The organism is Aestuariivivens insulae (genome assembly GCF_022662195.1).
GTDB lineage: Bacteria > Bacteroidota > Bacteroidia > Flavobacteriales > Flavobacteriaceae > Aestuariivivens > Aestuariivivens insulae.
Genome location: NZ_JAKMCS010000007.1, coordinates 1 through 230,686, shown reverse-complemented (window position 1 = coordinate 230,686; position 230,686 = coordinate 1). Strand labels below are relative to the sequence as shown.

The 230,686-nt window shown below is 36.4% G+C and carries 148 protein-coding genes and 5 pseudogenes (1 of these 153 cut by a window edge); 26 read left to right on the top strand and 127 right to left on the bottom strand.

Annotated elements, in window-relative coordinates:
- Both MR062_RS10750 and ytxJ read right to left on the bottom strand, forming a co-directional pair.
- On the bottom strand, positions 1 to 990 hold the 5' portion of the coding sequence (locus MR062_RS10750; protein ID WP_242204206.1) for a DUF885 domain-containing protein. Its footprint begins 789 nt before the window's first position; the window shows 990 of its 1,779 coding nt (coding positions 1-990); the start codon lies at positions 988 to 990; its stop codon lies beyond the left edge, outside the window.
- Positions 991 to 1,058: 68 nt separating this feature from the next.
- Positions 1,059 to 1,460, bottom strand: coding sequence for a bacillithiol system redox-active protein YtxJ (gene ytxJ, locus MR062_RS10745; RefSeq protein WP_242204205.1), 402 nt, complete (start codon positions 1,458 to 1,460; stop codon positions 1,059 to 1,061).
- Between the two features lie 182 nt (positions 1,461 to 1,642).
- On the opposite strand from ytxJ, the gene clpB reads away from it, so the two are divergent.
- The 5 genes from clpB to MR062_RS10720 all read left to right on the top strand — a co-directional run bounded on the left by clpB (position 1,643) and on the right by MR062_RS10720 (position 7,440).
- The gene (gene clpB / locus MR062_RS10740; RefSeq protein WP_242204204.1) at positions 1,643 to 4,249 is read left to right on the top strand and encodes an ATP-dependent chaperone ClpB; all 2,607 of its coding nucleotides are present in this window, start codon (positions 1,643 to 1,645) and stop codon (positions 4,247 to 4,249) included.
- Between the two features lie 377 nt (positions 4,250 to 4,626).
- A complete protein-coding gene (gene deoC / locus MR062_RS10735; RefSeq protein ID WP_242204203.1) occupies positions 4,627 to 5,277 on the top strand; it encodes a deoxyribose-phosphate aldolase in 651 nt (216 codons plus the stop codon).
- Positions 5,278 to 5,526: 249 nt separating this feature from the next.
- Entirely contained in the window at positions 5,527 to 6,192 is a 666-nt protein-coding gene (gene deoC / locus MR062_RS10730) for a deoxyribose-phosphate aldolase (RefSeq protein ID WP_242204229.1), read from the top strand.
- A 3-nt stretch (positions 6,193 to 6,195) separates the two neighbouring features.
- On the top strand, positions 6,196 to 6,894 hold the full coding sequence (gene deoD, locus MR062_RS10725) for a purine-nucleoside phosphorylase (protein WP_242204202.1): 699 nt from the start codon (positions 6,196 to 6,198) through the stop codon (positions 6,892 to 6,894).
- 6 nt (positions 6,895 to 6,900) lie between these two features.
- Positions 6,901 to 7,440, top strand: a complete 540-nt coding sequence (locus MR062_RS10720) for a GNAT family N-acetyltransferase (protein WP_242204201.1) — start codon at positions 6,901 to 6,903, stop codon at positions 7,438 to 7,440.
- Here MR062_RS10720 and MR062_RS10715 read toward each other — a convergent pair whose 3' ends face one another.
- The 9 genes from MR062_RS10715 to MR062_RS10675 form a co-directional block, all read right to left on the bottom strand.
- Entirely contained in the window at positions 7,441 to 8,181 is a 741-nt protein-coding gene (locus tag MR062_RS10715; protein ID WP_242204200.1) for a DUF6503 family protein, read from the bottom strand.
- A 61-nt stretch (positions 8,182 to 8,242) separates the two neighbouring features.
- Entirely contained in the window at positions 8,243 to 9,094 is an 852-nt protein-coding gene (locus tag MR062_RS10710) for a 5-oxoprolinase subunit C family protein (RefSeq protein WP_242204199.1), read from the bottom strand.
- Positions 9,087 to 9,818 (bottom strand): 5-oxoprolinase subunit PxpB, encoded by a 732-nt coding sequence (gene pxpB / locus MR062_RS10705; RefSeq protein ID WP_242204198.1) that lies wholly within the window; start codon positions 9,816 to 9,818, stop codon positions 9,087 to 9,089. The genes MR062_RS10710 and pxpB overlap by 8 nt, the downstream gene beginning before the upstream one ends.
- Positions 9,818 to 10,558, bottom strand: coding sequence for a 5-oxoprolinase subunit PxpA (pxpA, locus tag MR062_RS10700; protein ID WP_242204197.1), 741 nt, complete (start codon positions 10,556 to 10,558; stop codon positions 9,818 to 9,820). Before pxpA ends, pxpB begins: the two co-directional genes overlap by 1 nt.
- Before the next feature lie 25 nt (positions 10,559 to 10,583).
- Complete coding sequence (locus MR062_RS10695) at positions 10,584 to 11,813, bottom strand: Nramp family divalent metal transporter (protein WP_242204196.1); 1,230 nt, start codon at positions 11,811 to 11,813, stop codon at positions 10,584 to 10,586.
- A 15-nt stretch (positions 11,814 to 11,828) separates the two neighbouring features.
- Positions 11,829 to 15,068 (bottom strand): S41 family peptidase, encoded by a 3,240-nt coding sequence (locus MR062_RS10690; RefSeq protein WP_242204195.1) that lies wholly within the window; start codon positions 15,066 to 15,068, stop codon positions 11,829 to 11,831.
- Between the two features lie 101 nt (positions 15,069 to 15,169).
- On the bottom strand, positions 15,170 to 16,285 hold the full coding sequence (locus tag MR062_RS10685; protein ID WP_242204194.1) for a DUF2891 domain-containing protein: 1,116 nt from the start codon (positions 16,283 to 16,285) through the stop codon (positions 15,170 to 15,172).
- Positions 16,286 to 16,382: 97 nt separating this feature from the next.
- Entirely contained in the window at positions 16,383 to 16,757 is a 375-nt protein-coding gene (locus tag MR062_RS10680) for an NPCBM/NEW2 domain-containing protein (RefSeq protein WP_242204193.1), read from the bottom strand.
- A 521-nt stretch (positions 16,758 to 17,278) separates the two neighbouring features.
- Positions 17,279 to 17,599, bottom strand: a complete 321-nt coding sequence (locus tag MR062_RS10675; protein ID WP_242204192.1) for a panthothenate synthetase — start codon at positions 17,597 to 17,599, stop codon at positions 17,279 to 17,281.
- Positions 17,600 to 17,890: 291 nt separating this feature from the next.
- Between MR062_RS10675 and MR062_RS10670 the strand changes: the two genes are divergently transcribed.
- A complete protein-coding gene (locus MR062_RS10670) occupies positions 17,891 to 19,348 on the top strand; it encodes a PQQ-dependent sugar dehydrogenase (protein WP_242204191.1) in 1,458 nt (485 codons plus the stop codon).
- 117 nt (positions 19,349 to 19,465) lie between these two features.
- Here the strand turns inward: MR062_RS10670 and MR062_RS10665 are convergent, their stop codons facing one another.
- The 3 genes from MR062_RS10665 to MR062_RS10655 all read right to left on the bottom strand — a co-directional run bounded on the left by MR062_RS10665 (position 19,466) and on the right by MR062_RS10655 (position 24,901).
- Entirely contained in the window at positions 19,466 to 21,751 is a 2,286-nt protein-coding gene (locus MR062_RS10665; protein ID WP_242204190.1) for a TonB-dependent receptor domain-containing protein, read from the bottom strand.
- Positions 21,752 to 21,962: 211 nt separating this feature from the next.
- Positions 21,963 to 23,639, bottom strand: coding sequence for a CehA/McbA family metallohydrolase (locus tag MR062_RS10660; RefSeq protein WP_242204189.1), 1,677 nt, complete (start codon positions 23,637 to 23,639; stop codon positions 21,963 to 21,965).
- A gap of 254 nt (positions 23,640 to 23,893) precedes the next feature.
- Complete coding sequence (locus MR062_RS10655; protein WP_262916838.1) at positions 23,894 to 24,901, bottom strand: C45 family autoproteolytic acyltransferase/hydolase; 1,008 nt, start codon at positions 24,899 to 24,901, stop codon at positions 23,894 to 23,896.
- Positions 24,902 to 25,286: 385 nt separating this feature from the next.
- Here MR062_RS10655 and MR062_RS10650 point away from each other — a divergent pair, with 385 nt between their 5' ends.
- Positions 25,287 to 26,435, top strand: coding sequence for a N(5)-(carboxyethyl)ornithine synthase (locus MR062_RS10650; protein ID WP_242204187.1), 1,149 nt, complete (start codon positions 25,287 to 25,289; stop codon positions 26,433 to 26,435).
- Between the two features lie 130 nt (positions 26,436 to 26,565).
- Here the strand turns inward: MR062_RS10650 and MR062_RS10645 are convergent, their stop codons facing one another.
- From MR062_RS10645 to MR062_RS10590, 12 genes and pseudogenes are all read right to left on the bottom strand, one after another.
- Positions 26,566 to 26,904, bottom strand: a complete 339-nt coding sequence (locus MR062_RS10645) for a DUF423 domain-containing protein (protein WP_242204186.1) — start codon at positions 26,902 to 26,904, stop codon at positions 26,566 to 26,568.
- Between the two features lie 196 nt (positions 26,905 to 27,100).
- Positions 27,101 to 27,784 carry a hypothetical protein gene (locus tag MR062_RS10640; RefSeq protein WP_242204185.1) on the bottom strand — a complete coding sequence of 228 codons (684 nt, stop codon included), beginning with the start codon at positions 27,782 to 27,784 and terminating at the stop codon, positions 27,101 to 27,103.
- A gap of 345 nt (positions 27,785 to 28,129) precedes the next feature.
- Positions 28,130 to 28,819: a hypothetical protein gene (locus MR062_RS10635; protein WP_242204184.1), complete on the bottom strand. Its 690-nt coding sequence runs from the start codon at positions 28,817 to 28,819 to the stop codon at positions 28,130 to 28,132.
- 262 nt (positions 28,820 to 29,081) lie between these two features.
- A complete protein-coding gene (locus tag MR062_RS10630) occupies positions 29,082 to 29,657 on the bottom strand; it encodes a hypothetical protein (RefSeq protein WP_242204183.1) in 576 nt (191 codons plus the stop codon).
- A 182-nt stretch (positions 29,658 to 29,839) separates the two neighbouring features.
- Positions 29,840 to 30,019, bottom strand: a pseudogene (locus MR062_RS10625) (magnesium chelatase subunit ChlI family protein); the annotation flags it as partial.
- Between the two features lie 79 nt (positions 30,020 to 30,098).
- Positions 30,099 to 31,124, bottom strand: coding sequence for a hypothetical protein (locus MR062_RS10620; RefSeq protein ID WP_242204182.1), 1,026 nt, complete (start codon positions 31,122 to 31,124; stop codon positions 30,099 to 30,101).
- Between the two features lie 122 nt (positions 31,125 to 31,246).
- Positions 31,247 to 32,263: a DUF3500 domain-containing protein gene (locus MR062_RS10615; protein ID WP_242204181.1), complete on the bottom strand. Its 1,017-nt coding sequence runs from the start codon at positions 32,261 to 32,263 to the stop codon at positions 31,247 to 31,249.
- 175 nt (positions 32,264 to 32,438) lie between these two features.
- A pseudogene (locus MR062_RS17745) lies at positions 32,439 to 32,513 on the bottom strand (ATP-binding protein); the annotation flags it as partial.
- A 64-nt stretch (positions 32,514 to 32,577) separates the two neighbouring features.
- A complete protein-coding gene (locus tag MR062_RS10605) occupies positions 32,578 to 33,477 on the bottom strand; it encodes an MBL fold metallo-hydrolase (protein ID WP_242204179.1) in 900 nt (299 codons plus the stop codon).
- A gap of 91 nt (positions 33,478 to 33,568) precedes the next feature.
- Positions 33,569 to 33,739 (bottom strand): annotated as a pseudogene (locus MR062_RS17740) (magnesium chelatase subunit ChlI family protein); the annotation flags it as partial.
- 105 nt (positions 33,740 to 33,844) lie between these two features.
- Positions 33,845 to 34,417: a hypothetical protein gene (locus MR062_RS10595; protein WP_242204177.1), complete on the bottom strand. Its 573-nt coding sequence runs from the start codon at positions 34,415 to 34,417 to the stop codon at positions 33,845 to 33,847.
- A gap of 176 nt (positions 34,418 to 34,593) precedes the next feature.
- Entirely contained in the window at positions 34,594 to 36,132 is a 1,539-nt protein-coding gene (locus MR062_RS10590; RefSeq protein ID WP_242204176.1) for a YifB family Mg chelatase-like AAA ATPase, read from the bottom strand.
- Between the two features lie 64 nt (positions 36,133 to 36,196).
- Between MR062_RS10590 and MR062_RS10585 the strand changes: the two genes are divergently transcribed.
- On the top strand, positions 36,197 to 36,415 hold the full coding sequence (locus tag MR062_RS10585; protein WP_242204175.1) for a hypothetical protein: 219 nt from the start codon (positions 36,197 to 36,199) through the stop codon (positions 36,413 to 36,415).
- Between the two features lie 483 nt (positions 36,416 to 36,898).
- Here the strand turns inward: MR062_RS10585 and MR062_RS10580 are convergent, their stop codons facing one another.
- The 15 genes from MR062_RS10580 to MR062_RS10510 all read right to left on the bottom strand — a co-directional run bounded on the left by MR062_RS10580 (position 36,899) and on the right by MR062_RS10510 (position 52,650).
- Positions 36,899 to 37,930, bottom strand: a complete 1,032-nt coding sequence (locus tag MR062_RS10580; protein WP_242204174.1) for a transglutaminase domain-containing protein — start codon at positions 37,928 to 37,930, stop codon at positions 36,899 to 36,901.
- 1 nt (position 37,931) lies between these two features.
- On the bottom strand, positions 37,932 to 38,105 hold the full coding sequence (locus MR062_RS10575) for a carboxypeptidase-like regulatory domain-containing protein (protein ID WP_242204173.1): 174 nt from the start codon (positions 38,103 to 38,105) through the stop codon (positions 37,932 to 37,934).
- Complete coding sequence (locus MR062_RS10570; RefSeq protein WP_242204172.1) at positions 38,105 to 38,641, bottom strand: carboxypeptidase-like regulatory domain-containing protein; 537 nt, start codon at positions 38,639 to 38,641, stop codon at positions 38,105 to 38,107. The genes MR062_RS10575 and MR062_RS10570 overlap by 1 nt, the downstream gene beginning before the upstream one ends.
- A 406-nt stretch (positions 38,642 to 39,047) precedes the next feature.
- Entirely contained in the window at positions 39,048 to 40,325 is a 1,278-nt protein-coding gene (locus tag MR062_RS10565) for an alginate export family protein (protein WP_242204171.1), read from the bottom strand.
- Between the two features lie 308 nt (positions 40,326 to 40,633).
- Positions 40,634 to 41,467, bottom strand: coding sequence for an ABC transporter ATP-binding protein (locus MR062_RS10560; RefSeq protein WP_242204170.1), 834 nt, complete (start codon positions 41,465 to 41,467; stop codon positions 40,634 to 40,636).
- A 5-nt stretch (positions 41,468 to 41,472) separates the two neighbouring features.
- Positions 41,473 to 42,330, bottom strand: a complete 858-nt coding sequence (locus MR062_RS10555; RefSeq protein WP_242204169.1) for an ABC transporter ATP-binding protein — start codon at positions 42,328 to 42,330, stop codon at positions 41,473 to 41,475.
- A 73-nt stretch (positions 42,331 to 42,403) separates the two neighbouring features.
- Positions 42,404 to 43,510, bottom strand: a complete 1,107-nt coding sequence (locus MR062_RS10550; RefSeq protein WP_242204168.1) for an ABC transporter permease — start codon at positions 43,508 to 43,510, stop codon at positions 42,404 to 42,406.
- Between the two features lie 22 nt (positions 43,511 to 43,532).
- Positions 43,533 to 44,927, bottom strand: coding sequence for a CmpA/NrtA family ABC transporter substrate-binding protein (locus MR062_RS10545; protein ID WP_242204167.1), 1,395 nt, complete (start codon positions 44,925 to 44,927; stop codon positions 43,533 to 43,535).
- 339 nt (positions 44,928 to 45,266) lie between these two features.
- On the bottom strand, positions 45,267 to 46,028 hold the full coding sequence (locus MR062_RS10540; RefSeq protein ID WP_242204166.1) for a Crp/Fnr family transcriptional regulator: 762 nt from the start codon (positions 46,026 to 46,028) through the stop codon (positions 45,267 to 45,269).
- Between the two features lie 152 nt (positions 46,029 to 46,180).
- A complete protein-coding gene (gene dsrP, locus MR062_RS10535; protein WP_242204165.1) occupies positions 46,181 to 47,398 on the bottom strand; it encodes a sulfate reduction electron transfer complex DsrMKJOP subunit DsrP in 1,218 nt (405 codons plus the stop codon).
- A gap of 263 nt (positions 47,399 to 47,661) precedes the next feature.
- On the bottom strand, positions 47,662 to 48,741 hold the full coding sequence (locus tag MR062_RS10530; RefSeq protein WP_242204164.1) for a 4Fe-4S dicluster domain-containing protein: 1,080 nt from the start codon (positions 48,739 to 48,741) through the stop codon (positions 47,662 to 47,664).
- Between the two features lie 19 nt (positions 48,742 to 48,760).
- The gene (locus MR062_RS10525) at positions 48,761 to 49,390 is read right to left on the bottom strand and encodes a cytochrome c3 family protein (protein WP_242204163.1); all 630 of its coding nucleotides are present in this window, start codon (positions 49,388 to 49,390) and stop codon (positions 48,761 to 48,763) included.
- On the bottom strand, positions 49,387 to 50,076 hold the full coding sequence (locus tag MR062_RS10520; protein ID WP_242204162.1) for a nitrate reductase cytochrome c-type subunit: 690 nt from the start codon (positions 50,074 to 50,076) through the stop codon (positions 49,387 to 49,389). The genes MR062_RS10525 and MR062_RS10520 overlap by 4 nt, the downstream gene beginning before the upstream one ends.
- Before the next feature lie 3 nt (positions 50,077 to 50,079).
- Positions 50,080 to 52,407, bottom strand: a complete 2,328-nt coding sequence (locus tag MR062_RS10515; RefSeq protein ID WP_242204161.1) for a molybdopterin-dependent oxidoreductase — start codon at positions 52,405 to 52,407, stop codon at positions 50,080 to 50,082.
- 3 nt (positions 52,408 to 52,410) lie between these two features.
- The gene (locus tag MR062_RS10510) at positions 52,411 to 52,650 is read right to left on the bottom strand and encodes a hypothetical protein (protein ID WP_242204160.1); all 240 of its coding nucleotides are present in this window, start codon (positions 52,648 to 52,650) and stop codon (positions 52,411 to 52,413) included.
- Between the two features lie 513 nt (positions 52,651 to 53,163).
- Here MR062_RS10510 and MR062_RS10505 point away from each other — a divergent pair.
- From MR062_RS10505 to MR062_RS10490, 4 genes are all read left to right on the top strand, one after another.
- On the top strand, positions 53,164 to 54,033 hold the full coding sequence (locus MR062_RS10505; protein ID WP_242204159.1) for a COG1470 family protein: 870 nt from the start codon (positions 53,164 to 53,166) through the stop codon (positions 54,031 to 54,033).
- A gap of 6 nt (positions 54,034 to 54,039) precedes the next feature.
- Positions 54,040 to 54,996, top strand: a complete 957-nt coding sequence (locus MR062_RS10500; protein ID WP_242204158.1) for an ABC transporter ATP-binding protein — start codon at positions 54,040 to 54,042, stop codon at positions 54,994 to 54,996.
- 9 nt (positions 54,997 to 55,005) lie between these two features.
- The gene (locus MR062_RS10495; protein ID WP_242204157.1) at positions 55,006 to 55,989 is read left to right on the top strand and encodes an ABC transporter permease; all 984 of its coding nucleotides are present in this window, start codon (positions 55,006 to 55,008) and stop codon (positions 55,987 to 55,989) included.
- Between the two features lie 1,881 nt (positions 55,990 to 57,870).
- Positions 57,871 to 61,623 carry a glycosyl hydrolase gene (locus tag MR062_RS10490; RefSeq protein WP_242204156.1) on the top strand — a complete coding sequence of 1,251 codons (3,753 nt, stop codon included), beginning with the start codon at positions 57,871 to 57,873 and terminating at the stop codon, positions 61,621 to 61,623.
- A gap of 984 nt (positions 61,624 to 62,607) precedes the next feature.
- Here the strand turns inward: MR062_RS10490 and MR062_RS10485 are convergent.
- The 6 genes from MR062_RS10485 to MR062_RS10460 form a co-directional block, all read right to left on the bottom strand.
- Positions 62,608 to 64,020: a purine-cytosine permease family protein gene (locus tag MR062_RS10485; protein ID WP_242204155.1), complete on the bottom strand. Its 1,413-nt coding sequence runs from the start codon at positions 64,018 to 64,020 to the stop codon at positions 62,608 to 62,610.
- A gap of 146 nt (positions 64,021 to 64,166) precedes the next feature.
- Complete coding sequence (locus tag MR062_RS10480; RefSeq protein ID WP_242204154.1) at positions 64,167 to 65,315, bottom strand: alpha-hydroxy acid oxidase; 1,149 nt, start codon at positions 65,313 to 65,315, stop codon at positions 64,167 to 64,169.
- Positions 65,316 to 65,319: 4 nt separating this feature from the next.
- Positions 65,320 to 66,609 (bottom strand): class II aldolase/adducin family protein, encoded by a 1,290-nt coding sequence (locus MR062_RS10475; protein WP_242204153.1) that lies wholly within the window; start codon positions 66,607 to 66,609, stop codon positions 65,320 to 65,322.
- 47 nt (positions 66,610 to 66,656) lie between these two features.
- Positions 66,657 to 68,042 (bottom strand): FGGY-family carbohydrate kinase, encoded by a 1,386-nt coding sequence (locus MR062_RS10470; protein ID WP_242204152.1) that lies wholly within the window; start codon positions 68,040 to 68,042, stop codon positions 66,657 to 66,659.
- A 10-nt stretch (positions 68,043 to 68,052) separates the two neighbouring features.
- A complete protein-coding gene (locus MR062_RS10465; RefSeq protein ID WP_242204151.1) occupies positions 68,053 to 69,333 on the bottom strand; it encodes a sugar isomerase in 1,281 nt (426 codons plus the stop codon).
- 198 nt (positions 69,334 to 69,531) lie between these two features.
- Positions 69,532 to 71,637, bottom strand: coding sequence for a bifunctional aldolase/short-chain dehydrogenase (locus MR062_RS10460; RefSeq protein ID WP_242204150.1), 2,106 nt, complete (start codon positions 71,635 to 71,637; stop codon positions 69,532 to 69,534).
- 302 nt (positions 71,638 to 71,939) lie between these two features.
- Here MR062_RS10460 and fbp point away from each other — a divergent pair, with 302 nt between their 5' ends.
- The gene (gene fbp / locus MR062_RS10455; protein WP_242204149.1) at positions 71,940 to 72,947 is read left to right on the top strand and encodes a class 1 fructose-bisphosphatase; all 1,008 of its coding nucleotides are present in this window, start codon (positions 71,940 to 71,942) and stop codon (positions 72,945 to 72,947) included.
- A 153-nt stretch (positions 72,948 to 73,100) separates the two neighbouring features.
- Positions 73,101 to 74,141 (top strand): GntR family transcriptional regulator, encoded by a 1,041-nt coding sequence (locus MR062_RS10450; RefSeq protein WP_242204148.1) that lies wholly within the window; start codon positions 73,101 to 73,103, stop codon positions 74,139 to 74,141.
- A gap of 18 nt (positions 74,142 to 74,159) precedes the next feature.
- On the opposite strand, the gene MR062_RS10445 is transcribed toward MR062_RS10450, so the two are convergent.
- From MR062_RS10445 to MR062_RS10375, 15 genes are all read right to left on the bottom strand, one after another.
- Entirely contained in the window at positions 74,160 to 75,242 is a 1,083-nt protein-coding gene (locus MR062_RS10445; protein ID WP_242204147.1) for a lactonase family protein, read from the bottom strand.
- A gap of 92 nt (positions 75,243 to 75,334) precedes the next feature.
- Positions 75,335 to 76,759, bottom strand: a complete 1,425-nt coding sequence (locus MR062_RS10440; protein ID WP_242204146.1) for a sulfatase — start codon at positions 76,757 to 76,759, stop codon at positions 75,335 to 75,337.
- Between the two features lie 41 nt (positions 76,760 to 76,800).
- On the bottom strand, positions 76,801 to 78,294 hold the full coding sequence (locus tag MR062_RS10435) for a sulfatase (RefSeq protein ID WP_242204145.1): 1,494 nt from the start codon (positions 78,292 to 78,294) through the stop codon (positions 76,801 to 76,803).
- Between the two features lie 10 nt (positions 78,295 to 78,304).
- A complete protein-coding gene (locus MR062_RS10430; protein WP_242204144.1) occupies positions 78,305 to 78,544 on the bottom strand; it encodes a hypothetical protein in 240 nt (79 codons plus the stop codon).
- Positions 78,545 to 78,601: 57 nt separating this feature from the next.
- Positions 78,602 to 80,128, bottom strand: coding sequence for a glycoside hydrolase family 2 protein (locus tag MR062_RS10425; RefSeq protein ID WP_242204143.1), 1,527 nt, complete (start codon positions 80,126 to 80,128; stop codon positions 78,602 to 78,604).
- A 6-nt stretch (positions 80,129 to 80,134) separates the two neighbouring features.
- Positions 80,135 to 82,057, bottom strand: a complete 1,923-nt coding sequence (locus tag MR062_RS10420) for a glycoside hydrolase family 47 protein (RefSeq protein ID WP_242204142.1) — start codon at positions 82,055 to 82,057, stop codon at positions 80,135 to 80,137.
- Between the two features lie 47 nt (positions 82,058 to 82,104).
- Positions 82,105 to 83,445, bottom strand: a complete 1,341-nt coding sequence (locus tag MR062_RS10415; RefSeq protein ID WP_242204141.1) for a sulfatase-like hydrolase/transferase — start codon at positions 83,443 to 83,445, stop codon at positions 82,105 to 82,107.
- Between the two features lie 26 nt (positions 83,446 to 83,471).
- Positions 83,472 to 84,893, bottom strand: a complete 1,422-nt coding sequence (locus tag MR062_RS10410; protein ID WP_242204140.1) for a BNR-4 repeat-containing protein — start codon at positions 84,891 to 84,893, stop codon at positions 83,472 to 83,474.
- Positions 84,886 to 88,380, bottom strand: coding sequence for a glycosyl hydrolase (locus MR062_RS10405; RefSeq protein WP_242204139.1), 3,495 nt, complete (start codon positions 88,378 to 88,380; stop codon positions 84,886 to 84,888). The genes MR062_RS10410 and MR062_RS10405 overlap by 8 nt, the downstream gene beginning before the upstream one ends.
- Positions 88,381 to 88,418: 38 nt before the next feature.
- Positions 88,419 to 89,597, bottom strand: a complete 1,179-nt coding sequence (locus MR062_RS10400) for an alginate lyase family protein (protein ID WP_242204138.1) — start codon at positions 89,595 to 89,597, stop codon at positions 88,419 to 88,421.
- An 84-nt stretch (positions 89,598 to 89,681) separates the two neighbouring features.
- A complete protein-coding gene (locus MR062_RS10395; RefSeq protein ID WP_242204123.1) occupies positions 89,682 to 92,726 on the bottom strand; it encodes a sugar-binding domain-containing protein in 3,045 nt (1,014 codons plus the stop codon).
- A 123-nt stretch (positions 92,727 to 92,849) separates the two neighbouring features.
- Positions 92,850 to 94,376, bottom strand: a complete 1,527-nt coding sequence (locus tag MR062_RS10390; protein WP_242204117.1) for a sulfatase family protein — start codon at positions 94,374 to 94,376, stop codon at positions 92,850 to 92,852.
- A gap of 13 nt (positions 94,377 to 94,389) precedes the next feature.
- Entirely contained in the window at positions 94,390 to 97,164 is a 2,775-nt protein-coding gene (locus tag MR062_RS10385; protein WP_242204115.1) for a family 78 glycoside hydrolase catalytic domain, read from the bottom strand.
- Between the two features lie 4 nt (positions 97,165 to 97,168).
- Positions 97,169 to 99,946: an alpha-L-rhamnosidase gene (locus MR062_RS10380; RefSeq protein ID WP_242204113.1), complete on the bottom strand. Its 2,778-nt coding sequence runs from the start codon at positions 99,944 to 99,946 to the stop codon at positions 97,169 to 97,171.
- A 220-nt stretch (positions 99,947 to 100,166) separates the two neighbouring features.
- Positions 100,167 to 101,189 carry a LacI family DNA-binding transcriptional regulator gene (locus MR062_RS10375; RefSeq protein ID WP_242204112.1) on the bottom strand — a complete coding sequence of 341 codons (1,023 nt, stop codon included), beginning with the start codon at positions 101,187 to 101,189 and terminating at the stop codon, positions 100,167 to 100,169.
- A 206-nt stretch (positions 101,190 to 101,395) separates the two neighbouring features.
- Here MR062_RS10375 and MR062_RS10370 point away from each other — a divergent pair, with 206 nt between their 5' ends.
- The 5 genes from MR062_RS10370 to MR062_RS10350 all read left to right on the top strand — a co-directional run bounded on the left by MR062_RS10370 (position 101,396) and on the right by MR062_RS10350 (position 106,986).
- Positions 101,396 to 102,445, top strand: coding sequence for a tartrate dehydrogenase (locus MR062_RS10370; protein ID WP_242204111.1), 1,050 nt, complete (start codon positions 101,396 to 101,398; stop codon positions 102,443 to 102,445).
- 217 nt (positions 102,446 to 102,662) lie between these two features.
- Positions 102,663 to 103,301, top strand: coding sequence for a cyclase family protein (locus tag MR062_RS10365; protein WP_242204108.1), 639 nt, complete (start codon positions 102,663 to 102,665; stop codon positions 103,299 to 103,301).
- Positions 103,298 to 104,698, top strand: coding sequence for a four-carbon acid sugar kinase family protein (locus tag MR062_RS10360; protein ID WP_242204107.1), 1,401 nt, complete (start codon positions 103,298 to 103,300; stop codon positions 104,696 to 104,698). The genes MR062_RS10365 and MR062_RS10360 overlap by 4 nt, the downstream gene beginning before the upstream one ends.
- A gap of 1 nt (position 104,699) precedes the next feature.
- The gene (locus MR062_RS10355) at positions 104,700 to 105,971 is read left to right on the top strand and encodes an MFS transporter (protein WP_242204105.1); all 1,272 of its coding nucleotides are present in this window, start codon (positions 104,700 to 104,702) and stop codon (positions 105,969 to 105,971) included.
- On the top strand, positions 105,961 to 106,986 hold the full coding sequence (locus MR062_RS10350; RefSeq protein WP_242204103.1) for a Gfo/Idh/MocA family protein: 1,026 nt from the start codon (positions 105,961 to 105,963) through the stop codon (positions 106,984 to 106,986). Before MR062_RS10355 ends, MR062_RS10350 begins: the two co-directional genes overlap by 11 nt.
- 123 nt (positions 106,987 to 107,109) lie before the next feature.
- On the opposite strand, the gene MR062_RS10345 is transcribed toward MR062_RS10350, so the two are convergent.
- The 10 genes from MR062_RS10345 to MR062_RS10300 form a co-directional block, all read right to left on the bottom strand.
- Positions 107,110 to 109,806, bottom strand: a complete 2,697-nt coding sequence (locus MR062_RS10345; RefSeq protein WP_242204101.1) for a DUF4955 domain-containing protein — start codon at positions 109,804 to 109,806, stop codon at positions 107,110 to 107,112.
- A 17-nt stretch (positions 109,807 to 109,823) separates the two neighbouring features.
- Positions 109,824 to 110,528: a fibronectin type III domain-containing protein gene (locus MR062_RS10340; RefSeq protein WP_242204098.1), complete on the bottom strand. Its 705-nt coding sequence runs from the start codon at positions 110,526 to 110,528 to the stop codon at positions 109,824 to 109,826.
- Between the two features lie 92 nt (positions 110,529 to 110,620).
- On the bottom strand, positions 110,621 to 112,813 hold the full coding sequence (locus MR062_RS10335; protein ID WP_242204092.1) for a BNR-4 repeat-containing protein: 2,193 nt from the start codon (positions 112,811 to 112,813) through the stop codon (positions 110,621 to 110,623).
- Between the two features lie 105 nt (positions 112,814 to 112,918).
- Complete coding sequence (gene rhaM, locus MR062_RS10330; RefSeq protein WP_242204086.1) at positions 112,919 to 113,233, bottom strand: L-rhamnose mutarotase; 315 nt, start codon at positions 113,231 to 113,233, stop codon at positions 112,919 to 112,921.
- Positions 113,234 to 113,253: 20 nt separating this feature from the next.
- Positions 113,254 to 113,589: a fibronectin type III-like domain-contianing protein gene (locus tag MR062_RS10325; protein ID WP_242204228.1), complete on the bottom strand. Its 336-nt coding sequence runs from the start codon at positions 113,587 to 113,589 to the stop codon at positions 113,254 to 113,256.
- Positions 113,590 to 113,822: 233 nt separating this feature from the next.
- Positions 113,823 to 115,727 carry a glycoside hydrolase family protein gene (locus MR062_RS10320; protein WP_242204081.1) on the bottom strand — a complete coding sequence of 635 codons (1,905 nt, stop codon included), beginning with the start codon at positions 115,725 to 115,727 and terminating at the stop codon, positions 113,823 to 113,825.
- Positions 115,728 to 115,805: 78 nt separating this feature from the next.
- Complete coding sequence (locus MR062_RS10315; RefSeq protein WP_242204079.1) at positions 115,806 to 117,980, bottom strand: beta-xylosidase; 2,175 nt, start codon at positions 117,978 to 117,980, stop codon at positions 115,806 to 115,808.
- A 199-nt stretch (positions 117,981 to 118,179) separates the two neighbouring features.
- The gene (locus tag MR062_RS10310; protein WP_242204078.1) at positions 118,180 to 119,769 is read right to left on the bottom strand and encodes a RagB/SusD family nutrient uptake outer membrane protein; all 1,590 of its coding nucleotides are present in this window, start codon (positions 119,767 to 119,769) and stop codon (positions 118,180 to 118,182) included.
- Positions 119,770 to 119,787: 18 nt separating this feature from the next.
- Positions 119,788 to 122,835 carry a SusC/RagA family TonB-linked outer membrane protein gene (locus MR062_RS10305; RefSeq protein ID WP_242204077.1) on the bottom strand — a complete coding sequence of 1,016 codons (3,048 nt, stop codon included), beginning with the start codon at positions 122,833 to 122,835 and terminating at the stop codon, positions 119,788 to 119,790.
- Between the two features lie 219 nt (positions 122,836 to 123,054).
- The gene (locus MR062_RS10300) at positions 123,055 to 124,779 is read right to left on the bottom strand and encodes a sulfatase family protein (protein WP_242204076.1); all 1,725 of its coding nucleotides are present in this window, start codon (positions 124,777 to 124,779) and stop codon (positions 123,055 to 123,057) included.
- A 257-nt stretch (positions 124,780 to 125,036) separates the two neighbouring features.
- On the opposite strand from MR062_RS10300, the gene MR062_RS10295 reads away from it, so the two are divergent.
- Positions 125,037 to 126,302 carry a hypothetical protein gene (locus MR062_RS10295; protein WP_242204075.1) on the top strand — a complete coding sequence of 422 codons (1,266 nt, stop codon included), beginning with the start codon at positions 125,037 to 125,039 and terminating at the stop codon, positions 126,300 to 126,302.
- 66 nt (positions 126,303 to 126,368) lie between these two features.
- On the top strand, positions 126,369 to 127,232 hold the full coding sequence (locus tag MR062_RS10290; protein ID WP_242204074.1) for a hypothetical protein: 864 nt from the start codon (positions 126,369 to 126,371) through the stop codon (positions 127,230 to 127,232).
- A gap of 401 nt (positions 127,233 to 127,633) precedes the next feature.
- On the opposite strand, the gene MR062_RS10285 is transcribed toward MR062_RS10290, so the two are convergent.
- From MR062_RS10285 to MR062_RS10270, 4 genes are all read right to left on the bottom strand, one after another.
- Positions 127,634 to 129,943 carry a glycoside hydrolase family 78 protein gene (locus MR062_RS10285; RefSeq protein WP_242204073.1) on the bottom strand — a complete coding sequence of 770 codons (2,310 nt, stop codon included), beginning with the start codon at positions 129,941 to 129,943 and terminating at the stop codon, positions 127,634 to 127,636.
- 388 nt (positions 129,944 to 130,331) lie between these two features.
- Positions 130,332 to 130,700 (bottom strand): VOC family protein, encoded by a 369-nt coding sequence (locus tag MR062_RS10280; RefSeq protein WP_242204072.1) that lies wholly within the window; start codon positions 130,698 to 130,700, stop codon positions 130,332 to 130,334.
- 36 nt (positions 130,701 to 130,736) lie between these two features.
- A complete protein-coding gene (locus MR062_RS10275; RefSeq protein ID WP_242204071.1) occupies positions 130,737 to 132,344 on the bottom strand; it encodes a sulfatase in 1,608 nt (535 codons plus the stop codon).
- On the bottom strand, positions 132,337 to 135,189 hold the full coding sequence (locus MR062_RS10270; RefSeq protein WP_242204070.1) for an alpha-L-rhamnosidase: 2,853 nt from the start codon (positions 135,187 to 135,189) through the stop codon (positions 132,337 to 132,339). The genes MR062_RS10275 and MR062_RS10270 overlap by 8 nt, the downstream gene beginning before the upstream one ends.
- Before the next feature lie 258 nt (positions 135,190 to 135,447).
- Here MR062_RS10270 and MR062_RS10265 point away from each other — a divergent pair, with 258 nt between their 5' ends.
- Positions 135,448 to 135,840, top strand: a complete 393-nt coding sequence (locus MR062_RS10265; protein WP_242204069.1) for a hypothetical protein — start codon at positions 135,448 to 135,450, stop codon at positions 135,838 to 135,840.
- A 209-nt stretch (positions 135,841 to 136,049) separates the two neighbouring features.
- Positions 136,050 to 136,211 carry a hypothetical protein gene (locus MR062_RS10260; RefSeq protein WP_242204068.1) on the top strand — a complete coding sequence of 54 codons (162 nt, stop codon included), beginning with the start codon at positions 136,050 to 136,052 and terminating at the stop codon, positions 136,209 to 136,211.
- Between the two features lie 186 nt (positions 136,212 to 136,397).
- Here the strand turns inward: MR062_RS10260 and rhaT are convergent, their stop codons facing one another.
- The 3 genes from rhaT to MR062_RS10245 all read right to left on the bottom strand — a co-directional run bounded on the left by rhaT (position 136,398) and on the right by MR062_RS10245 (position 142,268).
- Positions 136,398 to 137,450 (bottom strand): L-rhamnose/proton symporter RhaT, encoded by a 1,053-nt coding sequence (gene rhaT / locus MR062_RS10255; RefSeq protein WP_242204067.1) that lies wholly within the window; start codon positions 137,448 to 137,450, stop codon positions 136,398 to 136,400.
- 117 nt (positions 137,451 to 137,567) lie between these two features.
- Entirely contained in the window at positions 137,568 to 138,980 is a 1,413-nt protein-coding gene (locus MR062_RS10250) for an L-fucose/L-arabinose isomerase family protein (protein WP_242204066.1), read from the bottom strand.
- A gap of 12 nt (positions 138,981 to 138,992) precedes the next feature.
- Complete coding sequence (locus MR062_RS10245; RefSeq protein WP_242204065.1) at positions 138,993 to 142,268, bottom strand: family 78 glycoside hydrolase catalytic domain; 3,276 nt, start codon at positions 142,266 to 142,268, stop codon at positions 138,993 to 138,995.
- Between the two features lie 193 nt (positions 142,269 to 142,461).
- Between MR062_RS10245 and MR062_RS10240 the strand changes: the two genes are divergently transcribed.
- On the top strand, positions 142,462 to 143,337 hold the full coding sequence (locus MR062_RS10240) for an AraC family transcriptional regulator (protein WP_242204064.1): 876 nt from the start codon (positions 142,462 to 142,464) through the stop codon (positions 143,335 to 143,337).
- A 1-nt stretch (position 143,338) separates the two neighbouring features.
- Here MR062_RS10240 and MR062_RS10235 read toward each other — a convergent pair whose 3' ends face one another.
- From MR062_RS10235 to MR062_RS10050, 38 genes and pseudogenes are all read right to left on the bottom strand, one after another.
- A complete protein-coding gene (locus MR062_RS10235) occupies positions 143,339 to 145,252 on the bottom strand; it encodes a hypothetical protein (protein WP_242204063.1) in 1,914 nt (637 codons plus the stop codon).
- A gap of 94 nt (positions 145,253 to 145,346) precedes the next feature.
- Entirely contained in the window at positions 145,347 to 148,832 is a 3,486-nt protein-coding gene (locus tag MR062_RS10230) for a glycosyl hydrolase (RefSeq protein ID WP_242204062.1), read from the bottom strand.
- Positions 148,833 to 148,898: 66 nt separating this feature from the next.
- Complete coding sequence (locus tag MR062_RS10225; RefSeq protein WP_242204061.1) at positions 148,899 to 150,029, bottom strand: glycoside hydrolase family 88/105 protein; 1,131 nt, start codon at positions 150,027 to 150,029, stop codon at positions 148,899 to 148,901.
- Positions 150,030 to 150,036: 7 nt separating this feature from the next.
- Positions 150,037 to 152,298, bottom strand: coding sequence for a glycoside hydrolase family 3 N-terminal domain-containing protein (locus MR062_RS10220; protein ID WP_242204060.1), 2,262 nt, complete (start codon positions 152,296 to 152,298; stop codon positions 150,037 to 150,039).
- A 23-nt stretch (positions 152,299 to 152,321) separates the two neighbouring features.
- Positions 152,322 to 153,635: a family 43 glycosylhydrolase gene (locus tag MR062_RS10215; protein ID WP_242204059.1), complete on the bottom strand. Its 1,314-nt coding sequence runs from the start codon at positions 153,633 to 153,635 to the stop codon at positions 152,322 to 152,324.
- Between the two features lie 44 nt (positions 153,636 to 153,679).
- Positions 153,680 to 154,648 carry a Gfo/Idh/MocA family protein gene (locus tag MR062_RS10210; protein ID WP_242204058.1) on the bottom strand — a complete coding sequence of 323 codons (969 nt, stop codon included), beginning with the start codon at positions 154,646 to 154,648 and terminating at the stop codon, positions 153,680 to 153,682.
- Positions 154,649 to 155,103: 455 nt separating this feature from the next.
- Entirely contained in the window at positions 155,104 to 157,662 is a 2,559-nt protein-coding gene (locus tag MR062_RS10205; RefSeq protein ID WP_242204057.1) for a heparinase II/III domain-containing protein, read from the bottom strand.
- Positions 157,663 to 157,672: 10 nt separating this feature from the next.
- Complete coding sequence (locus MR062_RS10200) at positions 157,673 to 159,523, bottom strand: DUF5060 domain-containing protein (protein ID WP_242204056.1); 1,851 nt, start codon at positions 159,521 to 159,523, stop codon at positions 157,673 to 157,675.
- A 6-nt stretch (positions 159,524 to 159,529) separates the two neighbouring features.
- Positions 159,530 to 163,066: a family 78 glycoside hydrolase catalytic domain gene (locus tag MR062_RS10195; protein WP_242204055.1), complete on the bottom strand. Its 3,537-nt coding sequence runs from the start codon at positions 163,064 to 163,066 to the stop codon at positions 159,530 to 159,532.
- A 376-nt stretch (positions 163,067 to 163,442) separates the two neighbouring features.
- Positions 163,443 to 164,138: a hypothetical protein gene (locus tag MR062_RS10190; protein ID WP_242204054.1), complete on the bottom strand. Its 696-nt coding sequence runs from the start codon at positions 164,136 to 164,138 to the stop codon at positions 163,443 to 163,445.
- Positions 164,139 to 164,184: 46 nt separating this feature from the next.
- The gene (locus tag MR062_RS10185; RefSeq protein ID WP_242204053.1) at positions 164,185 to 165,798 is read right to left on the bottom strand and encodes a RagB/SusD family nutrient uptake outer membrane protein; all 1,614 of its coding nucleotides are present in this window, start codon (positions 165,796 to 165,798) and stop codon (positions 164,185 to 164,187) included.
- Positions 165,799 to 165,815: 17 nt separating this feature from the next.
- A complete protein-coding gene (locus MR062_RS10180; protein WP_242204052.1) occupies positions 165,816 to 168,890 on the bottom strand; it encodes a SusC/RagA family TonB-linked outer membrane protein in 3,075 nt (1,024 codons plus the stop codon).
- A 594-nt stretch (positions 168,891 to 169,484) separates the two neighbouring features.
- Positions 169,485 to 169,695 (bottom strand): annotated as a pseudogene (locus MR062_RS10175) (sugar kinase); the annotation flags it as partial.
- Between the two features lie 364 nt (positions 169,696 to 170,059).
- Positions 170,060 to 171,244, bottom strand: a complete 1,185-nt coding sequence (uxuA, locus tag MR062_RS10170; RefSeq protein ID WP_242204051.1) for a mannonate dehydratase — start codon at positions 171,242 to 171,244, stop codon at positions 170,060 to 170,062.
- Positions 171,245 to 171,274: 30 nt separating this feature from the next.
- Positions 171,275 to 172,102, bottom strand: coding sequence for an SDR family oxidoreductase (locus MR062_RS10165; protein ID WP_242204050.1), 828 nt, complete (start codon positions 172,100 to 172,102; stop codon positions 171,275 to 171,277).
- Positions 172,103 to 172,458: 356 nt separating this feature from the next.
- On the bottom strand, positions 172,459 to 173,460 hold the full coding sequence (locus MR062_RS10160) for a GntR family transcriptional regulator (protein ID WP_242204049.1): 1,002 nt from the start codon (positions 173,458 to 173,460) through the stop codon (positions 172,459 to 172,461).
- 1,159 nt (positions 173,461 to 174,619) lie between these two features.
- Complete coding sequence (locus tag MR062_RS10155) at positions 174,620 to 175,474, bottom strand: T9SS type A sorting domain-containing protein (protein ID WP_242204048.1); 855 nt, start codon at positions 175,472 to 175,474, stop codon at positions 174,620 to 174,622.
- A gap of 277 nt (positions 175,475 to 175,751) precedes the next feature.
- Positions 175,752 to 176,624 (bottom strand): glycoside hydrolase family 16 protein, encoded by an 873-nt coding sequence (locus tag MR062_RS10150; RefSeq protein WP_242204047.1) that lies wholly within the window; start codon positions 176,622 to 176,624, stop codon positions 175,752 to 175,754.
- A gap of 40 nt (positions 176,625 to 176,664) precedes the next feature.
- Positions 176,665 to 177,369, bottom strand: coding sequence for a fibronectin type III domain-containing protein (locus tag MR062_RS10145; RefSeq protein WP_242204046.1), 705 nt, complete (start codon positions 177,367 to 177,369; stop codon positions 176,665 to 176,667).
- Between the two features lie 10 nt (positions 177,370 to 177,379).
- Complete coding sequence (locus MR062_RS10140) at positions 177,380 to 180,457, bottom strand: T9SS type A sorting domain-containing protein (RefSeq protein WP_242204045.1); 3,078 nt, start codon at positions 180,455 to 180,457, stop codon at positions 177,380 to 177,382.
- A gap of 320 nt (positions 180,458 to 180,777) precedes the next feature.
- Positions 180,778 to 182,088 carry a vanadium-dependent haloperoxidase gene (locus MR062_RS10135; protein ID WP_242204044.1) on the bottom strand — a complete coding sequence of 437 codons (1,311 nt, stop codon included), beginning with the start codon at positions 182,086 to 182,088 and terminating at the stop codon, positions 180,778 to 180,780.
- Positions 182,089 to 182,093: 5 nt separating this feature from the next.
- Positions 182,094 to 185,417: a VCBS repeat-containing protein gene (locus MR062_RS10130; protein ID WP_242204043.1), complete on the bottom strand. Its 3,324-nt coding sequence runs from the start codon at positions 185,415 to 185,417 to the stop codon at positions 182,094 to 182,096.
- Between the two features lie 110 nt (positions 185,418 to 185,527).
- Entirely contained in the window at positions 185,528 to 187,174 is a 1,647-nt protein-coding gene (locus MR062_RS10125) for a RagB/SusD family nutrient uptake outer membrane protein (protein ID WP_242204042.1), read from the bottom strand.
- 25 nt (positions 187,175 to 187,199) lie between these two features.
- A complete protein-coding gene (locus MR062_RS10120; RefSeq protein ID WP_242204041.1) occupies positions 187,200 to 190,280 on the bottom strand; it encodes a SusC/RagA family TonB-linked outer membrane protein in 3,081 nt (1,026 codons plus the stop codon).
- 452 nt (positions 190,281 to 190,732) lie between these two features.
- On the bottom strand, positions 190,733 to 193,519 hold the full coding sequence (locus MR062_RS10115; protein WP_242204040.1) for a sugar-binding domain-containing protein: 2,787 nt from the start codon (positions 193,517 to 193,519) through the stop codon (positions 190,733 to 190,735).
- 30 nt (positions 193,520 to 193,549) lie between these two features.
- A complete protein-coding gene (locus MR062_RS10110) occupies positions 193,550 to 195,421 on the bottom strand; it encodes a sulfatase family protein (RefSeq protein WP_242204039.1) in 1,872 nt (623 codons plus the stop codon).
- Positions 195,422 to 195,424: 3 nt separating this feature from the next.
- On the bottom strand, positions 195,425 to 196,939 hold the full coding sequence (locus MR062_RS10105) for a sulfatase family protein (RefSeq protein WP_242204038.1): 1,515 nt from the start codon (positions 196,937 to 196,939) through the stop codon (positions 195,425 to 195,427).
- Between the two features lie 13 nt (positions 196,940 to 196,952).
- On the bottom strand, positions 196,953 to 200,255 hold the full coding sequence (locus tag MR062_RS10100; protein ID WP_242204037.1) for a DUF5107 domain-containing protein: 3,303 nt from the start codon (positions 200,253 to 200,255) through the stop codon (positions 196,953 to 196,955).
- A gap of 33 nt (positions 200,256 to 200,288) precedes the next feature.
- Positions 200,289 to 203,129 (bottom strand): sugar-binding domain-containing protein, encoded by a 2,841-nt coding sequence (locus MR062_RS10095; RefSeq protein WP_242204036.1) that lies wholly within the window; start codon positions 203,127 to 203,129, stop codon positions 200,289 to 200,291.
- Between the two features lie 8 nt (positions 203,130 to 203,137).
- A complete protein-coding gene (locus MR062_RS10090; protein WP_242204035.1) occupies positions 203,138 to 203,896 on the bottom strand; it encodes an SGNH/GDSL hydrolase family protein in 759 nt (252 codons plus the stop codon).
- 5 nt (positions 203,897 to 203,901) lie between these two features.
- A complete protein-coding gene (locus MR062_RS10085; RefSeq protein WP_242204034.1) occupies positions 203,902 to 205,305 on the bottom strand; it encodes a sugar porter family MFS transporter in 1,404 nt (467 codons plus the stop codon).
- A 40-nt stretch (positions 205,306 to 205,345) separates the two neighbouring features.
- Positions 205,346 to 206,899, bottom strand: coding sequence for a sulfatase (locus tag MR062_RS10080; protein ID WP_242204033.1), 1,554 nt, complete (start codon positions 206,897 to 206,899; stop codon positions 205,346 to 205,348).
- A gap of 93 nt (positions 206,900 to 206,992) precedes the next feature.
- Positions 206,993 to 208,507: a glycoside hydrolase gene (locus MR062_RS10075; protein ID WP_242204032.1), complete on the bottom strand. Its 1,515-nt coding sequence runs from the start codon at positions 208,505 to 208,507 to the stop codon at positions 206,993 to 206,995.
- A gap of 188 nt (positions 208,508 to 208,695) precedes the next feature.
- Positions 208,696 to 210,135 (bottom strand): hypothetical protein, encoded by a 1,440-nt coding sequence (locus tag MR062_RS10070; protein WP_242204031.1) that lies wholly within the window; start codon positions 210,133 to 210,135, stop codon positions 208,696 to 208,698.
- Between the two features lie 87 nt (positions 210,136 to 210,222).
- The gene (locus tag MR062_RS10065) at positions 210,223 to 211,845 is read right to left on the bottom strand and encodes a glycoside hydrolase (protein WP_242204030.1); all 1,623 of its coding nucleotides are present in this window, start codon (positions 211,843 to 211,845) and stop codon (positions 210,223 to 210,225) included.
- A 29-nt stretch (positions 211,846 to 211,874) separates the two neighbouring features.
- A complete protein-coding gene (locus tag MR062_RS10060; protein WP_242204029.1) occupies positions 211,875 to 213,455 on the bottom strand; it encodes a RagB/SusD family nutrient uptake outer membrane protein in 1,581 nt (526 codons plus the stop codon).
- Between the two features lie 4 nt (positions 213,456 to 213,459).
- Positions 213,460 to 216,495: a SusC/RagA family TonB-linked outer membrane protein gene (locus MR062_RS10055; RefSeq protein WP_242204028.1), complete on the bottom strand. Its 3,036-nt coding sequence runs from the start codon at positions 216,493 to 216,495 to the stop codon at positions 213,460 to 213,462.
- A gap of 61 nt (positions 216,496 to 216,556) precedes the next feature.
- A complete protein-coding gene (locus tag MR062_RS10050) occupies positions 216,557 to 217,975 on the bottom strand; it encodes a DUF4625 domain-containing protein (RefSeq protein ID WP_242204027.1) in 1,419 nt (472 codons plus the stop codon).
- 520 nt (positions 217,976 to 218,495) lie between these two features.
- On the opposite strand from MR062_RS10050, the gene MR062_RS10045 reads away from it, so the two are divergent.
- The gene (locus MR062_RS10045) at positions 218,496 to 219,383 is read left to right on the top strand and encodes an AraC family transcriptional regulator (RefSeq protein ID WP_242204026.1); all 888 of its coding nucleotides are present in this window, start codon (positions 218,496 to 218,498) and stop codon (positions 219,381 to 219,383) included.
- A gap of 28 nt (positions 219,384 to 219,411) precedes the next feature.
- Here the strand turns inward: MR062_RS10045 and MR062_RS10040 are convergent, their stop codons facing one another.
- The 9 genes from MR062_RS10040 to MR062_RS10000 form a co-directional block, all read right to left on the bottom strand.
- A complete protein-coding gene (locus tag MR062_RS10040) occupies positions 219,412 to 220,053 on the bottom strand; it encodes an NUDIX hydrolase N-terminal domain-containing protein (RefSeq protein ID WP_242204025.1) in 642 nt (213 codons plus the stop codon).
- 1,453 nt (positions 220,054 to 221,506) lie between these two features.
- Entirely contained in the window at positions 221,507 to 222,304 is a 798-nt protein-coding gene (locus tag MR062_RS10035; protein WP_242204024.1) for a DUF4138 domain-containing protein, read from the bottom strand.
- Between the two features lie 20 nt (positions 222,305 to 222,324).
- Positions 222,325 to 223,275, bottom strand: coding sequence for a conjugative transposon protein TraM (gene traM, locus MR062_RS10030; protein ID WP_242204023.1), 951 nt, complete (start codon positions 223,273 to 223,275; stop codon positions 222,325 to 222,327).
- Positions 223,256 to 223,879, bottom strand: coding sequence for a conjugal transfer protein TraK (locus MR062_RS10025; protein ID WP_242204022.1), 624 nt, complete (start codon positions 223,877 to 223,879; stop codon positions 223,256 to 223,258). The genes traM and MR062_RS10025 overlap by 20 nt, the downstream gene beginning before the upstream one ends.
- Positions 223,880 to 223,896: 17 nt before the next feature.
- A complete protein-coding gene (locus tag MR062_RS10020; RefSeq protein WP_242204227.1) occupies positions 223,897 to 224,730 on the bottom strand; it encodes a hypothetical protein in 834 nt (277 codons plus the stop codon).
- An 8-nt stretch (positions 224,731 to 224,738) separates the two neighbouring features.
- Entirely contained in the window at positions 224,739 to 225,326 is a 588-nt protein-coding gene (locus tag MR062_RS10015; protein WP_242204021.1) for a type IV secretion system protein, read from the bottom strand.
- A gap of 35 nt (positions 225,327 to 225,361) precedes the next feature.
- A complete protein-coding gene (locus MR062_RS10010) occupies positions 225,362 to 227,779 on the bottom strand; it encodes a TraG family conjugative transposon ATPase (protein WP_242204020.1) in 2,418 nt (805 codons plus the stop codon).
- Positions 227,766 to 228,050, bottom strand: coding sequence for a hypothetical protein (locus tag MR062_RS10005; protein ID WP_242204019.1), 285 nt, complete (start codon positions 228,048 to 228,050; stop codon positions 227,766 to 227,768). The genes MR062_RS10010 and MR062_RS10005 overlap by 14 nt, the downstream gene beginning before the upstream one ends.
- Before the next feature lie 3 nt (positions 228,051 to 228,053).
- Positions 228,054 to 228,341 carry a hypothetical protein gene (locus MR062_RS10000; RefSeq protein WP_242204018.1) on the bottom strand — a complete coding sequence of 96 codons (288 nt, stop codon included), beginning with the start codon at positions 228,339 to 228,341 and terminating at the stop codon, positions 228,054 to 228,056.
- A 477-nt stretch (positions 228,342 to 228,818) separates the two neighbouring features.
- Between MR062_RS10000 and MR062_RS09995 the strand changes: the two genes are divergently transcribed.
- Positions 228,819 to 230,180, top strand: coding sequence for an ATP-binding protein (locus tag MR062_RS09995; protein ID WP_242204017.1), 1,362 nt, complete (start codon positions 228,819 to 228,821; stop codon positions 230,178 to 230,180).
- Between the two features lie 37 nt (positions 230,181 to 230,217).
- On the opposite strand, the pseudogene MR062_RS09990 reads toward MR062_RS09995, so the two are convergent.
- A pseudogene (locus MR062_RS09990) lies at positions 230,218 to 230,559 on the bottom strand (ATPase); the annotation flags it as partial.
- Between the last annotated feature and the right edge of the window lie 127 nt (positions 230,560 to 230,686).

The window sequence follows — 230,686 nt, the reverse complement described above, 5'->3', positions numbered from 1 at the left end:
GGTTCTTACATGCTCAAAAAAAGCATTTAAATCGCCCTCAAACCCTACTTTCTCCTTAATGGCTTCCATCTCACTACGAATACGCTTCACCTCATTTAAACCTAATTGGTGTATTTCATCGGCTGTCATATTTGTTGTAGTGTACTTTTTTATTTGATGGTCGTAATAGGCTTTTCCAAGAGGCGTATCGGCAATACCACTTGTGGTTCTTCCTGCTGCTAAATAATCGTTCTTTAAAAAATCCGCCATTTCCTTATGGGCAGGCATAATTTTATCGGATACCATACTGGCATAAGCCTGTGCCAACATAGCCCTATCTTCATCTGTAAACGTTTCGGGCATAAGCTTAATTGGCGCGTAGTATAAATTATCTTCAATTGCACCAGTAGCCAGACCTTCAAATTGTGGAATTACCTTTACAATTAATGATTTGGGCAACACATAACCTGTAGCCATCCCTTTTTTCATGTTCTCCTTGGCCGCTTTCAACCAAACCAAATAGGCATCTACACGCTTTAACCAAGTTTGATAGTCTTCTACCGTCTTAAAGGGTTGCGCATTGGTACCGCTTGCAAACTGATTAAAATCTAAGTTTTTCGACCACATCTGGTCTATTGGCATTAAATCTTTTGAAAATGATAAAGCCTCTAAATTGATGTTGCAATCCCAATTTAACACCGCTTTGCTCATTTGCTCAGTGTCGGTTAATAGCGAATCTGGAAAGTCGTCTAAAGCGGTTTTAAATTTTTCGTAATAGGCTTTCTTTTTAGCTTTATACTCCTTAGATAAATAATTAGGAAATTGGTCATTAAAACGGTTATCCCCTGCACTAGTAGCCTTGGTGGGATCTAAAACATAGCCCTCCTCACTGTAGTTTTTTAACAAATCTGCAAACTTATCGTGAATGGGGTTTATTTCTTCTTTAACTTCTTTTTTACATGCCAATAATAGACACATTAATACTAAACAAGGGACGATTGTGCGCTTCATATTTTTGATATTTTTTTTAAATATAAGTATTTTCTTCAGAATAAAACACAAAAACCTGTCGCGGATTGCTATTCAACAAACCTACCAAAATCAAGCTCAAGAATTTGTCCATGCGATTCATGATCAACAACTGCGCCATCTACAACAACTAAAAGTTGGGGAGATTCGTGAACAACTTGAAACTTGTTGGCTACTTCGTTTGATAGCTCCCGATAACTTATAAGATCCAAATAGTATAAATCTAAAGCATCTTCCTTGACATTATAAGCATCGACAAACTGATTCATCACCATGCTACTTATACCACAGCGTGTTGAGTGCTTAAAAATAACTTGAGGCCTTATTTTAGACTTAGCAACAATGTCGCTTAATTGCTCAGCCCCAATTAATGGTATCCAAGGCAGCGGGCTGTCTTTCTTTTCGGTTATTGCACCTATAGAAGAGCCAAAATATTTATTTAAAAATCCCATAAATTAAATGTAGGTTATATGATTCATAATGAATTAAGTCGACTACTTCTCAAAACCTTACAAACTGACCAAAAGTCAGAAATAATCAATAGTTAGCAGACATTTTGTCTGTAATTTCTATCACTAACACTACTGGTAAGGTTATTGAAATATTCGCTATAAAGAAACTAAAAATTTATATTATGAACTTAAATAATTTCACCATAAAATCGCAAGAAGCCATACAGCAAGCACAACAAATTGCACAAGGCTTTGAGCATCAACAAATAGAAAACGAACACCTCTTTAAAGGTATTTTTGAAGTAGACGAAAGCGTACTCCCCTTCATATTAAAAAAACTAAATGTTAATATTAACATACTCCAACTGGCATTAGACAAACAATTGGAAAGTTTTTCTAAAGTGTCTGGAGGAGAATTGATGTTATCCCGTGAAGCAGGAAAGACATTGAATGAAGCCTCTATTATCGCAAAAAAAATGAAAGATGATTATGTATCCGTTGAGCATCTCATCTTGGCCATTTTTAAATCGAATAGCAAAATAGCCCAAATGCTAAAAGACCAAGGCGTTACCGAAAAAGGCCTAAATGCCAGTATTAGTGAGCTACGCCAAGGCGACCGTGTAACCTCCCAAAGCCAGGAAGACACCTATAATTCGTTAAATAAATATGCCAAGAATTTAAACCAATTGGCCAAAGACGGAAAATTGGACCCCGTAATTGGTCGTGATGAGGAAATTAGAAGGATTCTTCAAATCTTATCACGCCGTACCAAGAACAACCCCATTTTAGTAGGTGAACCCGGTACAGGTAAAACAGCAATAGCCGAAGGCTTAGCCCACAGAATTATAGATGGTGATATTCCAGAAAATTTAAAGGAAAAACAAATATTTGCCTTAGATATGGGCGCACTCATTGCTGGAGCCAAATACAAAGGTGAGTTTGAAGAACGTTTAAAAGCGGTAATCAAAGAGGTGACTACCAGCGAAGGGGATATTGTTCTCTTTATCGATGAAATACACACCCTAGTAGGTGCTGGTGGCGGACAAGGTGCTATGGATGCAGCCAACATCTTAAAACCCGCTTTAGCGCGAGGTGAACTTAGGGCCATAGGGGCCACGACATTAGATGAGTATCAAAAATATTTTGAAAAGGATAAAGCCTTAGAACGTCGGTTTCAAAAAGTAATGGTCGATGAACCTGATACCGAAAGCGCCATTTCTATTTTACGCGGTATTAAGGAAAAATACGAAACACACCATAAAGTACGTATTAAAGACGAGGCTATTATTGGAGCTGTAGAATTATCACAACGCTATATTACCAATAGATTTTTACCAGATAAGGCTATCGACTTAATGGATGAAGCGGCTTCAAAATTACGAATGGAAATCAATTCCAAACCAGAAGAACTAGATGTTCTGGATCGAAAAATAATGCAATTGGAAATTGAAATCGAGGCCATTAAACGTGAAAAAGATGAGGCCAAGTTAAAGTCATTGCGTTCCGATTTGGCTAATTTTAAAGAACAGCGAAACGAAATAAATGCCAAATGGAAGAGTGAAAAAGAAGTGGTAGACAATATTCAAAATACCAAGCAGGATATTGAAAACTTTAAGTTAGAAGCAGAAAAGGCCGAACGTGAAGGCAATTATGGAAAAGTAGCCGAATTGCGCTACGGAAAAATTAAAGAAGCGCAAGAGCAATTGGAAACTTTTCAAAAGCAACTGCAAGAACAATCTGAAAACTCTTTAATTAAAGAAGAAGTCACCTATGATGACATTGCCGAAGTGGTTGCCAAATGGACGGGTATTCCAGTAACAAAAATGCTACAAAGTGAACGTGATAAACTATTGAAGCTAGAAGACGAGTTACACAAACGTGTTGTAGGCCAGGAAGAAGCTATTGAAGCGGTAAGTGATGCCGTGCGCAGAAGTCGTGCCGGATTGCAAAACCCCAAAAAACCCATTGGGACGTTCCTTTTTTTAGGTACCACAGGAGTTGGTAAGACCGAATTGGCCAAAGCATTGGCAGAATACCTTTTTGATGACGAAAATGCTATGACCCGAATAGACATGAGCGAATACCAAGAACGCCATGCCGTTAGTCGATTGGTTGGAGCACCTCCTGGTTATGTAGGCTATGATGAAGGCGGACAACTTACTGAAGCCGTAAGGCGTAAGCCTTATTCTGTAGTGTTATTGGATGAAATTGAAAAAGCACATCCCGATACATTCAACATCCTGTTACAGGTATTGGATGAAGGCCATTTAACCGATAACAAAGGCCGCGTAGCAGATTTTAAAAACACCATTATTATTATGACCTCCAACATTGGCAGTCATTTAATACAAGAGCGTTTTGAAGCTACAAAGGATATTGAATCGGCTATCGAGTCGGCTAAAGTTGATGTTTTAGGTTTGTTAAAACAAAGTGTAAGGCCAGAGTTTTTAAATCGTATAGATGATATTATCATGTTTACCCCATTAACCAAAGCAAACATTATAGATATTGTTGAACTACAGCTTAAAGAACTTAGTAAAACGATTGGTCAACAAGGCATTACTTTCGATGCAACACCCGAAGCTATTGCTTATCTGGCTGATAAAGGTTACAATCCAGAATATGGTGCAAGACCTGTAAAACGGGTAATACAAAAAGAAGTTCTAAATGCACTTAGTCGAGAAATTTTAGCTGGCAAAGTAACCACCGATAGTATTATTTTACTGGATGCCTTTGATAATCAGCTTGTTTTTAGAAATCAAAGTGACTTAATAACAGAAAAACTTTAAAAAATTGTAACAAAATAGACACAAATAAGTCTATTAATTAATTGGTTGGTTAGTCCTGCCTACCGTCAGGCAGGTTAAAAAGCAACGTAAATCGTACTTTAGATGAGCGTTGCTTTTTGTTTTTATCGACGAACAAATTAATATTTTCGATGAAATACACATAACTTTGATTAAGTGCAATAATTTGAAAACAAACAAGTTAAGCGTTTTCCAAAAAAATAATCGACAAACGGCATACTACCAACTATTGTTTCTATACACTGTTTTTTTAAATTAGCCAAAACGTAAAGCCCCAAGCTCTACATCTCCCTCTAATATCGTTAAACTGTTTATTTATCATTTTCATGTGTAATAAACATAAAACCTACTTAATAGCAATGAATATATTTAAACACATCGATTATTCACTTTTAAAATCTACAACTACCGAACGGGAAATTATTGATTTTTGCCATGATGCAAAAGACAATCAATTAAACAGTGTCTGTATTAACAGCTCCTATGTCGCTTTAGCCAAACAACTATTGGGCAACACCAATGTAAAAATATGTACCGTAGTTGGATTTCCTCTTGGTGCTATGTCTACCGAAGCCAAAGTTTACGAAGCCAAAAAAGCCATTGAAGATGGCGCTGATGAAATTGATATGGTCATGAATTTAGGCTACCTTAAAAGCAAAAATTATGTTTCGGTACTAAAAGACATTACCGATGTAAAAATGGCCATAGGCAAAACCCCTTTAAAGGTTGTCCTGGAAGTCTCTGAGCTTAACAAAAATGAAATTATTAAAGCTTGTGAGATTTGTTTGGACTCTAATATAGAGTACATAAAAACCTCAAGCGGATTTACCAAAAGCGGCGCTACATTAACCTGTATTAAAATGATAAGAAAGACGGTTAAAAACCGAATTAAAATTATTGCGTCTGGAGGCATTAATAGTTTAGAAACTGCAAAAAAATACCTAGAAATAGGTGCTCATAGAGTAGACACATCAAGTCTATTAAAGGTTGATGATTTAGCGCAATTATAGCTACTAAATACATCCTCTTATTTTTTATATTACAATTCCACAAAACCGATTCAATATTACGCTATATGGATCGGTTTTTTTATGACTAAACCCCTGCAAAGGCAATGAGCTTACCATTTGCCATAAAAACCATCTGTAAAAGTAATATTTCTTCTTCGCCCTTAACTAGTAAATTTAAATAATTGTTAATACCTTTGGGTAGTTCACCTATTAAAAAACATTAGTATAATTTCAAATTTAAAGTATTTGATACAGCTCAATAGCTATATAGACCATACGCTTTTAAAGGCAACAGCAACAGCACAGGACATTGTGGAGCTATGCGAGGAAGCCAAACGTTACAAGTTCTATGCGGTTTGCGTAAACAGTTGTTATGTTAAATTGGCTAAAGCACAACTTAATAACAGTAATATAAAGATTTGTAGCGTTGTAGGATTTCCACTTGGAGCCATGTCTACCAAAGCCAAAGTTTACGAAGCCAAAAAAGCTATTGAAGATGGTGCTGATGAAATTGATATGGTCATAAATGTTGGTCTATTGAAAAGTAAGGATTTTGATGGTGTTTGGAAAGATATTGAAGCGGTTAAACGTATCATGCACAAAAGCGTTTTAAAAGTAATTCTAGAAACCTGTTACCTTGAAGAATTGGAAATTATAAAAGCCAGTGAATTGGCTATACAGTGTGGTGCCGACTTTATAAAAACATCAACAGGGTTTGGACCAGGAGGTGCTAGAATAGAAGATGTACAGATAATGAAAAATGTTGTTGGGTCTAGCAGAACTAAAATTAAAGCTTCAGGCGGTATTAGAGATGCCCAAACTGCTTTAAAATATATTAAACTAGGTGTTGAGCGCTTGGGTACATCCTCTGGAATTGCAATTATTACAGATAAACCTTCAAACAAGAATTATTAAACGATGAGTGTTCACATTGAAGCTAAAAAAGGGGATATTGCAGAGACCATTTTACTTCCGGGAGACCCCTTAAGAGCCAAATGGATTGCTGAAACTTTTTTTGAAAACCCAGTTTGTTTTAACAAAATAAGAGGCATGTTAGGCTTTACAGGCATCTACAATGGCAAACAGGTTTCTGTTATGGGCACAGGTATGGGCGTCCCTTCTATTTCTATTTATGCACACGAACTTATTACAGAGTATGGTGTTAAAAACTTAATTCGGGTTGGTAGCGCTGGATCATACCAAGAACATATTAAAATTAGGGATATTGTTTTGGCTATGGCGGCCTCATCCAATTCGGGCGTAAACGAATTACGCTTTGGTGGTGCAGACTATGCCCCTACCGCCAACTTTGAACTTTTTCAAAAAGCTGTTGATACGGCCAAAAGTAAAAATATAGACATTAAAGCAGGAAATGTCTTTACTTCGGATGAGTTTTATGCCGATGACTTCGAGTCCTATAAAAAATGGTCTAAGTTTGGTGTACTTTGTGTTGAAATGGAAACCGCAGGATTATACACCGTTGCGGCCAAGCATCGGGTAAACGCCCTATCTATACTCACCATATCCGATTCTTTGGTAACTGGGGAGCGCACCACCAGTAAAGCACGTGAAACCACTTTTAAAGGAATGATAGAAATCGCTTTAGAGTTAGCTTGATATGCTATGATCCACATTTCAGACAGTATTCAATTGAAACGCATTACAACTAATGATCATCAAAAATTGATGTCGTTAATGCAACATATTTACCCTCCTGCCTATAAGCATCTTTGGATAAACGAAAATACAGATTGGTATCTCGATCACTCTTTTAGTATGGATAACCTTCAAAAAGAATTAACAGATAAAAATGCTGAATATTATTTTGTTTTATACCATTTGAAGGAGGTTGGTATCATAAGAATTGTTCACAACAAACCATTACATGAATTTCCTGAAAAACCTGCCACTTACATTCATCGCATATACCTGGGTGAGAAAACCCAAGGCAAAGGAATAGGAATGCAATTATTAGCGTGGATCGAGAAGCAAGCCCTTAAAAACGACAGCGAATTAGTTTGGCTAAAAGCTATGGACACCCAAGCCCAAGCACTTCACTTTTATAAAAAACAAGGGTTTAAAGCTATAAGTTCCTTAACCCTAGACTTCAACCTGATACACAAGCCATTACGTGGCATGTTAATTATGCGCAAGTTTCTTTGATTAATTCACAGAGATACCCTTAAGTTCTATTTTGGAAAGTAGTTTTAATTCGCCTTGCTTAAACAAACGGTCTAAATTCTCAACTTTAACTGTATTGGTTCTGGGCTTATAATTGTTATAATCTACAAACCGAATACCTTCAACATAGCGTTCGTTATAAGCTTCACGGAAACGATAGCCTGTTCCGTCAGATTCCGCATAAGAATATGCCAAATAATCGGCTTTGTAGGTCTCTGTATTTATCCAGTACACAAAAACATCATCATAATCCTCACCTCCGCCTTCTTCATCAAAAGTGACCTTGATTTTATAATATTCTGAATTTTTAACCTTTGCTTTCCCTAAGTAGAATTTATTTACTGCGGCATCGTTTAATCCATAGGGCAACACAGAAAAATAATGCACAGCATTTACCGACGATATATATTTAGCAGCAATGGTATCGTGCAACACTACTTCTTCCTGATTTATAAACCTGGAAAACTCGCCATGGCTATTTAAGGTGTCAACAATGGTATCCTGTTCTTGTATTGTAGTACGCATTAATTCATAATAGCCTTTATTTCGAATTGCCTTGTAATGTCTATCCCGAAAATCAAAATCTATGATGGCCTGTTTAAAACGTGCCCCACCAGAAACTTCAATCGACTTATTCACCATAGCATTGGCATTGGTTAGTTCGTTATGCTTGCACGCCAAGGCTAACAGCACTAAAAGTAATGCACAACTCATTCTTTTCATAAACGCTTATTTTGAGAGCTGAAAATACAATTTCCAAGAGAATTTGGTTCTTAAACTTTTCCTAAATATTTCTGAGCTTGAAATTAATACTATTACCTGCAAACTTCTGACTTAAAACATCAATAGCCGATGCTTTTAATTGCAAAATCCTAGGATAACCTCCGGTAGTTTGGCAATCGCGCATAAGAATGATCAATTGTCCCGAAGGTGTTAATTGCACTGTTCCTGGAAGCACTAGTGATGTTATTATGGGGGCCAACGTATTTTCAAGAGGTTCTTCTAACTGATAGGCCATTCGGTTATTGTACTTAGATACCGTAAAGGTTGTAGACCATAGTGCTTTTTGTTGCTCTTCTGAAAGCAAATCGAATTCAGGTCCTTTAAAAACACCAAGGCTATTCGCTTTTAAATAGTCATTATTAACCCGCATTACTGCATGTCGCTTTTTAGCTGGTGATGGTATTGAATGTATGGTGAGCTCATCACCTTTACCTATAGAAATTTGATTTGTAATGCCTTGATACATACTAAAACTCCCCATAACAGAAGCCGTTTGAAAGCCTCCAAGTACTGCTAAATAAGCTCGAAATCCGCAGTTAAGCTTACCGAAGCTTAATACATCCCCTCTTTTCACCTCTAAAGCTTTGTTATTCTGTATTGGTGTTTTGTTTAATGCTGGCTCCATATTGGCTCCTGAAATACAAATAAGCGTTGACGTGCAAAACTCCAATATCGGGCCTGCCATTGTTATTTCCAATACCGGGCTGTCACTTGTATTCCCCAGTAAGGTATTTGCTATAGTACTGGCATAACGATCCATTACCCCCGAAAGTGGCACACCATAGTTTTGATAACCATACCGACCTAAATCTTGAATGGAAGAATAAAACCCGGGCTGTAATACTTTAACCATGTAGCACCTCACTTTCCAATTGATAAACCCCAGCATCAACCAAGGCTTTAATACCCTCATACACCTTTAAGTCTACAGGAACAAACTGAATACGATCTCCTGCCTTAGCAAAACAGGGACAATCTTTTGTAATATCAAAAAAATTAATGGGTGAATTCCCGATAATATGCCAGCCTCCCGGACTTGCATTTGGGTAAACCCCCGTTTGGTTCCCTCCTATGGCCACCGCACCTTTTTCAATTTGTAATCGTGGTGTAGCCTTTCTGGGCATGTGAAGCGTTTCTTCCAAACCGCCCAGATATAAAAACCCGGGTAAAAAGCCTATAAAATAAACCGTATAAGTAACTTTTGTGTGACGTTGGATAATCTCTTCCTCAGTAATATTTTTCACTTCTGATAGCGCCTCCAAATCAATACCAAATACCTTATTGTAGCAAACAGGAATCTTCCATAGGTTATGTGCTAGCCTACTTTCTGTTACGTTTGTTTTATAGACTTGCTTTAAAGCTGCTACCTCGTCACCAAACCTAAAATTTACACGTTCATAATCAATCAATATGGAGTTGTAGGCATGATTTATCTGTACTGCTGCCCCCTCATAATGTGTTGTTAGTTTTTTTTTGAATAACAATAAGTCGCTAAGAATATCCTCATCTATGTGCTTTGGCCATTCTACAAGTATGGCTTGTTCTCCAAAACGCTTGTATGATAGTTTAAACGGCATTACAGAACTTGAATCTGGTTATCGGCCAATCGGCTTCGCAAATTTTTCAATAAGTGGATTGCCTCTGGATTATCGCCATGTATACAAAACGTATGGGCCTGTATAGGTATTTGTTTTCCATTTATAGTTTTCACCTTTTTTTCATCTACCATACAATAAACATGATTAAATAAGGCATCTGCTTCTTCTATTAAGGCATTGGGTGCAGTTCTGGAAACCAAACTTAAATCGGCATTATAATTTCTATCTGCAAAGGCTTCATAAATTATAGGTATATGATTTTTCACAGCTATATCTGCAATAACCGATTTATAAGGCACATATAAATACACCGGAATGGCAAAACTTTTCAAAAGCTCAACAATTACCATAGCAATGTTTTTATCTTTTGCTGCTTTATTATATAAGGCCCCATGGGGTTTAATATGATGCAAACTCAATCGTGCGTTATCGAGATGATGTATTAATCGACAGGTTTGTTCTTCAAGTGATTTAAACAAAGCGGTATAGGGCATATCTATAGCTACCCGACCAAAATTCTCCTTATCTGGAAACGATGGATGTGCCCCTATCTTCACACCATGGGCTTTAGCCAATTCTATAACCGATTTCATCGTTTCATCATCCCCCGCATGACCGCCACAGGCAATATTACAGGAAGAAATAAATGGCATTAACTCGGCTTCATTACCTATACCCTCTCCTACATCGGCATTAATATCTATAATTAAGCTACTCATGATTTACAATTCTTGGCCAAAGCCATTATAACAAATTTAACTGAAACACTTTGTTAAATGACGCTAAAGACAACATTATACTTAAAACTAATATAATGAATCCTAGAAGATTTTGCCAAGTATTATTTTTATGAATACCCAAAACACCTTGTTTGTTCATCACCCACAACAAAATTCCAACAATAATAGGCAACAACATGCCATTGGTAACTTGGGCAAATTTAATAATGGTTATGGCTTTTATGTTTAACGATGAAAAACAAACGCCCATAATCAAGATAACCATCCAAACCCCTCTAAATGTCTTGGAACGCATATTAGTTCCCCATCCTAAACAACCACTTGTTACATAGGCTGCTGCCAATGGTGCTGTTATGGCACTGGTTATTCCGGCTGCAAATAACCCGATGGCCAAAACATATTTGGCCATACTACCAAATACAGGCTCCAATCCTTTTGCCAAATCGACAGCATTACTTACTTCAGAAGATTCTATAGAAGCCGCTGAAACAATAACGCACATGGATACCATGCCACCAAGAACCACCGCAATGACCGTATCTTTTCTGGCATACTTTAAATCATCTGCCTTTTGCCATTTTTCCTTAACTAAAGCGGCGTGCAAAAACAAATTATAGGGTACTACCGTCGTGCCAATTAAGCCTATTACCGTTAATAAACTGTCATTTGGGGATTTAGGCAAAAACGCGCCTTCTAGCACATTTAACATATTAGGTTTGGTTATAATAGCAGAAAGCAGAAATGCCATACTCATTAATATAACCAAAGAAATTAATGCCTTTTCCAATACCTTATAGTTACCCATATACAATAAAACAAAGGCAATGCCCCCAACCAATAGGCTTAATAGATTAAATGAAAACACCCCTATACTAAAACTGTGATTGCCCAAAATAGTTTCCAAGCCCAGAACTCCTCCTGTTATGTTTCCTGCTTCGTAAGCTGCATTTCCAATCACTATTGCCGATAGGGTGAGCAGTATAGCCAACCCTTTGAGTATGGGGTTTTTAATTTCCAAACGTATAATCTCAGATAGGCCTTTTTGTGACACAATACCCAGTCGGGCTGACATTTCCTGCAAAAGAATAGTCACTAAAGTAGATACGACCATTGCCCAAAGCAAGGCATACCCAAAACCTACTCCGGCAAGTGTACAAACGGTTACCGTTCCCGGGCCTATGAATGCAGCGGCAACCAATGGTCCAGGACCAATATTTTTAAATAGAGTCTTCAATAAACTATAAAGCTTTTATTGTAATTGACTAAGTAATTCATCCACGGCTCTTTTTAGCTGGGTGTCTTTATGCTTAGCTTTATCATCTGGGTTATTATAGACTATAATATCTGGTACTGCTGGACCTAATTCCATATTGGATTGTGTCTTTTTAACATACCATCCCCTAAAAGGCATTCTTACATAAGAGCCATCCATTAAACCAGTACCTCCCGTTGAAATAACCGCTCCAAATGTTGGTACGCCCACCAATGTTCCTATACCTAGGGCTTTATATGCATGTGAAAAAATTTCGGCGTTGGAATAACTATTCTGATTACAAAGTGCTATAGAAGGCTTGGTCCATGAAGCCAAAGGCAAACGTTCACTAAATGGGTAATGGTTCATAAACTTTTTATGTTCCGCTTTTAAATTTTTAGCCGCTCCTCGTGGAACTGTATAAGCATGTTGCTTAACATTAAGGACTGCCATTAAATAATCTGTAGTCCAACCGCCGCCATTAAACCGCACATCAATTACAATGCCTTCCTTTCCTAACCCTGCTGCGGTTAGCTCACGTTCAAAATGCTCAAAGCTTGTCCAGTTCATCCCTTGAATATGAATATAGCCCAACCTACCATTAGAATATTTGTCCGTTAACGCTTTTCGTTCCTTTACCCAAGCTTTATAATTTTCAACACGATTGCTACTTGCTGGCCTTATAACAACTTCTGTTGAAGTTTTCCCTCTTTCTATTTCCAAATATATTTTCTCGTTTGATGTTCCTTCCAATAAACTAAATACATTCAACGATTTTGAAAGTTTGGTGCCATTTACAGAAGTTATAATGTCCCCAACAAGTAATTTACTTGCTGTTCTATCTCCAGGCATACCATTTACTACAGATACCACTTTAAGCGATCCTGTATTGGTAGGTTTCAGCTCTACACCCATCAATCCCGTGGTTTCTTTTTGCAATTGCTCCCGCTTTTCTATACGATATAGCCCCATATGGCTTGCGTTAATTTGACCAAGCATCCAGTTGAACATATTTTGAAAATCTGTTCGCGTTGATGCTCCCAAAGCCAAGGGTTCGTATTTCTTTCTTAATTCACTCCAGTTTTTACCGTGAAAATCTGGATCGTAAAAACCATCATTAATGGCTTGCCAAGCTTCATTAAATATTTGTTTTGATTCTTCATCGTAATTAATATCTAGCTTAGCTGTTATTGGTAAAGACTCTAATTTATCTGAAGATAAATCTATACTGGAAAGGCTACCTTGTTTCGTTATAAATAGTTTTGAAAATTTACTATCGACCGTAACATTGGACGGTTTGGAATTACCTGAAGTTATAGCCTTTTTGTCTTTTCCATCCCATTTTATTTTGTATAAATCTGAATCAACCTCGGCATTGCCCCTAGCTCTATTCCCAGTAGTATAGTAAATGGTTTTACTGTCTTTTGAAAACACCTGTCCAAACTCACCTCCTACCATTGATGTGACCTGCACCTGACGTTCATGAATATCCTGAAAATCGATTATAACGGGATCTACCTCATCTTCTTTATCCTTACCATCCTCTTTATCTCCATTTTCCTTTTTGTCCTTTTTCGATTTTGCTTTTGGTTCATCTCTTTCTTCCTCTTCCCAATCCTGAGGTGTTTTCTCCCAATCTGCTTTGGTCAACCAAGTAAACCATACGTCATAATCGTTATTGTTCCTATTAGATGAGAACATTAATTTTTTTCCATCTGGACTCCAAACGGGGTTTCTATCTTGCTTTGGGTGCATTGAAACATTAACTGGCTTCAATGCATTATTTGCTTTATGAATATAGATTTCACTGTTAAAATCTAAATCACTTAAACTATAAGCTAACCATTTGGAATCTGGAGACCAAGACACATTTCCAGGTTTGGCCCATCCATCCAGTAAGGTTTTTTCATTTGATAGTTTTCCTTTGCCATCTATGTTTGCGACAATTAGCTTGCCATTTCCCCGCACAAACGCTATAGACTTTGCATCGGGGGAAACAACCAAATTACTTTCTTTTTCTTTGGTTTTGGTTAATCTTACCACCTTATGTTTTAAGGTTTTATACAGATTAGACTCATTTTTATCATCAGATGCTACTAAATATAAATCGTTTTGTCCATCCCTATCCGAAATAAAAACTACAGTACTGTCATTCAACCAACTGGCATTCCTATCCCTATAAGGTGAATTGGAAAGATTAACCGTTCGTTTATTATCCTTATCCGTAGTTCTAACAAACAGTTCTCCTCGTATGGTTAAGGTGCTGTATTTTCCATTGGGCGAAATTGCTATTTCATCAATATCGCTACTGTAAGTTTTATGGCTTATTGGATCGAATCTATAGTCTGAAGCGATACTAATATTAACTTTTACCTGTTTTTTAGTGAAAGCATTTATATGAAATACTTGGTTTCCTTTGGTCATAATTAAATCCTTTCCATTGCTACTAATTTGAAATGAAAAGATGCCCATATCCTTAAAGTCGCTTATTGGGGTAATCTCCTGTACTTTTTTCTCATTATCAAGTGTTATTTTATGAACATTATACCTACCACTTCTAGACGACTGAAAATAGATGGTATGGTCATCGCCCCACTGTGGGTAGAAATCATTACCCTCGTATTTGGTAAGTTGGGTATACGTATCAGCTTCTATATTATATAACCACAAATCCCTATTGGCCGGCCCTTGATAGGCTTCCCTTTCCAACCTACAACTTCCTTTAACAAAAACGACATACTTGCCATTTGGGGACAATTTAGCATCAAAGCCCAAAGCATCCATAAAGCGATGTGGTGTTCCTCCTTTATCAGCAACTATATATATTTCTGGTTCCCTTTCTACTTGAGCAAAATCCCTACGGGTAGAAAAAAGGATATCGCCATTGTTTGTATAATCGGTTAAACCATCTGAAGCAGAATGGTATGTTAAACGCTTGGGAAAACCACCATTAGCTGAAACCAAATAAATATTGTTATTCCCATAACGATTACTTTGAAAGGCTATGGATGCCCCATCTTTACTCCATATAGGCTTAGTGTCATACGCTTCATGTATCGTTATCCTTCTTGGGTTTTGTCCATCTATATCTGCCGTCCAGATATCGCCTTGAAAATTAAAGGCTATGGATTGCCCATTTGGACTAACGGCTGGATAATTGATTAAAGGGGATTGCGCTATAGTTTCAGTAGCAACCAAAGTACAAAAGGCTACTAGTAACTTATATGATAATTTCATTTTTTAGGTATCTAATTTGTTATAAATTTTCAAAACTATAACTAATTACACATAAACTTAATGAATTAATAATTCTTTAACAGAAATTAACAATTTAAACCTTAATCCTTTGAAACAGCATTGAGGGCATAAATAGCAAAGCTACCCAACCAATGTCCGCCTTCATAACCATCTCCAAAAATACTGGGCAATGAATAATTAATGTGGTGATTGGCAATGTTCTTTAAGTGGTCATATTCCGGTAAGCCTTCTGCTATTTTGTACAAACTCCAAGCACGGGAGAAGTTAACCCCGTCTAAATGTACCAAATGACCATCGGTTCTGTCGGAAACCAAACCAACTTCCAGTGTGTAGTTTTTATTGTTTAACTGTGGTAAAAAATGGTTTAACCACAGATTAAATTCTTCTTTTGGCAAAAGCCTTTTCATTAATGCGGCTTCTTCGAGACATGGTGATAAAAAATCGGTTCCACTAGGCTCCCAACCCATTGGGCAATTGCTATCGTTTAAAAAGAAATATTTTGCGCGTTCCGTTATGGCCGTTTTAAGTGCTTCATGATTTACTGTTTCGGCATAATCGTAAGCAAATGACAGGCCAAATGCTGTATTGGTATGGGTTCCTACACGGAGTGGATAATTTAACTTGGGTAAAAACTCAATATACTTTCCAACAATCAAGTTGGTTAAAGGCTGTAAATTAGACTCCAAAACTCGGGCTGTATCATCATCCCATGTATGCAATGTTTCAGCTAGTTTTAACAACCATGCCCAACCGTATGTACGCTCATACGACTTGTTGTGCTTGCCATGGAAATAGGCCACTTCGGCTTCTATGTTTTCTTTGGATATGTTATTTAGCAAGCGTTGTTTTATAGCGTCTGCATTATCAATATTAGGAAATTGTTTTAACAGACTTACCAAACTCCAATGCCCGTGTACCGCGGAATGCCAATCGAAACAACCGTGGAATGCCGGGTGCAAGGTACGTGGTGGCAATAAATCGGTATCGCTTCCAATGGTTTGCGATAATTTATTTGGATATTCGGTATTGATACAATGTAGGGGCAACTCGGCTAAACGATTAGCCTGTTCTAAATTAAGTTCAGGTCGCTCTGCGATTTCAATTTTTGGAATTTCTTCTTTTACTTCTTTTTCTTTTTTAGAGGTATTACAGCTTAGTGTTAATGCTAATAATGGGATAAATAAAAACTTGTTCATTGGTTTAAAATTGAATTCAAAATATAAGCCAAGATAAGTTTTAATTTTTCAAAATTGAAAAAAATAGACACTAAGCATTCAAAGCTAGCTTATATCCCTAGGGCTTTCCTTTTCCATCTTCCCGATAATACAACTTGTTCCCATCACCAAGGGCATTAAACTTTAATTCTCCTCTTAGCTCTTGCTTATCCTGAATGCCTACCAAGGCCGTAAAACGATCGGATTTACCATCCAAGAAAACAAATATTTTACTTCTGGATATGGTGCCTATACCGGAACGGTAATTTTCTCCAGCAATCCTAATTGTTTCCCCATTAATGGCTTTGTTCCTTTGAGCTGTCCACCAGGGTTGCTCAACTTTTCTCAAGTCCAGATCAGATATATTCAATTGATACCATGAACTTTGCTGCGCATTTAAAATTGCAAAGAAACATAATAGTATGGTAACAAATAGTTTATTTAATGTGTTCATTTGATAGCTTTTGTCTTATAATAAATAAATAATTGAAAGATAAAATTTAAATTTTAACCTCTATAGTTTTTTGCTTTTTGTCCTTCTTTATCCTCCTTCTTTAGTACATCTTCATTAAGATTATAACCATATAGCATTACATTACTACTCCCTTTTAAACAGGTGATTTTTACAACATTATATTTTATCTTAAATAAATGAGCCAAAATAGATTACCATAGGGTTCAATTCAAACATTATCATGATAAACACCAATACTTTTTTAACCATGAAAAAACAATATCTTCGATACTATATACTGATTACCTATCACTTAGTTATTTAATAAGCAATTTTAACCAATAATTTATCCAAGGCAGTAGACATCCATCAAAACACCTTTGTATAATTCTAGATTATACCATTAAATACATAAGAATTTTTATCACTGTTTATAATAAAAACAATTCTCATTAAATCAACGGCATAAAAAAACCACCATAATTTTTAATTAGGTGGTTTTTAAAGATTAATAAACGCTTTTAGTTCATCTGGACCGTTTGCCACTTTTCTGCAAGTTGCGTGAGGTTCGATTTCATTAAATCTTCTGTTGTCATGGCGATTCTGAATTCGCAAACAGCTTCAAAATTCAAAAACCAAGGTTCTGCAATTGCGGGGATGCCCGAAGGATCGGCAACATCTACCACCATAACAGCACCACGATGACCATCTAATTCGGTAAAATAAATACTTTCCGGCTTAATATCATCAACCACACGGCCAATGATTTCTCCTGCTGTACCATTTCTAACCAAAGTATTGAAGGGTTCAATAGGGCAAGTTACAGTTACTAACATTCTCATGACTATTGAAATTTATTATTAATCTCCCTAAAGTACGAAATAAAGGAGGCACAACCAATTAATAAGCCTTTAACTTATTAACTTTAAGAAACTTAACCCGTTAAAGTTTCAGGTTGAAAATGTATCAGAGCTTGATACAATTTTTGGGAATTAAAGCCTAATGGAATCCTAAAGGATACGTAATCGATAATATTTGTAACATATCTTATCAACTCAAACTAAAATTGTTTATATTTTCGTTTAATAAATTATCCTATCTTTTATTTACCATTAAAAAGCAAAGCTTAAATTATGAATAAAACGCACTACAGTTTAATTTCCCTTCTTTTTATTTTATTCTCGTTGTCAAGTTGCCATACTCAAAAAAAAGACAGACAACAAACCCAGGATGAACAGACACAAAAGAAATATAGCTTCGCTAAAGCTACCTTTAGCAATATATGTTCGGGATGTCATGGGGAAAAGGTAGAGACTTTTGTCGATAGAAAATGGAAATACGGAAATACCAAGGACAGTTTAATGGCATCCATAAGTAACGGATACGCAGATTTGGGCATGCCAGGCTTTAAAGCTACATTTTCGGAAGAGAACATCAGGGAACTTGCAGATTTTATTCTTCAGGGCATTGAAAACAATAATAAGTTTGACCTAAAAGATGTCGAGATAAAATCGAACATTTTCGATTCAGGGTCACAAAAGGTTCGATTGGACACCATAGCCAAGGACATTAAAATCCCATGGGGCATGGCCTTTCTTCCCAATGGTGAAATGCTAATTACTGAACGATCGGGAAAACTCTATAAATTAACTTCAAACCAAAAGCTCCAATCTATTGATGGAGTTCCGGAAGTAGTCGCCGAAGGTCAAGGGGGACTGCTGGACATTGCATTGCACTCCAACTTTAAAGACAATCACATTATTTACCTTTCTTATGCAATGCCCAAGAAAACAGACAATAACACTTTGGCCACCACAGCAGTTATGAAAGCCGAACTTGTTGGCAACGGCCTGACCAATCAAGACAACATATTTGTAGCATTGCCCTTCTCTAAAAGAAGGCATCATTATGGTTCAAGGCTACAGTTCGGGAATGACGGGAAATTGTACATTTCTGTTGGAGATCGCGGTAACGAAAAAGAAAACCCACAAAGTTTAAATAACTTTTTAGGGAAAATCCATCGGATAAATGATGATGGTAGCATTCCCCAAGATAATCCATTTGTTAATCAACAAGGTGCCATTCCATCTATTTATTCTTACGGACACCGAAACCCCCAAGGTATGACATTGAACCCTTCAACAGGGGAAATATGGGTAAATGAGCATGGCCCTAGAGGAGGGGATGAAATAAACATTATTAGAAAAGGCAAAAACTATGGTTGGCCAGTTATAACATATGGTATCAATTACAATGGCAAGCCTATTAGCAATATTACAAAGAAAGAGGGAATGGAACAGCCCGAAATCTATTGGACTCCCTCCATAGCTCCAAGTGGTATTGCCTTTGTTTCAGGCGATAATTATAAGAAATGGGAAGGGGATGTTCTTACCGGATCCTTGCGTTTTAGGTATCTAAACCGTACCAAGATATTGAACAATAAAATAACGGGGGAAGAAGAAATTCTTTTAAAAAATATAGGGCGGTTAAGAAATGTAAAAATTGGTAATGATGGCTTTATATACATTGCTGTTGAAGCCTCCAAAAATTGGACCGGTGGAATCTTTAAATTGGTCCCTATTGACAATTAATCGATATGCATTATTAAAAAAGTCTATTAAACCAATTTTTTAGGTTTGATAGACTTTTTATTTTTTTATTGTACTGAAGCTCTGTACTTCTAATCTATTCAAATATTTTTATTGTAATTAAAAGATACTATAAGTAAAGTTAATTCCGCCGTAGACATTAAACGGAAGTCCGGGATAAAAATATCTTGGCATACTACCTCCAAAACCAGTGGCATTAACTTGAAGTTGAGAAGCATATTTGGTGTTTAGGATATTGTTCATTCCCAAAAACAAATCATAAGAAAAATTCTTTCCTATATTATTTTTAAACCCAATTTTACCAAATAATATTTCATAACTATTACCAAATACAGTATTCGCGTCATTTGCGGGTATTTTACCTACACCCTGAAAATTAATGTTGCCGTAAACCCCTGTATCAGAAACTAAATCCATCCCAAAATTGATAACATGTGAAGGTGCACCTGTTAAACGGTTTCCTGAGTAATCATCTTCAAAATCTACAAATTCTTTAAATTTAAATGTGTTTAACGTTGCATTCAGGGTAGTTATAAACTTTATTTGGTCAGTTCCAAGAATGGTATAATTGATCTCGGTCTCAATACCATTATGGTTTGTCTTACCTGCATTTATTGCAAAAAAGTTGTCTTCGGTCGTCCTTCTGGAAACCAGCAAATCTTTAACCTTAAGGGTATAAACAGACAGGGATGCCTTGAACTTATTGTCCAATAAGTTGAGTCGCGTACCTATTTCATAATTCCAACCTATTTCTGGTTTAATATTAGGATTGAACGTTCCTTCGGGCAATAATGTTTCGGATGTTGTAGGCGTGGAAAACCCATGGGAAATGTTACCAAACATAACCACGTTTGGGTTTAAAAGATAATTAAACCCAATCTTAGGAGAGATTATAAACTTAAAATTATAGCGCCCAGAGCTATCTTCACCATCACTTAAGAACCGATCCTTTATTTTAAACAAAGTTCTGTTTAAGTTCACCCCCATATTGAACTTCAATTTTTCATTAGCCCTAAAATTGGCCTCAACAAAAAAGTTGTAATAATTCCGGTCTTCATCTAAATTAGAAAGCTGGTCTCCTTTCACACTTCCTGTCCCTTCCGGATAGTCTTGATAAAGGTTCTCAAAAGTTTTTGCATTATAGTTGTCAAAGAATAATTCACTCCCAAAAGTCCAGTTCAACTCCTTTTCCAATACCTTAAAAACACCTAATACCCTACTTCTAATTCCAAAGCTATTTGAGCTCTCTTTTAAAATATTAAAAGGCCTTGGCTCATAATTTCCCCTTAATGAAGAAAACACACTTGTTTGTTGAGATAAATTGTTATTGTAATAATGTTTCCAAGTCACCCCCATAATTCCATAATCCACATCTTCATAACCTTTAGACCTGCCCCATGTAAAAGCAGCCTGCCTCGGATTATTGTCAAAACGGTCTTGGTTTAATGAACTTGGAATTCCGGATTTTAAATTAACATAACTACCAAGTATTGAAAATTTATCTTTTTCCCCTCCATAAATGTTAGAGGTCACGGTTATATTATATCTATTATATTCGTTATTCATTCTATAGCCATTGGAATGGCTATTACCATAAATAATATTTGTAGCAGACTTTTTCCCACCAACTGATGCTTTAGCTACAAACCTTCTTAGACCATAGCTACCAATGACAGAGGACACTGTAACCTTTTTTGACGTGTAATCGGCATATTCGGGCAATAATAAAATAGTCCCTCCCAAACCTACTCCATAGGTACTAGATGATGGCCCTTTGTGAATTTCGATGCGGGAGACACTACCAAGCTCTAAATCTTCTATTGCGGATTCTCCATTCCCGTCCGTTAGGGGAATGTCACCAAAGTAAGCCCTGATATTTGAAGTCCCAAATAAACTCCTGGCACCAATACCCCTTATAGTTATTTTATTTGTATTCAAGGCCCCTGTTTGCATATGCACCCCCGAGACCCTATTCAAAATTGGGCGCAATTCCATTCCGTTTCCCCTATCTAAATCTTCTTTACTTATTAGTGATATATTATCGATTGCATATTTTTGCTTTACCGGTATGGTTAATCCATTAATGAATACTTCTTCCAACTCATTAATGGAAGGACTCAGAGCGATTACAAGTTTCCCGTCTTTGCTTACTATTATGGTTTTGGTTATATAACCTTCTACTGATATTTCTAATTGGCCTTGGGTCTTTATAGAAAACTGCCCCAGACTATTACTAAAGGTTTCATTTTTAGAAAAAACATCCAATATTTTAGCATTTACAATTTCAACATTTGTTGTAGCGTCTATTACTGAACCCATTACATCATGCTGTGAAAAAGCAGAACAACTTAACAAAACACCCCACAAAAACAATATTCTTTTCATATTATATTTAACAGCTAGCAATTTTAATAAAATAGTTCTTACAAAAGCCGATCTGGGAAAGAAACAATCAAATTCATTAGTGCTGTTCTGTAACTGGAGAACGGATAATTTGCAGTCCAAATGCATTAATGCGCTTTTTGTTGGAAGACGTAACAAAATGGTTGGCAGCTGTTTACCCTGCTTCTTAATTATCGATCTATAACGCACATAATTAATCTTTTATTAAGTTGCTGAAGAATTCTTTTGCTTCGAAGATTTCCTTTAACAATTCGTCTCTATTATTTATTAATATTTCCTTGGGCACATTATCCCAATTGGGTTCTTGAATATGTTGGGCCAAAATATTAAGATTCTTTTCTGCTAACATAATTTCCATATTATTTAATCGATCTAACCATGATTGGGCAACGTGTTTTGTTTTTGGATTAGATTCATTTTGGATGACCATGTAGATAGGAGCCGTATGAAACGGACTCTTGGGACTGATTGAAGCAATTGTATATTCTCCCCTTTCTTGGAATAAGGTTTCAAGTTTTCTGTCTCCAATTCCTCGAACTGCAATCCAGGACGTTGTTTGTAAAGTATGGGTAAATTCAAAATTTACCAATCCTTTGCCAGAAACATCGTTTATTCTAAAAATAACATCTCCGTTTTGAACAATTTCAATAAAGTTTAAATCATCTTGCTCTGGGTCTAAATGTACCTTTCCTTTTATTTTAATTAAATCTCCAGCTTTTCGTTCGAGTTCACTTCCTATAGGTTGATTATCAATCTCGAACTCAACCATAGGTCCAACTGTAACAAATGTTCGCCCTTTTCGAATACCTTCTAGCCAATTATTATAATTAAATGACCCTTCAACTTTAGTGTAAAAACGTTCATGTCCAGGTAAGTTGTCCCCACAAGGAAAATCAGTACCAGCGGTTGGCGCTACTTTGAACCCAAGGTTGAGTATGTCGTACCACAAACTATATTCATGACGATTAAACGCCATGACTTCAATAAAATGCATTAGGTCATCTGGAAGCAGCAAGCTCACTCCTTTGTGTGCGGAAAGAATATACGATTCTCGCTCATTTCCATGAGCAAACCCATTTAGTCCTCCTTGTCGCTTTACTTCTTCCCATATATAGCGATAGATGAGATATTTTTCAGGATTATGAATCGGTTTGTTGATTCCAAGTGAAATTGCATGTCCCAAGAAATGGGTTCGTGGGTTCTCCTGACCAGACGCTATAATAAAATTTCCTTTTTGGTAATCTCCTTTTAAACCGAATGCATATTGTGGCGAATGCTCAAATATCTCGGCTTTACCAATCTGCAAAAGATTCCCCACATGAATATCTTCCGCCTGAATTAATTGGAGGATGTAAGGGTCTATCTCTGGCACAGGCCTAGGAATATGTAAATGATCATCGGCTCCATACCAGTTTTCTTGGGGCATGTTAATCCATCGCTTCAAATATGCTTCATAGGTTAAATCTGCATTGGCGTTCAAAGTGATTGTGTCTCGAAAAACCTTGTATTCAAGCCCCTTCTGAATGCTTATATAATATGTTCCCTGTCCCAACTTGATGACGGATTCTCCTGTTGAATAAAATTGGGTTGTTCGCGTATAAGGGTTTTCAATTACTTTTTTAAATGAGCCTAGTGTCGTTTTTAGATTTGTAAGCTTGGTAGGTTCCTCGCTATTGCTACAGTCACCACCAAAAAGTAAGGTGTTCTCGGCAATAAAGTAATTGTCCATGGCATCCTTGATTTCGACCCTAGCTGGAACTAAGGAAGATTCATCGTATATATTTAATGTTAGTTTGGTATCTTGACCAATAACCGTTTGAAAAGCCAAACAGGTTACCAACAAAAACATATTTTTCAAGTCTTGTCCCATTTTTGAAATTAGGAAATTATGTCTCGTCCTAAAGGATGACCACAAGTTAAAATTGATTTACCCTGTTAATTTATATACCATGCTAGGTGTTTTGTAGTCTAAAGATAAATGTAATCTTATTTCATTGTATAAATTAATTACTTTTTTTGAGTGCGACACGTCTACAAAGCTTTGGTAGAGATAAAATTCATCTTAGGTAAAACCTATTGCATTTTCAACGACTTTGCTATTGTAGCACGCATCACAGACAAGTGCTAGCTGGGGGCGTTTTTTTTCATCCACCAATCAAGTCTAGTTTCTAATTTATAATTCCTTACTGTCGGTTTTGTTTCCGCTCGTTCAATCTTCAAATCGTTCAAATTTGCGACTACTGACCAAATTGTACCAAATTTTTCTTTCTTTAAATTCAAACACACACACTTGTCCGAAAGAATCTCTTTGGCTTTTTCTAAATCCATTTGCTCAACGGACTTTAAATTGTTTTTCAGTCCGTTATACCTTTCCGTACTTTTACTCCATTCAACTCCACCACGGTCGTACCGTTGCATTTCCTCTAATTTAAATTCGTTTGTTATATAAATGAACTGCTCATTTTCCTTAGGTCGTCTTACCTTGCTTTTTTGTGGTGCGGATTCCACAACTACGATTTCTCCAGTTTTGTCTGCAATCAAAAAATTGTTCGCAGTTGAAACTTTGGCTTTTTCAATTAATTCTATCGCTTGTTTTGTGTTTTCACAATCTTCTAAAATTTTCCTTACAATAAAATGGAAGCTAATTCCCGTCTGGATTTCAGTTCCATTGACGAACGACATTGCAACAGATAATCCTTTTTCGTTAATTCCGTCTGAACGACCTATAAAAACGTCTGATTGGCTTATGTACGAGTATTTATTTTTTGGTGCTATCAAACTACTTTCCGTAAATTTTTTAAAATTGAAAAGCATATCGTAATTCCGCCCGATTATCGTGTCATTGCTATTTTTGAAAGCAAATACGCTACATTGTCCAGTTGGATTGAAAACACCTAGGCTCAATAAAAATGCACCTAACTTTTCAGGTTTGTCATTAATCCCTTTTGCAAAACCTTCAATCTCTTCAATAACTTCTGGGAAAAATGATTTTAAATTTTGATAGGAATCCAGTCCAAAATCCATTTTTTGTTTGCTGATTGTTGGAATGACGAAATTTGCTTTTTCATACAGTAGTTTACCATACTTTAAGCCCATGTCGTAATATTCTCCATATAGTCTCGGGTGATACATTTTATTCGTTATTTATCATATGCCAGATAACGGTTAAAATTAAGCTTGTAGCTGTTTAACTTGTACCTCATTTCCATTTTGCAATTTAGTAAATTTTAAGATTTTCATAGATTTAAATAAGCACTTAAACCCGCTATTTGGTTTTACTTTTTGTTACAGACTAGGTTTTTATTTACTATTTCAGTATCAAAATTTTAATTCGATTATCCTATAGAAAAAAAGAGTATCTTTACATTTGGTCATGCCATTTTTGATTTCAATCAGTCATTACTCGATTTAGCTGCTAAATAATTTATCTTTCACTCCTGCAGAAGATTTCTCATTGAATTACCTATAGTTAGGCCTACATTAATTTGTTATATACAAAATTAACAGCAAACAACTTATGGAAAAATTAACATTAGGGGTTGTTGGAACTTCTAGAAAAGAAGATGAAAAACGTGTACCAATTCATCCAGATCACCTTTCGCGTCTTCCAGCAGATATTAGGAAACAATTAATTTTTGAAAAGGGATATGGTGCACCCTTTGGTTTAAATGACGATTTTTTTGTTTCTCAAACCGGAGGGGTTGCTTCACGTCATGAATTATTAGCTGAAATTGGCTCAGTAATTATTTCTAAACCTGTGGTAGCTGATTTGCAAGAGGTACGTGAAGGAGGATTTATTTGGGGATATCCGCATTGCGCACAGCAAGTTGACATTACCCAAACTGCAATTGATCGAAAACTAACACTAATTGCCTTTGAAGATATGTTTGTTTGGTCTCCAAATGGTCAGGCAGGCAGACATACATTTTATAAGAACAATGAAATGGCAGGTTATTGTGCTGTTCTACATGCAATGCAATTAAGGGGTATTGATGGTCATTATGGTAAACAGCGTAAAGTAATTATTTTTAGCTTTGGAGCTGTTAGTCGAGGAGCTATTTATGCTCTTAAAGCACATGGTTTCAGGGATATTACGATTTGCATTCAAAGGCCTGACCATGAAGTTCGTGAAGAAATTTTAGATGTTCATTATGCTCGCATTCGTGAAGGAGAAGAAAATGAAGCGAGGTTAGTTGTTGTGGAACATGATGGCAGGGTGCAACCTTTATCTGATTTAATTCGTGAATCTGAGATAATAATTAATGGCGTTTATCAAAACACAGATAATCCTATCAATTTTGTGACTGAAGAAGAGAAAGGGATTTTAAAACCAGGATGTCTTATCATAGATGTTAGTTGCGATGAAGGTATGGGATTCTATTTTGCAAAGCCTACAACTTTTAAAAATCCAATGATCAATATCGACAATATAGATTATTATGCAGTAGATCACACACCCAGTTATTTATGGGAAAGTGCTTCAAGGTCAATTTCAGCAGCATTAATTGTACACTTACCAACAATTATAGAAGGCCCTAAAGCTTGGGTGAAAAGTAGCACAATACAAAAGGCGATTAATATTGATGATGGTGTGATTAAAAAAGAATCTGTCTTAACTTTTCAGAATCGCATGCCAAACTATCCGCATAATTTTATAAAAAGTTAAAACTTATTAATTTGAGCCATTTTGATACTAAAATTGTCAATTGTCTGATGCAGTGCTAAAGGGAAACTTGCCTATAACTAACAAATAAACAAAATTGCGTTTATTTCCATTTTAGCAAACGTATTTCCTTTTAAATCTCTAATATTTTAGAAAACATTGCTTTATATTCTTGAATGTTTCTTTCATATTTTTGATAAATAGTTAGCCATAATATAATTCCAATCGCTAAAATTGTTGTTCCAGTTAAAAACATGAAAGGGCCACTATAGTCTACTCCAGAAATTACAGCAATTAGAATGCTCAATCCCGAAATCATTGATGAAAATATTACTGATTTCCACAACAAGTGTTGCCTAAAATAAATTTCTATATTGGTCTCATTTTCAATATCTGTTTTGGATAATGTTCCATTTACCACAATGCTGTTATGAAAGAACAAATAAAATGGGTAGGTAATTCGCTTACGCATTTTAAATGTTATTGAGTTATTTTTATCCTAGTTCATGTTAAACACAAATCCATTAACAGATCCAAGGGCTGTCTTCATGGTCTTACTAACCTCTTTAAGATCACTATTTAATTTAAAACTCCATTTATTCATAATATTATTTTCAATGTTTATTAACCATTTGGCTAAGGGTTGTTGTGTTTGTTTCTATTTTAATTTATTCGCTTTCTTCGGGTAAAGGTGAAATCATGATGTGTGCTCTATGTGTTCCAGGATTCATAATCCAAGGATGGTTAGCACTTATTGGTTTTTCCGGAAGCCCTGTAGATTCAGAAGTGGCGAATGGTAAATAGACGACATAGCGGTATTGGGCGCCTTTCACTTTAGACGTTTGGGGGTCATACAATGCATCTGGCCCATAGTAAATATGTAGTGTTGATCCTGGTTTTCCCATAGCCAACTTGCCCGATTTTACTTCTGCTTCTCTTATATCGAAGATTTCAACCGCGTTCTTTCCCATGGCCCTAAGTTCCCGTCCTCTAGCCATAAAAGGTTCCATATCCTTGTGGTAACATGCGGCATGAAATCCAGGTCTGTTTGGATCATCTGCCAGAACAATAAATTCGTTATCTCCTTCTTTGAGTGTCACAAATTCACCTGCCATATTATAGCCTATAACTTTACATCCTGCCCTGCTTTCTTCGGGAGCAGCCATTAAAGCTGTTGCTATTGAAGCTTCGTCGGTATCAATAGCCACTAATTCCTTTGCGGGCTTATTTGATGTACTATCGGTTACAATCTCTTTAGCAGAGGACTCCTCTGTTGTTTTTTTGGTCTTGTTGGATGTATTACAAGAAATCAAGATTCCTGTAAAAACAAATGCCGTGATAATTTGATTCATTTTTAGCAACATGTCTTAAAATTTTATCATAGGTTAGTGTTTGGCATAATGAAGCACAGTGGTCTCGTGTACGGTTTCATAGTATTTGACTAAAGTTAACAAAAAAAGATCAACGTGTAGGAAATTCGTTAAAGAAGTTGGATGGTATAGCCAAAATCAACTAGATTTCTAGAAAAAGATTGTCCATTGTTTTTTTGACAATCTTTTTTATTTTTTCTTGATTATACCGAAGGGGTTTCAAAACTACTATATGGTTAAGCACTCGTTACAGACGTGTGCTAGCTAAGGAAAAATTAATTTAGCAACAAATTGCGCAATAAATAACAGTCACTGTTGCTAAACGTTTTATTTACCATAAATCATTAGTGCAGGACTACCCAAAGAGACATCAAACACCGGTTTGTACCAATCTACATTTGTATTGGTCTCTATCTTGTTGTTTGTTTTATGATAGTCGATAAAGTACTGGTTTTCTTCTGTTTGTGGTTTACCATAATAGAACCAAATTAATTTAATTCTATCTGCATTTTTAATTTTTAGAAAGGCAGAAGATTCTCTAATGTGAATTGGATTATAAATTTCAAGCCTTTCTCCTTGGTCTAATTCGAGGGTTAGAATTTTAGTCTCACTATCATAAAATCCTTTTTCAATTAAATGCACATTGTCGTAAGGTTTTCCGAACCAATCATTATAAAGTCTTAATGCCCCACCCTTAAACAAATTGCGCTTTTCAGAGATTAGTTCAACAAATTCTTCTGGCATTCTTACTTTAGTTGAACTATCTGTGCTCAATTTTAAGTTATCTAGATCTGGTGTAGCATGCTTTGCTGCCATAAATTCAAATGGCCCAATAATTTGAATTTTTTTGAAAATGGAATAACCTAAGTACAGGGATAGAATGCCTAAAAATCCAATTATTCCTATACCAATTGAATTTGGTAACACGTCATAAATGAAAAGCCCAAAAAGGGAAGCTCCTAAAATTGGTGTGATCCCATATGCAATTCCTCCTACTATGTTTATGAATTGTCTCAAATATTCTTTTTAATATTGGTTAGTGTTTCTTTATAACTGTTAGTTACAGATTAAAGATAGCTTTTTAGGTTTAAAACTGGCGATAGCAATTGTGGGTGGGTTCTAACATTTACCACAGCATTGTCGAGGGCTAGTCGAATCCATCTTAAATGCTATTGTCAATTCATTTTTTGGCAATCTTTTTTAATTTCCTGGTTAAGCACTCGTCACAGACGAGCGTTGGCATGGGGAGAACAAGCAATTACTTATAGCATTGTTGTGTTTAGTGTTTTTCTTTCAAATTAGTCAATTCTCGACCTCGTTCTGAATCAACTCTAAATAATTCATATCTGTTGTTCATCACTATTTTACCATTTTCATACATATCCATCCATACTTTATAACCTGTATCAGTTTTAAGTATATGATAACCGTGCATATGAAATTCATCATGGTTAAATGTATTACCTACTTCTCCTGTACATAATAGATTTATATCTCCTTCTCCAGAATTAACAGCTATAAGCTTAGGTTGATTTTGTAATTGACAGAAATGACTAGCTTTTAATGTTTTATGTTCAACGTTATAAACCGTTAACATTTCTGTTGGTATATCAGTTCTTAACCTTTCAATAATTACATTATCTCTTGCACTTAGAATGTATTCAAAGCCATAGAGGTCATTGTTGTCTTCAAGTGTAGCTATCCATTCTCCTTCTAATTCTCTAAGGTAGCCCATAGCATCTGCTGTATTCGTAATAGAATCTTGGAATTCAGTTTTCTTGTTCGAACATCCGCCAATACTTATTAAGATTAAAAGCAAAATCAAGTGTTTTATTAAACGTGTTTTACTATTCATATTTTCAGCTTGGTTAATTAATAATTCAAATTATGTTATTTGTCCACATTAAACACAACTAAAAAATAAACCCAATTGCGTTTATTTGCATTATATTCATTTCTTAAATTTATAATAAATATCCTGCATCCAATACTGAATTTAAACAAAGTATATCAAACTTCTTAACAAAAGATAGTACATCACCCCAACCAGCCTTCCCTATCCAGGTTACGGTATTGGATGGCTTCGCTAATATGGGTTCCATATACGGTTGCAGTGCCTTCTAAATCGGCAATGGTATGGGCCTCCTTTAAAATGCTTTCGTAGGCCCTGGCCGATAAATTCAACCGTTCCATAGCGGTTTTTAACAGTTGCATGGAATCCACAGGGTATCCAGTCGAAGCAAATTAGGATGATTAAAGGATAAGCACTAACTTTTAAGAACTGGGCTAGTGCTTTTTATAGGACACGTTGTTGTAAGGCGTTATTAATTCGATTTTTAAATTCGGTTTTGTCGTCAATGTATAATGCTAAATTCCTGTATTTTCTTTTTATTCCATAAAGTCCAATCAATTCGTTTTCTTTTTTCAAGTGGATTATAATATTATGCCCTTCCAATTCGCCCAAAAATGATAATTTTCGAGTCTCTTTATTTAGGTCTATATCTTTCGATGAAATTTCTATTGTGTCAATATCTTCTAATTCAATAGTTGTTTCCGTCATAATTCCATATCGTAGATAAAGTCGGTCGTTCTCTATTGATATTGGTCTTTTTAAAATTGATTTTAAAAAACCTAAAATTTGAATTCCAGAATAAATGCTTAAAAATGTCAAAATCCAAGCAGCAATACTGCTCCATTTTGTAAGTAACACATGAAATACTAATGTCTCAATTGCTATTATGAATATGATTGCAATTAGTAAAGATATTGTTCCGCTGTCTTTGTGATAGGAAAATTCATTTTCTTTTAATTTTCTTTTCCTCCAAAATAGGAAACCATAATAAAAAACTGCAATTTCTGTAACAACAGGGATTACAAAACTTTTAGGAAGGATTTCGTAGCAAGTATTCTTTAAAGTCGTGAAAAAATCAAACGATTCCGTTTTGTTTAACTTGTAACATTTCATTCCTTTTCTAACATTGTAGATTACAAATGAGAGAATAGATAATTCCACGATTGGAAAAACCCAAGTTTTAAAAAGGTTTAGATAATATTGATTTTCTGTAGGAAGTATAAGTGAGCAAATGATTAAACCTAAAATAAAAAAAGGAACAACAGTTGTTTTTGGAATTTTAGTTTTCCTGATTAATAAGAAGTAAACAAAAGGAACTGTTAATAGTAAGTCAAACGTTATTCCTGTTGATAATTCATTCGGATTTTTTATAAACATTGATGATTTAGCGATTAATACCATTAGTCCGATAATTAACATTGGTATCCCAAATATTATTATACTTTTCTGAATGTTTATTGCCTTGTTCATATTGTTTTTTTATGTTCGTTAAGGGACATAGTTTACACAAGTTGTAGCCTATCCCATTTTGTAGCCTTCCTTATAAAAACTGGGCTAGCACCCTTCATAGTACACTTTATTACGCATTGTTATCATTCATGTTTGTGATGATTAGAATTCTTATAATGTTCTTTAATTAAATCCCTACCAAAATCTCCATTAAAATCTCTCCACACGGTATGGATGTGATTGGCTTCGTTCTGGACATTATCAAACTCAATCAAAAAAGATTTCCCTTGCATCCTGTAATAGTGACCTTGCCCTAGGACAGTGGCTCCGGCCCATCCAAATCTTACCTCATTTATTTCTTCATCCTTAATGCTATTCATTCGCTTTTCGGCCAGTTTAGGGGGTATGGTTGATAGATATTCATCAAGAAGTTTTAAAAAAATAAACTGTTGATTCTTTGTTAACTGGCCATACATAATGCCTACAGGGCTTAAAGGTTCAACTTTTGTGGAATTCCCTGTAACAATTTCAGAAAATGGTTTCTTCTGAAATATTGCCAGTTCCCTTTGTTCTTTAGATAATGAGTTTAGCAATTCAAAACCCAGATCTTCTTCCTTTTGAAGCGTGCGCTCACCTTCTCTTGGGCCAGAAAGAATTCTTGCTGGATTCGCTCCAAAAAATCGAGGAGCAATTTCAACTTTTCCTTTATGGGTTGTAAAATTCAGGGAAATATGATGTCCTTCAAAAGAGAAAGCCCATAAACTGTCCTTTTCAGGATTTCCATAAAATGCTACCAAATAATTTTCAGGATTCCTCATGACTGAATCCCCACTTATTTCCAAAAGGACATTTTCTAAATCGATAATTTTCATCGTTTTAATATATCCAGTTTCTGATAGAAAAGTCTTGAGAAGTTCTTCTAATTTGGATTTCTGATTTGAATCCAGTGCATTCAGTTGAATTCCTGCTCTTTGAAACATTGAACTAGGAAAATAATGCCAGAGCATTCTAGACCCGTCATTGAAGGGCATTTGCGTTTTGTTCCTTTGGGCCTGCGTTAGAGATTTCAAAAAATCAACTGCAGGTTTATTAGTTAACTGGCCGAATGCCATAACAATCGATGCAACAACCAAAAGTGTAGTAACAATAAATTTCTTCATATCGCAGTATTTTTTAATAATGCCTAACTAATAAATAAACGTAATTGCGTTTATTCCCTAAATTTATAATAAATATCCTGTATCTCCATACTAAATTCAAACAAAGGATAGTACATCACCCCAACCAACCGTCCCTATCCAGGCTACGGTATTGTATGGCCTTACTAATATGTGCGTTATGCGATAATGAAATCTCTCCCGGTTGTGGAAAAGCGCCACCACCAACTAATGCAACATCTGTAATAGTATTTAATGTGGGGGGTATCGCGTATTTTATGGGCAATGGATTTTGGGCATTGTTAAAATCAGCTTTTTTAATCAACAGGATATATTATAAAGCTATCATGTACTTCTCTTGTGGGATTGTCTCCCAATTTTTTAAGGGCATTTGAAAGTTCATTCAATTGAATTACATTTAATGGAAGCTGATGTTCTTTTGGTTGATAAATAGTTTTAACCGGGTAATCAATTCCAGGAGTTTGAGTCATCTCAATATGATTCCCAAGAATCGTTGAAATTTCATTATCATTAGTAAATTTTACAAGCCGTTCAATACTCCGTTTAAAAGCATTCCAATCCTTTACATACAATCTACCAGGATAAAATGTATCTCCAGTCAACAGAATTTTTGTTGTTGTGTCATACAACGCAATTGAAGAAGCTTGATGTCCAGGTATCGGTATTATTTTTATTATTCGATTTCCTAAATTATAATCTACAATTTGGTCTGGCCAATTAGAAATTTTAAAAAAATTCTCTACATCCGCTACTTCAAGACCAATTACTGTGGTATTTGGTTTTCCCTTGAATTGTCCATCACCAGCATAGTGGTCTCCATGTTTATGGGTATGCGCAACAACTAATTCAATATGTCCATTCTTTTGAGACCAATTATCAATAATTTCATTAACCGTATCATAAAGCGGGAAGATATCACTATCTTCTGTAGCACCAGTATCCATCAATAAAGCTTTGTTTTCACCAAAAAACAGAAACATAAAAGGTGCTTCATAATTTATGCACTTGTTTTGGCGTAAAATATATGTATTACTATTATACTTAACTATTTGAATTGGAGGGTCAATATTTTCTTCACAGTTTTCTGAACCGTGAATCCATGCTTGTGTGTTTAAATCTACAGTTTTTTCAATTGACGGCTTGCATGACCAAATCAAAATGAAAGCCATAGGTAAGATTATAACTTTTATTTTCATGACTTGATTTATATTGGTTTTAAATCGTGATTAGTTAGTTAAATATTTCATTATTCCAATAATTCAATAATAACAGTAATAGTTATTTTATTCAACAATATTTTAATCCTAAAGATAATATATTAAATTTTAGTAGATGTTGAAACAGATACCCACCACTTATAGAAAAATATACAATGGTACGGGCCACCTTTAAAATGCTATCGTAGGCCCGTGCCGATAAATTCAAGCGTTCCATAACGGTTTTTAGGAGTTGCTTGGAATCGACAGGATTTCCAGTCGAAGCATATCGGATCATTAAAAAGAATAAATTTTAACTTTGAAGGACTGGGCTAGTGCTTTTTATAGGGCACGGTGTTGTAGGTAGTTATTTGAATTTAATTAATCCTGTTTTCCTTTTTATTCCGTTCATAATTTCAGTTTTTACTATTTCAGTTAATTGGTTTTTGGCATCATATTTTAAATAATATATTTTGTTATTATTCTCATTGTATTCAATCAATTTTCCAAACTCATCATATACATATTCTATATTAGCAAAATAACCAGAACCATTACCTATAAATTTTATGACTTTATTTATTTTTTTATTAATTATATGTTTTTGATGTTCCATACAAAATTCAGTTTTCAATGAATCGGTAGATTCCTTGCATTGTCCTTTTCTGTATCTGGTCATTGTCCAATTGTTGTTTTCTAGAGTATCAACAGATTTCCAAGTTTCCCTTCCGTAATTGTCATAATCTATTGACATATGCCTCAAATAATATAAATAGTTAGTAGATATTAATGATTCAAAGTGAGAAATTGAATCCGTTGCTTCTATCCAAGTTATTTCTTCTGTGTTAGGTTGGTTTGTTTTTTCTTTTTTTGCTTGATTGCAAGAAGAAAATAATAGGCTAAACGCAAGAGGAACAAGTATTAAAGGTTTTTGTTTCATTTTTGAATGGTTTAATTTTATTGTTCAGAATGTTGCTTGGTAATTACCTGCAACTAACAAATAAACCCAATTGCGTTTATTCGCATGGTATTTACCTCCTAAATTTATAATAAATATCCTGCACCCCCATACTAAATTCAAACAAAGTTTATACAACTTCTTAACAAAGGGATACATCACCCCAACCAACCGTCCCTATCCAGGCTACGGTACTGGATGGCTTCACTAATATGGGCGCCATTAACGGTTGCTGCACCTTCTAGATCGGCAATGGTACGGGCCACCTTTAAAATTCTATCGTAGGCCCTAGCCGATAAATTCAAGCGTTCCATAGCGGTTTTTAGCAGTTGCTTGGAATTTTCATCCAAAACACAATGTTTACGTATTTGCTTGGTATTCATTTGTGCATTGTAATGTACTGTATCGCTATCTTCAAACCGCTGGCTTTGTATTTCCCTTGCTGCGGTAACCCGTTTTCTAATGTCTACCGAGGTTTCGCCCTTTCGGTCATCGGAAAGCTTTTCAAAAGGTACTGGTGTGACCTCTATATGAATGTCTATCCTATCCAATAAAGGCCCCGAAATTTTGCTTAAATAGCGTTGCATCTCTGCCGGACTTGAGGTTACTGGAGCATTGGGATCGTTAAAATACCCGCCCGGACTGGGATTCATACTGGCCACCAGCATAAAGGACGAGGGATAGGTTACGGTAAACTTGGCCCTGGAAATGGTCACTTCCCGATCTTCCAAGGGCTGGCGCAAGACCTCTAATACACCGCGCTTAAATTCGGGCAATTCGTCTAAAAACAGCACGCCGTTATGCGATAATGAAATCTCTCCCGGTTGCGGAAAGGCCCCACCACCAACCAGGGCGACATCGCTAATGGTGTGGTGTGGACTCCTAAACGGGCGCTGTGCCATTAATCCCGTATGTGCCTTAACACGCCCTACTACCGAGTGTATCTTAGTGGTTTCCAAGGCTTCGTGAAGCGTCATAGGTGGTAAAATACTGGGCAAACGCTTAGCCAACATGGTTTTTCCGGCGCCCGGTGGGCCAATTAAAATAATGTTGTGCCCGCCAGCTGCTGCTATTTCCATACAACGTTTAATGCCTTCCTGTCCCTTAACATCGGCGAAATCGTATTCTGGAAATTCCAAATTTTTATAAAATTCTTCTCGGGTGTCTATAACCGTTTGTTCCAATGGGTCTCCCTTATCAAAATAATTTATAACCTGTTTGATATTATCGACGCCGTAGACCGTTATATTATCAACTATAGCGGCTTCTTTAGCATTTTGGTTGGGTAAAATAAAATACTTAAAGCCCTCTTCCCTCGCCTTAATGGCAATGGGCAACGCGCCCTTTATGGGCTGTAGACTACCATCTAACGAGAGTTCGCCCATAATTACATAATCCTCTAAGTGTTCGGCCCCTATTTGTTTAGACGCCGCCAAAATACCAACGGCCAGGGTAAGGTCGTAGGCACTGCCTTCCTTACGTAAATCGGCGGGCGCCATATTGATGGTTATCTTCTTTCCTGGGATTTTATATCCGTTGTTCTGCAAGGCTGCTGCAATGCGGTAGTTACTTTCTTTAATGGCATTATCTGGCAAGCCCACCAAATGGTACCCAATACCAGAATCGACATTAACCTCAACGGTAATCGTGGTGGCCTCTACTCCAAACACGGCACTTCCATAAACTTTTTTAAGCATAACGTAGGTTTATGGTTTAAATGTAAGAAAAGTAATTTTATTTAATCTTATTTTTCTAGTAGATATGCAAACAACAAACCACAATAACCCAACAAACCTCCTCGTCTTCATCCCTTCGAATAGGGATGAAGCCACTCCTCCTTTAAAAGGAGGAGAGTTAAAATTAAACGGCAAACACAATGCCTTCCCTTTAAAAGGGAAGGTGGATTTGATTTCATTAAAGAAATCAAAGACGGAAGGGTCAATAGCCCAAATTAACCCTAAACCAAAATTTTCCTTTTAATTACAATATCAACAAACCACAATAACCCAACAAACCTCCTCGTCTTCATCCCTTCGAATAGGGATGAAGCCACTCCTCCTTTAAAAGGAGGAGATTTAAAATTAAACGACAAGCACAATGCCTTCCCTTTAAAAGGGAAGGTGGATTTGATTTCATTAAAGAAATCAAAGACGGAAGGGTCAATAGCCCAAATTAACCCTAAACCAAAATTTTCCTTTTAATTACAATATCAACAAACCACAATAACCCAACAAACCTCCTCGTCTTCATCCCTTCGAATAGGGATGAAGCCACTCCTCCTTTAAAAGGAGGAGAGTTAAAATTAAACGGCAAACACAATGCCTTCCGATTATTCTAATTCTAATGATTTCGATAGCACTTCGATAAACTCGGTGTAACACCTTAGTCATCAAAACGTAAGGCGAACCAAATCCGATACGGGATGTCGCACCAGGTGAGACATGACAACCCTTTCTAAAAAGTTTATAGCAAGTCCTTTTTAGGTTTTTCAACTTCAACTGTATAGGAAGCCACAACATCTTTGTCTACTTTTATATGAACATCGTAACGTCCTTTTTTAGTGAAACGGTAGTTAAATTTCAGTAATCCGTTGTTATCATGTGTCTTTGAGGCTTTAAATGCATCATATTTAAAACCACTGCTTACAATAAGGCCCATAGTATCTATTTGATTCCTATCTGTAACTTTAAGACTAAACTCCACTTCTTCACCTGTTAAAACTTGGATTATCATTGTTTTTGGTGCCATGGGAATAACGTTGTGCTTATAAGTTTTTCCATAAATTAAAGGACCTTCTACAAACTGGTTGATGGTTGGGGTACCATCATCTGTTAAAAGCCATGCTTTATCAAGTGGATAGTGGTTTTTTGCAAAAAGCTGCGGTGCTGCCAAAAAATAACCATCATTATAATCTTTTACAAATTGGGCTTCATTAATAAAATAAAAACCGCTGGCCAGGGTGGCATCAACCAAGTACCATTTATCATTCAGCTTTACGGCATTCCAGGAGTGATTGGGTATTTCCAATTCATGAAGGTTGGTGTTTACGGTTCTGCTATAGCCATCTATAACTTGGCAAGTAATACCCACCAACGATGACAGTTCTTTGATTATATAGGCATAGCCCGAGCAAATGGTTTTTTTATCTTCCAATAATCTTTTAAATAGTCCTGTGAGGGCTTCCTTATTCCAGGTGGCAAATGCTATACTATCGTTTTTAAACTTTTTGCGTTTTCTAATGGTTTTCTCACCAAAATAATGATCGGCTTCTATATTGTCGCATACCCAAGTATGAATTGCCCTAAATTGTTCTACTTGGGTATTTAGGTTACTTGTTAATTTATGGGCTAAAAAAGGTAAATTGTTTAAACTGGCATGATGCAGTGCATGTGCTATACTATCGGCTTTTTTAAAATCAATATGCTTAAAGTCCGATGGCTGGGCCTTCACAAAAAGGCTTACAAGAAAAACAAAGGCATATAGGTAATGTTTCATCTTAAAATATCCCTTTTATTTTTTGCCATAGGGTGCGTTTGGACTTATAGACTTCGTTGACTTCTACTTCTCCCATTAAGCACATGGTAGCATCTTCTTTCATCTTGAGGTTTAAGGTCAATTGATTTTCCTTAATAACTATTTCCTGGGTTTTAAACCCCAAATAACTAACCACTAAAAATCGCCTTTTTGCAAAGGTCTGGGAAATTCAAATTCACCATCAAAATTAGTGCTGGTTCCTATGGTCGTATTTTTTAAAACGATATTAGCTCCCGGTAGTGGTGCGGTTTCATCTGAAACAGTTCCAGTCAATAACTGTTGTTGGGCGCCAATGGTTTTGTCTTGGTCCTTCTTTGTGTTATGGTTTTGTTCAACAATTTCAAACTTTGTCTCCTGCACCTGAGCCTGTATGTTATGCAATGAAACCATTGAAAACAAAGCAAAGCCAACAGCTCTTAAATACTTATTGGTATTTGTTTTGTTATACTGAATTGGTTCGGGATAATCTTTCAATTGGGATGCTTTAAAATAGCCACAGGTATTTGCTTCCCTGTTCTTAAAAAAATCGATTAGTTGTTGGTCGCTCATGCTCCTAAAATCAATAACCTCCTTTTGACAGGCCTTACAAAATCCACCCGAAGGAGTTGTTTTAAATTGACTGAAGGTTTCGGAACACGGCTTACTCACTGAAATGTTAATTGTTGGTTTCATAATGTATAATTTTTGTTCCTTAAAACTACCACTAAACCTAAAGCCATACTAGTTACACTTAGTTAACCTTACTATGCAACGAGTGAACCCTATTGATTGATTAGGCAAATGGTTTTGAAAAGAAATGCCTATTTAAAATATTTGGACTATCAAACCAACACTCCAACTTTGCAGCTTTTTTAATACTTTTTCCCATTACGATCAATATAACATAGAAACCCGTTAATCCTGTTCTGTTGTAAATCAATAGATTACAATATATTTGAATTGCTATTAATTGGTTCCTTAAAGGGGAATAAAACTAACTCAAAAAGCCCTGTATATTAATTTATACAGGGTTTTACCAATAAAAAATCCCGCAAATGCGGGATTTAAAGTTGAAATATTAAAATAAGCTATAATCAAATTATTTTGCTGTATTTAAAAACTTAGGCTTTATAACCAACATGGCCCAGGTCCAGCTTTGTCCATTGGCCGCAGCATCTTCTGTAATCCCTTTAAGTTCGTACATACCATCGGCAGCAAACATCTGGGAATAGCCCAGTTTTAAAGCATAGCCATTAAACGCTTGGGAAAAGACTAAATCGATCTCGGTTCCCAATGATTTTTCACCACTAGGCAACTCTTGCTCTCCACTAAAGTTAAGCGCTTTAACCAATAGGCTGGACTTTTCTCCCAATTTAAAGTTTGCACTTAGGTGCACATCAAAAAGACCAACGCTGTTGGCATGGTTACCCACATAAAAGTAATCCATGAATCCGTTAAATTTATGGTTTGTACCATATAATGGGAAAAATGCTCCTGTTTCCCCGGCATCGGCATCATTACCGCTAATAATTTCCAATCCGGCTCCCAATCCTACTTTTGGCGATACCTTATAACTTAAGTCCAATCCTAATAAATAGGCACCCTTAACATCTACATCGCCCTGTCTTTTACCTGTTTGAAGGAAGGCATTTGCTGCAAAGCCCAATGCTCCTGCTTTATACTCTAAGTGTGTCCCTAAGGTCTGTAAATTGCTTACACCATCTGGGGCATTGGCGCCATCAAAATCCTGGAATCCATTATTCAATACTAACAAGCTTCCCGAAAACTTATCCCAAGCTTGCTTTAAATATAGGTATTGCATGGTCTTGTATGTAAAGTAACCTGTGGTATTATAAGCGGTACCAACAGACTGAAATCCTGTTGGATTGGAATAATCCTGACTGAACGCCACTCCAACATCCATTAAAAAGTTACCCTTACTGTATTTTAATAAGGCGGCATCATGGTTTCTGCCTTGTTGTGCCCAATCCAATCCGCCAAAAATACGCTGATCGTCATAGGAAATAACCTGACGTCCTAATTTTGTGGACCATCCTGAGCCTAAGTTTAATTGGGCCCAAGCTTGAAATATGGCAAAAGAGTTGTTTTGGTCGTAAGGTAAGATTTGTCGGTTCTCCCCCCACACCATAACATCCTGCAGACTTAAGTAAAATTGATAGGCTTCGGTTTTAAAACCCGCATTTAAACGTGCCCTGGTTGAAATTCCAAAACCAGCATCTGCATCATCTGCAATTAGATTACCAAACCCATGACGGTATTCTGCTCTTGGTCTTAACTCGCCGTCTAAGGTAAATTGTGCCTGAGCAAATTGAACTACTAAGGCTAATAGTGTTATTAATAGATATTGCTTTCTCATGTTTTCTAATTTTAATTTTTGTTTTTTACTTTTAAAGTTAATTGTTTTTGAATATCCTTAATCAGTCATAAAGTATTGTCACCTCGAGCCTTTCGACTGTCGCTCAAGATAAACTAAAGTCGAGAGGTCATTGACTTAATGCTTTTATAATGAGGTCTCGACTGCGCTCGACCTGACGTTGAAATTCTTTTTATGACTGATTACAGTTATTCAGTTAATTGTTAATTGTTAATTGTTGGCAAATATAAATACCTATTCTTTTCATTTATATGACAAAACTCATGTTTGAGTCTGTTTATCGCTTAGACTCAATGCTCCAAAAAGTCTATTAGGTGCTTTCTATATTTATAATAATTGTCGTGTTCCAGTACTGCTTTTCGGGTTCGTGGTCTTTCAAAATCGATTTCTAAAACATCACCTATTTTTGCTTTGGGACCACTGGTCATCATCACTACTCGATCGGCTAAAAATATGGCTTCATCCACATCGTGAGTAATCATTACGGCCGTAATCTTTTCTTTGTTCCATATTTCGATCAGTATATCTTGTAGCTCACCTCTCGTTAGCGAGTCCAACATGCCAAAGGGTTCGTCTAGCAATAACACTTTGGGTTTGATGGCAAAGGCTCGTGCTATTCCAACACGCTGCTGCATACCTTGCGATAATTCTGAAGCTTTTTTATTAAAGGCGTCTTCCAAACCTACTTTCTGCAAGTAATATTTGGCTATATCGTTTCGTTGTGCCTTAGTCGCATGGGGAAATACCTGATTTACGCCCAATAATACATTTTGAAGCGATGTCATCCAGGGCATTAAACTGGGTGCCTGAAATATAACTCCTCTATCTGGTCCAGGGCCCTTAATATGTTTCCCTAAAACGGAAATACTCCCTCCGGAAATTTCATTTAAGCCTGCAATCATGGATAGCATGGTTGTCTTGCCACAACCGGAGTGCCCAATAATGGTCACGAATTCCTCCTTCATAATCTGAAGGTTTAAATCTTCCAGCACAACATAATCCCCTTTGGGCGTTGGATATACTTTCTTAAGTCGGTTTAAATCCAACATGACTTTAGATGGTGCAAAAAGGCCATTTTCGGTTAGGTTTGTTGCCTCTTTATTTTTTATAAGGGTCGTACTCATAATTGCTATAGTTTAAATTCAAATTGGTCTACAAAACTTTTAGGTGCTAAATCTGGTAGTTTTATAGGAGCTTTAGCTTCGGCCTTACGCGCATCCCCAATGTCCATTAAATATTCTATAATGGCGTTTCTTGTCTTCTTAAAGTTAGGGTTGTCGTTTAATTCTGTTTTATCGCGTGGTCGTTCGATATCTATTTTAAACTCTGGCCCCAGTGTTGCATTGGGTCCTGGGCGCAAGGGAATAATACGATCGGCCATATAGATTCCTTCATCTACATCGTTGGTTATTAATAGCGCCGTACGTCTATCCTTTTCCCAAATCTTCAAGATTTCATCCTGTAAATTTCCTCGGGTAAGCGCATCTAAGGCACCAAGTGGCTCATCCATGATAATCATCTCTGGTTGCATGGCCAAGGCTCTTGCTACCGCTACGCGTTGGCGCATCCCTCCTGAAAGTTCTTTGGGCCTTTTGTTTATGGCCGGCGTTAAGCCTACCATCTCCACATAATCGTCTACTACCTCTTTTAAGTCCTGCTTCCTTTTCTTCGGAAACACCTCCTTAACTGCCATGTATATATTTTGACCAACCGTTAGCCAAGGCAATAGGGAGTAATTTTGAAAAATCACTCCTCTTTCGTGACTGGTGCCCTTTACCGGTTCGCCTTTAAACAACACTTCGCCACTTGTAGGTTCCAGCAGACCATTAATGAGGTTCACCAATGTTGTTTTTCCGCTTCCGGTAAAGCCAACTATGGCCACAAACTCCCCCTCTTCTATAGATAGGTTTATATTGGAAAGTACCTGGGTAGCATCATCGCCTTGCCCGTAAGTCTTATAAATATTATTTAATTCTAAATATGCCATTTCATTCTGTTGTTTTGTTGATCTACTTAGTTGTTCATGCCTAAAATTGGCATACGGACAACTCGACACGACCTTAAATTGCTTCCGTTTTATTAAAAGATACCATATTTTGGATGGTTAACATTAACCTATCCAATAGGAAACCTATAATTCCAATAACGAACATGGCTACAATAATTTTTGCGTTAGAGTCGTTTGCTCCATTTTGAAACTCTTCCCAAACAAATGATCCCAACCCAGGACTTTGCGCCAGTAATTCAATAGCAATTAAGACCATCCAAGCCACTGACAAGGTTATTTTTAAACCCGTAAAGATTAATGGTAATGATGATGGCAAGACTACTTTAAACACTTTTTGAAAAGCTCCCAATTTTAATACTTTGGCGACATTGATATAATCTTTATCTACCGTAGACACCCCCATTGCAGTGTTTACCAATGTGGCCCACATAGAGCATAGGCCAACACTTATAAACGAGATGGTAAAAGAGCTATCGTCACTGGAATCTATCAAAATTGTTTTTACAATCATGAACACCAATAAATACCATACTACTGGTGATACTGGTTTAAAGATTTGAATAAACCAGTTGAAGGCACTTTTTAAAGTGGGACTTAATCCTATAAAGATACCCAAAGGCACAGCAATTAGTAAGGCCAACAAGAACCCTGCAAACACGGTCTTTAAACTCCTTAATATCTGATCTACAAATGAAGGTCGTCCCGTATAAACAATGGGATCTTTACCTGCTGCAATACGTTTTTCGTTTAATGTGGCAGTTTTTTCAATAAAGTTAGCTTTATCGGCACTAATAATTTGATGGTCTTTTAACAAAGACTTATAAGACTCCCATACCTGAGCCGGAGATGGAAGCGTGTTTGGTTTACAACTTAGGTCTCCCGAAGCAATGCATTCACGCATTGCTTCGGCAGCCTCTGGACCTTGGTCTGTAAGAGCTTTTTGGATTTTAAACTCTGCTTCTGTGTTATACAGGTATTTTGCCCCCATATGCCACAGCCCAATAAACAAGAATACGGAAGCAATAGGCACCACTATTTTTCTCAAGAAGCCTTTTAAATCTTCTTTTTCCAACTTCCCGGTAAACAAGTCCTTAAACGTTGTTAAAAACCCTAATCCTACAAATTTGGTAACTTTTCCTAATGTTATAGATTGCCTCATAATTTATGTTTTATTTTAAGTGTTACTGTACAGCTTCGTCTTTGTTTCCTATTTTAAAACTGTTTATATAACCTATCGGATCTTTAGCGTTATAGACATTTCCATCTATAAAGTCTGATGTCGCAGGCTTGTAGCCATCGGTTTCAGGTATGTCTGCTGCTGGAATATGGCCTTCTTCGACAAGAAGTTTAGCTGCTTTCTTCCAAATATCAGGTCTGTATATGTCTTTTATGGTTTCTTCATACCAAGCCGCAGGCTTTGATTCGGGAATTTGTCCCCAACGACGCATTTGCGTTAGGAACCAAATACCATCGGAATAGAAAGGATATGTAGCATTGTATTTGTAAAACACGTTAAAGTCGGGCATATCACGCTTGTCGCCTTTTTCAAATTCGAAGGTACCGGTCATAGAATTTGCCAACACAACCTCATCGGCTCCTACATACTGGGGCATGGACAATATTTTAACAGCTTCGGCCCTGTTTCCTGGTTCATCCAACCATTTTCCTGCTCTAATAAGTGCTTTGGTTACAGCAACTGCTGTATTAGGGTTCTCTTCCACAAACTTTTTGGTCATTACAAATACTTTTTCAGGATTATTTTTCCAGATGTCATAATTCGTGGTTACTGGAACACCTATTCCTTTGAATACAGCTTGCTGGTTCCATGGTTCCCCTACACAGTAGCCGTAAATAGTTCCTGCTTCAAGAGTTGCTGGCATTTGTGGTGGTGGTGTAACCGATAATAAAACTTCGGCATCTATCTGGCCTTGTACGTTTTCAGAAGTATACATGCCCGGATGTACTCCGGCCGCGGCCAACCAGTATCTTATCTCGTAGTTATGTGTTGAAACTGGAAATACCATTCCCATTTTAAAAGCCTTACCGGAATTCTTATACTCATTAATTACCGGCTTTAAAGCATCAGCTTTAATAGGATGTATTGGTTTTCCATCTTCTCCTACTGGGACGTTGGGTTTCATTTTAGACCAAACGTCATTAGATACAGTAATCCCATTACCATTTAAGTCCATGGAAAAAGGCGTCACCAATTGCGCCTGTCTACCAAAACCGGCTCCAGCAGCGATTGGTTGACCTGCCAACATATGCGAACCATCTAATTGTCCGTCTATAACACGGTCCAATACATTTTTCCAATTAGATTGTGCTTCAACCGACACAAATAAGCCTTCATCCTCAAAGAACCCTTTCTCTTTAGCAATTGCTAAAGGTGCCATATCGGTTAGCTTTATAAAACCAAAGGTTAATTGTGGTTTCTCTATTTCAAGTGATGCTGTTTTAGATAATTCTGCTATTTCTCCTGAAGATGTTTCCTCTTTAGACTTCTTCCCTCCACAGGAATACAATAGGCAAGAAAATGATAAAAGCCATACTGTTTTTGTTACTAGTGATCTCATATTAAATAGTTTTATTTGTTACTAAGTATTATTACTTATTTACATCGCAAATATATAAGTAACACTAATTCTATTTTATGGGAATCCCCATGCTTCAACATCTTTTTATCCCATAACAAAACCTGCTAAAAACCATAAAAATATCATAAGTGATTTATTTTAAATAACATACAACCAATTAGCACAATAAGTAAACCTACTTATAAACAACAAAAACACCTAAACCAGGACTATTAAATAGCAAACAATCTCAAGCAAGGCACACAAAGTGGTTATTAGAAAATATTTTGATGGAGGTAAGCCCCGAAGTATTTAAATCTCGATTATCGAGTAAAAGGATTAGCTATCGAGGTAGAAGTTATGTTCGCTAATCTCATTTTTAAGACGTTGTACATCTACGATACCAATTTTTTTTCCTTTGGCAACAATAAGGTTTTCCTTTTTTAAGACGGAAAAAACCCTGATAACCTGTTCTTCTGTTGTACCTGCATATTCGGCATACTCGCGTCTGCTTAAAGACACATCTAGAAAGCCTTTGTTTTCACCAAACTTCCTGTTTATATATAATAAGGTATCAATAACACGTTCGCGCACGGTCATTTGGGAAATGGTCTTAACCTTAGATTCACTCCGATTAAGCTCATTGGCATAAAACAACATTAAATCGTAAGTTAACTTCGGATTGTCCATTAAAGCCTCTTGTAAATTATCCTTGGAAAAATAACAGAGTACCGAATCTTCCAATGCCATAGCCCCTATAGAATAATACTCCTCTGTACCAAAGCCACGATGCCCAATAATCTCTCCTGCTCTGGCAAAACGTACAATTTGCTCCCTGCCATTAATTCCGGTCCTATATACCTTAACTTTTCCCTTTAAAATAAAGAAAAGTCCATTAACTGGCGCGCCCTCCATAATAAACTGTTGACCTTTTTTACATCGTAGATTGTTCTTTTCAGTAGTTAGTTTACTATTTTCAAATGCCCCAACATTTCTTTTTATCAAACAGTTATGATTCTCACAGGCCATACAGGACACATCATAGGAAATGCGCTTACGGGTAGAACTGGTTATGGTATTTACTGTAGCGGTATGTAACAAATTAACAACTTAAAGAATCAAAACAAATATAAGTATTTATACTTATTTTTAAACACAATATACTTATTTTTGAAAGCTCAATAAAAGTTGTACGCTATTTTTATATAAACTGGATATTTGCAGGTAAATATTAGGAATAATACAATGCTCTCCTAGCCCTTATATCGAAGTTTCCCTATTTCTATAGCAATAGCCGTTTTGGCCAATATAGTAAACACAAAGGCTCCCAAAGCCCATATACCTAAGGTCACTCCTATTTCAATAAGTGTTGGTGTGTATTCGGCAATTTTACCATATGGCCCTGGTATAAATCCGGGTACAATTAAACCAAACCCTTTCTCTATCCATATCGCTATAAACAGGATAAAGCAAGAAAAGAACAAGACCTTAAAATTATTACGTAATTTATGGAAAGTCAGTAAAACAGTAGCCAATACATTTAAAGGAATGGCCGTCCATATCCATGGCAACAAGGCATCCTTTCCATGTAAGCCAAAGAACAGGTAATATGCACTTTCACTATGGTGTGTAGGCGCATAAAACTCCTTAAACAGTTCAGATATCAACATGATCAAATTAATCTGTGCCGCTACCGTAACTACCATCGCAATCTTTTTAATGGTTTTATCTTCAATCTTAAACGACGTATAGGTTCTTATTATGGCCAGAACCAAAATTATTAGTGCAGGTCCTGCTGCAAAAGCCGATGCTAAAAACCGAGGGCCCAATAAGGCATTATTCCAAAATGGCCTGGCTTGGAGCCCCTGATACAAGAATGCCGTAACCAAATGGATACCTACCGCCCAAAACACCGAAATAAAGGCTCCTGGCACATAAACGCTAGATTTAGATTCCTTTCCTTGGTAATGCCTAAAAAGGATATAAAATGGTATGGTAATATTTATAAATAGGTAACCGTTAAGCACAATAACATCCCAGGTTAGCATCGAATTTGGAAAATTGAACACGCCTATCCCTGGTATCATATGCCACAACACCGATGGTCCGCCCATATCGGCAATAACAAAAGCCAAACACATAATTAGGGCTGCTACAGCCAAACCTTCCCCTATAAGCACCGCTTGTTTAAAATCGATATCCTTTAAAACATAGGTGGGCATCACCAACATAACTGCCGCTGCTGCAACCCCTACCAAAAAGGTAAAATTAGAAATATAAAGCCCCCAACTTACACGGTCTGTCATACCCGTAACGCTTAATCCATGCTCTAACTGAATGGAATAGCAATACATTCCAATTAACATGACAAGTGTTAAAAACCCCATCCATAAATGGTATTTTTTAGACCCGCGCGTGGTTATATCTAAACTATCCTTTACTAAACTTTTAAAAACTTTAAGTCTTCTCATTTTATTATAACTCTTAGTTGCCTACATGCTCTTTTTATTCTTGGTCCTTGTCCTTTCCTGATTTACGGGAATGGGTTGGGTTTAATATTTGTCATTATAAACCTCGCTTTACATAATTTGGCCATCTCTTTAATTTGAAGAGATTACTTAGTCGTTCTCATTTCGACAAGCTCCATGCAACGTCTCGTAATGACGGCTATCTACATCTGTACAAAAAGGGTATTATCTTCAATCCCTGCCTCTACCAACCTAACGCCATGCCATCAATCCATAAAATACCAAAACTTCGGTTCCGTACCCAAATCTTCTTTTAACCGGAATACTTTCTTGTTTTCCAATACCCAACGAATGGTACTGTTTGGATCCAATAAATTCCCAAAAATACGTGCTCCCGTTGGACAGGCTTCTACACAAGCTGGGTTTTTACCTGCTCTGGAACGTTGCACACAAAAAGTACATTTTTCCATAACGCCCTTCTTACGCATGCGGTTACCTAAATAATGTTGATTCTTATTAACCTCTTCTTCCGGAACCTCCGGTTTGCTCCAGTTAAAACGTCGGCCGTCGTACGGACAAGCAGCCATACAGTAACGACATCCTACGCACCAATCGTAATCTACAACCACCAACCCATCATCTTCACGCCATGTGGCCTGCACGGGACACACTTCCACACAAGGCGGGTTATCGCAATGGAAACATTGAGTACCCATATAAAAATGACCTTCGGCCGGGACTTCATGGTAATAATTATCATCAGCTTCATTAAAATTAAATCCTTTGCCATCCTTCATCTCATGAATACGGATGTATTGCATTTGGGAATTCCTGTCTTGGTTGTTCTCTTCAACACAAGCACTCACACAATCCATATAGCCCTGGCATTTGGAGATATTAAAGGCATAACCAAACAAGACATCTTTTTCGGCGTTTTTAGCCGACATATTCAAGGTCTTGCCTGTACGCAATTGATAGGAACGCACCAAACGATCTACTGTCGCTTGCTTTTCTTCATCGCTCATCAATTTATAATTGCCCTTAAACTGTTCTTCCCAATCTATTTGTGCCTTTTCTTTGCTTTCGTCGCCTGCAATAACACTGCACGAAGTACTTACTGCTCCAGCCCCTATAGCTAAACTGGCCGCCAATTGTTTAAATGCAGTACGACGGCTCATCTTCACATCAAAAACCTGATCGAAACCATCTTTTGGCTGGTCGGTTTCATTAGGTGTTGGACTATGGGAGCCACATCCCCCTGATGATTTTCCACAACCACAAGATGTTGTGTTCTGACTTTTATTGGATAGGTTTAATGAAAACCATTTCTTTTTGCTACTACTCATACCTTTATTTTTAGTAGATCTATTCTCTTTCTTTTACTTTTTGCGTATTATAACGTGCTGGCCATCTGGAATCAAAATGCGGTTTGTGCGGATTATGACAATTTACACAGGTCATCGATGCCCGTGGTGGTGCCCATCCCCCAATACGCTTCCCATGTGCTCCCCCTTTCCAATCTTCAAATTGTTTGTTATGGCATTGGCTACACAGTTGATAGCTTTTATTAAAATCTATAACATTACCTGTTATACTTTTTAAATCATCCATATTGCTTCCATTATGACAAGTCACACAGTTCATGGCATTATCGTTGGCATGGTGTAGCGCTATATCCCAGTGCGCTTTTTTACCTTCCTTATTTTGCATTTTATCAAGTGGTTTAGAATGGCACTCGGTACAGGCATAAGACTTAATTTGGGTTTTTCGTTCTGGTATTAAAAACGTGTGTTCGCCTTCTGTAACTTCAATAGTTTTAATATCTCCTATATATGCTTCAGAAGAAACCGAAACGCCTTGATAGTGCTTGCCTTCTGCCTCTATTTTATCGTTAACGTTATGGTATTCCCCTTCATGATGTTTGCATGAAGAAAACAGCAACATTAAAAACACAACACTCAGTAAGTAATATATTATTTTATAACTATGCTTCATGGTATGGATTGTCTTTTAAATACCCCTATATCTGTGGTCTCTTTATTGTTAAGTACATGGCATTGCCTGCAGTTGATGCGCTCTGGATGGGTTACCCTAATTTCTTTTGGAGCACTTGGCCCTGCATGGCAGGACAAACAATTTTCATGCATTTGTATTTGATGTGGTACCACCGGCGGGCTTCCTTCTAAGGCATTGTTCACCCCCACCTGAGGAGCCTGTAACCTTTCAAAATTAGTTCCTCTAAATAGTGTTTTGGTATGTTGTGGCACATGGCATTGCCTGCAATTTACCATTTCGGGATGGGGTGTTACCGGAGCATATGCATTGAATTTTTCTGCAAAGCCTCCATTTTGGTGACATTGTAAACAAGTGTTACCGCCCATACTACGCTCTTCTTTTACAGGATGTGGTATACTGGGAGGTGCCCCATGATAAGCCCGATTGTTATAATAGGTTTTTAATGTACGCTGATGGTTTTCGTCTATGGGCATATTGGCATAATCCAAAGCAAATTCAGCACGTTGGAACACACCTATCTCAGACGGAATTTCAGTAATTGCATTATTGCCATCCATAGGAACATATGCTTCCTCCCTACCGGTTTGATAGCTAAAATTCCATATGGTTATAAACGCAATGAATAGAATAACAAATAATGATATGATTCCTAATCGCTTTTTCATAACCTATGCTTTTTCAACCTTAACGGCACATTTTTTATAGTCTGGCTCTTTTGAAATAGGACAGAAAGAATCTAATGTAATATCGTTAATAAGCATATTCTCATCAAAAAATGGCACGAATACTTGCATAGGCTCCGGTACGCCCCGTTGGTTTACCGATGCAGGTAACACGATATCCCCACGTCTTGTGGTTAACCTAACCTTATCTCCCGTTTTTATTTGCATGCGCTTAGCGTCTTTTGGATTCAGTTCCACATAAGCATGTGGCATGGCCTTATGCAATACAGGTATCCTTCTTGTCATGGATCCGGTATGCCAATGCTCGACCACGCGTCCTGTATTTAACCAATATGGATATTCTTGATCTGGCTCTTCGGCAGCAGGCTCGTAGGGGCGTTGCCAAATTACAGCTTTCCCATCTGGTTTGCCATAAAAATGGAAATCTTCACCATTACTACAAGCGAGATCGTATTTTGCATTGAAACGCCATTGGGTTGGCTTTCCATCTACATAAGGCCATTGCATTCCTGGGTTTGCCTTTAGCACTTCCAACGGTGCCAGATTATGTTTTTTATTGTCGTGATGACGACGATATTCATTATAAATCTCCTCTATATGGGTTTCTTTTTTATAGTAAAATTGCTTTTCGTACCCCAAGCGCTTGGCCACTTCTATCAATTGCCAAGTATCGCTCATAGCTTCTCCTGGTGGTTCTACCATTTGTTCGAAATATTGGGTACGTCGTTCGGAGTTACCATACATGCCCTCACGCTCTACCCACATAGCCGAAGGTAAAATAACATCGGCGATATCGGTTGTTGGCGTTGGGTAGATATCCGACACCACAATAAAGCGCCCTTCTTTTTTAGCGGCTTCTCTATAGCGTTTCAATTTAGGCATGGTAACCATAGGATTGGTAACCTGTATCCACATGAAACGAATGTCGCCCCTATCTAGAGCCCTAAACATTTCTACGGTATGGTAGGTGGGTTTGGCAGGAATATTTTCTACCGGCACGTCCCATATTTTGGCCGCAAACTCACGATGCTCTTTATTCATTACCACACCATGAGGCAGTTTATGGGTTAATGTCCCCACTTCCCTTACCGTTCCACAGGCACTGGGCTGGCCTGTTAGTGAAAACGGACTGTTTCCTGGGGTAGAAATTTTTCCGGTTAACAAATGGATATTGTACACCAAATTATTAATCCAAGTCCCTCTTGTATGTTGGTTCATTCCCATACACCATAGCGACATGACCTTCTTGTTAGGATCGCCATAGTAGGCCGCCATATATTTAATGTCTTTAGCCGATACACCAGAAATTTTTTCAACCTGTTCTGGTGAGTAATCTTCCAAAAATGCCTTGTAGGCTTCAAAATCTATCTTTTCGGGTTTGTCCGTAAATTTATAATTGTCTTCCAGACCATAGCCCATATTGGTCAGTCCTTTGCTAAAATTACAATGCTTTTCAACGAATGATTTGTTTACCCAACCATTTTTAATGATTTCATAACAAATGGCATTGGCTACGGCTAAATCGGTTTGTGGTTTAAAAATAATGGATTTATCGGCCGCCATACTGGTACGAGTGGTACGCGTTGCAAAGTCTATAATTTTCACCCCTCGTTTTAAACGTTGGTCCAATAACCTTGAGAACAATACGGGATGCATTTCGGCCATATTATTGCCCCACAGAACAAATACATCGGCATGGTCTATATCTTCATAACAGCCCATAGGTTCATCTATTCCAAAAGAGGTTAAAAATCCCGTTACGGCACTCGCCATACATAATCTAGCGTTAGCCTCTACGTTATTGGTCCCGATACAGCCTTTAAATAATTTGGAAGCCACATAGCCATCTGGAATGGTCCACTGTCCCGAACCGTAAATAGATACCGCATCTTTACCATGATCCTTAATCGTTTCCTGCATTTTAGAAGCTATAAGGTCTAAAGCTTCTTCCATGGAAGTTTCTACATAAGTCCCATTTTTCTTGACCAAGGGTTTGGTCAACCTATCCTTGCCGTACATAGCCATAACGGAATGGTAGCCCTTAACGCAGCACAGGCCTTTATTTACTGTAGAATTTGGGTCGCCTTTTACCGCAACGGCCTTACCGTTTTCAATGCCTACCAAAACCCCGCAACCTACGCCACAAAAGCGACAAGGTGCTTTTTTCCAATCTAAATTACCTCCTTTGGGCAGGCCTTCTTCTTGTTGAGCGGCAAATATAATGCCCGGAAACATGGTAGCTGCTGCTGTCATTGCAGACAATGCTGCCATTTTTTTGATGAAACTTCGTCTATTGGTTAGAGAGGTATACATAAATTAATTGTTTTTGGGTGTATTAAATCCAGAAACCATAGCCAACAACTTTAAACTAGCTATAGCTTCTATTTGTTCTTTTAAAATCTCGTCTTGATAATTGTCTGCCGTATCTGTAATAACAATTAGGATATCTTTATTTTCTGCCGGAATAACTTCGCAATTCTTTAGCGCCAATAAGGCATCTATAAGCTCTTGTTTTTTGCCTTCGTGTGGATGGGCCAAATAACTTTTTATGGGCATATAATTTCGTTTTCAATAAATTTAAGACAAAAATATCTTTATCAAAAATTTATATTTATGACATTTATCAGTAAAATTAGTTTAGATAAATTCTAAATAATTGATGAATGAGGTTTATGGAATACTTGGTTGGATATGTAACTGGGATTGATTGATTGATTGATTGATTGATAGATAGATTGATAGATTGATTGATTGATTGATTTAAAATGTAACTAAATTTCCATTAATATTATCATATTCCAAAATACAAATCACTACACAAGCCCTATTTTCACAGAGCCCATCTAACATATTTAAATAATATCTGAATCTAAGATTCCATGTAGTCTTTCAAAATTAAATTAACACATGTTATTTTGTTAAAATTTTCACAAATTCGTTTTCGTTTTTTTATTTTTTTTTCTCAAATATTAATTTCAAGCCCTAAATAAAAATAGTTCGTATATAAAGCATTTTATAATTAATAGATTAATCAATTTCATTTTTTAATAATAATTATTTTGTTTTGTTATGTTATTCAATTATTTATCTAGACTGAACACTTCTAAGTGTTTCTACACTTTAATTACATTTCTTTTTTTTATTATTTCTGGAGTCCCCACATCCTTAAACGCTCAAAACCAGCCATTAAAGGATAGTGATTCTAAATCTACTTTCACCTCCGATTTAATTAATATTGAATCTTCGGTTGATCAAGTGTTTCGTTATACCACGACGCTTCAAAACAATACCACTGAAGATCAAATTTATCAACTAAGCGCTAAGGTTCCTGAAGGTTGGAAAACGATTTTTAAAGCTAAAGGAAAACAAGTAACTTCTATTAAGGTAGACCACGGTAAAAGAGAAATAATTAATTTGGAATTCTATCCTTCACATGAAGCGACTCCAAAGAAATACAAAATTTCTGTGACTGCCCAATCAGAAGAGGAATCACTAAACTTAGCTTTAGAGGCTGTTGTTAGTGGTTCCTATGCATTTGAAATCAGTACACCTACAGGCAGGCTAAGTGATAAGATTACTGAAGGAGAAAAAAAAGAAATTCAATTGACAGTTAAGAACACAGGTTCTTTAAATTTAGGCGATATTGAACTTAGTAGTAAAACACCACCTAAATGGAGTGTTGTTTATAAACCTTCAAAGATTGAGAGTCTTTCTCCTGGTGAAACAGAAAATATTACAGCTATTTTAACAGTACCAGACAAAACCATTGCTGGTGATTACATGACCACATTTACAGCAAAAAATGCTAACACTAAAGATCAAGCTGTATTTAGGATATCTGTAGTTACTTCCTTGGCATCGGGATTACTTGGAGCTATAATAATATTAATAGCCATTATTGTAGTCTATTTTTTGATTCGCAAATACGGTAGAAGGTAATTAGTCATGGAAACATCTATTATAGAACTTAAAGGGCTCACAAAAAGCTATGGTTCTAATAATGTAGTAGACCATTTAGACCTTAGTATTAACAAGGGCGAAATTTTTGGTTTACTGGGACCGAATGGAGCCGGAAAAACAACTACTATTCTTATGATGTTAGGATTAATTGAGCCTACATCAGGAATTGCAAAAGTTTGTGGATACAACGCAACATTTAGTCCTATCGATATTAAAAGCAAAGTAGGTTATATGCCAGATAGTGTTGGCTTTTATGATGATAGGACTGGACTTGAAAACTTAGTTTATATAGGACAATTAAATGGGCTTTCTAGATTAGAAGCCGAAAAATCGGCCATTAGAGTCATGAAAACAGTAGGTTTGGGTAATGATCTTCATACCAAAACCGTAGCATATTCTAGAGGAATGAAACAACGTTTAGGGCTGGCAGATGTCTTAATTAAACAACCTGAAGTCATTATTATGGACGAGCCCACACTTGGTATAGACCCCAGTGGAGTAAACGATTTTCTTAATCTTATAAGAACATTAAGTCGCGAGTATGGTCTTACTGTCCTATTATCATCCCACCACTTAAATCAGGTTCAAAAAATATGTGACCGTGTAGGGATTTTTGTTAAAGGAAAATTATTAGCTCTAGGAAACATTGAGCAACTCTCGGAACAACTGTTTTCACAAACATCGCACCAAATAAACATTACCCTCGACGAACCGGTTTCATTAACGAAGGAAGATGAGCAAGAACTACTGCAATTAGCAAGTTTAGAAAGTGTAGCCAAAGAGAACAATCAAATTCTTATTAACTGTAATAAGAATTTAACTCCCGACATTGTAAGGTTTATGGTTAAAAGAAACTATAACATTATTGGCGTTAATCAAAAGACCTATGGATTAGAAGATATCTATCAGAAATATTTTGAAAACCAACACCTAAACGTTTAACATTCAATTATGGCAATATCTTATACTGATTTCACATTTAGAAAATCACCTAACAAGCATGTTCCCATTTGGGTAATGGTTAGAAAAGAAGTTTCCGACCACATTAGAAGTTGGCAGTTCATTATTTTATTTATGATTATTGCCCTTACATTCTTCGCGTCTATGTATGTGGCAATAAGCAATTTAAATTCTGCTGTTTCCAATACTAAAGACCCCGATCATTTGTTAATATATCTCAAATTATTGACTATTACCGATGGTAGCTTACCTCCTTTTCATGTGTTCATTAGTTTTTTAGGACCACTATTAGGTATAAGTCTTGGATTTAACGCTGTTAATTCAGAACAGCAAAACGGTACATTAATTAGAGTAATGGCACAACCTATTTACAGGGACAACCTCTTATTGTCAAAATTTATTAGTATCACTATTCTTGTAGGTACTATGTTTTTAACACTGTCCCTTCTCATGATTGGTTCTGGTTTACTAATAACTGGTGTACCAATTGAATTAGAAGAAGTTGTGAGAATACTCAGTTATACCATCTTATGTGTGTTTTATGTTGAATTCTGGTTTAGTTTATCCATTATTTTTTCGATTAGATTTAAACAAGCTGCTACAGCTGCAATAGCATCAATAGGACTTTGGCTATTCTTTACTATTTTTTACAACATCATCATCAACATGATTTCCAAAGTAATGATTCCAAAGTCTGGAATATTTTCTTCTGGTCAACATTCATGGATTAAAACTATGTTTCATATGGCACCAAATCAGCTGTATACAGATGCAACCACAACCCTTTTAATGCCTAAAGTTAGAAGTCTTGGGCCTATGAGCATGGAACAAATGGCTGGAGCAATCCCCAATTCCTTGCCAATTCGAGACAGTCTTCTAATTGTATGGCCACAAGTTAGCGGGTTAGTTTCCGCAACAATTGTTTGTTTTGCACTAGCCTATTATTTCTTTATGAAAAAAGAGATAAAATGTTAATTGTTTTCTTGGCAAATGATATTTTTAGTTTTGGAATAAAGTTTACTCCTTAAATGGACCATTAGCTTTTTCGATTTAACCTTTTAAAAGATTCTAATTATGGGAGAAAAACCTTTAAAAATTAAATTGATAGGAAAAAAGGGGAAATCATATCAAATAAAATTCCCTTATCTAAGAGTTCCGGTTACAGTTAATGAAAACCTTTTCAACAAAATGCTTATAAGTACCGATTACGAAATTTATAACGGTTCGTCTTCGAGTAAGAAGGCAACTCCTATTTAAAACTGAATGTTTATATCAACAGGGAAAGTGAATATATATACTTTCCCCGTTGTTTTTTAATGATTTCAACATTCTTTAAGGTCAAATAAATCCTTATAAGACTAATAAATTTTTGCTCTTACCTGTTCTAAATACTTATTTAATATAAATACTTATTTAATATAAATACTTATTTAATATTTTAGAATCAAGACAAATAGTTGTGCTTTTTTGATTTTCGTCATTTACAAATTTAAAAATATTACTTTTGATGTAAGTAATTTATTAAATCTGACATCTATTTGGTCGGGATGAAAGAATTTATTAAATCTATCCAAATCCCTTTGTTTATAACAGTTTTGTACTATTCATTCCATAGTGTTCACGGAAATTGTTCTCTTAAGTCAAAGAGGAACTATTTTGAAACAAATGGAATCTATCTTTTATTTTTTCAAAGATCGCATTTTTTGACTTTTAAACAGTTTTGTTCAATGGAAAGTGGAACTAGCCCATTATCTAAATCCAGAAATAACCAGTTTATACAGAAATAAGGAATGGAATTATAAATAAAATCAAATAGTGACCAATTAATTCTAAAAAACCATTTCTATTTAGCTTTTAGTTTTTCACTTAATTTAAACATATCTTCACTCAATAATGGTTAATGACTTTATAGTGAAAGGACGATGTTGAAGCAAAATAGGATATGGAACAATTCTGTGGTCGCAATAAGCGAGACAACTTTTTAAAGCCCACTTAAAAGATTTCACTAAGACCAGAAGGGGAATTATATTTATATGGATGATTTATATGAACCTTATCATGAAAATGGCATCTCCAAAACATCTTAAAACAACCTAACACCACAACATTACCACAACACTACTCTAAACAACCTCTCTTTTACAATAAATAATCCATTTTATTTTTCATAATTATTTTTAATAAGTCCAGTGTTTGAAGGGATTTCCATTTGCTACACTTAAATTAAGATCAAATTATTTTGTCCCGTATGTTTTTTGTAGTGTTACAAAATAACCAATCAAAATATTTCGCACCTACCTTTACAAAAAACGTAATTTACTAATTAGTTAAGATTTGATACTTATTAAAAAAATTACACTATTTATTGCTTTACTGGCCGTGTCTTTGGTTTTTTCCCAAAGTTCACATACAATTGATTTTGAACCACCTGGAAATGGTACTGGCTGGAGTTGGGCCACCATCGAAGTAGCATCAAGTTTTTCTGAAATTGCGAACCCCGTTAGAGGTAGTATTAACACTTCTGCAACTGTTGTCAAATTTATTGCCTATACCACAGACCAAAATTGGGCACTTTTTTTACTGACAACGATGGTGAATTCAAGTTTGATGGATCTAATTCCACAGTGAAGATAATGGAATACAAACCCACAATTAGTGAGATTACAATAATATTTAAAGTACTAAGTCCTGCGATAGAGCAAAAATTTGCTAGCACTATAGTTAACCAGCTGGAAGAATTGTCTTTTGATTTTATAACATAAAGCCTATTAAAAACTAATGACATTCAATGCTCAGTAAGAGAAGGTACTTATAAAAGCACCTTCTCTTTAAAAAAAACTTCTAAAAATTAATAAAATGAAAAACAAATTCTCGTTAGTGAAAAATTTCCTTTTTGTCCTAATCCTACTTTTTTCAATTCAATCCTTTACCCAAGTAGTTGTTGGCAACGGAAGCTATACTACCTCTTTTCCGGGAACTGATGCTGCAGGGAGAAATGGTTATCCTTCAGGTATACCTCAACTATCTGGTATAGCTATTGGCAAACCGGTTCCCACTAACGATTGGTGGTCTTCGCTAATAAAATTCGACCATGCAGATAATTTGTTTAATTATCCGATGACCATGAAAACCACCAACCAAGGTTTAATAGTTACTTATATACCATGGGGCCCTATTGGCGACTCCTCTCCTATTGTGGTTGGTCTATCAGGTTTAAATGTCACTAAAACTACTGTTTCGGATTATTCCGACTGGACCGTAACAATGGATTGGAATGATGCCTCACATAATCTGAAAGCAACTTCCGGAATAGGCATTCCTTTCATTTATTTTGAAAAGGACAATGATGATGTAGCGGAAATAACCATAAATTCTGGAACGGTCACCATTTCCAACGAGATGATAATTGTTGAAAATGCTAGTGCCGGGGCAGATTTTGCCATTTATGCTCCCGTAGGAAGCACTTGGTCCCAAAACGGAAATAAATATACGTCATCGTTAAACGGGAATAATTTTTGGTCCTTAGCCATGATACCTCTAACAGCTCCAAATGTTAGTAGCGTTGCCGACGAATATAAAAAATATGCTTATGTATTTCCAACAGACACCCAGGTAGTATGGAGTTTTAATGAAAATACATCAAAAGTAAACACCACTTTTACAGCAACCGTTGACGTTAAGGATGGCTCTTTAACCAATACTAATATACTCATGGGGCTATTACCCCATCAGTGGAATAATTTATCTTCAGGATCAGCAACTCCTAATGGATATAGCTATAGTACTATAAGAGGAGAGTTAAAAACCATGAACGGTAATACATTTACAACAGAAAACACTTTTAAGGGCATCCTCCCTACTATGCCAGATGTTGCAAAATTTAGCCCAAGCTTTAATCCGGCAGACTTGCATACGAAAATTTCTCAAATAGAAAATGATGGTTTGGCAATATGGACAGACTCTTATAATGAGGGGCAGGTTATGAACCGTTTAATCCAAACGGCTAGAATTGCAGATCAAATGGGCAATACAGTGGCAAGAGATAAAATGGTCGCAACCATTAAAGAGCGATTAGAAGATTGGCTCACCTATGAATCTGGCGAAATTGCCTTTTTGTTTTACTACAACTATGATTGGTCTGCCCTGTTAGGGTATCCAGCTGGCCATGGTCAAGATAATAACATTAACGACCACCATTTCCATTGGGGCTATTTTATACATGCCGCAGCATTTATGGAACAATTTGAACCTGGTTGGGCAAACGACTGGGGAGGTATGGTCAATCTACTCATCAGGGATGCTGCATCATCAAATAGAAGCGATACACTGTTTCCCTTTTTAAGGAATTTCAGTCCTTATGCTGGACATTGCTGGGCCAATGGTTTTGCAACATTTCCACAAGGTAACGATCAAGAATCCACTTCTGAAAGTATGCAGTTCAATTCCTCATTGATTCACTGGGGAACCATTACCAAAAATAATGCTATAAGAGATTTAGGCATCTATTTGTACACGACCGAACAAACGGCAGTAGAAGAATATTGGCTTGACATGTATGACCGGAATTTTAATCCTTCTCACCCATATAGTTTAGTTTCCCGTGTTTGGGGAAACTCCTATGATAATGGCACTTTTTGGACAGCAGATATTACGGCATCCTATGTTATAGAAATGTACCCAATGCATGGCGGATCCCTCTACTTGGGGCAAAATACTGCCTACGTACAAAAAATATGGGATGAGTTAAAAGTTAATACAGGAATCCTAAATCCCAATGATACCAATCCAAACCTTTGGCACGATACCATTTGGAAGTATCTGTCATTTTTAGACCCTGCTGAAGCCATTTCGCTTTATGAGGCCGACCCTGACAGGACCTTAAAATTTGGTATTTCAGACGCGCAAACCTATCATTGGCTGCATGCCATGAATGCTATGGGACAATTAGATGCGAGCATTACGGCAAATTACCCTATTGCGGCTGTGTTCAATGATGGTGTAGATAAAACCTATGTGGCACATAATTATTCTGATGTACCCATAACTGTAACTTTTTCTGATGGATTTATACTTGATGTTCCTGCCAATGAAATGGTGACTAGTAAAGGGACTAATATCTCTGGTTTATTAGAGTCGGATACGTTTCAAACTGTTGAAAACGGCTCAGCTAATCTTTCGGTTACAACGTCTGATAACGGGATTACCAAAATAGAGTTTTATAATGAAACAACATTGCTGGGTGAAGACACAACGGCGCCTTACGAGTTCAATACCGGCAATTTGGCACTGGGTATTTATAACATGTATGCTAAAATATATACCGCATCAAGTTTTGGATTAAGTAATATTATCACCATTCAGGTAGGAGATCAAATTCCATATTCAGGAACGCCTTCAGCTATTCCTGGGACTATTGAAGCTGGTCATTATGATATTTTTGAAGGCGGTATGGGGCAAAATATAGCCTACTTTGATTCGTCAACAGGTAATAATGGTGATTTTAGGACTAATGAAGATGTAGATGCCGTTTTTGATGTCTCGGAAGGGGCAACAGTTGGTTGGATTGCTAGTGGTGAATGGTTGGAATATACGGTTGACGTACAAACCACGGGATGCTACAATTTAAGCTTACGTTATGCCTGTGGAAACACTGGTGGTGGGGGACCTTTTTATCTGGAATTGGATGGGCAAAAGGTAAGTTTGAACATTGGTTTCCAATATACAGGTGATTGGGCAAATTGGAGTACTAAAGCGGTTAGTAATGTAAACTTAACAGCAGGTATTCATGTTTTAAGACTAGTTGTTACCAATGGAGAATTTAACTTGGGAAGCATGACATTTACATATAATGCCGATGTTTGTGAACCTCTAGTTGAAAATACTGGTTTGCCATTTGATTTTGAAACTACACCAACCACATCAGACTTTACTAATTTTGATGGGGGCACAGGTACGGTTGAGACCGTTGAGGCACCTCAAAGCACTGGTAACAACAGCTCTAACTTGGCTAAAATAGTTAGAGATGGAGGGATGGCTTGGGCAGGATCTTATATAAACCTAGCTGGGGCATTAGATTTTACTTCTAAAAATTACATTACTTTAAAGATATGGACTGAAGCACCAATAGGAACAACAGTTAAATTGAAACTTGAGCAGCAATCGAATCGTGGCAATGCTACAGAGCGAGATGCGGTAACAACGGTAACGGGCCAATGGGAAACCTTAAGTTGGGATTTTTCAGCTGTTGGAGCTAGCCTGTTCGATAGTGTTGTGTACATGTTCGATTTTGGTAATATTGGCAATGGTACGACAACCTCAACCTTCTATTTTGATGATGTTCAACAGGTTGCAAGTTTGTCGGTGAAAAAGTCTGAAAGACAACAATTTAAAGTATTTCCTAATCCAACAAAGCACAATTGGACTATTAGGACCCACGGAACAGTTATACAATCGGTAAAAATCTTTGATATATTTGGTAAAATGGTATTGTCCCAAATTATAAATAGGGACGAAGCGATTCTAAATGGATATCAATTGAAATCAGGAATTTATTTTGTGCAAATGGAAACACTTAATGGAATTGAAAGCATTAAACTTATGAAGTGGTAAATCTACAGATTAGATTTGTATGGGAGCAATCTAAAAAGCCAAAGCAGCTCATATTTTTGGGTCGGTTGCTCGTGGTTATAAGATATTTGTTTTGTAACAAATGGTCTTAAACTTTATGTCCGAGCTAAGGTATCAATTCTACGCAGATTACATTATCATACTTGGATTTCAGATCACCCTTTCATTCTGGTGATATGGACTCGGTTTTGCCATGGATTGCTTTTATGCAATAATATAATTGCGTAATTGAAAAACGGTGAAAGTGTGCACAAACTGTGCATTTTTACAAATAAAAAAAGGCTCACAATCTGTGAACCCTTTGTTTATCGGTGATCGCGACAGGATTCGAACCACGTTCTCATCCCTTATATTAACTACACCTTTAGTGTAAATCTTTGCAATTGTTGACCGATGTGTTGACCGATTTAGATTTTATATTGATTTTCGTCTTAAGCAAATTTAAAAATATTATTTTGATATACCTGACAAAGTAAGTTATATTGAAATAATCGACAGGATACAAACCTGTCTCAACTAGCTTATCTTTATGGCTCTATACCTTCCTTACAAAATGTGTTAACCGATTTATTGAAGGTTAATTTAATAGCAATTAGACTGATTTATCCTTCGGTGTAAAAAAAATTATTTAATGATGGTTTCCCAAAATAGTAGAATCAATAATCAGGGGGACGGGTTTTTCATAATAAACATTACCCTATGATATTAAAAAATATTACACCTTATATCCTTTAAGCAGGACATCAATTAAGACATCAACAAAAGCAATTTGCGCCTTCTACTATTATACTAAAATATACAAAAAAATATAAATTAAACTCGCTAAACATATTCATATTCCTCTTTGTATTCATTTATTGAAAATTCAAACACTTTGAATTTCTACTCAAAATTATAGACAAGTTAAAAGAAAAATTAAAACGGTATTCGGTAGATAAGAGTTCTAAAAACCACATCCTGGATTAATCAAACTTTTTTTTGAAATATTTTACTAAAAATCAAGAAAAGCACACCACACATTAGCCATGCCGGAAGGGTAACAAATGATAAGAATACATTAAATTGGATCGATATAAAATAGAATATTCCAAAACTAATGACCCATGCCCAAAATACTGATTTGTTGAACGAAAGTTTAGCAACATCAGCATAATTTTTTACAATACCAGCTTTTTTATAAAAGAAATGCTCAAATACGATAATCGCTCCAAACGGTGCCAATATAAAACCATATAGTGCTACAAATCCCAAAAGCTTCATTGCAAAGGCAGGGAATAAACCAGCAATAGTGGCAACAGTTCCCGCCAAAATGGTAACTTTTACCGTTGACAATTTAGGTAAAATCGCCTGAAATGCTAAACCAGCCCTATATATAGTGGGATTTGCAGTTGTCCAACCGGCCAAAACCACAGCAATTATCCCTAAAACACCTATGGCATTATGAGCCAATGGACCAGGGGCTACCGGAGGTGCTTCGCCACTACTCAAAATGGCCTGTGCCTCAGGTGATTTTAAATACACAGCATATAATAAAGCAGCTGCTATCCACGCCATATAATGCCCAACATACATTCCTGCTGCCGTTGCCCAACCAGCCTTGGCTTCTTTAGCAAATCTAAAAACGGATAAATCCGACATTCCTATATGCATTGCGGCATTGGCAAACCAAGACCAAATTACAACATGCCAAAAGGTAAATTTTATTTGCCCAGGAAATGGTTCTGAGCCCTCTCCCCAAAGATCCCAAAATTCAGATAAACTTGAAACGCCCAACTGATTTAAAGCAACAATTCCACAAGCTACAAATGCAATCACTATCACAGGAGACATCCAATTTGCCGCTTTAGAAACTGTATCATATCCTCTAGCAGCGATTATGGATATTACAGCTCCAATTATTATGACTATGACAATCCAAGTAATTCCGTTGGGCATTGTATCGGTAAGTTTTGGCATGGGCATATCAAAAGGTATACCAACGGCTGTTGCTGAAACCGTAATCATAGCTCCTGCCAAAAAACAGAATAAAACACCATTTGCCAAATTATATCCTGTTACTAATTTTTTACCACAAATTTTTTCTAATTGATAATAAAGGGTCAACCTATTTTTAACTGCAATTTCAGCAGTTAAAAACCTCCAACTAAGTACTGCCAATAAATTACCCAATAACAAACCAACTATTAAATCGAAAGCACTCACACCTGCAGTTAAAAACAAAGGCCCAATCATAAACTCTGTTCCAGCAGCATGTTCTCCAGCATACATTCCAATAAAACTTTTCCAGCCTTTAAGCTTCGATTGAGGAACTGGCACCCTTTCGAATTCTCCTCCAGACATTTCTTCTAAAATATCCTCTTCATGGTGATATTGTGTCATATTTAAATTTTAACTTGTTTAAGACTTATAATAAAGCCATAAAGTAGCTTTATAAAATACCATTTATACCTACTAAAGTATATGGTTAAAAATAATAGTCCATCCTGTACTGTATGGTCTCGATTCCTAAAAATCCGTCAAAAAAACTATTCCGCCAAATGCTCTGGAAAATCAGTTGTCTTTTCACAACATAGTTGTTCCATAACTTGCTGTAGTTCTGTTTTTAACAAGGATATGGTATGATTTCCGCCTTTTTTACCAAGGGCAGAAACACCATACATGAAGGAACGTCCCATAAAGGTGAATTTTGCACCACAGGCCATTGCTCTGGCCACATCAGGCCCCGAACGAATACCACTATCCATCATTACTTCTATCTGATCTCCATATTTTTTTACAATAGTTGGTAGAGGCTTAATAGTAGACTGCCCTGCATCCAATTGACGACCACCATGATTGGAAACAATAATACCATCTATTCCCAATCGAATGGCCTCTTCTGTATCATATTCCGACGCAACTCCTTTTAGCACCAACTTACCTTTCCACATATCCCTTATGGGTTTGATTTTTTCTTCATTTAGACGTCCACTAAAGGTCTCATCCATAAATTTACCAAGCTGTTTTAAGTCCAATCCCTTTGGCATATAAGGCTTCAAAGTTTCGAAATTGGGCTGTCCATATTTTAAAGTTTGGAACGCCCAATGAGGTCTTCCGAATACCTGTAAAATATTGCTCAGGGTCATTTTAGGAGGCATCGCCAAGCCATTTCTTATGTCCCTAGGCCTGAAACCAAACGTTGGAACATCACATAAAATAACCAATACAGGGCATCCAGCGACTTCGGCCCTCTTAATAATGTGGTCTCTTAATCTCTCCTCTGTGGGGTGATATAACTGGAACCATGACTTACCCTCGGTTATTTCACTGGCACGCTCTATACTTGTGGTAGTAACCGTACTAAGAATAAAGGGAATATTGTGTTCAAAAGCTGCTTGAGCTAAAATTTCTGGAGAATTAGGCCACATTAGTCCTTGAAGTCCAACAGGAGCGATTCCGAAAGGTGCATCATATTCTATGCCAAATAATTTAGTCTTTAAGGAAGACCCATGATGCTTTCTTAAATAATTTGGTTTTAATTGCACTTCTCTTAATTCGGCAGTATTTCTTATCAAATTAACATCTTCATTACAACCACCATCCAAATATTCAAAGGCAAATTTTGGTATTTTTTTTTGAGCTTTAACTCTTAAGTCATCTATCGACGGATAGCGTGTATCAAATTTTATTGCCATAACTTTAACTAAGGAACTTTTTTCTTAAATCTTCTACCTGGTCGTCATTGATAGGTACCATTTCACCTAAGGAATTTCCAAGAACAATGGATTTTGCACTAAACTCAGCCACTTCCAAATAATCAAAAGTCTGAAGGAGTTTGTCTCCTGTAATGATAACAGAATCATTTTCTATGATAAGGGCTGTAGGGCAATCATCTACAATTAAAGAATTATTATTGTTTTTGAAATGAGTACCGTATTTTACAGCTTTTATATCCTGTAAAAAGATCCAACTCTCTGGAATTGTACGCACATTTAAATAACTTTTGGTAACCCCGAAAGCCATTAAATAAGGGGATTGTGTCATAATAATGGAGTTCACCTTTGGATTACGATTGTAAATTTCCTGATGAATCCATGCCGCCCTACTTGGTAATTTTCCAGCCTCTCTTTGTCCTCTTTTGATCTGAACAATGTCATCCACATCCATATCCCACCGGTTTATGTTTGTTGGTGTGATCAAAAAATCATTATCCTTCCATCGCATCGATACAGTACCATAGGAACTTATCATTAGCCCTTGTTGACAAGAACGTTGTACAATCTTGCATATCTCTAGACGCTTTTCTACTTCATCTGAAGGGTATGCCGTTTCTTTCATTTCCGGCAAGACACCAGTTGCCTGTGATTCAAATTCATCAATCTGATCATCGCTTAGGTAATTGGGGGTTCCTATTTGAGACCCATATAAAATCGTTCTTGCGCAGAATTCCAAAGCCTCGAAACGTTCAAAGGCATCCGTTAGATCACTGCCTCCCAGTACCGTACCATGATTTTCCATAATTATGGCCTTGTACCCTTTTTTAAATTCATCGGCTATAACATCACCTAAATCCTCACTCCCTGGCAACCTATATCTCGCATATCCTATTGGACCACAGATATGTTTTGCCTGAGAAATAATATTAGTATTGGGTATTTGGCGAACAATACTGAACGACACTAAAGCTGGTGGATGAGCATGAATAACAGATCTGATATCCGGTCTTGACTCATAAATAGCTCTGTGAAATGGAAACTCCGATGATGGCCTGTGCTTCCCTAAGACGGTTCCATCTCTTTTAACACAGATTATATCTGAGGCCCGTAATGACCCCTTGTCTATGGCCGATGGTGTAACCCATATATCTCCGTTATTATCTAGAATTGATATATTACCTCCAGAGGTAGTTGTCATTCCGCGTTTATAAATCCTACTGATAATCTCAGTAATTTGATCTCTTGGATGTATCAATGTTATACTTTTGGACATTTTAAAAATTTATTACTGAGGCTTAAAGCCTTGATTATAAGACAATCCTATTCAACTTCACCACTTACAATAAAAGGCACATGCTTTTTAAGGGCATAATTCTTTTTTAAAAATTTTGAGTTGAGTTTATTGTCAGAAATTGAAATAGCTGCTCCTAAAGCCGACCCCAACGATGCATCTGTAGTGCTCAATTTTTTTCCCCTGAAGTAATGGGACAAGAGCTTAATATAAATATCATTGTCACTAAAACCACCATCCACATATATCCTTTCAATACCATTATCTCCTATGGTGTCCTTAATACATTTTACCTGCAACATCACAAGTTCGATCATTAATTGATGATAGGCATGCTCATATTTTTGGTATACCATTTGGGTTTTCTTAGGCATATTAGCATCTGAGATACTCTCCCAATGGAAACAATATTTAAAATCTTTGATGATCTCTAGATAGATATCATAATCAAATTTTACCGAACGGTGAAAATCACCATCAACACCAAAAAGTCTGTCAAGTTTTGACACTTGAAGTTTATATTCGTTCCCTAAAAACATACGGGTTGCCTTAACAGGTTTTCCATTTATTCTCATATAGTTTAAAGAATCTTTGTTATCAACACCCTCTGAAAGAGAGTCCACTGCAAATGGATTAAAAACAACGCTCCACGTGCCCGTAGACACCAATACAAATTTCTTTTTAATACTTCTAACGTAGGGCAACAGTGCTGCTGAACTATCGTGAATACCAACACCAATTTTTATACGATTACCATTGTAATTCATATTGATGCTGGTCTCGGTAGAAACTATTGGCGGCAATATTTCATCGAGCCCCTCATTGTAGACCCAACTGTGGTAGTCCTTTTTGCAATAATCCCAGAGTGCTGTATGACACCCTATACTGGTATATTCACTTAAGGGGATCCCTGTAAACACATAACTTAAATATTGTGGTAGGTGTAATGAATACCTTATTTTTTTATATACTTCCGGTTTCTCATTCTTTAGCCAGAAGAGTTGCAACCCAGAATTCAACATACTTAAATCTGCACAACCAGTCGTTTTAAGAAATTCCTCTTTGGGGCCGTACTTTTCAAAAAAAGCATTGACTACCTTATCATCTAAAGGCTTTGTATAGTTATATAGCGGCGTTAAAACCCTTCCGTTTTCATCTATATGCACAAAACTGGCACCATAGGTTGAAAAGTTTATGGCCTTTACAATGAATTTTTTCTCCTCCAAGATCCTATCGAACACCCCTTTTAACCATTCTTTTAAGGCTGGAAGGTTTTCGGTTGGATGTCCATCCTCATCCTGTATTTCATCAAATGAAATATATTCCTTGTGAACCTCTTTGAAGTCTTTGTCAAACAGGAAAAACTTTTTATTTGTCTTCCCAATATCAAAAACCGCTGTTACTTTCTGTTTCATGTCAAATGCTCTATAGACCGGTAGCCACAGTGTTTTTCCCTCGTTCAGCAATCAATCCACCTCTTATGTCCAAAGCACGATAAGCGTGTATAGGATTTAACGCTCCCCCTCTACTTAAACGGGCCTTTTCCAATAAGGGCCTAACATCTGTTCTATACGCCCCTTGTAAAATTTCCTGGCATTTTACAACATCGTTGTTTGTTTGAGCGACTCTTAACTCGTCTTGGTCTATCAAAAGTGCCTTGGCATAGGCCTCCTGAATGGCCTCTAAAGATTGAATTAAGTCTTCTAAGGGATCCTTCACATTATGACTTGCATCTATCATCCATGCCAGATCAGGGTTTTGCGGATTGTTCTGCATGCCATAAACCAACTCATTGAATATTAAGAATAGGGCATAAGGTTTAATACTACCAACAGTTAAATCGTCGTCACCATACTTACTGTCATTAAAATGGAATCCTCCTAGTTTACCTCTCAGCATTAAAATGGAAACAATCTGTTCTATGTTAGAGTTCGGTAAATGATGCCCTAAATCCACTAAGGTATATGCTTTATCACCACAGGCATTGGCCAACATAAATGAGGTTCCCCAATCTTGAATAACGGTACTATAAAAGTTTGGTTCGTAAGGCTTGTACTCTATAAGCATTGACCAATCGTTGGGCAATCTTTTATAAATAGCCTTTAAGCTGTCTTCTGTATTTTGTAAGGCTGTTTGAAAGTTATTCTGCCCAGGAAAGCAAGAACCATCTGCCAACCAAACCGTTAAACTTTTGGACCCTAATTTATCGCCAATATTAATAACATCTAGATTATGCTGAATGGCCTGATCCCTTACTGCTTGGCTAACATTGCTCAAGGAACCGTATTTATAACTTTCAATAGCATCCTTTTGATCCTGAAATGTATTTGAATTAACAGAGTCAAACTTAATATCCAAACTATTGGCCTTTTCTTTAATAGCGGCATAGTCTGAGGGAATATCCCAAGGAATATGCAACGAAACTGCTCCTGCTGTTTGGGTTAAGCTATGAATAACACCTATATCCTCTATTTTTTGTTCTAAGCTTGACGGTTCCCCATAAAACGAGAATCTCCCAAATCGTGTCCCTCCAGCTCCCAAGGCCCAACTTGGTATAGCAACCTGAAAGTCGGCCAATTTTGACACTATCCCAGAAACATCATGCCCTAAATTGTTTAGTTTATTTGCCAAAAAATCGTAGTTTTCCTCATGGCTTTTTAAATAGTGTGTGTTACAATCGACTATCTGTTCTTTTTGAATTTTCATTCCTTTAAATTTTTAATGATTATCAGTTAGGTGAAATGTTGCCTTTATTCACCTTCTGTTAGTTCGTTAATTAACCATATGTGACCATATTACATTATTAAGCCAACTTAGAAAAGAAACTCCCATAAAATTATAATAAAGTTATGGAAGTTTTCTTTTACAACTAACTAAACCAAACTATTCTTACCCTATTACATATCATCTCACAAATGCATTAGCCATCCCACCATCAACATTAATAATATTTCCTGTTGTTTTATCCAAAACTCCTACACAGGCAAAAACGCCATTTGCAATATCTTCTGGATATATAATTTCATTTAATAAATTTCTTTTTGCGTAGTGCGCCGGTAATTCCTCTACGGTAATACCATAGGCTTTCGCTCTACCAGCTGCCCAATCGCCTTCCCATATCTTGCTTCCAACAATAACCCCATCTGGGTTTACCGTATTCACTCTAATATGGTCTTTTCCTAACTCGGCGGCCAATAAACGGGTCATGTGTTGCTGTGCAGCTTTTGCAGTTCCATAGGCCACATTATTAGGCCCAGATACCAATCCGTTTTTACTGGCAATGGAAATATAATCGCCCCCCAGCCCTTGTTTGCGCATTATTGCGACACCTTGCTTGGCTAGGTCGAACTGACCCTTTACTAGAATGTTTTGCAAAATATTCCAATCCTTATCTGTAGTTTCTTCTAATGGTTTAGAAATGGCCAATCCAGCACTGTGCACTATAATATCGACACCTCCAAATTCAACACATGCTTTTTTATATGCTGCTGAAATAGACTCTGTATTGGTCACATCGCAAACGGCATAAGTTGAAACGTCTCTTTTGTAGGTTGCATTGGCCTTTATTAGTCTATCTTCTGCAATATCTGTCAACACCACATTGGCTCCTTCCTCTGCTAATTTATCGGCAATGGCTTTCCCTATTCCGCCTCCTGCACCAGTAATTAAAGCTACTTTGCGCGACAGTGGTTTTTCCTTGGGCATACGCTGTAATTTAGCTTCTTCCAGTAACCAGTATTCTATATCGAAAGCTTCTTGTCTAGGCAAGGACGTATAGGCACTAATTGCCTCTGCCCCGCGCATAACATTAATAGCGTTAATATAAAACTCACTTGCTACACGCGTGGTCTGCTTGTTTTTGGCAAAACTGAACATCCCTACTCCTGGATAGATTATTATAACAGGGTTAGGATCACGCATGGCCGGACTGTTATCTCTCTTACAAGTATTGTAATAACCTTCGTATTCTTGCCTATAGGCTTCAAATGCCGGTTCCAATTTCTTTAAAACAGCTTCAGAATCCGATAAATCTTCGTCTTTATCCAAGTCCAATACCAATGGTTGGATTTTAGTCCTTAGGAAGTGATCCGGGCAAGAAGTCCCCATTGGAGCCAACCTTTCAATGTCGTTACTGTTAATGTATTCCATTACCACATCGGTATCTGAGAAATGACCGATCATTCTATTTTCCGAAGAACACAAACCTCTTAAGAGTGGCATTAATTGAGCAGCTTTTTCCTGACGCTCTTCTTTTGGTAGACTTTGTACCTTTTGGCCACCAAAAACGCTTCCTTTTTCAGCAATCTTGTCATCGATATACTGGGATGCCATTTCAATTACTTCCAAACTATTAACATAGCACTCATAGGAAGTATCGCCCCAGGTAAACAAACCATGGCTCCCTAAAACAATTCCTCTAATACCAGGGTTTTCAGCTAGGCATTTTTCCAATTGCAATCCTAGGTCAAACCCTGGACGCTGCCATGGCACCCATCCCATGGTGTCTCCCCAAATCTCTTTAGTTACTTTCTCACTGTCCTCAGCAGCAGCTACTGCGATAAGTGCATCGGGATGTAAATGATCGATATGGGCAAAAGGTAATAAACCATGTAATGGCGTATCAATGGAAGGTGCTTTACTTTCCAAATCAAAAATACAATGGTTAAATAGACCAACCATACGATCTTCGTCATGAAGCCCTTGATATACGTTTTTTAAATCCCTTAATCTACCAGTATACAAACCAGCAATACCAGAACGCGTCAAGGTACCTATATCACCTCCAGAACCTTTAACCCACATGACCTCAACCTCTTCATTGGTCAAGGGATCCTTCTCAATGGTCTTACAGCTGGTATTTCCCCCGCCATAGTTTGTAATTCTAAGGTCTGCACCCAGAATATTTGATCTGTATAAAAATAAATCTACTTGATTATCACCAAGAGATGCTGCTTTTCCATCATCCCAAAGATAATCTACGTATTTAAAACGCTTTTCAATATTCTCCATGTTACATTAATATAAATTATAACATCAAAAATATATACCAAAACATACTTTTCTATCCTGTACTGTATGGTATAGTATATTATTTATTTTTTCGAATGAAAATTTGAACCAAACAATCCTTTCAACAACAATTGAATTACATTTCAAATGTACTTCTAAAACTTATGCTTTTTTAACAAAACCCCTTTAAGTTGGAGCATACTTAAAGCAACAGGACAGCACAGGATTAAGTACCCGCTCGTAAAACCTATTTTAGATGCTTAAAATTATGGAAGGCAATTCCAATATAATATAAAACAACAATGGACAAGAGTCATAAAACCTTAGGTGAATTTATAATTGACAACCAAAAGCATTTTAAATATTCATCTGGAGAACTGTCAAGTTTAATCAATTCCATTCGATTAGCAGCCAAAATTGTTAATCACAAGGTTAACAAAGCGGGTTTAATAGATATCTTAGGTGCGTCAGGAGACACAAATATTCAAGGTGAAGAACAACAAAAATTAGATATTTATGCCCATGATGTTTTCATGTCTGCCCTAATAAACAGGGAAATTGTTTGTGGAATAGCCAGTGAAGAAGAGGATGATTTTATAACCGTTAAAGGAAAACACCATAACAATGACAATAAATATGTTGTACTAATAGACCCATTAGACGGATCTTCTAATATTGATGTCAATGTATCAGTTGGAACAGTTTTCTCAATTTACAGAAGAATAACCCCTTTAGGAATGCCAGTAAAAATAGAGGATTTTTTACAAAAAGGAAGTGAGCAAGTTGCCGCTGGGTATATCGTATATGGTACTTCAACTATGCTAGTTTATACGACTGGATATGGTGTAAACGGTTTTACGCTGAACCCTGCTCTAGGGACCTTTTATTTATCTCACCCAAATATGGAATTTCCTAAGGACGGGAATATTTTCTCTATTAATGAAGGTAATTACTCCCATTTTCCACAAGGCGTTAAAGATTATATTAAATACTGTCAAGCCGAAGAAAACGATAGACCTTATTCTTTTAGGTACATAGGCTCTATGGTTTCAGATTTCCATAGAAATATGATAAAAGGGGGAATATATATTTATCCCACGAGTTCCAAATCCCCAAAAGGCAAGCTTCGTTTATTATATGAATGTAATCCTATAGCTTTTATTACAGAACAAGCTGGAGGTAAAGCCACAGATGGGTTTAATAGGATTTTGGACATACAACCTACCGAACTACATCAAAGGGTTCCCTTTTTTTGCGGCAGCCTAAATATGGTAAAAAAAGCGGAGTCTTTTATGAAAAAATATCCTTAAGTTAAATGTATTTATACAATTATTGCGCAGATAAATACATTTTGCAAACACAACTATTTTGAATCATTTATTCTACTTTTCGCTCATATTAACTATCTTAAACCTTTAAATTTTGAGTTATATAGACCTCACTAAAAAATAGATATTATGGAAATGATGAAGTTCATAAAGATTGATGAAAATTCCAGGGTGCCCAAATACCAACAAATCATAGATGAAATTATTCATAATATTTCCATTGGCAATCTTACAATGGACCAAAAAATTCCGTCGATAAACATGTTTAGTGAGGAGTTCTATTTATCGCGGGATACAGTGGAAAAAGCCTATAGCATTCTAAAAGAACGAAATATCATTACTTCAATTAGAGGTAAAGGGTTTTACATTTCAAGGACCAAGTTGATTTCTAAAGTAAACATTCTATTTTTGGTAAATAAGCTAAGCTCATATAAGCTAAGAACCTACAACCATTTTATAAATAGTATTGGGGCAAATTCGCATACAGATTTACATGTTTATCACTGTGACGAGACTCTATTTTTGAATTTATTGGATAAAAACAAAGCTGCATATGATTATTACATCGTAATGCCCCATTTTAAAACAGAAGATTTAAGACATCAGAGTTTTACTGACAAGGTACTTGATGCATTGTGCAAGTTACCACAAGAAAAATTAGTACTTTTAGACAATAGTAAACCCATTTTTAGCGGTAAAACTTCCGAAATATACCAGGATTTTGAAAATGATATTTATTTCGCATTGACAGAAGCTCTTCCCAAAATCACAAAATACAACAAGATCATGTTGATTTATCCTGAAAAGGCTGTTTATCCATATCCTGGGAGAATCTTACACGGATTTAGAAAGTTTTGTGTAGAGCACAAACTGGATTTTGAAATATTGAATGAAGTGTATGACGATATGATTTTGAAAAAGGGAGACCTCTTTATTACTATAGAAGAGGCAGACTTGGTTAACTTGGTTAAACAGGTGAGAGAGGATGAATTTAAACTTGGAAAAGAAATTGGCATTATCTCCTATAATGATACTCCTTTAAAAGAATTACTAGGCATAACTGTAATCTCAACTGATTTTAAAGTGATGGGAGAAACAGCGGCCCAAATGATATTAAACAAATCTAAAGGAAAATTTAAAGTACCTTTTAACTTTATAGATAGAGAGTCCCTTTAAATAAACATCTCTTAATTATTAATTTTTGGTATAGGTGTGCATTTGCAAACTTGAAGGACTCATTAGTTGAATTTCCTGTTCTAATTTAGAGAGTTTCCCCGTTTTTATATTTCGTTTGAAAATCACAATATTATTTGAATCTTGATTTGCTACTAAGAGATATTTTCCAGACGGATCAATAGTAAAATTTCTGGGATGCTTCCCATAGGTTGGCTCATGGTCAATCAAATGTAACTTTCCAGATACTTGGTTAATTGCGAATATGGATATACTGTCTTCTTCTGGACCTCTGTTTGATGCATACAAAAAGTTGCCATCAGGAGAAATATGTATATCTGCAGCCCTATAAATTTCCTGTTCATTACTGTAGGATTGATAATCTTCCATAAAACCTAAATTGCCACTATCGTAACTGAAGGCCGTTATTTTTCCACTCAACTCCGAAATACTGTAGCCAAATTTACAGTTGGGATGAAACACAAAATGCCTAGGGCCACTACCTGGTTTCATTTTAATTTGCTTTTCATTCTGAAGAAATGTTTCTCCCCTATCTGTTATTACAAAATCAAAACCACGTATTTTATCGGCTCCAAGGTCATGGGCAAACAAATATTGGTTATCTGGTGAAAAATTAGAAGAATGGATATGTGCTTTATTTTGACGCCCCTCTATAATGCTACTATCCTTGAACCTCAAAATCTGTACACATTCATTAAGGCTCCCATCCGTACTTATTTTAAAAACACTTAAACTGGGATCGGTATAGTTTGAGTTTACCAAAATTTCACCTTTAGTGTCAATCTCAAGATGGACAGGGTTTCTGCCTCCGCAATCTTGATTATTTATAAATTTCAGTTTGCCGTTTATCGAATCCACTGAAAACGCAGCTACCATTCCATGATATTGCATCTGGCTTTCAACTACCGAATATAGATATTTCCCATTTGGCGAAAGCTTTAAAAAAGAGGTATTCGTAATACTATCTAAAACGAATTTTAGGGCACTCTCACCCGTTTCATTATTGAACGCAAAAACGTGAATACCTGCCCCTGGTTCTTTATTGGTAAAACTGCCTACAAAAAGCAGGGTTGTTTTATCCATTCTTTTTTGACAACTTAAACTACCTATTATAATCAATAAAACCAGAACTCTCTTTATCCTTTCAGTTTTCATTTTTCGCCTTTCTGAACTTATTAGTTATTAGCATTTAAAAAACCTTCACCCCATTTGGCCCTAAGCTCCTCAGCAAGCTCACCTACTATTTCTTGATATTCTGGTTTTTCGGCTAAATTATTTAATTCTAAAGGGTCTGTTTTATGGTCGAATAACATGCGAGCATAAGCTACGCCATCGTCCTTGGTCCACTCGGTATAGAACAAATCGCCTTTAATTAGGGTAACCATATCTTTAAATTTAGATACACCCCAATCCTTTTGTGGAGTTTCTCCATTTATAACTGGTACAAAACTTTGCCCCTCAACAGTTTCAGGAACATCCAACCCAACCAATTCTGCCAAACTAGGATAAATATCAATATATTCGGTAATGGCATTTGTTTTTTTCCCATTGGTTTTACCTGGTACTTTTATGATTAATGGTGTTCTAAGGACTGTTTCAAAAGTAACGTGCTTACACCATAATTTATGATCTCCTAAATTCCATCCATGATCGCCCCACAAAATCACGATTGTATCCTCTTCCAATTCTAGGCGTTTTAACTCATTTAAAACCAATCCTATTTGTGCATCAACATAGCTCACACAGGCATAATAGCCATGAATCATTTCTTTAGCCATATCTTCTGGCACATCACCTTTTTTAGGGATATTACCATATTTACGTAATTCCCCAAATTTATGAAAGGCCTCTTTAGGTGTCGTTTTTGGTTGCACATAGCTTTCAGGAAGCTCAATAGTACTTCTATCGTACAAATCCCAATACTTTTTGGGTGCATTGAATGGTAAATGTGGTTTCATAAAACCAAGAGCCAGAAAAAATGGTTGGTTTCCTTCTTTTAGTTTTTGTAAATCTTCTATCCCTTTTTTAGCAATTTTGCCGTCAAAATAAGCACCGTCTTCAACAGCCATATTTTCAAAAGGGGGTCCATAACCTGTTGCTATTGCTTGCTCTGAACTTTCGGTTAATTGATAGTCTCTTATATTTCCTTTAGGAAACCATCTCGAATCCCAAGCAGCATTATCGTCTTTACCACCATGGTATATTTTACCTGTTGATATTGTTTTATATCCATTCTGTTTTAAAAGCATGGGCAAAGACACTGCCTCTGGATAATCATGGTCTTTTTCTGCTTTCGCATCAATAAAGCGATGACGTGTTGGTCTTGCGCCAGTAAGCAAACTGGCTCTTGAAGCGCCACAAACAGGCACATTACAGTAGGCTCTGTTAAACACCAAACTTTCTCTGGCCAATTTATCTAAATTGGGAGACTGGATATGATTGGCGCCATAGAAATTCAATTCTGGACGTAAATCGTCAACGGCGATAAATAAAATGTTTTTGGGTTTTGTTTCTTGTGATACCTTCGATAGATTTTTTTCATTTTTACAAGACACTAAAGCAAAAAGACAAATAACAGTATAGCTAATTATTTTAAGCATGGTTTAATTCTTATTTTTTACAATTGATAGACTATATCTTTTTATTCTAAACTAGTTCTAGCTTTTTGCTCAACAAAATAAGGTTGAAACGTGTATTTCGATTTTTCATCCCATTTTACATTTGTAGTAGGTAATAATTGTTTTAACTCCTCAATTTTTTCTTTGTATTCCTCATTACCTGCAACATTCGTCCACTCGTTAGGGTCTTTGCTATGGTCATATAATTCTTCTGTACCGTCTTCGTATTGAATATATCTAAAATGATTTGTTCTCACGGCGTGATTATTCATTCCGTAAGTTGTTAATGCATATGATTCCTCAATGCCATCATTGTTGGTCATCATTGACACTAAACTTTTACCCTCATTTCTATCGTAGGCATTAAGTCCACTTAACTCTAATAATGTTGGATAAATAGATAACATTTCAACAGGTGCATCCACTTTTTTACCTTTTGGCAAATTGGGTGCCGCAAACATTAGGGGTGCTTTTGTGGCAGTTTCCCAAAGAGCATGTTTGGCAAAAGTCCCTTTTTCTCCCAAACGATAGCCGTGATCTGACCATAGTACAATAATTGTATTGTTTGCATATTTGCTATTTTCTAAAACGTCCAAAATACGCCCCAACTCATAATCTACAAAACTGATACATGCTAAATATGCTTGTACTATTTTTTTCCATTCACCAGTTTCAATAGCCCAATCTGTGGATGGCATCATAGGCAAATCATTAATTTGCAATCCAACACCTGGGATATCACTTAAATCATCTACTTTATAGGGTGGCGTTTGAATTTCTTCTAACGGATATAAATCGAACCACTTTTGCGGCACATACAAAGGCACATGCACACGTAAAAACCCAACACCCAAAAAGAATGGTTTATCGTAATCGCGTTGCAAACGGTCAATCGCCCAATTTGCAGAAGCATGGTCGGGCATCAAGCTATCATTTTCAGGAAATGCACCCCAGTCTGTACTCGTTCTACCATGCACGTCTTTAATACCTTTTCCATAGCCATCCCAAACAAAACGTTTTTTGGGCAATGGCCCAAAGCCTCTAACACGTCCTCCAGATTCATGAAATACACTATCGGGAGCATGATTATGAAACAACTTACCAATACCCATAGTGTGGTATCCATTATTTCCAAAATAATCGGGTAAAAAGGTAATATCTTTTGTTGCGGGGTTTCCATTTCTTCTTACGTCATTATCATGTGCCATTCCGTAAATACCGGTGTTTGATGGTCGTAACCCCGTCATTATTGAGGCTCTTGAAGGCCCGCAAAGTGGGGCTTGTACATGCGCGTTACTAAAGGTAACTCCCATACTTGCCAACCGGTCAAAATTTGGTGTTTTTACATTTGAAAAGTTATCTATTGGTCCAATCATATTGTTCAAATCATCTACGGCTATAAACAATACATTTGGTTTTGTTTGTTCCTCGAAAACCCCTTGCTCCTGAGATGATTTGGATTTACAAGAACTGATAAACAAGCCAATTACAGCCACTAAATAGACATGCTTTTTCATGATAATATTATTATTTATTTAATGTTTTATAAAACTTTTGAAGCGTGTAAAACGCCTTTTTCTTATTTCCTGTTTCTGAAATTAAGCCTTTTCTGTTCCAGCCATTTTGATATGGAATTAAAGTACGTCTTGGCGACCTAAAATCAACTAAAGTCCATGGTGTAATACCACTAATTCCTGGGATTTTAGCCAATATTGGTAAGGTTTCTTCATATAAAAGCTCCTGAAATTCTTCACTCCATCGGGTCATGTTATCTGCATGATAGCCTTGAAGTGCACCTGCACCAAACTCTGAAATAATGACTGGTTAATCGATATCAATTTCCCATCGTATATTTTTGATGTTATCAATTTTACCGCCATACCATCCATAATATTGGTTGAAACTCAACACATCTACAACCTTGGCGAATTCATCTTCTACAATCATGATATTTTTGTTTTCCTTTTTACCGTGGTCTTCTAAAGCAGCGCTAGTTAAACGGGTGTCGTCTAGTTTTCTAGCGATGGTTGCCAAATTGGTTAAAAAGGTTAAACGCTCTTTAGACGTTGGAGTTTCGTTGGCCATAGACCAAATGATAGAACAGGCTCTGTTTTTATCGCGTTGGATTAATTCTGTTAACTGTGTTTCTGCCTTGTTGTAGGTTTCGGTGTTTGTCCATTGAATGGTCCAATATACCGGTATTTCTTCCCAAACCAAAATACCCATTTGATCCGCTAAACGAATCATGTTTTCGTTATGCGGATAGTGCGCCAAACGCACATAATTACAACCCAATTCTTTTGCCCAACCTAATAATACTTTGGCATCTTCAATAGACCAAGCTCTTCCACCACGCATGACATTTTCTTCGTGAATGGAAATGCCTTTTAGAAATATTTTTTCACCATTTAATAAAATTTGCTTCCCATTGGTTTCAATAGTTCTAAATCCGATTTTATCTGATATGTTATCTTTTGGAATAGCAATCTTTACATCGTATAATTTCGGATTTGTATCACTCCAATAAATAACACGTTTCACAGGAAATTTTATGGCAACAAACCCGTTAGCATCTGTTGTGAAAAATTTATTCATTTCTAATTCTGGAATGGAAAGGCTAACCTTTTGATTTCCCTTATTATCTCCATTCAATTGAATGTGTCCAGAAATCTCCTTATTGTTATTTTTAGTTAGCTGCATTTTATAGTCTTCAATAAAAGTATCATCTAACTCATAAATAGTGACATCTCTGGTAATACCTCCGTAATTCCACCAATCTGTACTCAAAGTTGGCACTTCATCGGTAGCACGTTTGTTATCGACTTTTACAATTAAAAAGTTGTCTTTTTCCTTTAAAAGATGTGTCATTTCAAAATTGAAAGGTGTAAAACCACCAACATGGACGCCCAATTTCTTCCCATTTAAATACACATCTGCCTTGTAGTTTACCGCTCCAAAATGCAAATAGTAACGTTTGGAAGCATCATAATTTTGAACATTAAACGATTTCTTGTACCAAACGGTGCCCTTGTAATAAAATAGCTTTTCTTCTTGTGAATTCCAATCACCAGGAACAATCATAGTAGGGGCTGTATCAAAATCGTACTCTACCCTATCGGTTTTATTTTGTGGTTTTTTATTTAAAAAGTAGGCACTAGAACCAGGATTTTCTGTACCATCATGAGGTTCCATTCTGTAATTGTAATACCCTGTTTCGTAAACATCTACAATGTAATGCCACCTCCCATTTAGGCTTTGTCCGTATCTTAAATAATTATTCTGTAATAAAGGTTGATTCGCAAATGTGCAAATTGAAAGGAACAGTAGGCTTATGCTAACAATATATTTCATATAATTTTAAATAATTGTAATTGTAATTTTAACTTGATTTTTATCTTCAAAGGGCATAATTAATGGCACTGCTTCTACACCAGGAACCATATTAAAGACTCTACTTTTTGGCATTTCTTTTATTTTTACAATACCACTTGAAGTCACTTTAACGGTTCCGTTTGGTTTCTCTATGGTAATTTCATTTTCTGAAATTTGCTGTACTTTTTCTCCTGTAGGAGAAACTATGGGCAATACAAAAGCAGTTGGTGTTTTAATATCTTGATTGGTTGTTACAGTAATTTCTAACTTGTCTTCTGAACAAGTGTAATTCAATTCAAAATTTGAAGCTGTTTCAGAAGCTATTTCTTTGGCTTCGTTTTTTAACCGAACATTAGCTTTGTATTCGATGGTTTTGGCATCAACTTTTGAAGTAAAAGTCGTTTCTAAATCAAACAAATTGCTGTACCAAACCTCATCCTTATAAGTTTCTATTCTTGGTGTTAAAGCAAAATCTTCTTCTGGTTGTGGTTGCTGGTTATAAGCTTCTAGCATTTTATAAATTGCTGTACTGGCCACACAAAGTAACCCGACTTTATTGTGATACAACAACCCAATAGATGCCCCTGTAGCTTGCCTAACATCATTTCTTGGACTGTAAACAGAATCGTATGCAGACACTGTGCCTCTCCAGTCGCCTCTCGCAAAAAGTGAAACATCCAGTTCTTCGAAATACCTCTCTCCATCGGCAATTGTTCTAGGCAATGGCCTTGATTTATCTATTTTCGGTAAAATATCCCAATGATCAAGTAACGTTGCCAGTGGTTTAGCATGTGCAAAGGTATGATGGACGCATGGTTTGATGCCATAGGACATATAATGAGGTCCGCCATGCAATAAGCCGTTATGGGTACACTGTTTTAAAAGCTCTGTATTTTTAAAGGTAGCTGTACCCAAAGCCGGATTATGACCAGCCATAAAGCCAAATGCTGGTTGCATGCCATCACTTGTTCTACTACCCCAATAGGTCCATTTAAACATTCTGTTGCCAAAACTATTATCAACGCCGCCATCGGGTAAAATAAACTCTAAATGCGTATCCAAAGATTTTTTGAGCAGCTGTAATAGTTCTTCATCTTTCTCTTCTAAGGCATACAACACCAAATTGTTTAAGGATTCTTCTATGTTATAGCCTAAATCTATTCCCGGTAATCCCTTAGGGCTCAAAGCTTTTTTATTCTTCCCTTGTATCTCTCCAAATAAAAGCGTGTTGGGTTCAGTAAAGTGACTTTTAACTTGTAATACTAATTCTTCATTTCTACTTATGTACTTTGGGCTATTAAGTAACTTTCCTATTAAATTTAAAGCATAAATGGTTGTTGCCCCATAATTGATATTTGCAGCATCAACTTTGTAAAATCTATTAAAAACAAATTCGGTAGCCGATTTTAAACGTTTATACCATCTTTCTCGAGTGCTTTCATCCAATAAATTGCCATGATACTTCAAAGTTTCAGCCAGGGCTATTGCACCAAAAACAGTGGTGCCATCCCAAGATTTCGGGTCTAAATCATTGGTCCAAGCCCCATCATCTCTAGTTACATTTTTTCCCCACTCGAAAGCAGCAATACCTGCATCTAAATACTTTTTATCTCCCGTAGCCTTTGCCATGTAAAAAAATGGATAAACCGCATCCATGATTCTGGCATGTACCGTTTCGCAAGCAGGACAATCAAGGAGCCCATGTACTTTTGGATCTAATGGCTTTATAATTTGGGTTTTTATCATACCATCGCACCAGTCCTTCAGCAAATTAAAAACCAATGTTCTGTATTCGGATGAATGAAATTGTTTTGATCCTGAATCACAAGCACTTAAAAAATTAGTTACTGATAATGATAATCCAACACCTGTTATAGTTGATAATTGAATAAAATCTCTTCGTTTCATGTACTATCTATTTATTAATATTTGAAGTACGAAATACATCTATATCATTATTTTGCTCTATGTGCTTTAATTTTTACCATTAAATCCTTTACTATCTCTGTGTTGCTTACGGCTAAATCATTCTTTTCAAAAGGATCTTCAACAATGTTAAAAAGTTGAACCTTCTCTCCTTCTTTTCGTACCGCATCCGGAACAATTAATTTGTAAGGTTTTGCAATAGCTACATTATAATACATACTAGAATCTACACTTGTAAAATCATGTGCGTAAATTTCACCAAAAACAATATCACGTTCTTGTAATTTTTCATCGTCTAACACACTAATACCCGGCAGGTATTCTGGTTGTTCAATTCCTAAAATATTCAATATCGTTGGCACCATATCTATACTGCTTACAACAGTTTTGGTATCCATTTTAGGGGCTATTTTACCTTTCCACTTATACATAATAGGTGTTCGCATACCATAATCGTAAGGGGCCCTTTTTGAGATTTTAGCATAAGTGTTTTTATTAGGTTCTTGTACCCAACCATTATCGCATACATAAACAAATAATGTGTTTCCCATTTGTCCTTTAGCCTCAATCATATCAAATAATGCTCCGCAAGTTTCATCAAACCATTCGCACATGGCCCAATACTTTGCCACATATTCGGTTGGCGCTTTTGGTAAATATTTATCTAAAAGTCGTTGTGGTGGTGTATGAGGCTGATGAGGCAAAAATGGTGCATACCATAAAAAGAAAGGCTTTTTTTCTTTTAATGCTAAATCTACATAACTATTAATAGTATCTAAACCTTTTCTACCTATTTCCAAACCATAATCACCATGGCGTCCACCACGTTCCGGATCACCGTGTGTCATACCATAATCAAAACCACCAGTTTTATGGTTGCCATGCCACCATTTACCAGTTTGAAATGACAGATAGCCTTTTTCTTTGAGCATATCTGGAAGTGTGGTTAATTTTTCAAAATGAGAAATAATTGGTTTATACGCTTCACTCCTGTTTTTTCTACTTTCCTTCCTGTCTCTTCCTCGTTGATAAACAACATCGTTACCTAAAATACCGTGATCTTTTGGATATAACCCCGTAATAATTGTCGCTAAAGATGGGGAGCACAATGATGTTGGGACATACCCTCTTGTAAACGTTAAACTCTCTGAGGCAAACTTATCTAAACGAGGTGTTTCAATATACTCATGATTCATGAAACTATAGTCTGTCCAAGATTGGTCATCTGATAATATGAATACAATATTTGGTAGTTGCTCCTTCCCCTTATTATTTTCTATTTTGGACTCAGCCGTTTTAGATTTGTTTCCACATGAAAAACATATTGTTATTAGCAACATTAGATAATTTAATTTGTTTAAGACTTTCATCAATTTTTAGTTTATTATTTTATAGATTATTTTAAATTGACTTTTAAAACTTGTGCTTCGCTTTTATTACGCATCATCGCTCCACCCTCTCCTAATAGATACATTTTTCTGTAATCCGTTCCGGGCATGCGTTCTGCTACAATTAATTTAGCATCGGGATGGGCATTTTCAATTAATGCAGAAATTGCAAAACTAGCGTTAGGCTTCCTTAACAAAACCTTTGTTTTCTTAAATGTTTCTCCATCATCATTACTACTCCATTTGGCCACTTCGCCAAAATCATCCTCTTCTTTGGCTTCAATATAAAAATGCACTTCTTGATTTGATTTAACCTCAAAATCACCATTGCCTTCAGGCAAATTGGCCTCTAATGAATGAATCCAATGCTCCCCATTCCATCTATAATGATGCATTTGTTTTGAATCACTTCGTCTAGCGCCAGGAATTTCTTCTCCAATCGTCATGCCTATATGAGGGTTCCCATCAGAATCTAAATCTACAACGCCTTGAAAGGTCCAATTACCAGGTGTTTTAGCTACCAAGGCTTTGGCATCTGCTTCTTCTCTTGATACAGGTATCTCAAGTAATTCTCCTTTTACGTTTCTCCATTCCTTATGCTTTGTATTGAATACCATATAATACACATTATAGCGTTTTGCAATGTGTCCTAAACCTTTGGTCTTTTCCGTAGTATCGCTACATAAATGATAATCAAAAACCACCAACAATTCATCATTATTCCCCTTTGTAATCCAAGGATACCAAGAGTCTTCTGCTTCAAGATCTGTTCTACGCTTATGTTTCAAAAATGAAACAGGCTCATCAAATGTACGTCCGTTATCCGCAGATTTTTGGTATACCCAATTGCTTCTATGAGCTCCATGGCGATAAAACAAATAAATGTCGCCATTATCCATTTTTATAAATTGGTTGTAGGTACCAAAGGGGGGAATATTGTCCAATTCCTCCCAACTAGAAATATCAAAAGGCTTTTTAGTAACCACGTGTTTGTTTTTACCATAATGATGATTTCCTAAAGGATTTTCACCAAACTTTTTCGTGCCGCCATGACCGCCAAAAGTAATATGTATATAACCAGCATTATCAACCAACATAGAGGGTTTACCATGGTTATCTGTTTTATGATTGGGGTCTTTACCCATTTCACTTACACCTGCTTTGTAAGGGCCTTTCCATTCTTTAGTCTTATGATTGTACGAAGCCACATACGGGTCTTCCAAAGGACCTTGATAACACACATAGGTAATGCCTTTATGATAAACTCCGGCAGGATGCTGTACCACAGCCACAGCATTACCAAAACCGTTATCGGCAAAATTATCTACCATTTTGTTTTCTTCTGTGATTGCTTTAGCCTCTTTGGATTTTGTTGCACACCCTAACAAGCAAAAACAAATTATAAGATTGATAACCAAGAATTTATTCATCAGTACTTTCCAGTTTTATTTTTTTATACAATTGAATTTTTACCGGTCCTAAAAGCCCTGAAGTTTTTAGCAAATCATTTTTACTCCAATGTTTCCATGAAGGTAAAGTAGTTCTGTTAGATAGACGCTGCTGGTTATTTAGCAGCCAATCTGGTAATGTACCTAATCTTTCTCCTTTTATTTTGTAATCTAAGGTAAACTGTTCATCGCCAATTAATCTATTAGGCCATAAATTGGTCACTTTAATTTCTAAACTATTAGTCCCTTTTTTTACAAAGTCTGAAATATTTACTCTGAAAGGAGCTTTCCATAAAGTCCCTACATAATTTCCATTTATATTGACTTCAGCAATTACAGATATACTACCTAAATCTAACTCTATTTCATTATTACCCCTAAAGAATTTCCTAGGTAAACTAATTTTTTTCGTATAACTAGCAGTACCAGAAAAATAACGAATGCTCTCATCTGAAGATTCTGACCAAGATAATAGCTTATCAAACTTTTCTATTTTTGAAACACCATTTGGAGATTCAAAATTTACATCCCAAGCCCCAGAAAGCTCCAATGGATCAGGTATGGATTTTATTTTCACCGTATTAGATTCACCTAATGTATTGATATAATTTAGTGTGCCTGAATAAGGTGTAACCCATTCTTGATACCCCGAATTTAAAACCAATTGTGGCTTAGCCATAGGCTTTGATAGTTTAAGGATTTGGCCTTTGGACACTATTTTAGTATACTCTTCACCATCTGTTTCATAGGTAACTCGAACTTCAGGTTTATCTCCTTCAGCAGATTGATTGTCTATAAAGGCATCATCAACCAAAATTTCGTATTCTCCAGAATTTATTTTTTGCTGAATGACACCTGTAATGTCAAGCAGTGGGTAGTACTTAGGAACACCTTTCGTTTCAGGCTTGAATTTCCCGAACACGGCTTTTAAAATTTTAAGTTCTTCACTACCTACATCAATAGTAATATGCTCGCGCTCTTCGGCATAAAGTTGATGCACAGTATCCCCAATTTGGTAGGCCATCCTAAATTCTTTCTTATACCCCATAGCGGGGTCGCAATGGCAAAATGCCCTAGTAATTTTAAAATCCAGTTTACCGTCTTCAATAGCATTCACAACTCTATTGGTAATGTCAACTATCCCCTCTTGAAGAAAGGTGCCATATTCCGCTTTAATAATCTTTAAGTTTGAAAGTGGTTCTTGTTTTGGGCAATCTAATTTAGCTTCCACCGCAACTAAATTGTTTTTAATGATTGGTGCTTCTTTAAAAACCACAAATATGGACTGTTCTGCTTCCAAAGTTAAGGTCACAGTTGTAGTGCCATTACCATTATTTTCCCAAACAGCTGGATAGGTTATTTTACCCGTCTCGGCATTCCAAACCTCAGGTTGTTTACCTGAGACTCTAAAACGACAGCTTAACACCCTACTTTGTTTTTTACCGTTGGCAATAAAATAGATTTCAGCTTCATCTTTCTTTCTATGTATAAAATTAAGATCATCTGAAACACCTTCTTCTATTTTGAAATCCGGCGAATTATAATGTTGAAGATAATCTGAAATTGAAATAGCTTGTATTAAGTTTTCATTCCATAACTTGTCCGCAATAATTTTCACTTCATCATCGCAACTTGGATAATTATTAAGGCTTGGTGATTTTTTGGGTTTATTGCCTATAACCGTGGCTCCTGCCTTAACCAAACTTTCTACAATTTTAAGTGCTTTTGGTGTTATCCAATCAGATTCTGGTAACACCAAAACTTTGTACTTACCTCCAACAGGCGTGCACATATCACCATCTTTCACAACAAGCTCTGATAATTTATTTGCACCAATCAAATCGTAGTCATATCCTAAACTTTTTATTTCAGGAAACAAAAAAGCCGTATTGGGTGATGATTCACCCGTAAACACCAAAACATCAGCCACATTGGTACCTTGTTGTAATAAAAACTGAGAACGGGCTATGTAGGCCATGTACGATTTACTTTGATACCACCACGTATTTAATCGGTTAAAATCTGTCCCATGATAGCTCAATGCCAAACCTGGGGTGACATCCCAAGGTTGATGTACGTAGGTATGAAAAATAAATCGGGTGATACCTTCCGCCCATGCCCTATCTCCAATAGCTTTTAATTGAGCTGGATGTTCATCCCAACCTCCAATACCTGTAAACGACTCGGCACCCACAATGGCACTTCCGTTTAAATGCGCAATGGACGACACAAATTTTGGTGAATCGAAAAACGGATATCCGCCACTCCAAAATTCACACATCACAATATCGCCTGTGGCACCTACCTGCATATTATCAAAAGGCCCCCAATACGGTTCAACTGAAAATTTCATGCCTTTTTTATGGCATAATTCTGCAAAATGCGCATAATAGTTTTCGGCGATTAAATCGCCTATGGTTCTTCTAAAATCCCATAAAAAACGTTCAGAAACCTCACCACTATCTACATAATATCCTGCTATAGTTGGTAAATAAGAGGTCAAATCATAACCTCTTAAAGCTTCAAATTGAACATCGAAGCCAGTCGTCCAATTGGTAGTTTCTACCTCATAACTATCTATCAAACAATTATTAACAGTAGTTCCTATCAAATCCCCCAACTTGTCAATGATGGGTTGCACAGCGTCTTCCCAATAAGCATCTAAGGCTTTTTTACTCATTTTATCTATCTCTAAGCCTTTAGCTTCAGGTGGTGCTGGTCTATTAGTAGTACCAATGGGCGTATGCCCTAATCGTAAAATAATCCATTCACCTGTTGGAATGTTCCAGTCTAAACTACCATCATCTTTTAATTTTGAAGTTAAATCTATTATATCTTCTTTTTGAATGATGGCATCCTTCGGTATTTCTTTATCATCTGGCAACAGGTGATTGCGAATGCGCTCCGATAGATTTTTATAATCTAAGCCGTCAATTTTTAGGTTTTTTTTAGGTTTAGGAAAGGCTAAAACGGCAACGTCTTTGTAATAATCAAACTTTGTTTTCGGTTTAGGTAATTGTTCTTTAAATAATTGATCCCCATTTACCTCTAATTCACTAAACACCAAAGTTTGCATCGCATGTTCTTCAGCAACCCAAGGACCTCCACTTGATGACCATCCTGCGCTATTATGAAATGCCAATTCCAATCCTAAACGTTGTGCTTCCTTTGCTGAAAACTTAAACAAATCAAGCCACTCTTCACTTAAATATTTTACAGGTCCTTTTGGAAAACCCAAATGTACATTGAAGAGTTGTGCTTCTTGAATACCCACAGCTTTCATAGCCTCTAAATCTTTGGTGATTCCTGATTTAGAAACATTTCCGCTAATCCAATGCCACCAAGTTCTGGCTTTGGCTTGATTTGGTGGGCTTTGAAACCCCTTCTTTAAAGCATAACCTATATCTTCTTGAGATTGACAAACCTCTACAACAAGTAATAAAGATATTAATGCAATTAACTTTTTCATTATCTTAAAATTCAATAATTTCAAGTCTTTCTTAAAATTTATTTCCCAAGTACTATATTAAAAGAAGTTTCATTGAACATTTCTTTAGCTAACTTCAAATCTGATATTAACTTTTCTTCGGAATGTTTTTTGTCTTTTATTTGTTTATACTCCCATTCTTTTTCTTGATTAAGGTATGGCAGCATATATTGATACCCCTTTTTTATGCTTCTTCCATCTTTAGATTCTAAACCCCATAGATTTACCCCAACCTTTTGTCCAATAATAGCTAATTCTAGAAAAGCATGTAAATTCATAACAGAGTATGAAAATGATTTTGTTCTTGTTAATTCCAACGGCTGACTTCCATCGGGTTCTATTTGGCTAAATATTCGAGCCTTGGTTATTGTAGAAAGGTATTTCTTAACCTCGTTGGTTCTATTTAAGTAAAGTAAGATATTAAGCAATTGAACATCATAATGTGTACCATGATTATTCTTTCTGGTAGATTCTTCTTTACCTAGCTTACTATGCTTTAACCAATGGCCATATTCTGCAAACCAGTTAAACATACCTTTCTCGGTTTTTTTATCCAATATATTTCTATCTTTCGCTAGTTCTAAAAATTCTATTACTTCTGTAATTCCGCCAAACTCAATGATACCAAAACATCTTCCTTCTGATTCTCCAGGAACATACTGTCCATAATTAATATTAGGATTCATTTTGGTAGCTTCATCTAAAAACCAGATATTAATTAATTCTAAATTCTTATCGGCATATTTCTTTTCATTAGTAAGATAGTAGGCCATACGCAATGTTTGCACAACAGAAATAAAACTCTGTTTAGCTGTGAAATCTGTATAATTATTTCGAGCTTCAGGGTTTATTTTCCCGTCTTTTCTTATATAAGGCAAGCCATTATCGGTTTCTGGATTTGGCCACCAATATGGACCAATACTCATATAATCGTGTTTACTTCCACTAGGAGGCACACCAACTTTATTCACTGCAGAAAACCCTTCTATTTTTAATAATTTATCGGCCTCTTCGATTAATTTCTTAAAATTTTTGACAGCTTTCTCTTTTCCTGAGGGCATGGCCAATTTTAGTTCTTCAAGTTTTTCATATTTTATAGTAGAAACTTTGTTATTTTTCTCTTGCGCATTAGATACACTACGCACGCTTACTAAAAGGAGAACAATTACTTTTATATATAACGCCAATTTATCCTTCATATAATTTTCCTTCTTCCTGAAATATTGACTTATCGTGGCAACTTCGGGATTTACCAAACTAACTATTAACTATAAGCTATTTTATTAATCAATAAACAACTCGTCAATATAAGGACCGCTTTCACCAGTGGTTTCTAATTTGATATTGTTAGCTCCAGATTGTAGTACAATTATAGTTGGTACAAACTTCCATTCTTTTTCCCAACCACCCGTTGATTTAAATTCAATGTCTCTAACATATTCATCATTTACATAGAGTTTCATTGGGTGTAACTTGCCTTCATTGTTGTGCATATATCTAAAACGAATGCTATAATCTCCTGGTTCGCCATCATTTTCTTGATACCAAGTAATAGATCCTTCCCCGCCTTTAAAATCTACAAAACCAGAACCTTTAAATCGATGTGCCTCTCTACTAGGTTTAGCTGATCCTGTTAAGACACCATCTTCCGCAGCAATATTGACACCTCTACCAATCCACATATCAGCAGAATGTTCATCACCCCAAAACAGGCCTTCATTTTTACCAAATGTTTCCTCCATAGTTAAAACAATGGCGCCATTTTGTTTTACAATAGCTTTAACGGTGGTGCCATCTTCAACTTCAAAAGCTTCTAAATAAGCTCCTCCATCAGTTTCTGGATTTTTGCCATTGGTGGTATAGAAAATTTCAAATGCATCTTTATTTTGATTTCTAATTAACGATACGGATTGCACATCAATAGAAATTTTATCCGAAACATATAAGTCTTTATCACCTAAAATTGAACCAATAATTACAGATGCTTCTTTTGCATTTTGAAGTTCTTCTAAAAACAATCTGGTTTTTCCGAAAAACATACTTCTGTAATTGGCTTTTGTTCTGCTAGTAGGATCAATTGGGTTTCCGTTCTCCATAGACACTTTATCCACATCACCAACAACATTATAGTATACACGGTTTTCAGCATAAGGAAACAAATTGTTATTAGCATCCATTCCTTCAGAAGTTACAATATAACTCGCTCTAAAATCACTCTCTGCGTCTAATTTGGTAACCGTATTCTTTAATTTTAAAGGTTGTTGCGCTGTTGAAAAGGATGTTCTGTTGACTTCTTTTCCATCGATATAACCTACAGCTTCTATTGTTCCTTCAGTGTATGGCACCATCCATTCGCATTGCATCTCATTCCAAACGGTACCTGGTTTGTCTTTTCCTAAAGATTTACCGTTTAGGAAGAGCTCCACCTGATCGGTATTAGAATAGACCCAAACTGGAATTTTTGTTCCTTTTTTCATTCTTGGATGTGTCCAATGGGGTAGTATATGAATCATTGGTTCTTCGATCCATTGGCTTTGGTAGAAGTAATATAAATCTTTTTTAAACCCGGCCACATCAAGTGCTCCACCCATAAATAAATTAAAAGGTAATCCACCATGCACTAAACCAGCTTCCCCGTAATAATCGAAACCTGTCCAGCGGAAATGTCCACTATGCCAGGGGGTGTCACGCATAACTTCCCAATATTTCCGTGCCGAAACGCGGACTGTTGCATTATCATATGACGAGTTAAAGCGTTGCTTTCTATTTTTCCAATCTTTAGGTTTTAGTCCTTCATAAAAGAATATTTCCTTATCAGTGAGATTTGGCAACTCATACGTTCCTGGTAATTCGTTATCGCGCCACCAGGTTTGTGTACGATAATATCCTCGTGTTTGCCATGTATGAGGTGCCTCTGTAGAAATGAATGGTTTATTCAAAGTTTTATTTTCAATAAAAGATTTATTCTCAGAGCCTCCATTAACCCCCTCAATATCCATATCCTCCGGATTTCCTGCTCCTGAAGTAAATAATCTGGTTGAGTCTAAACTTTTGCCAAAACTCACTAATTCTGGTGCTACATCACTGTGAGTCTCATTTCCTAAACTCCAAACAAAAATACTTGGATGGTTACGATCTCTGGTAATCCAATCTTTAACATCAGCTTGCCACCATTCACCAAAGGCCTGTTTACCATAATCCTGTGGTGCTTTCTTATGCCAACCATCAAATATTTCATCCATAACCAACAGCCCAATTTCATCACAAATATCATAGAACATTGGTGGTGTAGGATTATGTGACGGACGAATAGCATTGATTCCCATTCCTTTTAGGGATTCTAATTTCCAACGTAGCATGGGCTTCGTCCAAGCACCTCCAACAGGTCCGCCTTCCCAGTGTTCGCATACCCCTTTTAATTTTACATTTTCTCCATTTAACCAAAAGCCTGTTTCTGTTTTCCACTCAACTGTTTTAAATCCGAAAATTGTAGTTTCTTCATCTAAAACCTTATCTCCTTTGATTATTTGGGTAATTGCTTTATACAAGGTTGGTGTTTCTGGGCTCCACAACTTAGGTGCTTCTACCTCTAAGTTTGTTTCAGATTTTGATGCTTGGATAGCACTTGTTCCTGAAGTTAAAACAGCTCCATCTGGCGCTAAAATTGTAATTTTACTTTGTAAACTGTCGGATGTATTTACTACCTTAAACTTAACATTTACAGAAGCTTTATCAATTGCTATACTAGGTGTAGTAATAAAAACACTATTGGGCTCAATATGTGTTGGGCTCTTTTCAATTAAGTATACACCTGCATAAATACCACAAGGGTGATACCATCTTGCAGAAGGTTCTAAACTATTATCTACTCGAACTGCAATCGTATTTTTACCTGCTTTTAAATATTTTGATATATCGTATCTAAAACTAATGTAACCATATGGTCTTATTCCAACATGGTTACCATTTATCCAAACTTCACTATTCATGTAAACACCATCAAAATTGATGTAGGTCGTTTTAGATAAGCTTTCTTTTGAAATATAAAAGTACTTGCGATACCAACCTACACCTCCATCATGATAACCACCGCCCTGACCTTGATCTCCTCCTTTTCTCACCCCTTTTTCGAAAGACCAATCATGGGGTAAATCTAAAGTGCTCCATGAGGCATCATCAATAATTTCTTCTGAAAAAGAGGCTTCATCTTTAAGAACAAAAAGCCAATTATCATTAAAAATTGTTTTTGTTGCTGTTGAATTTTCATGATTGGTACATGAAGTTAACAGGAATAATGCAAGCATTAAAATAGAAAGAAAATTTTTCATTAGGCTTGTTAAAATGTTGATATAACAAACTTAACCGTTAAAACAGTAAAAATAATCCTGTAGTGTCCTGTAGCATCCTGTTTTTTTTCAAGAAAAACGAAAATAATTATTCTTAGTCTTTTATTAGTCTTTTAAAGGTTTAGGAGATTGTACTATTGGTTTAGTTGCCCCAACATTTTTAAGGTTTCCTTTTCCTTCATTAAACCCCCAAAACGGTATGGCTTTTTTCTTTTCATCCAAAACATAGTTATACTTTTTTAGATAGAAATCACTTGTTCCAAACTCGTCGTTAATTTGAGCCAAAGCACTATTTAATTTAGAATCTAAATCTTTTTGAATAACACTTAATTCAGGTTTCCCTAATAAATTATTTTGTTGAAACGGATCTGTTATATTATCGTAAAACATACTTGGCCCACTCGGAGTTCTGGCATACGTATATTGTTTGGTTTTAATAGCACGATAAGGTTGGTCATTAAAATTGGCTCCAAAAGGTGATGGATTCATAACCAAAGCCACTCTGTCTACATTAGGATCTGGATTTTTGATTAACTCCGCTAAGTTTTCACCTTCTATCCCTTTAGGAATTTCAATGTTGGTTAACCCAAGTAATGATGGTAAAATATCTGGTGTAGTTAAGGGCGCATTGACTACAGTCCCCTTATTTTTCCCAATAGACGGATAACTAATTAAAAACGGTACTCTAATGGATTCATCCCACGCTAATTGTTTTACGAAAGGTTTCACACCATGAGCCCCCATCATTTCACCGTGGTCTGCAGAAAACACAATAATAGTATTTTCCATTAAATTAAGTTCTTTAAGTTTATTTATAACCAGACCTATAGCCTCATCTGTAGCAGTTGCATGGGCATAATACCCTTGTAGTTCCATACGGCATTTTTCTTCAAATTCCTTTGGAATATTTGGACCTAATGTTAAAGCCTCAGGAGTATACATTTCCTTGTATTTATTAGGGGCGCTATTATGAGGATAATGTGGTGTTGCAATTGATAGGAATGCTAAAAATGGTTTTTCATCACTGGCATGTTTAGTGATATAGGCATTTGCATCTTTTACGATGGCGAAAGGGGAATACTCCTGCCAATGTTTCAATTCAGGATTGTCATTACCATAATAGGGCATTTCTGTATAATTGTGCGAACATTCTAAAGCTTTCCAATAGTCAAAACCTTGTCTTCTCTCTTTAGGAATGTAAGATGATCTGCCATGGCCATCTAAATGCCATTTGCCCCAATATGCTGTATTGTAGCCTTCGGCTTTATAAATCTCTGCCATGGTCAATTCTTCTGCAGGTAAATACAAATCGTTTAAAAACATACCTGTTGTTGTTGGATATTTACCTGTTAACAAGGATGCCCTGTGAGGTGTGCAAACAGGTAAAACCGATACGGCATTGGTAAAGTTTACTGATGACTTCGCAAAAGCATCTAAATTTGGTGTCTTTACATCAGGATTGCCGGCATAACCCAAAGCCGAACCACGCCATTGATCTGTAAGGATGTAAACAATGTTTGGTTTTCTTGAAACTTGAGAAACCAATGTCTCAACCTCCCTTTTCTCTCCTTTGCAACCTACTATAGTAAATAATAATACAATTATGGTCCCGCATCTTTTAGCTATCTTCATATTACTTTTAATTTTATAATTGTGTTTTAAACTTATAAGTTCCTGGTTGGATTTCCAAATTGAAACAACCATCCGTTTTACCTAATAATTTTAAGTTTTCATTTTCAATCAACACCTTACCTTCTACAACTAAATCTTTTGTAAGATCTCCAGGAACTTTAATTAGCGCTGTCGTATTTGGAGGAACAATCACTTCCAATTTAAATTCGTTATCTACAATTTCCCAAAAAGATGCTACTTTCCCATAGGGTGTATTTAAACTTGCTGATGCCGACGTTAGTGGTACTCTTGGCTTTGGTGCAATTCTAATTACTTTATAACCCGCTTCCTGAGGTGCAATTGCTCCTATTCGCTCATACATCCATTCACCAATGGCCCCATAAGCATAGTGATTTAAACTATTCATACTCATAGGGTTATAACCTTCTGTTTTACTATAGCTGTTCCAACGTTCCCAAATGGTAGTTGCTCCTTGATTGATAGAATAAAACCATGATGGATAGGTCTCATTAAATAATAATTGGTACATCAAATCAATCTCACCCATATCATCTAAGACCTGAGATAACAATGGCGTACCTAAAAACCCTGTACGTAAATGGTTATCAGCCTCTTCTAATTTTCTAAGCAAATTAGCCTGTGCCTTTTTTTGCTTATGTTCTGGAAGTAAATCAAATGCTAAAGCCAACAAATAAGATGTTTGTGTTTCGGTTACGCCTTTTACTTTTCCGGATTCATCAAAAAAAGTGTCATCAAATGCCTTCGCCACCGTATTAAAAATAGCTTCATACTTTGCTTGTTCTTCGGTTTCGCCTAGAACTTCTGCAGTTTTTGCAGTTAGTTGTGCTGAATGTGCAAAAAATGCAGTTCCAATAAGATTTCTAGACGTATCCCCTCTTGTATTACCATTTTCAGGAAAAGGCTGTAACCAATCTGAAAAAGACATCATATTAGAAATGTAATTTTTAGATTTCATTTCATGATGCGCCACCCAAGCCTTCATCATTTCAAAGTTATCTTCTAAAAAACCTAAATCTCCAGTTCGCTTATAGATTTTCCAAGGAATAATGGTGCACACATCACCCCATCCAGAGCTGGCTATTTTATTGCCTCTAGCATCAGGTACTGTCCAAGGAATGGCCCCATCTTCAAGTTGCGCTTCACGCACACTTTGCAACCAACTTGCCCAAAATTTATACACATAGGCATTAAACATGGATGTTGGTCCAAATACTTGAGCATCTCCTGTCCATCCTAAACGTTCATCGCGCTGTGGACAATCTGTTGGAATATCTAAAAAGTTACCACGCAAACCCCAAACAATGTTGCTTTGTAACTGATTTAATTTTTCGTGAGAGGAAGTAAATGTTCCATTATCATCAAAATCTGAATATAAAACAACGCCTGTAACCCAATCTTTTTGTGGTTCTTTAGAAGTATCAAAACCACTTAATTCTACATAGCTAAACCCATGAAACGTAAATTTTGGTTGGTATTCTATAACCCCATCTTTAGATGCGATATAATAGTCCGTAGAATGTGCCCCTCTATAATTTTTTGTATAAAATGTACCATCTGGCGATAACATTTCTGCAAATCTAATTTTTAGGGTATCTCCTTTTTTCATCGGCACTTTTACCAATGGTACGCCTACCATATTTTGGTTCATGTTAAATATTACACCACCATCTTTTTTAGTAATTTCTTGTGGTTCAAGTTTAATTTTACCTTTTATACTAGTATGGCGTTTTGGTTCTAATTTCACGTTATCATCAATTGTTACCACTTCAACTGACACCCAGTCTTTATCATCAAAATTATTGGTAGCCCAATTCGGCATCTCTAAATTGGCATTGTAAATTTCACCGTCATAAATTTCTGAAAATTGAATTGGCCCATTGGTCATTCCCTTCCAGCTTTTATCAGAAACAATAAGCTCTTTAGATCCATCTTTCATAGCCATTTCCAACTGCACCAAGACTTTAGGCGAAATAGTATTATCCCAAGGCGTATTTCCCCAAAGCAATCTTCCTGAATACCAACCTGAAACCAACTCTACACCAATGGTATTTTGTCCGGACTTTATTAAATCAGTGACATCGTACGTTAAGGTTTCAATACGCTTATCATAGGTTGTAAATCCAGGGGACATGGTGTCGTCATTCACATTCTCCCCATTTATAGAAACATCAAAAACACCCTTTGCTGTAATGTATAATCTTGCCGAAGCCACATCCTTGGATAGCTCAAACCTTTTTCTTAAGTATTGTGGTTTGTGTATCAACACTTTTCCTCTTCCCCTTATGCTATCTTTGGCTGTATCTAAACCTACCCATTGTGCTTTCCAATCATTATTATTTAATAATCCAAGTTCAAAATGATTAATTTCACTCCACTTTGAGGCGTCTTTATCTTGATTCCAATACTTTACCTGCCAAAACACTTTTTGGCGAGATTCTAAAGGTTTACCCCCATATTTTACCCAAACAGACTGGTCTGTCATTTGCTTGCCAGAATCCCATAAATCGGCATTATCTGGTAACAAGTTTTCACTAGATGCTACAACAATATGATAAGCTGACTGACTTTTAACATCTTTTGCTATTGGTAGTTTCCAAGAAAATGTAGGATTAGCGTCATAAAACCCTAATGGGTTTTTAAAACCTTCTGAAATTGTTAGGCTTTCTGCTGCTATTAGGATTTGCTTCTCAGCACAGGATATCTGACCGAAAAAGATTGCAAAAACAAATAGTCTTACAACATTTTTAAAAGTGAATCTGTTAATCATTTATCTAAAATTGAGATTGAAATTTATATGTACCGGCCTTCGCCAAAATTTTATTGGAACTAGTAATTTTTAAATCTGAGCTTTCCTTGAACACCTGTCCGTTTACCATTAATTCTGCTCCGTAGCTTTTAGGAATGCTTATCTCTGCCGTAGTGCTAGGCGGAATTGCTATATCGAGATAAAACATATTGTTTTCTACGCTCCAAGATGATGAGGCTTTACCATAAGGCGTGTTAATACTTGCGGATGCCGAGCTTAAATACTTGGTATTGGGCACAGGTGCTATTTTAATTTTTTTATAACCAGGCTCTAAAGGCGCAAGACCTGCAATACGTTCGTACATCCACTGTCCTATGGCTCCATAAGCATAATGGTTAAGACTATTCATTTGTTGCTTATTATAACCTTCTTTTTTATTATAGCTATTCCAACGTTCCCACATGGTAGTGCCCCCTTGGTTTATAGAATAAAACCAAGACGGATAGGTTTCTTTAAAGAGTATCTTATACATTAAATCTATTTCCCACATATCATCCAAAACCTTCGGTAAAATTGGTGTTCCTAAAAAACCCGTCCCCAAATGATAATCGGCTTTTTTTATGGTTCCTAATTGGTGTTGCTGCGCTTTTCTCTTTGTTTCCGGTTTTAGCAAATCAAAATGAATGGCGAGTAAATAACTTGTTTGTGTTTCATGTTCGGTGCTTACCTTTCCGTTTTTGTCAAAAAATTCATTTTCAAAAGTATTGGCAATGGTATCGAATAAACCTTTGTATTTCTTTTCATCTATATCCTTACCCAAAACACCAGCCATTTTAGAAATTAAATGTGCGGAATTTGCAAAATATGCTGTATTAATTAAATCTCTTGATGTATCACCTCGATTTCCAATCTTTCCTTCGTTGGTAGGAAATGGCTGTAACCAATCTCCAAAAGAATGCATCATTGGCACATAGGCTTTTTCTCTAACTTTAGATTCATAGTAACCAACCCATTTTTTTCCCATGTCGTAATTTTCTTCAAGTATTGTTCTATCTCCAGTTAGATTATACAAATCCCAAGGAATTATAACGCAAGCGTCTCCCCAACCAGAACTAGCATTATTTCCCTGCAATACATCTGGAATAATAAACGGAATCAACCCATTGGTATGTTCCGCTTGAGTTTCACGCATACTTTGCAACCATGCTGACCAATATGAGTACATATCATAATTAAACATGGCAGTTGGGCTAATAACCTGTGCATCACCTGTCCACCCTAAACGTTCGTCCCGTTGCGGACAATCTGTAGGAATATCAAAAAAGTTATCACGTAAGCCCCAAGTTATGTTACTCTGCAATTGGTTTAACTTGTCATGTGACGAGGTGAAAGTTCCATTTTTCTCAAAATCAGAATGCTGAACGAAAGCTTTAACCCAACTTGCATCTGGTTGTGAACTCTTATCAAAACCACTTAACTCAATATATTGAAATCCATGAAATGTAAATTTTGGAGTATATTCTATAATTCCATCAGAAGCGGCAATATAATAATCGGTTGAATGTGCGGAGCGATAGTTTGTGGTGTAAAAGGCTCCATCTGCCAAAAGCATTTCAGAGAAACGTATTTTTAGCGTATCTCCCTTTTTCATTGGCACTTTCACTTTAGGAACACCAACAATATTCTGTTTTAAATTAAAGATTGCTCTATTTTCATTTACAGAAACCAATATAACATCATCTAAAATTGTTTTGGTTTTTACCGTATTATGTCTTTTAGGTTCCAATTTTATTGAATTATTTATATCCTCTACTTCAACTACTTCCCAAGATGCATCATCAAATTCAGAATTGGTCCAATTTGGTATTTCAAAATTTGCATCATAAATTTCACCATCATAAATACTTGCTAATCGAATTGGGCCATTTGTAATGCCTTTCCAAGTTTCATCTGAAACAATAGTTTGTTTTGAACCATCTTTCAAAGTGATTTCTAACTGACATATTATTTTTGGAGATGCTAAATTTTCATAAAGTGCATTACCTCTACTAATTCTTCCAGAATGCCAACCTGATGCCAACTCTACGGCTATAACATTTTTTCCTAAAACCACTATTTCAGTAACATCATAAGTCAACGTCTCTATACGATGGTTATAGGGGGTCCAACCTGGAGGCATTACATCATCGCTAACGTCTTTTCCGTTTAAATGTACATCAAAAACACCTTTTGCTGTAATGTGCAATCTGGCCGATACTACTTCAGAAGAAACTTCGAACCCCTTTCTTATATATTGTGGTCTGTGCATTAAAAACTTTCGCACCCCTTTTATGCTATCTTTTGAAGTATCTAAACCCGTCCATTTTGCTTTCCAATCCGTGTCATTCAAAAGGCCTAATTCAAAATGGTAGATATCGCTCCATTTTGAAATATTGCCATCCTGATTCCAATAACGCACTTGCCAAAATACTTTTTGACACGATTGTAACTTTGTACCCTCGTATTGCACAAAGGTAGATTTTGAACTTTCTTGTTTTTTAGAATCCCATAAATTTGGGTCATTTGGCAAAAATTCAGGGTTAGTTGCTACTACTATCTGATACCCTGATTGAGATTTTACATTTTGTGAAACTGGCAGTTTCCAAGAAAATGTTGGTGTTACATCATAAAAGCCAATAGGATTTTTAAACCCTTCTGAAATCGTGAGAAAATCTGGTGCTACAATTTCCTTTTCGTTACAGGAAAAAATGCTAAAAACAAAAACAAAAAGAGTGATTCCCTTAAAAAAGGATATAAGTTCCATTACTAAACAGAATTTAAAACATTGGATAGTTAAGTTTTATATTTATCTTTTATAAAATAAAATAGCAATGTGGTTCATATTTGAAAAAAAACTATCCTGCCCTGTCTTGTTAGCACTTAAATATTAGCAAATCTTGTACAAAAAAGAACAACTTTATTAACTCCTCATTAATGGACTCCCCAAAATCCAAGATCCTAACGAATTCAATACTTTACAAAAATCAGTTTAATTTGTTTCTATTGGTAGAATTCCTAATTACCAATTCAGATTTCAGCACTATATGGGTTATTTTTTTAGAACTTTTGTGGATTTTCCCAAAAATCAATTTGGCAGCTTCATACCCCATTCTAAAAGCTGGTTGATCAATACTGGTCAAAGATGGCTCAAGAAGCTCGTTTACGGGTTCATTGTTAAAACCTATTATTGCCAAATCTTCTGGTATTTTAAGCCCTCTTTCTTTTGCTGCTACCATAACCGCTATAGCTACCTGATCACTGAATGCTAAAATACCATCTGGCGGAACTGGCGAGTAAACTAATTTTCTAGCTGCACTTAAATTACCTTCCTTTGTAAAATTACAGTGTCCAATGTGCTTTTCGCCTATAGACAAGCTGGCGTCTTCCAAAGCTTGCTTATATCCAAATAATCGCTTGTTACTAATTTGAAGGGACTCCGGCCCACCTAAATAAGCTATATTCCTACATCCCATAGTTATTAAATGCTCCGTTGCGTCATAAGCCGCTTTAAAATTATCTATCACAACCTTATCGGTCACAACCTCATCACACTGCCTATTAAACAAAACCAACGGTACATTCTTCTCCTTGAGATCCAAAAAATGATCAAAATTCTTCGTTTCCCCTGCAAGAGAAACTATTAATCCCGAAACTCCAATCTTGACAAGTTCTTCAATTAAACTCTTTTCTCTTTCATAAGACTCATTCGACTGACATATAATAATGTGCATATTGTTCTCTTCAGCCATCTTCTCTATGCCACTTATAGCCATAGCATATAAGTGATAAGAGAGCTTTGGCACAATCACACCTATGGCCCCAATTCTTTTTGGCAATACCGACTCTGGATATTTGCCATCAAAATAGTTTAATTCATCAGCTGTCATTAAAACCTTCTTCCTTACAGATTCGCTAATCCTGTAATCATCCTGAAGTGCCCTAGACACCGTAGAAGTGGAAACCCCTAAAACCCCAGCTATATCTCTTAAAGTAATCTTCCTTTTCAAAATCTAAATATTTACGTATCCAAAAATAAGAATCAAAACTACTTAATGCAATTTATTGCATAATAAGTTATTAAAGTTTAATTCAAACATACCTATAATATTTAATTTAGCAAACATCAACGTATTTTAACCAAAAAAATATTTTATGCAATTTTTTGCATAAAATATTTAATCAAAGTAAAACAACCTAAATAAATATTATTAAAATGAGCAAAACTTATAACATTGCAGTTGTACCTGGAGATGGTATTGGAAATGAAATTGTACCAGAGGGATACAGAGTTTTAGAAGCCGTAGCAAAAAAGCACGACTTTAGTATAACCTCTGAAACCTTTAATTGGGGAGCAAAATATTATTTGGAAAAAGGCAAATTTCTTCCTGACAATGGATTGGACAGCCTTAAAAAATTTGATGCGGTTTATTTTGGCTCTGTAGGATTACCAGCAGTTGATGACACCCTACCCGCCAAAGACTACACCTTCAAGGTACGCACTAACTTCAATCAATATGTAAATTACAGACCCGTGAGAACTTATCCTGGTGTAACGCGTCCGCTGAGAAGTGAAAAACATATTGACTTTGTTATTATCAGAGAGAATGTTGAGGGGGAATTTGTTCAAATGGGCGGTCAATATTTACCAGACTCTGATAATGGTATGGGTATTGATACCAGTGTATTCACTAGAAAAGGTATCGAGCGTGTAGCACACTATGCATTTAAACTTGCTAGGAAAAGACGCAACAAAGTCACCCACATTACCAAATCCAACACCTTAATTAATAGCTTAACTTATTGGGACCGTGTAATCAAGGAAGTTGCCACAGAGTACCCAGATGTAGAACACGATCAAATGTACATTGATAATTGTACTGCAAATTTTGTATTAAAGCCAGAGGTTTTTGACGTTGTCTTAACAACCAATCTATTTGGAGATATTTTAAGTGATTTAGGCGGAGCCATAATGGGAAGCCTGGGACTTGGAGGAAGCGGTAACATAAACCCTGAAAAGGAATTTCCTTCTATGTTCGAGCCAATACATGGTTCTGCTCCTGATATTGCAGGGAGAAACATTGCAAATCCCTACGGACAAATCTGGTCGGCCGCTATCATGCTGGAGCATTTAGGCGAAGTTGAAGCCGCCGATAGCATCATGAAAGCAATCGACAAAAGCACACAACAAGGAGTACTAACAGTAGATCTAGGTGGCAAGGCAGGCACCAAAGAGGTAGCAGATGCCGTAATTAAAAACCTGTAGTGTCAACCGAATCATATTGGACTGCTAGCACACAGACTGAATGCTGACTAAAAGTCTTTTAGTCCCCTACTCATCTACCTGCCGGCAGGATTAGAAATATGATATTGATTCTATTATTCGTAATTTGTGGCTAAGAAAATTTTCAGAAACCGAAACTACTGCGGCTAAAGTACCTTCCTTAAGGAACAAGCAGGATTTCAATTAATCATTATAACCAATGAATAGGATTATTGACCTTACATTAAAGTATACTAATGATTTTACAGGGTTTACCAAAACGGCCAGTAAAACCATTGATAATGAAGGGTGGAATGCGAGCACCCTAACCTTTTACTCCCATTGTGGCACCCATATGGATGCACCAATACATTTTAATGTTAGCGAACAAACTATTGATGAAATCCCTGTTGAGAATTTTATAGGAAGAGCCTGGGTTATCGATGTGCGCGACATAGGCCCAAAAGGATTGATAGATCCAAAGCACATTCCTTTAAACATCCAAAGGGAATTTAAGAATGGAGACAGCTTAATTTTTTGGACAGGCTGGTCAAAATTCGTAAATACACCAAAGTACAGGAACGAATTACCCAGAATAAGCGAGTCATTGGCCATCTGGTGCCTAAGCAACAAGGTTAAGATGCTTGGTGTTGAACCGCCTTCTGTTGCCGATGTAAATAATTTAACTGAAGTCACTAAAATTCACCAAATTTTATTGAGGGGAGTGGTTATTATAGAAGGACTAACCAACCTAGAAAACTTACGGTCAAACTGTATTGAACTAATAGCGCTCCCTTTAAAAATAGGCCATGGAGATGGCTCTCCAGCACGCGTAATCGCTATTGAACATAAACAATGAGTTTATTTCTAAAAGACATATTAGGACAACTTCCAAAAGAGGATACTTACAATTACAGAGACTCCAACAAGATCCTGTTCAATACATCCAACAAAACCTGTGTGATAATTGACGATGACCCTACTGGAAACCAAACTGTATACGATGTACCTATTTTAACACAATGGGATTTAAACACTTTAATCCATGAATTTAAAAAAGAAACACGGACATTTTTCATTTTAACAAATTCAAGAAGTCTATCTAAAGAAAAATCTTCGGCTATATATAAGGAAATATCAAAAAACATCCTTAAAGCATCACAATTAACCCTTCGTGATTATACCATTGTAAGTCGGAGTGATTCAACACTAAGAGGTCATTTTTCAGAAATAGAAGCCATAAAACAATCTGGTGATTTTAATAAAGCCATTACCGTTTTTGCTCCTGTTATGTTTGAGGGAGGAAGGGTTACCATATCTGATATTCATTATATCAATGAAAACCAGAAATTAGTCCCGGTGAATAAAACGGCGTTCTCAAAGGATCATACATTTGCTTATATGAATGCTGATTTAAAATATTATATTGAGGAAAAAACCAACGGAAAAACCAAAGCTCCCAATGTGGTTTCTATAAGCATTGAAACTATTCGAACTATGGATGTTAATGCTTTATGTACTTTAATAAGTGCAATTGCCCCTGGAAAGTACTGTATCATAAACGCAGTAAGCTACAGCGACCTAGATAAAGTCGCACAAGCTCTTTTACTAGCAGAAAAATCGGGAAAAAAGATTCTCTATCGGACTTCCAGCTCTTTTGCTCCTTCCTATATAGGCTTAACCCCAAAGCCTTTATTAGATACAGAGCAACTAATTGATCCAAAAAATAAAAACGGCGGGTTAACCATCGTAGGCTCCTATGTTCCTAAATCATCAAGTCAACTTAAACACGTTTTTGAAAACAATAACCAAATAACCACTATAGTGGTGGACGTGGAAATAGTATTAGGCCCTCGATCAACGGCATATTTAGAATCCATAATTTCTAATATCAACAAAACGACAGAAAGTGGTAGGGATGCAATAGTCTACACCAGCAGAAAGTTAATTACTGGCAACAATGCTAAAACCAATATTGATATTGCTACAAAAATATCGCAAGCCCTAGTTACCATGGTAAATGGCATCAAGGTTTGTCCAAAGTATATACTGGCCAAAGGCGGCATTACCTCGCACGATTTAGCCATAAAAGGACTATACATGAATCGCTCTAAGGTTTTAGGACAAATCCTTCCGGGTGTTCCGGTATGGGAAATGGGAATGGAAACCCGGTTTCCCAAACTATTATATATTGTGTTCCCCGGCAATATAGGCGATGAAAAATCTCTTTCCGAAATAATAAAAAAACTATCGTAACATGAATACGGAAAAACACATTCCAAAAAAAAGATATGGATTCTTTGCAGGATCATTTTTAATTACATTACTATTATACATAGACAGAGTATGTATTTCTTCTGCTAAAGATTCTATAACAGGTGATTTAAACTTGACCGACATACAAATGGGATGGGTATTAAGTGCTTTTGCCTTGGGCTATGCCCTATTTCAGGTACCAGGAGGTGCATTGGGAGACCGATTTGGCGTTAGAAAAGTAATGACCTCTATTATGGTTTTATGGTCAATTTTTACGGCGTTGACAGGTGCAGCCTGGAATTATACATCCATGCTTTTGGCCAGATTCATTTTTGGCTCTGGAGAGGCTGGTGCTTTTCCCAATATTGCGAGAGCCGCATATTCATGGATACCATTGAAAGAAAGGGGTATTTTTCAAGGTATTAATTTCTCTGGTTCAAGATTAGGAGCCGCTTTTGCGCTCCCATTGGTAGCTTATTTAATTGATGCTTGGGGATGGCGCAACATTTTCTATTTCTTTGGTGCCGTAGGCATTGTATGCGCCCTATTGTTTTATTTATTTTTTAGAAACAAACCTGAAGAACACCCTGGCATTTCTGAAATCGAAAAGGCCTTTATTATTAATAATCGTCAGCAAGGGAAAGAAATTGACAAAGAAAATTTATCTGTAAAACGTATTCTTGGCTCTACAAATACCATCCTTGCCATGGTTCAGTATATTGGTAGTAACTTTATTTTCTTCTTTATGTTGACCTGGCTCTTCCCATACATCAAAGACAAGTATAATTTGAATTTAATAACTACTGGACTATATGCTATGATGCCCCTATTGGCAGGAGCATTAGGAAATTGGGTATCTGGTTATACCGTCGACACTATTTACAAAACGGGCAAATGGAAAACCTCAAGACAAATACCAGCAATTATAGGTTTTAGCATGGTAGTTATTGGAATCCTTTCCAGTCTTTATATGGACACAGCATTAGGCGCAGTTTTATGCCTATCGGTTTCCATTTTTGGAGCAGATATGACACTTAGCCCATCGTGGTCGTTTTGTATGGATATTGGAAAAGAACATTCTGGTAAGGTGTCTGGAATGATGAACATGGCTGGTAATCTTGGGGCTTTTGCAACAGCCTTGGCCTTTCCCTATTTACAATCATGGACAGGATCTAACGATTCTTTCTTTTTCCTGGCTGCTCTTCTTGGGGGAGTTGCCATTATTTGCTGGATATTTATGGATTCAACTAAACCAATAACAAATGAAAAATAAATTAAAAGGGGTTGCCATTGGCGCAGGATACTTCAGTAAATTTCAATACGAAGCTTGGACCCGTATACCGGAAGTGGAAATAACAGCCTTATGTAATTCTAATAAAGAACGTGCCAAAAGTATTATGGAGCCTTACGGTGTTCAAAATCACTATATCGATTACAAGGATATGATCCTTAAAGAAAAACCATATTTTGTAGACATTATAACACCTCCCGAAACCCACTTCGAAATGTGTAAGTTTGCAGCAGATCACGGTGTGCATATCATTTGCCAAAAGCCATTGGCTCCAACCTTCGAAGAGGCTCAAAAGATTGTGGACTATGTATCAAAAAGAAATGTACGCTTTGTGGTTCACGAAAATTTCAGATTCCAACCTTGGCATAGGGAAATAAAAAAACTCATTGATCAAGGTGAAATTGGGGATCTATTCAGTCTTAACTTTAGAAGCCGTATGGGTGATGGTTGGGGTGAAGACGCCTATTTATCCAGACAACCCTATTTCAGGGATTACAAAAAGCTACTCATATATGAAACGGGCGTACATTTTATAGACACCTTTCGTTATCATGCAGGCGAAATAGACAGTGTCTATGCCATATTGAAAAGGTTAAACCCAGTCATTAAGGGTGAAGATTCGGGACTGCTGATTCTTAATTTTGAAAACAAATCGCATGCCATATGGGACGCGAATCGCTACAATGAGAATAATTTCAAAAAACAACGCTATACGTTTGGTGAATATTTAATTGATGGATCAAAAGGCTCTATTCGATTGTATTCAGACGGCACTATAACCCTTCAAAAATTGGGAGAAGCTGAGAAAAACCATACCTATCAGCACAACGATATTGGTTTTGCCGGGGATTGCTGTTTTATATTTCAAAGAGATTGTATCGATAAATTAATTAACGGGGCTTCCTTTGAAACCAGTGGTAAAAATTACTTAAAGACATTGCAAGCTCAAGAGGCCGTTTACAAATCCGCAGAAATTAATGCCCCTGTGATTTTATAGTTGGAAACAAGATCAAATAAACTTAAGAAAGCCATAAAGTTTTAAAACTTTATGGCTTTAAAAATCATAATTCACCGATAGCCCAAAGCACTCTAAACTACCATTGGCATCGTTTATCACCCATTAATTCTTTATCAACTTAACAAATATTGGTTTCTCAATATTAATTTTAACAAAGTAGATACCACTTGGTTTATCTTTAAGGATTAATGAAATCTTCCCGTAACCAACGTTAAACTCTTTTAAATCTATCAATTGAGAATGCATGTTACAAATTTCTATATTTGCGACTTTTAAACCATTTGGTATATAAATTTCAAATCCGCCATTAGAAGGGTTTGGGTAAGCTCTAATATTTTCAAATAAATTGATTGTTTTAGACATTTTTCCCTGGCAATCCGCCATGGTCTTAACTTGGATTTCATCACCATGGTCTATTTCCACAGAAAAATCCGATTGATAAGTTTCAAGAATCTCTTGTCCATTTTTGTACACTTTAAATGGTGCTGTGCCTGAAACCACTGTTATATGGGCCGTTTTTTTGGCAACTGCTATTTTCCCACTTAAACCAACAGATCCTTCAATAACGATTTCATAGCATTGCCTATAGTCTTCTCCTTCAACCTCAATACATAAATCATAAGTTCCTGGCATCAATCCTTCAATGGTATGTGCATTTATAAAACTATACAAAACACCATCAATAGTTGCAATATAGTTATGTGTTTCCTCTGCATTTATTATAATCTTACCATTTTTCTTTCCAACACAAGTCTCTCCAATAGTTTCAATAGAAAAGTTATTAGCTGCCAATTGAAAAGGGCCAGGTATAATTTTTAATTCTATTATCGAAGCTGGCTCTGCTTCATGTCCCGCTAACATATTTACAACGTTTAAACGAAGTTTACGCACATAAATAACATTATTAAAAGAAATATTCTTTTCTATTCCTATTTCTGTTCCAGTTGCTATTTCTTTCCATACTGTGCCATCCCAATATTCTATATTCCAATCTTTAATTTTTGCCGATGGTTCCTTTATAGTTACACCGCTGATAGATTTATTTATGCCTAAATCCAACATCAACCATTGTCCCGCTCCAACACCATCAGATTCCCAAAATGTAAGGTCATCTGCATCATTTGCAAATTTCGCCTCTACATTCGATTTAAATGAAGATGCCGACATATAACCTCCATATAAACGTAACTGCAATTGCGCATCAAATAATGAACTAGGATAAACCTGCTCTCCACGAAGTTCATCCAAACCTTCATTAGTGAAGCCAATGTTTTCTCCAGCACCCTGCTGAAAGCCTATAAAGTAGGGATAAGCGAAAGTGTGAGTTCTTCTACTACTAGTATTAGAGACATACCAAAAGTCAAATGTTCTACTAGTGAAATTTGCCTCATGTTTAAAATTCCAAAATGTTAAATAAGGCCCACTATTCGGATACGCGTTTTCTGCACCCCCATTACCTACAAGAGTTCCTCCTTGCACATTATCCAATAAATTAGCATAAGGATGATAGCCATGGCAGTCTATGGGTTGCTCACTTTGCATAGTACAATTTAAAAAAACTGAACTTGTAGTACTCCATCGCATTCCTGGACCATGTAGCATTCCTTTTCTATCAGGTTCGACTAAGCCTTGATCGCAAGTATCTTCACAATTCTCAAAAAGCACGCCGTAACTCAATTTAGAAAAGTAACTTGCGTGCCCTCTTTTTCCATATATATGCACGTCTTTTACGGTAACAGCCATACTTCTTTCTATCTGAACACATTCATTCCAATCTTTAAAATCACAATCCCTTATCCATCCATTTACCACGTTTCCAAAATAAACGGATTGCCATGCAGAATCCACAATGTCATTGGCATGATGCACAAAATTTTCCGGATAGTCCTTCCAGGCACTTGTAAATAAAATATCCTCTACCCCCACTTCACTAATGGTGTTATACGTTTTTAAAACTGTAGTTGAAGACACTGGCATATTTAACTGCACAGGGTTTTTAAAGGTCACTTTATTACCTGAAATTTTAGTTATCAGGTGTTTTTCATAAGGACGAATCCCATTATTCTTAATAGCACCCCAATTTACATTTGGCGTTAAACCAGGCATATTGGCTTCTAGGTTATCAGTAGTTCTTTGATATAAATCTACATATTGCCCTACAGATAGGTTGGCTGTACTCGTAACCGTAACTTCAAAGTCACCTTTACTAATTTCTGCTGTTACCTGCGTTATATCGTTTGAATCGGTATTAGATGGTATAAACATAAACCGATAATGAGGTATACCGTTTCCAAACTTGTTCTCATTGAATTTATCTGCATATATCTCAGTGCCCCCAGTACCGGCACCCGCTCCTTTTAACACTATGTTACTACAATTTATTGTAATAGGTTGTGTTTTTGTTGCTTCACTGGAGACGATGTATTTACCTGCAGGGAAAAAAACAACTGTGGGCTGGTTACTTGCTTCGGCAGCATCTATAGCAGCTTGAATGGCGACATCATCATACCCTGTATCGTCGGCGATGGCTCCATAATCTAATACACTAATCGTGTTCCATGTAGAGACATCTGGAAGTTCCTTTTCAGAAAAATGATACCCAGAAAATGAAAAATCGCTTAACTTTGCTTCAGCCAAATTACCCCTTGGTTTTTTTACTGAAAAATCTACCCAAGAAGGAGCTTCTTTGTTTTGGGCGTTAACAGTAATGCCTATTAAGATGAAAACAGCTAGACATTTTATTAATGAAGGCCTTAATAGAGAAACTGACTCAATAACACACCTATTATTTTTAAACATAGCTTTATTTTTTCAGATTACTTTGTACTAAAACTCCACACTTGCCCAATAGTAACACCTCCGTTTCCATCTTTAACGACAACCTTAAAATAATACGTGGTTGATGCTGTTAACCCAGTAGCTTCATAAATAGTAGCTGATTGTGCTTCTGACACTTTGGTTGTAGGATCGCTATTTTTATCCAAATACACATCAAAGGTTAAAGCATCATTATCGACATCACTAGCTATCCAACTTAATGCCGCACTCGTACCGTCTATTTCTGAATTCAATGCTGGAGAAACTAATTCAGGTGCAAATGGAAGGTGGTTTGAAACACCCTCACCTTCGGTCAAAAATTGACCAACAGATGAATAAGCACTCTCTTCGCCTTTAACGTCTCTTGCCTTTATACGCCAATAATAGGATTTGCCCTTTTCTAAAGTGATAACTCTTGAGGTTGATGAACTTGAAACATCATGTGCCAATGTAGAGAAATCACTGTTTTCAGACACTTCAACCCTATAGGTTATCGCATTTCCTTCATTATCTGTTGAAGCGTTCCATTCAAAAACTACATTGTTGTCAATACACAAGGTATTGCTTAATGGATAAACCTGTGTTGGAACTGTAGGAGCCGTGTTTACTGGGTCTGGACCTGGATCACCATCACCATCACTGCCACTACTACAGGATACAAAAATACTCGTGAGTACAACTAAATATAAATATGACTTTTTCATCTTTTAAAGTTTATTGTTTTTTATAGCTAAGATGGAATTCGCCATAAACAAGCCAGTAGCTATTACCAATGCCTTACTATGGCTCATTTCATCTATTTCTTTATTAATTTTGTGAATACCGGTCTTTCCAAATTCATCCTTACAAAATAGATCCCGTTGGGTTTATCTGTTATATCCAAACTAACTTTCCCTTTATTTACGCGATACGTTTTAACCTTTATTAACTGTGAATGGATATTATAAACCTCCAGGTCAAGGGTCTCTATGCTATTGGGAATATATAGCTCAAATAATCCATCGGATGGGTTCGGATAGGCCTTGACCTCTTCTAGTAAATTGACGGTCTTTGACATTATTCCTTGGCATGCTTCCTTGCTCTTTACCTGAATCTCATCGCCATGGTCTACGGCTATTGAAAAATGGCTTTGATGGGTCTCAAATAACTCCACCCCATTTTTACAAACCCTATAAGGACCTGTACCTGAGGTTACTGAGACACTTGCTGATTTCTTCACAACAGATATCTTTCCACTTAAGCTTACGCCTCCCGCTATGGTAACCTCATAGCAATGGTTGTAGTTTTCTCCTACTACATCAATACAAAAATCATAAGTTCCAGGACTTAGTCCTTCTATGACAGTATTCTTATTGAAATTATATGTTACCCCATTGATAGTGGTGGTATAGTCGTGTGAAGCATCTCCTGTAATAATAAGCTTTCCGTTGTTCTTATCTGCACAGGTTTCACCAATAGACTGAATTGTAAAATTATTTACAGCTGTTGGATCTTTAGGTACTATTCCTAAATCTAGGATTTGTAAGTACAGTGGTTGGGCATTACCCGATTTGTTTTCCATTAAATAATAGTAAACCTTACCGTTATCAATGTGTACCACACCATGATCAAATGTTCTACCCGATGTTGCTTCATAAACTCTTGTAAAGTTGTTAGTGCCTCCTTCAGCCTTCTCAACAAAAATACGTTTACTAGTGGTTAGCCCAATAAGAAACACACTATTACCTGAAGTGTATATCGTCGAACCGCCTGAAAAATCTTCAGAGGTAATAAAATCTGTTGCGCCAGCAGGTTTGTAGGAATGTAAATATTTTGTGACGTTGTATTGGTTGTCTTTTACTTTACTTATAATATGTACATCTTCGTCTTCAGTAACAGTCCAATCAAAGCCATCCACAATACGTACTTGGTCTTTTTGAATGGTCTGTACATAATCGCCAGGCTCCATAACTTTTATAAAATCGGCATCCCACAATGGTAGGTCAAACGATTCCCCTTTATAGTTTTTCCACCCTGTAGCACCACTTTGATCATCTGAATAGGCATAATACACACCATTTTGATAGATGTATTTATCATCATTGTTAGAAGACCTACGTTGAAAACCAATGCGTATTTTTCCATTCTCGTATTTTATATCCCCATAAAGTCCCCAGTTGTATGTAATTCCTGGCTGATTTTTAGCGTTTAACGAATTAAAATCGGTAAAATCAGTCCAGCTCCCCGTACTGGCTTCATATTTCATAAACTTGTACATACCATTATTGTTACCTCCTTCTCGCATAAACATAAAAAGGTCTCCAGCATCATTGAGAAAGAACTTTGGATAGGTTAGAGCTACAAATTCAGTCTCAGGGGCACTTCCTGGCATACTTAAATGCTTATATCCACCACTATCGTTTTGAACAAATTTATCTAAGGTAAAATCGGCATCCGGCAAGAAAGCCGTATTCTTTACTGAATATGAATACCTAAAATAATCATTGGCTAAACTACCATCTGAAGGTTTTGTTGCACTATAGGCATGCATATCGTACAATAAATGAATAGTACCATCAATAGGGCTTACCCCTATAGCTATCGTATTGTGTGATTCACCAATCCAATATCTATTTTGATAACCAGTGTGCCTATGAGGAAACTCTATGGTTACCAGAGCACCTGTAAGCATATTATAACGCGTTAACATCACATGGCGGTCTGCTTTTCCCCCACGGTACCATGTCATAAAAACATAATTACCGTAGGTTTTTATACAATCACCATGTGCCGAAATGTTACGTCCAAAATAATAATCGTAAGGAGCGTTATCTCCTGTATTAGAAGCTCCACTTGCAACTTGACCACCATCAAAATGTAACCCTAAATCTGTTATTTTAATTTCCTTTTCTAGGACGACTTGAGCTTTTAAAATACTGGAAGATACGAGCAGTAGCACCAAAAAGATATTCACCTGACTTCTCCTTTGGAGTATGTACTTTGTTTTCATGATTCAATGCTTTCTAATTCCAATTTAGAATAATTGGATGAAATTAAATACTTTAGTCCATGCTCGTATCCTGTACTGTACTGTTGGTTTAACCCTAAATATTGGTTATTCCATATAAAACACCTCTTCTAAAGGTATAGAAACAGGTGAATTATCTGGATTTACTTCCATAATGTCTGCCATAAAATCCCACCATTTTTTAACAATAGGATTATCGGCTAAATCTTGAGAGCCACCATCTCCTACTACCTTTTGAAAGGCAAATAGTGTATTGGTTTCCTCATCAAGAAAAATAGAATACTCACTTACGCCACTATCTTTAAGTAATTTTTTTAATTCTGGCCACAATTGGTCGTGGCGACTTTTATAGGCATTCATTTGCCCTTCATGTAATTTCATTTTAAATGCCAGTCTTTTCATAACAATTAATGTTTTTACCATTATTTTACTTTAAGTCTTACTTTTTGCAAATCTTTTTCTAAAGAAGAAGCGCCTACTGAAATTGTAAATTTACCCCGTTCAACTACATTTTCCATATCCTGATTTAAAATATTAAGCTCATCGAATCCAAGTTTAAAGGACACCGTTTTAGTTTCTCCCGACTTGAGCGCGATACGCTCGAAACCTTTTAACATTTTTAAATATCTTCCAACCGTTGCATAATCATCAAGCACATACATTTGAATAACTTCATCTCCCGTCCGTTCTCCTGTATTGGTTACCGTAACAGAAAGGATTATACTGCCATGGCCGGAGAATTCAGCTACATCTGTCATCAAGATGGAACCGACAAATTATATGACCATTAAGCCGATCCCAATGAGTGGGCTAATCCGATTATGAATCCCGAATTCAAAAATGAAATTAAACCTTTAACAAATTACATCCTAAATGTTAGTGCCATTCGGGACTCACTGTAGTCGTGAAAATTTCAATCTTACTTCGTTAAGCAAAAGGCCAAATCAAGAGGCGAAAAAGCAAAATTGCGCCAAGAAGTGCTATAATGCTATCAATTTTTATTCAATTCCTTTTCCCGCAGCTCCAGTTCTTTCAGTATGGCCAAGCCAAAAAAACCTGTTGAATAGGCACATGTGGCATCATAGTAAAAGCGGTACCCGACCATTGAGGCATTGGTTCTTCCTACAATACTACCAATAGCTTCTGGATCAGGCCCTAGATATTGATTTTCAAGACACCATATAAGTGCTTTTCGTGCCGACTGTAAATACTTGGAGTTATTGGTGGTTTCATAAAGCCTGTACATTAGTAGGCTCCACAAAGGCGTTCCTTTATCTGTTGGAATGGCTGTTCTAGGGTCTTCACGCGAATCGAACACAAAATTCCATGAGCCATCAGGATTTTGATTATCCACTAACTGGTTCCCTATTTTTAGGGCATAATCTAAATAAATGCTATCGGGAAACATTTCGTTCATTGCCAACATACCTTCCATAGTCCAACCGGTACCACGCGTCATTTTTAGAGGAGGTACAGCTTTATTTTTTTCTAATGACCAGCTTCTGTTCCATAAACCATTGTCATTTTGAAATTTACGCATATGCTTATCCATGTAACGTTTTGAGACTTCTTTAAAACTTTCGTCACCAGTAATTCTATAAAAAACGCTGTGCCCTTCCGGATCCCAGCCTGTTTCATCCAGAATGTTCTTATGGAACTCATTAATATCATACAAATAGTTATGAGGTAAAATTTCATGTCTTTCTATTAACTTCCCCTTTTCGGTATTCCAAAAATTGGCTGCCTCTAAATAAGCGCTGTTCCCGGTTGTTTCAAATAAAGGTGCCAAAGCCCATTTAAACATAATTCCAGAGTCTGATGTGCCTACCCATTTTTCATATCCATTGGGCGACCTGAGCCAAATTACCAAAAATGATCCCCGCGATGGGTGGTTTTCTTCTCGAACCTGATACTTCAAATAAAGCTTACCTACTTCATCCATCCGTTGAATTAGCTCTTGAGTGTCATACTTACTGGCTATTTCTGGTACTTTTATGGCATCTAAAACCATTTTCACTATTGGAGAACCACCCCACAACCAGTAAGATGAACGATGAAGTCGTGCGTCTAAATCGTAAAAGGTAAAAAAGGAACCGTAGGTAGGGCTATCCGGATTTAAATTCTGTCGTCTTAAACCATTGTCTATTACCGCTTCCAAAGAGGTTATCAAACGTTTTTTCGACAAGCCTTCACCCCGTAGCTGTTCAAGTTCATAATGTTTCCATTCTGTATTTTCAGGTGAAATAGTTTTCCTTGCGAACTCATATTGCCCATCTTTTCCATCAATAAATATACTTACACTACCACTCCAATCTTCAGAAATCAACTCTATTTCATGCCTGAATTCCTTCAATAATACCGGATAGGTTTTTCTCAAATAAAAGTTCTCAACTTCAATTTGCTTTGAACTTACCCTCAAAGAGTTTTCCCAATGCTCCAACCTTCCCGATGGAAAAATAATTTGTTTTTTAAGTTTATGTGTATCATCATAATAAGGACCACCAAATGTATAAGTACCCGTTGGATTACCTTTAAAAACACATACGCCTTCCATTCCCTGCTCTGGTCTTATGTCGACAACAGGAAACCAAGTTTCATGGTCTGTCTTATTATATAATTTCTTGCGTATTAAACTATCTGGATCAATCTGTGAAACGGTGGAAAACCTACTCATAGGTTTATTTCGTGAACTTTCAATACGAAGTTCAAATTGCCTTACATTGTCTGGTAACATCGCTTCAACCAAAAGGGTTTTGTCTTGTATTTTTAATTTCAAAGTTGGTTTTTCCGTAACCTGTGCAGATAAAAAACCAAAATGCAATGTTAAAACCAAAATCATCAAGAGTTTAGCTACTGAAATCTTATTATTAAGATTAGTTTTTTCGGTACGTTTCATTGAAATAAATTTTTATTTAGTCAATAACAATAAAGAAGCATAAAAACATTTTACGTTAACAGAAAACAATTTAAAGTACTACTCCACCAATAGAGAAACTTTCTGTAAATCTTTCTCTAAGGAGGATGTTCCCACAGAAATGGTAAATGTTCCAGGTTCAACTACCTTGGTCATTTCTTGGTTCAAAACATTCAATTCATCAAAACCTAAATCAAAGCTAACCGTTTTGGTTTCACCTGGCTTTAGGGAAATACGCTCAAAGCCTTTCAATAGCTTTAAATATCTCCCAACCGAAGCATAATCATCACGCACATACATTTGAATAACTTCATCACCTTCCCTATCACCAGTATTAGTAACCTCAACTGAAACGGTTGTGCTACTGTCTGTACTAATACTATCACTTTGAAGCTTTGGCTCAGATATTTCAAAAGAGGTGTAACTTAATCCATATCCAAATGGAAATAATGGTGATTTATCACTAAATCGATACTTTCCTTTTCCAGATCCAATAAAGTCTGGACGTTCCAAATAAGTAACAGGTACCTGCCCTACGGATCGTGGAAAAGACATGGTTAGTTTCCCTCCAGGGTTTACATCACCAAAAAGTACATTGGCAACAGCATCACCAGCTCTCATGCCGCCATACCACGTTTCAAGTACAGACGGTATATTTTCAGCAATGTAGTTTATACTCAATGGGCGACCATTAATTAACACCACAATAACAGGCTTTCCTGTTTTATGAATAGCCTCTACCAATTCTTTTTGGACACCATACAAATCAAGATCAGAACGATCGCCGCCTTCACCGCAGGTTCTGTGAGAGCTACCCACAACTAAAACAACAGCATCTGACTTTTTAGCAGCAGCAATAGCCTCGGAAAATCCGTCTTTTGAAAAACTATCAATATCACAACCTTTAGCGTAGTTTATTTTAACATTTCCACCTACTTTTTTCTTTAATCCATCTAAAACTGAAACATAATATGGTGGCAACCCTGAATATCCACCCAATAGTTCATAGGTTCCCTTCTTTGGTCTTTCTTCGTGGGCATTAGGACCAATAACAGCTAATGATTTTATTTTTGATACATCCAGAGGTAAGAGATTATTATCATTTTTTAACATGATAATAGATTTTTCTGCAATTTCCAATGCAAACTCTCGATGTTCTTCAGTGCCAGCTTCTACAGTTTCCGTATCAATTTCTTTTGGTTCAATATCAAATAACCCTAATTTATATTTTGCGGTTAAATTACGTGATACGGCTTTGTCTATATATTTCATCAATGAAGGATCCTGCATTACTGTATCCTTCAAAACATTAGCATGATAAGTTGCCAGGTCAACGTTTTTTCCAATTACCAAGTCCATGTCAACACCCGCTTTTAAACCTAATATAGCCGCTTCAGTTCTGGTTTCAGAAATAAAATGCATAGTTTCTATTCTCCCTACATCATTATTATCAGAAACAATAAAACCATCAAAATCGAGCTCATCTCTTAAGATATCCTTTAACAACCAGGTGTTCATATGACAAGGTACACCATTAAAGTCTTGATGCCCCGGCATAACACAGCCTACTCCTGCTTCCTGTACTGCAGCCTCAAACGGTGGAAGGTAAACTTCACGCAAACGACGTTCGGACATATCGCTGAATCCACCATTTATACCACGGCGGTTTTCTGGGTATCCCACAAAATGTTTGGCGGTTGCTATAACATGATTTTCATCAAATTGCTCATCTCCCGTACCTTGTAAACCTTCAATAAATGCAACACCCATTCGCGAAACCAAATAAGGATCTTCACCATAGGATTCTTCAACACGACCATAGCGGGCATCTCCTGCATAGACATCTAAATTAGGTGAGTAACAATGTGTCACACCTAATACCCGTGCCTCTATGGCTGTTTGAGATGCCATTTTTTTAATTAGGTCAGGTTCCCAAGTAGAAGCACAGGCTACCGCTTGCGGATAAACTGTTGTGTTACCATAATAATCAAGAACTAGCCATAATCCATGTAATGCTTCTCCGTATTTCATAACAGGAATACCCAATCGCTCATTAGCTGGCGCATCTTGTGTCATTTCAGCTATTTTTTCATCTAGGTTCATCTGACTTACCAATGCCTCAACTTTCTGAGCAATCTCTAAATCTTCTTGATTTTTTAAATCCGGATTAGTCTGTTCTGTTTTACAAGCAATTAAAGTAATTGCAATAAGACTGATAGAGAGTATTTTCTTCATAAATTTTAGGATCATCAAAACTGTTAAATAGTAAAAGTTGAATTATAGATTAAAAATAACAAGGGCTACTGGGTTATGCGTCCTGCACTGTGCCGTAGAGTTTAGATATATAAAGTATTTTATTTAATCAAAAAGACCGAAGGATCATGTACTCCGGTCTTTACAAACTAAACAATTCAAAAAATCAAATTACTTGTTATTAATTACTTCTGTACCCATTATTGGTTGGGTCATACTCCAGCAATGCAGGATTATTAATAAGTTCCTGTAATGGAATTGGCAATTTCACATGCCATGGTCTAATATTGGCGGCCGGATTCCAGAAACGATATTCCAAATTTTGAACTACATCTAACAAGATGCCCCATCTAATTAAGTCATATCTTCTCCAAGCTTCACCTGCCAACTCCCATTTACGCTCATCATAAATAGCTTCTCTAAATTGTTGTTGGCTTAAACCTACTAATTCCCACTCAGCTTGCGTGGCATACGCACGCTGTCTTATTGGATGAATATATTGGTATGCATTGGCAGGACCATTCAATTCGTTTTCACATTCTGCAGCCATTAAATAAATATCTGCCAAACGAAATACCATTCTGTTATCAGAGTGATTGAAACGAGGCGATGTTTCTAGTGATAAATTCATGAATTTTGGCATGTAAGTGTGATTTAATTGAATGCCTTCATAAGTATCGGAAACGTTTAATGGCCGTCTTAAGTCATTCACAGGAAATTTTTCAGCAAAGTCCTTTGATGCAATTTGTAAACCGGTACCATTAAAAGCTTCTCCATTAGCGGCTAAAGCAGCCTTTAAAGCATCAGTATCGGCCGTATTTGCAGGCTCATCCCTTAAACGCGGATTAAACATACTAGGTCTCCAGTTACCATTACCTGCAAAACTTGGCAATGAACCATCAGCTCTAAGCACTCCTTCTTCAAACTGTCCTCGAATATCTTTAGCAAAGTCTAAAGACCAAATAATTTCTGCATTATACTCGTTATTAGGATCGAATACCTCCGCATAAGTTGGCAATAATGCATGTGGTGATTGGTTAATAATTTCTAAACACTTATTTAATCCTTCTTGCCAATTTTTTTGCTGCATATGGATTTTTGCCTCTATTACAGCGGCTGCCCATTTTGAAGCCCTTCCAGCATCTTCTCCAATATAAGCATCTTTTAGATTTGCTTGGGCAAAAGCTAAATCATCTAAAATACCGGTTATTATAGTGGCCTCATCCGTTCTTCCCAAAGAACTTATCTCTTCAAGGGTAAGGTCCTCTGTATAATACGGTGCTGCCCCCCAAAGGTTGGTGATATGCCAATAACACAAAGCTCTTACAAATCTTGCATCGGCAATAAAATCCGTTCTGTTTTCTTGAGGTATTGCTTCATTATCAGCTATTCTAGAAATTAAGATATTTGTATTTAATATTACCCTATAAAAATCCTTCCAGGTATCAGAAACGCTCATTTTTTGAACAGATACATCAGCTATTGCTTCATTAAGTGAATAATTGCCAATGGGCTCTACAAAATTAGCCGAACGGTTTGGCTCAATAATATCCGCACCGTTATCATAAAAATGATCCAATCCAACTTGTCCGTAAATTGAATTATTTTTTAAAATGGCATAGTACCCATTTATAAATTGCTTAGCATCACTAGTTGTTGCTAAAAATGTCTCTGGAGAGATTAATGCTCTTGGTTCTTCTTCCAAAAATTCCTCACAAGCTAAACATGAGAAAATCATGAATACGTATAAAAATATATGTTTTGTTTTCATATCTATTCTTTATTTTTTTTAAAATGTTACGTTTAAGCCAAGGGTTATAACTCGAGGATTAGGGTAAGACCCATTATGATAACCTTGGGCAATATTTCCTAAACCGGTTCTTCCAAATCTACTGGCTTCGGGATCGATTAATCTAAAATCTGAGAACAATAATAAATTATTTCCTGAGAAATAGATTGTGGCATCTGATACCCCTTTTAACCCCCAGTCGTTAACCGGCACATTATATGCTAATCTTAAAGTCTTAAGACGAATATGCGACCCATCTTCAACATACTCAGAGTTTGGCGGTGTATTTGTCACAGAATCCTGCCCTGCCCTTGGAATATCTGAGTCTGGGTTATCCGGTGTCCATCGGTCCGCTATATCTCCATATTTAGTGGTTTCTCCACGGTTAAAATAATTATTACGCATTGTTAAGTTAAACACTTCATTACCTGTAGTACCTTGAAAATAGAATGATAAATCCCAATTTTTATAAGAAAACGTGTTCTCAATACCAAATATTAAATCCGGTGTGGGGTCTCCCAATATCACATAGTCTTCCGATGAAATTATGCCATCTCCATTAACATCTTCATACCTAGCTCCACCAACCACAGTAGGACTTGTAATTCCAGATGCATCAATTTCTGCCTGACTTTTCCATGTCCCCAAATATCTAGCACCTGTAAACACAGGTACTGGTTGCCCTACAATTAAACGAGTGTTACCAGATCCTAATATTTCATCTACCGTAACATCTATAAAATCTACGTCTCCTAAGTCTAATATCTTGTTATTATTAGACGACAAAGTTACCGTCGAATTCCAGCTAAAGTTCGAATTACTAATGTTCGTGGAATTAACCATCAACTCCCAACCTTGATTCTCTAACGATCCGATGTTTTGTAATTGACTTGTAAACCCAGTTTGTCTAGGGATAGTTACGTCCAATAATAAGTCTTCGGTTTTCTTGTAGTAATAATTTAACTCTGTAAACAACTTGCCTCCAAAAAGAGAAGCCTCCAATGCGATATCGTAAGAACTTGTTGTTTCCCATTTTAAATTGGGGTTTGCCGGTCTACCAATAGTTAAACCTGGCAACTCACTACCGCCTAAGGTAGTGTTTGCTTCTGTTAAAAGCCCTAGTGTTCTATACGCTCCAATAGCTTGATTTCCAGACCTACCCCAACTGGCTCTTAACTTTAAGTCTTGAAAAGTGCTTTGATTTTGCATAAACGGTTCTTCCGTTATTTTCCAAGCTCCTGCTATAGAAGGATAGAACTCATACTTATTACCTGGTGCAAAGCGGGAACTACCATCTGTTCTTCCCACTAAAGTTAAAAGGTATTTGTCTTTATAGGTATAGTTTAACCTTCCAAAAAAGGACGCTATTTGAAATCCTGTAAAATCACTACTTACAACTGATCTTGCTGGATCTGAAAAACCTAAATTATTAAACCCAGCTGCATCACTTGTAATACCAAAGGCTTCTGCCATTTCTATTTCTGTTGATACTTTCTGAAATGAAGCTCCTGCAAGTGCAACCAAGCTATGGTCTTCACTAAAATTTGAGGTATACTGAATGGTGTTCTCATTGTTCCATCCTGTACTGGCTACTGTTCTTATACTAGCTTCTCCCCCATCGCCTACATTTATGGCAAGAAAACCTGGCATTTGACTCGAGATAAATCTATTTTGTTTCACATTGTTAAATTCTGGACTAAATGTAGAACGGATTATCCAGTTTTCAGCAGGGCTATACTCTACATAAGCTGTAGCCAATAAGTTATTGGTAAACGTTTCATTAGTGTTTAACTCTATAGCCGCTAAAGGGTTATCAAAAGGCGCTCCAACAACATCATTAAACCCATTATAGGATCCATCATCATTATATATAGGCTGGGTTCTTAGGGTTCCAAAAGCGTTACCAAAGCCTACAACACCATTATCTTGATTAATTCTTGAATAATTTATCCTAAATCCAGCTTTTAATTTTTCACTTAAGGTATAGTCTAAATTGGATCTAAAAATAAACTTTTCAATACCTGAACTCTTTACAATACCTTCTTGATTAAAATAGCTTAAGGAATTATAATAGTTCAGATTGTCTGTTGCTCCAGAAATGGACACATCTGCACTATAAATAGGCGCTGTATTCATAATTAAATCATACCAATCATTATCAGGGTAGGTTGAAGGATCATTTGGGAATGGTTCTGCAGTGTTTCTAAAGCGAGCACTCTCATTGGTAAAGGCTATCTGTTCCTCCTGGGTAAGCATATGAGGTAATTCTGGAACCATCTGTGAACTGGTATAAAGGTTTACACTCACTTGCGGTTTCCCAGTCCCCACAGCTTTTCCATTCTTGGTAGTCACCAATACAACCCCATTTGCCCCTCTAGACCCATAAATGGCGATTGAAGAAGCATCTTTTAAGATCTCAATAGATTTGATGTCATTACTATTAATGTTATTCAGGTTAAAGTTTGTCCCTACTACAATACCATCAATAACCCAAAGTGGTTCATTACTTCCTGTAATAGAGTTTCCTCCTCTTACCCTTATAACGGTTCCTGCACCAGGCGCACCACTTACTTGTGTTACCTGCACACCCGCTGCTCTACCTTGTAAGGCTTGATCCACCCTGGATACAGGTGTTGCATTAATATCTTCGGCGCTTACCGAAGACACAGACCCTGTTAAATCAGACTTACGTTGCGTACCATAACCAATAACAACGACTTCGTCTAGTTTATTATCAGCCTCCAGCACTACATTAATCTCTGTTTGATCTCCAACAACCACTTCCTTTGTAGCATAACCAACATAGGAAAATACAAGTGTGCTTGAAGCTTCCGCATTGACCGTAAAATTCCCATCAAAATCGGTGCTTGTCCCCGTAGTCGTTCCCTTAACCAAAATAGTTGCCCCAGGTAGGGGTTGTCCATCTGCTGTTACCGTTCCTTTCACTGTTTGGGCAAAAGACATTGCCATGAATGAAAAAAACAAAATGGAAAACAACTTAATTCTTCTCAAATTAAATGTCTCATTTGATGTAGTTTTTAGTTTCATAAATTTTAAGTTAATTTGTTAATAGGCCTCTAAATTATTTGTTAAATAATGATAGTCCATCCTGCTCTAACATGCTATAAGTGTTAAATTCATAAAGTTGAAGGTAAAGATTTACAAATTACCATTAAATCTTTATATTGTTTTTATTTTTCTTTATAGAAAAACACACAAAAAAAAAGCTACTTCTAAATGTAGCCTTATAGTGAATTACATATAATTCTAAAATACTTTATTAATAACTTTACTGGGCTTGAATCCTAAACGGTGGGCCTGTACCAATAGCGTATCACCCTTTTTTAAATTAGTTAAAGGCTCTTTATAAATTGTCCACGATTTAGGAATTTCCCCGTCTTCATGTATTAGTTTAAACCCAATTGAGGCTCCTTCAGTTTTTACACTAAGGGCAATTTGTGAAGTATCATCAAATTGAATTTTGGGCGTTTCTGTATGCGGTTGCGCCCCCTTTCCTTTCCATAATTGATTGATTAGCTTTTTCTCAGGTAAATTTGGCTGGTCTCCAATACTTACTAACCATCGATCCATTTCAAACTTCAATTCATTGAGCATATAATCATACTCTGAATTTTCTGCAAGATTATTTAATTCATATGGATCATTGATACAATCAAATAATTCGTCTTTTGGCTTTCCGTCCCTAAACCACTGTTCTTGAATACTATCTAAACTCCCTTCTTCCCTTAACCTTAATAGTTCTTGCATAGTAGGAATACGCTCTCTATATTGTATAGGCAAATAGTACCCCTTTTCTGGCCTATAATTCCTTATATATTTAAACCGTTCACTTCTTACAGCCCTTATTGCATCGGTTTCAGCATCAAAACGATCTGCCGCAGCATGGATATATTTTCGCTTGTTCTTCACTTTATACTTACCTAAAAATGCTTGTCCTTGAAGGTATTTAGGTGGTTGCACATTAATAAACGACAATAAAGTGGGCGCAAAATCAACGAAGCTTATTAACCGGTTATCTTTTGTTCCTGCATTGACACCACTCGGAAACCTGATAATCAATGGTGTATTTAATCCAGAGTCGTATATAAGACGTTTTTCTCTAGGTAACGGCCCCCCATGGTCTCCATAAAAGAAGATAATGGTATTCTCAAGTAAACCATCGTCTTCCAATTGTTTTAAAACTTGTCCCACCTGTCTATCCATTTCAGCTATATTATTATAAAGCTTCCACATGTCACGCTGCACCACATTATTATCGGGAAGATAAGGCGGCACCTTAAACTTAATATCTTTCGACACATGCTTAGGTGTTTCTTCCTCACTCATCCTATCTCGCTTCCAAACAAAAGTTGTATCGCCTAAATGGTGGTATCTTGTTTCTATGTAACGGTGTCCATATGGCTCAAACAAACCGGATTCATGTGTTTCAGTAAAATTAAATACAGAAAAGAATGGCTGGTCTCCTTTACGGTTTCGCCAATGTGCATACGGACTGTTGTCATCCCAAGCGGTTACTGGCGCTTTGAACTGATAGTCTGTTTTATAATTATTGGTACAGTAATACCCATTGCTTCTCAGCAACTCACTTATCATTTTCACTTCGGGAGGTGGAACTGCTTCATATGCTGGCAAACCTGTTTTATCCATATATGAATTGGTTCGCATATGGTTAGCCCCTATACCGGAGGGATACATTCCTGTGGCGATAGCAGCCCTACTAGGAGCACAGACACCAGATGTTGAATACAAATGGGGATACACCACCCCTTCATTGGCCAACCGACTTAAGTTAGGGGTTTCGATGGTAGGGTCTCCAAAAGGAGGAATATAAGCCCCCATATCCTCTGTTACTAACCATAGTATATTTGGCCGTTCTAAATCCGTCTCGTTTTGAAAATGACCATCATGTTGATTAGCTATGCTTTTATTGGACTGACACCCCTGCAAAAACAAAGCTAAAAATATAGCCAAACCAAGTAAGCACTTTATTTTTACTATGCAAAAAAAGTAATTTGATGGTTTCATAATAATATATATGGTAATTAAAACTATTTTATCAAAATTAAAGCTTAATTGAAAAATTTAATCCTGTACTATCATGATTGCCACTAGAAAGAAAACAAGCCAATCTATTTTGTACGCATCTTTAGCATGGATAGCAGGACACAGCAGGTTAATATATTTCGCTTCTTATCATATATTTACTAAGTTTTAAACCTATTAAACTCATGAACAGCCCTATTTTTAAAATTAAAGTTGTTTTTTTACTAACACTATTATTCAGCTTTAGTGACCAAATTAGTGTTGCCCAAAGCACTGATTTACATCAACCCATAGTGAAATCAGGAACTGTATTTGAGGAAAAAAACGGACTTGTGACTGTGGAAGCCGAGTATTTCTACAAACAAAGTCATTCCAACATTAGACAATGGTACCGGACATCGAAGAACGAATTGGCCAAAGTAGGTAGAGACGATGACAACCAACATTGTTTTGGGGCTAGCAATAATGCGTATATCGAACTATTACCTGATGAACGGGTGACACACTCCGATAAGTTAGTAATTGGTGAAAACTTCACAGAAGAAGCTGGCAAAATGGCCGTGCTTCATTACAAAGTAAAATTTACTAACAAAGGGCGCTATTTTGTTTGGGCGAGAGCCTTTTGTTCTGGTAGCGAGGATAATGGCCTGCATGTTGGCTTAAACGGTAATTGGCCAGAACATGGGCGTCGTATGCAATGGTGTGATGGAAGAGGGCATTGGACTTGGGCCAGTAAACAAAGGACCAAAGAAGAACATTGTGGAATACCTCATGCCATTTTTTTAGAAATAGAAGAACCTGGCGAACATGATATCCAGTTTAGTATGCGGGAGGATGGTTTTGAATTTGATAAATTTATTTTAACGACAGATATTAACTATACCCCAATTGAAAAAGGCCCTAGAGTATTATTAGCAAAGGGCGAATTACCTAATACATTTCCTGAAGTCGAAGCCCATAAACATAAAAAATCATATTTCACTACTATCTCCAAGGCTTTTGACGAAAACAAACACATAGCTGCCCAGGAATTCCCTTCTGTCGGTACTAATTTTTACAAAAACGGGAAAAATTGGTTAGCTATCAATCCCAAAACGCATAAGAAGGCAATTACGAGTAAAACATTCGATTTTGATAGTGGAAAATACGATGTAGTGTTTGTAGGTGTTGGTGAAAACGACGGAAACTCAACTTTTACAATATTAGTTAATGATATTGTAATAGGTTCATATCAAACACCATTAACTGACAAGCTATTTGAAGAAGGGAAAAAATTTAATGGGCTTTGGGAAAATATTAAGCTTTATAAAGGTGACAAAATCACAGTTATTGCAAAGGGAGGTTCAGATGGGCATGAATGGACCCGTGCCCGCTGGGCAGGAATTATCTTTTCTCCTTTAGGAAAAGGTAAAGAAACACAGGATGCGCCTTCAACTTATTCCGCTAACTAAAAAAACATTATGGTTTGAAATTAACCAATAAACCAGGTACTATTCAGAAAATTTAACAACAACTATATGAATAAAATACTTTTATTACTAATCAATATATTGCTATATAACAGTATAGTTTATACCCAAAACATTAATCCACCAAAAGGACGTATCGCCATTGTTGCTGATGGTAATTCTCCTGATCCTGATGATTTGGGAGGCACCGCTGTTACCTTAGCCGTATTACGGGCAACCGGTCTAGAGAACAGACTTGTTCATTATTCCCATAGCTGCGATTTGGTAAGGGATGACCGAATCTCTAAAAATGCTGAAAAAGAACGCCATTATCTCATGCAAGTAGCTTGCGACATGACAGCTAGACGATGGGGCGGTTTTAGTAATTTAACTTTTTATGATGCCTTATGGCAAAGGGAAGAAACGATAAATGACCTATGCTGGGCAATTAACGCCTCCACGGCAGAAGACCCTTTATGGATTATTGAGGCAGGTGAACCAGACATTATTGGCATGGCCTTACAGAAGACGCCCAAAGCAAAGCACCAATATATTAAAGTGGTAACACATCACCCTGCCAATGATAATGCAGGAGATTTCTTTAATTGGCAACAAATTTTAGATTTTGGGGTTGAAGAGGTACGTATTCCGGATCAGAACATTAATTTAAAAGTCGATTTACCCCAATGGGACTGGGCTAAAAACCACCCTGACCCAAGAATTCAATTAATTTGGACTATTGGTAAATTTGCTGAAATAGACAATATTGTGAATTTCCAAAAGGGAAAATGGGATTGCTCCGATGCTGGCATGGTACTATATTGGGTTACAGGAGCCAATGTAAACCATGGTTTAGAAGCTGGCAGTTTGGAAGTTGTAAAGAAGCTTCTGGAAGATTATGTTATGCAGAATCCCGAACCCAAGAAAAAATAGTTCTTTAAACTATTCCCAGTAAATATCACTTAGCCTCTAGGTAGAGGCCCAACACCATAAGGCAACATACTATATAGAAAGTATTTACTAGAAGAATTTAAACAGAACAGATCAGGACGGTTATTTTTATACCATTTCTAACTTAAAATTACTCATTAAGACTTGCCCTTTTTCACCTAAACATCAAAAATAAATTTAACCGTAGCTTAGGCTATGCTTGCGTTTTCTTTTTCGCCTAGGCAAAAATTACTGCATTTTATCTGAGAAATTTCAAATAAGAATTGACATTAGGTGGGCAAGCACTACTTACCAAAAGGTTGAAAAACAGTAAAGCGTATTGAAAAATTTATATATTGAACCATTTACCACCTATGTTTGCGATGGTAAACGGTTCTTTTTCTTTAGGGCCCTACCTCTAAATCATCAAACATATTGCCATTGTAAGAACTTGCCATAATAACATATCCAGTTCTTGTCCTATCTGTTTCTTCTGCAACGGCCGTTCCATCAATAAATGCTTCCACTGTATTACCCTTAAATTTTAGTTTTATTTCATGCCAAATAGCACCATCAAAGTCATCTAGCTGACCTGTTGCCAGACTTCTTTTATCAAATACAAGTTCCCAATTTCCATTTTTTTCCAGCTTTAAACGATACCCTTTTAACATAGCTCCTTGTACACGACCACCAAATTCCACATGACCGCCCTCAATATACACATCGACTTTACAGGTGTAATCTAACCAGTTTATATCACCTACTAGCGTATTGGGCTTGATAAATGATTTTCGGTATACGCGCATCCAATCATAACCTTCTACTGGACAAATTTGCTTCAAACATTTGGTACCATCCTCTTTGAGTGCAATTTCAAAACTTCCTTTTTGGTCAGAATGGTATTTCGGTAAATCTCCTACTTCCCTATCCTCGTAGTCTTCTTTATATGGAAACGGGAACGGGGCGTCTTTGGGTATTTTATATTGCCCTTTTTGTTGGCCAGTAGTAGTGGTTAGTGAATATATACTCTTGGGATCCAGCTTTATGCTAAACTTCCCACGCTTTGGAATGATACTATCTTGTTGAACGAATTGCTCATTCTCATCTGATTTCCAAACATTAACAATTTCATCAGATAGCCCTTTCTTGATGTTTACCTCTAATAACTCAGCCTCTTCAGTACATATAATCATACTCCAATTATTACTGTTTTTCTCTTTTAAAGTCACGCAGCTCCCTTTATAAGTAGAAGCATCAAACAGACCGCAGGCCTCATCAAGATACTGCCAGTTATGCGGTGTCGCAAACTGTGTGGTATGTGCCGTAGCCCAAATGGTCGGCCAAACTTCGTAATAACCACTCCATGGACGATTGGCTTTCATAGCTCCGGCTTTATCCCAAATCACGGATTGATATATAGAACCAATTGGTGCCCAAATCAATGTTTTGGTAATTTTATCCCGTATATAGAATTTATTGTATAAACGAGCTAAATTCAATGCTCCTGCACCACCCCAATCTTTACCAGTCCAACTCCAATCTTCACTTGCCCATAACGGCTTGCCCGATTGTTTTGCTTTTTTGGTTGTAGGTCGTCCGCGACCATCTACCATGTCTTCGGTAAATTCACGACCAGTAACATAATGATAACCAACGGCTTCAACCACATTATTAAACTCAGGATCCATTTCTAAATCCTCAAAAATTTGCCAATCACCACTATTGTCATCCGGCCCCTGAATTTTTACTTTTTGGTATCCTTTGGCATCTAACATAGGGCGCATGTGGTTAACCAGCCAATCCCTGTCGGTGTAGTTTTCGTTTTCAGCTGCGGCTACCCAATCTATATCTAAATCCCAATCCCGTTTGGCTACATCAAGAAAGGATACGAAGTATTCTGCAGATTCCTTTGTGAAAATATTATGTTTCAGATAACCTGGGAAACTCCATGGGAGGTATTCCAAAATAATATCTCTATTCCGGTTTTTAGCCTCTTTCATGAACCAAAACTCATAGCCCCTAGAAACTGGATTCTTTAACTCATCCCGGGTTATGGCATGTGATGCTTCAGAACCACAAGTTGAGTTTTCCCCACCACCCATTTCAACTTTTAAATGTTGAAATGCAGCTCCAAACTTTGGTTTAAACAACAAATCAAGTATCTGACTTCTAACGGGGTCATTATAGTCATATAACAAATCTGTTGAAGCGCCTGCACTAACGCCACCAATACCTTCAAATACCCTACCCTTGTCCTTTGGGCAAAGCGAAATTTGCACAACACCTTTTTTTTGCTTCAAAACAGGTGGCTCGAATGATTGTAAAGGGTTTTTAATATCTCCCATTTCAAACCAAGCTGGCTCACTATGGGACACCCCTCTGTTATTGCCCCAAACCGTTACCTTCCAATATACACGTTGCCCTGGTTTTAAGGGCTCGCCTAAATACTTAAAAGGTCCAGTTTCAGAGGTACTTGTTGGCCCAGTGTCCCAAATGTCTGGATATTTAAGTTTTTCTATGCTGGTCGCCATACAAATACGGAACCCGCCTTGCATTGGACTCACATCATCCCCAACATAGGTCCAACTAAATTGTGGTTGAATGGTAGTTATTCCGGTAGGGTTGGTTTTCGATTCACATTTCAAATCCTTTACATCCAGAGCCTTTGCTACTGAACACATACAAAGAAACCCTAAAATTAATGTTCTTATCATCTTGTTTTTTGTTTTTGTTTAAATACTTCTCAATCTTTTAAACCAATGAAATTGGTCCATTATATACGCTTTGAATATAGCTCATTAATAGTGATTACAATAGTTCATATAAATTCTGGTCCCGATATGATAGGTTTCCCACTCTAAAATAAATTCGAATTCTTTTTTGCTTTTTCCTTGATCCATAGCCCCAAAAATCCTAAGCCCATTAAGCAATGGCAATATTGCTCATGACAGCCCTGTAAGTCATCCTCAAAAATTAATACTTCTGGAAGTGACACGGCGAAATAATCCATTTCGAATGATTCTTGTAATTGTTTTTCAAGGCTTTTTTTACCAAGACCATTGGCATCATCTCCCCTAAGGATTCCAGAAAGTCTCCAAAGGGTTAAAAAACTTTTTCAATCAACTCAATACGGTTATCCCAGAGATCATAAAACGAAAACCTTATAATTCCTGATATTTCTACATCCTCCGTAACTTTAACACCTTTATTTATGAGATATGACTTAACCTCGCTTATATTTTCAACTTCATAAGCAGGATGTCTTTTTGATTTCCCCTTCAGGTTTTCAGTTCCTATATGCAAGTGAATATTGGCCATTTCCAACCAGAATCCTCCCATATGACTTAAAGATTCAGGTCTCTTTATTTCTTTTAATCCTAAAATATCACAATAGAATTCACGGCCTTTATCTTCTTCCCCTATTGGAATACATATTTGAACGTGGTTAATTTTTTTAAAGTTTATTTTCATCTTATCTTAATCATAAAATTAATTGAATAAGCTTGCTTAATCAACAATTGCCTGACTTCCCCACCAGTCTTCATTTGGTTTAAAATCTGGAGACAGTACTTCCTGTCGCTGCTTTTCTAAATTTGGAAATTTTTGATTTATAATGTTCTGCAAATACTTTTTGCGCTTATTAGCATCAAATTCGCTATCTGTAGTTGTGTAATTAGCATTTACCTCTTTTAGCCACGTCATTAGTTCAATGCTTAAATTTTTGGCAGTCTCTGTATGTTGGGAAATAACATTTTGATTGTCCTTTTCTTCGGAAGGTAGCCTAAACAATTCTTCTCTTCCATCTTCCCAATAATGAATTAATTTCCAACCATCTTTTTGAATAATTGAAGAAGGCTCACCACCTTGATTACCATAATGTGGATAATGCCAAAATAATGGTCTGTTAGAATCAAAACCTTCACCTTCTAATAATGGCTTCAAACTCATACCATCTAAATGTTGATTAGTTTTTAAAGGTAGATTTGCCAAATCCAACAAAGTAGGATACAAATCGGTGCTTATTACCGGCACTTCTGTAGATTTTATATTTTTTAACCAAGGCACTTTAATAAAAAACGGTTCTTTTATACCGCCTTCCCATTGGTAACCCTTACCTCCTCTTAGCGGTAAATTACTAGTAGCGTAGTTATCCCCAGAGGCTACACCCCCGTTATCTGAGGTAAATACCACAATCGTATTATCATCTACCCCATTATCTTTTAATGCTTTTAAAACTATACCAACGGCATCATCCATAGTTTCTACCAAACCACCATAAACAGGATTGTCTTGAACCCTTCTTATAGGTAACACACGCTCCATTTTGTAACCTGAATCTGCAACCCCCATACTATCAGCTTTATTTCTGTACTTTACCCATTTTTCTTGAGTGGTTTGCACAGGCGCATGGACAGCGTAAAACGACAAAAATGCAAAAAAAGTCGAGTCTTTATGTTTGGCTATAAAATCTGCGGTTTCATTCGCTAAGCGTAATGTTAAATTTTCTCCCTTTTCCTTGTTTTGAAGCTTAGGATTGTTCCACGGTGAAAAGAAACCTCCCCTTGGAGAGCCTGCATCAATACCCGCAATATTAATATCAAAGCCATGATCTTCCGGATACGCCCCCTTATCGCCTAAATGCCATTTCCCAGCAAAAAAGGTCTTGTAACCTTGCTCCTTAAACGCTTCGGCAATAGTAATATCGTCCTTTGGCAATTGCATAACATAATTTGCTGGCAATAGTTTATCATGTCTGTTTCTTGCTCGCCAGTCCTCTCCTGCTTTTGCACCAATCCAATCTGTAATGCCATGGCGCGCCGTAAACTTACCTGTCATAATACTTGCTCTAGATGGGCTACAAACCCTACTTGCCGCATAACCATTGGTAAACATCACACCTTCGGCTGCCAATTTATCTACATTTGGCGTTTCATAAAATGTACTGCCAGTTACACTTAAATCATGATAGCCCAAATCATCTACCAAAATGAATAGGATATTGGGCTTTTTACAAACAGTCTCTATTCCATTTGATTTACAAGCTATTAATAACGATAAAAAAACCGGAAGCAATACTATTGAAATCTTGCTTTTAAAATAACTACTCTTACTCATTTTTTTTATACGATATTTGGTATGTTCCTGAACCTAAAATCACATCTAAACCATCCTTAGTAGCACCATAATTATTTTGAAACACCTCCCATGCCTCTCCATTAATTATAAGTGATTCCAATTCTTCTGATGTTAAAAAAATTCTTGCTCTGGTGTTAAAAGGCACCTCTAATTTCATTGACAAAACACCTTCATTCTTAGTCCAACTATTTTTAATATCTCCATATGGTGATGGAATGGATACTTTGGTATCACCAACTTGTCTAGGAAACTCTGGATTAACCCTAAACTCTTTGTAACCTGTTTTCTTATTAGAAGATTTGATACCTCCTAATGACTCGTAAAAATAGGCAGCAAAACCAGAATGCATGGGGTGATTTAATGAATTGGTTGGCCCTTCCATTCCTTCCCAAACAAATTGACGCTCTGGCCATGTGGTAAAGCCTGAATTCATAACATAGGTTTGACTTGGAAAATTAGGCGTTGTTAAAATATCGTAGGCCAAATCAGCCTTTCCATAGTTAGACAAAACGGTATAAATATATCTGTTGCCATGGATTCCTGTTGAGTGATGCCCCCCTTTAACCTCTACAATATCATATACCAATCCGTTCACTACATTATCAACCTCTTTATCTGGTACTATACCAAACTGTAAAGCCTGCACCGTAGCTGTTTGACTTTGATACCACTTGTGTTTTGTTTCTGGGATTTCAACTAAGAATTCTTTATTGAAGGCTAATTTTAAGGCTTCTTTTTCTTCTATCATTTGAGCTTCGTAACCCTTATCTCCATTCATTTTTGCGAAGGTTTCCATGATACCTAGCACATCATAGAAATAGGCATTGGCGGAAATAATGGGGTCGCATTCCATAGCACTGGGATTGAGCCTTCTATCCCAGCGTGGTGGGCACCAATCTCCCATCCCATCTTGCATAATACCATTGTCTCCTTTAAAATTTAAGTAAAAGTTGGTCAAATCTTTCATATCTTTGTAATACTCCTTAACAATGGCATCGTCTCCGTAAAATTTATAATTATACCACGGTAAATAGATGGTTGCCACACCCCAATCTATTTTAGCATAAGTTGATGTGCGTTTACCCGGGGCAATCATGGTTGGTACTTGAAACTTAATTTCTGGATTGTTGTACCCTTTGGTGGGTCGCATTTGGGTACGGATGTCCTCAATATATTTTTTATAAAAATCGTACATATCGTAATTATATAAAGCATACTCACAAAAAGCATGTGCATCACCTAACCAACCACATTTTTCACGGTGAGGACAATCTTCCGGAATACCGTGAACATTATCTACAATGGTCCATTTACTGATACTGTGCATTTTATTTAGCAATTCATCCGAAGAACTAAAACTTCCCGTTTCCTGAATATCAGTAGCTACTAAGACTGCCTTAATCATATTAGCATCGGGTTTAGAGGACACACCTTTAATTTTGGCATATTTAAATCCATGGTAACTAAACTTAGGTTCCCAAGACTCCAACTCATTTCCTTTACAGATGTATTGATATATTTGAGGCATCCCATTAGCTCCTCCACCTGTAGAACCTGGAAAAATATCGCTTCCATCAGTAAGTAAGGCTTCCGTAGTAATTATTTCAATAAGCTGGCCTTCTTTTTCTTTTACATTCAACTTTACCCAACCGGCTATGTTTTGTCCAAAATCTACAATCCATTCACCATCTGTACCTTTAAAAACCTTTTGGGGCTCCAGCTCTCTTAATTTTTTTATGGGTGGTACTTGTTGTGCACTTATCTTTTTGATCTTTGGTGACGTTTCTTTAGCGCCCCCCCAACTTTTATCATTGTAACCTGCGGTTGCCCAATCCCCGAGTTCGTACCGCGCATCATAGGTATCACCACCATAAATGTTATTGAACACTATAGGCCCTGTTGCTTCTTTCCATGTGCCATCCGTATAAAAATCAGATTGGCTTCCATCGGCATATTTAAGTTTAACCAAACAACGCACCGTTGGTGGACCATAAGCCAAATCTCTTTCAGATTCCGGATCATTTTTCCATGAAATATTTTGTCCGTAGAAGCCATTTCCTAAAATAATTCCGAAAATGTTTTTACCTGGTTTCAAATCCTCTGTCACATCGTAATTTACATAATAGGCTTGCTTATCATAGTTTGATGGTGCCGGGTCTAACACATGTTCGCCTACTTTTTCTCCGTTCAAATACAATTCATAATAACCTAAGCCACAAATGTAAACTTGGGCATTCTCAATTTCTTTATCGACATTAAGTTCTTTTCTAAAATAACTTGCAGGAAAACCAGCTACAGGTACAGGTTTATCCATTTTTCCAGTTTTATAATCTCTAAAACGATATGGAGATGTTCTGGTATCATTATTTAAAGTAATCCATTTTGAACCTCCCCAATTGGATTCACTCATCAAACCCATTTCAAACTTTTGTACGTCTGACCAATTTGAAGTCGCACCATTTTCATCCCAAATCCTTACTTTCCAATAATAGGTTTGTAAGGCTTGTAATGGTTTACCATTATACTTAACGTGAGCAGATGCATTACTGTTAATTTCTTTGGAATCCCAAATATCCGCCTCATTATCATTCAGCTTATCTGACGTAGATGCTACCAAAATATGGTACGCTGATTGTGATTTATTAAATCCTTCTGCATGTATTACCCAGGAAAACAAAGGTTGTTGGTTTTCAACAGTCATTGGGCTCACACTTGAATTGACCAAAAGCTTCCTAAAATGAAGTGTGCTACTTTCTTCATTCTTTTGTTCACATGACAAACAAAGCGCTAATAATAGGAACAGGTAAAGCTGTTTTTTTATCATTTTAAAAATTTACTTCAACATTTTAATAGCCGAAAATTACATTAATTGTAAAGGTTCTGTATCCTGCACTCTCATGCTTTATTTGAGAAATAGTAAGCACAGCAGGATACTCATAAAAGGCAATCAACCTACTTTGCAAAGAATAAGATTCCATATAGGCCAATTAAGTTTTTAATGGAATTCAAGTTAAGAATGTTTGGTATAACTGCATTCATTTTAATGTTAAGTCTTATTTTTTCGTGTTCCAGTGAAACGAAAATGGATAAAACAATTGATAGCGACCCCATATCATTAGAAAACCCAGCACCCTATCAAGATTGTGATAACAACTCTGATTATCCAAATTTAGTCCCTGGTTCGCCACAATCCTGTGATGACGTTTCCAACCCTAATAACAAAAGTACTTTAAACTGCAGAACAGCCCCTAAAGTTGGTGGTTACAGTAATACCTCTGGAAATTGGGGCAGTTACAATATTACTGGTGGTACAGTAAGATATAATGGTCCCAAAACCAGAGTGGAACGTTTCTTTAGAACTATTTCACATGACGTGAACCAAAAGACCATACTTACAGGCTCCTTAAGAATTCGTGATTTAAGTGATGGTAATACATGTATCATCCAGTCGCATGCCGGAGGAGATACTTTATAGGGTGAAGAAGCAGCCAGCACGAATAGAAGTGCTCAATTTTTAGTTTATGCTAAAAAAGCAGACGGCAATAAGATTAAGTTAGAACCCCATGTCACTGTGAACCCATATACAACAGATACTGGGGGCACTAGGGTGTACAAGATTTTGAAATACTTAATTACAACGAAGAATACAATTTTGTTTATGAAACTGGGTACAACACCAATGGTGTGACCTTTTCAAAAGTAAAAATTGGCAATACCGAAAAATATATTACTCACAACCATACAACAGAACGCATTTATACCAGATATGGAGCCTATGGCACCTGTGATACTGGAGATTTAACAGCGAATGTGGCTTTAAAGATGTTAATTCATATTAGGGAATAACGTATACCAAATCGATTATAAAATGCAACGTACAGCATTAAGTTTATTTTTCGCTTATGTGAGACGGAAAATCAAAGCATAGCATTTGCTACGGTTTTATTTTCAACGGAATTAAAAGAAAAAGAAATTAATTATTAGTGGTATTTCATGGTTGATCTGGAATTAAACTAAGACCGCGATATACAACTATAAGGAGTTACCAACACCTACAAGCAGTACAGAGAGTAGAATTACGGCAATACCAGCCGTAATGGTCCACTTGGTTTTCTTAGCAACACCATGCCACTCTTTGCGGTAAATACCCCAGAAATTAGCTGTTAAAATAATGGTAGACATATGTAGTATCCAAGAACTAGCGCCACTACCAAGTTTACTTTCCCCCATACCGTAAAAAAAGAATTGTAAAAACCATATCGTTCCAGCCAATGCCGAAAAAAGGATATTATTACGTATCGGTGTGTTCTTATTAGTAAAATCTGTGTAAGACTTATATTTAATGCTCAATATGGTTGTCCAAAACAAGTTGGTCACCAATCCGCCCCAAAGAATGACCACAAAAGTTACATTGTTAGCATACAAATGGTCATAGCCTGCTACAATAGCGGCATCTGCCAAAGGCTTACCTGCTTCAATTCCGAAGCTAAAAAAAGCACTTAGGATTCCTGAAAGTGTAGCCACAACCAATCCTTTTACCAAGTTAAATTCGCTAACTGTTTTCTTTTTCTCTTCCTCAGAAAGTTCGCCTTCTTTCATCATGCCTGCCTTCCCCGAAATAACAATACCCAATAAGCAAACCATAACGCCTAACAAAACTATTCTTCCTCCTGAAGAAGCAAACATTTCGGAAAACGATGTTTTACCTTCCTCTGGATAAAAGTTATAGTACACCGATGGAACCAAAGCTCCAAAAGCAGCGCAAAAACCTAGAACCACAGAATTACCTAAAGACATTCCTAAATAACGAACCCCAAGCCCATAAGATAGACCGCCAACACCCCAGAGTAAACCCATTAAAAAAGTAAACCATACAATAGAACTGGATCCGGCTAAAATAATATCCAAAAACCCAGGAACAGTTAAATAGGCAGCTAATGGTGGTACAATTAACCATGACATTAAACCACCAACTATCCAATAACTTTCCCACGCCCATCCGTTTACTTTGTTGTATGGCATGTAAAAACTACCTGCTGCTACACCACCTAACGAATGGAACAGTACCCCTAATATTGCTTGCATATTTTTATCTTACGAAATATATTGATTTACTTTTAAGCACATTTTTATTTTTAAGAAATTTGTTCCGTTTTCCATACCAATGTCCTCCCATTATTTTATTTTAAGCACAAGAATTCATTAACAAATCCTAATTACTTTCATACTTAGCAACTTACCCAATTTTTCAATCTTATTGGCTATATGCCCCACGCCAATAGCACAGTGGTGAGACGGCCCCTGTTTAGACCATTCGTTCATAAAGGCTCTTGCGCCAATTGAAAATCGGTAACGGCTATTGGTATTGCCTATATGCAACACCGGCCCTTCAACAGATTCGCCTTCGGCTACCAATAAGAACACATCGTCTTTACCCTCTACGACTGACAATAAGGTTACCGGACCATGCTTTACGGTCATTTGTATGGACAATCCTTTTCCTGGTTTTCCATGATACACTGGCAACGGCACCAATTGTACCCTGCCTTCGGCGATTTCAAAATGTGCTGGACCATCATGTCCCAACATGACGATGTCATCGTTAAAATCCATGGCATAAAACTCAGAGAAGGATCCCCCTACACCAAAGGCATCCATAATCTTCATGGCTTGGGCGTTTTTCACTTCGTACTCACCGGCTACTGGAACATTCTTCCCTGTTAACAAGGTGTTTCCTGCTATAACCGAGGTAACTATATTTTCATATTCATTGGCCGTTTCTCCTTCATAGTAATAGGCCATTGAGCCCAGATTATGATTTTCAACAAGCTTATCCAGGGCCATAGAGGTTTTAGCAGCACGTACCAATTCTCCATGTTCACAAGCGTCAATGACATCGAAAGTACTTCGGAATTCAGCAATTTTTTCTTCTATCTCAACCTCGGTCACAGCATCGCGGTATTTTTTGACCTCACACATTTCTAAAATCTCGATATGCGTCCCGAAAGCAACCGATTGTTTGGTTAAATCGGCATAAACATCAAGCATTCCACAATAATAATTCCCCAAAATCCCCAAACGATTATTAGTCATAACTTTGACAACCCTGGCTGCATCGATCCAATCCTGAATATCATCCCATACTTCTTGTTCGTCCAAATAACCGGTAACAAACTCATAACCTATCCCCGAACGATTAAAGACATTGGCCAACTCTGGTACCGCACAAGCCTGACAATGGGCCAACCATTCACCTGTCATGATACCTCTATCTCCCAACTTATTAAATCTCTCATAATCTATGGCCGCTACGGGCTGCAAGTTTAAAATAATAGTTGGACATTTTAATTTTTGTACCACAGGTAAAACGGTGGATGATAGTGCATAAGTAGACACATATAAAAACAATACATCAATATCCTCTGTCTTTAGCACATTTGCTTTTTCCCTTGCTACTTCTGGAGTATCTACCAAACCTACATTGACTACTTCGGCACCAAAGCCTTCTATCTTTTCGGCTATTTGTTGCTGATAGCCTTCCAAACGTTCTAATAAACCTTCAAACTGTGGCCAATAGGTATCTAATCCTATACCGAACAATCCAACTTTTACCATATCTCTCTCTTTTTAGTTTTTCTGAAATATTTTAAATTCTGCTATTGATGGTGCTTCATTGGAATCTTCAATAAGAACCCTACACTTGGTAGCTTTAACAGCATCAAAATCATGGATTTTGTTTACGCCACAAGACCTACCCTCAACCACATTAAGCCATTTGTTATTCTTCCAAACCTGAATCAGGTATTTTGATATATTATGGCCAACTTCATTAATGACTACAGAATTGAACCTCTGGGGTTTCACCCAAATTACTTCTAAATATTGATTTTGGGCACCATCGGCAAGCCATCTGGTTTCGTCATTTTCATCATTCGCCTTAAAAGCTTCAAACCCTGGTAGCTTTTCGGTTTCAATAAACATAGAGGAGGCATTCATTCGCCCTAACAGTGTAAGATTTGTTAGATTTCCTAATGGTTGTGGAAATTCAACTTTTGGCAGCTCTTTAACCCTTAAATCATAGATACCAGAGACTACATTGAATATAACATATTGCCCTACGGCATCGCTTTTCTCACTGCCTATATAGGTTATTCCCTTTGAATTTTCGGCTAAAACCTCACCTTCCTTAACGTCTTCTCTTCTATTAGCCGGAAGATATATTTTTGCAGTACTGTTTATTGGAACTTCAATATGGAACTTGGCTCCTTCCCCTTCCCTTTTCCAATTCACTACTACATTTCCATACATGGATTCATATTCAGTATTGGCAAAGGATATGTCTCCTACCAATGCAGGCTTGATGATCATATTTTGCATCCCATAACTTTCAGGATTAGGCCTGATACCCCCAAACCCCTTAATAAAATAACCTCCTATTCCAGTATAACAGGTATGAATCTGGCTCACGCCCACAGCAGACCAGCGCTCTGGCCATACGGTTTTACCTTGTTTTATAAAATAACCATAACTGGGGTGGTGCATATCTTGAAGCAACTCATATATTAAATCCATACGCTCTCCAGATTCTATAAAATAGCGGGTGTAGAGTGCCTGTCCGGAACTACCCGTATCGTAATAGGGGAATTTATAAAGTACATTATCGACTAAATTATCATATACTTTTTTCCTTTCTTGCTCTGGCGTTACTCCAGCTAACAATGCAAAGGCCTGATTAACTTGTTGGCCATTTACATATTGTCCTGTTTCAGGGTTATAGAATAATTTATGGGTAGCTTTACGCTGTACTTTTAATCTATCTTCATAAACTTTCACGTCATCTGTTCTATTTAAAGCCTTAGCTATTTTTACCGCATTATCCAACATATAGGCATAAATACAATTATTGAAATGTAAGGCATTTGGTGAGTTACTACTGGTCCAAAAATTCCCTCTTGGCGTACACCAATCTCCTAAGCCTGGAAATGCCCTGGCACCTTGTTCTCCTGCTATAATGGCCCCACCGGTATTGTAATTTGAGTTCTCAAACATCCAATCCATCCATTTTTGCATGGACTCATAATTATCTTCCAGTACCTTTTTATCGCCGAGCATTCGGTAGGTTTCCCAGACTGTTAACGGGCTATTCGCTTTCCACATTAAAAAAGGGCGGTCGTTCTCGTTAACTATACCACGAATCTGGCCATCTGGCATCTGGGCATCACGCGTATACTGTAAATATTGATCCATATATGCTCCACTTTCAAAATTTGGCAGGGCATCGCCGTACATGGCAGCCACTGTAACTTCGCCCCAACCACGACGCTCCCGATGTGGGCAATCCACCAAAATACCATCCATGGTATTAGCGATATACGTATCTAAATTGATTTGATAAATCTGATTTAATTGCTCATTCGAGGATTGGAACTTACTTATTTGCTTACGGTCATTGGTAATTACATAGCCCTTTACATCTTCAAGTTTAGGTTCATAACTTAATCCGTAAACAGTTATCCATCGTCCGCCAGCCACATTAAATCTATTGGTAAATTTACCTTCACCCGTTTTTCCATAAATATATTTACTTTTCTGTGCCCAGTTCATGACTTTTTCTGTCTGGTCACTGATCTCAAATAAAATGGAGTCCCCTTCCTTTCCCTGGTATAAATTCATTTCGAAAAACCCCGTGTAATTTTCGCCCATATCAATACGATAGGTACCGTTATTATCATTCTTTATACCAATAGGATTTATGGCTTTGTATTTCACCTGAGGCTCTACCATTTGGGCGCTTAATTCTGCTGTGATTGGACTGAATCTTCGGTTTTTAAACTTGCCCTTTCCAATTAACTTATCTTCCTTGACAACCACTGTTTCATTTATTTCCTTTAGGTTGGCATTTAAAGTTTCGTGGTCGTAAATACCGGCATGCATCCAATTACTGTCATCATAGGCAATGGTGTTCCAACCATCTTCCTTTTTTCTATCATCAATGGTCTCTCCTCCAAAATCAAGGATATCCCAGTCACCGTAATAGGAGCTATGGCTCTTTTTGCACTTCCAAGTGCCATCGGTACTAAGTTTAACATGTTCCTTATTGGTTTTAATATTGGCTTGCGCTTTAAACACAAAAGGCGGATTTCTGTATTCTTTAATACGGTCCCATCTGGCCCAACCAGCAGCGTGCCATACGCCAATAACATTCTTTCCCTTTTTTAGAAAATCCTTAACATCATAAGTGAGATAGGGAATCCTTTTTTTCATATATGACGATACTGGGTTCATGACATTATTGGTCACCTTTTCCCCATTAACGTACAATTCGTGATACCCAAAAGAGGCCACATGCACAAAGGCTGATTCAGCCTTTTCTTGAAGTTCAAAGTTCTTCCGATACCAGTTATGGTCTATCTTTCTTTGGTCGGTTTTGTAAATCCATGCGCCTTTCCAATCTTCTTTATTTAAAAGGCCCATTGAAAATAAACCATAGTCACTCCAATTGGATGCCTGCCCAGCCTTATCCCAAACCTTGACTTTCCAGTAATACTGCTTTGAAGATTCCAAGGTATTTCCCTGATAGACGTTGTTTACTGATTTATTGCTTTCAACCTTTCCTGAATCCCATAAATCACCAATATTATTGTTTAAATTGTCTAAGCCACTCGATACTAAAATCTGAAATGCGGTTTGCTTTTGACCTCTAGATTGGTTGTTTTCAATAAGTTTCCAGCTAAATCTTGGCTTGGTATTGTCTATACCCAAAGGATTTATGCGATATTCACATTTAAGATCTACTAACGAAACCTTGGAATTAGTATCGCACCCCATTAATGACATCGTCATAACAACAAGAAACAGCTTTAACATCTTTTTGTATTGATATTTTGTTAATTTGCTTTGCATTGTATTTAAAATTAGTATTTTTTGATTTTATTTTAACTGTGTATCATTTTAGTAATTTCATCTGATTAAGACTTTATACACTACATTAAATTTTCCTATTTATTACTATACATTAATACTTAAGAAGATAAAATTCTTGATTTAAACCCATAAATCAAATTGACATTTTGATATATTTGTTGCACAAAATGACATGAAAAACAAGTACAGAAAATATCTTATTGTTCTTGAACAAGATAAAAAATGGGGCTTTTACATCAACAGTTTAGGACGTACTATTATTGAAAAAAATACGCTTTATCCATCAAAGGACCATCCTGACAACTATATTTTCACTTGGGAACAAGGGCGGGTTTTGAATGAATTTCATTTGGTGCTCATCACAAAAGGTGAAGGTTCTTTTGAAAGTAAGGCCACCGGAAAAATAAAAGTTTCGGATGGTGACTTATTTCTATTATTTCCCGGTGTTTGGCATCGTTATAAGCCCAAGCAGAAAACCGGATGGACTGAACGCTGGGTGGGTTTTTCTGGGGATATAGCCAAACAGTTTCTTTCAAACGGATTCTTCACTGCTGACGCCCCAATCCTATCAAAATGCAACAAACCAGTTATTTTAAACCATTTCAATATCCTGTTTAAACTATTTGATGAAGAACCTTTTGGATTCCAACGTTTAGCATCTGGGGTGTGCATTCAGCTTATGGCAGAATTGCATAATATAAAAAACGCTGGAGATCATATTGAACACCTTAATTCCATGGTGTCACGTGCCAAGGGCATGATGTATAAGAACATTGACCAATCAATAGATTTATTAAACATAGCAATAGATTTAGGGGTAAGTTATTCTAAATTCAGATCGGATTTTAAAATCCAAACCGGGATATCTCCATTGCAATACTATTTATTGCTTAAGATTGAAAAATCCAAAGAACTCCTTTTAAACACGAAAATGACCCAAAAAGAAATTGCGTATAAACTTGGTTTTGAATCTGCCTATTATTTTAATCGTTTATTTAAACGAAAAACCGGTTTGGCTCCAGGACAATTTAGAAACTCCGTATATTAACTTAGCTTACTGCTATTTTAATTTCTAATTCCTTGCTATCATCAAAAAAGAATTCGAATGGTAATGCCTCTACACCAGGAACCATATTAAAGGTTCTTTTGCCTACAATCGCTTTCATTTTAAATGGTTCACTTGCTTTTATAGTAACTATTCCTTCAGGTTTTTGAATGGTAACTTCAGTACTGCTAACATTCGTAACCACCTCATCATTTGTAGAAACAATAGGCAACACAAAAGCTGTAGGCATCAAAATATCCTGATCTGTTTTTACAACAATTTTCGTTTCATCGGCATTGCATTTATAAGTAATTTTAAAGTTTGAAGCGGTTTCTTCAACTTCCTGTCTATAACTATTTTTTAGTTTGACATCTACTAACAATTCTATAGTTTGGTTTTCATCTTTTGAAGCAATTGTTGCTGGCAAATCATATAAATTAGTGTACCAAACTTCATCTTTAAATGTTTCAATGCGAGGTGTTAAACAAATATCTTCATTTGGTTGCGGTTGTTGATTATTTTTTTCCACCAAATAATACTGGGCCATACTGGCGGCACATAACAGACCAACTTTGTTATGATATAATACACCCAAAGCCCCACCTGAAGCTTGGCGATAATCTTCCATATAATGGTATTCGGCATCATAGGCACTTACGGTACCTCTCCAATCACCTCTTGCAAATAAGTACACATCTAAATCTTTAAAATGTGATACACCATCTGCTGTGGCTCTTGGTAGTTCTGCATTTTTATTAATTTCCGGTAAATGCTGCCAATGGTCTAATAATGCTGCTAATGGTTTTGCATGAGTAAATGTATGATGTACGCATGGAGGAATTCCTGCAGACACAAAATGCGGCCCGCCATGAATTAAACCATCTGCCGTACAACGCTGTAACAGTTCCGTATTTTTTACCGCTGCGGTTCCAAAAGCAGAATTAATATGCGCCATCATTCCAAATGCAGGTTGACTACCATCACAAGTTCTACTGCCCCAATAGGTCCATTTGTACATTCTGTTACCCCAACTGTTATCCCATCCCCCATCGGGCATCATAAACTCTAAATGGCTGTTGAGAGATTTGGTTAAAATTAGCAATAGCTCTTCATCATTATGTTTTAAAGCATACATCACGAGGCTATTTAGGGTTTCTTCTACATTATAACCTAAATCCACACCATGTAAGCCTTTTTCACTTAGTTTACTGGAGCTCTTTTTACACTCACCAAACAACAAACTGTCGTTAGTTGTAAAATAAGATTTCACTTCAGACGCTAGTGTTTTACTTTTTACTTTAAAATCATCTCTTTGTACAAGGTCTCCAATTAAATCCAATCCATAAACCGCTGTCCCAGGATAATTAATATTGGTAAAATCGATAGTAAACGTATTGTAAATATACTCTCCCGCTTTTGCTAATCGTTCCATCCAAGCCAGTCGAGTTTCTTCATCTAAAACATGACCATGGTACTGTAATGCTTCGGCCAAAGCAATGGCCCCAAAAACAGTAATCCCCTTCCATGATTTTGGGTTTTTAATAACTGTCCAACTTCCATCTTCCTGCGAGACATTATTTTCGGCCCAAAGCATTACCAATTTTGCCCCTTCTATATATTTTTTATCACCTGTTTTATCTGCTATATACAAAAACGGATAAACTGCATCCATACACCTACCATGTATATGACTGCATGAGGGACAACCCAAAGCCCCGTGTTCTTCTAAATTTGAAGGATTCTTAATTTGAACTTTTAACATACCATCACACCATTCCTTTAATAGACCTGAAGTTAACTTCTTGTATTCTATGGAGTGTTTGGCGAATTCTGCGCAAGAATTCAATAGACCCGTAATTGGTAATGACAAGCCCACTCCTGTCAAAGTCGATAATTGTATAAAGTTGCGTCGTTTCATCTATACTTAATATTTATTTCTCAATGGTTATACCAGCATGAACATGTCTTTCAAACAAATGCAAGCCCTAATTAATACAACATCGGTTCACTTATTAATAATTGTTGGGCATTCCTTCTGATCGTATAGATTTAAGTATAACTGGCCCAATTAAACCAGAAGATTCCAATTCGGTTTCATCCATTCGTGGTGGATTAGTGGTCCAAGTCTTTTTATCATTTTCCGGTCGTAAATTATCATATATCAATTGATTGCGCCAAGTATTGGTCACTTTAATTTCTAGTTTATTTTCCCCGTCTTGTATTTCCTTTGAAACATCAAAAACAAACGGAGGAGCCCATTTAACACCTACCTTTTTACCATTACACCAAAGCTCCGCTATATTGGACACAGCTCCTAAATCTATAAGGACATATTCACTTTTTTCATTTACTACAAAGGTTTTTGTATAGTTCACGGTTCCTGAATAATGCTTTACTGATTCATCCCGAAGTTCGTTTAACGGTATCAATTCTAGAATATTGAGCGTTTCTGGTGTACCCCATCCTTTATTAAAATGCAATTGCCACTGGTGCTGTAGCAATTGAGTTGTAACTGAAATAGTCTTTTCCTCTATTGCCCCTTGGGCATTATAAAACTGATATTTGCCTGATTTTGTAACTAATGGTTTATCCCCCTTCCATGAGATAGATTCAGCTGGTTCATCCTCATGAATGCGATACCATCCTTTTTCCGAATTTAAAATAATATCCTCATTACAAACAACCTTTGTAGCATATGGAATTCCTTCTTCTTTAGCGAATACTACAATGGCACTGCCACTTGGAGCTAATGATAAAGCAACATTGGTTCTACCGTCCACTTTATTCCAGATTTTAGCTGCTTGTTGTTCACCTGTAAAGGCATCCCATATTTGTGGGGAGCCATTGCTAACACCAAAACTTAAGGTAGCGTCAACAGGTTTATCCATTCTGGATGCTACAAAATAGATATCGACATTGCCTGTCTTACGGTGAATCCAATTAATATCCAAATCTTCTGGAACTATAACATCTGGTGCAATATGTTCATCTTCCAACACCTCATCCAATGTTTTACCCCAATACACTCTACCTTTTCCTATCGGTTTAACTCCACTGGCTCCCTCTCCCCATAGTTCATTTGAGATTTTATAAAGTTCTTGTAAGTCATTTTCGTCATCCATCAAACTAGGTGAGCCTACAGGCTTATCACCAAGAATAACTGCACCTGTTAATACTAATTCCTTTAGCTTCTTTGCTGTAGACAACAACATCTCTTTTGAATCCCTTAACATGATGATGCGATAATCCCCACTATTTTCAACATGAATTTTACTATTTTGCATGCTTAACTTTTCTTGAAGAATTTCTGTATTTAAATAATCAAATCGATACCCTTCAGGAAAATAATCCAAATCGAATGGTGGACGTTCAAAATGATCGCCGTAATACCACAACACATCTGCAACATATTCACCTTGCTGTAAAATGTATTGATTACGGCTCAAATAATCTGTCCAATCCTTCATATACTTCCACCAAGTCTGTGCTCTCACTAATGGAAAACCAATATGTCCACCAAAACTAGACCCTGGAAAGACATTGGTTTGTGGTGTATGTGAAAATGTATGAAACACCAAGTGGTTAACCCCTTTAGTGAAATTATAATCGATTAAATATTTTACACAAAATGGATGTTCGTTCCATTTAACGCCTACTTGTGTGCAAGCCTCAGCTGCCAAAACAGGTTTATTGTATAAATGTGTTGCAGAGGCAGCATTATAAATAGGCTTGGCATACTCATTCTGTGCAGAAGGTGCAGAAGGGTACCAAAACTCGGTCATTGGTATATCGCTAACGCCATAATAACGCATAGGATCTATTGGCAATACCTCTCCGCCAGCACCTTCTGTATATACAAGAGCGCCCATATCATGTGCTACCGTTGCAAAATGCTTAAAGAAATTATCAATGTATACCTCATCCATTGTATGGCGAAGATCTCGTAAAAACTTAGTGGTGACTTCATGGTTTTCAACAATATACCCCATGGTAGCAGGTAAATAGGATTTCATACTGTATCCCCGCCTTTGTTCAAATTCACTGAACAAATCTTGTGAATTCATTGTCCAAGTTGGGACATGGCTTTCCCAACTATCAATTAATAAACCGTACAATTTTCCATCACCTATTGGCCCTCCATTTTGTATCATTTTGCCTATCATACCATTTCGCAAATGATTTTCAATAGCTTTTTTGTCCAGCTTACTAGATTCCCAACCTGTGGCTTCAGGAACTGCTGGTTTATTGGTTAAGCCCATATTGACATGACCAAAACGTACTACTGTCCAATCTCCTTCAGGAACATCCCACGTTAATTTGCCTTCGATGTTCATCTTATCAGTTAGATTAATGATCCTATTAGACCTAATTATCGTATTTTCAGCATAATTATATTGCACTCCTTTTTCCAGCCTTCTCAATACTTTACCTGCTTTTGCCTCATAATTGTGTAATTTGGGTTTGGCACTTAACCGAATAAATTCTGGAGCTAAATTATGATTCCCTTTAAAGGTAAATAAGAACTCATTAGATGTTGTTTCAGGGATGGCAAAAGTTAGGTGCTTCCGTCTGTCATTCCAATTGGCATCTGGCAAATTTAAATTGGCCACTTCAACAAGTTTACCATTTATTAATGCTTCAACATTAATTGTAACGTCTATCCTTGGATATTGGTTATCCATAGTAACATGCCTCAATTGTGGTAAGACAATTGATCGAAGCGTCACCTCTTTTTCAAACTTAGTTTTCACCCAAGTATCTGCATTATTTACTTTTGATATACCTTGTGATCTATATTTTTTAAGTGGTTTATCGAGTTGGGTTGATTTACGGGTAACAATAATTTTTGAGTTTGGGTTGAAAATATCTTTCCAAGGAACTACAATATTGTTAGTTTCAATACTTGAAGGATTAAAAGGTTCCAAGTTAGCTCCCTTTGGTGTTGGGAATGCCAACACCTGAATATCTTTATAATCATAATCAGGAGTATGGTACAAGCTGTCCAATTCTAAAGTATCGTTAAACCTTATTCCTCCTGAAACATGATACTCCGACTCAACCATCTCGCGTTGAGCCTCTTGAACAGGCACCCAAGGTCCGCCGGTCATAGACCAGCCTGGACAATTTTGCATAGTAAACTTTAACCCTAAGCGCTTACATTCATCTGCAGCATGACGAATCATGTCCTCCCACTCGGGGGATAAAATTTTAATTGGCTTTACACCTGGATAAGATCGTCCTGCCTTATTAAACAATTGAACCCCTTGAAGACCAGCTTCCTTTATAGCTTCTAAATCCAAGGTTAGGCCTTCTTTGCTAATATTGTTACCATTAAGATGAAACCAAGTTTCAGGGCGATAGATAACAGACGGATCCTTAAACCCTCCCCTTAATTCATTAAAATCCAATGCATTTGCAGTAGTTGACAAATCACTTCCTTTGGATTGGCAACCAAAAATCAAAATTACTATTAAAACTACTGGAACTAATTTATTCATAAAGGTCTATTTATGTTTCTATACAAGCCATAAAAATTGTGTAAACACGCTTCACTTATATAGTGTTTATTGACCGAAACTTAAAACTTCACTACCCGCCATTAAAAATGCTCCAGTTCCAAAATTCTGCCAAGAATCGGCTGACGCCGGTTCTGGGAAAGCGCCAATATTTTGTACCCAACCTACACGACCATCTTCATGCTGGCAAGCTTTTAAAGCACTCCACGCTTTTTTAACAGCAGGCGTGTGTTTTTTATCTAGCAAACCATTATTAATACCCCAAGCTAAAGCAAACGTATGGAAACCACTACCACTTACCTCACCGTGGTCGTAAGACTCCGGGCATAATAAACTTGTTCTCCATAAACCATCTTCTGGTTGGATCTTCAATATTTTTTCTGCCATTTCCTTGTACAGGTTTTCATAAAATGGACGGTTCTCATAGTCTGCTGGCATATCGTCTAAAATCAATGCTAACCCAGCAAATACCCAACCGTTACCTCTAGACCAAAATACTTTTTTACCGTTTGGTTCTTTCGTGTCATTATCGTTACCTTTCCAAACAAAACGCATGTCTCTTGCAAACAACTGTTCTTCCTTATCATACAACTGGTTATAAGTCTGCATATAATACTTATGCATCTCTTCTAAGTACTTAGGCTGCTTGGTATGTTTGGCATATAAATTAAGTACAGGAGGCGCCATAAATAAAGCGTCGCACCACCACCACAAAATAGTCTTGCCCATATTGCTTTTATCAGTACCTGCCTTCCACTCATCATCACCATAAAGATGCGCATCTAAGAATTTCTTGGTTGGTTCTAAATCCACAAAATTCCGTCTACCAGCGTATTTATCAATATAAATATAACTATATGAGATAGCCACATCATCGGCATGATGTAAACGTTTATAGGTTTGCCAATTATTCCAGTAACCTTGATTCTTTAAAGCTGCCATATATATCATATCCTTGGTTGCTTTATGGGCTCGTGCTACTCCCACATAGTATGCTCCTGCTGTCCAATCTGTTGGTGAAATAGCGAAAATTGGATGTGTTTCTTGCCACTCTAATGCCTTAACCATAGAGGTTCTCACATCAGATTTATAAATAGCTTGAACTTCCACTACCTTCTGGGCAGTAGAACAATTGAACATTAATACTGCTGCTACTAATGTTATAATGGTTTTATTCATGATGTTTTTATTTTTTTAGTTTAAATGTTGTTTTTAAATAATCTCTTGAAGACGTCCCGATCATTACTGTATAATCTCCAGCCTCCAAAACTTTTTCCATTGTAATACCTATAAATTCCAGCATTTTAGGCGTTATTTTAAAAGCTACTTGTTTACTTTCTCCAGCATCAAATTCTATCTTCTGGAATCCTTTTAATTCTTTATCAGGACGAGTAACAGAACCTATTTCATCCTTTATATACATTTGAACCACCTCTTTGGCTTTTACATCGCTTGTATTGGTTACTGTTACGCTTACTTCCAATTCAGTACCTGGAGTGATTTCAGAATTTGAAATTTTAATATCAGAATACTCAAAATTGGCATAGCTTAAACCATGTCCAAACGGATACAATGGTCCTTTGTCAAGGAATAAATACTCCTTTTTATAGTTTATTTCTTTCATGCTATAATGAAATGGCAACTGCCCAATCGATCTTGGTATTGTAACTGGTGATTTTCCTGATGGCGACACTTCACCAAAAATAATTCGTGCTGTAGATTCATCTCCAAACTCACTTAAATCCCACACATCTAATATGGCATCAGCTTTTTCTGCAATGGTATTGATAGATAAAGTTCTTCTGTGTTTTAGCACTACAACAACGGGTTTCCCCAAAGCCTTTATGCGTTCTACTAATTCATCCTGTGGGCCTACAGGGTCTATTGTTGCTCTATCCCCCAAAGCATGGTTAAAGAAGGCTTCTTTTGACGTAAACTCATCACCTCCTAAAAACAAAACAACGATATCTGAGCTTCGAGCTATATTTACGAGGTTATCCAAAGCTTTACCATCTCTTTCCAACAGTTTTGGTTCTCCTCCTTTTTCATCGGTTAAATGAAAGCCTTTTTCAGCTACAAACGTAATGTTATCTTCTACTACGGACTTGAACATAGCCTTAGTATTCTCTTTTAGAAGTGGCCCCAAAAGTGCAATTTTAGTAGACTTATTAGGGTTAAGTGGTAAGGCGTTATTTTCGTTTTTAAGAAGAATAACCGACTCTAAATCTGATACTTTTGCCAATTCCAATGACGATTCCATTCTATTTCCTTTTTTAACGGTTTCAATATCGATATATGGATTATCAAACAAACCTAGGATGAATTTAGTACGCAACACACGTCTAACAGACCTATCAATCAACGTTTCTAATTCAGGGCTCTTCTTTACCATTTCTGGCAGGTAAGCATACGAATCTTCAGCATATAAATCGATATCAATACCAGCTTCCAAGCCCATACGCGCTGCGTCTTCTGGGGTTTCGGCAACATTCATAAAATAATGTAAACGTGCAATGTCATTAGAATCTGAAACCACATACCCTTCAAAGCCCCATTGGTCTCTCAAAACACCAGTAAGCAACTCTGGATTACCATGGGAAGCCACACCATTAATATCGCCATGGGATGCCATAATCCCCAACGTTTTAGCTTCTTTAACAGCTGCTTCAAATGGCGGATATATTTCATCTATTAAAGTTCTTGGAGAAATTTCGATAGCGGCAAAATTGGAACCTCCCAATACTTGCCCATAACCTGCAAAATGCTTAGCAACAGCACCAATATGAGTACCTTTACCTAAACCTTCATAATTTCCTTGTACACCTATAATGGCATTTTTAACCATTTGCGTTGTTAAGTAAGTATCTTCACCAAAAGCCTCACTCATACGTCCAAATCTTGGGTCACGTACTAAGTCAGCTTCAGGAGAGTGGCACATGTGCATCCCGCGTAAACGGGCTTCACGTCCAACCACATCCCATTGTCTTTGAACAAGCTCTGGGTTGAATGTTGCTGCCGATGTCATAGGACGCCCAAATTTAGTACATCCAGTAGCGTCAACACCATTATAAGATTCCGTTACGAATAAGGCAGGAATGCCCCATCGGTTATTTTCAATAATGTACTTTTGAAGTTCGTTATTGAATTTTGCCGCCGAAACTGCATCAATGTGTTCACCTGGATTTTTTATACCGGCAATTCCTAATTTTAATTTTTCCACCACCCTATCGGAAAGTTTAAGACTTCCATCTTCATTATGGTTCACACCAATGTTGGCATGAAAAATTCGCATTTGTGCTACTTTTTCCTCAAGAGATAATTTTGCCAATAGTGCTTCAACTCTTTCTTCTATAGACAGTGAAGCATCTTTATAATCTTTGGAATTAGAGGCTCCCTTTTCACAGGAAACAAAAATTGCCAGTAAGGCTAAAAAAAGTAATCTTCTCATTAGTATTGAATGTTTGTATAGTTTTAATTTTTGAATTCAAATCGATTTATTGCAAAGGACTCATTAGCATCTGTTTTAAACACAAAACAAATAGACACAACCTCCTTCAAATCTTTAATTTTGAATGGTCTTTTTTGAAATGTGTAATTATCATTTTTAGGTATTTCCAGTATTGTTAGAAGTTTTCCGTTAGGGCTAGCCTCTCTAACTTCTATTTTAGCCGATGTATTAGCCAACACCTCAAACGCTAATATTGTTTTATTATGCAAGCCTTTCACATTCGGGTAAACAACATAACTTTGATCTGCCCACGGCTGTATTGAAAATCCTCCCAAAGTGTTTTCCACTTTTTTAATGCCTTCGGCCTTAAAATAATCTTCTGCTTCCACACTAGCGTTAGCATCATAATTGCCTACTCCAATACCATCAACTCTTATAGTTGCCATTTCACCATTATCCTTGTAATGAATATAACTTATAAAGCTATCTCTAAAATAGCGATTTCCCGTTTGACTTACGTCACAATATATATAATACCATTGGTTATGCCATTCAAAGAAAGACCCATGACGACCTTGTAAAAAGCCGTTAGGCCATGTGGGTGCATCAAAACCTTCGGCAAAACTCTTTTCCTTAATAACCGTGTCTTTATAATCATAAGGGCCATAAAGGTTATCAGCCATGGCGTAAAAACAACCCCATGACAAATAATACTTTCCTTTATATTTATGCACAAAAGGCTTATCATCTGTTGGCATTTTTTTATTTTCGCCGTATGGATTATATGGCCCTCGGGGATTATTAATTTCAATTTTCTTTGGTAATTCTGCTAAACTAACCATATCATTATTAAGTTTTGCGATGTAATAATCCCATACGCCAAAGATGATGTAATGCTCTCCATTGTCTTCAAAAACCGCCATATCATATTCGTGAGTAGGTGTTAAATTAGAACTTAACAAAGGCTTTCCTAAAACCTCTTTCCAAGGCCCAATAGGAGTATCGCCAACTACCACGCCTGTTTGTTCGTTGCCTTCTGAAAAGTAGAAATAATATTTTCCATTTTTAAAAGCTGCATCGGTAGCCCAACATCTTGAAAATTCTTTTCCAATGTAAGTATCTTTAGGACTTAAAACACTTCGTTTCGTCCAATTTACTAAATCGGGCGATGACCACACCCACCAATCTTCCATGATGAACTTGTCATTATCTATAGCTGTATCATGTGAAGCGTAAACATAAGCGGTGTCATTAAAAATATGAATATGCGGATCATTTAGCCCTATGTTTGGAACTATGGGGTTTTGAGACCTTAAAGATGTTACAACTAACAACATTGCAATTACAACTCCATTTGATATTTTAAAATTTATATTCACAACTAGTAATCAATTCCACAAAATGCATCCATAATTTCAGTTACCACTGCGGCCTCTTCTACCGAGCATGGATTTTCATTTTCGCCTAAAAAATACCCCACAACCTGTTCTATCATAGGTTGCTGTACATGCTTTGGGTTTTGAAACTTAAAAGTTTCTCTTTTTTCTGTTGTTTCAACCCTAATCTCATCACTATAAAAAGAAAATGTAATGGTCCCCTTTTCGCCAGTAATTGTACATCTGTCACTGTCTTCTGAAGCAGCAAAGTTCCAACTTCCTTTAAATTGAACGCCGTTTTCAAATTCCACTTCACCACTCACCATATCACTTGGTGACATACTATCATGAATAGCATTTATTTTTATTTTGGCTACATCTCCAAAATAATAACACATTAAGTCTATTTGATGCGGTGCTATATCATGAAAATAGCCACCACCTGAAATTTCTGGATCTAACCTCCAATTTTCATCTGTTTTGGCTATTAAATTTGCACTTTGCGATTGCGCTATTTCAATTTCTGCCGAAGCTACTTTTCCAATTACATTAGCACCTAATAATGATTTCACTTCAGTAAACAAAGGTAAATTTCTACGATAATGCGCTACCGTAACTTTTACATTGCTTTTATTCAATGCTTTTAAAAGTATATGGGCTTCTTTGCTATGTAACACCATTGGTTTTTCTAAATACACACTTTTACCTGCTTGAATGGCCTGTAATGTATAGTGTAAATGTGAAGAAGGCGGGGTTGCAATATAGATAGCGTTCACCCTTTCATCATTAACCAATTTAGAAACACTGGTTGTATAATTTGGCACGTTATGCCTTTTGGCAAAATCCTTTACTTTTTCTTCGTTTCTGCGCATCACGCATATTAAAGCAGAGTGCTTTACTTTTTGAAAAGCAGGGCCACTTTTAACTTCGGCCACATTGCCACATCCAATAATTCCCCAATTGACCGTATTCATTTACTTTACAGAGATGAAATTTAAAGCTTAAAGATAAAATAGGATTTACCAAAACCTGTCCTGCACTATACTGCACGTGCTATTTATACCAATTCTTATTTGAAATTTCCCAGATAAAACGCAGCAATTTTTTATACCAAATCTATTATAAAATGCAACATATAGAGTTAAGATTATTTTTCACTTATGTGAGGCGAAAAATCAAAGCATAGCATTAGCTACGGTTTTATTTTTCAACGAAGTATAAGTAGAAAAAGAAATTGATTATTAGCGGTGTTCTATGGTGGATTTGGTATTATCTAAGCGAAAAAGAAAACGCAAGCCTAGCCTAAGCTAAGTTAAGTTTTATTTTGATGTTTGGGTGAAAAAGAGCAAGTTTTAGTGAGTAATTTTAAGTTAGAATTGGTATTAAACAGTAAAAATGACAAATGTATCCTTAGAAATATTTGGAGAACTTATTTAAGTTTCACCTCCGCATTGTTTGAAGATACTATCCTTGGAATCTCTTCTTTGAAGTCAACAAAAACAGATCCAGGGCTTTTACCCTTTGATTTAAAGCTAACGTCTTTAACTCTTAATTGTGTGCCTTGCCCCATATAAACATCCAACAGGTTATTATTGTTATCGAAGGTAATAATGGCAAAAGCCCCAATAAATTCTATATCCCGTTCTTTATTTTCATAAAGGGCATTGGACTCTTGACTAATTATAACTTGCGTAAGCTTTTTAGAATTGATCTTACTAACTACCTCAATTCCTTTAAAATTACCATTACTTTCCAACTTAGAGACGGCTTGTATACCTTCTTGGTGAGTTTTACTTAATGACGGTTCGTAAACCACTGCGAAAGGTTGTGTCCAAGCCTCTCCTTTTTGGCGTATTACTATTGTTGGTGTAGGTTTTCGATTGTAAGGGACAGGAGCCTCAAATGTAATTGGCGCATTAACCACAGTATACTCCCTATTACTATCCCCTGTTATAAATACATGCATTGACCTATCTTTACCATCTAATAATCTCGAAATTTTAAAGGTCGCATTAACATTTTTTTCATATATCCCCGATGATTTTACGTCTTCAAAAAAATGCCATCCAGGATTCCTAAACTTTTTATTGTACAAATGCTCTGCATTGGCATTAGCCTTAAATCTATTCTCATCTGGATTCAAGTCTAAATCGTCATTTAAAAACGTTACCTGATCTCCGATATTATGGTACAAATAGTCATGATATTCATTTGGCAATGAAGATTTTGAACGAAAAACATCTACATAGTACCCTGTGGTAGGTGACGTCCTTACCAAGGCCATAGTACGATCTTGAACGGCCTCTGCTTTATCGCCTTTATCATCTACAAAATGTGTTCTGGTAAATGAGTAGTTTGGTGATACAGCCTTTTCTTTTGGTTTTGGCTCCATAGCTACTAATTGAGTGCTGTTCATGCCCAAGTTTACCCAACCGCCTTCACCCTGACTGGCTCCATTTACAATTACTGAATTATGGGCTGCAAATAACCTCGAGTAATTTTCATGCAAATTGGTTCTATACTTGCCCCGGCCGTGATCTACACCTAACACCTCTCCTACCCCATAAAGTTCCATATCCATACCACTGGCATGGCCATGTACCATATGCGCTCCACCTACAAAACACATTAAACCATAATTTGGATCTTGGGTGGCACTTAAATTTCTTTGCAAATAAACACCTGCATGGGTGAATTTATCGGTTCTTGGTTCTTTAAAAGGTCCATATTTATAATCTTTGGTTTTTCGAATCCAAAGCAACCGTAATGGGGTTGTATAAACTGTAACGCTCATTGATCGTCTCCCTACGGCTCCTCGATCATAAGATCCTTCTACAATGCCCTTTGATAATAATGGACCATATTTATCCTTAAGCTTATCAACACTATCTTGTTGTCCCAGCAAATAAGCCATATCATAAGAAACATAGGATGTACGAAACTTCCGGTGTCCATCTCCAAATCTAATGATCTCTTTATTTGGAAAACGCAACGCATTCCATCTATCCAAGGCTAAAGGGATATTATAGTACTTTTTCCCTAATCTTAAATCTGGTTGATATTTATTTAGCATGTACATTAAGGTTGTAGTATACGAGGCCACTCCGTTAGAGTATTGTGATGTTTCTGGAAACACATCTCCCTCCTTTTTGTATTTTGCCCCAATATCTGGAAGGGCATCCTGTGTATCTGTTCCATCCACTAAATAATAATTTAAATACTGTTGCCGTAATTTCAAGTCATTCAGGGCCAAAGCATTTTGTACTAGGCTGTATGATTCCAATACCGACCAATTAGATCCAGTATGTCCATGTTCAACGGCAAGTTTGGCATAAGTAAGAAAGACCTTTTGAGCATTTTCAACTGAGAACATCCTATAATCTTTTGCTCCAACACTGTATGCCTTCTTATTTTTTTCAAGAAAGGATCCTATAAAATCATAAATAATGGGCAACTGCGCCCCTATTACGCGGGCTTCCCTTAAATGATCGTTTGGATATACCCATCCTCCATTTCCCCGTTGGATTGATGGCTTCATTTGAACTAAAGCCTCAATAAAATTATACAGTACATCTAACGCACATTGCGCATAACGTTTCTCATTTGTCAAGTAGTACATAACACCACTATCAATTCCAACCTGTAAATATGTATTGAGATTATATCTGTCCTTTGCTGTAGTCCCATCAAATTTTGTAATGGTCTTAAAAGGAGGCACTCCCTCCTTCTTTTGAATTGACCAATTAAAAGGTAGCTCTTTTAAAAATTTATAAGGTGAAGTTTTATGCAAAACAATGCTAGAGTCTAATCTCTCCTTAAACCCCTTAAAGAACGATCTCGCCCAGTCTTGGGTTTCAATTTCATTTAAAATTTCTTCTCTATCGCTTTGGGACACCCAAATAAATGGTCTTTCCGTCTTTTGGGCCGATCCAATTATCCATTGGAATAACAAGACTCCGCACATCATAGTCTTAAAATATCCTAACATATATTTGAGATTATTTTCTTTTAACCAAAATCACCCAATCTTTGTCCAGGGCTGTTGGAGGTCTTCCCAAATCAACAGATCCATTTGCTTTTACTAATGCAATTGAACCATCTTGTAAACCACCTCCGTTTCTTGGATCGTACCACTTTATTTCAAATATGTTTCCTGAAGCACCTATATCCAACTTGATCTTATCAGCATTACTTTCAGCATAAACCACATATATTTCACCCTGTTTAGCGAAACAGTACGATACCGAATCAAGGGTTAGGGAATCATTTGGCTCCATATCCCAAAAAGGAATATTCTTGTTGAAAAAGTTTAGAGCATACTTATTTTGATCCCAGAACATATCACGACTTCTAAAATCCTGACAGGTTAGGTCGGAATTAGGACTTGCATAACCAAAATACCATTCTACGCCATAACCACCCGCCATAAGGGTTCCCCACATGGCTCTTGACCTGGCATAATTATGCTCTGGATCCTCGTCGTCTGACAGCAAGGCAATATCCGCTTTTCCTGGTTCATCAACTGCTAAAGCCCATTTTTTACCAGTGGTATTTGATTTTTCTCGCCACTTCAAAACACGTGAATGCACATCTCTAAATTCTGGGTGACTTAATTGCAAAGAAGCTCCTGTTAAAGGGGATTGACTGCCAACTAATTTTGCATATCGGTCATCCTGATTTGGAAAGGTATGAATAACCAAATGACTATTATAAGCATCTAAATTCGACACATAATGGGCCACCTTTTTCACTTCTTCAATCGGTTGATTGTTTTCCTCTCCCAAGTTCCAATTCATTGAAAGATGATGACCAAATCTAGCTATTAATTCCCTGTAATAAAGTTTGCCTTCAATACCAAAAACACCTTTATCCATTAAATGGTCTGTTTCTGTTTCATGGGTTTTAAAATGCAAAAACATACCTTTTGTTTCAGCATATTCAAAAACCCGTTCCCATTGGTCCAATTTAGAAACATCAAATCGGGTTCTATGGAACATGGTACCCCATGCATCCTTGTTCTTTTTTATACTGGCATAGAGTTCATATTCTTCAACTGGCACTTTTAATAGATAAGGAAATATATTTCTATCGTCTCCATCTACATTAAAGGTTAAGAATGAAAACACATTCAGCCCTTCACTAGCCAAATAGTTTATGGCTCCTAAAAGGTTCTTTCCTTTTCCTCCCTGCCAAAGATAAGGAGATGCTCTTTCCTCAAAATCCATTGCATGGGGCTGCCAATCCTTTTGCAAGCCGAGGGCATTTGTAGACATATCAAAATCATTGTAAGCCAATAAATTTTCTGGAGCATCTACCCCTAACTTAATAAAATACTTTTGACTGTCGGCAAATTTTAAATACGATTCTCCAACATATTGCAAACGGCCTTTTGCTCTATTATCAATTCCTGTTTTGTCCGATTCGGTAACAGTAAAAGTTCCTGTGTTCCCATCCATAAAACCGGCACTTGAAGCACCTGATACGACCTGGGATACAGCAATATTTTCACCCTTTTTAAAGGACACAGAATAGACCCAATTACCGACCGTGTCTGGCGTAAAACGCACTTGCCAAACATTACCTGACGTACAACTGGTTACAGCTGCATTGCCGTCTGCCGCATAAAACCCAGGTATTATATAAGTTTTTGCTCCATTTTTAAAGGTAACATCCAAACGGTAGTTTAAAAACGGATTATCGACATCCATTTCACTGGTCTCAGGCCCCTCAAAATTTAGTGTAATGCGATGCCATTTTTTTAGTTCTCCATCAATTCTTATTTCATTTTGTTCTTTACAACTGAAACAAGCAAAAAAGGTTAACAACAGTATTAATAAACGTTGCTCCATTAATTACTAAAACGAATTTATTTTAAGCTGTATGATATGTTTACCAGGGGATAACCTTATAGATTCAAATGCCGGTGGTACTTTTTCACCATTGTGTATTAAATCTTTTCCGTTTACATCGTTCAATAAAAACTCACCTACCATATTACCAGGTATTTCAATTTCATATGTTTGTAATCTATCACCATTATAAGTGTACTTTCCTTTTATAGCACCTCTAACAGTGGGCACAGTAATTTCACTAGATTTAAGTTTGCTCATCTGCGGTTTTATAGTGGCTATACCAAAACCTGGTGTTTTAGGCTTTATGCCCCATAATCCTCGTGGTATTGCGTTAGCAGGAACAGCGCCCCAAGCATGATTCCAATCTAAATTCACCTTATAATCGTAATCCCACGCCTCTAAGGTTATTGTTGAGCCTGCCCTAATCATATTATACCAACTTCTCTTTGCTGTACTGGCCAATAACTCTAATGCATAGTCTGCTTCCCCTGCATTATATAACCCGTCCATCAAGAACTGCGCTCCATAAACGCTGCAAGCCATCCCACGAGATTTCACAAAATCCACAACCGAATTAAAATACTCCTCCGGCACTAAACCAAAGGCCAATGGCATCATATTGGCATGGAGCGATGCATGGTCTGTACCAATACCATCCACATAAATACCGCGTTCTTTATCAAACATTTGTTCGTTCACAGCCTTTTTGGCTTTTGCTGCTCTTAACTGAAAGTCCAAGACCTCTTGTGTTTTCCCTAAAATCTTAGCAAATTCCGCCATGATTTTCATGTTCTCATAAAAGAAAGCGTTGATAACTGTACTGTAAGGTTTAAATTCAAACCCGTCACGCTCACCTTTATTTCCACTTTTCATAAAATTGGCATTGGGCCAATCTACAATATCGGTTAACGGCTTATTGTAACCTGGCTTGAAGCCAAGTTTATACATAAATTCTTCGGTCACCTTAGTAGAAGTGATCAACCCATCTTCATTGGATAATTCGTAAAGCGTTTTATACTTCAAAGGTTCATAATACCGCTCAATTAGTTCGGTATTTCCAGTGTACATATAATCTGCATATATTAACAACGCTACATGCTGTTGCCATTCGGTAGGCCATGTTGGGTGCTCCATAAAATATTCTATGGTACGTCTAGCCATGGCATATTCTCTATCGGTATTGTAATGACTTAATTGATTTAAATAGGCATCAGCTTCATACGGAATACGCTCACGTTCCCCATCTACATATAAGCCATTAAAAGTTGTAGCTTTAATGGAATATTTGCATAAATCCCATACTTGGTTTAAAATATCATTATTACTCTCAAAATGACTCGCTTGCTCATCCCAATAACTAAAATGTGCCAGTTGCACTACATCTTCAGCATTTATGGTGACTTTCGCTCCTTCAATTTCTGCATACCTAAATGGCATTAGCACAGGAAACCCTTCGGGCAATGCAATGGCTTTATAAGGCAAGGTATTTCGCTTATCTGGCGTAATGTTAATTTGATACTGTGTTTGTCCCGGCCCTACATCAACCTTGATTTCTTGGTACCGGATATTACTCTTTGCAGGAGGTCTTGTGTTGACATTCCCTTTATCGTCTAACATTTCGCCAATTCTTACCGTTATCGTATGGGGCGTTTTAGCCTTATAGTTAAAATTAACCGTTGCAAAAGCAGCCTTTCCAAAATCCATAAAATAATGATCGCCTCGCTTTTCAAATTTTATAGGGTTTATCTTTTCAATACTATATTTATTCTCCGTTGAGATGATATAACCATCGCTTTTACCCGTTGTGAATTTTTGGGCTACAGAGTAATCTACTAGTCTGTTTTCCTCATCCCATATTCTTACCTTCCAATAATAGGCTTGGCCTATTTCAAGATTCTTTCCTTGATATTCTACATTTGTTGATATTGTTGAGCGCACTTGCCCACTATCCCAAACATCACCATTATTAGCATCGATATTTGCTTTACTTGAGGACAAAAGAATTTGGTAGGCCGATTGAAATTTAGATGCTAAGGGTACGCTCCATCCAAACTCAGGTTTTAAATCGAATATTTTAACCTCATTAGCTGGTTCCCTAATCAACTCCACCGTCAAATCTGTTGGGGCCGCCCTGTACTGGTCACTGTTTTTCTTGATAAGTTCATCCAGCTTGGCCCTTAACTCATCGGCCACTATTTTATATTTTTTCTTCCCAATTAAGTTTTTAACCTCTTGAGGGTCTTTTTCCAAATCGTAAAGTTCTTCAATAGTCTTATCGTTCACATACCTAAAGTATTTCCATTTTTTGGTTCGAACCCCTTCACTCGGTGGAATTTCACTAAAATCCCAAATGTGTTCAATAAGAATGGTATCCCGATCAATTGTATTTGTTTCTTGCCTAACTATGGGCATTAAACTTTTGCCTTGCCAAGAACCTGGGGCTTTTATACCTGCCAAATCTGCAATAGTAGAGGTAACATCAATGTTCAGTACCATATCATCTACATCTTGGTGCCTGTTCTCTCTAGGGTCAAAAACAATTAAAGGGACACGAATGGAATTATCATACATTAACCATTTACCAGCCAACTGCCTTTCTCCTAAGAAGTAACCATTATCGCCCATTAAAATGATAACCGTATTATTGTCTATCTCCTTTTCCTTTAACTTTTCACGAATCTTTTTTATCTCTAAATCAATCCCTGAAATCATTCTGTAATAACCTTTTAAACTATGCTGATACTTTTCTGGCGTATCATAACGCCAGGTCCAACGTAACCTGTTAAACCCTTCTCGTACAATTTTTGGTTGTGCCAAGAAGTACTTGTCATCTCCTAATTCAGGATCAGGAATGGTTTCATCTTGTAAAAGACCGTTGGTTGTTTCTTGCCAGAAATATTGTTCCGGCGCTCCATCATGGGCATGGGGAGCACTAAAGCTAAGCGACAAACAAAAAGGTTTGTTGTTTGATGCATTTTTATCGATAAAATCTAAAGCCTGTTGCCCTGTATATCTAGTTAAATGAACGGTATCATTATCTATTGTCTTGTAATAATATCCTCTTCTATCTTTAAATCGATTATTTCTATCATAAGATTCATATTCATCGAACTGCTTATCTAAATCATTATATCGCACCCCATATTTACCATAAAAACCTGTATAATAGCCATTGTTTTTTAATAGTGTCGGATAAGAGTTTGCCATATATTCTTCCCGAACATTTCCTGTTTGAAAATTAAAATTATGCGCTCTTTCGTGAAGCCCCGTCCATATACTTGCTCTACTTGCCGCACATATTGGCGTAGTGACAATAGCTTTATTAAAATATGTCCCTGAATTGGCCAAATTATCCATTTCTGGCGTTTCAACAAACTGGTTTCCTGCATATCCAATAGCATCGAAGCGTTGATCATCGGTTAGAATAAATATGATATTAGGCTTCGACTCGTTCTGACTGTCAGGCTTTTCTTGAGCAAGAATAATGTTTAAACTTCCAATTGATAAAATTAGTCCGAATAAAACTTTGATTTTAGACATTAAACTTTAATTTACTGTTAAAGATTTTTTTCAAATAATTTTAGCTCTTGACATAAAAATAAGCTAAAGATTATAATAATTTATAAAGCTAAACCAAAAATGCATTTACTTTATCCTGCACTGTCCTGAATGTGCAAAGTATTTAGGAAATAAATTCCGCTTTCCAGCAGAATTCCTGCTTGCCAGCAGGCAAGAGTTCAACCAACTATTTTGATTTCATTACTTTGCAACTTATCAAAATAGGGTTTCACTAAAAAAAGCTCTCCATCATAAAATAATATTTATAATGAAGAGCAATGACTAACTCAAACTACTATAAACTAAACTATCTTAATCTACTGTAAAAATTGATTGGTTTATAGATATTCTATATAAATTAATACGGTCTGTTCCTAACAGCATCATTTAAATAATGACCAATGCCATTATTAAATACATAGTTGTGGTTTCTAACTTGCTCATTCCAGCCACCCGAAGTTGCCGTACTCGGAAGAATTGATGGCGCATAGTTAACTCTCATTTCCCAACGCTCTCTTCTGTAAAAAGAAATAACACCATCTTCTTCTGGTATAGAAGAATCATAAATTGTTAGAAACGTTGGAAAGTAATATCTAACATTTGTTTCTGCAAGGGTAGGTACCTGAGCAACATACTCATCCACAATATGATAACTTAAAATTTTTCTTAATATATGCAGTTTTTCAGGTGTATCCACGCGCTCCATAACTTGCTCAGGCGTTTCTCCATCTGCAACTGAGGCAGAACCGGTAACCATGCTTATTATGTCACCATTGCCTGTAAAAGCATTATTATTCAACAACAAATAAGTTCTAGTAGTATCTGCTGTTTGATTATAATATTCTTCAAAACCTGCTTTCTTTATAGCCGCGATCATATAATTGAGTTCTTCACCACTCAATTTCCCTTCATCATTCAAGGTCGTTCTTGTTTGTATGTACTCCCAAGCCGTCATATCGGCGAAAGGATCAGTCAAATCTACTTCTGGCACAAAATCGAAGCTTTCTTGTAACTCTAAATCGCATGACGTAAGGATAACACCTACTAACAGCATTAGAATAACATTTTGTTTTATAATTTTTTTCATAATTACCTTTTTTTTAATTAATGTATCCAGGATTTTGATTCAATAAAGGATTCTCTATTAAATGGTCTATATGAATAGGCCAAACTAAACGATCTTCAGTTAGTGGTACGCCTTCTGGTCTTGCCTCCAATATAGGGTTTAGAACCTCATATTGTTTATCATTTCTAAGCAAGTCCCACCATCTTTTACCTTCTCCAAAAAGTTCTAATTGGCGCTCATCCAAAATATAATTCAATCGTTCCTCTTGAGTAGCTCCAAAATCTGTTGCATCCACAGTAGGTAACTGTCTAGCTGTTCTTATTTGGTTAACAAGTTCTAATGCTCTTGCATCATTACCCAATTGGTTCTCAGCCTCAGCCAATAATAATAACATTCCTGCATATCTATATAATACAATATCAGTGTCATCGTCATTAGCATTATAATTAGTTTGCTGCCATTTAGCAGTTCTTGCTTCTCCAATTTCTACGGAGTTAAAACCTTCTACCCTTCCCTGTCTGGTGAAATAATATCTCCAGTCTCCATATACAGGCTCTTCTACCTCAATAACTCCGCCCATTCCGTCATCTTGTAAAACAGTTCTGGTTAATACCGGGTCTGTATTAGGGTATTTTTCAGTCCACAACGAATCTACAACTGGGAATTTTTCACGCCATTTGTTTTCTATCGCCTCTGACATAACAAAAGATGGAATTCCAGCATAGAATGCGCTCATGACTCCTGAACGGTTCCATCTGGTTCTACTTGGATAGCCCGCAGGCGCATCTCGTTCTTCTTCAATTTCATAGCGTATAGAAAATATTAGCTCTGAACCTTCCTGTATTTTACCTAAACCTTCAGGAAATGCCGCTAATGGTGGATTATTGTAAAACATATCATCCCATGCTTGTGGGCTTGTCACCAGACTATGAGTACCTAAAGCTACCATAGCATCTAAAACTTCTTTTGCTTTGGCATAATCTTTTAACCACATATACACATCTGCCTGCAAACAGTAAATACTGGATTTAGACCATCTAAAATCATCCGATTGCGGTGTAATTAATTCCTCCGCACGAAGCATATCTGGAATAACCACCTCATTCATAATAGTATTAGCATCGGTTACCGGTCTAGTCGCATCTGCTAATACTTGTACAGGTTCTGTAAATAAAGGTACATCTCCCCAAACTCTTACGGCATCAAAATAAGCCTTTGCTCTAATTGCCAATGCTTCTGCCAATAAGCTTTCATCCAAACTTGGCACATTAGGTGCGTTAACAATAACTTGATTGGCTCTGTCTATCATAAAATAGAAACGATCCCATCTTGATCCCGGATTGCCTTGGGTAATATCGTTATTAACGATTTCTAAATTGTTTTGCTGTGCTTGACCAGACGGGAATGGTTGGTGATTATCTGATCTGAATTCACCCCAGAAGAATGTCTTATCTCTATAAGTTCCCTGCATACCATCGTAAGCCCCTACAAGGCCAGCCAATAGTTGTTCATTAGTTTCATAAAAGCTAATTGGACTTAACTCACTAATAGGTACTTCGTCCACAAGCTCTTCGCATGAATAAAACGCTGCTATAAAGAACAGTGCTCCCGCAATTACTTTAAATCTGTTTAATTTATTTTCTAACATATCTATTTTTTTTATTCTTAAAACTGAACTTTTAAACCTAATATGAGCTCTCTGTCATTTGGATACCTTAAATTATCCACATTTGGTTGTAGAGGGTTTCCACGTGTACCTAACTCTGGATTATATCCAATGTAATTGGTCCATGTTAAAACATTATTCACTGCCAAATTAAATGATAGCGCCTTAACACCAGGAATCTTTTCTAGAAATTTCTTGTTCAAGGCATAGTTAAACCTGATATAACGCCATTTAATAAAGCTACCATCTGTAACATAAAAACTATTTGGACGTAAACGCTGTTGTGGCACTCTGGTAAGTCTTGGATATTCTGTAATATCTCCTGGTTCGCGCCATGCACCATAAATTCTATCTGGTCCAGGCGTTTCGTTAGATGAATTTAAATCATTTCTAGTTTCATCGTATCTTCTATAAATATCATTACCTAAACTATAATCGAACAATAGACTTACAGATAAATTTTTATATCTTAAATCGTGTGAAAAACCTCCAAAGACTGTAGACAGACCATTTCCTATTATTTGTCTATCGTTTGCATCTATTACAAAGTTACCATCTACATCTTCCCAATAAATATCTCCTCCTTCTAAGGTTCTGTTAGCCGCTTTTAAACGCTCAATATCGCCAGCATATTCCGCGCCATTTAATGTGTAACTTAAGAAGGCGCCATCTCCATCAAAAACTGGCGTTAACTGTACACCCTCTGGCGTAAAGGCATTTGATTCGGTGTAAGGGAAAATACCTAAGTTTTTATACCCGAACATGTTTCCTATAGGCTCTCCTTCTTCTACTCTAAATTGACCAGAGTCAAAAGGTAGACCTCCATCCAATTTTGTTACTTCATTTTCCAACAGACCTATGTTAAAGTTACTACTCCAAGTAAAATCCTTTGTTTTTAAGATTGTACCTGTAATACTGATATCTATACCTCTGTTCTCCACAGCACCAACATTTCTTCTTATACCAGCAAAACCAGATTCTTCAGGTAACGGCGTTATTGCCAATAAGTCGGTTGTCTTTTTCTCCCAAACATCAAAATTTAAGGTTAATCTATTTTTGAACATGGATAGGTCAAAACCAAGGTTTGTTGATTCTGTTCTTTCCCATTTCAGATCTGAGTTACCTAAACGCGTTGGGGCCACCCCTCCTAAACCAGCATAATTAAATCCCGGAGACAGGGCGCCGGTAAATTCATAATTCGGTATAGCCTGATTACCAACCACACCATAACTTGCTCTTAACAATAAATTATTAATCGTACTACTTCCTTTAAGAAAACCCTCACTACTTATCCTCCAACCTACATTTGCTGATGGGAAAATACCAAATTCATTTTCATCTCCAAATCTAGAAGATCCGTCACGTCTTATTGTAGCACCTATCAAATATTTATCTGCAAAATCATAATTAATACCACCAAACAACGAATAGAGATTGTTTCTTGAATTTTCACTTGCACTTGTGATTGCCATAGGCGCAGTGTTATTGAAAGTTTGGATCAAATCATCATTAAACAAACTGCTAAAGTCCGAAAACTCTCTTACATCTTTTGTTATCTGCATCCCAGCAAAAGCTGCAACATCGTGCTTGCCAAATGAGTTTTTATAATTTACAAAGTTTTCATTTTGAATTCTATAACTTAAATAATTACGTTCTCTACCTCTAGGCGTTCCTCCACCTCCGTTTCCAATTAATAAAGATGGTGTAAAATCATCTCGTTTTTGCAGCCTAAAGTTAATACCTAATGTTGACTTTAACGTTAACTTAGGTAAAATCTCCAACTGCACATAATTAAATATTTGGGCTCTAAAATTTCTATTGTCAATCGTTCTTAATTCGGCATTAGCAATCGGGTTTTGACGACCAAACAACGTAGGTGTAAAATCTCCGTTAGGTTCAAATAAGGGATAATAAGCAATTCGTTCCACCAATTGCTGTAATACATTCCCCGTAGCTATACCTCCTTGATTTTCGTAAGAAAGTGCTACTCTAGTTCCTGCTTTTAATTTATTAGTAGCATTAATGTCCAGCTTCACTTGGGTATTAACCCTCTTATAACCACTATTTCTTACAATACCATCTTCATTTAAAAACCCTGTATTCCAATAATATTTAACCTTATCTGTACCTCCACTTAAAGACACATTGGTTTGGTGCCTAACTGCAGGTCTGGTTAATAATTTCTGTAAATCGTAAGAATTTCTGTTAAGCAAACTTAATGAGTCTCTTTCTTGCCCTAACAGTGTAGTAGAGTTATTTCTTCTTAAGCTTTCATAAAGCAATCTTTCTTTTGTATTGGCTACTGGTAAATCACCTACCAAAGCATTTATCCCTGTTACCGTAGAAATATCCAATCTCATTTTTCCTGTCTTACCAGATTTGGTAGTGATTAAAACAACCCCATTTGCAGCTTGCGCACCATAAATAGCGGCCGTTGCACCATCCTTTAAAACCTCTAAAGAAGCTATATTATCTGGGTTTATGTTATCGATATTATCAAGCTGTTGTCCATCTACAACATATAAAGGTGATGTTCCACTACCAAACGTAGACACTCCACGGATCTTGATATCGAATCCGTTACCTGGCCCATTGTTAGATAAAATTTGAACACCAGAAAGTTTACCTTGAACCGCATCAAATGCTTGTACCGGAGTAGCTTGCTCTATTGATTCTGCCTTGACAGAAACAAGAGAACCTAATACTTTTTTACGTTCAATAGGTGCATAACCAATTACAACCACCTCATCCAAGGCTGCAATATCTTCTTCAAGTGATATATTTAGTGTGGTTTGACTACCTATAGCAACTTCTTGGGTTTTGTAGCCAATATAAGAAAGCACTAAGGTTTGACTGCCAGATTGAAGAAGCAAGCTGAACTTACCATCAAAATCTGTAGAAGCACCATTAGAAGTTCCTTTCTGAACTACATTTACACCAGGAATTGGAAATCCATCTGTCCCAGTGACTGTGCCTGTAATCCTATTCTGAGCTTCTAAATTAACACTTGTAAAACTGGAAAATACCAGAACAAGTAATAATAAAAACACAGAATCAGAAGATTGTCTTTTCATTTTTTGTTTCATTTTGAGTTGTAGTTTTAACATATATTATGGTTTATTAGTAAGTATGATTATTAAGAGCAATAGCTCTAATAAAGTCATATTAATATGTAGCAATTTTACGATTAAAGTTAAATAAGTGTATCCTGTTCTATCCTGTGACGAAGTATTATCTTGGTGATTTAATTAAATATTGCTAATGAATATTAAGATAAATTATCCATTTCATTATAAGAATTAGAATAGCACCAATTCTTTAGGTTTTCTTAAAAATTGCACAAAAAGTTACCTGCTTCATGCCATTTTAACAATACAAAAAAGAGGTGTACTCTCTAAAATTATCTTTAATTGTAGCTAGCGTTGAAATTGCAAGGATTTTATTTAAACTATTTATATTCGTGTAAAATACAAGAAGAATTTTGCTTCAGTATAAAAACAATAAAAATCCTTTCGCTATAAAGAAAGACCTCTAGAGGCAAATCTTTTTTTTTTGAGATTTCAAAATATTAGCAATACTTACCCTAGGAGGATATACATGTAATATGACCTGTCCATATCATTGCTTATACCCATTGCTATTATAACATTTATTCTTATCGTTTAGTTCTATCGTGCTACACGTCCTGTGGCGTCACCCACATTAACGTCCCAACTTCTGCAACGGTCACCAAGCTGGCATTGCCTTTTATGGTATGCTTCAAGGAGGTTGTCGTCACGGAAAAGCCCAATGCATTTTATCGTCCTCTGGGTAGGTCAACAGGCCATAGATCATGCCGCCACCGCTACCTACGGGATCCACAATATCCCTTTTTTGATACTATTTCCCATTTGATATTACAGTACTATCAAATAGGAAATGACATAATATAGCTGATTTTTGAATTCGTACCTCCTAAAAAAGCAATTGTACTTGGAATGCTTATGACCTTAAACTAAACCACTATGGACTAAAGCGACATAGTTCAATTGCGTACTGATAGCCCTATCCATTCGTGATCTTTTCTGTTACTAATTCACGAATACTTTTTGTTTTTATTGTAAATAATTTTTGATTACCTGCCTGTCGGCAGGTTCGTGCGTAAAATATTTTTAGAAGCTAAAGCGAGATGTACTAAAGCGTATAGTTTTAACTAAATTTGAGACCAATAAAATTATCCCATATGGACTGTTTAAAATCCATTTTACTCATAATCCAGACTTTTACTAATTCCAAACTCTAAGCCCCGCAGTTCTGCCAAGCCCCTTAACCTTCCAATCCCAGAATATCCAGGATTAGTTCTTTTGTTTAAATCATCCAACATTTGGTGTCCATGATCAGGTCTTACGGGAATGATCGAGTGATCATACCCCAGATCCCTTCTCCTTTTTTCCTCAACAAGGATTTCTTTTATTACGGCATACATATCGACATCGCCTTCCAGATGATTCGCTTCGTAAAAATTGCCATGTTCATCACGCTTAGTGCTTCTTAAATGTAGAAAATGAGCTCTATCTGCAAACCGCCTAAATATTTGTGGCAAATTATTATCTGCCCTCACCCCTAATGAACCTGTACAAAATGTAATGCCATTAGACCTATCTGGAACACTCTCGAACAAGTATGCATAATCTGCTTCTGTACTGACCACTCTCGGCAAACCCAAGATGGGATAGGGAGGGTCGTCTGGATGAATACACATTAAAACATCATTTTTAGATGCCACTGGAATAATTTCTTTTAAAAACGATACTAAATTCTCCCTAAGGGTCTTGGCATCAATATCATTGTAAGTATCCAAAACACTTTGAAACTGCTCCAAAGTATAACCCTCTTCAGCTCCTGGAAGACCTGCAATAATATTATTTATAAGTTGTGCTTTTGCTTCTTCAGATAGATTATCCACATATTTCTTTGCTGTCCTTTGCTGTGCTTCAGAGTAATTACATTCTGCTCCTGGCCGGTTTAATAAATACAATTCAAATGCCGCAAAAGCAGTCATATCAAAACGCAAAGCTTTGGAACCATCTTCAACTTCAAAACCCAAATCAGTACGCGTCCAATCCAATACCGGCATAAAGTTATAACATACAATCTTAACACCACAATACGCTAAGTTTTCTATACTCTTTTGGTAATGTTCTATATAGGTATTGTAATTACCGGAACGTGTTTTTATATTTTCATGAACAGGAATACTTTCAACGACGCTCCAAATCAATCCAGCTTGCTCTATGATATTTTTTCTTTTTTGTATCTCTTCAATCGTCCATATCTCTCCATTAGGAATATGATGCAATGCCGAAACCACCCCTGTAGCTCCCGCCTGCTTTATATCTGATAAGGTTACGGGATCATTTGGCCCATACCATCTCCATGTTTGTTCCATCTTGTGTCGCTAAGCTTTTACAAATTAATACTAAATGCCACTATATGCGCTAAACCCTCCATCAATAGGAACAACAATTCCTGTTACAAATGAAGCCTCTTCTCCGCATAACCATAACGTTGTACCTATTAAATCTTCTGGCTTGCCAAATTTGCCCATAGGAGTTCTCTCAATTATTTGATTTCCACGAGATGTTAAACTACCGTCACCATTAGTTAACAAGGTTCGGTTTTGTTCCGTTAAGAAAAACCCAGGCGCCAAGGCATTAACACGTATATTCACTTTTGAAAAGTGCACTGCTAACCATTGGGTAAAGTTAGATACCGCCGCCTTAGCCCCACTGTATGCTGGTATTTTTGTTAAAGGCTTAAAAGCATTCATTGATGAAATATTTAAAATACTACAGTTATTTCTACCAACCATATCTTGCGCAAAAATTTGTGTGGGCAATAAGGTTCCTATAAAATTTAAATTGAACACGAACTGTATTCCATCCGGATCCAAATCAAAAAACGTTTTAAACCCTTCAACTTTGATCTTTAAATCATCCTCTTGTAAAAATGGATCACTAGTAGTTCCTAAAGGATGATTTCCCCCTGCTCCATTAAGAAGGATATCACATTTACCAAAAACATTGTTTACCTCTTGTTTTGCCTGCCTTAAAGACGCTTCATCCAAAACATTAGCTTCAACTCCAATAGCTTCACCCCCTTTGTCCTTAATGTTTTTTGCAGCAGCAATTGCAGATTCCTTATTCAAATCCAATAAGGCAACTTTATGACCTTCCATGGCCAATGCCTCTGCCAAAGTACTACATAATACACCTCCAGCTCCTGTTATTACAATTGTTTTTTTCATTCGTTTAAATTTTATTAATCACCTGATATTATATTAATTTCAAAAATTGAATTGGTGTTTCAATGCAGTACAATCAATTTCATTCCTAATTACACGATACTGAATTATTAGCCTATTAAACTGATGTCACATCGACAAATACCTCCACTTATGGGGTTTAAAAAAGTTAAAAAGAAAACCTTCCCGAACTAAGTGGTGTTATAACAAAATTATTAAACAAGGCCAGCCAAACTGTCCTGCTGTGTCCTGTGAAAAGCATATAAAAAAACGTAACCAATCCATGCACCTCTTCAAGGAATTTGTAGTTATTCCCCGTCCAATAAGATCCTACTTTCAATAAAGTATGGACTGCTGTTTTATAAAGAATCCCTTAATATTAATTCCGTATTTAAATAAGATGCCAATATTTGATCGGAAGTAATAAAATTGGCCACTTTAGCACCGAATTCCTTAAAATCTATAGAGACAACCGTTATACCTTTATAAGTAAACTTCTTTAATGGAGTATCATTATATGATAAAATGCCCACATCCTTACCAATTTCTAGATGTTCATCATTACATTGGTTTAAAAGTTTATACAAAATACGATCGTTCACACTAATATATGCCGTGTCTTTTTCGACCGACAATTTCTTAGAATTTTCACAAACTCCAAATTCAAAACCATTTGAAACACAGAACTTTTCAAAATAAACTACACTTTCGTAAGGATGGTGGGTAAATTCTGGATAAACAAACATGAGTTTTCTATATTTAGAAAACAAAGACTTAGCTTCTTGCAAACATGAATAAAAAGCCTTACCAAAATCTTGATATATATAGTTTTCAAATCCTTCCAAGTTAGCCTTCCAATCAATAAGCAAGAGTTTTTTTTTATCAATTTTGGAAAGTACCCCATAAACATCAGGGTGATCAAAGCCCATAACGATATATTTATAGTACTTAGCATTATCTACATCTATCATGGATTTAAAATTCTTTATATTATAATGGTGAAACTGTAAATCAACTATAACATTTTCGGGTAAGCAATTCATAAAAGAATGATAAAACACCTCTTTATATGCCTTAAACGTACTAATTAAAAGCAGTATTTTTCTGGTGCTTTTTGATATATAATATCCTTTATTAGGCGTTGACTGAATATAACCTTCTTTTTTCAATAAAGTATAGGCCTTGTAAACTGTATCTCTTGATACCTTATAACCCTTGCTAAATTCATTAATTGATGGTATTCTGTCTCCGAATTTAAGTTTATTAATTTCTATAGCTTCCTTAATTGCACTAATTATTTTGATGTACTTTGGACTTTCATTTCCATTTAAGTTTCTTAGCACAATGTTATTATCAATCATATTGTTATTTAGATTAAACATTACCAATAGTAAAACACCTTCAACAAGCAACTATTATAAAATTGAATTCATCAAAGAAAGTTTTTTTTTTTTTAGACCCCATCCTGTTCTATCCTTTAGATAATTTTAAAAAAAAATTCAGCCATTTAAATTCAATTCATCTACATTATCATAAACCGTATTAATCTCATTGCAAACTATAATTACCAACGTTGTATTGGCCGACAATTCTAACACAATATTTATTTAATAAATTGTTTAAATAATATCATGTGCAATTAAAATAAGTTTTCAAAAATCACACCTAGGAATAAGGTCTTTGGTATTCTGCTTTTTTGAATATTTGCAATGCCTATTTCCTGTATTTAAACAACCTATTACTTTCTTATTATGGTTTCCAAAGAACTATAGACAACAATAAAAACTAAAACTCTAATCATAAATAAATGAAATGTTTAATAGATGTACCTGCCCTTGCTTTATCCCTAACAGCAATTTTCAATTCATTTTTTCTTCCATTCAATTATGTTAGGATCGTCACACTTTTGATAGTGTAATTAAAGTTTAAGGAGTGTTTGTATGATTTATTAAGTGCGAAGCACTAATGGATAAATTGGGTTTTCAATGAGGTAGAAACCTTATTTTTTCCTAAAACTTGTTGCAATCTTGACAAGTTCCATTGGGCATTAGCAATTCTTTTAAATTCAATTGGGTATGAGTGTTCGGGCAGTTAAGATAATAATCAAATATGGTTACACCAGTATTAGTCATGTAAAGCCTGTTTTTTGATGCCTAGAAAAACAAACAAAGGCTTTACCCAATGTTAAACCCCTTAAATCCAGAAGACAATGGCTTGTTTTTTAGATATGACCTAGCTAGACTACCGATAATACCACTAAGGAAATCAAAGCAGTGGACAAACATGCCCTAAAATTTGGACATGTCCATCCCCAATTGTGTCATGAAGAATGTCTATTCAAGCTCACGACACAGCTTAAATGCAACAGGAGCAATGGAAATGGACATGTCCAAACCTTCTTCTAAGTAAAACTCTTAATCCCTCACGGCGAAGTAAAAATTTGCAAAATCGCTTAGAAGATTAAAAATTAAGAGTTGTACCGTCTTATAGGATGATGATAAAATTTTAAATTAATTAAACCTAATTTTTCAACAACTTCATAGTCGTTGCTGTTCCATCATTACCAAAAACTTTAACCAAATATAAACCTGAAGACAAATGGCTAATGTCATATTTGTTTTCTGATAGACTTATGACATCATCGATTTTGGTTCCTAGGGTATTAAATATCGAAACACTAGAAATTTTTGTTCTATTATTGGCCTTAATAGTAAATTCTGATTGCGTTGGATTTGGATATAATGATATATCATTATTTATTTCAAAATCTGAAGTACTCAATAAAGGATTAGAATCCAAAATTTGGATTTGATCGATATACCCAGCTATTGTTGGATCACTTAACACTTGTCCTACAGGATCATTTTGAAATCCCATATCAGGATGAAAATCTATTCTATACAAAGTACCATAATTGAATGAAGTTGCAGCTGTGTTATCTTTAATCTCAAAAACAATTTCCTGCCACGTGTTAAATGGTTGTTTGTAAGTGTTTAAAGCTCTAACTTCTGACCCACCAGCACCATTTGTATTATCATCAGGTCCTGCAAAACGACACCCCAAATCTGGTTGAGCAGGGTAGTACACCATCATACTTAAGTATTTAGTTTCTGCATTCGAAATTGCTAAATCCGGGTCTACATTAATGCCGGCCAATATCCACCACTGTGTTCCCGAAGTTCTCTTAAGCTCCAAACAATTAGCAGTTGTGTTTATTCCAGATGGGTTCGGATTAGTCACCACTGTACTTGAGATATTTCCAGCATTCGAAAGCAATCCCCCAGATCCAGACTCAAAATCATCCACCATGGTCTGTCCAAATCCATAAAAAGTACAAAGGAAAAGTAGTAAATTCAATAAAGTAATTTTTTTCATAATGTCCATAATTTTAGTTAGTAATTTACACCTCTAAAATTAGTTTGTATAAACCTTATATTAATGGACCAAATTTATTTATACATAGATAATATTACTTTATTGAATAAATAAAACCACTTTGCACAAAGAACTATACTTCAATAAAATAAATCCATTAAACTTTTTATTAGACTTCTAAAGAAAACATAAACGGAAATACTTATTAAACCCATGAGATTTTAAAGCACCTATCTTTATTAAAAAACATCAATCAATTAGTGCTTTTGACAACAGACTAATTCATTTTCCAAACTCTAATATAATCTACCTTGGCTTCGGTATAATCCCCAACATCCCTAGAAGTAAAATCTGCCGTACCTCCAAAACTTGCCCCAGTTGATAGCCACAAAAACTCTTCTACCTGAGGCACCCAAATGCCTTGGTATCGAGTTTTAAGCTCTCCATCATAATATATTTCTAGCATGTCTTTATTCCATAGCAACCCATAAGTATGATATCCGGAGTGAATACCCGGTGTATCATATTTCTTAGTATTAGCTTTATGAGATGCCGCATAACCATCGATATGGACCACACTTTTAGTGAAATCATCAACCCAAGCAGATTCAAAAACATCAATCTCCGCACCATCATTTCCTGTACCATCTACATTACCCATATTATCACCTTGCAACCATAGCGCTGTGTGCGTTCCAAACATGGTTTCTGCAATATCAATCTTGGCCTCAATGTATCCGTATTTAAATTCAAATAAATTATTAGAAAAAACACCACCACAATGCAACACATCGTTTGCAACTTTCTCACTTTTAAGAACTAAATTACCATTGCTGTAAGAGACATTCTCTGGTTTCCAAAACCATTGATTAATTCCAATCCCTGGTCTTGCCGCTCTGCTGTTAGTTGAATTATTCTTAGTCCACTTTGTAGATTCAAACTGATCGAAGTTATCTTCAAACATTAAGGTCCAATCACTGGTGTTTATGGAATTTAAAACTGGTTTAGCAAATGTGGTTGGATTATCACTGTCATCAAATTTTTCATCATCTGGGGAGGTTTTACCATCGGTTGAACAAGAATTAAACATAACTAGTACATAACACAGTAATGTAAAGAACAACCTTCCAATCATTTTGTTAATTTTCATTTTTATATTAGCTTTTAATTTAGTTGAAATTTTAAATTGATTAAAGTCTAAAATACCAAGTAGGTCCTGTTACAGAAGCTCCTTTATCATCCTTTACTACAACTTTCCAATAATAGGTAGCATCAGAAGAATCTAAATTAACTTCAAAAGTTTTAGCAGATGTATTATCTACTACTAAATTTAGGGCATTCTTATCCTTGCCAAAATAAACATCATAAGTTAATGGGTCATTATCGACGTCAGCACCTGTCCATTCCAGTTTAACAGTTGCCGTTCCTACTTCTAATTTTTGACCTAGAAAGGGTGAAATCAGCGATGGTGCAAAAGGCAAATGATTACTATTTGGCACCTCTTCTGTATAAAATTGTGCTACAGATGAATAATCACTCTCAACACTTTTTGTACTTCTGGCCCTAACTCTCCAATAATAAGCAAGACCTTTTTCTAAGGTTACTATTTTCGATAAACCAGTTAGCACTTCATCAACTACTTTATTAGTAAATTGATTATCCTTCGCTATCTCTAATTTATAGATCACAGAACTACCGTCTTGATTTGTAGAAGCCTGCCATTCAAAATTTAAAACATTGGTTGTACATAATTGATTTTGAGAAGGAAACACTAAAACTGGTGCAGAAGGCTTACTATTCGTGTTTCCATCATCTCCTGCAGGATCATCACTTCCAGAGGAACAAGAAAAACTAGCTAGAGCTAATAATACTAATATATTTAGGGATTTTTTCATGATAATTCTTTTATTGCTTTACAATTTTTAAGGCTTTTGGCGTATCTGAATCTAATCTTACAATATAAATTCCTGGTGCATACTCCTGCATGTCAATCATAACCTTGCCTCCGAAAACAGTATACTGCTTTTTCGCGATTAAGCCAGAGCTTATGGAATACAATTCTAAATTGACATCAGCTTTTGTAATTTCAGGAATACTCAACTCAAATTGATCTATAACAGGATTCGGATAGGCTTTAAGACTATTGCCCCCAATAACTTCAGTCAATTTACCTTCACAGGTGGCTTTGGCCTCCACATTAATAATATCACCATCATTAACAGGTATATTGAATGATTTTTCAGAAGTTTCAAATATTTGAATATTATTGACAAAAACTTTATAGGGCGCAGTACCAGATTTTATATTTACAGCTACTTTTCCTGACTTAACAGGACCTATTTTTCCAGAGAGCAAATCGGAAGCTTCCACCTTAAGATTTACGCAGTATTGGTAATCCCAATCTTTTACACCAATACAGATACCATATGCACCTGGCTCTAAATTAGGAATATTTAAAAGTTCATTAAAACTGTATTCTGTCCCTGCAATGCTAACTACATAATTGTGTTTAAATTTTGTATTAATTTTTATCTGTCCATTTTTACCTTGACAAGTCTCATCTATAGTCTCTATGGTAAAGTTATCAGCCGCTATAAATAATTCTGAGAAGTCTTGATCTAAAATAAAATCTAAAACGCCACTACCATAGGTAGCAAAACGAACTGCATTTTCAGATTCAATAAACTGTACATCTGTATAGCCTACAGCATCTGGAACATCAATGCCACCCATTTTAAACCAACGATCCTGTTGTACCGAATAAACCCATGCACCGTCAAATTCGCAAGCCGCAAAAATATATTGACCGTTGGGAGACACATCCATTTCTGATATGCGATCAACATTCAGTCCCGTATTGTGATTAGTAAAAGTTTTTCCACCATCAATTGATATCAAAAAAATATTGCCTTTACCCGCATAATAGACAGTAGCCTCGTCTACCGGACTTGTTGCAATGACTTGGCGCCTTTTTCTATGTGAACTTTCCTCCTGTGGCCAAACACCGTTGTAACTGGACGCCACAAATGAGCTTCCTCCATCAGTTGAGTACATGAATTTTCCAGATTTTAGTCCCACATACCAACGATTTTTGTTTATTTCTGAATAGCCAAAACTACTAGTGCCTTCATTAAAAACATGTGAATGCAAACTTCTTGAAACGGTACTACCGTCATAACTAATTTTATGTAACTGGTTTCCCCATGGAATATAAACTGCGTCCTCATTTTCATTAGGTGAAGGTACCATACTAGTAGCCGCCCAGTTAGAATAAAGGCCTCCTTGAGACACGACAGTCTTAAAATTGCCACCATTAACCACTGAGCTTCGACCTATTGCCCCATAATAATACCAATACCACGCAGATTCACCTCCATTAGCTACGGTGACTCTTAGAACGTCGGTATTCGCTTCCCTCGAGGCTATTAGAGGTAGACTTTTATTATAACCATTAACTCCAGAAAAACTTTGGGAACCTCTGTCCTGATTAGCTGTATATACTAAATCATATTTTTCACTAGTTTCAGCATCGTAGCACATGATTGTTGGATTGCCTCTACTAACGCTCACCCAAGAATTCCAATCTTCAGGTGTGGTTGAATAATAGGTACCAAAATCGTATCCAGATATTGTTAAAAAACCACCTTCCTCTTTATCAAATGTTTTAAAATGTTGCAAATCCCAAACGTAGATATCATTGTTACTAAGAACATGCTGATTTCTAGTCCAGTTTACTCCGTAATCTGTAGAAATCCATAATTCTACAAATCCCTTAAAAACTATATTTGGTTGCGTTGGGTGAACTTCTGAAATATTTCTTCCTGTATCACTGGCTGTGACGCTTTGCGACCATGTAGCTCCCTCATTACCTGAATAGAAAATAACTGTATTATCATAGCTTATATAAAAATGTGTAGTACCCGCAACGGTTGTTCCTTTCACAGAATCCAACTTCTCCAATACGACCGTTGGCTCGAAGATTAATGAAAAATCATCATCAGATTCTCCCATTTTATAAACATATAATTTTGAATTGCTTTTACGTCTTGAAAAAAGGTACACATCCTTACTGCCATGAGGCTTTAATATTTCAACATCAAATACATCACTTTTAAAATTTAATGTGGATGTAGAATAATTTAATCCATAATCTGTAGAGATATAAACATAATCGTACCAAGCATTTCCATCTGAGACATTCCTTCTTGCGCCATGAGCAACAATCCGTTTATCTGTACCCTTTTTGGTAACTACTGTAGTGTAGTTTGCGCTTCCCTCGAAAAAGGCACCATTGGCCTCCATCCAAGTTCTACCTTCATCATCTGAAAACTCCATACCTCCAGTCGTTTTTTGATTTAGAAGCCTAAAAGAGCCATCTGGTAAGTTAACTCCATTGAATTTATCTCCTTCAAAACTTTTACTTTGATTTCTAAGTGACCATTTTACAGGCGCATTTTCATCTATTTTATAAATATGTCCAGCAAAGGATACAATGTACATTTCGTCATTCACTGGATCATATAATGAACCATCTGTCCTGAACCCACCCTCATTATATCCAGGCGCTGTGGTAGAGATCATGTGCAGGTATTTCTGATCCCAAGTTCCTGATAGCGTATTATTAGCATAGAAATACTTATCCTGTATAGGCATTTCCATATTATTTTTGGCAGATTCAAAATAAGATGAGAAATCTTTTGTTGTACTAAATTGAAATCCTGACCTAGTTACATCCGCAACCCAATTGTCATAATTATCCAAGTTCTCACCATTAAGCTTTAAAAAATCAAATGGTTTGGGAAGTGATTCACCATCCATGGCCATTTCATAGGCTATTTCTTCTGGGCTTTCCTCTTCATAACCTTCATGATACTCATAACAATATTCTTCAGTATTTTCTAGAGGCTTATTTCTGGAAAGAAAAATTAATGTAGAAATAACAAGTAAAGCGAAAAGTCCGTCTAAACGTATTTTTTTTTTCATAGTCGTTAATTAGTTTAGAGTATTGTGTAAAAATACCCGTTATTCTAATCAAAAACATGAATCAAATTAGTGTAAACATGTACAAAAACACTTAAACCTTGCGCTTATGAAACCAAGAATAAGCGAATTCCTTTTTAAACAGGTCAATTCGATCATAATTAATCGTTTTACCTTTAATACAAGGGTTTTTCGGCCAGAAGTTGCAAACAATTATAGGATTTAAGTTAACGGAGTACTTTGCTAAAAGTTTTAAATTATTCAGTATACTAAATACCAAAAGCATATACTACTAAAAACTTTGTGTTTATTCGAGATCGGCATTAATTATAAATTTTATCGAGTACCCAATCGGCAACAAGTTTTCCTTGGTCTACTCCATTTTCAATGGCATCCATATAATGAATTCCTCCATAAAAGCGTGAAATGGCAGCTTCTTTACTAGCCTGTTCAAAAGAGGCAAAACTTCTTACAGGAAGTCCATATGGCACTTCCGTTGTATCATCAAATTCAAACTCGTCACCAAAATAGTGAGTTAGTATTTTTGCACTAGCCGCTGAAATTACCGAGTGACCACTAGTGTATTCTGGAAACGGCGGGGTCTGCAATAAAGGTTGCCAATGGGGATCTATTTGGTTTCTAATGGCTGTCTCTGGCCTAATTCGATCACTTCTATATTTTTCATCCCAACAAGACATAAAAGCATCCATTAGACCAACAGAAACTACGGCGTGTATTTCCATTGACTCATCAAATCCTTTACCATCCTTTTCACAAGCTATACCCGCAATTCCGAGCCAATGGGCTCCAGGTGAAATTTTCTTTACAGCAGACATTAAGTGACCAATATTATCTACAGCAAAAGGGTTACAGTCCCAAAAAGAAGCAATAGCAGCACTCTCCTCCGTAAGAACATCATTGTAATTTTTCATCATCATTTCATAAAAGTGAGATTTAGGATCTGTAGAGAAAGGTACTGGAGGTTTTGGTTTAAACTGGCTTGCCGAATCCAATGTGAAAGGGCGTACTTTATTAAAATAGGGTTCTATAGCTGCAATGAAAGCCGGAGGTGTCGGATACCAAGAGCCTGGTTTTTTAGAAGGCTCATAACGAGGATAGTTGCTTATTTCAACATATTTATCGTCCTTGGCATACTTCAACATCTCACTACTCACTCGATCTGCATAAATTCTTGAGTTGTCAACAATTTCTTGACTAAGTCCAGCAACATTACAGGAATCAATTATTCTATTTTCCAATTCTTCCAATTGCAAGCCTGATGGCTGTAGTTTTTTAGCTGTTTTAATAATAGCTAGCAATGCACTTAACTGGTAGTTATATACTCCATCTGGATGTACAAAATCCATTTCAGGAAAGTCATTTAATATCCCATGCATACTTTTAAAACGACTATTGTTTTTTGCAACAACTTCATAACCCGCCAAGCATGAATAAGAGAAAAATCGAGCCGCCAATGGTGGATTGGTCACATCGTGCACCATAATATCTGTCATTTCTTCAATTACTTTTCTTATTTCTTTACTATCATGAAAAACCATCTCCTTTTTAAGTTCTGGTTTACAAGCATTCACAAGTAAAACCATAGACATGGCTATATAAACAATTTTATTCATAACTATCAGAATTTATAAGCTACCAAAGGCCGCTGATTAACACCAAATAAGACATAGTTTGATAACACAACGGTACTTCTTACATCTCCTTTAACCTGAAGACCGGAATGCTGTTGGTTTATGTAAGTAAAGTTTCCTTTCCCATCATTTTCCAATAAAACACCATAATTGGCATCACTATTTCCAAAACGAAGCCTTGCATTATTGATATTTCCAGATAACAATAAATCCATATCTCCATCTTTATCAAAGTCTAAATCGGCTATAGAATATATGGGGGCAAACTGTACCTCAATAGGTAAGTCAACTTTAGAAAATCGATGTTGTTCATTCCCTTTAAACAGAACTGTTTCAAGACAATTGACCTGTAATGATTTCATCCCAGATTTTTGATCGTCAGTAAACAAATCATCGAACCTTACATTTGCATAAGATTTATAGTCGGGATACTTTGTTCTCATCGACGGTATTTGATCTAAAAGTTCATCCCTTGAAACGCAAGGGTACGAAGTACCTTGTATGTATGAACAAAATATTGGATCTATGGCACCATTGCTATCAAAATCCTTGTAGAATAACTCAGCTGGTTCTTTAAACGATACCTTGCATTGTGTATTAAGCCCCATATTGCCTAAAACAATATCTGTAATACCATCATTATTATAGTCTCCTGTATTAATCGTATTCCACCAACCACTATATTCTTTATCAAAATAATCTGATGTTCTGTTTGTTAATTTTCCCTCATGGTTAACAAAAACAGTTATTGGCATCCATTCACCAACTACTATTAAATCATCCTTTTTGTCATTATTCAAGTCAACCCAAACTGCATCGGTTACCATCCCTATATTTTCTATACCTGAAGCCAAAGCATTAGTTTGATCAATAAAATGCCCCTTCCCATCGTTTATCAAAATGCGGCTTTCCGGAATTTCTGGATAACGCCCAGGAACTACTTTTGCTCCAACAAATAAATCTTGCAAGCCATCGCCATTAATATCATTTGACTTAACACAACTACCACTAACTAGGTGTTTTGGCAATGCGTTCTTGACCCTTACAAAATTAGATTGTCCATCATTTAGATAAAGTCGATCCTCCAATAAAGGGTCATTGGACATATACTGATTATACCCTCCTGAGACAATATATACATCCAATTTACCATCTCCATTAGCATCAAAAAATAAAGCATCAGCATCTGTACTTTTTCTATCTTCATGAAATGCAGGTTGAGGGAGACTCTTAAAACTACCATTCCTATTTTGGATAAAAACTTGTGCTGGCTGATCATGTCCACCTCCTATAAAAATATCTTCCAAGCCATCTTGATTGATATCTGATTTTTTTATAAATGGTCCTTGAAATGACAGTGGATTCACCAAAAGAGGTTGTCTTTTAAAATCATTAACAGAATAATTAACATGTTGATAATCTACTGGAGAATCTATAGGCGAAAAAACGACATTTGATGATGACAAGCCTTTATATTCTGGCTCAACAGCTACTTTTTCATCAAAAACCACACTATTCCCTGCTTTAACATTATACTCAGTCTGACTTACCCCACTTAACCAATTGACTTTTACGGAGTCAATTAACTTAGACGAACCAACACCAAAATGTAAAGTGGGCGACACTGAAGATTGAAAGCCTCTTTCTGGCATTTGTTCTATTAGTTGAGTATTACCTTGAGAATACACATAAACCTTGGCCCCAATCCCTTGCGTATTTTTTTTAGTTCCTTTTAATTTTACCTTAATAAAATTAACCGAATTTTCCTTACTCGCATTATTTTTATAAACAAAAGCAATATTATTTATATTATTAATCACTAAATCTAGGTCTCCATCGTTATCCAAATCGGAATAGGCAGCACCATTACTATTAGATGGCTGATTGATTCCCCAATCCTTTTGTTTATTTTCGAACTGAAGATCCCCTTTATTTTTGTATATGTAATTGACAATATTTGATGCTGGGATTTTTTGCACCAATTCAAAAAGGTCTCTACGATAAACTGCTGTGCCTTTTTGCTGCAAATAATCAGTCATGAATTTTAAGAAATCCATATTAGTATAATCTCTTAAGTACCCATTGGTCACAAAAAGATCTTTCCACCCATCATTGTCATAATCCGCCATTAAAGGTCCCCAACTCCAATCGGTATTAGAAATGCCTGACAATTGGCCAATTTCACTAAAAGTGCCGTCCCCATTATTAAGTTGTAGCATGTTCCGCATAAATTGCCTATGAAAACCAGAGCGAACAATCATATCAAATTCTTCGTAGTTATCTGGGGCAAATAGAAGTTTCTGGCGTCTATTATCCTCAGGTAACATATCTAACGATATTATATCGGTTAAACCATCATTATTGATGTCTGCGGCATCATTTCCCATAGAAAATTGTGATGTATGCCCCATACTTTTACCAAGATTATTGGTAAAAGTGCCATCTCCATTATTGATATATAAATAATCCGGCACCAAATAATCATTTGCAATGTATACATCGGGCCAACCATCATTGTTAATATCTGTAATTGAGGCCCCCAAATTATAACTTAAGGTAGAATTTACAATTCCTGATTCGGAAGAAACGTCAACAAACTTGTTATCAACATTTTTCAACAAGCGCGTGCCATACTGGCTATTCTTTTGAGCTATTAAAGACTTTATTCTTGCATCATCGATATTTCCAATTCGAGTTGGGTTATGATTTAGCTGGAGCATATCCAAATCACCATCCCTATCATAATCAAAAAAATAGGCTTGGGTACAAAATGTAGAATCTGTTATACCATAAGCTATGGCTTCATCTTTAAAAACAGGAATATTATCCTCATTATTACCTTGATTTATGAACAATTGAGGAATACGCTTTTTACCTGATAATTTTCCAGAATAGCACACAAAAATATCCAATTTATTATCGCCGTTTATATCTACCAAAGTGGTACCTGTTTTCCAGGGCCCAGGGCGCCCTTGTACTTGCGATACTTTAGTTATGTCCTCAAACTTCAGGTTTCCTTTATTAAGGTAAAGCTTATTATCTGTCATGTTAGCGGTAAAATAAACATCCTCTAGGTCATCGCCATTAAGGTCTCCTATAGCTACTCCTCCACCATTGTAAAAATACTCGTACATCAGCACATTGGTATTCAATGCTTCGGTAAGTTGATTATTAAAATCTATCCCAGTTTCTGAAGCTGGCAACAATGCGAAAAGCGGTTCGTCTTCCACTACATTAGCTGTTACGGTTTTATCTTGACAACTGAATAGTAACACAAAACAAACCATAATTGTACTTATAATATAATTCATTGTTTTTAACATATCATCCAATATAAAAATTCCCCAGAAGAAAGGTCTGGGGAATTTACAACTATTTTCTATTTCATTATCAATAGAATTCTCATCATTATACCCCCCAATTAGTAACCTGGGTTTTGGTCTCCTTGCAGTTCACTATTTGCTTCTATAGCACTTTGAGGTATTGGGAACAGGTAGTTTTTAGAAGCGTCAAACTGTCTATCACCTCCAGTAGCATCCACATATTCATAAACCAGTCCTGTTGGCCCCTCGGTTATTTTAACACCCGTTAATGGTTTGTTAATATTTACTTCAGCTGTTTTCCATCGCAGTAAATCCCAGAATCGTTTGTCTTCAAATGCCAATTCTACACGTCTTTCACGTCGTATTGCTGTACGCATATCATCTTGGCTTAACCCCAGTGGCAAATCAGGTATACCTGCTCTATCCCTCACTTCATTCACCGCATCATACACAGATAAATCCGGTCCAACTGCTTCATTTTGAGCCTCAGCATAGTTTAATAAAACTTCTGCATACCTAAAACAATTATAGTTTTGATAACTGGTACGGCCATTCCAATTGGCCGCTCCTAAAGTTAAGGTTTTATCATCCAGCCTTTTACGGAAATAATATCCTGTTTGGGTAGCATCGTCCTTATCTGTAAGGTCAATGGCATTCTTGCTGCCTTCAACCATACTAAAGGTATGATTATAAAAATAAGATCCATTATAAACAATAGATTGATAAAATCTAGGCTCTCTGTTTTCATATGGATTTTGTGGGTCATATCCCGAAGTTGGGTCATCTATTGGCTTACCGTTATCCATGGCATAATCATCCACAAGTTCTTGAGTAGGGTTACAACCACCCCAACTGGTCTCCGCTCCTCCATCTGTAAATGTAGGCCCAATAAATCCATCCAATCTACCGCCTTTTGCAGGAGGAAAATATTGCCTATACAAGATACCTTCAACATTGGCTTCTCCTGGTTTTAACAAGAAGAAACCTTCATAATCAGGATGTAAGTCGTAATCTAACTCATCCATGATTTTCTTATTACTTGCAGCGGCATCTGCCCATTTCCCGGCATATAATTCAACCCAACCTTTTAATGCCATCGCAGCTCCTTTTCCTATACGCCCTTGCTCTGGTGTTGTTGGTAAATCCACATAAATGGCAGCACACTCACTCGTTATAAATTGAACAGTCTCTTCGGCAGTGCTTCTAGGGTAAAATATATCTTCCCCCTGCTCTACCCTATCCAAAGGCACCTCAATTAACGGAACACCTCCATAAGTCATATAAAGCCACTGATATGCATAAGCTCTTAAAAATCTGGCCTCCGCAAGGCGCAACTTTTTAAAATCATCAGATAAGGCTGTAGATTCTGTAACATTCTTGATAAAAACATTAGTTCTCCTTATATTATTATATACAACATCCCATCTAAGATAATCAGATATGTGTGCGAATGGATTATTTGTTGGGTTTTGTAAAGAACGCTGTATTGTGTTTCTTGATCTAGGCCACGCATAACCACAAATAGCATTATCTGACCAATTTTCTATAGGATCATATGTGTTGTTAAAATCAGGCATTATTCTGTTATAAACATCATTTAAGAACAGATCACTAGCTCCTTCATCAACCCATACGTTAGCATCAGAAAACTTATCTCTTGGAACGACGTCCAAGTTATCATCGTTACATGCTAGCATCGTTATAAACAGGAGTAATAACAATGCATATAAATTTGTTTTTTTCATTTGTTTTTTCATAAAATTATTTTTTTTAGAAAGTAACATTTATACCAAAAGATATTACTTTTTGCTGTGGGTAACTATTTCCATTAGCGTTGCTTGTTTCTGGATCAAAATCTTTCCAGTCTTTACTCCAAGTCAGCAAGTTTTGACCAGATATATAAAGACGAACGGTATCAATGTTAATTTCGTCTAGTATACTATTTGGTAATGTATATCCTATCTCAGCAGACTTAAGTCTTAAATAGTCACCATCTCTAATCCACCAAGAAGACGTCTGTGTGGTGTTATTAGATGGTACTGCCAACACCCTTGGATATTTAGCATCTGGATTCTCTGGTGTCCAATAGTCCAATGTCTTTTTCAAAGCCGAACCTCCATTATTGAATGGGAAGGTTGCTTGTCCACCTAAGTAGAAACTTTGTTTAGCCGCTCCTTGAAAAAGAAGGTTTAGATCAAACCCTTTGTAAGATGCATGAGGTGCAAATGAATAAATGACTTGAGGCGTCGTTGGTCTTCCTATAACCACCTCGTCATTTGCATCAATTTTGTTGTCGCCATTTTGATCCATGTACATAATATCACCTGGTCGTAAGGTACCAAATTGGGCAACCGGATATTCAGAAGTATCAATAACACCATTGCCATTGGTATCGTCGCTCAACTGAAATAAACGAACGGCCTCATAACCAAATTGCGTACCCAAAGACCTACCTGTACGAGATCTGTTAGGATTTTCCCTAGTAACATCATTTTCGAAAGTCTCAATAAGCTTATTCTTTGCATAGGTATAAACTATATTCAAACCTACATTCAAACCATTATCAAAAGTATGTCTCGAACCTATTGTAAAATCAACACCCTTATTTTTCATTTTACCAGCATTTTCTTGGGCTATACCAATACCGTACTCAGAAGGCACTAATACTTGCGGTGACACTAGCATATTATCTCTTTTCTCTGAGAAATAATCGGCTTCAATTCTTAATAGCCCTTTTAAAGCCGATAATTCAAAACCAACATTGATTTTTTTAGCGGTTTCCCAAGTAATATTAACGTTTGGTTCTAAACTCTCACGAAGCCCTTGTGTTATGGCTCCGTTTAAAACAGCACTATTACCATACAAATTAAAAGCGCTTAAGTATTGGAATGCATCTCCTGTAGGAAGTGCACCACTCTCACCATAAGACCCCCTTATTTTCAAATTATCAACCCAATCTATATTTTGCATGAACGATTCCTCAGACATACGCCATCCAGCAGAAAAAGCCGGGAACAAATTCCAACGTTTTCCAGGTGCAAAGGCATAATGAGAATCGTATCTACCGGACACTTCAAATAAATATTTACCATCAAAACCATAATTGGCCCTAAACACAACACCGCGTTGTTTACTCTCTGCAGAGAAGCCACTATTATCTTTATCAGCAGCTGCAGGCCCACCATTATTAAGTTCTGGAATATTTACGTTGTAATTAACTCGCTCTGCGCTAAAATATTGTAATTTTGTGTTACGGGCCTCCAATACAAATGTAGCCCCCACATCATGCTTGCCAAACGTATTACTATAGTTTAAGAACCCTTGATAGGTAAAAGACTGTCTTTGTCTATTTTGAATCTCATATCTGGGCTTAGCTGGACCGTCAGTCCCTATCTCCGGATACGTATAAGGCGTTGTAGAGGTATCGACACCATAAAAAGGTATAGGTGTTTCCCAAATATAAGAGGTACCACCAACATTGTTACCATTGCTACTATCATTATAATCATAACTAAACACTCCCTTTATACTTAACCCTTCAATAGGAAGCTTTTGCTCCAAACTAATTTGTGTTAGAGCAATTGGGCTCACAGTTTTATTATAACCACTATTATGGATTTGACCATATACCGCTCTACCAATATGTGAACCATAAAGACCATTTGTATAGGTTAGCGGCGAAATGGGTGGCGTTCTAAACAATTGTTGAAAAATAGATCCCGCTGACGTGTAAGGATAATCCTTTTGCTCTATACGAGCACTTAAATTAATACCAAACGTAGTAGTATTGGTAACCTTTCCTGTAACATTAGATGTAAGGTTGTAACGCTTAAATCTAGTGGAGCCCCACATCCCTTTTTGGTCGAGAAAACCTATACCTCCATAGAATCTTAACTTGTCTGATCCTCCAGACATAGAAATGTTGTGAGACATCATGGGCACATCTTTATTTATAAGTTCGTTGTAAACATCGTGACTTGGATACACATCTGGGTCAGACCCACTTACATACTTTTGTATGTCCTCGTCACTATAAACAGGTGCCTGCCCTCCATTAACTGCTGCTGCATTACGCATGTTAAGATATTCAAGAGTCGAAACCATCTCTGGCAATACCGTTGGATTTTGAAATCCATAAAAGGCATTATAACTTAATTGTAATTTTCCTGTATTTCCTTTCTTAGTAGTGATCAAAATAACCCCATTCGCTCCGGCCACACCATAAGGCGCTACAGCGGCAGCATCTTTTAAAATACTAATGCTTTCAACACTTTGGGGGTCAAGCTGGTTATAACTTCTTGGCACCCCATCGACAATCACCAAAGGACTGGCATTACCTGTGGTACCTGCCCCTCTAATCAAAACAGCAGTACCATCTTGTCCTGGCTCACCACTGCCTTGTCTTGATATCAAACCAGGAGCCATACCACTTAAGGCACTTGAAATGTTAGTTACCGGCCTTCTAGCAACATCATCTCCTTTAACAGAAGACACAGAAGCGGTTAACGATGTTTTCTTTTGAGAACCATAACCAACAATGACCACTTCATCTAAACTTGCAATGTCTTCTTCCAATACAATATCTAAGCTTGATTGCCCAATTACTGCAATCTCTCTTCCAACAAAACCGATATAAGAAATTACGAGAATAGCATTTTCATTACTGACCGTAATGGAAAAATTACCATCAAAGTCCGTTTGAACACCATTAGCAGTACCTTTTTCTATAATATTAGCACCAATTAAAGGTGTACCTCCATTATCTTTTACGGTCCCAGAAACCGTACTCTGGGCCACCCCCAAAAAACTCATTAGGAGAAAAAATAAAAAAATTAGTTGTTTTTGTTTCATGTAGTTATATTATTTAGTTGGTTAATATTTAAAACATTAAAAGTAAATATTTCCTCAATGACTAAAATGGATAATCATTGCTCAAACATGGATTATAATTCTTAAAAAATAAATTATTAGTCTTTTTTAGACTTCTAGTTTAACTCTTCCCCTTTTTTAAGATGACGTGGTAATAATGAATAAATAAGACCTAATTCTTAGGGAGTATTATTATTTTATCAAGTTAAAGTGAGTCTATAAAAACAATTACTATACACCTAAACACTTTAATCAAAAGGCATCAATAAGTCTAAATACAAAAGTTTCCTCTGGGCATTAAACAGAAACAAGAATTTACATGTATAACCAGCCCATTTTTATCAATGGCAACTCCACCCTATTAATTATTATGGACAAAACCACATCATTTAACGAACACCCGAGTTAGCATGTTTGTTAATAAAATATTTCAACTAATCATAAATATCTTTAGTCGAAAAGCTATTTTGTTTTTTAACTAATTTCATTTTTTCCAAGTCTTCAATTGTTATAGTCTTTGAAGGCTTAAAAGCATCACTTTCCATATACTCCAGTAAACTATTACGTAGCTGCCTGGCAACTGGCCGATCGATTAAGTTAGATGTAAGGTCAATAGATGAAAACACTAACAGACCACTACCTACTTTGGCCTCAAAAACGTTAGCCAAATGATGATTGGTAACAAAATTATCTATTACACGCACTATTGGCGTTACATCTAAAGAGTCCGTAATAACAGATTTCGAATTAATGCATAGATCCCACCACTGCCAATCGGTATGGGTATCAGTTGGAAAATCATTTAACGCAGGATGTTCAACATCCACCATTAATCCCATTGTAGCAGGCTGATTAGGAAAATGAACCGGACTCCAAAACACTGGCACAAATCTTCCTTCTATACCTTTTAGTGTTTTAAAATCAGGATTAAACAGTACTTTCTTACCTTGATTAAGAGCTTGCTCGGCAACAACAAAAGACGAGGTTACCACGATACCATTTTTTGATAAATCAACTGTTTTAGGGTATACCCAAATGTTCCATGAATTTTTGTATTTGGTGCCTTCTAAACTCACTTCTACCTTAAGCTTTTTAGCTGTCTGCGTATTAACTTCAAAAGCTATTTCCCCTAAATTGGCATTGTTACCAATGGTTAAATTGGAACCTTGAATTTTGGAATTACTTAACACCTTTCCTGCTTCGTCGCTAATACTCCAATTTATATTTTGATTATTTAAGGGTTTAAAGAAATTTGCCACCTCAATTAAGGCTTTGAGCGTTTCACCGTTTTCGTAAACAGCTTTTTCAAACCTTAAAAGAGGCACCAACTCGCTATTGAATTGCCTAAATTCTTCTGCTGAAATCACACCTTTTGATTCCCAAAAGGCATTTAACAAACCTACAAGTGCTGTACCTTGCCCAGGAAAATCTTGCAATTGTAATAATTGAAAACCATCAAAACTTGGTGTTTTCATAGCTCGCTCAATCTCTTCTTTATATAAAATGGATGCTAATTTTCCTGAGTTATAGGTAAAATCTGGAGCTAATTCTAAAAGACCTTTTTTCTCCAAATCATTTCTTACAGCTATAAAATTAAGTGGTTCTAAAACGCCGGTATATTTTTCAATTTCGCTCATATCAGGATAAACAGAATACTGTCCAATTTCATGCGATACTAACGGAATTTCAACAAATTCAGCTCCAGCTGTAAAATCGGCATCAAAATGAGGTGGTTTAGCATTAAAAATACCTTGACCACGAATCCATCCGTTTTTAGTCCACTGCGCTATAAAAAATTCATCTTCGGGTTCAGGACGTGTTCCTGCTGGGCGTTGAAATGAAAAAGCTGTTGTCGCATATAAACGTCTATTGTCCAACGGTTTTAATTCTGCAACAAAACTATTAAGTTGCTCCATATCACCTTGCAGTTCGTTACCCATTGCCATAAAAATAAAGGATGGATGATTCCCATAATCTTTTATGATTTTATGCGCTTCAGATTTTAAAAAAGTTACAGTTTTAACATCTTCACCAAATTTTAAACTCCAATGTGGCAGTTCTATCTGGAAATAAAAACCCGCTTCATCTGCAGCCTCAAATGCCGCTTTTGGAGGGCACCAAGAATGAAAACGGAGATGATTTAATCCATAGTCTTTAGCTTGACCGATGAGTTTGGCCCAATCCGCTTTCTTAGTAGGTGGGTATCCTGTTAGCGGAAAAATAACGCACTCTAAATTTCCACGCAAAAAAATGCGTCTTCCATTAAGTGCAAGATTTCCGTTTTCATTACTTATAAACTTATATCCAAATCGCGCATTAACCGTTCCAGTTGATGTGGTTACAAAAACATCATATAATTTAGGATTAAACTCATCCCATAATTCAACGCCTTCTGGTTTATCAATCTCCAATGTATATTGATTTTGATTAGAAACAGAAGCTTTAACACTTTTGCTATAAACAGCCTTTCCATCAATCGTTTTAATCACCAACTGCACAGCATTTGCTTCAGGAACTGGTTGATTAAAGGTGATTTTTAATTTATCTAAATCTTTATTCGGATACACTTGAAGATCAGCTGGATCATTATTACTTGAAGCCTTTAAAACGATATCACCCAAAATACCGTTCCATTTAATTTGGGTATGGTTGGTATAGGCATGCGCCATATCTTTATTAATCTTATCTGGATATTTGCTACCAGCAACGTTAATATCCGGAAACTTATTTGAATTATCTATCACAATAGTAAGCATGTGCTTTCCTGGGCTTAAATCCTTTAGTTTGAAAACATGCGTTCCAACCAAGCTATTTGCAGACCCCATTTTTTTGCCATCAATGTAAACAGTAGATTCCCAAAGCACACGTTCTAAAATTAGCGTAATGGCATCATCTTTCCAATTACTTGGAACATCAATTTCCTTTTGATACCATGCTTTGCCAATGTATTGGTGCTTTCTTGCCAAATTAGACATCACATAGTTATTAATGGCTGGCTCCAAAGTATTTGGAGTTCCTAATCCTGCGTCATCTAAAGTACCTGGCAATCTAATTATTGTGCCATCAATTTTAGATGAAGCCCAATTCTCTTGCATCCCTACATTGGTAGAATCTAACTTTACCTGCCACTCTCCAGACAAATCAATACGTTCTAACTTTGGTGCACAAGCACTTAATACGAGTAAAAAAAATATAATTGTGGTTTGAAATAATCTCATCATTTGTATGTTTTAGTTTAGTGGTTTTAAAGCTCAGATCTCCTTTCTTAGTCTTTGACTTTCCACAAAATCGAAGCAAGCGTTTTTAACGTGCGAATTAAGTTTAGGATTTTGTAATAATTCTTCAATTGTAGTTTCAAATGGTGCTCTCTCTTGAAAATAAAGCATATTATTAACAGCTATTAAAGACAAGTGCCAATTGTTATTTTTAGCAAAGTTACTTAAGACCTCAGAAGCGGTTTTACTTTCAAACTTATTATATAAAATAGCCGAAATGGTAATAGAAACAGGAGGGTACACATCCTGAAGAGCTTCACTCAACTCCTTTTGAAAGGGTTGCAATACCACTTTATTTTGGGACATTAACCCTATACTTGCCCAATATCTTACAAATTTATCTTCATGCTTTAGTAATTCTATTTGAGCTTTCACTACTTGTTCACTTTTTTTACCCGATAATGAGGCTACTTTATATATCTCATCAAAATCATAATCATCCTGCAAACGATACTCATATGGTGTTTGCGTTTCTGATATTCTAGCTATATCATACTCGGGTATAAATAATATATCCTTCGACTTTAAAAGGGTGCTATCTAAAAACTGTCGCATACCCTCTAAAACGGACTTGTATTTTGGGTTTTCTGCTAAGTTATGTTCCTCCCAAATGTCATTTTCAATATCATACAACACCTCGTAAGGACGCTCATCAAAAATGCGAGATTGAAATTCATTGAGTTTACCATGCTTTAAATCGTTACGCATGTGTTTGGTAATATCTGCAATCTCCAAATAATTAATATATCGCACTTCTGGTATAAATGGCATAAAGTTTCTTGAATACACAAACCTGCCATCGGTAACACTTCGTACTAGGTCTAAACCATTATCCACCCTATCTGTTGAAAGTGATAGATATTTAGGCTGTGCTTCTGAGTCTTTCTTAAAAAATGATCTGCCATTCATTTGTTCTGGAATCTCACCTCCCAACAGGTCAATCATAGTAGGCCCTAAATCTTCAAAACTGATAAGTTCATCAGTTATACTTCCCGTCTCCCAAGGTGATAAATGTTTGAATTTTTCTGGAAACCAAACTACAAATGGCACCCGATATCCTAAGTTAATCCCAGTGGTTTTGGCCCTTGGAATACCCTCACCATGATCTGCATAAAAGAAAATAATGGTATCATCCTTTAAACCATCGTCTTCTAGCTTCTGCAATAACTCACCTATTTTATTGTCAGTTAATTTAATTGAATTGTATACCCTAGCAAATTGTTTACGCATTTCTGGGGTATCGTTATAAAAAGGAGGCATATCAAAAGCATCGTCTGCAATTCTATCTTCTTCAGGCAGATGATTCCAAACATGTTTTTCATATTGCTTAAAGGTCCACGACATAGTTCGTGACTGATGCGATTCTGCAAAATTAAATACTGCAAAGAAGGGTTGCCCTTCCGCCCTATCTTTCCAAGTTGCTTTGTTGGAACTTTCATCCCAAGCCTCTTTTACAAAATCTTTTTCGTTGGCGATATTATAATCTGTTTTAGAATTATTGGTGGTGTAATACCCTAATTGCTTGAGATAATAAGGAAACCCTTTGATAAAATCTGGAATTGGATACTGACTCCTTTGATGCCCTGTACCCATTTTGTAGGTTGGTACTGCCGTAATTATAGATGATCTACTTGGAGAACATACGGTACCCGTAGAAAACGCATTAGTAAAACGAACACCTTCGTCTGCTAGTTTATCAATTACTGGTGTACTAGCATTTGTATTGCCATAACACCCAATGAATTGAGGCGATGTATCCTCAATGGTTATCCAAAGAATATTAGGTTTATCCTGAGTTTTGCATGATAGCAAAGTCAGCAGACACGATATATAAAGCAGTGTTTTCATAAGTTACTTATCACATAGAATTTCTTTTAATTTCGCCTCCATTTTAGCTACGATTTCTGGATACTCGCTTGCCAAATTTTTTTCTTCAGAAGGGTCTTCGTCTAAATTAAATAACTGTGGTTCTGTTCTAAACCCGGGGTCAACAAACTTCTGCACTATCCAATTTGGTACAGGTTGAGCTTTAGGTTTAATGTATTTCCAATTATCCATTCTAAAACCAAAAGTGTATGACTCTTCCAACAAAAATTTGCGCCCTTTATCGGATTTTCCTAACCAAGCATCCATAAAATTTTGACTATCTACAGCATCACCTTTTTCAATCTTTTGATTAACTAAGTAAGCTAAAGACGCATACAAATCAACTTGGGACAACAATGCAGAACTTGTACCAGGTTTAACTTCCTTTGGCCAATGTACAATAGTGGGCATTCGTGTTCCAGCCTCATAAGCTGAGTATTTACTACCTCTGTAGATACCTCCCGGTTTGTGGTCACCTACCAATTCCCTTGCATAATCAAAATAACCATCATCTAAGATAGGGCCATTATCACTTGTAAAAATAATTAGGGTATTCTCCAGCAACCCCTGTTTTTCGAGTGCTTCTTTAATTTGACCTACACACCAGTCCATTTGGGCTATTACATCGCCACGAGGTCCCATGGTACTGCTTTCTACAAATTTGATATTGGCGACTCTGGGTTGATGAATATCATGTAACGAAAAATAGAGAAAGAAGGGTTTATCATTACTAGCGTCTATAAAGGCTTTTGCTTTATCCGTAAGTACATAAGGAAATTCCTCATCTACCCACAGGGCATCTTTCCCACCTTTCATATAACCAATTCTGCTAATACCATTGATTACGGCTCCTTGATGGTAAGGGTCTGTATGTTGTTTTAAAAGTTCAGGATGCTGAAAGCCCCAAGGATAACCTTCTATTTTAGCTCCATAGCTTACTGTTATTGGGTCGTTAGGATCTAAACCAACAACTTTTTGGTTTTCTAAAAACACACAGGGTACCCTATCTCCCGTAGCCGGAATTAAAAAACTATAATCAAATCCAACTTCTTCAGGGCCTAACGGTATCTTTCTATTCCAATTGATTTTACCCTTTCCTAGCCCTAAATGCCATTTACCAACCACCCCCGTTCTGTAACCTGCTTTTTTTAGCATCTTTGGTAAGGTTTCTATATTGGGGTCTATTATTAATGGTGCATCGCCTTCTAAAATTTCAGCCTTATTCCGAAAGGCATAACTTCCTGTTAACAAAGAATATCTCGACGGTGTACAGGTTGATGCAGAACAATGCGCATCTGTAAAATTTAGCCCATTTTTGGCCAGTGTGTCTATGTGAGGTGTTTCCACCCCAATAGCACCATTTACGCCAATGTCGCCATAGCCCAAATCGTCAACATATATGATCACAATATTAGGATGAGTACTTTGGGCGCAAGCTTGAAACGCTATACAAAACAAAGTGCTAAACACTATACTCTTGATGAGAGCTGACAATTTCATCTCCTTTTTACTATTAATATTTAACACCAACTAGTGCTTGATGAATATGCGCTGGAATATGCGACGAATTGGTATCAGTAACTTTGGTGAAAGCTTCTGTGGCTTTACAATCCTCGCCTTTACCTAACTGTCCCAAACCAATCATATAATTACAATGAATCTTATTAATGACATTCAAATCTTCTTCCCAAATCAATAAATCAGGTAAAGAAATAGCAAAATAATCCAATTTAACATTGTCATTTATATGGGTTTTTCCATAATTTAACAAATTATCAAACCGGGTATTGGCTTCGTCCATTCTGCCTAGTTTTTGTAATGCCAGTCCTTGATAGAAAATTTTATCGGGTTGCTGGTCGTTATAAAAAATTGCTGGACTTGGGTCACTCAATCCCTTCGAAGCTAATTCGAGATAAGCTTTGGCTTTGTCATCTTCACCAAGACCTTCATAGGCACATCCTAACCAGTAATCAATATCATTTTCAACCGTACCATGTAATTTACCTTCACCTAGATTATGAGGATAATCTTTAGACTGCATTAAAAGTTCAATAGCGTCTTCATAATTCTTTACATAGATATATTTTTTTGCAAGTTCTATATTACTTGTTAGATATTGAAAAGGTACTTTGCCTTCGCCACCTTCCCATGGATGGAATTGACGTTTATCTATCAAAGCTTTTGCTTTTTCAAAATCGCCTTTCAAGTTATAAAGCGCAATACGTTCTAAGTACAAATCATCTCTAGAGTTAGTTAAATCAATATATGCTTCTAACAGTGCCAAACGCTTATCAATTGACACATTAATCTTTTTGTACAATTGATCTAATTCCATCAACAGTCTAGCATCGTTATTATCCAATTGGAAAGCTTTCTCTAAATGCATCACTGCCAATTCTTTTTGATTGGTTTTGTTATAATACAACAAAGCTAAATTACGATGCGTAATTGCGAAACTATCGTCTAGTTTTACTGAAGTTTCCCAGCACGCTTGTGCTTCTTTGTATTGTCTGTTGGCATACCAGAAATTACCCAAATAATAAAATGCTTTTGCGTCTGACGGATTGGCTTTACATGCAGATTGAAGTGCTCTAACTTCCTCTACTTTATTTGGAAAACAATAAGTATCTGGCATTTTTGACGCTTTTTTGTAAGCTTCTAGAGCACTACTACTATCCCCTTTCTGGTCTAAATACCATCCCATGAAATAGTATACCATTGGGTACACTTCACTATTAGCATCGGTATACAATTTTAATAAGGCAACTGCTTCATCAAATTGACCTGCCATAGCATAATCTAAAGAGAACTCAATGTAATTATGAGCATAATTTCTAAGGATATCCTTAAAAGCTTTCAAATCTTCATCAGCATTAGACAAGATGTACTTTTCATAAAGTACCCCAAAATTGAATTTATCAATAGCTAAAGAAGCTTCTATTAACTGTTTAGCCTCTTCAATCTTACCAGTTTTTCTAAGCAAAATGGTTTTTAGGTGTCTTGCTTTATGGTTACGCCAGTTTTTTATTAAAGCTCTGTCTACCAAATCCATAGCTTTTTCCAAATCACCTCTTGAGCAATCTATTTGTGCTAAATTGAAATAACCCGCATCTTGCCATTGGGCATTCCAACAGGCTTTAAAGAAACTAGCATAAGCTTCTTCTTTTTTACCTAAATAACTCAAGGCCATACCTTTGTTAAAATAAGGCTCGCCGTCATAAGGATTTGGATTGTGGCTAGTCAAGGTTTCAATAGCAGTATCAAAATACCCGATAGCTTTTTCCAATTGCCCTTTACGCATATACCAAAGCCCCATAGCATTGTTGTTACGTACGTCTTTTGGTGAGCGTCTTAAGGCTTCTTCATAATAGTCTTTAGCCACAAAAGTAGCATGTCTGTATTGCTCTAAATGCAGTCCTCTTAAATACAAGCCCTCAATAGTTTCAATATCCTTAGGGTCTTTAGCCGCTTTAGCTGGTTCAGGAATTTCATCTGACAAATATTTATCTGGCTCCCAAGCCACTAAAACATTGCCTGCACTATCATTCACTGAAATTTGTAAATCATCAAATATATTAGATCCAATGTCAATCATTTTTTCAAAACCAACTTCAGGAGAGAGATCTAACACCTCTTCATGCAACACTTTACCGTTAGCACTTAATGTGATAACACAATTATCGTATGTAGAAGTAACATATACTTTAACCTGTGCTTTACCATCTACCATTTCAAGGTTTACTAAGGCCTCTTTAGTTGCATTCTTTACAACGCCCACGTTGTAATAAGGCATAAAATATTGCTTAAAACTCTTCTCTTCATACGGATGCATCCATGAGAAATCTGGTTGGTTATCGGTATAAACCCCACACATCAATTCGATGTAGGGTCCGTCTTCATCAGTTAAGTTTCTGTCCCAAGCTTTACCAAATTCTCCGTTACCCCAAGTCCATTGTTTTTTCCCAGGAGACACATTATGGTCTGCCACATGAAGCAATCCACCTTTTGAATCATTTTCGTAACCTCCCACAAAATCGTATTTTGAAGTGATGGCCATATAGCTTGTTGGTACTGGGATATTCTTATATCTAGATATATCGGTTCCTGGTGAATAGTCTACTTTATAATATTCGCCTTTAGCAATTGGAAATTCCGATACATCACGCTTACCGTGATCAAACACGGCATTTACATCAGGTGGAAAAACAGACTGGTAATGGTCATTAACCGCCACAGCAGGATTTGCCCACCACAAAAAGGTTTGAGGGTGCGGTGTTCTATTATACAAATGTGCTTTAATTTCAATATATGCCTTATCAGGGTGTAAGGTAAAACCAGCCATCCCTTTAGTACGGAACATACGCTCCAACTCACTTACCCAAACGGTTTTACTACCATCTTCATTGTCTTCAATATAAAAATCTGTTGGGTCGTAAGTACTTGGTCTATGGTGTTGTGGCCAGTTAAACTCAATACCACCAGAAATCCAAGGCCCTGTTAACCCCACCAAAGCTGGTTTGATAACATGATTATAGTAGACAAAATCGCGCTCACGAATCTTATCATACGCTCTTTGGATTCGCCCACCTAAAGCTGGCAAAATCATTAATTTGATGTAATCATTTTCAATAAAAATGGCATCCCATTGCTTATCCACCTTCTCGTCACTGATTTTTTCAATAACAGGATTTGGATATACTGCACCACTACTCGCTTGATATACGCGTTTTTCTAAAAAAACTGGATATTTCTCTGGTGTCCCTACCTCGTATGTAGGAATGGTTACTCTCTCGTGCCAAGCTTTTACTGTATTCATAATCTTTAAATTTTATGCTTAGTTTGTTTGTTTCTAATAGGTTAATAGTGCTTTTAGCTGACTAATTTTTAATTCGTTTTTAGGATTAAAATCCTGACTGGTCATATATGTTTTTAAACTGTATAATAACTGTTGAGCTTCCAGTCTATTTTCTAAATCTGTATGCAGGTCAATTCCTGAAAAAATCAACTTTCCTTTACCAACTTTTACTTCAAAAATTAAAGCGAGTTTTCTATTTTTAAACCAATCGTCAATAACTCTTACAATAGGATTTAATTCAGGTAAATCGTCAAAAACAATAGCATTGGAATGACTCATGGCATCCCACCATTGCCAATTGGAATGGTATTCTGTTGGGAAGTTGGATAAACCTGGATGCTGTGGGTTACATAAAATCCCCAAGGTGTGCGGTTTCTGTTCATTCGTCCAAGAGGTATTCCAAAAAATACTTGAAAAACCAATACCAATATCACCTCCTTTTTCGGGCGCAATATCACCTTCATTAATGTTTAAAAGCACATTACCCCCATTTTCCAAATAGCTGATGGTTTTTGCATCTAATTTGCTCACCACCAGTATTTCATCCTCATTTTCAATAGGCTCTTTCTTCGCAGGATACACCCAAACATCCCAACTGTTTTTAAAATCACCAACAGTTACATTTAAGGTTAGTTTTTGTGCTTTTGTAATAGTATTTAAAGGTTGATTTACAACACCTAATTGAATACCGCTACCTATTGAAATATCCGTTTTATCCAATTCTCCTTGGGAAAAAACACTGCCATCTTTTTGAATTAATTCCCATTTTGGAGTTACTTCTTTTAAAGGATATTCCCCAAAATGAGCTATTTCAATTTTAGCGGTTAGTGTATCTGTATTTTTTAATGTTCGTTTTGATAAACGCGCCAGCGGAACGGTGTTACCACTGAATGCTTTGAATTCTTCGGGTGAAGTATATCCTTTTTCATCCCAAAAAGGATCTAAAATACCCACTAAAGCCGTACCTTGACCTGGGAAATCATGTAAATCCAATAACTGATAACCTGCCATTCCTTTTGTTCTTAGGGCAGCTTCAATATCTGCTTTATAACAAAGAGTTTGCAATTTTCCTGATGCCAACAAAAAGCTATCTGCTAATTTTAGCATTCCGTTTTCTTCCAACGATTCTTTGAAAATCTCGAAGTTTTTAGGTCTTAAAACACCTGTATATTTCGACATTTCTTTGAAATTAGGATAGACGCACCATTGCCCCATTTCATGGCTTACATATGGCATTGGTGTTTTGTTTATAAACTTACTCCAATCAAACTCTGTCTGTGGTGCTTTTGCATTGATGATACTTTCTAAGTTCTCGTTCCAACCCTGAATTCTTGGACCTCGGTGATTGTAATAGTCCATGTTTTCAAGGTATGGATACCCAGCGCCACTGGTATATAACCTGCGGTTATCAAATGCTTTAAAATGATTGACATACTTTGTTAAATACTGCTTATGATTTTTTCCACTCGGTTCATTACCATAAGTCATGAGCACAAACGACGGATGATTACCGTAAGCATTGATAATATCCTCGCCTTCCTTATACAACCATGTATCCACAGGTTCACCATCCCCCAGACCGGATCTCCATGCAGATGCTTCAGCTTGAATATAAATACCCATTTCGTCGGCAGCCTCAAATGCCGCTTCGGGTGGACACCATGAATGAAAACGGATATGATTTAAACCATGTGCCTTAATAATGTTTATGATGCGTTTCCAAGAATCCACATCTGTAGGTGGATATCCTGTTAATGGAAAAATGGCACATTCTAGAGTTCCTCTAAGATATAGTGCTCGGTCATTAATAGTAAAAATTGTTCCATTAGCCTTAAAGTCCCGCATTCCGAAAGTTTCCACTTTTTCGTCTAAACCTTTTTCAGAATTTAAAGACAGATGCATGTCGTATAAATTGGGATTGAACTCATCCCAGAGTTTAGTCCCATCACCCATTGGATACTCCAACTCAACTATTTTGGAATCATCAATTTGAATTGACTCCTTTAAAACTTCAAGAGTTCGTCCGTTTACTGATCTCTCCTTGGCTTGAAGTGTTAATTCTGCTGATTGATTTGTCCCGGTTCCGTTTTCAATTTGAACTGTAACTCTAACTGTTTTATCTGAAACGTTAGGATACAATTTCACATTTCCTATGGATAATTTTGGAACTGCGGAAAGCGATATATCACCAACAATACCATTCCAATTGGTTTGAGTATTATCAGAAATACTATGGGCATCTAAACCTACATTGATGCTTTTTACACGGTTGTCTACACGAATGGATATAGTATGTTCTCCTGCTGCTAATTCACCTAAATTATAATAATGGGCAGTCGCTAAACTGTTCTGCATTCCCAGTTTATTATCATCTACCCAAACTTTAGATTCCCAATGTACGCGCTCCAGATTTAAAACAATATTTTTGCCTTCATAGGATTTTGGTATGGTTATTTTCTTCTGGTACCAAGCCGCTCCTTTGTAATCTTTAACAGGCGTTAACCAAAAAGACACTTTCACGTTACCATCTTGTCTGTACCTTTTCATGTCTTCAGACTTGTACCAAAGGCTATCGTTCCACATATTACCCGTCCACTTAGTTTTGACCGATATATCATTACCCTTACCATTTTCGGGCATTGACCCAGGTAAATTAATACTGTCCTCTAAATTTAAAATGAACCATTTTTCCTTTTCGCCTTGGTCTAGTGAGTCAATTTTAAAATTCCACTTTCCAGACAAATCGATATGAGCAGTTTCATCACTTTTGCAATTGTGTAAAGTGAAGCCTATTGCTATTAAAAGGAGAATGATATGTTTACTAAAAATCTTCATTTCTATAATTAATTGGTTTCACAATTCGAAGTTTTGAAATATTCAAAAATGGCATCCGCAACAAACTGATGTCCTTTTTGGTTGATATGATTATTCTGAGACATATAGCCAATTAGAGGCTCAGATTCAGCTAATTCTTTAAATAAAGCGTAACTATCTACAAGGCCTACTTTGTACTTTTTTGCAAGTGCCCTTATTTGCTCGCTATGTTTTGCAAGTGGTGCCTCATCTGCAGTAATATCTTCTCTGGTATCAGGTGTGGGAGTTAATAGAATAACTTTAGTACCGTATTCCAAAGCTTCCTCAATTATTTGTTCCCAAGCAACTTTAGCACGTTCTAGGCCGATACTTCTATCGTTTAGTGCATAATCAATAAACAAAACATCTGGTTTATATATTAAAACCTCCGCCTTAAAACGTTTAGCTCCTTGTTCTGCCTGTTCACCACCAATTGATGTGGTTATAGTATTTACAACAGAATAGGGATAAAAATCATTTACCTTTTTTAATGTGCGATAAGGGTAAGCATTTAACCTATCTAACACACCTCTTGTAGTATATCCTGTTGGTACCGAATGTCCATGAAACACTAAGTTTATAGTGCGGTTATTTGGCCATTTAACTTTAAGTTCACTTTTCAAGGAATCTAAGTAATGTACCGAATGTGGGCAATCATTTGTTTCAATTAATTCTTGAGCATAAGATTTATAGGGGCTACAAACTAAAAACACCCCTAAAATCAAGTATATACCAAGTACTTTTTTCATGCTTTTTATTCCTTATCTTTTGTCAATTCTAGTTCTATTTCTTCAAGGCTTTTACCTTTAGTTTCGGGTAACTTTGATTTAATAAACAAGAACCCAACAATACATATTAAACTGTATACCCAAAAGGTTCCCGAAGCTCCTAAAGCATCATTTAAAATTGGGAATGTAAACGTTAAAACAAACGATGCTACCCACAAAGAAAATGTAGCGATAGACATGGCAACCCCTCTAATTTTATTAGGAAAAATTTCAGATAGTACTACCCATGTAATTGGTGCTAAAGACATGGCATAAATAGCAATAGCAGTAATTACTAATAATAATACTGGCCAACCTGTAAACTGGAAAAAGTAAGCACCACCCAAATTTAAATACACAACTCCTAATCCAATAGAACCTAACAACATCAATTTTCTTCGTCCCCAACTATCTACAGTACGCATAGCCACTAGTGTGAAAATTAAATTGACACTTCCGGTAATCACTATATTGAATAACATATCGCCTACACTATAACCAGCAGCAGTAAATATTTCTTCGGCGTAATTGAAAATGATATTTATACCACACCATTGTTGGAAAACAGCCAATACAATGCCTATAACCAAAATGGGTTTTATTTTGGCCGATTTTAAATCAGCGATATTGACTTTAGCATGTCCACTCTCTTGCAAAGTCAACTTAATACTATTTAATTCTTCTTGAGCATAGGTCTCTCCACCTATTTTTGCCAACACTTTTTTGGCAGTTTCATCCTGATTTATCTTTACCAAAAACCTTGGACTCTTTGGAACAACAAACATGAGTATAAAAAACAATATTGCTGATACTAGTTCTGCCCAAAACATCCAGCGCCAACCTGTTTGTCCGTTCCAAGAGTTTAAAATCATTTCCGGTGTACTGTTTTCAGGAATAGCTTCTGCTATAAAATAATTAGCTACTTGAGCTGCCAATATTCCTATAACTAAAGTCAACTGATTGATAGCCACGAACTGACCTCGATATTTTGCAGGAGCAATTTCAGCAATGTACATGGGGGATAATGTAGAAGCCAATCCAATACCTAAACCACCTATGAGTCTGTAAATTATAAAAGGAGTAAAATTATCAACATATCCAGTTCCAAAGGCAGAAACAATGAACAATGAAGCTGCCAAGATTAACGGTATCTTTCTACCAAATTTATCGGCTACAAATCCTGAGATAACAGCTCCAAAAATACAACCAATAAGAGCACTACTCATGGCCCATCCTTGTAAAGTGGGCTCTGAAGTAATATCAAAATAAAGCTCGTAGAACGGTTTCGCACCACCTATAACTACCCAGTCATAACCAAAAAGGAATCCTCCCATAGCCGATACTAGTGCAAGAAATAGTAAGTATGTAAAATTGAATTTAGTGTCTCTCATGCTTCAGTTATTTTGGTTAGTTGTTGAATTATGCTTTTTATTAATCTTTTGTATTCAAACTACTGTCGTACCAATTATTATTGGGATTAAAATTTTTACTTAGAAAATCCATACGTTGTTTTTCTAAACGTTGTTTCATTTTAGTTTTTCGCTCTTCATATTTGGCTTTTGCCTTCTTATCATCATACTTAGCATACGCTTCAGGAATTCTAGCATTTACACTTTCTAAGTATACATCAAGCTCCTTTCTTAAATTTTGAGCAATCTCCGGTTTTTCATCTGCTATATTCTTTGCTTCACCTGGGTCTGATGTTAAATTATATAGTTCATCATGTCCATCTTCCCAGTAATGGATAAGTTTATACTGATCTTTTCTAATGATGCTCACAGGATCTCCTCCTTGATTTCCATAATGCGGATAATGCCAGAATAAAGGCCTAGTCTCTAAACTTTCTCCTTTTAAAAGCGGCACCAAACTCACTCCATCGACAACATGTTGAGGATGTTTTTCAGAACCAGCTAAGCCTAAAAGTGTAGGATAGAAGTCTATCCCTGAAACTGGATAATCAATTTGCTTGGGTGTGTTTTTTAGCATTGGTGCTTTAATTAAATAAGGCTCTCTAATACCACCTTCCCATTGATAACCTTTACCGCCACGTAACGGATAATTTGTAGTTGAAAAAGCGTCACCACTTGCCACACCACCATTATCTGATGTGAAGACTATAATGGTATTATCCTCTAATCCTAACTCCTTTAATTTATCAAGTACAACACCAACAGCATCATCCATAGATTCTACCAAACCTGCATAAACAGGATTATCCTGTACGGTTCTAATGGGTAATCTAGCTTCCATTTCGAAACCAGATTCAGGAATTCCTTGTGCTTCGGCCTTATCTCTGTACTTTTTCCATTTCTCCTCTGTAGTTTCTATAGGGCCATGTACTGCGTAAAAAGAAAGGTATGCGAAAAATGGCTGATCTTTATTTACTGAAATAAACTCTGCTGTTTCTAGAGCCAGACGCTTAGTAAGGTTTTCCCCTTCGTACTTATAATCTAACTTTGGGTTTCTCCAAGGTGCATAGTATCCTCCTTTAGGGCCTCCAACTTCCCAACCGCCTATATTAATATCAAAACCATTATTCTCTGGAGAAAAAGGTTCATCTCCAAGATGCCATTTTCCAGCAAAAAATGTTTTATACCCATTAGCCTTAAGGGCCTCGGCAATTGTTATGGTTGAATCAGCTAAAGCATGTTCATATTCTGGAGGCATCACTTTAGTATTGTAATAATCGCCCCATTCTTCACCAGTAGCGGCTCCAATCCAATCCGTCACACCATGGCGTGCGGTGTATTGCCCCGTCATTAAACTAGCTCTAGATGGACTACATACTTGACATGCAGCATAGCCTTGAGTGAACTGTACACCTTCTTTGGCTATGGCATCAATATTAGGTGTTTCATAATACTGGCTACCTGCATAGCTTAAATCATGTGCGCCTAAATCATCAGCAAGAATAAAGACAATGTTAGGTTTCTTAGATTCTGTTTCCTCTTTTTTCTCATTATCCTTGTTTTTACAACCATTCAAAAGAATGGTTGTAAAACAAAGACAAAAAACTAAAACTAACTCAAACTTAACTAACTTGATTCTTAAAAAGTTCATTTCTTATATATTTTGTTTCTAGAAGTTTCCAATTAACGTATTAACAGAACGCGCTTCTAGAGTTATTTTTTTATCAACTACTCTCTCAAACTCTAAATCCTTATCCTTTGATGTTACATATTTTGAAACTATGTTATAGTCTTTAAAATCCAAGGTAATAGGTTCATTACCATAATTGATTCCTACTATAACTAATTCTGATTCTTTCTGACTTGTATAAGCAGAGAACATGATTCCATTATAATCGTCATCAATCAGAGAATCATCATCTTGAAGACCAATCTTTACCCGCGTCATATTTGGTCTAACAAAACGAGCGTAATTACCCAATGCCCATAATAGTTTTGAATCATGAAACACTCCATCAGACTTCATTTTATCCAAATTGAATAAATCCTCCTCATCTCCAGTATCAAGATATATAAGACCATCTTTAAAATTGGCATTGGTTAATGCTGTCCACCATTGCCATGAAGAAGCATTGGCTAAAGTTAAATCAGCATGAATAACTCGAGCCACATAGAGCGCGGTGTCCATACCTAAATCTCTCTTATGACCACTACCAATATCATCTGTTTTTTCTAAAATACAGAATTCACTTTGCCAATAATCAATATTATGAGTAGATAATTGTTTATTTAATTTTTGCCTAATGGTAATCAAACTATCAACTGGCCAGGTGGTAAAATAACTATGGCCAGAAATGTTGCCTTTTACATTATTCAATGCCCTAACATTATTTTCGGCATCAAAAAAGTAATCTATTTGATTTCCCCTTTCAGGTTTACCATAGCTAGAATACAGCCATCTTAAATCTGCTGCTTCGGCCAAAACGATTTCCGTTTCCAAATTACTTTCTTCAATATCTTTAACTAAAAGCTTTGTTAGCTCTAAAATGTTCGAATTGGTTGCAGGTGTACCTTCTTGAGTTTTCTTTTCCCAATCCCATTGCGGTTCATTAATTGGACTTAAGTATGCAAACTTTAAACCTTTGGAGTCAAAATGTTTTAAAACTTCAACCATAAATTGGGAATACACATCAAAATATTCAGGTTTTAGATTAATCTCCCCATCTTTATTATCTCCATTATATCCTTTGCCATTTTTGGTCCAATGTACGGGTGCAGATATAGAAAATGCCAAAAACTTATCTACTCCAAATTTTTTCGCTTCATTTAAAAACCATTGCTGCCCCTTTTGTTTACTCCAATCATAATTCCCCTTATAATCAACAAACGATTCAGCTCTACGCCAATCATTTTTTATATCAGAGGCACCCCCTTGTTCCATAGTACCAGCGCCAATATAGAATCTCCAGATGGATAGCCCAATACCCTTCGGGTTGCCATCACCATCAAGTTCTTTACTAAATAACAGTTCAGCAATTCTCTGTTTTTTTTCGTCGGGCCAATGGGCACCAACATATTGACAACGCCATGCGTCTGAAGCTCCAAAACCATCAATGGTTTGAAACTTATATTTTTTATCAATATTGATTTTTAGCGTTTGTGCATTAAGGAAAAACGAAGACATAAAAAAACAAAAAACCAAACTAACAAGATGTATTATATTGTTATTTTTTAAAATTTGTTTTTTTATATTCATTTTTGGCATAACATTAATAATAACAAAGAATTACAATTAAATTCAAGTCAAATTTAGGGTTAATAATTAAGATAAAAATAGACTCCTTAACCCAATTTATGGATGATTATATTGTTTTAATTTCCTTTAACCACAATTTTATAAATTTGATACAACCCTTGTATATTGACATCCACAACCACCTCATTATCTGAGCTAATTTCAGCTGAAACGGTTTGAGTAATATAAGGTTCAGCGGCTGCAGTATCACCATAATCAAATGGCACATATCGTTCTACTGTCTGTATTGAGCTAACTGTAAAACCATTTATCTTTACAGCCACTTTTTTACCATTCTCCTTTCCTCCAGTAATGAACAACACCATTGTATTAGCGTCTTGAAGAGCCGCAGCTAAATGAAATTTGTTAGAGGTTGTTTTTAAAGATTTCCCTTTGTAAGAATCGGCTAGTTCACCTAAAATCTGCCCTGTGGGAAAAACTTTTGAATAATTCCAATTTGTTAACCCTAGCCCTGGAATTGATGAGTTTATAGGAGGCCAAAAAGCAGCTGCTTGAGAACCAGCTCTTGCGTAAATATGAACAATATCAGGAAGAATATTAGCTGCTTCCATATACAGTGCTCTGTCATTGTAATCTCTAGATGGCATCCATTCTGATAAATACTTAAAATTTTTATTTGGATTAAAATTATTAGCACAATCTTTAATACGTTGCTCTAAATCGGCAATATTATGGGTTGTTGTATTATATCCAGTATATGTATGCAGTGCTACCCCATCAATTTCAGTATAAGCCCGAGTAAACTTATTCTTCATAGTAGTAAACTCTTGAGGCTGTGTATAGTCACCGTTTATTAGTAATCTGAATTTGCGATTTGGATATTCACCAACTAGATATTCTGTTAGATCCATAGCGATATTAACGTACTTATCAAGTTTCTGAGCTCTGCTAACACCTCCTGCCCATTGCAACCACCATTCGTTACCTATTTCTATAAGTCCACCATTCCTAGCATTTATATTTGATACGTCAACAGCCTGTTTCGCTCTTGATTTTAAATTTGAAATAGCAGTATTGTATTGCGATGAACCAACAGAGGTATTCATAGCTTCCGTTGTAGGAATTACAACGCTATAATTTGAAATATGATTCTTTAAGGTTGTAACCGAAGCTCCTGGTTGCGAGGGTGTATTATCCCAACCAGGTGTTGTATTGCTTGTCCATGCATAAAACTCAGACTCCCAACCACCAGGATATCTAACAACAGTTGCACCTATATTACCTAATGTATTTGCGAAATTTGAAAACGTATTATCAGGTATTTGACGCCAATCATTATTAACCCCAAAGATATCGGGGTAAATATCAACGGCATCAGCTGCATCAACAATTAAAGTAATGTCGGCTCCTGAGGGTCCTCCACCAATGGGTCCATCATCTATATCATCAAATTGCGAATCATCCGGATCTGTTGAACCACCAGTACTACAAGCCAATACCAATCCGATGAGCATTAGCGAAAAAAACTTCTGAAACCTTATCATTATATTTTTCATTTCTTAATATTCAATAGTAGCCTATAGGAAATAACGCAGCTTTTCCACCACATCCTTAATTTCATTAAAATGTGTTGCTTTATACTTTTATTTAAGCGTAGCCTTTAGCGTGACTATAGACTTAGATGGAATTCTAATGTTATCAATATTCATTGTTGACTTCCTCAAATTACTTCCCAGAGAGGTTGTATAAGCTTCAAAACTATCATTAACCACTTCAAAATCCTCGCCGTAGTTATCCAAAGTGATATCTCTAACATTATCGGTGTTATTGATGCAAACCAATACCAACTCGTTGTTAGTAGTACTCTTATAACCCGAAATCATAAAATTTTCAACCGAGGCTGTTTCACCATAATCAGGATCCTTCACATCAAATCTAACCATACCAGGTCTTATAAATCGGCTAAAATTACCAAGTGCCCAAAGCAATTTATTATCGGTAATTGAACCATCCGTATGCGCTGGACCGTTAGAATTAGGCTGATACAGAATTAAATTAAACCTAAAAGGATGATCTCCAAAAGTAGACTGGTTAAATGCCGTCCAGAAACTCCATCCTGCCGCATTACCAAATACCAAATCGGTATGAATAATACGACTCATCCATAACGCATAGTCAATCTCTTGAAGCGTAGACACATCTTTATTTTGTTGATACGCCGTCCCCAACAAACTATATTCTGTCTGCCAATAATCTAGACCATAACCTACCAAAGTTGACCTCAGGGATTTCCGTTGTCTTAAAGACTCATTTGTTGTTCCATTACTGAAATAACTATGTCCTGCAACATTTTTTGAAAGTTTAACCAAATCACCAATATAATTCGAACTAGAAGTATTAAAAAAATCGTTAACCTGATTTGTAGTGTTACTACTGCCCTCAACCAAATATTTTAATTGCGCAGCCTCAGGCACCATTATTTTGGCTTTTACACCTTTCTGCGTAAAAACTGCATCTATTATTCGGGTCACTGATGCTATTTCAGCGTTAGTTGCTTTCGTACCAGATTGTTGAGCATTGCCTACTTCGGCATTCCATTCGTATTGTGTCTCGTTAAAGGGACACACCGTTGTAATATTATAACCTTTATCCTCATAATTTTTCACTACATCCGCCAAGAAATTAGCAAAATCATCATATTTATCAGGTTGACAATTAAAAGTTGGAACATCGGCAGTACTAAAAACATAGCCATTTTTGGTCATGAAGTAAGGTGGCGAACCAGTCCACATTGTAAATTTATCCACACCGTACTCTTTGGCCTTTGTCATAAACCATTGCTCTCCAGCTTGCTTTGTCCAGTCGTAACTGCCATCTGGAGCTAAATAGCACTCCATTTCACGAAACCAATTTGAAGCCTTAAATCCACTATTACTCTGGTCTGCAGATCCTTCACCTATAATGGTTCTCCAAAGTGAAAGCCCAATACCTCGCGGATTTCCTTGTGTATCCGTTTCATTACTAAAAAGCAATCTAGCCGCTTGGTTTCTGGTAGCATCTGGCCATTTTCCAATCCATTGGTCCTGAAAACCACCCGAAGCTCCAAAATGATCAATCACTTGAAACGTGTTATTTAAGTTAAGGGATACCCCTTCTTCAGGTATATCAAACTTTGGATCATTAGGATCTGTAGCATTATCTGAGCTACAACTAAAAAACACCCCAACACTTACTAAAGTTAAAATATACCTATACAATTTCAACATGATCTTTAATTTAAAAAACTTTATAAAAATTAGTACCCAGGATTTTGAGTTATATTACCTCTTGATAATTGTATTTCTTCTGGAGGAATAGGCCAAACCATGTGGATATCTGGATCGAACAAGGCGCCACTATTCTGCGGTTCTAATAAGTTTGTAGTTTCGAAAGGATCTGTACTTACTTGAGTATTGTATTTTACAAATGAACCATTAGGACCTAAAATCGATACAATTCTAGGAACACCATTTATTTTTTGCCTTCTTATATCGTAAAGCCTATGCTGCTCTAGTGCCATTTCCAAACGTCTTTCTTTCCATATAGCATCTCTCAAAGCTGTTCCAGTTAATGACATATTGGTTGTCAAGTTAACCCTGTCTCTTACCTCCTTTAAAGAGTTCTTTGCAGCAGTTTCATCACCGTTAAAAAAAGCGGCTTCTGCATGGAATAAAATAACGTCAGCTAATCTAATATGTATATACTGCCCTGGTATCTGACCTCTTGAATAAGGTTCTGGCCTCTCACCAACTGGTGTATAATATTTTCTATTAGTACGCCCCGATTTATTCTCAGTTGGTTTACCATCAAATTCTGTTACTGCCGGATCGTCAAAAACAGGTTCTCCATGCTTTATAATTGTTGATCTTAATCTAATATTATCACCTTCGCTTAAAAATGCATTTTCTAAATCACTGGTAGGTGAGCCCCATCCCCAGCCACGATCACCACGACTACCGTTAGTAATAGGGTATTGAGCTCCAACCTCACTAAAAGTTGGGTTATTTATAAATTCTATAGCAAATATAGATTCAACACCATGTGCATTACCTACTTTATAAAGATCTGCAAAATCAGACTCCAAACTGTATTCTCCTGAATCCATAACCGTTTTAGCCATAGATTGCGCCTGCCCCCATTTTTCTTGGTACAAATACACTTTGGCCAATAATGATTGCGCCGCTCCTTTGGTCGCCCTTCCTAAATCTGCAGATGCATACTCACTTTTTCTTGGCAAATTATTGACAGCTTCTTTCAAATCTTCTTCTATAAAAGCATATACTTCTTCAACAGAAGCACGCTTTTTATCATTTATAGAAGGGTCTAAAATTTCCTGATAAGAGGAAACTATAGGAACACCTCCAAAATTTCTCACTAAATCAAAATAGAAAAATGCACGTAAAAATCTAGCTTCTCCTATAAACTGGGTTTTTTTATCTTCATTAATATCAGAAATTGGAATCTGATCTAATGCCAAATTAGCTCTGGTAATACCAATATAATGGCTTTCCCAAAAGGAATTGAAATAAGTAGATCCCGGAAAAACGTTATATTGTGCAATTCCTGTAATATCCGGTCTTGGTTGTGCTGTGTTACCTGCCCAGTTGTCATCGGATGCCATCTCATTAATCTGGCGCTGAAAGTTAACTTGCCACCAGCTTTCTCCATTTACTTTTCTATAAATACCATTGATAACAAACTCTGAGTTGCTCGAATCTGCAAAGAAATCTTCCAATGTCAACCTACCTTGCAAAGGTTGGTCTAAAAAATCTTCTTTATCGCAACTTGAAATAGACAAAGTTGCAATAACAGTTATTAATAAAACAATCTTTTTCATAATCTTATAAAGTTAAATTTAGTCCTAATATATATGTCTTGGCTACAGGGTTTCTTCCAAAATCAACTCCAGACCCATCTATAACATTACCAGATTGCACTTCAGGATCAAATCCACTGTAATCAGTAATGGTTATTATGTTCTGTCCAGAAACGTACAGCCTGCATTTTTGAAACCCTTTGATGTCAAAATTGTATCCAAGTTGAACGTTTCTCAACCTTAGATAAGAACCATCTTCTATAAATAAATCTGATGGATTTTTGTAGTTCCCATTTAAATCCTGTTCAGTGAGTCTTGGAAACCTTGCTCCTGTTTTATCTGGAGACCATACCACATTAGTGGTTCCCGCAAGAACATTTAAGTTTTGTGTACCCGCACGAATATATTCTAAATTAGCGTTATACACATCGTTACCAAAGGTACCATACCACTGCATAGAAAAATCTAATTTTTTGTAACTCATGTTAACATTTAAACCTCCAAAAAAATCTGGGTATGGATTTCCAAGAGTAACATAATCATCAATAGTTAAATCCCCGTCACCATTTTGATCTACATATCGTAAATCACCTACTCGTGCATCAGGCTGAATGATTGTTCCATCTTCAGAGGTATGGGAATTTAACTCAGTTTGATTTTGAAAAATACCGTCTGTTTGAAATCCTTGGAATAAACCTACCACTTGTCCTAACTCTGTTATTTTAGCATATTGATTTCCCAAAATCTCTCTTCTTAAACCTATAAGCTGTTCATTTCCAGGAGCTAATTCTACTACCTTGCTCTCATTTGTTGAAACTGTTAAGTTTAACCCTAAATTGAAGTCGTTCCAAGTTTTATTATAACCTATGGCAATATCAATACCTTTAGACTCGAAACTACCCACGTTTTGCGTTACAGTACCTGGAACACCCGTGTAATTAGGCAATTCTACATTAAACAATAAGTCTTCTGAAGTTTTAATATAGTACTCTGCAGAAAGTGTCAAGTCATCATTAAATAATCCCAAGTCTACCCCAAAATTCTTATCCCTAACGGTTTCCCATCTTAAATCTTCATTTCCAAATTGGCTTAAGAAGTTTGATAGCACTCTCTGACCACCTAAAACATAACTATCAGATCCTATTGAAAAAAACTGCCCGTCAACTGCAATATTTTGGTTTCCAACCTCTCCAACTCCCACTTTCAATCGTAAGTTATTAATAGTTTCACTTTTAAACCAATCTTCAGAATCTACATCCCAAGCCAAGGATGCACTAGAAAAGATACCAGTTCTTCCATCTTTAGGAAAACGAGAAGACTGGTCTACCCTTACTGATGCATTTAGTGTATATTTGTTATCAAAACTATAAATAGTTCTAAACACCCCCGACCAAATGTTAGCTGTACTCTTGTTACCATTTGCTCTTACCGTTTCTCCATTAGCTGCTGCCAATTGCCATAGATTTTCATTGGTATCACTTGGAAGCCCATCACGATAACCTTGTAACCAATTTTGATTTGTTGAGTCATACAGCACACCTCCAAGCACATTTAAGTAGTGCTTATCGAGTATGGTTTTTTCAAAAGTAATAGTGTTATTAATTACATAATCAAAACTCTGGGTAACATTTTTGGTGTAATTATTAATTTCGTTTTGACGATTGGGTCCTATAAAATATTTCGGATTAAACGTCTCCCAAGTCAATGCGTCAACGTTAAGCCCTAATTGCGATGTGAAAGTGAAATCTGGTGTTATTTTAATATCTAATTGCGTGTTAGAAAACAACCCAAAGAACGTATTATCCGCAAACTGTCTTGCTATTGCCCCAACTGGGTTTGGCACCAAATTCCTAGATTCAGCATATATACTGTAAATATTACGTCCTTCTCGTTCACTTTGAGGTATAAAAACAGGGGTCAATGGATCTATCCTTAGCGCATTATACAACAGATTAGGTGTGTTCTCCCATATTTCAGCTCTTGGGCTCAAATCCTGTTTTAAAGTAATTTTATCTGATATTTTAAAATCTACATTAAAACGCCCTGTAACTCTTTTATAATACCCTTTAGCATAATTAGATTGCTGATCAAAGAAACTAACACTAGCATTATACTTAATATTTTCATTTCCTCCAGATGCTCTTAGATTAGCATTTACAACTGGCGCGTAGTTTTCTACAACTTCATCCCACCAATCTGTACCCGCTCCATAATCATTTGGATCGAGTAACACTGGATTTGGATTTATGTCTAAATCAGCAAGTCTTCTAGCGTTCCACACTTCAATATATTCTTGAGCACCTGCTGTTTCTACCTTATCCCATCCTTGAACTCCATAGTTAAAATCAAAATTAATAGTAGTATTGCCCGACTTACCTCTTTTTGTAGTAATCAACACAACACCATTGGAAGCTCTAGACCCGTAAATAGCAGATGCTGCCGCATCCTTTAAAATATCCATACTTTCAATATCTTGAGGGTTTACAGCATTTAATGATGTTCCATTTGGCTGCAAAACTCCATCAATAACTATAAGAGGCTGGGTAGTTGAATTGAATGTTGTAATACCACGTACTAAAATACGAGGCGATGCCCCTGGAGAACCACCAGATGATAATACTTGCACACCAGCAGCTTTACCTTGCAAAGCCTCCGCAGCATTACTTGCCACTTGTTTGGAAATTTCCTCAGCCCCCACAGAAGCTATGGAGGTGGCAATTTTATCTCTTTTAACAGCTCCATAACCTATAACCACAACTTCATCTAATTGTTCGCTATCTTCAATTAAAGTTACATTTATAGTATTTCTGTTGTTTACAGGCTCTTCATGTGTTTTAAAGCCTAGGTAGCTAAAAACCAAGATAGCATTATCTCCAACAGAAATGGTATAATTTCCATCAAAATCAGACACAAACCCATTAGCTGTATTTTTCTCAAGGACATTAACACCTGGCACTGGTTGCCCCTGTTCGTCCGTAATTGTTCCTTTAACAGTATTCTGAGCCATAATTGAAAAACTGAAGCACAACATACTGAATGTAATTAAAGCTATTTGTTTCATTTAATTTATTGTTTATATATTAGTTGTTATTGATTAATATATCAAAGGAGACAATATTACCTTACCTCAGTTTTGCTATTATTCTATTAAGATGTGTATCAAATATGAATGTGTAATCTTTATTTAGAGCACTGTCATCAAACACATAATTATTACCCCCTCCAGGAATAGTTCGAGAAGGATCTCCTCCAGCAACATCCACTCTCCAAAACGGCGCCCATCCAGAAGGGTTTGCATTTAGAATAAAACCATTGGCCCCAGCATCATTGGGTTGATCCTTTAGGGTCACGTCAATAGTCCACAAATATAGATTGTAAGTACTTAGGGCAAACGGTTTTCCTGAGTTGAAATGCCAACATTGTGTACTTCCATCATTATTATTCGTACATGTAGATGTTACAGCATCAATATAAATTCCTCTTCCTAGGATATAAACCTGATCGTATGGGGTATCTGTTGGAGTATAAGGGGTTACAGTGTAAGAAAGATCTCTAATATCCATGGCCACCTCATAATAACCTACTCCAGGCATAATAATAGGAGCTACTGTTTCATCTTGACCCAACAACAACTTCCCTGGATTGCTGGGATCTGCTCCAAACGTAAAGGGCTTAAAAGACCCTTGCTGAGGAACGAATCTAACCTCTGAGTTAGCAGCAGCGGAATAATAACGCCCAGTAAACACGTATCCATCTTCACCAGACAATTCACTGGCTACTGTACTAAATGGGATTCCGAAAATATCTTGATTTAGTGCAGTATCACTAGTCTCATCGGTTAAATACATAGCATTAAACTGCAAATCACTTACAACGCTTACAGATACACTTGCAGTAGCCTCGTTTCCAGTAGCATCAGTAGCCGTAATTATAAACTCATAATCTCCCTCATCAGTTACATTAATTGAATTACTATAATTATAAGAAGCTCCTGAAATAGCAAGGGTTTCATTCAAGATACTACTTTCAATTTTTAATTCAGCTAGTTCTCTATCAGCTAAATCAATATCTAAATTAATTTCATCTCCATCACCAATTAGTATGGTCGCCCCGTTAACAGGAGAATTTATATTAATTGAAGGTGCAGCAATATCTTTATCTAAAGTTACCACCACCTCTTTTGTTGATGACACATTACCGGCATTGGTAATGGTAACTGGTATGGTGTGAACACTAAATTCTGTAGCATCGTCTGGCACCTTAAACTTATACGAAATTGTATATGTTTCAGGTAAGGAATCTTTCATTATGGTTTTATCTAGAAACCACGCTTCATACTTAAAATTCACAGATTTAATACCCGCTGGATCTGTTACGATACCCTCAAAGAGAAACTCCTCTCCTGGCAAAGAAGAAACCTGTTGATTTAACGACTGAAATTCCGGTATAGAATCTACACTAACTGAATCGTCATCACCACATCCCAATAAAATGGTTAATAGCCCCATAAGGACAACTAGTTTTGCTTTAATTGTTTTCATTTTAATATATTATCGAGTTTAGTTAATATAATCAAGCCCTGATTATAATATTGATTAAATAATGATTATTCCCTTTTCATAATTGATGTTCCTCCTTCACCCTGGAAGTATTATTAAATTAACATTTAACTTAGTTTTATGTTTATCAAAACATCAACGTTACAAAAGTATAATCCATAAGCCTTAAAAGAATAGACACAAAAACCTAATACATGGACTATATTGCTTTTTAACACAAACCACTCAACAATATAGCATCGCCGCGCTCTTAATACTTCATTATTATTAGGTAAAATCCAAATAAGTTGGATACAAAAGAATATTTATTACTCTAAAAATCTATTATCTTTAGCTCTTAAATAAATCAAGAAATTAAAGCCCATAAAATCGGAAAAACAACAAAATTGAATGTCCTTCTTAATTTAGTATGGTACATGACAGATATTATGGTATAATATCCTATATTTAGCCATATCTCACTCAACGATTAAAATATTTATACTAACAAGAACTCACTTAAATGGATAATATCACTTTAAAAGAAGGGTTTATAGGCCAAAAAATGATTGCCTTACCAAGATCTATAATCAACACCTCAAAGGCAAATGAAATTACACAAAATTTTTATGTAAGTGATTTAGGATACTACCCAAGAGCTCACCACCATTACCGTTTTAGAAAAAAAGGTGCCAAACAGCATATCTTTATTTATTGTACAAAAGGAAAAGGAGAAATTTACTTAAACAATGTAAGGACGGTAATAAGTCCCAACCAGTTTTATATTATTCCTAAAAACAATATGCATGAATATAAAGCCGATGACACTGACCCCTGGAGCATCTATTGGTTTCACATTAATGGGATATTAGCAGACAAACTTTATAAAAGATATTCAAGCACCCATTTGGCCAATTACAAAAATATCCCATTCTCCTTAGATAGAATTAAATTATTCGAAAAAATATTTGAACTTTTCAATAGCAACTATTTAGAAAACCATATAGAGTACGCTAATCTATTAAGCTTAAATTTTATTAGTTATTTTATTTATCACGATTTCGAATCTAATGTCAAGAAAAGCTCTGAAGACACTACCGTAAATTCTATAATTAGATATTTAACGGATAATTTAAGCGAAAAATTTACACTTGATGATATCGCAGCCAAGTTTAATTATTCAAAATCGTATTTGCATACCAAGTTTAAAAACAAAACTGGATACCCGCTATTAGTTTTTTTTAATTTAAAAAAAATCCAAAAAGCCTGTGAGCTTTTAAATTATACTGATTTATCTATTAAAGAAATAAGTTTTCAAGTCGGATTTGAAGACCCTTTATATTTTTCGCGTATTTTCAAAAATTTCATGGGAAAATCACCTAGAAAATACAAACAAAGCATACTAAAATAGAAACCAAAAAAGACCTCAATATATTTAATCAATCAAAAACAACTTCCCAATCGTTAGATTGATATGCATTAAAGCACATCTCAATTTGTTCGGTATTGTTTTTTTCGGTAGAAAGCAAAGGCAATTCATTTATTTTGAAAAACCCTCGATCAACTGTTTCTATGTTTTCAACAAAATCACCTTCCTTTATATCGCACAAGACAAAAATTTTGCAAACACCATAGGGGTATACTGGGAGGTTATGCATTTTTCTATCTAGAGCTGCTATAAGTTTTAATGGAATCGCATCATACCCAGACTCTTCTTTCACCTCTTTGATTAAATTGGCTCTAATTGATTGATTTACATCAACCCACCCCCCTGGAAGTGACCATTTTCCGTTTCTTTCTTGAACCAACAAAATCTTATTGCCCCTAAATATTGCCGCTCTTGTATCTAACTTTGGTGTTTGATAACCTATTTCATTACAAAATAATTCCTTAACACGATCTACATTCCAACCAGATTTAAGACTCATCATCTCAGCAGATATCTCCCTAATTCTTTTAAACCTATCTATGTCAAATGGATCTCCAGAATAAGTCAGTCCTACCTGGGAAATAAACTGTAATTCCATTGCCCATTTCAACCAAGGATTTTTATCAAAATCATTTTCTTCTCTTGTAATCATATAAAAATTGGTTTAAACCTTAATACATAGCCCGATATTTCTTCAACAAATTCATAAATATTCTCTAGCAGAATATTGTTTACTCTTTTTTCAATTTTGTTAATGAAAATTCGCTTCTTGATTTTTTGTGTTCATTGACTTGTACTTACTCTTTGCTGTTCTTCCTTGTTGCAATCATATTAAGCAAAAACGAGCTAGATCTCTTGTATGAAAATGCAACAATCATTTCTTACAAGACTCACTAAGCATCTCTCTCTTCATATTCTATAGCCATTAATTTACCGCAAGTATAATATGACATTTTTATATTCTTTTCGACCTCTACATGAAAATTTAATACACAGATGCCCACAAAAACCTCCATCAACATCGTAAATCTTTGGAATGGAAAATGGGGCTGCATTTTCCAAATTGCCCCTTATTGTTCATCAAATGTAACCATTTCATTAATATATTTTCTTGAAAAATGGCATATAAAGAACTAACCTCCTTATTTTGAATGAATTTAATTTTGTTTAAGAAACTGGTATAAACCAACTCACTTCATTTTAAACCACTAAAACTGAAAACATTGAATTTTGAATTAGACATCATTGTATAATCACTCATCAATGCCCTATTTTAAAATCAATGATTACTTGCAATTAACTTTCTGAAATATTGGAATAATCCAGCAACTAAACAACTTTTAAATGACTATATTTAGTTTCCTTATATTCCAACTTTCTTTTCGGACTTTTCAGTCTCGCACCTAATATGCCAAAGTAAAGACTTTTAGAAGTCAGTTCAGGGGAGTCAAGAACACAGAGTTCTTCCTTTTTAGACTAACTCAAATTTTTGCATAAACACAACTTTTAGGCATGATCCAAAATTACATCAAATGTTAGGCTTACAAAGCCCCAGAAATTTCTACAATAAGTAGCAAAATAACGTTAAAATAAGTTAAATTTTATGATTTTTTCAAAAATGAAGAAAGTGTGCACAAACTGTGCATTTTTATGAAAACAAAAAGGGCTCACACTCTGTGAGCCCTTTGTTTATCAGTGATCGGGACAGGATTCGAACCAATCTCTCGTCCCTTATATTAACTACACTTTTGGTGTTAATCTTTGCAATTGTTGACCGATTTGTTGACCGAATTAAATATGTCTTCGATTTCCGTCTAATACAAATTTAAAAATATTATTGTGATGTATGTGGTCTATTAATATAAATTAACTTATTGCTCTTCATTGACAGACTAACACTAATTTCATATACCCCTCATATTCAAAAAATTACATTTATTTTTTCAATACAGGTAGCCAAACAAGTTACTTTTGCTTTGATTCTATTTCACTTTGCATATACTAATATAACCTATTAATAAACTTTAAAACAACCTCATTCTAATGATTTGAAAACAAAAAAGCGTCTTGAAAAAGACGCTCAAAAAATTTAAGTTTTATAAGTATTAATGTTTGACTAGATTTACTTTTCTGTTTCCCTTCAACTCCCATAACTCCAATTGCAATTTTTCATTCACCCCTAAAACAAATTTTGGCAAGACATAAACAAAACGTTTCGATTGCCCAACCTTGACTACTGCAGGTCTACGGTGTTTATAGAGCACCTCCTGCCAAAGCTTCTGAAAAGATGCTTTACGCCCTGAATTACCATTAATTTTAAACACATCCAAATAATCAATTTCAAAATCAATACCCGACTGATTTTGTACATTCAAAACCAGATAGACTTCAGAGCCATTGTAAACCATTTTCTCCAACCGTAGCTTAATTCCTTTCTTTCGTTTAGTAACCAAGTTGCCTTTATCGGATCTCAAAAGATAGGCACAGAATTTTTGATAATGTGCTATTTGACTTATGCTATCTTTAAGTGGTATGGCATCAGGGACAACTTTGATCGGCTTTGGCCTTTCATTACCGATACTTGCTCGTGTACCAATAAAATAATTAAGCTTAGGCAATTTATGGGCATATTTCAAAATGTATGAATATATCTGTCCATCATTGGTAATGGCAAGCAGGTTACTTTCCTTTCCGGGTGTGGCCTTCAATAATCCAAAATGTTGCTCCTTTTCCCGGTTATAGGTAAATACAAAATTGGTATTTCCTGTAATCCCTTGTCTAATGGGTTTTGGGAAAAACAAGGCTACATTTTTATGTTCATTGGCATAGAGTGTATCCAATGTTTTTTGAGCAAAAGTTGTCTGTACTAAAACAAGTAACAGAAAAGTTATTAATGTTTTCATAGTATATATTTAAAGGTGATTTAAAGAGGCTTTAGAATTAATTGATAGTCATCCAGAATGGTCACTTTCATGTTGCGGTTATTGCGCTGAAACAGTTTTTTGATACCGGTTACCTGTGGAACCCCTGCAATGTTAACATCATCCACCACATCACCAAAGACCTCACGTGTTGCATCTGCCCTAAAGGTATTTTCTACATAAACACCTTCATTTCCATCCTGCAGGTCAAAAGCTTTAAGCTTGACCTGGTTGTGGTCAATGTTATGTATAGAAATGATGGTCCTGTTCGGTTTGAAACTCACAAAGCCATAAACAAAAGTGTTCTTAGGATATAGTACTCCATTAATATGGGCAGGTTTGGCCAATCGCATTCCAAGTCGGAAATCCTTTTTTACGGTTTGGGTACCATCCACCCGAACATAAATGGTACTATCCGTTCTTTGACCGTTCAATATAGGATTGGATTGGGGATCGGAGGCAAAAAAAAGTTGATGTTCCAGGGCCAATTCCTGGGCTGGAATGTATGGCGCTGTCACCGTGGTTTCAGGTTCAAACTTAATCTCTTGATTTTCCCTAGTATTAGGTAGCCTTTCATTTGTTTTAGGATCCTGTCGCACAGGGTCATCATCTATGGCATTGATAAAGCGGATATCATTGTAAAGGCTATCTACTATTCGTTGCTTTTCTTTCTTCAATAAGTCTTTATCATAAATCCCTGTGGAGTCCAATAAACGTTCATCATATATACTCGGGGCATTGGTCTGACGTACGTCCTTTAAGGCATCCAATGCCTCCAACTTGGACTTAAAGTTTTTTTGACTATGCTCATCCAATTTCGGTACGGGAATTTGGTTGCCATCTATTACCGGGGCTTCTTCCTCTCCCAACATAAGCGAGGCATAAGCGCCAATAAACAGAACTACACAAGCTATAACAGCTATAAAAACAATTTTATTCTTTTCCAGTTTCATGTTCTATACGTTTTAAAGTGTTTTCAAAAAAATTGGTAATCAACAGTCCATGGGTATTAATCGGAAAATGCCGATCCACATGGATCAGTGCTCCCGAAGTTTTCAGTTCATATCTGTCAATAACAGATCCACGGTTGATCTCAAATACCGTTGTGGTTTCAAAATGGTAAGGTTCCTTTTGTAGATCGACTTTGGAATCGATACTGATCACCTTTTGCACCAGGGAATACTGCAACAACCGATTATAGACCCCATCTGCTTTCTTTTGGCGGTACAGTGCATCGACGGTACTATTACCTAGCCATAGGGCTTTCTGTAAATGCTTTTCATAGTTGCTTGCATCGATATGGTAAAAATAAGTATGGAAGAGTTCCAGGTGTGCCAAGGCCTCGACTTCCAAGCTTTCCCTTTGGGTGACCAGTTTTAAGGGTATTACCTGCCCCTCGCCGTTAACAACAAAAGCACTATTTACGGTTTCTTTATGGAGCTTAATCACCATGATAAGGGAAACAATACAGGTGACAACTGCTCCAATCACCATTGCCAGTACAATGAAACGGTTGAGTCTTAAAACTTTATAAATATTTTGATAGGGTGTTTTCATATAAGCTTATTTTGGGATTAACTACCGGCAAACAATTTGAGGGTAAAGGAAATAGCCTTTCGATACAACTTGAACTTTAGCAATACTATAAAGCCTATGGAGGCCAATTGAATAAGTGGAGCAAAAAACTGACTGCCCCAATCCGTTCCAAAGAGTTCATTCCAGAAGTTATCGTTTACTTCCGTATAAAGATTGTTGACAAATACGTTTACCAGAAAAAAAGCTGGCACCAGCATATAGACCCCAGCATAGAGCTTAAAAAAACTATAGGCAAGGGAGCGGAATTTTTCAAAAACGGCCAGACTGATCACTAAGGGAAAGAAGGCCTGCATGATGCCCAACAAGAAAAAACGTTCGGCCAAAAAAAGCGGATAGATAAATAGGTCCAGAAGCCACAGGAATATGCCAATGATAAAGCTGATAAGCTTAAGACCATACAATGGGGTAACCAAGGCCTCATATAACATGGCCATTGCTTTTTTGGCGGCTTCCAGGGCACCCACATCCTGTTCGATGTCTATATCCTGCATCTGTAATGGAAGGAGTGCCGGAGCCGTATCCCGGTAGCGGTCTTCAATGGCTACCAGTATGCCATCAAACACATCCAGTACCTGTGTGGAAAAAATCACCAATAGGACGATCAAGAAATTCTTGGCCAGTTCCGTCGGGGTCAGTCCCCAGGTATGCCCATCAGTCGAGGCAATCCCTTCATTGTATTTTTTCAGGATGTTCACTAAAAAGAACATGATAGCCAACGTTTTCATTCCCGTAATGGTATACTGTGAAAAGTCACTGTTTTTGATAACGGTAAACACCGTATCGATATATTCAAGACCGATCCCTAAAAACATCATTGCTACTAATAATTGGTTTCACGATGGTTTACGGCATCCTGCATTTTCCTAAATGCAATGATCTCATGGTAGCGACGTACCTTGGCCTCGATCTCGGCCACCATCTCATTGGACTGTTGTTCCTTTTCCTTTAGAATGGCTGCCCGTTCGGCATCTCCCATTTTAAGGCTATTACTGGAGAGTATCTGTTCAATATAATTAAGGCTTTCCAATGAGTTGTCTATAATATCACTAAAGGTCTCTGATATACGCCCCACTTCATCAGCTTTGATATAAGGAGAGTTGAGTATCTCCCGTAAATCGTTTTGCACAGTACTGTACAGACGTTGATGGTTTTTGGTGAGTTCCTTGACCGCCTTGAGCTGCTTAATGACATTGTTGACCTTCTCCAGATTTTCCTTTTGTTGTTTCAAGAATTCTACGGTCTTTAATAGCTGTGAAGTCTGCTTGGCGGATTCTATCAACTGCTTGGCCAAGCTGATAAAATTGGTATTGTCATACACCGGCATCCCCTGGGCCTTAGCAAGGCCTGGCAATGAAATGGTAAAGGCTAATACCAATACCAATGTTTTAATGTTTAATCTGTGTTTCATTACAAAAAAGTTTTAAGGGTTATTAATTATTCTGATTATGATCTCTTTAGAAAGGTCTTTATTGCTTGTTCCATATTGCCCGTCCTTTCATAAATGGCCATGATGGCCTCGTTTTCAGTGCCATCGGTTAGATAGGCCGCATAGGCCTCGGGAGGGACTTCCAACCGAAAGATGTTGCTCTCCTTCCCGATCTTGATAAACATTTCGGTGTACTTACGGGATCCGGTCAGGTTATTACGGATAGACCTTAACTGGTTCAGGTCATGGCTTGACAGGTTAAGGCGCTTTTGCAGTTCGTCATAGCCTTTTTCATTACGAAGGCTATAAATAACCTGTGTATTCTCCAGAATACTTGCTGATGTAGCATTACTGGGCAATTGGTTAATGGATTGCAGAATGATGCCAATAGCCCCATTCTGCTTCCTAATGGCCTGATAATAGAATTCCACGCTTTCCAGGACATTATCGAACTTGAGTTGTTTGGCGAACTCATCAAACAGAATGATGCCCCTTTCGGAGCGGTTACGCCAAATGGTACGCTGGATAGCGGATTTGATAAGCTTGAGCATTACCGAAAGGATTTCCTTATTGTCCTTAACTTCATCAAGTTCAAAAACGATCAGGCGCTTGTCCTCGATTTTATAAGTTAGGTCCCCACTGACATTAAAGAGAAAGCTGTACAGGCCATCCTCCACATATTCGGAAAGAATGTGCAAAAAATTATAAACGCTAAAGTGTTCTTCCTGTACGTTCAATTCTTGGATTAGCGTATCCTTTTTGGCATCCACAAACTGATAGAGGGAAGCTAAGGAATGAGACTTTCGGATGCTATTGTAATAGTACAACAGTACCTTTTTTATGGCCACCTCATGGGCCTTGGTACTTGACCTTAAGGCTAACAGTTCCAATAGAAAAATGGCAAGATCCTCAAGGCATTCCGGGGTCAGGTCAGCATCGTTGCTAATATAAAATGGGTTGATGCCCAAATTTTTGCCCTGCTCGTAACGCAATATGATATGGTCATTGGGATAGAGCTTGGCAAACTTGGCGTAAGAGCCACCGAGATCAATAATCACCAGCCGAACATGGTCTTCAAAATACTGTCTTAAAATATTGTTGGCCAGAAAGGACTTGCCCTCTCCCGTTGGGGCGAAAATGGCAAAGTTCCTTGCTTTGATCCTTTTTTTTCTCTCGTCCCAAACATCTTTTAAAACTGGGGTATTAAACTGGCGATCATTAAAGATGACACCGGTGGTATCGGACCGGTAATTGGTATTGTTGATGTATAGACAAAGGGCATGTTTCAGGTCGGTGACATAAAGATCACCATTGGAAAAGTTAGAAGCAAAGCAAGGATGGCTGTTCAGGAAATAATGCTTGCGTTCCTCTCCTTTCGGGTAATATGGGAGCATATCGAGTTCCTTAAACTCGGTTTTTATTTTGGAAGCTATTCTGTTTAACACTTGGGAATCCTGGTTCCAAAAGATGACATTCAAATGGCCACGGATAATACGTGAAGTATCATCTTCATTGATCCGATCGACAATTTGTTGTATTTTTTTAAGGACCACTTTATTCTGTGTCCCGAAATTGGAGCTCTTGTTAAGTTCCTCAAGCTTTTTATCCAGTAGTTTGCGCCATTTTTGTTTATCGTCCATATAAATGATATGGTTCAAAATATGGTTCTCGTTAAGGTTTAGGCCAAGCCCATCGATAAAGCCTTGGTGGAACACAAAATCATCCGAAGTGAACTTGTCATTGGTCTTACTGCTCTGTACTATATCCCCAAAACATAGTTCACTATTAATGGCCAACACATCAAAATGATGGTCTCCCACCATAACCGATTTCCTTTTACCCTTTTTTGTAGGTTCCAATTGTATGTCGGTATCAAATCCTTCATTAAACCCATTAAAATAGGCATTGGTAAGCTGGAGGATATCCCTTTCCATTAAATTGGTTAAGGTTATTTTACTGCCATTATTGATAAATGACACGGTATCGTTCACAGCAGCTATAAACTCTTGAACCTTGTGATCCAATGTTTTATGAATAGTTTTGCCAACCTGTTTGAAAGGATTGACATACTTGGAAACGTTAAGGTTTCTGTTTAACGGCAAAATGAAAAACAAATAGCTTTGGTGCTGCAAACAATCCCGGTCCTTAAAATAATTATAGGTCGCCTGTTGCAGAAAGGTCGTCTTTGGTAAGGTTTCTGCCGAATAGTGCCTTTTTTGGTAAATATCCTGTTTATGGATGATGGTACCTACTGGCAAGGATTTAAGGGCCTGAAACCAACTGCCATGCAGTTCTTCAAAATCGGATTCCGACAAGGAGTAGATTTCAGGTAATTGAACCTGGTAACATAACACCACATTACCATTATTGGCAAACACAATATTGTCCTGGATGTCCAATATAGGATGGCTATCAGATAGGTTAATGGTCATCATAATCAAGGAAACTGGTTTTTTTATTTGAAATGGCTTTTGGAAATACCCGCTTAAAGTGCAGCAATGTTGGATGCTTGGCCAAATGGGTCAATGCGATGTAAAGTTTGCCGTTGATTGCAAAAACCGAAATGATTACTTTCAGGCTGAAGGAAAATATAATGAACAGCAAGGAACCGATGACCGATGTCATCATAAGCGCGAATGACGACACCGGAAGTCCCATGATCAAGGCACGTTTACGAATGTTCCTATAGACCTCAAACTGTTTCATGACCTAAACTACGATACTAATGAGATAGGTAAAGATGCCCACAACAGCCCCAGCTATAAGGACAAAAACCAGGACACGGGTGATACCCTTTTTCAGGTCGGCATTCTCTCCAAAGAAGTGTCCAGCATTAAAAAGGAAACCAACTAAAAAGATAACACCAAGAATAATGGGGAAAATGGCCCGGATGGTATCGGAGATATCATTAACTGAATCTTCAATACCCCCTATCTGGGCAAACAAGGGATTAACAATTAAAAATAATGAAGCAGTTAGGCACTTTACTTTTTTCATATCAAAAAGATTTAAAGGTTTGTGAATTTTGATATCATAAAACTATTGCAACAAACCATTCAAAACACTGATTACCAAACATCTGTTAATAAAATATGTTTTGTATTAAAAGGATATCATTTGTTATTAATTTAAGGGGCGTTTTATGAGCATTCGAAAAAGAGTTGTTAATGAAATTGTAAAATGTGAATCGCTCTTAACTCAAAAACGTCAGTTTTGGAGTTTTCCTCTTAAAAATTGTTCACTTTTTATTGAAATTGAAAGTCCAAAAAAATTGTCTTAGCTCTGAATCTTGGTAAATAATTATCTGCATTATTAGATATAAAGTCGCTTTTAAATCTATTTTACTAATCAACACTTACTTTGTTACAAAATACTCCAATAACTGCATTTACTTTGTTACAAAATAATCTGAAAATTGCGTTTACTTTGTTACATATTTTATATATTTACCCTTACTTTATAACAAATATAATTTTGGCACTAAAAAGACACCTCATAGAACAGTTACACAAATGGAAAAGCAATCCTAATAGAAAACCTTTAATTTTAAGAGGTGCAAGACAGGTAGGTAAAACCACTTTGGTCAATGATTTTGCAAAAACTTACAAACACCATATCTATCTAAATTTAGAAAAAAAAACAGACAACCAGTATTTCGAGCTAACAGATAATGTAAATACCATTATTGAATCCTTATTGATTTCAAATAATATTATTTCAAAGGATATTGGAGATACTCTATTATTTATAGATGAGATTCAAGAACAGCCAAAAGCCATACAGTTATTACGTTATTTCTTCGAAGACATTCCAGACCTTCATGTTATAGCAGCAGGTTCATTGCTTGAGTTTAGCCTTAAGGATGTTAAAAGTTTCCCCGTGGGAAGGGTCGAGTTTTTGTACCTGTATCCCTTTAATTTCAAGGAATATCTGGAAGCCATCGGGCACCGTACAGGCCTGAATGAACTTAAGAACATTCCCATAAGACCAGTTGCCCATAAAACGTTGCTATCGTTGTTTAATGACTATGCCATCATTGGAGGTATGCCAGAGGTTGTTGACCAATTTATAAAATACCAGAGTGTAGCAGATCTATCGTCCATATATGAAAGTATTTGGAGTTCATATATCAATGATTCAGAAAAATATGCAACCAATACTACAGAGAAAAATGTGATCAAGCATATTATGTCAACTGCCGCTTTCTCTATAGACGAACGGATTAAGTTTCAAAATTTCGGCAACTCCAATTATAGATCAAGGGAAGTAGGTGAAGCTATGCGAAATTTACATCAAGCTAAGGTTATTCAGCTTATATATCCAACTACGGCCACGGAAGTCCCCATTATTCCGGATTTAAAAAAATCGCCGAGGTTGCAATTTTTAGACACTGGTATCCTTAACCATATTTTAGGGATTAGTGCCGATATGTTGGTTATGGAAGATTTGAGCCAAACCTACAAAGGCGCTATCATACCCCATATTATCACTCAAGAACTGATTTCCATACAGGTCAATACCTCTAAACTACCAAATTTCTGGGTCAGGGAAAAGAAACAAGCATCATCTGAAGTCGATTTGGTCTATAGTATTGAAGGTAAAGTAATCCCAATTGAAATTAAATCTGGAAGTTCAGGTTCCTTAAAATCCTTGCACCAATTTATTGAACGCACCAATCATCCATATGCAATAAGAATATATGCAGGGGAGTTTTCTATACAAGAAACGAAAACCCCAAATGGGGTGCCATACATCTTAATGAACTTACCTTATTATTTAGGATCCCTAATCCCCCAATACATATCCTATTTTATAAAAAACCATCAGCTTTCTTAGAGGCCTATAAGGAATAGTAACTTATTCTCACTTATACTTATTCTCGCTTATCCTTTCTCCCCTTATCAAAAGCCACCAAATTAAACAGTTCTCGCATTCGAGATCGGACTCTATTCCCATAGCGATCTTCCAGTTCCTGGGCATTGAGATTGGTTGTGGCATGGGTCCTTACCGTTTTGGATATTTTAAAATTCAACATGGAAGTTTTAGTAAAGAGTTCATGTCGTGACAACAAGATTTCACCCATCACATTGCAGTCCTTGCCAAAGTGCCTTCCCGTGGGTTCCGCACCTAAATCGTCAAAGCAATAAAACCCATGGTCACCATATTGTTCAATGGTTTGGTAACCTAAATGGTTAAACCCAAATACGATGTTCCGGGTGGAAAATTCGGTTAAAGTGAACCACCCGTGCCGGATGAAAGTGAGCAGTGTAAATAAAGTGCCAAAAATCGTTTCATTTGAGTGTTAAAATTAGTGATTCTTTTTTAATTTTTTTCTCATGGAT

Excerpts from the sequence above, each read along its gene's own strand:
- MR062_RS10360 (WP_242204107.1), top strand. The coding sequence starts at position 103,298 with ATGAGTTTATTTCTAAAAGACATATTAGGACAACTTCCAAAAGAGGAT.
- MR062_RS10120 (WP_242204041.1), bottom strand. The coding sequence starts at position 190,280 with ATGAAACAAAAACAACTAATTTTTTTATTTTTTCTCCTAATGAGTTTT.
- MR062_RS10565 (WP_242204171.1), bottom strand. The coding sequence starts at position 40,325 with ATGAGAAAGCAATATCTATTAATAACACTATTAGCCTTAGTAGTTCAA.
- MR062_RS10345 (WP_242204101.1), bottom strand. The coding sequence starts at position 109,806 with ATGTTTAAAAATAATAGGTGTGTTATTGAGTCAGTTTCTCTATTAAGG.
- MR062_RS10100 (WP_242204037.1), bottom strand. The coding sequence starts at position 200,255 with ATGAATACAGTAAAAGCTTGGCACGAGAGAGTAACCATTCCTACATAC.
- MR062_RS10270 (WP_242204070.1), bottom strand. The coding sequence starts at position 135,189 with ATGATAAAAAAACAGCTTTACCTGTTCCTATTATTAGCGCTTTGTTTG.
- MR062_RS10150 (WP_242204047.1), bottom strand. The coding sequence starts at position 176,624 with ATGAAAATTAACAAAATGATTGGAAGGTTGTTCTTTACATTACTGTGT.
- MR062_RS10295 (WP_242204075.1), top strand. The coding sequence starts at position 125,037 with ATGAACAGCCCTATTTTTAAAATTAAAGTTGTTTTTTTACTAACACTA.
- MR062_RS10235 (WP_242204063.1), bottom strand. The coding sequence starts at position 145,252 with ATGAAACGACGCAACTTTATACAATTATCGACTTTGACAGGAGTGGGC.
- MR062_RS10060 (WP_242204029.1), bottom strand. The coding sequence starts at position 213,455 with ATGAAAAAGATTGTTTTATTAATAACTGTTATTGCAACTTTGTCTATT.
- MR062_RS10075 (WP_242204032.1), bottom strand. The coding sequence starts at position 208,507 with ATGTCTTCGTTTTTCCTTAATGCACAAACGCTAAAAATCAATATTGAT.
- MR062_RS10135 (WP_242204044.1), bottom strand. The coding sequence starts at position 182,088 with ATGAATAAAATTGTTTATATAGCCATGTCTATGGTTTTACTTGTGAAT.
- MR062_RS10645 (WP_242204186.1), bottom strand. The coding sequence starts at position 26,904 with ATGCGTAAGCGAATTACCTACCCATTTTATTTGTTCTTTCATAACAGC.
- MR062_RS10670 (WP_242204191.1), top strand. The coding sequence starts at position 17,891 with ATGAATAAAACGCACTACAGTTTAATTTCCCTTCTTTTTATTTTATTC.
- MR062_RS10475 (WP_242204153.1), bottom strand. The coding sequence starts at position 66,609 with ATGTCCAAAAGTATAACATTGATACATCCAAGAGATCAAATTACTGAG.
- MR062_RS10265 (WP_242204069.1), top strand. The coding sequence starts at position 135,448 with ATGGATAAAACAATTGATAGCGACCCCATATCATTAGAAAACCCAGCA.
- MR062_RS10680 (WP_242204193.1), bottom strand. The coding sequence starts at position 16,757 with ATGAACACATTAAATAAACTATTTGTTACCATACTATTATGTTTCTTT.
- MR062_RS10340 (WP_242204098.1), bottom strand. The coding sequence starts at position 110,528 with ATGAAAAAGTCATATTTATATTTAGTTGTACTCACGAGTATTTTTGTA.
- MR062_RS10390 (WP_242204117.1), bottom strand. The coding sequence starts at position 94,376 with ATGAAGATAGCTAAAAGATGCGGGACCATAATTGTATTATTATTTACT.
- MR062_RS10615 (WP_242204181.1), bottom strand. The coding sequence starts at position 32,263 with ATGAAGAAATTTATTGTTACTACACTTTTGGTTGTTGCATCGATTGTT.
- MR062_RS10105 (WP_242204038.1), bottom strand. The coding sequence starts at position 196,939 with ATGAAATTGTCAGCTCTCATCAAGAGTATAGTGTTTAGCACTTTGTTT.
- MR062_RS10545 (WP_242204167.1), bottom strand. The coding sequence starts at position 44,927 with ATGAGATCACTAGTAACAAAAACAGTATGGCTTTTATCATTTTCTTGC.
- uxuA (WP_242204051.1), bottom strand. The coding sequence starts at position 171,244 with ATGGAACAAACATGGAGATGGTATGGGCCAAATGATCCCGTAACCTTA.
- deoC (WP_242204203.1), top strand. The coding sequence starts at position 4,627 with ATGAATATATTTAAACACATCGATTATTCACTTTTAAAATCTACAACT.
- MR062_RS10320 (WP_242204081.1), bottom strand. The coding sequence starts at position 115,727 with ATGAAACGTACCGAAAAAACTAATCTTAATAATAAGATTTCAGTAGCT.
- MR062_RS10350 (WP_242204103.1), top strand. The coding sequence starts at position 105,961 with ATGAAAAATAAATTAAAAGGGGTTGCCATTGGCGCAGGATACTTCAGT.
- MR062_RS10065 (WP_242204030.1), bottom strand. The coding sequence starts at position 211,845 with ATGTTGAAATTGTATAGGTATATTTTAACTTTAGTAAGTGTTGGGGTG.
- MR062_RS10515 (WP_242204161.1), bottom strand. The coding sequence starts at position 52,407 with ATGTATACCTCTCTAACCAATAGACGAAGTTTCATCAAAAAAATGGCA.
- MR062_RS10595 (WP_242204177.1), bottom strand. The coding sequence starts at position 34,417 with ATGAAACAAAAACCTTTAATACTTGTTCCTCTTGCGTTTAGCCTATTA.
- MR062_RS10050 (WP_242204027.1), bottom strand. The coding sequence starts at position 217,975 with ATGAAAACAATTAAAGCAAAACTAGTTGTCCTTATGGGGCTATTAACC.
- MR062_RS10620 (WP_242204182.1), bottom strand. The coding sequence starts at position 31,124 with ATGAACAAGGCAATAAACATTCAGAAAAGTATAATAATATTTGGGATA.
- MR062_RS10200 (WP_242204056.1), bottom strand. The coding sequence starts at position 159,523 with ATGGAGCAACGTTTATTAATACTGTTGTTAACCTTTTTTGCTTGTTTC.
- MR062_RS10000 (WP_242204018.1), bottom strand. The coding sequence starts at position 228,341 with ATGAAAAAAGTAAAGTGCCTAACTGCTTCATTATTTTTAATTGTTAAT.
- clpB (WP_242204204.1), top strand. The coding sequence starts at position 1,643 with ATGAACTTAAATAATTTCACCATAAAATCGCAAGAAGCCATACAGCAA.
- pxpB (WP_242204198.1), bottom strand. The coding sequence starts at position 9,818 with ATGCCGTTTAAACTATCATACAAGCGTTTTGGAGAACAAGCCATACTT.
- MR062_RS10505 (WP_242204159.1), top strand. The coding sequence starts at position 53,164 with ATGTTATTCAATTATTTATCTAGACTGAACACTTCTAAGTGTTTCTAC.
- MR062_RS10495 (WP_242204157.1), top strand. The coding sequence starts at position 55,006 with ATGGCAATATCTTATACTGATTTCACATTTAGAAAATCACCTAACAAG.
- MR062_RS10450 (WP_242204148.1), top strand. The coding sequence starts at position 73,101 with ATGATGAAGTTCATAAAGATTGATGAAAATTCCAGGGTGCCCAAATAC.
- deoD (WP_242204202.1), top strand. The coding sequence starts at position 6,196 with ATGAGTGTTCACATTGAAGCTAAAAAAGGGGATATTGCAGAGACCATT.
- MR062_RS10485 (WP_242204155.1), bottom strand. The coding sequence starts at position 64,020 with ATGACACAATATCACCATGAAGAGGATATTTTAGAAGAAATGTCTGGA.
- rhaM (WP_242204086.1), bottom strand. The coding sequence starts at position 113,233 with ATGAAAAGACTGGCATTTAAAATGAAATTACATGAAGGGCAAATGAAT.
- MR062_RS10210 (WP_242204058.1), bottom strand. The coding sequence starts at position 154,648 with ATGAATACGGTCAATTGGGGAATTATTGGATGTGGCAATGTGGCCGAA.
- MR062_RS10425 (WP_242204143.1), bottom strand. The coding sequence starts at position 80,128 with ATGAAATATATTGTTAGCATAAGCCTACTGTTCCTTTCAATTTGCACA.
- MR062_RS10630 (WP_242204183.1), bottom strand. The coding sequence starts at position 29,657 with ATGAATAGTAAAACACGTTTAATAAAACACTTGATTTTGCTTTTAATC.
- MR062_RS10685 (WP_242204194.1), bottom strand. The coding sequence starts at position 16,285 with ATGAACAAGTTTTTATTTATCCCATTATTAGCATTAACACTAAGCTGT.
- MR062_RS10570 (WP_242204172.1), bottom strand. The coding sequence starts at position 38,641 with ATGAAACCAACAATTAACATTTCAGTGAGTAAGCCGTGTTCCGAAACC.
- MR062_RS10355 (WP_242204105.1), top strand. The coding sequence starts at position 104,700 with ATGAATACGGAAAAACACATTCCAAAAAAAAGATATGGATTCTTTGCA.
- MR062_RS10715 (WP_242204200.1), bottom strand. The coding sequence starts at position 8,181 with ATGAAAAGAATGAGTTGTGCATTACTTTTAGTGCTGTTAGCCTTGGCG.
- MR062_RS10380 (WP_242204113.1), bottom strand. The coding sequence starts at position 99,946 with ATGGAACTTATATCCTTTTTTAAGGGAATCACTCTTTTTGTTTTTGTT.
- MR062_RS10430 (WP_242204144.1), bottom strand. The coding sequence starts at position 78,544 with ATGACCCGATGGAGTGAAGAATTTCAGGAGCTTTTATATGAAGAAACC.
- MR062_RS10305 (WP_242204077.1), bottom strand. The coding sequence starts at position 122,835 with ATGAAACTAAAAACTACATCAAATGAGACATTTAATTTGAGAAGAATT.
- MR062_RS10585 (WP_242204175.1), top strand. The coding sequence starts at position 36,197 with ATGCAAACAACAAACCACAATAACCCAACAAACCTCCTCGTCTTCATC.
- MR062_RS10160 (WP_242204049.1), bottom strand. The coding sequence starts at position 173,460 with ATGATTGATAATAACATTGTGCTAAGAAACTTAAATGGAAATGAAAGT.
- MR062_RS10325 (WP_242204228.1), bottom strand. The coding sequence starts at position 113,589 with ATGACAGATGTAGCTGAATTCTCCGGCCATGGCAGTATAATCCTTTCT.
- MR062_RS10440 (WP_242204146.1), bottom strand. The coding sequence starts at position 76,759 with ATGCTTAAAATAATTAGCTATACTGTTATTTGTCTTTTTGCTTTAGTG.
- MR062_RS10165 (WP_242204050.1), bottom strand. The coding sequence starts at position 172,102 with ATGAAAAAAACAATTGTAATAACAGGAGCTGGAGGTGTATTATGTAGT.
- MR062_RS10605 (WP_242204179.1), bottom strand. The coding sequence starts at position 33,477 with ATGAAAATAAAAGTTATAATCTTACCTATGGCTTTCATTTTGATTTGG.
- MR062_RS10465 (WP_242204151.1), bottom strand. The coding sequence starts at position 69,333 with ATGAAAATTCAAAAAGAACAGATAGTCGATTGTAACACACACTATTTA.
- MR062_RS10140 (WP_242204045.1), bottom strand. The coding sequence starts at position 180,457 with ATGAAAAAAAAAATACGTTTAGACGGACTTTTCGCTTTACTTGTTATT.
- MR062_RS10650 (WP_242204187.1), top strand. The coding sequence starts at position 25,287 with ATGGAAAAATTAACATTAGGGGTTGTTGGAACTTCTAGAAAAGAAGAT.
- MR062_RS10185 (WP_242204053.1), bottom strand. The coding sequence starts at position 165,798 with ATGTTAGAAAATAAATTAAACAGATTTAAAGTAATTGCGGGAGCACTG.
- MR062_RS10280 (WP_242204072.1), bottom strand. The coding sequence starts at position 130,700 with ATGAAAATAAACTTTAAAAAAATTAACCACGTTCAAATATGTATTCCA.
- MR062_RS10385 (WP_242204115.1), bottom strand. The coding sequence starts at position 97,164 with ATGATTAACAGATTCACTTTTAAAAATGTTGTAAGACTATTTGTTTTT.
- MR062_RS10415 (WP_242204141.1), bottom strand. The coding sequence starts at position 83,445 with ATGAAAGTCTTAAACAAATTAAATTATCTAATGTTGCTAATAACAATA.
- MR062_RS10370 (WP_242204111.1), top strand. The coding sequence starts at position 101,396 with ATGAGCAAAACTTATAACATTGCAGTTGTACCTGGAGATGGTATTGGA.
- MR062_RS10070 (WP_242204031.1), bottom strand. The coding sequence starts at position 210,135 with ATGAAAAATATAATGATAAGGTTTCAGAAGTTTTTTTCGCTAATGCTC.
- MR062_RS10590 (WP_242204176.1), bottom strand. The coding sequence starts at position 36,132 with ATGCTTAAAAAAGTTTATGGAAGTGCCGTGTTTGGAGTAGAGGCCACC.
- MR062_RS10710 (WP_242204199.1), bottom strand. The coding sequence starts at position 9,094 with ATGGTTAAAGTATTACAGCCCGGGTTTTATTCTTCCATTCAAGATTTA.
- MR062_RS10335 (WP_242204092.1), bottom strand. The coding sequence starts at position 112,813 with ATGAAAACAAAGTACATACTCCAAAGGAGAAGTCAGGTGAATATCTTT.
- MR062_RS10560 (WP_242204170.1), bottom strand. The coding sequence starts at position 41,467 with ATGAGTACGACCCTTATAAAAAATAAAGAGGCAACAAACCTAACCGAA.
- MR062_RS10085 (WP_242204034.1), bottom strand. The coding sequence starts at position 205,305 with ATGAGAGACACTAAATTCAATTTTACATACTTACTATTTCTTGCACTA.
- MR062_RS10025 (WP_242204022.1), bottom strand. The coding sequence starts at position 223,879 with ATGAAAACACCCTATCAAAATATTTATAAAGTTTTAAGACTCAACCGT.
- fbp (WP_242204149.1), top strand. The coding sequence starts at position 71,940 with ATGGACAAGAGTCATAAAACCTTAGGTGAATTTATAATTGACAACCAA.
- MR062_RS10435 (WP_242204145.1), bottom strand. The coding sequence starts at position 78,294 with ATGAAAAAGCATGTCTATTTAGTGGCTGTAATTGGCTTGTTTATCAGT.
- MR062_RS10365 (WP_242204108.1), top strand. The coding sequence starts at position 102,663 with ATGAATAGGATTATTGACCTTACATTAAAGTATACTAATGATTTTACA.
- MR062_RS10005 (WP_242204019.1), bottom strand. The coding sequence starts at position 228,050 with ATGAAACAGTTTGAGGTCTATAGGAACATTCGTAAACGTGCCTTGATC.
- MR062_RS10550 (WP_242204168.1), bottom strand. The coding sequence starts at position 43,510 with ATGAGGCAATCTATAACATTAGGAAAAGTTACCAAATTTGTAGGATTA.
- MR062_RS10675 (WP_242204192.1), bottom strand. The coding sequence starts at position 17,599 with ATGAGAATGTTAGTAACTGTAACTTGCCCTATTGAACCCTTCAATACT.
- rhaT (WP_242204067.1), bottom strand. The coding sequence starts at position 137,450 with ATGCAAGCAATATTAGGGGTACTGTTCCATTCGTTAGGTGGTGTAGCA.
- MR062_RS10530 (WP_242204164.1), bottom strand. The coding sequence starts at position 48,741 with ATGAGTAGTAGCAAAAAGAAATGGTTTTCATTAAACCTATCCAATAAA.
- MR062_RS10405 (WP_242204139.1), bottom strand. The coding sequence starts at position 88,380 with ATGAAAAAGTTAATTGCATTAATATCTTTATTACTTGTTGTAGAGGTT.
- MR062_RS10285 (WP_242204073.1), bottom strand. The coding sequence starts at position 129,943 with ATGATAAGAACATTAATTTTAGGGTTTCTTTGTATGTGTTCAGTAGCA.
- MR062_RS10125 (WP_242204042.1), bottom strand. The coding sequence starts at position 187,174 with ATGAAAAAAACAAATTTATATGCATTGTTATTACTCCTGTTTATAACG.
- MR062_RS10020 (WP_242204227.1), bottom strand. The coding sequence starts at position 224,730 with ATGTTTTTAGGGATCGGTCTTGAATATATCGATACGGTGTTTACCGTT.
- MR062_RS10225 (WP_242204061.1), bottom strand. The coding sequence starts at position 150,029 with ATGAATAAAACCATTATAACATTAGTAGCAGCAGTATTAATGTTCAAT.
- MR062_RS10190 (WP_242204054.1), bottom strand. The coding sequence starts at position 164,138 with ATGCTGTTAGTAGGTGTTATCCTTACGTCATGCGATTTAGAGTTACAA.
- MR062_RS10275 (WP_242204071.1), bottom strand. The coding sequence starts at position 132,344 with ATGAGTAAGAGTAGTTATTTTAAAAGCAAGATTTCAATAGTATTGCTT.
- ytxJ (WP_242204205.1), bottom strand. The coding sequence starts at position 1,460 with ATGGGATTTTTAAATAAATATTTTGGCTCTTCTATAGGTGCAATAACC.
- MR062_RS10090 (WP_242204035.1), bottom strand. The coding sequence starts at position 203,896 with ATGAAAAAAGTACTTGGTATATACTTGATTTTAGGGGTGTTTTTAGTT.
- MR062_RS10420 (WP_242204142.1), bottom strand. The coding sequence starts at position 82,057 with ATGAAACGAAGAGATTTTATTCAATTATCAACTATAACAGGTGTTGGA.
- MR062_RS10040 (WP_242204025.1), bottom strand. The coding sequence starts at position 220,053 with ATGATTACAAGAGAAGAAAATGATTTTGATAAAAATCCTTGGTTGAAA.
- MR062_RS10015 (WP_242204021.1), bottom strand. The coding sequence starts at position 225,326 with ATGAAACACAGATTAAACATTAAAACATTGGTATTGGTATTAGCCTTT.
- MR062_RS10045 (WP_242204026.1), top strand. The coding sequence starts at position 218,496 with ATGGATAATATCACTTTAAAAGAAGGGTTTATAGGCCAAAAAATGATT.
- MR062_RS10395 (WP_242204123.1), bottom strand. The coding sequence starts at position 92,726 with ATGAAAAATTTTCTTTCTATTTTAATGCTTGCATTATTCCTGTTAACT.
- MR062_RS10640 (WP_242204185.1), bottom strand. The coding sequence starts at position 27,784 with ATGAATCAAATTATCACGGCATTTGTTTTTACAGGAATCTTGATTTCT.
- MR062_RS10095 (WP_242204036.1), bottom strand. The coding sequence starts at position 203,129 with ATGAAGATTTTTAGTAAACATATCATTCTCCTTTTAATAGCAATAGGC.
- MR062_RS10145 (WP_242204046.1), bottom strand. The coding sequence starts at position 177,369 with ATGAAAAAATCCCTAAATATATTAGTATTATTAGCTCTAGCTAGTTTT.
- MR062_RS10500 (WP_242204158.1), top strand. The coding sequence starts at position 54,040 with ATGGAAACATCTATTATAGAACTTAAAGGGCTCACAAAAAGCTATGGT.
- MR062_RS10660 (WP_242204189.1), bottom strand. The coding sequence starts at position 23,639 with ATGGGACAAGACTTGAAAAATATGTTTTTGTTGGTAACCTGTTTGGCT.
- pxpA (WP_242204197.1), bottom strand. The coding sequence starts at position 10,558 with ATGAGTAGCTTAATTATAGATATTAATGCCGATGTAGGAGAGGGTATA.
- MR062_RS10010 (WP_242204020.1), bottom strand. The coding sequence starts at position 227,779 with ATGATGACCATTAACCTATCTGATAGCCATCCTATATTGGACATCCAG.
- MR062_RS10665 (WP_242204190.1), bottom strand. The coding sequence starts at position 21,751 with ATGAAAAGAATATTGTTTTTGTGGGGTGTTTTGTTAAGTTGTTCTGCT.
- MR062_RS10220 (WP_242204060.1), bottom strand. The coding sequence starts at position 152,298 with ATGAGAAGATTACTTTTTTTAGCCTTACTGGCAATTTTTGTTTCCTGT.
- MR062_RS10400 (WP_242204138.1), bottom strand. The coding sequence starts at position 89,597 with ATGAAGGATAAATTGGCGTTATATATAAAAGTAATTGTTCTCCTTTTA.
- MR062_RS10580 (WP_242204174.1), bottom strand. The coding sequence starts at position 37,930 with ATGAAACATTACCTATATGCCTTTGTTTTTCTTGTAAGCCTTTTTGTG.
- MR062_RS10215 (WP_242204059.1), bottom strand. The coding sequence starts at position 153,635 with ATGTTGTTAGTTGTAACATCTTTAAGGTCTCAAAACCCCATAGTTCCA.
- MR062_RS10115 (WP_242204040.1), bottom strand. The coding sequence starts at position 193,519 with ATGATGAGATTATTTCAAACCACAATTATATTTTTTTTACTCGTATTA.
- MR062_RS10195 (WP_242204055.1), bottom strand. The coding sequence starts at position 163,066 with ATGTCTAAAATCAAAGTTTTATTCGGACTAATTTTATCAATTGGAAGT.
- MR062_RS10690 (WP_242204195.1), bottom strand. The coding sequence starts at position 15,068 with ATGAAATTATCATATAAGTTACTAGTAGCCTTTTGTACTTTGGTTGCT.
- MR062_RS10130 (WP_242204043.1), bottom strand. The coding sequence starts at position 185,417 with ATGAATTATATTATAAGTACAATTATGGTTTGTTTTGTGTTACTATTC.
- MR062_RS10230 (WP_242204062.1), bottom strand. The coding sequence starts at position 148,832 with ATGAATAAATTAGTTCCAGTAGTTTTAATAGTAATTTTGATTTTTGGT.
- MR062_RS10555 (WP_242204169.1), bottom strand. The coding sequence starts at position 42,330 with ATGGCATATTTAGAATTAAATAATATTTATAAGACTTACGGGCAAGGC.
- MR062_RS10205 (WP_242204057.1), bottom strand. The coding sequence starts at position 157,662 with ATGTTAGGATATTTTAAGACTATGATGTGCGGAGTCTTGTTATTCCAA.
- traM (WP_242204023.1), bottom strand. The coding sequence starts at position 223,275 with ATGAAACTGGAAAAGAATAAAATTGTTTTTATAGCTGTTATAGCTTGT.
- MR062_RS10520 (WP_242204162.1), bottom strand. The coding sequence starts at position 50,076 with ATGAAAAAGCGATTAGGAATCATATCATTATTTGTTATTCTATTCATT.
- MR062_RS10655 (WP_262916838.1), bottom strand. The coding sequence starts at position 24,901 with ATGTATCACCCGAGACTATATGGAGAATATTACGACATGGGCTTAAAG.
- MR062_RS10310 (WP_242204078.1), bottom strand. The coding sequence starts at position 119,769 with ATGAAAACAAAACATATATTTTTATACGTATTCATGATTTTCTCATGT.
- MR062_RS10525 (WP_242204163.1), bottom strand. The coding sequence starts at position 49,390 with ATGAAGCATAGTTATAAAATAATATATTACTTACTGAGTGTTGTGTTT.
- MR062_RS10480 (WP_242204154.1), bottom strand. The coding sequence starts at position 65,315 with ATGGCAATAAAATTTGATACACGCTATCCGTCGATAGATGACTTAAGA.
- MR062_RS10470 (WP_242204152.1), bottom strand. The coding sequence starts at position 68,042 with ATGAAACAGAAAGTAACAGCGGTTTTTGATATTGGGAAGACAAATAAA.
- MR062_RS10720 (WP_242204201.1), top strand. The coding sequence starts at position 6,901 with ATGATCCACATTTCAGACAGTATTCAATTGAAACGCATTACAACTAAT.
- MR062_RS10490 (WP_242204156.1), top strand. The coding sequence starts at position 57,871 with ATGAAAAACAAATTCTCGTTAGTGAAAAATTTCCTTTTTGTCCTAATC.
- MR062_RS10035 (WP_242204024.1), bottom strand. The coding sequence starts at position 222,304 with ATGAAAACATTAATAACTTTTCTGTTACTTGTTTTAGTACAGACAACT.
- MR062_RS10180 (WP_242204052.1), bottom strand. The coding sequence starts at position 168,890 with ATGAAAAGACAATCTTCTGATTCTGTGTTTTTATTATTACTTGTTCTG.
- MR062_RS10055 (WP_242204028.1), bottom strand. The coding sequence starts at position 216,495 with ATGAAACAAATAGCTTTAATTACATTCAGTATGTTGTGCTTCAGTTTT.
- MR062_RS10250 (WP_242204066.1), bottom strand. The coding sequence starts at position 138,980 with ATGGTAAAAGTTGGATTGTTCGGTATAGGATTAGATACCTATTGGCCA.
- MR062_RS10445 (WP_242204147.1), bottom strand. The coding sequence starts at position 75,242 with ATGGATAAAACAACCCTGCTTTTTGTAGGCAGTTTTACCAATAAAGAA.
- MR062_RS10510 (WP_242204160.1), bottom strand. The coding sequence starts at position 52,650 with ATGCCCATAAAAAGTTATTTGGCCCATCCACACGAAGGCAAAAAACAA.
- MR062_RS10315 (WP_242204079.1), bottom strand. The coding sequence starts at position 117,980 with ATGAAGAAAATACTCTCTATCAGTCTTATTGCAATTACTTTAATTGCT.
- MR062_RS10410 (WP_242204140.1), bottom strand. The coding sequence starts at position 84,893 with ATGAATAAATTCTTGGTTATCAATCTTATAATTTGTTTTTGCTTGTTA.
- MR062_RS10240 (WP_242204064.1), top strand. The coding sequence starts at position 142,462 with ATGAAAAACAAGTACAGAAAATATCTTATTGTTCTTGAACAAGATAAA.
- MR062_RS10245 (WP_242204065.1), bottom strand. The coding sequence starts at position 142,268 with ATGCAAAGCAAATTAACAAAATATCAATACAAAAAGATGTTAAAGCTG.
- MR062_RS10290 (WP_242204074.1), top strand. The coding sequence starts at position 126,369 with ATGAATAAAATACTTTTATTACTAATCAATATATTGCTATATAACAGT.
- MR062_RS10155 (WP_242204048.1), bottom strand. The coding sequence starts at position 175,474 with ATGAAAAAAATTACTTTATTGAATTTACTACTTTTCCTTTGTACTTTT.
- MR062_RS10460 (WP_242204150.1), bottom strand. The coding sequence starts at position 71,637 with ATGGAGAATATTGAAAAGCGTTTTAAATACGTAGATTATCTTTGGGAT.
- MR062_RS10110 (WP_242204039.1), bottom strand. The coding sequence starts at position 195,421 with ATGAAAACACTGCTTTATATATCGTGTCTGCTGACTTTGCTATCATGC.
- dsrP (WP_242204165.1), bottom strand. The coding sequence starts at position 47,398 with ATGAGAAGACTTAAAGTTTTTAAAAGTTTAGTAAAGGATAGTTTAGAT.